Origin of the sequence: Pseudomonas arcuscaelestis (assembly GCF_016881005.1) — a bacterium.
GTDB lineage: Bacteria > Pseudomonadota > Gammaproteobacteria > Pseudomonadales > Pseudomonadaceae > Aquipseudomonas > Aquipseudomonas arcuscaelestis.
The window spans coordinates 1-227,835 of the sequence record NZ_JACOPV010000009.1 but is presented as its reverse complement, the minus strand read 5'-3'; the positions used below and the strand labels follow the sequence as shown (position 1 = coordinate 227,835).

Here is a 227,835-nt window from a genome sequence, read left to right as displayed (position 1 = left end):
GCCTACCGTGCAGATAAGGGGAGCTGGCCAGGAACCCCGCTTTGCGCCTCAGCGTTGACGGTACTTCAGAGCACGTCGCCCCCATTCATCGGTGGAATTACAGCACTGAACAAGTACAAATCGCCGGTCACAACCTCCTGCACCGTGAACACGTTCAGCGTCGACCAGAACATCATCAAGGACTGGGAAGGGGTGGTAGCCAATTTACTGCCGGGAACGACGGTCGTATCACCCACTACCTCCCTGATCCGAAGTACAGTTTCTGCCCCAGGTAGCGAGGTAGGGCTCAACGACAAGCTCTCGCGCACAGCGCAAGCCAACGCCGAGTTGAATCGGATGCGCACTACACTGCTAATGGGCAACAACAACATCAACGAGGTCAATAACCTCAGCACCGTATCCGTCACTGCAAGTGGCCCGATCTCCGCGCAAACCCTGACCTCAAGTGGCCGCGCCTCTGTAGGTGACCTGGCCATCCTCGGGTCTAACACCGAATCAGCAACCTGCTCTCCGAACGGCCTGGTCAGTAAAACCGCGGCCGGCACTCCGCTCAACTGCACCAACGGTCGATGGGTGAAGCAGGTCGCCTACAACCCGGGGACGGTTACCACGGGGCAAGGGTGTGGCGACTTCGCCAAAGGATCCATTGCGTTCGACTCCTCTGGAAAGATGTTCATCTGCAAATGACCATTGGACTCACCAGGTAGGAACTTAATCATGATTCACCGCTTGTTTCGCATGTTTGCTCGGAAGAACCCTCTTCCGGATCGGGATATGCCGTCCATGTTTCAGGTAATAGAGAACGATGCTCCAGTCGCAGGACAGCCACCGCTCCCCAAGGAGGAGCCCGTCCAAGAGGCGCAGGAGCAGGGCGGGCCAAGCCTAAACTGGATACAGCACGCCTATCCTCTCAAGCAAGCTGTAATCACGATCAACTCAGACGCTCCGCTCGAGGCGGACTGCCTTATTGCAGACTTGCGATCAGTGCTCCTCAAGCTGGAGAAAGGTGAAGATCTGGGACAGGGCGACCATGACGGTCGTGAATTTTCCTTCCGGTATTGTAATCGCGTGCCAGGGCCCTCGTTCTTTGATACACCAACAGGCCTCCCTGCTGTAGACACTGCACCCGGTAGCGCGCATAAACTCGTAGTTAATCTACAGGCTATACGCAACTGCAATCGTGAGCGCGTGCTCAGCCATCTCGCCGGGGTGATTGAAGACCTGGCAGAGGGCATTACCTCAATTAGCATGTCCGATGATGATGTTGGTTACGCCTTCACACTGGTCTAGCTGTCAGTGGCCCCCAAGCTCTCGTCACGGAACAGTTGAAAACGAACACCCCGTTTGGGACTCCTGCCCGCATCATCTGAATTACCATGGCCGCACACTCCAATTGTGCGGCACCGTCAAATGAATCCACGCTTCATAACGGCAATCATTGCTCTAGCAGCTCTCAGTATCGCAACCCTCGCCTGGGGAACAGGATTCAAAGAAAATCCTGACTTCCTCCCGGTTCACGAGGCGTTCAAGGTGTCAGCAACCGGCACGCCTGATTCCATCCAAGTCCGAATAGTCGCTGCTCCGGGGTACTACCTCTACAAGTCAAAGTTAAGCTTCAGCGTATCTGGCAGCGGGGTTACCGCCGGTACAGCAGTACTCCCCGCCGGCGAGCAAAGGTCTGATCCATACTTCGGCGATGTCCTCGTCTACAACAGCACTCTCTCTGCTCGCATCCCGGTACAGAACCATGGGGATGGTGGATTCTCCCTGCGAGTGGGCTTCCAAGGCTGTGCGGAGAAAGGACTTTGCTACCCACCTGACTCACAAACAATTCAGATAGGCAGCAGCGCCGGCACCGCGGCCACAACCGAATGGACCTGGTGGAGCATTGCACTAGCGTTTTCAGCGGGACTGGGCCTGGTGCTAAAGCCGTGCCTGTTGGCTGTAGCCCCCATTCTCAGCTCCATCCTGTTAAGGGGAGAGCAAACCGCGCGCCGCGGCCTTATATTGGGCCTGGCGTTTGCACTGCCTTTGGCGATTGGCTACACGTTCATCAACGCGGCGATCGCCTGGCTGGGGCCTCAGTACGACATACAGGGCAGCCTCCAGTCTCCCGTTGTTCTAATTCCAGCTGCTGCGCTGCTGCTTTTTCTTGCAGCAATCCTGACCGGCCTTGCCGCGCTCCCGGTACCGGCCGCTTTCAACCGCCAACCAATCCGATGCACTAGCCAGGCATCGATGGGCGACGTTGCAGCTTCGGCAGCCTTAGGGGTGCTGGCCAGCGTCGTGGTAGCTCCATTCGTCCCTGCTCCAGTTGCAGGCTTGATGATGTATCTGAGCGCCGGTGGCGAGCCTGGCGGGGCGCTTCAACTCTTCGCTCTGGCACTGGGTATGGTTGTCCCGCTAGTACTTCTAGGGATTCTCTCCTCCAAACTACTAGGTCAGATTGGAAACTGGGTACCTGCGGCAAGGACAATTAATGCGGTACTGCTGGCTGTCGTTGCGATATGGCTTGCCGACCGGGTTCTGCCTGGTCAGTTGACGCTCGCGCTTTATGGCCTGCTCGCTGTTAGCGTGGCGGTATACCTCGGGGTGTTTGATTCTCAAATGAGATGGCTCGCCAGGGTCCCAGCGGCCCTTGTACTGGTATGGGGTGTGACGGCGTGGGCGGGGATGCTGAAGGGTGAGGCTGATGCTACTGATCCTCTGGGGCTCTTGTCAGAACGAACCCTTTCCTGGACGGTTGTTTCGACTCCTGAACGTCTCGCCGTTGCGATTGCCGAAGCAAAGACTGCCGGCATACCAGCGGTGGTGGACTGGTACGCAGATTGGTCCATCGGTGGTGCACGGGTGCATGACGCGGCTTCTGTTTCGCCTGAGCTCCGATCTGCGCTTAAGGAGTTCAAACTCATTCGTGTTGACATCACCGCCGGCGGCCCAGCAAGGCGCAAGCTACTTGAACTGAACGGCCTCCTCGGGCCGGACGCGGTCCAGTTCATCCGCACCAATGGCATTGAGTCGACAAGATCCCGCTTGATCGGCGAAGTGACCATAGCGAAAATTCTGGACTCAATACGCACAGTCGCAGGTAACGCGTCGGAACTGGCGGCCCAGTCACCATCCATTTAAAGCCGATAATTAATTCCTGGGCCTGCTGCCGCAGGCGATCTGCTTTGTTAAAATCAATTGCATGACTTCCACGTCCAATACAGATCAAATGACCCCTGATAGCCGCAAACTAGATGAGATCCCCGAAGCTGTGATCCAGCAACTCGGCAAGCGTTCGGATCGCAATCTGTCGGCAGAATTTGGTATTTCGGCTTACTTTTTGAAGCAGAAGCGTCTTGCCTTGGGTATCGAGCAATTCAAGCGTGGTACATACCCAGAAGAAATGCTTGAGCTGCTCGGGAAGGTTACTGACCGGGAAGTTGGTGTGCGGTTTGGCTATTCCATCGCAAACGTCTGTGCTCTACGAAAAAAACTTGGGGTCGCCTCCACGGTTAAGCCTGCAACCACGCCAACGGCAAAGCCAATCAAGAAACAGCGCGAGATTGTTACCTTGCCGCAAGAGTTGATCAGTCAACTCGGAATACGATCTGATCAGGACCTGTCTACAGAATTCGGTATCCCCACCTACTACCTGAAGAAGGAGAGGAAATCCCGGGGTATCCTTAGCGTGAATGTGCCTGAGTACCCCGAGGAGATGTTGTCCTTGCTGGGGAAGGTTGCCGACCGTGATCTGGTGGCCAGGTTTGGCTACTCATCAACCACCCTTTCTGTGCTTCGTAAGAAGTTGGGGATTAAGCGACACCGTAAGGTCTGGACGCCCGAACGCATTGCATTACTCGGCAAAATTAAAGACTCGGAAGTCGCGGCCTTGCTCGGTGGGTCATTTTCAAAAGAATCGGTCAGCCAATGTCGACGCGCCCTTGGAATACCCATCTGCCGAGGCCCAAGAAATGGCGCCCCAACGAACACTTTCCTCCTTCTCAGCCGAGGCCTAACCACGGGGAAAAAGGAACCGTAGCCAAGTACGCAACTTGGCGGGGCCTGACAGTTACCACCACTGCCGCCATTGCCCAATTCATGAGCCAATTCACCTCAAGCCTTACCCAGGAAATAAAAAAGCCCCGGCTCGAGCTGGGGCTTTTTGTTTGAGCAGCTAACGCTTAGAAGCGATAGGTCAGGCCGAGGCCAAGACCGTGTGCGCTGTTTTCATACTTGGCGTTGTAGGACGTGTTCACACCCGGGACAAGCGGCTTCGAATGGCTGACTTTGACGTCTTCCTCCATCAGGTAGGAGTAGGCCATGTCGACAGTGAGGTCTTCGGTTGGGCTCCAGCCAGCACCCAGGCTGAGCGCCCTGCGGTCTCCGGTCGGGATCCGTGGCGAACGGTCTTCGTTGTTGGTTGGAGACTGATCGACGGAGAGGCCGGCACGGAGTGTCCATGCCTTGTTGACCTTGTAGCTCGCACCGATGGCGTGAGCCCAAGTGTCGTGCCAGTTCTGTGGCTCACTGATAGTGCCGATTGCGCCAGCGCTGCCGCCCAACTGCGGTGGCACGCCACTATTGCTAACTGTGATGTCCTCCAGTCGGCTCCAGCGGGTCCAGGTGCTGCCTGCGTAAAGGGTCCAGTTCTCGTCCAGCTCGTGGGTTACCGAAAAATCTACGGACTCAGGAGTCTTGATTTTCAGTGAGGCATCAAACTTGCTGCCACTGAAGACACTGAACGGAGCACCACTGATCCTTGTTTTACCCTCGAGCTTGTAATCAACCATCGAGTGGTAGGTCAGGCCGACGCGCGTGCTGTCAGTCGCCTGGACCATGACACCAATGTTGTAGCCAACGGCAGTGTCGTCGCCGCTGATTTTCACTTCACCGTCGTTCGTGCCAGCAAAGTTGCCGCGAACATCGGACTTCAAGGTGCCTTCAATACGGTTGAAGGTCGGACCGAAACCGATCGAAACCTTGTCATTGAAAGCGTAGCTGACGGTCGGCTGCAGGGTCACAACCGAGACTTTGCTGTAGCTACCGAAGTAACGGCCAGCAAATCCGTTTTCATAGTCGGTGACCAGGCCGAAAGGTGCGTAAACACCGAATCCAACTGCCCATTGTTCGTCAATTGGCTTGACGTAATAGCCCATCGGTACGCCTACCTTAGGAACCATGTCGCCATCGAAGCTGCCGCCTGGAGTATTGCTGCCAGAGCTGCTGATGTCGGACTTGGCGATAATGGCAGCGGCGCCAACGGTCACTTGTTCACGCTTAAGGCGGGCCATGCCGGCTGGGTTGCCAAATACAGTGCTGGCATCCTCGGCAGAAGAAGAGCGCCCGGCAAAACCGGTGCCCATCCCACTGATGCTTTGTTCGTTAAGAGCAAATCCACTGGCGAAGATTTGAGTGGATGCCATGGCAACTGCGAAAGCGACGGTGTTCTTGAGAAGCACTTTTTTCATTATTATAAATCCTTGGTAATCAGCGTCGAAGAAATTACCAATAAATTGCTCGCAGCGCCATAGCCTGTATTGTCTGTATTGCAGGAGATAGAGCGGTTTTGTAGGACAATCCAACCAGGATTGTAAGATCCAGGGATTTTCCGTGAACAATGCAGCGGGCTTGCCTGTAAGCTATTCAGGAGGCCCGCTGGCCACTCTCTACAGATTCATCGCGATTACCGCGCAATCCTGACAGAGAGCCCGCATGACTCCCCGCCGAGCCGCTTCGTTACGCCCTGGACAATTCAAGCACCTGATCCGCGTTGCATCCGTCACTGGGCGCATGCCTGAACGTGACGTGCTTCTGCTTTGGGTAACCCACACACACTGAACTTGCCCAGGTTGAAATAGCCGATGTCCTATACCCGAGCGGCGCCGTTCGCCCGGAGGTGTACTTGTCATCGGCTATCACAAAGGGATCCCGTGCCCGGAACATATACCTCACGCACCCGAAGTGCCTTGAGGCGCTAGAGTGCTGGTTTCAGGTGCGGTTGCGCCGTCGCTGGGGTTGTACCGGCGCCGTCGAATACCGAGGCCTGCGCCCAGGCTCAAAGCTCATTACCACGCACAAAGGGCAGGCCTTTGAACTGGCGTTCAAGCATCGCGAGTTGGAGAGCGGGCCGAAGGTGTACAGGGCTTGTGATTCGCTCCAGCAGACCATCAGCAGGCTCTACCGGCAGGCCGGTATCAAGCAGGGATCGTCGCACAGCGGCAGACGCTCACTTGCGGCAAAGGTGCTGGCAGCTACTGGTGACGTTGAGACGGTGCAAATGATTCTTGGGCACTCCGACGCTGGACCATTCCCGTACCTGTCAGTTGATCAAGCCACTATTCGGCGCTCTTTTGAGCTGGCATTGTAGATACTATGTTTATACATAGCGCTTGCACTTGGCACGTCTCGTATCTACAATGTTTAAACGTTCAGGAGGTGTTTATGGAAGTCAAAATTCAGCAATGGGGCAACAGTGCGGCCATCCGCCTGCCGTCTACCGTACTCAAGCAAATGAGTCTGGCCAGCGGCGACGTGCTGCTGCTCAATGTCGATGCGGCTGCCGAAGCCATGACGCTCAAGCCCGCGAAGGTTAAACCGCGTTACCAATTGGCCGACCTGATGGCGCAGTGCGATTTGAACGCGGCGGAGCCTGCCGAATTGGCCGCGTGGAACTCAATGCCAGCAGTTGGGCGTGAAGTGTGAGGCGGACCAAATTCAACCGAGGCGACATTGTTCGCCTGAACTTGAACCCTACCGCTGGCCGTGAGCAGCAGGGCGATTTTCGTCCGGCGCTGATCATTTCGCCTGCGGCCTTCAATGTTTCAGGCTTGGTCCTGATTGCGCCCATCACCCAAGGCGGCGACTTTGCCCGCTATGCCGGGTTTGCCGTGCCGCTGAGCGGTTCAGGCACCGAGACGCAGGGCGTTGTGCTGTGTAATCAGATCCGCACCGTTGACCTTGAGGCCCGAGGCGCCAAGCGCGTGGAGTCTGTCCCCGAGGTGGTGATGGACGATGTACTGGCCCGCATCCAAGTGCTGATTGAGTAAGGGAAAATCACATGAGTGAAAATCAACGCGACCTCCTTGTGCGTGGTGGAATCTACCTTTTGGCTGGCCTGCTTTGCGCCGCCATCTTTTATGGGTGCTGGCACTACGTTGGGTCGCGCATCAGTTTGGACTTCCCTGCCAACACCTTGGGCGGCTCACTGGAGTTTCCAATCCAATTGGCTTGTACCGTGCTGCTTTCGATGTTGGTAGGCATGATGTTTATGGGGCTAACGCTGATTCTGCCGCGCCATATCCGCCGTAAACGGTTCTGGCGTCGGAAGCATGCTGAAAGCGCCAATTAATCAAGGAAAGCTCCCCGCAATGCCCAAGCCCCGCACCTGTGGGGCTGAGGCCGTAGAGGACACCGCGTTGGCGAAGATAAGGACAGATAAACATGATTCCCGTAGGCGTAATCAGCGGTCTGCGATTCACCCAGGAACATCCATACGTGACCGGCGTTGTCATAGCTGTACTGCTTGCCCTGGCCATTCTCGCTGCCAGCCGTAGCCGCCGTAGCCCACAGCGCAAAAACGCCTTGCGTGCCGTGTCTCTCGCTTTGGTGATCGGCGCAGCAGGGTTCTTTTCTTGGGCCTACAACACTCGTAGCCCAGGCTTGGCCGAACAGGTAACGAAACTTGCCGAGCAGGTATCTGCTCAGCAGGCTGCAAAGTCCGATGCGGTTGAACCAGGGGCCAAGTAGTTCAGGGAAAACGCCCAGGTACACCACAAGCCCAGCCGTCAAACCGCTGGGCCGATGACGTAAGAGAGGCGCGCTTTCGCGTCCAGGATCGAGCAGGAAAGAAGGACACAGACATGCCACCAGTGACAAACGAAATGGTTTACGCGGGGATGAAAGAAGCCGTCCAGCGAGGTTTGCTGCCCAAGGGCGGTAGCCAAGAAGAAAGCATCAAGAACTTCGAAGCTATGAAAGCAATTTTGCAGGCCGCGCTAAACGCTGCCGCGTGATAGGAAATCGCCCTGCCCCACCAGCCCGCCCAGTCGCGGGCTTTGGCAGTACCAGGGCGCGCTTTTCGCGTCCGCGAAACGTAAAGGTCCCAAGCTATGACTACCCGTACTTGCACTGTCGAGTCCCCAGTCGAGATCACAATTAGTGGTGATTCGACGTATCCGTCTGAGCATGTATTGCGTGAGGCCATGCGGCGCTCGCCGGAACGTGTTGTTTTCATCGGGGAAAATGCGGACAGCCCCGAAAGCAAAGCCGAATTCATTGCCTCGATTGAGGCTCAGGTGAACAAGCCTGAGTAGCACGGAAAACGCCAGGTACGCCCAAGCCCAGCCATGCGCTGGGCCGAGGCCGTAGAGGACACCGCATCGGCGTCCGCCCAATTAAGGAAGGAGCCCTGGCCTCGCTGAGGGGCCTACTGAGGCAGAAGTGTAATTCGGAATGGTGACCCCATCCCCAATTACATTTCAACAAGGTCGCCCACAGCCTGTCGTCCTCACCGGAAACGGTACGGTGAATGTGGGAAGTGACGAAGCTCGTTGGCAACCCGTTGCCGGGCATCGAGAACGAGGACTCCGAAACACATTATGTGCCTGGCTCAAATGGAAATAAGTGCCAATGACTACTGATACTCTCAAGCCTCGTGCAAAGCGCCTTCGGGCAGCTGTAGCCCATATGTTTAATGTACCGGTCACCCACTCACAGGCCTTAGAACTGGTGGCCAAGGAAGAGAATTATCCAAACTGGGACGCCGCCTGTGCCTGCATAGGTCATTCATCGCTCAACAGCCCCTCTACGTTGGAGTTCAGTATTAAGGTGACAGCCCAGCGCGATCAAAAGCCCGAAGTGGCTTCGATTTTTGGGCAATCCGAAGCTGTTTCCCGTGAATTGGTCCGCTTGCTGGATCTGACTGATAGCCGTGGGGCTCTGCTGTTAATTGCCGGAGCCACATGGCAAGGCAAAACGACAACTGCCAATGTGGTTATGAATGAAATGTCGCGTGCTGAAGACCCGTTTCAGCTGATTGACGACTTAAGGGATGGAGCGGATGTGTTCCAGGCAGTCGCCTTGGCACTGGCCGGTGTGAAGGTAGTAGCCACTATTAACGCAACGAGCATAGAGCGCCTTCGTGTTTTGTTGCGCTATCACGGCGTTGGCGAGGTGCTTCTTGATCGGCTCTTAGCCGAAGGCCGGGCTCTCTTCGTACTGCAGGAGCTGGTTTGGGCCGACGCAACCTGGCGGCAGAATTCACTACGGATCAGGCAAAGTGAGGTACAAGCCGCCATTCAAGCAGGTTCGCACCAGTAGTACATCTCAGCCCGGCGTTAGCCGGGCACTCTCAAGATTGAGGAAAAACAACGGCCATGGACACCTTTGAACGTGAAATGACAGCAGATTTTGATCGTCTTGATGCGCTGTTCAATGAAGATTCATCAATGGTGCAGGGAAGCGCTGTCAGCGCCCTGACGCTTGAGTATCCGGGTTTAGCTGTCGTGGCCTCTAGATCGCCTGCAACACGCAGACCGGTATTGGCATCAATCATTGAGAAGGCGCTAACCGCTACTGATGATGCAGCGAAAGAAAGCGTCATTGTCTTTGCGAATGCTACCAAGCAACTTTTGATGCGGGAGGTCATTGCAGTGGCAAGTGGTGTGGCGTTCACCGCACTCGACAATGCCAACTTGGCCGATGAAGATTGGCCTAAGCTTTCCCACGGCGCAAACCTCCTTTGCCGGTTGGCCGGAATCGAAGAACAACCAAGTGAGAGCGACGACGCTGGGCACCTTAAAGCGAAGTCGCGCATTCAGTGGAGTGGCAACCCTGTTGCAGTCGCTGACGTGCTAAGAGCGCTTTCAGAATGCGGGGACGGCTCTACAGTCATCATCGAAAATGCTCATCTTTTGCATGGAGCAGATCGTGTAAGCGCGGCGCTTTCTGACTTACGTAATTGCGCCGCTGCAACCGGCAATTTTTTGTATCTAGGCGTCGGCTTGTCTCATTGGCCGGATGTTCGTAAGTCAAATAATCGAGAGCTTTTTCTGACGGACTTGCCCGAGGCTTACGCTGATATGGTCAATATTGCTGACAAAATATTACTGCTTGCGCCTAGCTCTGAAGGAGCCGAGGTGACGATTTTCGACCCTCGTTATGTTGAGGCATGGCGCGGCCCATTGGAATTCTGAAAGCTTGTAGGAAATCGAAACATGAGCGCGAATGGCAGCAACGATGGTAAAGCGGCACTCCTGATCGAGGCGCTGGAAGCGATCATCAAGCAGTACCAGAATCCCAACATTTCGCATGTGGACTATCGAGTTCACGCATGTAGGAGCGCTGAGCAGGCCCTGGCTGATTACAGGTCTGTGAACCCTGTTCAAACCGCAAGCACTGCTGAGTAGGAAAAATCGGCTCCAGCAGTTATCGGTGCCCAGAATTGGAGGATAAGAAATGACATCTGTGTCGTTAGAAAGCTATGTGTTCGATCTAGTCCAAAAGCGTGCAGTTTCTAAATTGGTTCACTTCAACGTAAAGAGTGAGCTGCACACAGCTGCCCGGATGATGTCGGCTGCCGGAAGATGGACAGACGACCTTCGCGTTCTTGTCCAAACAGCGAAACCGTGCAAAACAAAACGTAGCTACGTTCGGATGGTTCACGGTGTCCCATCGCCGCGAATGTTTGCCGGACGCGCAATTCACCACCCTGAAATCCCAGCAAAAGATTTGATCTATTTCTTTGCCGGGCGCGGACTCGATTCCCTGCTGGTAGATGCGATGCCTGATCTAAGTTCACGTGATGACCTCGCTACATGGTTAACGTCGTTCAGCACGACCCGATTCGAAAGCCAGTTAGTCAACGCTTTAGTCGCGCTGTTTGATACGCCGATGTATCAAAGAAATGCTGAAAGCGTTGGAGCCCACCTAATGCTGAAACAGATCGCGCTGATTGGTGCAAAGATTGATAGGTTGGCATGGATGACTGGCCAGCACTCAATGACACTCGCAAACGCGGCACCTGTGTGGCGTCCCCAGGTGTGAACCAGTAAGCCCAGATAGAACGGAAAACACCGATGAGCATCGTTACCACTGACCCAATGGGTCGCCTGCTGCGAGTAACTGCGGCGCTGTGCTTTATCTTTGGCGGCATCGCACTGACTGAGTATTTCAGCCTATTCCGGGCATTTGGCGTCATGTGTGCCGCTCTGTCACCAGTCGTTTTCGCCTACGGCTATTTCTTCCGTAACCCGTGGGGTATTCGGGTCGGAACGAGCCTACTCATCACTGGCGTTATCTTCTGGTTCATCAACGCAGACATGGGCTGGCAGGATCGTTACTGCATTCTGTCCCCGCTTGGCTGCTGAACAGTTCAAAGAAAGCGCTCTTGCAGAACAATGATTCCAACGCTGCTATCGCCCCTGTGACGCATGCGGCTTCATCGCATCGCTCCTTTTTAGCGCTGTCGTTTGGGCGTGGATGTTCGGATTTTTCGAATTGTCCCCCAGCGACCTTGTTGGATCACCTTTCATGGTTGGTACGCTGGTGAAGTGGAGTCGGCCTGGAATTCTGGCCATTCCCGCATTACTGAGCGTTCTAGTCCCGATTTATGCAGCGCTTCGCATGCAGGGTAAGGGGCTTCCGTGGGAAACCACGAAGCGATAGGAAAAGTCGCTCAGCTGCACCTCAAGCCCTGGCCTAAGAAACCGGGGCCGAGCACGTAGAAGGGACGCCATTTTGCGTCCGCGAAAATAGGACGGCGACAATGAAGTCGAAAGTTGAAAAACAAGTGTGGTGCATCGCCATTACCTTCGTAGACGAAGAGAACAACGGTTTTGTGACCCTTGGCGGCGCTGGCTGGGAGTCTCAGGTCGAATGGGAGGCGCAATGGTCAGCTATGCCGGTGGCCGAGCTGGGCAATGCAGATCCGGCAATGTTGATCGCTGACAAGCTCGATGTGGGCGGGGACTTGATCGATGAGAAGCGCATTTCTGCCGACACTGCCGAGCGTCTGCTCGGTCGTCCGCTTGATGAGCTGATTGCTGAAGGCCGAGCGAAAACACCGTTCACCATGGGCCAGTTGCTCGACCGCGACCCGGAGTTGGCAGCGAAATTTCGTAGCCACCGGAAACCAGCGGCAAGTTGAGGGAAAACGCCGCCATGGCCTGCAAGAAGCGCAAAGCCCCGTGGATCGACCGCCGTTGCTGCGACTGGGATACCTTTCTGTGCAGCCTGACGGCCGCTGCGGAGCGGCAGCAGTTTCCTTTACTGCTGGTGAACTGGTGCGAGGCTCGCCGGTTCTGGCGGCAGTACAGTTGCACTGGCGCAGAGGTGATCCGCATGCAGCGGGCTCGGGAAATGAACGATGCGCTGTCCAACGGATATGGCGATCCGCCCGCGAGCCGCCGTAGCCAGGGCGGCGGCGGTGGGCCTGTGAGCCCCGTAAAGCCGTCGCCAATCAAGCCAGTGATCTTGGCGTAACTGTTCAAGGAAAGGATGATGTCCAGACTAATCGCGTTCTCCACCGCCGAACTTTTAGAGATCGAGCAGGCGTTGGAACCAGCAGTCAGCGATAGCCCAGAATTCCAGGCTGCGATTGACAGCGCATTCTTCAAAGTCGGTCTTGCTTTGGAGCGCCCTTGGGCTCTCCAGCAGGAACAGGCGGCTATCAAAACCGTAGCTGGCCGTCTTAATAAAAAACTGAACGATGTTCGCCACAGAATCGACTCCATGAGCTTGGATCAATGGCTGGGTTGGGTGGATGAACTTGACGCTGAAGAGCGGGTCGAGTTTTCGCGGAAGTACCACAGCAAAACCGCGCTCTACCACTTGTTCAGGCTGCGTCCCGATTCTGGTCGCGATAAGTAGGAATACGAACATGCGATATGTGCTCAGCGTTGCCCGCCATTACCTGACTGGAAAACTCACGGGAAAACACGCGGCCTATGCCCTTCGCGAACGCCCGGTGGCCGTGGCCAGCAAGGGCAAAACTTGGGTCATCGACCCTGACTTCAAAGGTTGAGGAAAACGACGATGGCCACGCATTTTGATCCCTACCCGGATGACGATGAAGCCGAGCAGGCGCCTTGCGGCACTTGGCTCGGGGAAGCCAGCAAAGGCACCAGCAACTGGGCGCACGTCGATTGCGGCTTGTGCCAAAAAATGAAAGCCAAGATCAACGCCGCGCACGAAGCAAGCGAAGCCGCCATCGTCGATCAAATGGGCGATATGGCGGCGTATATGCGCGCCTCAGCGACGTAGGAAACGTGATGGCCAACAAGCTCAGTGAACCGATGCAGGAAGTGTTGCGTAAGCTCGGCAAGGGCTGGGGTTGGGATGACTTTGGCGTCCATGGTCCGTTGTCCCACGCCTCACGGGTTCGCACCTGTGAGGCGCTGTTGAAGCGCGGGCTAGTGGCTTACGCGTGCGGTGACTATGACCTGACCCAGGCCGGTGAGGCCCTGGCAAAACAGCTCAACGACCAGGCCGCAGCTGCCAGCCTGGCTACTTAGGAAATCGACAATGAGACTGCCAATTGGGCTGTTAATGCTGGCTATATCGTCTTCTGCCATTGCGGCAGGTCAAGACGCACCGGGGACCATCTTCCACAGCGCCTTGCAGGTGGTACTGGTGCTCTTTGGCTTAGCAGCTGCTTTAGTTGCGGCGCGCTGGATGTATAGCTGGAACCATTGTCGCAAAACCACTCGTGCCGCCACCAAAGCGGTCAAGGAGCGTGTTGCCCGTGGTCAGAAGCCCTATTGCTGATGCAAAGAAAATCGCACCTGTTACACCCAAGCCCCGGCATAAAACCGGGGCCGAGGCCGTAGAGGCGGGTGCGATTTTCGCTCCCCAGGATCGAGCAGGAAAATTCCAGGTGATGCCCAAGCCCAGCCATCGAGCTGGGCAGCGGTAGTAGACGGGCGCCCATTTTCGCGCCCACGAATTCAGGGGTTGGGATGAAGCAGTTAAAAGCAGACATCACCGCTTTGCGTGTTGACTTCGATGTTGATGTTTTCAAGGTAGATTCGGGTGTGTATGTATTGGCCCAGGATCGACCACACCAACGAGGCTTTCTGAATTTCGTCAGTCCCGCGTACTCGACAAGACGCGCCTTGCTGGACTACTGCATAACCAATTGTGACGATGTTCTGCGCTCCCTCTATCCAGACTATCCGGTCGATCAGCCGGGTGAGTAAAGCCTTAGACCTCAGCCAATTAAGCCACTTCGAGACGATCACGTTTGGTCAGCCGCCGGCATATCAGAGGCCCGCCAAACCCACTGCAAAATTTCGACCGGGCAATCATCAGCCCGGTCGGCACTGCGGCAAGTGGCCAATACAGTTCGCTAGGTGATTCCTGGTCAACTAGTCAGGCGGTTGAAAGCATCCTTAACAGCCTCGGTGGTGAACTTGTAACGTTGACCCGATTCCAAGGTCACAGTCCATGGGTACTTTGGGCGTCGCGCATAGTAACCAGACAGAGTGAAGTGGCCGTAATGCTCCGAGAACAGTTTAGCGGCCGGATCGAAGCCATTTACACGGCACATCTCCTCGAGTAGTACCCGCTCAGGGCTCTTTCCACCCGGGATTCGCACCTTCAGCTGAACCGTGAGTTCACTTCCTGAGAAGCTACCGCTCCCGACCTCAAGGTCGTATCCAATGTTGAGATCAGCAAGGGCCGCCCTAAGGGTTGCCCCAGCAGCATTTGCAGTAGTGCGATCGAAGGTTGGGGTAGGGGTCGACATGGTGAGGCTCCGTAATGATTGAGGAGCCATTACACTTGGCTGTGACACGTGCCAGAACCATCCTGGCCACTTGATGTAGTCGAAGGTTAGGCCTGGCTGCGAAATTTTCGGAAGCTTTTGAGGGCTGCGAGCACGCGCTCGGATACTGAAGGCCCACGAATGGCTCTATTGCAGAGCTCCTCCACAAAAGCGACATAAGCAATTTGCGCCGCTGCCTGTTTGGACTGTCCATCAGCTAGGACTTCAATAGGCCGGCTCAACTTTCCGCCGCGACCTACCATCCCTATTGTTGCCTTGTTTGACGTCAGCGTTGTAGTCAGGGAAAACACAAAAGCGGGGGTCTGGAGCATGCTGAGCTGGTTGACTAGATGCGCACATTGTTCGGCGTGGTTGGCCAAGCGTGGCAGCGCCCATTTGAGGTATTCCTTAGCCTCGGGCGTCCCTGCTAGGAGGGCTGCTTTCATGGATATTGTCGTGACTGCTTTACATTCCGATGCCTGGTCACCTACGCAACTCAGATCTGCAGGATCCTGGTTTTGATGCGGGGCGCCACTCCCTCTTGAACCTCGGCGCGTCCTACCTTTCCCAGCTACAGTGCCTGGAACGGTTTCAGCGCCGACCTCATACATTGAAGCGGCAGGGGATGGGGCTTCTGACATTTTGCTGATCCTTGAAGGAGACTTTGCACCGGCCGTGAACAGCCTTTGCGATCCCCGCCCAGCTGACACCTTGTCGACCAGGAGAGGACGGGGTTTAATTTTCTGGCCGGGCCCTAAGGCTACGCGCAGTGCATGGACACACGCTCGGCCGGAGCACGCTCAGCACTGAATCGGCGAATTCGCGACAGACTCGTTGTCGATAACACCGTGCAGCGAATAGAAGTCATGGTCCGCCCACGCATCGCACAGCGTCGACGCTAAACCGGTAATGGCCACCATGAATGCGGTGCAGTCTTCTTCACTGAAAGCGTTCTGGCTCCCGGGCTCTCTTGCATAATGCCGGAAGGCATCGCGATCACTTGCAGCTACCTCTGCAGTAACCACACCAGACACGCTGCCAATAAGCGTCATGTATCTCCAGTGTGCATGCTCAAGTGCATGCAGTTCAGCTGGGGTTGCGGCGCCAAGAACCGCACGTAGTTCTTCCGGATTCATCATTGCCTCTTGTTCCACTTCCCGCACCCCGGGGCCTATAGCCTCGCGGGATGCAACATTCATCGGACCAGCCGACAGGAGAGAGGCTAATCTGATAGGTTTGAAATGCAACCCAAACCCGGTCTCCGAATTCCGATGAGCGGTGTATGCCCGCGGAGGCCTGGCGCGTCAAAAATTGTCATGGCTTCCAGGGGCAGCATTAAGGGGCCAATTGGTCATATGGAAACGATAACTCCTGGCCTTCATAGCTAAACGTTGGCGAATCTTGCTGGCTCCTCATGCGCATGATCCCGGGAATGGTCTGCAGACGGATCCCGGCCCGGGGAATCTGATCCTCATTCTGAAGAACGAGAAGCAGCGTCTTTCCGCCCTGGAAGGCACGCCACTCCAAATCAGCGATGTTGTTTTGCAGGCTAATTGCTGACCATTGGCCCACTTCATCGATTGCAACACAGTCCGTGCTCTCCCATTGGATGCTTGCGGAGAGATGCTCGCCATACAGCCTTGGGGACGCCACTACCATCCGATCACCAAGCTGATGAGCGATTTCTGCTACCAGAGTAGTTTTGCCAATCCCGGTTGGGCCAACCAACAGCAGTACAGTCGGCCTCGCTGCATTGCGATGAGGAGTAGGCCGGGTATCTTTGAAGCTTTCCTCCAGGCGGTGATTGACCTCTGCAGTCACGCTCCGCGAATGGCTCCGAGCAGATCTCTCCAGCTTAACCTTCAAGCTATGCGTGATCCGGTGGTTTACCTGGGGGTCAGAACGGCCCATGTTAAGCGCTTCCTATTCAGCTGACATTCTGTCGAATCGGGGATCGTCAGTGCGGCGTCCGTAGGTGCCGTGACATCGTAACTGGGGTCCGCTAAGACTCAGCCTCTCCCTATAGCGCGGAATCTATCATGCTACGACTAGATCAACGGCTAGGCCGCACTTTTCAACGTCGACTATTGTTATACGGTCATTGGCCGCGACTGGACTTCCTGCCCGGGTGCCGGCTCTCCACTCCACCCAGAACCGTATCGTGATACAGCCAATACGCCACGGCTGAATCCACGGGCACTGACCCGGATTCGGCTCGTTACCTGCCTGAAATTTCGAACTTTACCTCCGAGAACAGCTGAATAGCGGTTTTCCGGGGTTCCCCACGCCTTTTTAAATAACACACAGAATAATGTGCCCTTATTGCGTGTGTCTTTTCCGTCTATTTGGAACGTTATATCGATGCTGAATATCACTGTTACGCATACCGTAACGGTGCTACGATAACTCACCCAAAACGCAACCTTCAAATGCACTAATTTGGGGTGTTGTCAATAGCCTAAGTGAGCCTTTATGAGCCGTGACGTTGCCACCAAAGAGACTGTCCGAAACGCCCGTCGCGTCCTGCTAGATAGCGGCAAAACCCCAACCCAACGCAGCGTCCAGGCCATTACTGGTGGGTCCATGACAACTGTCGGTGCGCTGATGCGGGAGTTGGACCAGGAGGAGATGGCCCTGGGAGGGCCTGGCGGGAAGATCCAGGAAAAGCTTGGGGCTCTGGTAATGGAGCTGCACCGCGAGCTGCAGCAGCAGGCTGAGGAGACCGTGGCAAAAGGCAATGCGGCAGCCCAACTCAAAATCGGTACCGCGGAAGCGAACCTAGAAGCCGTCCAGCAAGACTACGAGAAGCTACGGGATCAACTGGTTGAGGCCGAGCGACAGATTTCCCAGCTGACGGCTGCGCACGCCGAGGCTGTAACAAAGCTGAACGAGGCGCAGCTGGAAATGGCTATTCAGGCGTCCACACTCCTCGCCGCAAACAAAGCAAGTGCGCTACAAGACCGAAGAATGGAAGCGCTTGAGCATAAAGCGGCCACTGCAGAGCGGGCGCTCACCGCATACCAAGGTGTCACGGCAGATGCACGGCGCAGGGACCAGGAGTCGTTCAATAATGCTCTTGACCGGCTTGGTACCGAACTGGCCCAGGCCAAAGCCCAGCTGTCGACCGCAACTTCAGAGCGCGCCGAAACGACTGCACTCAATTTGGTACTGAATCGCGACGCAGAACGACTGTCAGCAGAGGTGCGCCAGCTCAGCAATGAAACCCACGAACTCAAGGCAGACCTACGGAATGCTGAGTCGCAGCTTGAATTGTCCCGCGGCGCAGAAACCACACAGAAGCTTGCAACGGCGGCAGCCGAGGGGCAGATTAGCCTACTAAATTCACAGCTTGAAGAATGCACCATTGCACGTACGGCAGCTGGCACTAAAATAAGAGAGCTCGATATTCAAAACCTTGCATTGAAAAACGAAGTGCAGGGGCTTGTAGCCCAAAACGATGCTCTCAAAAAGGGGGCGAACGGAGATAAGCAGGCATGAAGGTACAGTGGTCTCCCGAAGATCTGATTACATTGGAGCAGTGCGTCCCCCTGCAGGGGATCCAGGGCGCGGCTCTGCGCACGAGACATACGCTGAGGGAGACTTACGCCCAGGCCATCGCCACCGGCGTCTACACGCCACCAAACGGCGTTGGCCCATGGCCGCGTAGAAGTGCCAAGGGAGCAGCCTGGCCCGCCGCCGATGAACGGATATTGAGGCAAGAGTTCACAGGACCTGACTCAGTACCTTACATAGCGAGCCTGCTTGATAGATCCCCTCACGACGTTGAGGCGATGACCATAACCCTTGGCCTTTCACAGCAGGCCGGCGCGTTAAGATCAACCACCAAGGCTCAACAAAAGGTGCCGCCTTTAACGCCACTGCCTGTCGCCAGATCAGCGAGTGCCAGAGCCCCGGCACGACCTACTAACGCCATCACCAAGGCGGCGTCTGCACCTACACCTGCACCTGCTAATGCGCCCAGTAGAGTTGCCCAAGACGACGTGCTCACACTTGAGCCTTTCATATCGCCAGACAAAACGACGACGATCGAGCTTGGGAAATCAGCTGCCAGTTTCAACCAGGAAGCGGATTCACTCTACCTAACGCCAATAGAGGAACTCCTGACGCCGCTGCCTACGCCGACGCCGTCGCGCCGCGTGAAATGGACCCCAAGCAAAGATGCGTATCTCAAAAAGCACTACCACACGAAGCCGGTAGCTGAGATCGCCGAAGCTGTGGGCATGAGCTACTACCAGACTACCAGCCGAGCACGCCGCCTCAAGATTTCGAACACCCTCAGCAGCTGGTCGAGAGAGGAAACGATATTCCTCCTCGAGCACATCCAGACTGACCCATTGCCATGGGTGGCGAAGCAACTGGGGAGAACAATGGCGGCTGTGAGCCTAAGGCCAAAGCAACTGGGTATCTTCCCGGGCTGGACCGGCCATGACGACCAGGTGCTCCTGCAGAACATTGACAAGCTGTCCCATCAAGAAATCGGCAAGCTGATCTCACGGCCGGCGTACGCCGTCGACAAGCGCATCCGATTCCTAACCAATCATGACTTTGAGTTCTCAAGATCGGGGCTGAGCAGGTTGTTCGCAGCCAAAGGCAAAGAATGGGTTGATGGCTTGATCTACCTACCAGTGCGCCCGGCCGAGGTCGGCAAGCGCAAGTGGTCGAAGTCTGAGATCGAGTTTCTCAAGGCAAACTACCCTAAAAAAGGCTCTATCTGGTGCGCGGCCCAGCTTGGCATGACAGCCGAGCGAATCCGCCACAAGGCCCAAACACTGGGTGTCAAATCGGCGAAAATTACCAAGACATGGACAGCCGAGGAAGACCAGTGGTTGCTGGACAATGTCCACATACTCGACAGGATGAAGTGCGCCAGGCATCTCAAGCGGACCAAGAGTGCAGTTTCGGTGCGGGCTTCGGTTCTCGGGGCCTTCAAGAACCGGTGATGAACGATCGGGGGCAGATCACCTGAGTGCTCAGGCACTCGGGTAATTGCCTATCGTCATACAGGTAGGCAAGCTACCGCGCAGTCTGTGCCTGGTACCGTAGCCAAAACCCTATTCCCAAAGCCCAATCCGAGTCGACTATGAACCTCGTAGAACCCACCATACCTCTCGCTCTCACTCCGTTACTTGGCGTTGTACTGTTGGCCACTTGCTTCTGCCTGGCGCTCAGGTCCGCCTACCGCCTTTGGGTTTTCAGAATGATCGACCGGGAGGGCTATCACACCCCTGAGCTGCAAGAATTTCACCTGCAGGAAAGGGCACGTGAAAGGGGTAAGGTGTTCACCCAAACCCGAACTCAGGGGGTGTGGTGCGCAACATGGCTACTCGCAGCGGGTAGCATCGGCTGGCTACTTCTTCCACTTCTGAGCACAGGGTCCTAAATCAGTGCAGCGCACACTTGGTAATTTGTTCAAAGGCACCACGTTGCTTGTTTTACTATGGGGCGGTCTAGCCACCGCGGAGCGCGTGTATTGGGTAAAGAGCTCGACATACCCGACGGTGCTTTCCCGCAGCGTCACGGTCACAGAAGAAATGGGGACCAGCGACAGAGGGTACGCAGGACTTTGCCCGGGCACGTATGCGACTCTTGAGGATAAGAGCAACGGCCATTTCGTGAGATGCGGCTTCGCTTGGATGCCTGGGTCTGTCTACCTGATCGAAAACTATGACCAACTGAGTGACTGGATGTGGGAAGAGGTCAAGGCAGGTCGCTGAATAGCTGGCCTGCCTTCGTAGGTGAGAGGGCAATCGATTGAGATGCCCCATCCATTTATCACCGGCCGCGAATACTTCCTCTGTTGCTCGCAGCACGCTCCTCATTGATCACGTTGTAGTAGATGTCCTGGGTGGTCGATAAGCTCTCGTGACCCAGGTCCATCTGCAAATGCTTTGAATCCCGATGCTTGGCGTCGAAGGTGGCACCTGTATGCCGCAACCAGTGCAGGGTGACCTCCATCAGTTCCTGACATTCCTCCTCCTTGCGACCTTCAGCCTTCATCCGTGCTCGAGCACGATCGAACACGGGCTGCACAATGTTCCGGATCTGACGCGCGGTGATACCGCTCCGGCCATGAACTGTGGCTAGCAGAGGCGTGTCCTCACCCTTATACGGCAATGGGGACAGGTTCAAGCTTTCACGGTAACGCTTGAGGTAAGGAATGAAGTCATCTTTAACGGTGATGTCCCGCTCCTTGTTTCCCTTGCCAACGACGTCAAACCACCAGGAGTCACCGCGCCTTTCGAAGGAGCCCATGGTCGGCTGCCAGTTGTCTCTGCCTGCAAGGTCACTAACCCGAAGGTACATCGCAAAAAGGGCTACAACGATGAAGAGCGTACGCTCGTGCTTCGGATCCTCGTCGGCCATGGCTTCTGCCTCACCAACGAGATAGTCCCACTGCAGCGTGGTAAGAGCTTTGGGGCGGCGCTTGAGCCTGGTCTCTTTAATCCGTTTGATGGACTTGAATGGGTTAGCGATGTCGACCCCATCCTGGAGCAGGAAATCGTAGAACGAGCAGCAAACGGAGTAGATGAGCTGCTCACTCCCCGCGGAAGGCTTCTTGCTCACAACTGGCTTGGTGTCATGCTCAGTCGCCCGCTTTCGATCAGCCTTGGTCACCTTGACTCCGAAAGGCCTCCACCGTTCGTTGAACGCCAGGCGGCCTTCCTTTTGGGTAAACCGGCGCATTGCGGCCGCACCGACCCAGTCGGCCGGCGGCGATTTGTTGAATGCGAGGAATGCCTCAGCATCGGTACGTACCAGATCAAGCACCGACTTCCCCTGGAAGATCCAACTCCAAAGTATCAAACGCTCCAGATAACCACGGTAGTTCTTGAAGGTGGAAGGCGACGCACTGTAAGACTTCAAGAAGCGCCGGGCATGACGCAGGTCAGCTTCGACATTGATCTCACCAGAGAAGGATGCCAAGTAATCCACTAGGTCTGGGCGTTCGGCACGGTAGACCGACAGCTCCTCAAGCATTGCTTCAGCAGAGTCAAATAAAGGGCGAGGAGGGGTTTTCTGGGTTCGAGTGCTCATTAGAAAATTGCTCCAATGTTGACGCCGGATACATGACTGTAAAGCGCGTAGAGTTCATCTTCGTAAAACAAGGCCATCAGGCCGCCGACTATGATGAATGGGCCGAATGGGTAGGGCGTACCGCGCGCTCGCACGGCTATTGTGCCGATGATAGCCCCTGAGACTGCTGAAAGCAGAAGGATTATTGGCAAAGCTTGCCAGCCTAGCCATGCACCAAAGAGTGCCATCAACTTAAAGTCGCCATTTCCCATGCCTTGGCGGCCTCTTAAGAGTGCGAATACCCCTGCCGGCAGTGCCAACAGCAGGTATCCGGCCACAGCCCCGATGAAACCATCCTGAAGGGACGTGAAGACACCGAGGTAAGCCGCCGTCAGCCCGATCCAGATACCCGGCATCACAATGGCATCAGGCAGCAGCATTTCATCCAGGTCGATGAGGAACAGTGCAATCGCCCCCCAGATCATGACAATTGCAAACGCTGCCTGCAGGCCGAATCCGAAGTGCCAGGCAGTGGCAAAGGTCAGCGCGGCTGCTGACAACTCCACAAGGGGATAACGTATTGAGATGCGCGAGTAGCAACCAGAGCATTTGGCCCGTAGCACCAGCCAACTGATCACAGGAATGTTCTCCCAGGGCCTGATTGCGTGACCACAGCATGGGCACCGGGAATTTGGAACTGCAAGATTGAACGTCGACTCATCATTGAGCGGCAGTTCCAAGGCTTCCCGCGCATCCTGGAGCCACGCTCGCTTCATCATCTCAGGCAGCCGATAAACCACCACGTTGAGAAAGCTCCCAACCAACAGGCCAACAATGCCGGCGATGGTGGCGAAAGCCACAGGGTAATACTTGAGCAGTTCCAGAGTAGCCAACAAGGGTCACCATTCATAGCTAAAGGAGGGCAGGGGTCGCTACCGTTTGATAGACCGATTTTACCCCCGTACGCCCACAGTGACCCGCCAAAACACTAGCTCCAAATTCTCACAGGTATACCCGCTATGTTCAGGCATGAGGAGCAGCCCAAAGCATGCTGCTTCGGCAAAAACTCAGCGGGGGAGGTGTGAGCAAAATTTGGGAAGGGGCCGCGTGTTGGCCTCGGGCGCTGGCCAAGGAGAAGCGCTTAATCCTGGCAGGCCTTTGCGGCAAAGTAACGCCAGCACCCTGACAGCAGGGTGCTGGCGTGCTTGGTTAGGCCGAAGGGGTGCCTTAGGCGGGCGGAGGAGTAAAACCTGGGATCAGAAGCGCACAAGCCTCAGCCAGCGCTTCCGTGGTGATGGGCTTGACGATGTACGCTGAAGCACCAGCGTTGGCTGCGATCAGCTTGTCGGCCGGCATGGAACGGCCGGAGCATACGATGATCGGAACAGTGCTTGATTCATCATCACGCTCACGAATCTCGGCGATCAAGGAGATACCGTTTTTCGTGTCGTCCAGCATCAAGTCCATGACTACAACTGAGGGTTTGAAGGCCAGCAGCTCCTGGAACACACCATCAACGTCATGAACGGCCTGTACCTCCGCAAATAGGTTTGCGGCGCACTTCTTGGCTAGGTAACTGTCGGTGGGCGAATCGTCCACGATTAGAATTCGGCTCATCTGTTTCGCCTGTAATATGAGGGCGGTAAGGCCCAGCTTCCCGGGCCGGCCCGGCTCAGTACGCGGAGTACTTTGCTTCGATGGTGCGTTGCTCGCGCAGGTGCTGTTCGTAGCTCAGCTCCTTATCCTCGAGCCGGTGGTCCAACTCGCGGAGAGCACGCGCCTTGGACTTTTCAACGTGGGCGCGGGTTGCATAGTAATTACGGACCTCAGCCTGGCCGGCGGCGTCTACTGGCATCCATAGCGGGCCGACCGAAATAACCCATAGCGGGATACTGCAAACAGCTTTGAGTGCGTGACCGGTGTAGAAATAGCCAGCGGCTGGCAGCACACCCAACGCAGCAGCCAGTCCAACCGACTTCTCCTCAACGAGCAGACCCTTGCTTTCGTAGACCGCAAGTTCTTGCTTTTGGCCGTCCATCAAGTGAGTAGAGCAGCCAGTTGCGCTGATGACCAGGGAGATTGCTAGTGCGATTCCTGCGATGCGTTTCATGCTTGTTCCTGCTGGGTATTTTGAGCTGACTGGTATAACGGCGAGCCCATGACATTCAAGGGCGCGAGGATAGCCCAAGGCGATTCACAGGCGATAGCCAAAAAGGGATCACCTTTTTCCTAAGTACCTGATCATTGGTTGAGGTTGAGCATGACTATCGGGGAAGGAGGGCGCCCGCGCCAGCAGCCGGCGAGCACCAGTGCCGACAGAGGAGGCGAAGGTAAGTTTGCGCGTGAGCTTACGGAATAATGCCCAGGAGCTCTCGTCAGAGCTCATGAGCCAGAAACTGCTCCAGCAGGCGAGACTCAATACCGTGCTGTTCTTCGAGCGAGGCATCAAGCTCATCGTTGATGTGCTCAAGCCTCTTTGCACGGTTCACTCCAAACACGTCCGCCTTATCCACCAGGTAGACGGCCAGCGTCGAGGTGATGGCGGTAGCCGTACCGACGATCACTGCTGTTGTGATGTCAGCAATGGGTGCTATGAATGGAATCGCCTGAAGGGCCTTGCTGACAGCTTCCTCAAGAAGAATGCCGCCGACAATGACCCCACCCCCAACCAGAACCTTCGAGGCCTCATGCAAGCCTTCGTCGATCGTCATCCCTTCAGGACGGAGCAGTAGGGTTTTGCAGGCGCTAACAAGCGATCCCGCACCTTCCCGTATCATTCGTACAGTCCGCTTAGCCGTCGTCAGGAAGGCATTGATAAGAACTGTGACCAGGTTGGATAGAAGACCGGTGATCATTCCGCCGGCGGCAGCGGCAAGCACGGCTTTCCACTGCTTCGCTACACGGACGCCAACACGCTTCAGCCTGCGCTTTAGTTCAGAGCCGATAGTCGACTCTGCAGCAGCGCCGTTCCGGTACCAGTCTTTGACTTCATCGAAGATACCCGCGAACAATTCCACCAAGATCGCGCCCATCGCGGCTTGAAATGCCGCACGGCCACCGGCTACGACACTGGTATGCAGGCAGTCTTTACGGAACTCAGCACTCAAGTAGTACGCATTGACTGCTTTGTCGTATTCGGCCCTGGCCTTGCGGTCAGCCTCCAGCAGAGGTTCTGGATTCGCTGTGATTTTCTCCTGCTCTACAAGCTTGGCGATTTCTTCTTTGGCCTTAGCACTCAGGTGCTCACCCGCGGCCTCCTTTGCCCGAAGCGTCTCAAGACGTTTCGCACGCTTGTCCTTTGTCTTCTCGAGCCAGGCGACATACTCAGTGGCCGTTTTTTTCCCCATCGCCGAGTTTGTGGTCTTCGACGTAGGCTTGAGATTGGAGTCCGTGTTGCCAGCTTGAACACCATCGACACCGGCCAACACGCGACCGCGATCGTTGTGGATTTCCTCGGCAGGGATAACATGATCGATGCTGTGACTGTCACTGCGGCGAGAACTCATCTGCTCGCCAGTGTAGGCATCCTTCAGATCGCCCTGAGTTCGGGCCTCAAGAGTGTCAGTTGCCACTTTTCGATAGGCCGGGTCCTTCTGGTGGTACTCAGCCTTTACAGCCTCAGTGTATTTACCCTCGCGCTCATAGGCCTGAGCCGCGGCATCAGTCGCATATGTCCCTTGGCGGGCGTTGTGTATCGTATCGACGCTTCCGCCAGTCTTGTCGTAGGCGCTCAGCATTTTCCCAACGCCGAATGTGCCCGCTATCGACTGCAGGGAGGATGTGCGCATGTCTCCAAATAAACGGTCCACGCGGTGAGCGTTGAACGCTGTGGCCAACTCTGAAATTCGTGCGCTGATCACCGCGTCTGGGACCTGCGCCTGAATAACCATTACTGAATCTTCCAGTCCCACCATATCCACGAAGGACTGGTCGACAGGCGTGTTTGCTAGCCGGTCAACATCGGCAGAAGACGGTAGCGCAACAAGACGAGTGCGCTCACTGGACTGCGCACGTAACGACTGGCGCAAGGCAAAACGATCGACACTTGCACTCATCCGGATATCCTCAGGCTACTGCGCGGAGATAATGCCACTCCGATCCGAACGAGGTTGGCCTCATTCCCTGTACCTGGATCTTCAACGAGACGACCAGGTCGACCATTTCATCAAAAAGCTTCCAGTGGTCAGGGGCTAGGTCTTTAGACGCAACGGCGTAAGCGGTCTTCACGTCTATTGGAGTGGACATCACCTTTTCCATCCTGGAGCGGACATGCCCTGGAAGAGCGGCCCGAGACACCCCTAGGGTAAACTCCTCGATGTTTGCTTTGTCATCGGGGGAGAGCGGGCCAAAGCTGGCTGCACATGCTGCTCCAACTGAGGCTAGCGCTAACGCAAGACGGTACATCTTCTGGCTTTCGGCATACTTGGCCAGGACGGCAGCGGTAGCAGCGTTGGAACGCTGACGGGATTCTTCCTGCCTAGCCTTTTCCTGCGCAGCACCTTCTCGATTGCCGGCTTCTTTTGCTTTCCGGACGTTGTCGCGATTGAAGTAGTGCATGGTGGTACCGGTGGCGCAAGCCGAGGCAATCACTGCCCCGACCACCCAAACAGCTTTTCCAATTGCATCAGCGGACATACCCAGATCCATTGTGTGATGAGGCGTGTACTATCCCACCTAATATTGATAGTTAATAGCCATCATAGCTATCCGGGTGTAGCCCAGTCACACGGAGATCAGGCGCTTAGGCTCCCGATGTCTTGAAGGAGCACGCTTCGCCTGATCATTCCTGCAAGCATGTTTGACACTTTCTACTGTGGCATTACCTGAGCCTTCGTCTTGATTGTCGCCTGCCCAATGAGCACTGAGTCGACAGCCTGCGTTTGGTCGGGGTCTACGAACCTCATCCGTGGGGCGCACCAAGGGTCAGGGTTAAGCTGGATTGTCGCGAATCCCCCGCGCTTTAACAGTTCGGTTGCCAGTTGGTCACGCTCAGCCGAACGGCCCTGTTCCTTGGCGTCATTGATCAACCTCTGCATCTCGGCTTTTGAGTAGAGCCCAAAGGTTTTCCGAACAGCATTGGAGATAGTCTTAATCATTCTGTATTTCCGTGACTTCAATTTCTTCCAGCAACCGACTTTGCCCAGCGAGCTCATCGGTTCCTGCCAAACTAGGCCTGGTTAGCCATGCCAAATGAGTAGGCCGTATGGCCTGCGCCTCACTACGCGCAGAGCAACATAACGACCAATTTCCGCAGTGACAGCCGTCAATTGCTGCCGAGAAGGAGCAGCGCAGCACTACCAAGCACACAGAGAACTCCAAGGGTCGCCCAAACAGCGCGCCTTGCCGAAAGTCCAAGTTCAATAACCATCGTGGAGTTTGAAGGAGCGGCCATCGGCACCGGCACCGGCCCTGGCGCTAGCTGTGGCTGTGGCTGTGGCTGTGGCTGATGCGAGGATGCGCCTCGCTGCAATGCACCCTCGAGATCTTGGATGGTGGTTTTCAGTGTCTGGATTTCATTATTGAACTCCGCTTCTCGGGCCTGAAATGCCTGGACTTCGCTTGTGTGAAATCCAACTGTCTCATCCAGATTTGATTGAGCTGCAGCTAGCGCGCCAGCTAAACGATCCGTCTCACCCTGTAGTTCGCTGAGTTTGGTTGCGAGCAAAAGGCCTTTGGACTCAGCGGCACTACTGGACATAACCGCGCCAGCAGCTAAATCAATCAGCTGGCCTGGATTTAGGAATCGCACCTTCTCCCCATTCCAACTTGCGCGAAGGTCGCTGACACGACGGGCACCGACTACCCGGGTTCCAGCAGCAGAGGAGAGGTAAAAGCCAGAACGGGCAAGCACACGCTCAAGGCGTCGTTCATTCTCTGTCACTTCCTCAGGTGGAAGGCTAGCAATGGCAGCTTCCGGAACCACCGAGGTGATCACCTTGTATGTGCCATTAATCTGGCCGCCGAGGAGTGGCCGAATAAGTTGCCCGAGAATGTAAGAGCCGATCCCCAACCCGCGTTGCCGCACCAGCAGACCGCCCTCAGGGCCAAACTGAACAACACCCCGTCTATGGTCGACAATTAGCCATGCGACATCATGTGTGGGTGAGTAGGAGTTCGGCAGGTCAGAATCCGCGCCGGCGAAACGGAAGGCAACTCGACAGAAGAGGGCGCCTGCATACTCGCCACCGTGGTGTACATAGTGCACGCACTGGGTCAAACCGAGACGGGTTGATCCGTCAGGTAGGGTCACCTGGCAGGAGCGTTCCGTTGTAGGGGTAGGGGACTTGTCGATTTTGCACGCCAGCTCGTGAAGCGCGTTGTCTCGGTATTGCTGCGTGGACATCTACATTCCCCGTTTCGAAGGGCACATGCCCAAAAAAGTGCATTCTACCAGCCACATCTTCGGGCTTTGCGTTTTCGAGTACTCCCAAAGACCAACCTCTTCACTGAGGTAACCAAGGAAGGCCTGGGGATGGTAGAGCGCAGGCACTATGGCGAGACGTTAAGATCAATCGCTAAGTGCGAACCAGTGGACTCGGCTCTTAGCTGTTTTCGCCTCTTCCGCGCAGTTTCCTCGGCGACGCCCAGTTTTCGCGCTACCTGGACAGCAGAGAAATGGTCAAACAGGCGGTCATCCTCTTCTGACCAAGCACGTGATGGGCGGCCCGCTCTTTTCGCCGGGGCAATGCCAAGCCTTAGGCGTGTATGAGTAATTACTGTGCGGTCAATTCCAGTCCTAGCTGAGAGTTCATAGTCAGAAATGGTGCCCATGAGCGCTACAATTTCTGGGGCTTCTGCTTTGCTTTGCTTGTCGTATTGCCTTTTAACTGGGCACACTGGAATGCCAAGCATGTACCTTTTCTTACGAACCCCTTTGACGCTTAGGGCCCCGCTTGAACGGTCTGCCAGCTCCTGGTCAGTGATTTGCCCAAGAAGGGAGATCAACTCAGGCGTCCACTTTGCCGGTTTGGCATTTCGGCGGTTAGCTCGGCCATCTCGCCTTCTTTTCACTACTCTCAAACTAATACCAAGTTTTCGAGCCACTTCTGCATCTGCAAGAGTATCTAACAACGAATCCGCCGATGGGGTCCATTTGAAACGCTTTCGACCGTAGGACAGAATAGTTGTGTCAACATTTCCGTCTGTTTTCCCTTGTTCGGCGGCTTGCTCCTCAGGCGCGTGCTTACTTAGAAGGATCCCTAATGCATATCTCTTCCTGCGCACAACGCCAACCTCGAGTAGGCCATTAGAACTTTCAACGATTTCACTATCTGGGACAGTGCCTAACAGGGCAAGCAGTTCAGGAGTCCATTTCGATGACGGACTGGGGACGGGCGCGATCCCAAGGCGCTTACGATGGTGGCCGACTGTTGTATGGCTTAGCCCTAATTGGGCTGCAATTTGATGGTCACTGACTTTACCAAGCATGGCCTCAGCAGCGGCAGGAAGAGACTTCCAATGTCCACGTTCCTTCTTTAAGGCTTTAGTAAGTTTGATTCCCAGTTCGTATCTCTTTGCTCGGACGGCATTAACGTCTAACACACCCTGAGATCGCTTAATGATTTCGCTGTCCGGTACCTTTCCTAAAAGAGGGAGTAGTTCCAGGGGCCATTTTATTACACGAGGTGCAGCGGCGATCCCGAGTTTTATGCGTTCATAACGCACCTTAAAACGATCTAACCCGAACTGCTTTGCAATTTGGCAATCGCTTATTTTCCCCAGTAATGCCGCCGCATGCTCATCTAATACTTTCTTTTCGACTCTGACGCGTGTTGCGGTGGTGTCAGCTCCCTCCGGTTCGTCCGCTGAGCTCTTGCGATACCGCGGGATAGCACGTACCTCTCGCATCCTGTACAAGGTGGCTAAGGACACACCAAAACGTTTCGCCAGCTCGACGTCCTTTACCTTACCTAGCAAATCGATTAAGCCCTCCGGTAGCTCACGCTCTCGTGATATGGCCGGAATGCCAAGCGCCTGCCTGGCACACTTGATGTAGTAGGCAGAGGTACCGAACTGTTTTGCTAACTCGCGATCAGACGTCACACCGAGCAGGGGGATAGCTTCTGACGGTAACTCACGTAAGGTGATGGACTTGGCTAGTTGAGACATGACGATCAGTCGTTGCTTGTGTGACGACAGCATAACCATACATTGATGATTGTCACGCCAAAACAGCCCTATGAAATTCAGACTATACTAAAGTTGTGTTACATGAGCGCACGCGTTATCTCAGTAGTCCGTGGTGGTGTTGATTCGCATCCAAGAGGTTAGTATCGCTGAAGAGGGCGCTGCGCATTAGTTACGTGGAAGCCCCCAGGATTAGGAGCTTAACGGGCAGGTTTGGCCTGAAATTTCGCAATATTACCGCCTCACGTTTTAGGCGGAAATCCACCATAAAACAGGTGGTTACGACGAACTTAGAGAACTGAGATTAGCTAGGGTGACTAAGTGAAACTTCTTTCTGAAAACCCCCTAAATCCCAATAATGCTCACAAGCTCTTTGGGGTGATTCCGTTATTCCAAATCGCCAGTATCTATGGTGTACCCTATGAAATACTCGCCAACGAGCGAGAGCGCCTACATGCGCCCCCGGCAGAAGGGCGGGCATACACAGTCAACTCAGCGACGATCAGTGCTCTTGGGGTTATTCCCGATGCAGTCGTTGCTTTTGAGTTTAACATCCCCCAAGCATTAGCCTGCAAGCTGAGGGAGCATCTTGGCATACCTCCTACTGCAATGTCTCGTATCGAAGCCAAGCGAGCGTTATCAGATGCTCAGACTCGGAAATATTGGAGCAAGAAAGAGCCACTGCTGGGTACGGATACAGATACCCGCATTGCTAAACTCTTGGACCTCCCCGTGAAGTGGATTCGAAATCGTAGGAGAGTACTAGGAATACCTGAATTTTCACTACCAATTAAGCCAATCCTTCCTCCGTATTCTTGGAGTGATTCTGAGATCCGAATGCTGGGTACCATCCCTGACTGTGATTTAGCTGACGCCCTCGGCTTACCGCGCCTCACAGTTCGTCGACACCGGCAGTCCTTGGGCATTCCAAATTTCAAAAAAATAACCAAGCCGCAGGTTTGTCCGCTGTGGCACTCATTAGTGGGATCAATGCCAGATGCAGAGCTTGCGCAACAAACTGGTTATTCCCGGACGCGTATCGTTCAACTCCGGCACAAATACAGAATCCCTGACTATCGAACCGTTCAACGACTCTCGGATCCTAGGGACCTGGTGTTGGCATTAATCAATGTTCCCAGTTCCGGAAACCTAGCTGAGAAACTGCTAGCAAATAGCACAAGGCTGATTGAATTAATGACTGATCAGAGATTCTGATTGACTACCCGTGATAAAAGGTGAAGAGCTGATAGCTAACGTGCGCGATGCCATAAAGCTAAAAAATCAGACACGTATTATTACCTAATTTCGCATCTATGAGGGGCCGGTACACCGTCACATCCCCTTCAAATCAATATTTGGCAAATTTCCGCCTATGAGAGTTGGCGGAAATTCAAACGGTCGTTTGACCAACCAAAACCCCTACTCATTTTTTATGCGATACCACCCGAGGAAATCCCTATCGTCACCTTGAATTTCCAGGGCCGGTCTTGAAATGGCACTGCACGTAGACACCTCTCAACCGAATACACGCGAACGTCTGTGACACTCAATGCAGCTTCGTTGGCTCTGGCGCCTCGAAGAAGGATGCTCCGGGTTCAATCGAGACCATCGTCGACAACGTGATGCAGACGCGCGTCGAAATGTGCTGCCTAAGGCTATCAGCTAGTCCTGGTATCGAAAGCATTCGTTTCATGAGGAACCGCAGGTCACCACTATTTCCCGACGTGAGCGCTTTACTGGTGAACATGATCAAGAACGACATGTCGTTCCACATACCTGAGGCTGACGCTTCGCTGATAGCTTTCTCAAACGTCCTCACCATGCTGAACATCACAATACCCAACCACCGAATGTCCAAGGGCTTCTTCAGAAGCTCGATCCTGAACTGCCCGAGTACTTGAGCCGCTTTTGCCGAGCTGGCCATTTCACAAAGCCGCATCCCTGAAGGACTCTCAACCGGGTCATCCGCTTCGAGAACGACTACCGAAGCCGCAGCACAGCTGATCATAAATTCCGAGAACGCCGGCGAGGTCGCGAATGCTGATGAAATCCCCTCAGCCCAAGCTTCAGGTTCTGGCACAACATTACCGGCCGGCGCGTCAAGCCCTTGTGGCAGTTGAGGCAAATCGGTTGGCACCGCCATTACAGAAGCGTGGAAGATAAACGCTGCCGCGTCCCTCAGAGTGGCGAGTGGATCACCCTGAGCAATCATTGGGGTATCGGATCTCATTGGTACCTCATTGCATTCATCGGCCCCTTGGCGCCGCTTTCCTTAGATTTAAACCGTCAACGGATGGAAAAAAGCTGCGCAATCATCACGTTAGCTTGGTCCGAATTAGCTTCGTACAACGCATTCAATCCAGTTTGGTCCGCCATTGCGTGTAACTTGAAGTGGTTGTAAAAGGCCTGGCCAAGCCGCTGCTGACCGAAGCTGCCATTAGCCCAGAGCCCTTGAAATTCCTTGTAGCGCGCCGCCTCGATCTCGTACATCCACGTCCCCTATTGCTATTTCTGCCCGGCAACAGTCGCCAGGCGGCCTGACATTCACTACAGCAGCACGGCACTGTCCTCCACTACTCGAGCGCCCTACCTCCAATGCGCCAGAACCTAACGCTACCGGGCCCTGGCGTCCAACCGAATCACCTTCGAGTTGAAAAATCCGAAATGCTGATATTTGAAGCTGCCGGTTGAGCTGGCGAGTTGAGCCGACATTATCCCGCGAGCAATGTCCGTTTGCCTAATCCAGGAGGCAGCGAACTGTATGCAGCACCGTCCCGAAAGCCCGTTGATGCCCGGAACCTAGCCTTCCACACTCCTGCTCAATCCCCTATAGTTCGCTCGCCGCCCGGCTTACTTGTGCGTGAGTAGAAACAGGCGAAGCACCACCACCAATTTCGATCAACCCTCTCGCTTGTCGACAGGATTTAAACGCGCACTCTCATATAGTCGGCGAGCCCTGAGGATTGACTCATGCAGCTCAAAAACCTTGTATACGCCCTGCGCCAGCACCTGGCCGACCAACTGGGCACCAAACCATCTGTTGGTCACACCTACGAGCTTCTCGCCTCTCTCATGGGGTATGACTCATATGCTTCCTTGAACAGCCAAGCCTTCCTGGCCTTGCTCAGCGGGAGCCACTGGAACGTTATCGAGAATGTTCGCCTGCTGATTGCTGGCCATCCGGATCGAGATCGAGCGGCCCAACGCCATGCCGAGCTTAAATCAGCTGGCGACTCGTGGGATGTGGCCACAGCCCTGCAAACCTATGCCCAACAACAGGAGTTGGTAGCAATTCCATTTGACACCTTGATTGAGAATTTCGGCCGGGAGATCCCCGTCGATCAGTGGTCGCGTTTTGCCCTGGATGAGCTGATGGCCGGGCTAAATAGCATTCAGCAGTCACAGCTAGAATTGACTCTTGGCATGCTGGAGGCTGCCTGTGCCAACAATGGGAAACTGCACCGCCCTCTCCTTCAGCTATACCAGCGACTCCTTGAGAGCTTTGCAAATGATCACATCCTGGCGCAGCCTGTAAGGGAACGAGTCGAATTCCACAAGCGCAGTATCTCCGTTGCCGGCAATGGAGACGTCCTGGAAAGCGAGCCCTTAGAATTTGTAGATGCTGCTGCGACTCCATCGATCGACCTATGGGATACGTCCTATCGAAGTCCAAGCGCCGCGATTGCCTATACCTCTGAGGAGCACCGATCTTTCGCGGTCACACAAGTATTGAAGATCATCTCGCCGCAATCCCCTCACACCATTTGGGCTACTCACGATGGGACTCTGGACCACCTAGTAGAGGTGGGTTTCACCAATGTGAGTCTCTCCCTCCATCCCAATTCACGAATCGGCCGCACCTGCCTGAACCCCTTTGGCAACTACCCTGGCAGTAACGCCGACCAAGAACATCACTCAGGGGTCGCCCGCATTCTTCACCTGATGATGTGTGTTGTAGACCCTGACTTCAGCATTAGAGACCAACAATTACTACGCATCATCCAAGAGGCAGTGTCGGATTTTTACCGGGACCGTGAACGCTATGCAGTATCGGATGAGCCTACCTTGAGAGACTTCATTAGGTCCCTCGAAATGTTCGTTTGGAAGGGCTTTGAGGGAGGTGTGATCGCCGAGGCACTTGCACCTTTCTACGGTGGCGGGCGTTATGCTGCCCTGTTCAACGGACCTTTCTCACTGGGAACGGAATCTGATCTGGTCCTCTTCGACATGAAAGCGCTTGAAGGATCGCCAGCACTTGCACCAGCCATGTTGTGCCTGGCTATTCGTCTGGAGGAGAAATGCCGCACCAGCATCAAACACGCTGACAAAAAGGTACTGCTCCTTGCCCATCGATGGATGGAGCATTCGGACATAGGATTCACCGGCCCTTTCTCCCAGCTATACAAATCCTACAGGCGTTACAACCTGTGCGTCTTGGCGTTGTGTGAGAGCTTTTCCAAATATCTAAGCCTGCAGGATGGGCACCCCGACATTGAACTGGATGATGGGCTACTCATGAATACTGGCCATAGCTTCGTTGTGAACACCAATGAGCAGGGCCCGGTCCTGGAGCATGCCTCGTTTGAGTACTCGAGGCATCTTTGAGATTTCGCCCATAACTCAGCCAAGCCGGGTTTGGAGGGGATGACCGCGCTCGGCGCAGTTGACCCAATTTGCAGTGGTTACCTATCGGCTCCGACGCCCCACATCAATCCATACCTGGTTGTTGCCTGAAGAGATACCCACCTCGACAGGGAGAAACTGCTCTATGACTGCTGCGTTTGTCCTGATGTGATTTGACAGGCGCGCAGTAGTCAGCCTACCCGCCCCGGCAAGAGCCATGGGCAGCATCAGTTGATCCGCTAGCTGGTTTCCGAATGAGGCATTGGATTGTGCCCAGTCCCTGAACTCGCCTACCGCCGCGTCTGCAACTTGCTCAGCACGCATGCGCTCTTTCCCGATGCTGGTAAAGACGTTGGTTACCCCACCTCGGGTGGCAGTGATTGAAACAGCGTTACCTGGCCCAGCCTGATCGCCCAAGTCGGTAACCGTGAGGTACCGCCTTTCCAGTGATAGCCTTGAAGCAACCCAGTCAAGCTCACGACTCCCCACTGAAACTGGTATTGCAGATACCAATGCACCGGCCGTGACAATCTCGGCAGGTCCATCACTCCCGCTGACCAGCTCTAGCGGTTTGAATGCTGATGACTGAATTGTCGCCTCGACCAGGCCTCCCCCAGCAGGTACAAACCCATGCTTGAGTAATGCCACCTCCACCTTCGCCCCCATCTTGCGGATCAAAGGCAGCCAGGCATTTTGAATGAATTCGAAAGGCGGAGCCGAGGGATTGTGTGTCCCCCCGGCAATCCGAACTGTGCTCTGCCCATCAGCCCGGAGAAGCGCCGGCAGTAAAGTCTGCAACACCAGCAGCGTGCTTCCAGCGGTTCCGATCGCGAACGAATACGCACCCGCTTTCACTCTCCCAGGCCGGAACTCAATCTCCATCGAGTTGAGCTCCGCACCCAGAGTCTCTGCGCTGCAGATCTCAGCCGCGGCACGGACAGCGGTTAAGTGCTGCCGAAGTAAACCCGGGCGAGATCGCTGTGCCCGAACCCCTTTCATGCGAAATGCCCTGCCGGTGATCATCGACAAGCTGAGGGCCGTACGAAGTACCTGGCCACCTCCGTTGGAGCCGTCGATCAGAAGGAGATCCTTGCTCATCCGCATCACCCCTTCACGCATACGACTTGCCGCAGAGTGTGAACCACCTCAACCAGGTCACGCTGAGCTGCCATCACTGCATCGATATCCTTGTAAGCCATAGGGATCTCGTCGATGACAGCCTCATCTTTGCGACACTCAACGTGCGCGGTTGCTCTCACCTGGTCTTCGACAGTGAATACCGCCTTTGCCTTAGTGCGGCTCATCACGCGGCCGGCACCGTGCGAGCAGCTGCAGAAGGCCTCCTCATTGCCCAGCCCGCGCACGATGAAGCTCTTGGCTCCCATCGACCCGGGGATGATCCCCATCTGCCCTTTCTGAGCCGATACGGCCCCTTTGCGGGTGAGAAGGATGTCTTCCCCGAAGTAAGTGCCGCGCTCCACGTAATTGTGGTGACAGTCGACAGCGATCAGTCGAGCATCAAAAGGCTTTGTGATGATCGAACGTACTGCATCCAGCACCGCCAGCATCATCACAGCACGGTTCTGCTTGGCGAAGTCCTGGGCCCACTCTACAGCCTGAACATAATCGTCGAAGCTGGTAGTCCCTTCCTGCAGGTATGCCAGGTCCCGGTCTGGCAGGTTCACCATGTGCTCGCGCATTTCCTCACGAGCCTTCTCGATGAAGTACGAACCAATCATATTGCCTACGCCACGAGAGCCGGTATGTAGCATCACCCAAACGTGCTCGGTCTCGTCCAGGCACACCTCAACAAAGTGATTGCCGCCACCCAATGTTCCCAGGTGCTTACGGTTGTTGGACTTCTCAATACTTGGGTGCTTGTCGGTGATCTGGCTGAAGCGCCCCGCAAGGGCAGCCCAGGCCTGATCCACGATAGCAGGGGGAGTTTCCCAAGACCCTTTATCACGCCCATTGCGTCCCGAGGTGCGCCCATGCGGGACAGCCTTCTCAATTGCAGTACGCAGGCCGAACAAATTGTCGGGCAAATCGCTTGCGCGCAGCGAGGTGCGGACAGCCGACATTCCGCAGCCGAGGTCAACCCCGACCGCAGCGGGAATAACCGCGCCTTTCGTAGGGATCACACTTCCAATGGTTGAGCCCTTACCCAGGTGGACGTCCGGCATTACAGCCATATGCTTGAACACAAACGGCATTTGCGCAGTGTTCATCAACTGCTGCTTGGCTTCAGCTTCTACTGGGACACCTTGGGTCCACATTTTGATCGGCTTGCCGTTTTCGACTTCCAGCAGTTGGTAGTTTTGAGTGCTCATGATTTCGCTCCTGTGAGTTCCTGTTGGGAAACTACTTTTGCGAGATGCGTGCCAAGCGAATACCCACTGCACAGGAAAATTCCTAACCTCTTGTTTGTAGAGGTTATTTCTTTACTGGTAGGGCTTGAGGCACTCAATAGGTGTGCGATGATTACTGAATAATCTATATTTCTTTATCGCAACATATCTTTGTGGATAGCCAATGAACGATAAGAAGACAGTAGCCATCGGCATTCTTGGGTCAAAGCTCGACCGCGTCGGCAAGGGTGAACAGCGTTGGAACAAGTGGCGGCCAACCATCTCACTATGTCAGCAGCCTGACCTGATGATTGATCGCCTTGAGTTGATTCATGGGGATGGGCGCTGGGACACTGATCTCGCCTTGAAGGTGAAGGAAGACATCGCGCAGGTGTCCCCCGAAACCGAGGTTTGCCTCCACTCCATGAAGATGACGAACGCCTGGGATTTCGAGGAGGTCTATGCCTCTCTGCATGATTTTGCCGCTGGGTATCCATTTGACCCTGACAATGAGAACTACCTGACCCACATCACCACGGGGACGCATGTTCAGCAGATAGTCTGGTTCTTGCTTGCCGAATCTCGCCATGTTCCGGCGAAGCTAGTCCAAACCCAACCTAGTGGTTTCCGGGACGATGAGCCGTCGCCGGCAGGAAAGCATGTGGTAACTGATCTCGACCTTGAGCGATATGACCAAATAGCCAAGCGATTTCAGGCTGAGCGATTGCAGGGAACCGAGCTACTGAAGTCCGGGATTGCAACCCGAAACGCGGCATTCAACCGCACGATCGATCAAATCGAGCGAGTATCCGTGCGCTCCAATGCGCCCATCCTGATCTGTGGGCCGACAGGCGCGGGGAAATCGTTCCTGGCGCGCCGAATTTTTGAACTAAAGCGAGGACGTCATCAGTTAGACGGCACGTTCGTTGAGGTGAACTGCGCCACTCTCCGTGGCGACTCTGCCATGTCGACACTATTCGGGCACACCCGCGGGGCATTCACCGGAGCGCAGCAGGCACGCGAAGGGCTTCTTCGGTCCGCCCACAAGGGCACACTCTTTCTCGACGAAATCGGGGAACTGCCACTGGATGAACAAGCGATGCTGCTCAAGGCGATCGAGGAGAAAAAGTTTCTACCGATGGGCTCTGATAAGGAGGTTGAGTCAGACTTCATCCTGATTGCCGGCACCAACAAGGATCTGCGAGCCCAGGTAGCTCAGGGCCTGTTTCGTGAGGATCTACTTGCTCGCATCAACACCTGGACCTTCGAACTGCCTGGGCTCGCCCAGCGGACTGAAGACATCGAGCCTAACATCGACTATGAACTGCAGCGCCACGCAAAGGAGCAGGGTCATATGGTTCGTTTTAATGCAAAGGCTCGCCGGCGGTACCTGGAATTTGCGACCGCGAAAGATGCTGCATGGACTGGTAACTTTCGGGAGCTCTCAGCGTCCATTACACGGATGGGTACTTTGGCTGATGGCGGGAGGATTGACCTCGATCTAGTCGAGGGAGAGATGAACCGCCTGAACCGTGACTGGAATGTGCAATCCAGCCAGGACAGGCTTTCCCAACACCTTGAACAAGTAGGCCTCGAGATTGACCTGTTTGACCGACTGCAGTTGGAAGCTGTCTTGAAAGTGTGCTGCACTGCGGCCAGCCAGGCTGAAGCCGGTCGCAAGCTCTTCTTTCATACCAGGCTGGCTAAGTCATCAGCAAACGACTCTGACCGAATCCGGAAATTTCTGGCCCGTTTTCAAATATCCTGGTCGGAAATTCAGTCACTCATACCTAGGCAATGAAGCAATTGGATTTCCTACCAATGAACGCAAGAGGTTACCCTCAACCAAAAACGAGCATTAACAGAATCAAGATGCCTACGATCATCTGGTGACTCATCATGAATATTGCCTTAGGCGTAAGCTTGATCGGACATTCGAATTCCTGGAGAGCGTGATTCGGGGATCCGATATGTTTGCTGTCTGACATGACCAGTTCGAATGCAGCCTGACCAGGGGAACCTAGAAGGGAAAACGGTATTACGACCTGGACATCAGACTCAGCCGCTGGGCGCCTCACCCTACTACAGAGCAACAGAGCAACAGACCTTCAGGCACTTTCCGGCAGGCTGCCGTCATTTCCTTCGACCCACGGCCTGTACCGGATTTTGAGGGGTTCCTGGTTGCCTCGACGACCTACCAACATAGAGCGAGCCCCGCGCGCGGGGCTACCATTGCCTCAGTAGTGATACCGGCAGGCGATAACCGTAAGCGTACCTGCACCGAAGTAGTACACGAACCGGTGCTCTTTAGTAATTCTGCGTGACCAGTAGCCAGATAGGTCTCCTCTGAGTGGTTCTGGCTTACCCAGGCCCTCAAAAGGAGTACGCATGCATTCACCTATCAGGCGGCAAATTTCAGCGTGAATCTTCTGATCGTTCGTGCGCCAGTGCTCGAAGTCCTCCCAACCTAGTGGGGTAAACGAGACCTGAGCGTTTTCGGCTGCGGCCTTCTTATTCTGCTGCTTTGTCTTCTGTGACATTAACGGGGATATCCTTCGAAAAGGCCTCTCCGGCTTTGTGCTGAGCAATGGATTCCCGAAGTCTCGAGGCATTTGTCGCAGTACCCAGGAGGTACATGGTCTCGTTCATCGAATTGAAATCCTCCAGCGACATCAGAACTACGTGCTCTCCGCGCTGGCGGGTGATGACGGTGGGTTCATGATCCCTGCACACGTCGTCCATTGCTTGCTTCAGGCCGGCTCTGGCTTCGCTAAAAGTGAGAACTTGCATGGTCTTGATTCCTCCCACCTATTCAGTGGATGGCAGTTACCTCACCTTTGCGGGATGGGGTCTGCGGATGCTTGTTGGCTTTGAAATTGGTCAGGTTTCAAAGCATCCAGACAGGATATGCTTGGCCCTCACGGCAGGCCCCTGTCATAGCTCACATAGTACGACATCTGGTACAACTGTCAATGTCAGCAAAGACCAATTGGTTTAGCCAACGCCGTCCTGGAACGACTTTCCCATGTACTCCCGGTCGACCGGTACCAATTGTTGGCCGGATTTTTGAGGTGAGAAAAATTCCCACAATCCGTGGCGACTCTGGAAAATCAATGCCCCGGCTGAAGTCGACGGGGCTGCGTTTAGCCAAGAACGAGCATAACCCACGACAACGGTGCCGGAAGATCACGAACCTGGATTGCTTGTGCATTCTCCTGAAACTGTGGGTAGAGCCTTTACAGATCTCCAGACTATTCCTGAGCAATCTGCTTTTTGGCCAGCTCCATATACTGCTTTGCTGTTTGGCGGGATATTCCCATTTGCCGCATCAATGTTTCCAAAATCATGTTTTCATCTATTGGCTTCGGACCTCCTGGGCTAGAAATAGCCTTATCCAAACCATCCAACAAGGGTCTTGTTATCTGATAAGGATGAACACCAGCTTGCAGACCACGGACAACTGCAATCAACACCATAATAGCTGTTACACCGAAGGCGCTAATTCCTTTTCCTAGGGCGCTATCATACGCAGACATAATTATGGCATTCACTTCTCCAAGTTGATCTTCATGTTCAAAATCGAGATCCTTAATCGATTTAACATGCGATGCAGGATTGTAATCAATAGCGATTCGGGCATGGGTCAATGCAGCGAACACGCTCATAACCACCCCCGTATCTGTCATTGATCTTTTCGACATAAGTTCGACTGTAGCTTGCGGATAGTTCTCTTTTATCCGTTGTTTATCCTCTCCAGTCAGCTTCGCCGGATGATTCCTAGCTAGTAGCTGCATGCCAGCATGAATTAGAGCAATAGCAGTATCATCAGGGGTGGACACCCACAAATCTTCAATGCGCGAGATTATCTCAGTAGCAAGTGGATCACGCTCTTCGAGATTCTTTGACATTTCATACCCCTTCAATAGATTAGTTATTCAAAACACCGGAATGTACCTTAACTGAAGACGAAGATCACCCATAACAACGGGGGCGGCAGATCATGAACCTGCCCCGCTTGTGCAGCTGACACCGCTTGGAACCACGACACAACCAGTAGCGCTAGACCACGAAGGTAACCCCGCACGAGCCCCCCCGAAACTGCGTGAATCGTCGTGAGACACGTCGTTCTCGATGACGGATCTCAAGATCCATCTCTTCTCCACTGAGTGTGAATTGCCCCTCCATAATCGCCCCCCTGGCTCTCGATAGACTACTGCCTGTTTACCCGTATTGGAAAGATCAGGCAGCCTGCTCCATGACCTCAATGATTGGGTCAATGAACTCCTCCTCCATCGCCGCCTGTAGTGCCCCCATTTCAAGGTCCGTAATGGTCATAGACCCAGGCCAGACACGTACATGAGCAGCTTTGCGCAGCCCTACACTCTGATTTGGTTTGAAAAGGGCTTCCGTCGCCGCAGCATGAATGTCATGGGCAAGCTGTCCCTGGCTGGTGATGAAATGGTCCGCCGACGAAAACGAACACTCGAAGCTGGTCCCGCTGAGGGTCACCAGATTCGGTTTCAAGTCGACGATCACTCGATTATTCAGGGTATTTCTCGTGCCCCATTCAAATCCCCAGGCCAGCACACAACCACCGAGAAAAATTGAAAAGGGATAAATCCATGTGGACAGATCTACAGTCCCTTCAGCCACAGTCGTCAGCGAAATCGCGTGGAATGCTGCAGGGACCAATGACAGGCCAATAAACATCTTGGATATTTGATGCATTTCAACTCACTTCTTGATGACCACCAGGTGGCTGGCGCGCTATACCCGTCGCGCCAGCTCGCACTTCAAACGTATTGCTTCTTGCCGCTCCGCTCGATCGGCCGGCCTTTGAACACCTGTGGGCCGTCAACGGTGAGCTCCAGCTTGTCCCCTTTCCGAGTTAGCCAAGGCGTAGCCTCAGAACTAGCCTTGGATGTCACACCGCTCGGACTGATAGTAATGGCGTCACCATCAATTTCGATCGTGCCCAGCACGTACGTGTACACCAAGCTGCTGAAGAACCCGCTTTTGAATTCAAAAGCGCACTCGACAACCTGGTCGCCATATTCCATGCGCATCTTCGGCTTCAGCGAAGCTACCGACACCGCTCCATTGTCGACGGCTGAATAGACGCTGCAGACCAGCGCCACCCTGCCCCCCATGAGGTGCGAAATTGCAGGGTTGATCTCAACCGTTTCGATCCCCGGTGCGGACGCGCTCGCGCTCACCACATCGCCGGTGTGGAATACATACGGATCCGCGCCGAGGGCTCCACGCTTGTCTGGGGCCTGGATGATAGACATGCGACCGTCCGGCCTTAGGATGCCAATCCGAAGGTCCAGATCGTCGTTATCCTGGCCATCCCCATTGTCCACCCAGGTAGCGCTGACCTTGATGGTCTTTGGAGCTGCCGCGCCCTTCTCCAGCGAGACCTTGTGTACAGCGCCTGCTTTTTCGAGGGTGACAACAGATTTTGTGATGTTCACTGGCTTGGGCTGGGCAGGCTCCGGCGCGGTTACCGCCGGTTCTTCATCCACCTCGATGCCATACATATTGCAGAGCCCGGCGAGACCGGAAGCGAACCCCTGCCAGACTGCACGGGCCTTCCACTGTCCATTCCGGACGTACAACTCAAGTACAGTGATACCAGTCTCACCCTCGAACGACCCTGGGGTGAGTTCCAGGACCTGGTCACCAGTGACTACCTTCGCCCTGAGATCCTTCACCTGTGCGAAACCGCCACCACTGCCGTCCTGCGTCAGCGTGATCGCGATCTTACTGATGGTTTCTGGTATCCGACTCAGATCAAAGCTGATGCTATGGCTTACCACGCCTGCCTGGTTGATGGGTGGCGAGAATGCCGCGGATCCCGATATATGCTCCGGGGCGTTGAAAAAGACCATGTCGCTGTCGTCGCGTACCGTTCCGGAGTCAGTCACCAGAAAGGCCGTTAGGTTCACGTCAAGGTTCGCACCGGCCGCGTGAGTAACCAGCACCTGGCCATTGGCAACGCTGAGGCCAGTGTTCTCACCCGGTTTGAGAGATTGAGTCACAGTTGAGTTCCTATTCCATTGGAATGCACCAGCGAAGACCGCCGTGCAGTTTTTGGCGTCATGCCCTCAGTGAGGGTATGACAACTAGGAGCCCAGTGTAACTAGCCCGCCGCCGGAGGAAAGCCATAACAGTGCTTCGGAAAGTATCTTGGCTCGCTACCTGACGTGGAGCGGGGAGCGGCGCCGATAGCTGGGTATGCGAGCTACAAACTGGCGAAGATGCAAGATGGGTTCTCATACTTGGGAACAGAAGGCCTAATCGGATGATGACTCGCTCAATCCCGACCAGGCCTGCTTCATCGATGTGCTCTGTACAGCTGGTCCTTACGCGTTGGCGCGGCCCATCCCCCACACGCTCATTACGTCAAACGCGCGATCACGTAGGAGCTCAGCTGCGTTGAGGCATGCGTGCTCGAGCGACATTGGCCCAGAGGTGATTGAGAAAGCAGCATAGATGCCGATCTCACGAAGCTGCTGATAGCCCTGGCCAAGGGTGCCGGCGATGGCGATTGTTGGGACGCCCGCCGCCGACGCCACAGCGGCAACACCGGCTGGCGTTTTACCAAAAAGGGTCTGCTGATCCAATTTTCCTTCGCCGGTGATCACAAGGTCTGCGCCCTGCACTGCCGCGGCCAGGCCTGCGAGCTCTGCGACCAACTGCACGCCAGGCCGGAAGCTCGCATTGAGGAAAGCTTTTGCCGCGAATCCGATGCCACCCGCTGCGCCAGCGCCCGGGAAGTTGCGTTCATCCTTGCCCAGCAGCTCGGCCGTGATGTCTGCATAAGCCCCCAGTGCCGAATCAAGCTCCAGGACCTGAGTAGGCGAAGCGCCTTTCTGAGGGCCGAACACGTGGGATGCCCCTTTCTCGCCGGTGAGGGTGTTGTCGACATCGCAAGCCACTTCAAAGTGGACCTCTTGCAACCGTCGGTCCAGGCCAGCAAGATCGATGGCTTCTAAACGCTGGAGCGCCAGGCCGCCATCCGGCAGTTCCTTCCCTTGGCCACAAAGGAATCGGGCACCCAGTGCGCGGAGCATGCCTACCCCACCATCGTTTGTTGCGCTCCCGCCAAAACCCATGATAATCCGTTGAGCCCCGGCCTGAAGAGCCGCTTGGACCAGCTGGCCGGTGCCGTAAGTAGAGGCCTGGGTGGCATCCCGCTTGGTTGCCGGCACTAGATGAAGGCCACTCGCTTCTGCCATTTCGATTACTGCAGTGCGGGTCTCAGCAAGCCACCCCCACGTCGCGGTGACCTCACTACCTAGCGGACCCTGGACCTGATTGGATCTGAGCTCACCACCAGTCGCAGCCAAGACGGCGGCAACCGTACCCTCCCCGCCATCAGCCATAGGTACGCATACCACTTCCGCATCAGGGAAAGCTTGGCGGACACCCTCAGCCAGAGCCTGGGCAACGCACTCGGCAGACAGACTTTCCTTGAATGAATCGGGGGCAATCACGACTTTCATCTAGTGCTCCTTGACCGATCGGTCAGTTTTTGTTTTGTTGAGCATGGCCGCATCCGACCCTCAATGCTTTGTTCGGATCTACAAGAGCAGGAGAGTTATTTTGTGCAACCTGACAAAGACCACAGTACCGGTACTTCTGCGGGGACGGTGTGCCTGCAATGACCCAATTCTGCGACTGTCGTAAGGTCGGCATGGCCTACAGGTGCTCACTCGCTGGCCGCACCTGGGTAATCACGACGGGGATGGGGCTAGATGCCCTTAGCTGAATGAGGCCGAGGGAAATTTGAACGCGCCTATGCTCAGCGCTAGAACTTATGCTCGGCCAATTGCGCATCGTCAGAGCATTGATGGAGGGCCATTACCGATCCCGGGGTAAACTTCACCTCCAGCATTTCCCCCATCGTTACCAAGTAGTCGTCATGAGATTTCCAGGTAAAGAACTGCGTAACTTTGAAATCGACCCCAGAAAGGTTTGTGAAAATAGCCCGGATAGATTCTTCGTCGGCATGGAACAGGATTTTTCCATTCAGCTTGATGGTGTGAGTGAAACTAGGATTGCCGTTCGAGTTTGCCATTTGAAGGCTCCTTAATCATCTTCGCCCAGTTTACTAAAAGTCAGGGGTGCCACCATCCCCTGACTCAGGGCAGTGCCTGGACGCCATCTAGACGATCTACTCAAGGGCGACCGGGACTCCAGGGGCGCAAACCACCATAGGCTTCTCCTGGGTTGGAGCTTCCTGTCCTACCTTTGGAGCGGTGATCGCGGCGGAACTTTTAGGCACCCCGCCTTCCGGCGCTGATGTGGGCGGATATATGAATGTGAAGACACCGAAAGTAATGCCCGCGATACCAAACATGAACCCCCCAAACGTGTAAAACCGCTGCCGACGGTTGATTGGCTCATTGATTTTGAGCATCTCACGAATCTGGCTGGCTAGCGGATTCAACTCAGCAGCGTGGTTACCAAGCAAGGTCTGCACTCGCCCCATCAAAGTCCTGGTGTCGTTAGGTAGCCCCTCAAATGGCAGTTGTTTCTGATGCTCCTCAAGGTAGCCTTCAAGCACTTGAACATTGTCGCTATGTAGGCCATTCAGATTGCCTGCCAAAATGTCCCGGATAAGGGTCTTGAAGATGAACACTGAGTGCCTCATCTCTAAATGATCCGTCTCTGCAATACAACAGACCTGACTCCAGGACGGCGGCCCTTTCTTTAGGGCTTGGATTATGTTTTTCCTGAACTTCCGGCGACTCCAGATTAAGAAGGCAAGATCTACTACCGTCATGGTAAACAAGACTATAGCTCCTGCTCCGATGACAATGACTGGTCCCCAGCCACTCATGATCAAGTTTGTGTTCATAGCTTTCCCATTTGTCATTTAGCAGACGCAACGAAGGTGCCCATCTTCGGCGACGGGTTGTTCAGTAGATTTTTCACTCGAGCAGCGACGTAGCTGAAGCCCGGCATCAGCCGGGCAGCCTTTCACTACGCTGTCAGTTGAAGTTCAACTTATAACTGGTACTGACGAACAGAGAAGCAAACAGGGTCTTCTCTGGCTGGAAGGTGTAGCTTTCCTTGAAGGAGCCACTCTTAACCAGCTTGGACACGATCTCACACTCCGAGTCGCTGTGACCCTTACCCTTGGCACCGAAGTTACTCTGCCAGCCCGACATACCAGTCTGATCACAGAATGCGGGCAGTTGGAGCTTCCGGTTAGCGTCCTCAAACTCGCTGTACTGCTTTTTGAGCGAGCCGAACCCTTCGTACATCAAGTCGTAAGACTCAACCTTGGTCTTGCGCGCAAAACCACTCACGGCATCAGCCAAAATGGCCTGGCCAGTGGACGTGTTGTAGGCACCAACGATGAAGGCGGTCAGAGAGGTCTTCAGCATGTCCTGCAATGCATCCAGTTCAGGCAGCGCAGCGAACTGTGCTTCGCGAACGATACGCCCTACCTCACTCCCGTCATTGCGGTGTGTGACGACGAACTTCATGAAGCCTTCTCCGTCGTCAGAACGGCTGATGGTCAGATCCAGATCGACCTTGGTACCGAAGGCTCCAGTAGCGGCGATCAGGAACGAGCCAGTCGCCGGGGAGCGGACGGCCATGTTTGCACCCCACGAGTAGTTCGACTTAGCGACCTCGTTGTTCGGGCCAATTTCCGCCCGCGGCTGAATCTCATCGATGACATCAGATGCAAGGACCAACTCCGCGCCTTTGTGGGACAGGTATTGATTGGCTTGGTCCATTCCCAGCAGCTGGACCCGAATCTCACCGCTTTTGCTGTCACCGTCGTGACTCAGCTTCAGAGCATCAGCATGGATGTAGGCGCCAGCAGCGCCACGGCCCGTTGTTGAGCCAACCTGGTATTTCACCCAGCCAGCCAAACCCTCTTCAGTTGTGCCGGCCTGTGATGAGGCAAATAGCCCATAAATGCCGCGCAGGAATTGCTCAGCTCCGTTGGTCTGGGCAGCCACCAGGCGGATCTCAGGGTTCTCTACTGTCAGGTTGCCGGAGAACACGCTGTAGGAGATGTCGCCTTCAGAGAGGACATCCTGGAGGAAGAATCGCTCTTTGAAGTCTTCGTAGTAGGCTTGTGCTTTCTTCTCACTGTTGCTGGAGATCATGACGATCGATGCGCCGGCAACCAACAGCATCGAGAAGGCACAGAGCCATTGGGTCTTTCGGGACTTTAAAATGTTCATCGAGATGCCTTACTGGATTTGAGCGGAAGCGTTGTTCCAGGTGTTCAGGCGCTGCTGAGACACCTCAGGGGTCCAGCTGGAGTCTATGCCCGCATCTGGGAACTCCCGGCCGAGGACGGCCCCAAATGAAACACGGTCCGCGCAACTTGCTTGTTTGCAGGCCTCGGGCTCACCGGCCGAATAGACCTTGAATGTCGGAATGGCCTTGCCATTAACGAGGGGGGCAACCGGAGTCATGTTGGCGGCTGGGAGGATGTACCACTCCTTCCCGAGCTCATGATCGGACTGCAGGCGACCCTTAGCCGGGAAGTCGATCTCATAGAACTCGCCGTCCTTACCGGTCACATGAACCATCATCGGGCTGGCTCGCATCGAGCTGCTCGGGTCCATCATGGAAAGCGGGGTGGTAAAGCGCGCGCGGATGCCTGCGAGCTGGGCAAGCGCCTCACTCTCGTGACCTTCGTAATCCTTCAGGCTCGTCTTGAGCTGCTCATACCGCGCCAGCACGCGGCTATGCAGGGATGCCATCCGCTCCATCTGGCGGCGCTCTTCTTGTACCCGCTCCTTTTCGCGCCCAAGAGCCCAGTTCCTGCCGTTGAGTGCGTCGAAGTGGAACTGCCCGCGCTCCTCACCCATCCGGTTGCGGATAATCGTTTTCTGGTCGTCACCCCAGCCGCTTACTGGATACAGAGCGTCCAGATTATGCGAAACGAAGAAGTTGGCCAGGCCCACCGTGGTCGGTGAGGTGGTCTTAATGAGCTGGAAGACCTCGAGCGCGGCTTGCTTGTACTGGACAGGATCCAGTGCAAAAGACTCGTCGGAGGTGGTCACCACGTAGTACGGCGCACCTTTGAACGGCCCGAGGACCTGGTAGGTCGCGCGCTGGTACGCCAAGTAAACCTTCATCTGACGTTCGGGAAGCTCACCCAGCAAAAACAGGGCCTGGGCGGCATCGGGGGAGAAGAAAGATACAGCCTTCCCCTTCACAGCTTCTTCCAGGGACTTGCTGAACATCAGCCCGCTCGGATGGACGTAGACCTTGCCCCAAGTATCACTACGGTAGGTGTTCTGGATTTTCCACGAGAGCTTATCGAACCCACCCTCGCTGAAGCCTGACGACTGGCATGGCATTGCTGGAGTGGCGCTGAACGACAGGCTGTCAGCACCCCGCTCGAGGAGGCTCTTGCTGACGACCCATTTGCACCCTGCGCCGTCTGTGATCTGGGTAAGCAGGGGGTTACTGATCACCAAGGACCGGCCGAAGTCCGAGGTCGGCGCGGCCACCACAGCTGCTGGAGCGGCCGGGGCTGGGGCTGGGGCCGAGACAGGTAGCGACTCAGCTGCCACTGCCGGCACCGGGGCAGAAACTGAAGTTTCAGCCGGTGTCGCAACGGTCTGTGCTGGAGCCGCTACTTCAGGAACCTCTGCAGGTGCAGTTTGCTCTGTAACAGCAGGCGCGGTTGCGGGCGTCTCGGCAGTTGGCTTCTCAACTGGCGACGATGTCTGAGTTGGATCGGCGACCGCCGTCACGGGTGGTGTTGCTGCGGGAGCAGGAGCAGGAGCAGGCGGCTCCGCCAGCGTCACGATTCCGAGGTTCGCCGCATGACCAGACCCGCTTGCGTACAGCTTGCCTGCTGCATCCACAGCATTCCAAGTAACCTTGGCTGCCGGGCAGTCTTTCCCGAGAACAAACGGGAGAACGGAAACGAGCCCGGTCAACATCTGTTGATTGTCCCAGGTCGGGCGGGTAATTGTGAGTTCAATGTCCGGCTTGCACCAGGTGGTGGCGGTACCAGGGACTTCAACCATGATCTGATCTTTCTTCGAAAATGCCAGCTCGTGTGCGAGAGCATTCGGCACAAAGCCCAATGCTCCAATCACAGCCAGCGCGAGTGCGCACTGTTTCATGAGGTTCCTTAGATCAGTTCCCAGGTGCCGTTGCTTTGCTTGCAGAAGGTGTTCTGCTCTTGTTCAGGCTGGCCGCTTGCGGATTTGAGGCTCACAGTGACCGGCCGGCAGGCCGTTTCGGCCGCGATCTGTTGAGTTGGGAGCGACTGAATGGAATCGAGGTCGAATGCCTGTGTTTCTTTCCTCGCGGTGACATCCATCTCGTCGAGGTTCACTGCCGGTGCGGCGCGCTTGGCCACGGCCTGTGCTTTCGGCTGAACATAGGACTTGTGGACGTAGCCAACAGTGACACCCTTACGCCCAACCAGAACCCAGTTGCCGGTCGAACCAACAGCCGTGAACTCCGTGTTGGCCGGGAGTCCACCCACCTTGTCCGCTTTCTGATCCGGGGCCGCGCGTACATTGAGGCTCGACTTAGTGACATAGGGCTCGTTGATCAAACGCATCGACGGCACCGCCTGGATCTTAGGCGCATGTTTAACTTCAACCATCTTGGTTTTGGTGAACTCCTTGCCCTGGCTGATTTGTGCCGTCGCGCCGGAGTGATCAGAGGCCCAGCTAATAGGGCTGCCGGTGACCGCCGGCTGGCTCAGCAACTCCTGAGTACGCAGTACCAGGGCCTGCTGGTCCTTCTCGTCCAGATTGCGGCCGATACGGTTACCGAGGTAGCTACCAATGCCACCCGCAATGAGGACGGCAACAATCTTTCCGCTGCCCTTGCCCATGGTGGCTCCGACCGCAGCGCCAGCGAGACCGCCGATGATGGTACCGGCCTGCTGTTTGTTGATTCCCAGCTGCGCACAGCCAGTAGTGGTGGCAATTGCAATCGCCAGGATCGAGGCAACAAACTTTTTACGCACGTTGAAACTCCATTTTATGAACAGTCACTCTGTCTTCAGCAGAGGCTTGGTGAGGTTGTAAAGCATTGCTTCGGCGGTCATCGCCCAATGGAAAACACCCGCCAATACAGTCGGGCCCCGCTCAATGCTGCGGAACGCGGTCTTGTAGCCGGTGGAGTGAACAAGGCCGTTCCCGGCCACCAGCGGGACCGCAATGATCGTTACGATGGCAACGGTACGAACAAGCCAGCGGCGACCTCGAATCAACCCCCTCCGCTCGCCAGCGGAGAGAATCAGCCCGACCACATTGAGTGCGCCCAGGAAGAGGCCGCTGAGCAGCGACCAAGGAACGAACCACATGTTTTTGAGCACATTCACGCCTTGCTCGCCGCGAATGTCGGTGTGAGACACGTCGTACGCCATGTTGCTGGCGATGTGTGGAAGGTATTTTTCGAACTCCTTGCGGCCGGCAAGGACGTCCATCCCATTCACATAGATTGGGCCCAATGCTTCGCTGGCCATGTGCTGAACCTCAGTGGTTCTAGCGACCTCGGAGCGACTGCGCAGACCGGGCTTGATGGATTGGGCGTACTCAGCGACCGTTGGTTTGAACCCAAGGTCTTCACTGGCCTTGGGCCACGGAATGGGCTTCCACTCGCTACCCGCCAACCCGGTAGCCCGTAGCGCCTCGAGCTGGCCATATGCACGGATGATGTCGACGGCTGCCGGCACCACCTCAGACTGCAGCCGCTCATAGAGCGCGTCTCCGTTGCGCCGCGTATAGCCCTTGAACACGGCGGCAGCGAAGGCTGGGAAGTTTCCGTCAATCTTCTCGACGTATGACCCCTGCACACTCATCAGTACCCCAAGATTGGCAATGAATGCCTTTCCTTCGCCTTGGTCGCGGTACTCCTGATATGGGAGGCCTGGTATCTGAACCGAGTCGTATAGCAGTCCCTTCTTGGCAACATAAGCGTAGAGGCTGTAGACCCGGAGGCTGGTGGGAAACTTCTCAGCAATGAGGTCGGGCACTTCGCCCTGTACCCACCAGGTGGCTGGTGCAGCCATTGCCGATGTTAGGGCGACGCTGAGCCAAATGTAGCGGGCCCCACCCCATTTACGGTGTGCCCATATGCAAACCCTCCAGCCAAAAAGGCACACGCTGGCGGATGCTAGGAGTTGGCTGTACACCTCAAGCGCCTGCAGCTGCTTTAGCGGAATATCCGCACCAGCCAAGTTGAGCAGCTCGGCGTTGAAGAGCAGCCCCCCAACTAGGCATGCAGCGTTGAGGGCGACGAGCAGTGTGAGGAGCATCCTACGGATCCTTGTAAGCGGTTGGATTTCTGGTGCGATACCTGAAACAGCATGCGCCGGAATGGATCAGTGCCCACTTAGGTGCGAGCTCGTCAACTTAACTTCCGGGGTTGGGATTCCAAGGCAATAGGGTGAATTAAGTTTGCCGCTAAGGGTCAGGGAGCTGGGGGTAACAAAACTCGATCCCGGTTACAGCAGCTGCGGTTTTCCTGCTGTGCATGGTCAACAGGTACCCAGTCTCCGGGACCCACGCCGCTAACCGCTTCTGAGCGAAAAGGCCTCGACTGTGCCCAAATGGATGAGTAGCACCAAGACGACAAGCACACCCAACGTGCGGCCGGCAGCCCCCTTTTCGGCACGCGACAAATCCCCTCTTAGAACCAAGGGCACCCACGCACGGAGCAGGATACCTGCCTACTGAGTAATGTCATCTCAAAATGTGGGTGCGAAAATTAGAATCGATGCCCAGGGCGGGCTATGTAGAGGGTGGACCTGCGCGGTGTAGCCACGGCGCAAAATGGCCCGACGGTATGACCGCCAGGAGTAATGCACTACTTAGAGTCCGGGTCATCGATACTTGCTAAACGGACATCTGTAGCCGCTCAGTGTCCGTTTCACGCGTGAATCCGGCGAGCTCGGGCTGACGCCGTGCAGCGTCAGGACCGATCACCTCTACTACCTACTCGTGCACGGCAGCAGGCAACGCAGCTTTCTGCTTCTCGGTCCCGTGCTTGCGGACGAATGCCTGCATCGCCTCTGATAGCGGGTGCTCGATATCAAAGTCGCCATAAAGCTTGAGAAATTCTGCCCACCGGGCATCGAGGAAGCCTGACCGTCGGAACTTAGGTGCTAACCACACCCACTGTAAGGACCAATCAGGGACGGCCGCAGCAGCATCACGATTCATAAATGCGCATGCACCAGCAATCGTGCCCTTCGCATCTGCAGCAAACAGCCAGCCTACCCACTCCTCCCCAGCACGCGTAACTGACGATCCAGGCCACTGCACGAAATCGTAGCGGAACTCGCGCTTGAACTCGAAGGCACGCTCAAGTACAGCACCATGCATCCATAGCGGCGACTTGTGATCGACACGCTCCCCACCTACATCTGTAGCCAGGTGGCTTGCGAATCGCTGCTCCGGCTCAGGGTCAAACATTTCCTGCCTTCGGGTGTGAACGTCCTGGTGAATGCGTGCTTCCGCCGTGTTGTTCGTCAAGTATTCATGACCGCAGTAATCGCACTTCACGTGCTCCTGAGGTTTCGGCACCTCGTAAAGCGACCCCAGGACTTCAAGCTTAACGACCGAATCCCCCTCCCACTGCATAGCGAACCGGAAACCTGCCTCGTCCTCATGGGTTGTTTCGCGCTTGGCCCCACCACTCTCCGTTGGCCTGGCCTTCAGCACGACCCGTCGACGATTCACATAGTTGCCATACAGCACTATCTCCAATTCATTGCCCGTCAGTGAGTGCCTGTCCTTCAGAGCATCTGACAGCTTTTCCACGAGCCTTGAAGGGTCGACTTGGAGCCCCAAGCCTTGCAAGCCAATGAGGAAAGCAGTTGCATCCACAGCGCTGAGACCTTGCGTCCCATGTACCTCATCGAGGGGGTCAACAGGGCGCCGGAAGATGAACTGCTGCGCAATCTCTAGTGGCGCGAATAGTTCCTCAAAGAAGTACTCGATCGATGAATAGGCGCGAAATTCGCTCGTTATCAGGTAATCGCCGATGTCCGAGTTTGTGGCCACACCGTCTGCTAGGAGAGCGAGCTCAAATCGTGTCAGCTCCACCCTCGGAGCGGTAGGTTTACGCGCCTCTGTAAGGATATTGCATACTCTGGTGAGGGCATCGCTGGATATGGTGGTTTTCATGGGGTCACCTGGCTTTAGTAAACCGATCTTCCCAAGAGCACCGCCAGAATACAACGGAGATACACCCTCACCCCGCTAGTCCCACTATCCAAAAAACTGGTTGTAGGCTAAAAACCCGTCGGGCTTCACGCAGAAGTCTCCACCCCGGTTAAAAGCAGGACAGCGCACTTAACCTAAATGCCCTACTGCCGATACATGCAGCATCAGGAACGGATGTTTTTAAGGAGAGCGGAATGTTGATTAAGGGCGCACTTGCGCTTCTACTTGGCCTGGCTGCCGGCAGCGCAACTGCAGCAAGCTTCGACTGCAACAAAGCATCGGGTTTTGCAGAGCTCGAGATCTGCAGCGATGGGTATCTGTCTAGCGTGGACAATGTCCTCAGCCGTACCTACCAGCGCGCCTTAGCGGCTTCTTCAGAGTCCGATGCCCTTAAACAGTCGCAACGACAATGGTTGATAACTCGGGATCAATGCCAAGATCAGAAATGCCTGCGCCTCGCCATGGGGGATCGAATTCAGGTTCTTGAAGGAGTCATCCATACCGAACAGTCGAAGGCCCTCCAGGCTCGAGAACAAAGTGCAGCTGCTCAGCGACAGGCCGAACGCGACAGGCAAGCAGCCGTACTGGCTCAACAAAAACAGCAGTCATCTCAATCCGCGCAGCATACGTCCCCTCAGACAATGCCAAGCGCTCCGGTGGGCAAGCCGCAGGGTGCCAGCACGCAGCGCCAGCCTCAAAATCCGGTTCTTGCGTGGTTCATCAACGGTCCCGGCTGGAAGTACACGCTGGTTCTGGGCTTGCTGCTCTCCGCATGGGCAGTTGTACGCCATCATCGTGGGTCTGCAACGATCTACAGCGACTATACCGATGCGCTCATCACAAACCTGCTACCTGCTCTTGGGATTGTGGTTGGGGTGGTATGTCGCTGGCTTGAAATGCCTGGTGTGGTCTCCAGCATTTCGGTGGTTACTGGTTTCGTCTTGGCCATTGCCTACGCCGTCTACTCAACCGTGAAAAACAACCGCGGCGGCCTGAGCATCTTCTTGACCATCATGGCCAAGCTGACACTCATCTCTGTCTTCTATGCAGTCATCGGGCTGCTGATTGCATCGCTCTTCAACGGCGGTACACGCCGTAAGGGCGAATCTCAGGCCAGAGCCGATGCGCGGAATCGTCGTGAACGAAAAGCGACCATGGCGCTAATCACAGCGCTATCTGCGGCCTACAGCGCTCTGACAGTGTGGATCTGTCGTAATCCGAAATTCACCTCTTTGGGTGAATGCCTTGAATTTAACCGGGTGCCCGAGCTTTCCTAAGCCCTGCCCTGCAATGCATCGATCTGCGTGCGCCGGCCTGGCGCACGCACACTCCCCTCACAACCCGCTCTAGCGCCTACGCTAATGCGTCTCGCCAACACCGGATCTCCAAGTTCGCCACGACGGTGCAGCTCTGGACCAGGTTTGACAAGTACGTGGCCAACTACTATCACCAAATAGAACAACAGACCCGATCAGCCTGACTCAAGCGAAGGATCGCCCTAGCGAACTTCATTGGGGTCGATTATGCGAATCGTGATCAGACCACTTCTATGGCTTAAAGGAATAACTCTTGCCCTGAGCACACTCTTGGTGGCGTCTCCTGCCTACTCCTGCGGCGGCATCTTGGATGTCAAATGCAACCTGGAAAGCGGCGGCATGAGCCCAAAGAATATAGAGAAGCAAACCGGCAAGGTCCTTAAGGATGGTACAGACACCGCCACAAAGGCGGTCCAAGATGTCGCGAACGCAGTGAATGAGTTACAGGCGAACCTTTTGACTGGCCCTGTTCTTGAGCAAGCAATTCGGGCGTCGCGCGACACAGCGAAGAACGGCGCTATGCCAATACCCCCTGAAATTCGTCGGCAGCTCACGGGTTACGCCAGTGAGGAGTCGATGAACCTGGTTCTTTACAAGGTCGGGGACAACGGGTTCTTGAATTTAGCGCGCCTGCTCGAGCAAGGGGGCACAGCGGCAGCAGTTACCTTGATCGATGTTGTTGTCTTCCGAGGACAGTCTGACGCAGATGATGTCGCTCTCTGGGCTCACGAGCTAACTCACGTCGACCAGTACCGAGACTGGGGGCTTCGTAGCTTTGCGGTTCGATATACTCGTAACGCCAATAGCGTTGAGGACGAAGCCTATGCAAAAGGCGACGGATATTACGCATGGGCGCAGAGATCAGGCCCCAGTACGACCATACCTACGCCAGTACCCCCGCCTCCACCGCCTCCCCCAATATTTGTTAGTAACCCTCCAGTGATGCGCTCAGGGACTATGGTAAGCGGGTGTGGTTGCTGGGGGGCGACCACTGGATTTATCAGCGATTTACGATGTGCCAGTGGCAGGTCTATGGCGGTCGCCTGTCAGGGCTTTTGTCCTGGGGGTGGGGCGCCATATGGATGGATGTGCCAATGACCTGAGACCAGCGCGCCGATAGCTCAATTACAAATTGACCGGTACGGATCGCCCTTTGCGAAAAGAGCAATCCTCGAAGCCGCGCCTTCAGACGCAACTCGCATCTCCAATACACACTCCCTTGCTACCACGCCCACACCCCTCAAGCGCTACTCGATCACAGTTCCCGGCCCAGTGAACCAGGTGCTGGCAATAGAGTGTTCGGAGACCACCGAATCGCTAGGCCCAATTGTTTTGTTATGGCAGCATCTCCGGCCGACTGGGACTGAAGTAGCCTGCAACAACTTTGCAGCGCAGCTGGATCAATTTCCCTGCATATTTGCCAATTTCAAAAAGAGAGTCACTTGATGCCCTGGGTAAAACGTTCGATTGGTATCCTCAGCTTGGCGCTGATAGCCGTAGCCGCTGTGTGCTTCCATCACTACTTGCCGCGCCATGACGTTGTTCACGTCACCGGCGTCGAGGTGAAACGGATGGATGCGGATGGTGTGATCAGCGCAGAGAACCCGGCAGACGGCCCGACTCGGGACGTGTATTTCATCAACACCGTCTCCACAGATTCAAAGCGTGAAGTAGTGGTCTATCGCAATGAGGACACTGGGTGGGGGTTCCCCTGGTACTTCAAATTCGATAGCGCTGACCTGCAAGCGAAAGCCCAAGACTACTCGCGCGACCCAAATCAACTCGTATTGATTCGCTATTACGGTTGGCGCTTCCAGATTTTCTCGATGTTCCCCAACATCACCGAGATCAAAGCAACCACGAGCCGTGCCGAGCCGTTCCCTCTCTTCAACACAATCTTCTTCAGCGTGCTGTTCGTTCTTCTGGTGGTAATCGGCCTCCTGGTTCGCCGGGCAATCCGTCGCCGAAGCGCGCCAATGGTTCCGGTCATCTCACCATCGAAATAACCAGGACGGCCGTTAAGCTGAACAGGGCTCTGCCAGGGCACTAGTCCTGGCAGCATCGACCTGAACCTTCAAGGACGCATTATGCAAATCACACAAGGTCAGCGACTGCCGCTGGCCAGCATCGGAATCTCTGATCGCCTGACCATGGCGGTCAACATTCAATCCCAGCAGGTGATCGATATTGCCTGCTTTGGCTTGGACGCACAGTCGAAGCTATCTGACGATCGATTCATGATCTTCTTCAACCAGACTTCCTCTCCGGCCGACGCGATCAAGCTCTTGGCCCCGGGCGAGTTTGAGATCAGCCTCTCTGCGCTGCCGGCCACCATCGATCGCTTGGTATTCACTGCAGCGATTGACGGTGCTGGCGCGATGAAAGACATCGGTACCAGTCGTTTCACCATCAGCAGTAAGGGTAGCGCCCCCGCAGCGGCCTGCGAATTCTCCGGTGGCACCTTTACCGTAGAGAAAGCAATCATGGTGGCTGACATCTACCGCAAGGGCGGCGAATGGCGCCTGCAGGTTAACCTTCAAGGTTTCAGTGAGGGAATGGGCGCACTGGTCCGCCATTTCGGTGGAGAGGTCAATGATGATCCTGCTCCTGCCTCTCCGGTACCGGCCGCGCCGCCTCCAGTCCAAGCAACGTTCTCTCTCGAGAAGAAGATTGCGGCTCAAGCACCGGCATTGATCAGCCTGGCGAAAAAGGCTCAGATCAGCCTCGAGAAGAACAACCTAACAGCAGTGAAGGCCAAACTTGGCTTCGTGCTCGACGCCTCTGGTTCTATGAATGGCCAATACAGCCGGGGCCGCGTTCAGGAGGTGCTGAATCGTCTGATTCCTCTTGCCGCGGCGTTTGATGATGACGCTGAGATCGACGTGTTCGCCTTTGGTGCAAAACCAACGCAGCTATCCCCGGCTACCCTGTCCAACTATACGAACTACATCGACACTGATCACGGTGGATGGCGTAAGTGGGACGTTGGCCAACGCATCAACGATGAACCCAAAGCGATGCGTATGGTGATGGACTATTACAGTCAGTCCGACGACAAAACGCCTGTCTACATCATCTTCATCAGCGATGGCGGCGTGCACCAGAATCGCGAAATCACGAAGCTGATGATAGAAGCATCGAGCCGTCCTTTCTTCTGGCAGCTAGTTGGCCTGGGCGGACACGGTTACGGGATCCTGGAGCGACTCGACGACATGGCCGGCAGGGTTGTCGACAACTGCAGCTTCTTCGCCATGGATGACCTCCATGACCTGACTGAAGAAGCTCTATACGACAAGTTGATGGAAGAGTTCCCGGCATGGCTTAAAGAAGCCAAGTCAAAAGGGATCATCGGTTAACAATCGCAAGAGACCGCGGCATCTAGATGCCGCGGTTACCTTCACCCTAACTGCTCAATCTCGAAAGGCTGGATCTCCCGGAATTGCGCAGCGCGATCCAGATCCACTCTCGCCCCAAAGCGATTCATCGTGTCTGCTGGGTCAATGTGCTCGATTCGGTCGAAGTCCAAGAGATCCCAGTCCTCCCGTCGTACCACTACAGACAAGATGTACGGTTCCTCAAGGCGTCCTGTCGCTGGATCGTTCCGTTGGACGTATCCTGAGACCAGGCAGCGATTGATTGGTGGAAGTACCGCGAACACTTCCCCTACAACCCTGAACAACGATCCGTAGCACATGCCGACGAAGTCGCGCCGGACCTGGGCATCGCTTCGATTTTTGAACGTGAGCTTCCCATTGCCCTTGGCCTCAGCTGTGCGTCGTGGTGTATCCGCGAGGTCTGGTAAATCTACGTCCAGCGCGATGCCCGCAGCGTCCTGGGTGAACTGATAGCCCACTGTTGTCTCTTTGGGCCAGGTAATGCCGCTCAGCACATAATCGAGTGCCTTTTCCATATGCGCGCTGAAGCCCTTCGCTGCCAGACGAAAGGTCTTTTCCACCTCAGAGCGTTCACCCTCTTGAGCGTCCCGGGCTGCGGTCCATTCAGCCAGGTCCTCCTGGTACTGCTGGTCCAGAGCTACGCGGTCAGCCTCAAGTTTGCCGGCGCTGAACAGCCGATCCATCAAGCCTGGCTTCTGTGGAGTTGGTTCAGTAGGCATCGGCATAGCAAAGGGGGGTGGTAGCGCAGGCGAGTCACCGGGACGAGGTGTACCTACATGTACACTGAGGCAATCTGTAAGGTCCTGATTGGCCCTCTGAGCGGCTTTGTTGAGCAGCTCCTCAATTGCTACAGCCTGGTCACTCTTCGCACGCTTGGCGAGCGCTGGGGGAAGCGGGTTCCCTGACTCATCGGTGATGGACAGCGTGCCATCGTCCTCCACCTTAACTTTGATAGACCCGGTGTAGGCATCTGGATCGAATGCCGGTGCTGCGCCCGACTGCCGGCCACCATCCAAACGTTGTCTGTAGGACAGTCCAGTGCCAGGCAGCCCAGCATTGAGGTATGTGCCATTGCGGCCCATAGTCATGCTCAGCCCCCTGGGCCCAATTGATGTGCTTACACCCCGAGTGCTGATGTTGAGTCTCACACCAGGAACAATCGTAATCCGTTTACTGAACCGAAAGCCCATACTTCCTTTCCCCTCTCCCTCGAATACCTTCCTTATTTTTCAGCGAGAACCGAACGAATTTCAAGTTTTCCGAATTCTCGCACCAAATAAGCGCATGAAATGAAAAAAGCCACCTTAGCCGCAAGGCCAAAGGTGGCATTTTTGCATATAGGCGTTTGTGATCCGGGTAGAGGATTACCCGCCCCTCCGCCTACAGCTCAAAGCCGACACCTTTCAGTCACACCGGATCGCAGCCTTGGCCGCCGGCGCAGAGCGCGCTGTTAAGCTCTCGGGAGCTCGATGAACCCATCTCCGCTCCACTGGAAGCGTTGAGGGAATGGCTGAGTCGGGCAGCAGCGCGGATCCTCGTCGCCTTGGATTACCGCATCGACAAAGATGGTGCGGCTACCTTCTACTCGTACCTCACGAACGCTACCGCTGATCGCAGCATCCCCACCTAGGGACTGCCAACCATTGGGTGCATGATAGAACGCGGAAAGGGTCTGGTAGGCCATCTGTGAACCGCCAGCCCCTTCAATGGTGAAGAGTACCGCTGCGTCGAGCTCACCATCTCCGTTCAGGTCAACTTGAACGATCTGACGGCCTTCGGGGTACTCCACGCCACCGTCAGTATCGAGGTCGGCAATGTACGCGCTGATCGCTGCATTGAGTTCAGGGAATGCTGGGGCCGCGGCGTTGTGAGCCTCCGGGCCAACTGCTGTGGTGTCGACTGTAGCGTTCAACTGCGGCTCACCCCCACCTGCTGCACTCGTCTCAACTCCAGCGTTCAACTCTGGCTCCCCGGCAGCGGCAGAGCTATCGCCACTTCCGTTTATGGCTGCTTCTACCTGCGCGTAAGCACGGAGAGCTTTCTCGTCTGGTTTCAGGCCTTCCTTCTTAGCCCGAACAGAAAACTCTCTCTGCACCTCGGCCAATGCCCCAGCCATGTCTTCAGGAGTGAAAGTTATCACCCGGCCCTTTGGGGAAACCGGTTGTGAGTCGCCCATGAATATGCGGGCAAAGATGTTCGGGCGCATGTCTTCGAGCGTGTCGATCCCTTCCTCGACAAACTCATTAGCGACATCCTGATACAGGGACCAGCCCTCATCGCCGAAGAGCTTGGTAATGCTCTCCTTCGCGCTGTCGCTCTTAAAGTCTGTCAGTTCCAGGACTTTCTGGTTGAAATCGACAGTCTGGCTACGGCAGTCGTACGTATCGTTGCCAAAGCAGTTCTGTCGCAGCTCGTTAAGCGCTAGCGACAAACGAGCATCATTTGCTGCCTGGCCACACCCGGCCAGCATGGTAACTACAGCACTTGAAACCAACAACTTCTTAACCATCAAAAGCTCCGCATTCCATGCGCATCGAATGTGCGCGCAAAGTTAGGTAGGTTCGGAACTGAACCACCTGGCAAAAAAAAACCCCTGCCGCATTAGCAGGGGCTTTTTGAACAAGCCTGGGTTAGCCGATGCTAACACCATGCGCTTCGGCCAACGGCTTCAGACCACCGGCGAAACCTTGACCGATCGCCTTGAACTTGAACTCGTCGTTGTGACGATACAGCTCACCGAAGATCATCGCGGTTTCGGTCGAAGCGTCTTCGCTCAGGTCGTAGCGAGCCAGTTCCTTGCCATCGGCCTTGTTGATGACGCGGATGTAGGCGTTGCCTACCTGACCGAAGCTCTGCTTACGCGCTTCAGCATCGTGAATGGTGACCGAGAAGACCAGCTTTTTGACTGCTGCAGCCAGGTTGGACAGCTTGACATTGACCTGCTCGTCGTCGCCTTCGCCTTGTCCGGAGCGGTTGTCGCCCAGGTGCTCAACAGAACCATCTTTCGAGGTTTTGTTGTTGTAGAAAATGAAGCTGGCGTCGTCCAGGACTTTGCCGTCTTCGCCGGTGATGAAGATCGATGCATCGAGGTCGAACTCGGTGCCATCAGTTTTACGTGGGTCCCAGCCCAGGCCAACGATTACTTCAGTAAGGCCTGGAGCTTCTTTAGACAGGCTCACGTTGGATCCTTTGGTCAAAGATACTGCCATTTGTAACTCCTTAAAAATATATAGTTTTTGTCGTTAGCAGCAACGTTGCTGCTAACGAATTACGACGGGTTTAGTACCCGCTAGAAATTCATGCCATACGAGTTGGCGACAGCCTTCAGACCACCGGCATAACCCTGGCCAACGGCGCGGAATTTCCACTCACCGTTATTACGGTACAGCTCAGCGAAGATCATCGCGGTTTCGGTCGATGCGTCTTCTGCCAAGTCGTAGCGTACGACTTCTGCACCGGTCACTTCGTTGGCGATACGGATGAACGAACCGCCCACCTGACCGAAGTTCTGCTTGCGAACATCTGCGTCATGGATGGTAACGGTGAAGACGATTTTATCAACGTCGGCTGGCACGCGGCTCAGATCGACTTTCAGCGCTTCGTCATCGCCATCGCCAGCGCCAGTACGGTTGTCACCAGTGTGTTCAATCGAACCGTCTGGGCTTTTCGGTTGGTTGTAGAAAATGAAGTCGGCTTCACTGCGAACTTTGCCGTTTGCGCCGAGCAGGAATGCACTTGCATCGAGATCGAACTCGGTTCCGTCTGTAGAACGTGGGTCCCAGCCCAGGCCGACCAACACTTTGGTCAGCGTTGGGTCAGTTTTGGTCAGGGACAGGTTGCCGCCTTTTTGAAGTGACAAAGCCATTACTCAAACTCCTTGTTGGGATACCAGTGATTCAGTTGGATTCTGCCTGAGCGTCTTCCTTTTCCGGGAAGACCACGCTGGCAAGGACACCGATGACCAACACCACCATGACGATGAGCAGGCTGGTGTTTGGCTCAATGTTATAGCCGTGGTGGAACATGTGGTCTGTAGCATTAAGACCCAGTTTTACCGCGATGAAGAACAGCAGCGCAATGACAGCTTTCTCCAGATGCACCAGGTAGCGTTTCAGCGCTTCGAGCACGAAGTACATGGTACGCAGACCCAGAATGGCGAACAGCATTGCCGAGTAAACGATCAGTGGCTCGCGGCTCACTGCAATAACAGCTGGCACCGAGTCAAACGCGAACAGTACATCAGAAACTTCAGCGACGACCAGGCAAAGGAACAATGGGGTAGCAAACAAGCCACCTTTAGCGGCCAGGGTCATGCCCTTGTTCTCAGGCTTCTTCAGTTCAGCTTCGAGCACCTTACGGCTGACAAAGAAGTTGTTGCCGTGCAGCTTTGGCCATACAGGGAACAGCTTTTTGGCAAAACGGTAGGCGATGTGCTTGGAGTAGTCTTCCTCCTCCTCATCATCCCCGCCGCTACGGAGCATCATGACAGCAGTCCAGGCAACGATCAGTGCAAACACAATCTCGACCCAAGGCCCGAATGCCAGCAGACCGGTACCGATAGCCACGAAGACCCCGCGGAACACGATCGCGCCGATGATGCCCCAATAGAGCACGCGGTGACGCAGGCCATCAGGCACTTTGAACCAGGCAAAGATCGCCATGAACACGAAGAGGTTGTCGACGCTGAGGACCTTCTCGAGGGCGTAGCCGGTAACGAACAGGCTAGCGACCTCTGGGCCGTGCTGCACGTACAGGAACCCTGCAAACGCAAGCGATATAGCGATCCAGAACACCGACCATACAGACGCCTTCATCAGCGAAATCGGCTTATTGCCACGATGCGTTACCATGTCGAGCAGCAGTGCGCCTACGGCGATGCTGACGAAAACCGCCATGGTTAGCGGGGGAAAACCGATATGAGTTGCTTCCACAGGTCAGTACCTTAAAGTTCGAATTCAGCTGGGGAAAGACCCAGCTCCAGGCAGATCAGGCGGCAAGCCGCTTTTTCTTTGTCATCAAAATCACCGTCGGACGCGCCGACAGCACAGGTAACGCGAACGAGCAAGCGGCTAGCCCCGTCGTTGTCCTTGATACGGCCGATCACCTTCAACGCCTCGGCCTGACCGATTTGTGGGTCAAACTCGAACTTGCCCATCGAGTCGTTAAAGACGGCGAGGACGTCGCTCAGGCTGAAAACCTTCAGCTCCGGTGAGTTCTGGATGAAACCGACCATTTTCTGCTTTTCTTCTGGCCCAGCACCGTTGCTCGCAACAGCGACCATTGCGCAACCGTTGGCAAGCGCCTCCATGAACTTGCGGTTCTTGTGCTTTCCTACCTCGGCACTGAGAGCCTCGCGTGCTTGCGCACCTTTCGTTTTCAACCAACTGAACATTGTTCGTACCTCAAATTGCGGGGCCTAGGCCCCGCGGGAAATTGGGTTACTTGGAACCTGCGCTCCAGCGCATACCCCAGTTGTAGGCTTGATCCATCGGCCCTTGGGACCGATGGAAATCTACCCTGCGAGTCACCTTAACGGCGCCGTTGTCATTTTCAAGGAGAGCAATAGCACAGCAACCCAGACGACCGCCCTCCTCGTTCAAACGGACTTCGATTTCTGGCTGGCCGGGAATAAAGATGGTGACTACACCATCGGTTTGAGCCCAGTTTGGCGCTCCTTCATAGATGAAGGCGTAAACCAGGATCCGCCGGATTTCACCCCACTTCTTCCCGTTGATGTGAATCCACTCACCGCCAGCAACGGAGCCAGTGCGGTCGTCACCCATGAGTTTGATGTAGGGCTCGTAATCGAGATCTCCGAAGGCATTGCCTAGGGCCTGGACAACACCCTTATGGCCATCTTGGAGTTCGTACAGGCAACCGACGTCCAAGTCGATGGACTTACCACCTCCGAAGAATCCAGATTTGCCTTTGTTCCAGTTGAGGTTCACACGGATCTCACCGAAGCCACCTGCAGTCTTCTCCAGGCTGATCGATGACCTGGTTTTATCCAGGGTCACCTTGCTCAGGCTGATCGACGACTTCGGCGTAGCCGGCGGAACAGGGGCTGGAGTGGGCACTGGAACAGGCGAAGCGCTCGGGGTCGGCGATGGAGCCGGAGCTGAAATGTCGACCCCAAAGTGAGTGGCTAGCGGCGCAAGACCACCTGCGAACCCCTGCGCAACGCAACGGAACTTCCAGGCACCTTGACGGCGGTAGAATTCGCCGAGAATCAACGCGGTTTCATTCATACCCGCAGTCGGGATCTGAGCCTCGATCCCGCCTGTAACTGTAACTGCGAGCGTGGACACGCGGGCAAAACTCGCTTTGTTCTCGTAGATGGTCGCCGTCAGTGCGACCTTCTCGACCGCAGCGTCCAGTCGACTGAGATCAACCGTGAACGCTGCGCGGCCAGCTGCCGAGTCAACCATCTGCACCGAGCCGCCGAGGATATTCGGCTGCCCATAGAAGCACATATCGTTGTCACCCCGGACCTTACCCGCCGCTGTCAAAGCGAAGGCCGATACATCGATATCAGCACCTGGGATCGGCGAATAGCTGACCTCCACGCGAAGGTTGCCGGCCGCTACCGGTGCGTTACCACCAGGGACCAGAGTTGTCATGCGCGCACCGCCTGAACTGCCAGGCTTACCAATTCATTGGCAGTGCGGCCATTGGTGGTCTTACCAATCGCTTTGAACTCCCAACCAGCAGCACCGCGGGATAGGTTAGCCATGACCACACCGGTGTGTTGACCCTGCTCCGTCAGATTGAAACGTGCCAGTTCATCGTTCTTGGTAGCATTGATGATTCGGCAGTACGCATTCTGAATGCGCTCGAAATTCTGGTTGGTGAAGGAGTTCACGGTGAAAACGAGGTGAGCCACCGAGGCTGGTAGCGCAGTCAGATCTACATAGATGGACTCATCGTCACCTTCGCCCTCGCCGGTACGGTTGTCGCCAGAATGCTTGATCGAGCCGTCACGGGACTCGAGCTGCTTGAACCATACCAGATCAATGGGGTTCAGATCGGCATCAAACATGATGCAGGACGCGTCCAGGTCAATTTGCTGGTTCCCAAACAACTTGCCGAGCAGACCGGCTTTCACTGGATCCCAACCTAGGCCCAGTGTGACCTTGGTCAGGGCCGAACCCGCAGTTTTCTCCAGGGAAATGGACTGGTTTTTCGTAAGGGTGAGTGCCATTTTTACGCTCCTTGTTGGTCATCGTGTGCCCGGGTGTCAGTACTGACCCCCGTGACTGAATTCTGAGCCGCGCCGTTGTTCTTGACACGCGCCCCTATTTTCTCGATCTTCAAACGTCCACGCTGCCAGCGGGGATGAAAGTGCCGCCAGTGGGGTTCCTGGGCTGCAGCAAGCAACTCATGATCACCACGAGTGTCACCCCACGCTCGGAGCCTGAACTTATCCAGCGGCCCATAAACAGCTTCCAGCCGCAGGACTTTCATCTCGCACCTGCAATTGCTCCCGCTAATTGCCCCTGTGAGCTTGCCGTCTACGACTTCAAGCTCGGTCGCAATCAACTTGATGCCCAGCTTCTCTGCGAAGGGCATGAGCACTATCCGCGGGGAAGCTGAACAAATTGTTACCTGCGCGCCGCTGGCCACCTCGGCCGCGACGGATTGTAACCCTGAGGGACGCATGAGCCGTACCCAAAACACCCTTCGAAATTCCGCTGCCTTGCACTTAACCCACGCTTCCTCAACGCCGGTCAGGAAGGTCGCGATAAGGACTGCCTTCAACTCGTCGCGGCTCATCCCCTTGCCCAGGTATCGGATGCATGAAGGCATCATTCGGATGACCCGCGCCGCGAATTGCTTCTTGCCAAAAGCGAACAACAGAAACGGGACAAAGCTGTCACGGCGAGTGAGCGTTCCATCGAAGTCAAACACCGACAGTACTTTGCCGCCGACCGGGCCAGCCTCTATCATTTCTTGGGTCATCCAGACCTCTCAGCCAGGCGCACAGGCTCGGTGATCCCAGCTTCTGCTGGTTTCACACCGTGCCATTTGCCGCGCTCGATGATATTGACTGCCCAGTTGTAATGAGTCGCCGGCTCAACCATCGCATCGTTATGCTTGAAAACAGCAGGCGCTGAGCCATCCACGATCAGCTTGGCGCAGTTGTAATCCTCAAGCGGCACTCGGAAGCCATCGTGGATCAGCGCGATTTGGCTCGGGTGAATTGCTGTCTTGCCTACCAGACCGTGGGCGATGTCCAGCTCTAGCTCCTCCTTGAACAGCTGAGGCGTTGCAAGCTGTTCAAACACCGGTGCGGTAAGTGCAAAGCCTTGTGCACCCAGCACCCCAGCCAGCATTGGGATGACGTACGCCATTGGAGTTTGGTACAGAGTGGTTGCCGGATTGCGGCGCAGGCCCAAACAGCTCATCAGGTCGTTACCGCCGATGCGCAAAGCCAGAATCCGATCCCCCAGCTCAGAGCGCAGAGCACTGCCCAATTCAACCATTGAGCCCGGGCTGTACACGTCACTGGTCTCAAGAGTCGGCATCAGCAGCAGTTCAGGATTGGTAACCGCGCGCACCCAGTGCCCCAACGAGGACAGCGACAATTTCGGAACAACAAACCCATGCGCAGCTGTGATTTCAGGCCAACCATTCAGAACTGCCGCCATATCAGAATCTCGGGGGCGAACGAACACAAGCGGGCTTCTTTGAGGGCGGTTGTCTCGCGAACCGATAGCGGTCAAGACTGCACGTAGCGATTGCAGTGCGTGGTCAACGTCAGTGGCTGCTACAGAATCCTCCAAGCAGATGACCAACGAACGAAGGCCTGGTACCTTTTCGCCGCGAATCACCTCGACAATGTCAAGACGGGTTGCAGGCAGATAGAGCGTGGCGCCGAGCGCCCACGGGGAAACGCGTTCCATTAGTTAACCCCCCGGATGATGGTGACGGCACGATACGGGCCCAGATCACTGGACTCCTGAACCTCGATACCCGCACGATCCGTCAAATGGATCAGCAACTGCACGTCGGCGTCATTTCGATCACGCACGAGAACCTGGTCAGGAACACGTCGTAGCACAGCACGGGTCGCCTCAGCGATGCCGGGCTTGATCCGATTCCAGTTGGAGATGTCGTACTGCTCGGCCAGGCCACGGACCACGCTGAGCGCCTGGTGCTGAAGCTGTGCGGCTTCATCAGTAGTCCACGGGCAGGCTGGACTGACTTCAACAGATGCTCGAGCCGCTTCGATGCGCTCGATGAACGACCGAGTCACGTCATGCTGCTGAAGGTGGTCATAGACGACGCAACCATGCAGCCCGCCATCAGTAGGCCAGATCGAACGAGAAACGAGACCAGACACAGTTGCCCCAAGGATCCCCGACGGAATGATCCAGTCTTCGGACGATGCCGCCAACCAGGCGCGCCCACAAGGATCTGCGAGAACGACCAGTCGAGGCTCCTCAGGGAAGCGACGGTCACCACCCAGGCAACGCTTAATCTCGCCAGAGATCGCGCCCTTACCAGTCCACCCATCGACGAAGACGATGTTTTCAGCACCGTGAGCAGCGATGATTGCTTCGAGTGCAACCATGTCAATGCCGCGATCACGAACGATGCTGATCCCATAATGGTGCGCGTCTCGTCCCAGACCGATCAGCGCTCGACGCAGCAGAACACCAAGCGGCAGGCCGGCGCGGACGAAGGATACGAGTGCAATGGTCGGACCTTGATAACGCTCCTCCAGGGCCAAGGCCAGGGACTGAACATCAGCAGCCATGCGCGATCCGTTCTGAGCCATGGCGCGCTCGAAGAGCTCCATGTGCGTCGAAGACGGAGCGTCTTCCTGACTGATCATTTCCGAATAGTGCTTCTGATTGGACTGGATGAGCCGCTCTTTTTCCAGCACATCCGTCGTACCGATGTTCACGGGGCGCAACAGGAAGTGAACATCCTCGGGCAAGTAGCTCCCGCTGCCGACGGTCATCGAGGTCACAGTAGGGTTAAGCATTGACGTGACCCTCCACCAGTGCTGCCAGCTGGCTGCGAGCGGGTGTCGACCAGAAATCGCAGAGGTTCATGAAACCGAGATCGGTAATGCTATCGCCAAAGCCCAGTACAGGCCGCTCACCGTTCAGCTCACGATCGAGCTTGAGGTAATGCTCAACAGCCACTCGCTTGGACAGACCGGTAGGCAGCAAGGCAAGGTTGTTACCGTTGGAATGCGTATGCATGCCATCGATCAGTCCAGCGTCACGGAGCTTGTTGAGTACAAGAATCAGGTCAGAGTCCGAACCGTCGTTGTGCTTAACCACCACGTAATGACGCAGATTCTCTTCTTCTACGACCCAGCCACGCAGCGACACACCGTGCTGGTCGCCGATGCGCAGCGCCGTTTCACAGAGGTCGGGCAAGCGTTCCTGGTAGTCAGCAAGGATGCCCGTCATCACGCCATTCCAGTCCATGTTGACTGTGCGATCCGGATTCAGGATCAGGCCACCATGAGAGCAGATTGCCGAACCGGTAAAGCCAAGCTTCACGCGATTGAAGGCTTCGGCGCTGCGCGCGGTTACCGGGACAACATCCGTCGTGCTCAGAAGCCATTCAAGTAACGACTTCTGCATATCGGTCTGGTAACCACTCCCTTCGCCATTGACGTCGAAGGAAGCTGGGTGGCGCGGGGTACCCTGGGGCATTTTCCGTGCTGTTTGGAAGAGCGTGTCGTCTAAGTCGACCAGCACCAGCGGGCGATTATTTGCCATCGACGATTACCTCCGCGTTCAAAGCTTCAATCAACGCTGGCGGCACTGCCTGGGCGTCTGTTTCACTGCAGATCAGCACACGGTCGAACTGACCGGGCGCAACGTTATAAAGAAAGTTGACGATGCCCAGGCCGTAGTTGTCCGAGAAATTCAGTGCGTGACCGATCGAATGGCCAAGTGCGATCGGTGAGCGGGTCGTGGAACTGAAATGCACCTCAGCCCCTGCGAGTTCCAAGCGCTCGGCCAGCAGGAATGGTTTCCAGACGAACTCACCAGTACCAAGGACGATGACCCGTTCACCGGGCTTTACTTCGATGTTGCGACCCAGGGTATCGGCGACTTCGCGGGTTCCCAGGCGGCCCCAGTCGTTTTCAGGGTTCACAGTCCATTCGCCGACAGCCACAGTGCCTGTGTCCGGCATCTCAGGAAGCGGAGCATCAGGGTTTTCAGTGAAGTGGTAGGCTCCGCTCAGAAGGGAAACCTGGTCAGCAGCCTTGCCGATACTTTTCGAAACCGCGCCAGCGGACCAGTCAGTCAGAACGCAGGTCACTACGCGCTCGACCTGATTGAGGCCTGCCTCGACAAGCGCTCGGTGTAGATTGATGAACGTACGTCCGGTCGATGCCTCGTCGTCTACGAGCACCAGCGACTTGGCGCTGCGCATCATTTCCGACAACTGCGGGTCCTTCGGCTCGTGAATCAGGTGAGCGCTAGCGTGGCTATGCTCCTCTTCAAAGCGAGCGAAAATCTGGTCACCCACAGGGTGACGGGTGCTGACAATGTACATGCTGTCAGGGCGGGTTTCGCTGTACGCACGATGCACTCCGGCGCCGAGGCCTACAGCGGTCTCTGCCATACCGATAACCAGCACAGGACCTGGCAGGTCCGCGGGGATTTGAGCCGCCAGTGCTTTGTAGGAGTGCTGCATCACCGAGGGTTTTACCGGTATATGCTTACCCAGCACCCGCGAAACAAACAAGAATGCTCGTTTGGGGTTGCGGCGCTCAGCAAAGCCAAACAATGACTCAGGTGAGACAGAAGTCCGATGAACATCAACTTCGAGGACGCCGCGCTTAAGATGAGCGCTGAGTTTTGCAGAATCTTGATTCACTACACTATTTTCCATGTTTGAGTTCCCGTGGACGATAGTAGTGAACCTAACGTGCGCACTTGTATTTTCAATGGCATGCTGCAATTAAATGCGGGCTTCAATTCTCCAAAGTGAGGACTGCACGCCCCTTGCAATATCGGCAGGTGACAACGTTGCATTAGACTGATTGCGCCCGATTGAGATGTTACATGCCTCTAAGAAAGCCCCGAGTAGCTGGGACTTCACTGCAAAGTTCATGTTCTGTGCATCAGGTACCGTTGATGTGACCATGCCAACCACATTCCCTCTAGAGTCGAAAAGCGGACTTCCGCTCGACCCAGGCTGAATAGCCGCTGTGAACTGCAACAGACTTGCATCGTTTCGCAGGCCGAAGAGAGCCGATACACCGCCCTGGGTGACATGAGCACCGCCGCCAGCAAACCCAGACATCGGGAAACCAACCGCTGTGACAAAGTCACCCAAGGCGCAACCTCCCGTGGCCGCGAATTGCACAGGCTGCAGGGAGGCACCTTCTACCCGCAGCAGAGCGATGTCATTAGAAGAGTCGACCATGACCGGCTCAGCACGGTACCGGCCATTGAAAGAGTTGATCTCAATAGAGTTCATCCCCTCAATGACGTGCGCACAGGTAAGCAGAACATTGCTCGCCACAGCGAAACCAGTACCAGTGGCGCCACCAGAGCGCGGGTTTCCGCTCCCAGCGTCCGGGTGATCAGGGTTGGTTTCATCAATATCTATCCCGATGCGGCGACCAAAAGCTGCAAGCCCATAGGCCGAGCCCTCTGCCAGCGCTCGAAACTTCCATTGCCCAGATCGGGAATAGAATTCGCCCAATATCAACGCACTCTCACCATAGGCGGAGGTGTCGAGGTCGTAGGTGATCGTCTCATCGACCTTGAGGTGGAGCGCCCCCAGAGAACTGACTGGGCCGAGGTTGGAGTACCTGTAAACGATCAGAAGAACCCGTTCGCTCCCAGCTGGCAGACTGCCCAACTGCAGCGTGCAGCCTACCTTTGCTGGATTACCGCTCCAGGACATCCAGGGGGTCTGTTCAATGTGGAAAAGCGCGGCTGCGCCTTTTGGCGATCTCTTGTCATCTACAGGGATCAGCGCGACAGCAGCCGTCGAGCCAAAAGCACTCTGGTGTGTGGACTCCAGCGTCCAAGATGCTTTAGCTGAAGAAAGTGCAACGTTCGAACCCGGTGTCAACATGTCTCGTTCCCTGAGTGACAAGAATCTCTAGCTGGAAATTGGGTACATGATGTACCAAAATGATGGCCAGTCTATCATTCGCCCGGTATCGAAACCGGAATTGTGATCGCCCGAATTCGCACGCCGTCTTTCCAGCAACTCTCAGGTTCTGCGAAACCAAGTCGGCGGGCGGCGAAGACTCCTGCCAAGTTGACCCCTACCATGCGGGTGTAGCCAATGCCACCCGAATAGCGGGGGTTAATTTCGAGGAGCAGTGGCTTTCCTTCTGCATCATCGCGTGTCTGGACGTTGATGATGCCGTCGCAGCCGAAGTGCTCAGCCGCGGCGATCGCAAGATCGGTTGCCGGGGTACCGCGCTCGAAGGTTTGATGTGAACCAGCCTTCCTGCGACCTACGTATTCCACTACCTTGCCGGCTTCGCAAACCATGTCTACAGAGCATTCGGCGCCTGGCAAGTAAGGCATCACCAACATTGCCTCCCGCTCTGGGCCTGCCGCATAGATCCGATGGTAGGTTTCAAAGTCCACCTCTCGAGCATCGGGATTCGCAAAGCAGCGGAACGGGTCAACCCCTACCTTGAACCGCCAGAAGCCCTGGCCATAGATACCAACGACAGGCTTGATGCAGACTTCCGAACTCGGACTCAGGGTTTCATACGCAGCGCGAAGTTGATCTGCATTTTGTACCGTGATCGCCGGGATGCACGCGAGACCGGCACGCTCAGCTTCGGCGGTGAAGTTCGCTTTATCATCGACCAACTCAAAGGTGCGGGAGCTCACCCCACCGGTGACCAAGGTGATGCCGGCACGATCAAACTCGGCACGCCGTGCCTCATACGCACCACCAACACGCCCTGCCAGAATGACCTTGATCGAGTGCTGCACAGCAGTGCGGATAACCCAGTCGATACGCTCATCGCGGTTCTCGGGTTCTTTGAAGCTTGCGTGTGCCATACCTGTGATCTCAGGACGGTCGCCACCGTGAGATGCAAACACGCGAACGTTATCGGGGAGAGCCTCTCGCGCGCCGAGGATAATATCGCGCTGTGAAGCCTGACCCTGGAGAAACCAGATCATTAAAACCGCCTTGAACTAGGGGGATGGACTTTTGGATCAGCTTTGATCCGAACCTTGTGCGAGATAGTAACGGCGAAATCGGCTGCTTCAAGGGGGCGATAGTATGATCTGTAGCCTTTTCCTACGCAGCCGCTTAGCCATAGACATGTGTCAATAAGTGTTGCTATTTATGACTAGTGTGGGGCCTGGCTGTCAAAGGTTCGGTACCGCCATCGTTCCCAGTGTTGCCCCACGCTTCGGGGTCATGTCCTTAATGCGCTCCTCAGTTACCATCTTTAGGACTGCCGGGCAGCAATACTGCGAACCAAACCGACTTTCCTACCGAGCTAGATGTCCGTTTTACTTAAATACGATCGTCAAATCCTAGCCGGCCAGCAGACACATCGGAAGTGGAGGCAGCGCGTACTTTAGGGATGGCTGCTGCTCCTCCATAGAGCGGGCCAATGCAGCCATGCCTTTCGTTGAAGTGGAGTCTGTACAGCGCCTCATTAGTGACTGTTGATAGAAAGCTTATGACCGCAATGTCGCGTGCCACTAGCGGCTGCAACCGTTATCCTATGAAATTGAACAGTGCTCCATCCATTAGAGAGAACAAGTGAGTACCAAATGACGAAGTTGCGTGTCCTGGCCGCTATGGGCCTACTTTTATGTGGTGCTGCCCAGGCTGGCCAAAACATCTCGATCCCTGTTGAAGTCATAGACGTTAAACGCGAGCAAACCAAACCCGCTGAGTGGGTAAGGTTCGAGGGCCTGTCTAGCGGCAAGGCGTCAAAAGTTGTTTCCGACGCGAAAGCCCAAGGGGCTGATTGTCACGAATTTTCTGGGAAAGTCCTTGTCTGCCGCTTCCCCGAGGTTGAGCCAAAACAGGCTGGGGTCGATTTCTCAAGCGTCAAAGATGCATTGGACGGTCTCTGAGTGAACACCCAACAACTTCCACAGGTACTGAATTCCGCACCCCTAGAACGGGTTTGGCATTTTTGAATCCGTTGTTACCCTAGATGCCATAGAGCCAGGAACTTTCAAGGTTCGCGACTCTGATGGACCCTGGCGTCGGCCAGAATTCCGATACACATCTCATCGCCCAGCCCTCATTGAGGCAACCAGTAATTACTGGGGCTCAAATTAAGGGCCTGAGCATGAAACACACCACCCTGGAGCATTTCATGACTAGCCTGATCACCGAATACCGTTCGACCGAAGAATCCATCCGCGAACTGCAAGCCCGCCTGGATTCGCTCAAGGACAATCCAAAACTGAAAGCTGAGATCGAGTTCGAATCCAAGCTGAAAGAACTGATGGCCACCTACGACAAGAGCTTGCGCGACGTCGTAGCTATCCTGGACCCGGCCAGCTCCGCCATCAAAGCCGCAAAATCGGCAGGTGCCCCTAAAGGTTCTCGAAAGGAGCGTCAGGTCAAGATTTACAAAAACCCTCATAACGGTGAAACCGTTGAGACAAAGGGCGGCAACCATAGAACCCTGAAAGCATGGAAAACTGAACACGGCGCAGCAGCCGTGGAAGGCTGGCTCCAGAAGTAGTACCAGCGACGCATTACAAAGCCAGCCGAGGGCTGGCTTTTTTTGGGGCGGCCAGGAATACCCGCAATGGCCTGCGCGGAAATCCCTAAGGGTTGCGTTGCGCTGCTGCGGTGTCCGCCCATGCGAAGAGTGCCATTTCCACATCGGCCACCCGCCAGCCAGCCGGCTCCGGCCCTAACTCGAGCATACAACCTGGGCGCTGAATCCCCTCTGCCTCTAACTGGGCACACAGGCGCGCGCAGAAGGACTGGAACTCCACATATCCATCGACCATCGAGCTGGCATAGCTATCGTGGATCTTGGACAGTAAGCCGGCCTTAAGCATACTGACACGGATACGCCTATCCAGGCTCGCATGCGTTTCCGGCCTCAGAAACCGAAGCAACTTAGAGGCATAGGTCAAACCAAAACCAGGGATTTGAAGTGCCGTACTGATTGCCTGGCGCGGGTCGTCAATTACCGCTATCACCTGCCGAATTATCTCGATCAGAGCTACGTTCCCAAGGCCGGCTTCGAATTTCATACTGGGATCGTTCTTGCCTGCGCCCCACGACAAAATCTCGCGGATATAGTCCGTGGGGGCGACCGCTAAGATCTGTTGACCGGCCATCCTTGCGCCGCGGTCCTCCAGAGACTTGATCCAGGGAAACCCTGGGAAGGCATCTCCTGGATAACCACGTGAGGCATGATTCGCATTGGACCACTTGTACGCACGAAAGTAGGCTGGGAACTCGTTGATGTTAATGGCTGCCAATCTCTGTCCTTAACGCTGGCCAGCGCCAGCAAATGCTTGCTCAAGTTGTGCGTTTAGATAAAAACCCGGGCGATCGCGAAAGAGCTCTGCGCCGCCTCGCACATATTGAAGGGCCCGCTCTCCGGTGATCCATAGCCGACCAAGCATTTCTGCCGCCAAGGAGGTCATAAGGCGTCCACCGAACGGATCCGCGACAGTGTCACCCTCCTCTGTCAGCCATTTGATCAAAAACTCCGGTACCGAGTATGGCTGCCCTGCACCATGAACTGGTAGTCCTAGCGCTTCAGCGGCCTTCTTGTACCTGTTCCCGTGAGCGCAACGGATCCCGCGCTGAAGTATGTTCTTGGGAATTCGCCCATCGGTAGCCTGACCGAAACTGCCCACGCGGAGCCTGTACGCTCCGTCGCCATGGCAGGTAGCACGCTTTTCACCGCCTTTTTCGATCAGCGCGAGGTGGCGTTCCGAGTGCTGCTCCAGCACCCGTCGGTTGTCACCCTTAAACTTGAGTGGGTTTTTGGCCATGACAATTATGGGCTCATAGGCAACGTTAAGCTGCTGTCGAGTTTTCGATGCCCACTGCATAGGCCCGGGTGCCTTGTTGGATTGCCAAATCAGCCTTTCCATCAAGCTAAGTCCGGCATCCTCCAACGCTATTACAAGACGCTCTACATAGGTTGACCGCGCCGGCGAGCCCGGCATGAAAATATCCTGGCTAATATTCAGCGCGAGGGAGCCACGCTCATCCAGTCGCTCGATGATTGGCTCAAGCGTGTCCATGATGAATTTCACGATCTCTTTTTGGTCCGGATTTCCGTATCGGCGTGAGTGGGCCAATGGGTACGGAGGCGACGTGACAATCGCCATTATCGGGATATCCAGGTTCTTGAATATGTCCCCGCTCGGTCCAAACACGGCTACGCCGAGGTCAGTTCGGAACGCGATGACCTTCACCCCTGGCTTAGCCATGTTCAGGTCTCGTTTGGCATCCTCGGTAAGTCGCCAGATTCCGCGCGCTCCTGGTACACGCTCGAGAATGCCGGCGCGCCTGAGATCCTGCTGACTCCAACGAATGGCACGTCGTTCCAGGCTGTGACGTTGACCGGAGCGGCCAACCGGGACTCGCTCCTCCATAACCTCCTTCGGTAGCCCACCACGTTTCGCTACCATGCTATAGAGTGTGGCGTTGTCGATCGGTGCATCAGGACGCGACTTGTAAATCGCAGCAATCTGTTCTGCTCCGAACAGATCTCCCTGTGTCGAAGGTACCGCTTTGGCTTTGAAAGTCTTCATTAATCTGTACCAGCTGTATGATGCACAAACTATCCCAGTAGAAGCGGCGTGCCAGAACCATGCGCGAGTTGCTGGTGGCACGAGCAGGTCACTCATACAGTGCGCGCTCACCATGGAGACCAAGTGATGACCCGCGACCAGCTAAGACAATTGTTCGACCCGATACAGCACGCGGAATTGGAGTGCGACGGTTTTTCACGAGTTGTTGCATCTATGTTGATTGAGATTGGCCAGACGCCATCTCTGATGGCCGGCAGCTTGACCATACGGGACAAGGTAGTGCGGCCGCATTTATGGGTAACCATTGGCGGTTGGACCATCGATTACCAGATCCGCAGGTGGCTGGGTAATGAACCGTGGCTACCGCACGGGGTGTTCCGAGCATCCGATACCGAGGCTGTTTATGACGGCGCTGAAATCATTAAGCACGTCATACCCGCTGGTTTGCGCGCAATTATGCTCATGTCGACGAAGGACCTCATCTCGGTGGTCCAGGCTTAGGGTGCTTCCTCAATAGCCCCCTGGCGACTCGCCGCCCGGCCGAGCCTTGCTCATCAGCTAGCTGGCAGTACAGGCAAGCCAGCAAGGTTTCTTGGCTGCTTCCAGCCATTGTCGCAATGACCCCACGCACTTCTCTGGCTCGTCAGGTTTCGCCCAGCCTTGATCGAGTTCTTCATCACTACTGAGCACGACGGCGTAAGCTATCTGGTCTTCCTCACCCTCTAGCTGATGCATCACCAACAGCGCTTCCTCTGGGGAGGTTGCCGCGACCCAGTCGGAATCACCGACCTGGTAACACCGCAAGACCAGTTTCTCGGTTACCTTGACGATCTCCCGGGCTTTGCCAAGACGTTCAAACGCACCTAGCTCTTCCTTCCGCCACTTGTTTTCACCAACCACAGTTGGCCTGTCCCAGCGCTGGGTTCTGACCCCATCCTCAACGATGCACACCATGTAGCTTGCATGGGTTCTGAGCTGCTTGGCGATCTTATTGGCATTCGTTAAATCTGTGGCTGGAACAGTCTTGTTCTCGCCCTCATTTGTCCGAACGGTCACTTCAATTTTTGTCGAATGCGGCGTCATAGCCTGTCTCTTTGACTGCGTTTCCATTTAATCCGCTCCTAACGGGCAGCACTGCTGAACCTGCTGTGCTTGTCCAAGTCAGCGCCTATCCTCGAACAGTCCTGGAAGAAGTCCGCCGAGGACGCTCGCCGTGCGGCCGGCATCAACCCCTCTGTTAGGGAACCAGTAACAACGCAGTCGCGCCCGGGTGACCGCTACGTGTGCGAGGCGCAGAGCCTCCCCATGGGAGACCGTGTCCCCGGGCATCGCATCACCACCAATGCTAAAACCGGCAAGCTTGTAGAGTTGGTTGCGATACCAGGAGGACACCCCAGCTGATGGGTCCCCCACCATAACTACGACATCTGCCTCTAGAGCTTTGGCTTTATGAAACTCTCTAACGCGGATGCCCTTTCCCCCTTGTGCCCTGTCGTTACGGATTCGGTCCCCAACCGCGGCTCCCACCCATGCTTTGTCAATCTCACTGTCGATCAGGATTAGCACCTTGTGCCCCTTTGCTGCTGCGGCATCACATACCGATTGCAACTCATGGGGCTCATCGCCAATCATCTGGACTCGCTGGCTGTCTTGGGCCAATCTTGCGACTGCTTTAGGCGCTCGGACAGATCCCGTCCCGAGGCTCTGAACCAGGTTGTATCCTGCCTCGATGATTGGTTGAGCTGACCGGAAGGATTCACTCAGGACTGATCTAGTTGGGGGCACGGGACAAGGGAAGAGGTCGTCAAAGTCGGTTATCAGCCGCGGCGATGCACCATAGCTGCCAAACACCCATTGGCTGGCATCACCCGCGATCGTGAGCGATGAGCACAATCCACGGTTAACAGGTCGCTGCATTTCCCGGCGTCGGATCTCGCTGATGACGGCTCTGACCCACGAAGCGACCGGCACCGTCTGATCCTCGGCTCCATCTATGAGGAGGTGTCTGCATTGTCCAATCACCTCATTCGGGATATGACGTATCCCCGTTGAGTGACTACCGCCGAACATGGCAAATAGCCGACCATACGGAATAACGGGTGATGAGAGCCCAAGCAGGTGGCGCTCCAGGGCCTGCCAATACACGCCCAGAAGTTCTACATAGAGGGCATCGGAGTCCCCGGGTAAGAAGTTGGTTTTGCTCGCCACACTCGCGACCTCGAGCCCCAACGAATCCAACAATGCTGCAGTTGTGTTGAAAGAGTCGAGCAGCGGTACCGGTGAGGTATCGCCCTTCAGGGCATACGAAAACACTGGTGCTGCTTTGGCCAGATTGCGTAAGGCCTCAGCCAGGTGAATAGCGTCCTGGTAGGAGTCAAGGTGTATCAGCGTCTCCGGGAAATAGGCCTGGAGTAGCGTACGCTTAACAGCAACCTCCTTGTAGAGCTCCATCTGTGCCATGGGGCCTCGCTTCAGGCTTGGCCCCTCACTCCGGTCAAACCCCAGGACAACGTGCATCCGTAGCTGAGGAATGTAACCGTGGGTGTTGTAACTGCGGCCGCGAAGCATGAATGACTTCCGCTGAGCTGTAATCCCATCAAGAGGCCAGGCCTTTGCTGAGCACCATAAGCGCTCAACTGCATCGCTTAACTCTTCATCAAACTCGCTGAGCTTCCAACCCATTGGTGCTCGCTTAACCACTTCCTCGTCATCAACCTCAAGATGCGGGAGTTTCAACGACGCCGACCAAAGCGCGATGTAAAGTTCCGAGAAACGCTTGTTGCCCCTGTAAAGGTGGTTCAAGCACCTGGCCATCTCATCACGCTGCTGTGTGCCAAGCGCAGCTTCGAATGGCCGGCCATCCGATAGGGACACGTTATCCGCCGGAGAGCAGCCGAAGACTTCGAAAGGAATGACTGATGCAAGTTCTGGCAGTGCTTGAACCTGTGAGAGCAGACAGGACCGCGGTGTTTTCACAATCCTCAGGCAAGCATCGTTCGTGAGGACGACTCCAAATAGGCCAAACAACTCCTGCAGCTCTGCGGCTAGATCCATCCTAGCCTCACGACTGAAAGTTAAGATCTGGATTTGGTCGAGCGGGATACCCAGGTACCGGTGAAGCATCAAAGCCCTGAACAATAGGGTTCTGGTTTTCCCTGTCCCGGCTCCACCCGTCATGAGGGTTGCCGGCGACATAGATAAAATGACTTTCCATTGCTCGCCAGTAGGCTGGGCGTTTCTGCCCAGGACTTTCTCACAGTCGGCTCGCATAGAAGCGCGAGCTTCGCCGGTGACCGGAATTCGCTCGTGGCCGAACAGCGACTCCTCTTTCCCTGGGCGATGGTGTACGGCATCAGGGTGCCCAAGGATCAACTTCACCTGCTGCAACTGCGGCTCAACCTTCGCTGTGCCCGTTAACGCCTCCTTGAGCCCACTGCGCCTGCCCGCCTCCCATGATCCATCGTGACGCGCCTGAAGGAAGTCCAATCCTGCGCCCAGCGCCTGGGCGGCCAGGCGCAGGTGAAATGGCAGTTCGTCCAACTCGAAGGGGGCCTCAGGCGGTTGATTCACTTCATGCAGTCCTGTCGGAACAATAAGGTCGCCCAATATTGTCCCTCAACCCTTCATAGCGCCACTCAAAACAGGTGTACGGAATTTGGAGACCCTGTTTTGGCTAACGCTAATCGGACAACTATAGGTATCGTCGTTGTACTCCCTAACCGCGCCTCCGCGGCCCGGACGAAGACCAATTGCAGACGGAGCGATTAATGACACACCCCGGCCACAGCGGGTCCCTCCAAAGAGCCCGCGTTGAGGCGCACTTTGAAGAGTCAGGGAACTTGCGAAAGTACGAACGTGGTACGACCATGCTTCGGTTCGAATCAAAAGAGCCATCAGTCTTTTTGCTCCTGCAAGGTACAGCAGCACTGCACGTGGCAGATCAAAGCCGATCGAATGAACTCAATGTTACCCACCTCGTTCCAGGCGATGTTTTCGGCAGCATCGAAGCCGAACCCAGCAATCAAATTCAGATGCACGTTCTCGCTAAAACCGAATGCATCGCCTACGTCTTGACTGCCAAGAAACTGCTGGCAGTGTGCGCAGCGGACCCGCTGGGTATGTTCGGCATCTGCAGCGAGCTGACCCAAACAAGCCTGAGGGCCTTACGCAAGGTCGGCCAGTTCGCATTCTTCGACGTTCGAGGGCGAGTCTCCAGTGCGCTAGTTGAACTCTGTGGCCTGCCTGAGGCAAAAGCTCATCCAGAAGGCTATATGCTCAACACCACGCGGGTTGAAATCGCAACGATGGTTGGCTGCACTCGCGAAATGGTGGGAAAGGTCATGAGGGATCTTTCAGAAGCAGGTCTGATCAGCATTCATGGGCGTCAAACCTTGGTCCATGCCAGTGTTACCCGGTAACCGCCAAATTAGCGTTTTGTGGTAAGCGCCCGGACTTATCACTTGTTCAACTGCCTAGGGAGTGAATGCCGGCGCACACTCCTCCCAATGCTCAGCACACTTCTATCGACAAAGCCCCGCGGTGACGGCGGGGCACGTGGTGTCGTGGAGAGGTTTTCCGTTGTCTGTCGATGCGCTTATCTGAGGGACTTGAGGCACACACTCGCGATGTTATCGCGATGAACCTTCACTTCGCACCCTAAAGGCTTGCCGGTGTGTCCATCAATTGAGAGCGCCTTACCGTCGAAATTTCCATACACGACAACGGAGGCCGCGTGAAACTCGTTGATAGCCTTTACCTGGTATTCCTGCCCGTCCTTAAGGGTGACTACGTAATCCTTCCACATGGCCTGGTTGTAGACTAAACCACACCCCCAGCAGCAAACATTGCCAGGTTGTCCATCAGGGCCGTTCCTCGGTCCATGCAAGCCTACCCGGCAGAAGAATTCGCGCCGAAGCAATGCGTAGGCTCGTATGCCGAACATCCGCTGAAATAGATTCATATCACCCTACCTTGATCGCCCCGACGAACCGGGACTGGGTTGAACCCAACAGACCAGTCCACTAGGCCATAACCCTTTAGCAGCTGTTCAAGGGCCAGAAGTCAGCGACAGTTGCCGGCTTTCCGGTAGCTGTTAGCGAGAGCCTCGGATTCAGTTTTGAATACCACCAGGTTCTTTGGCGACACTTTGTCGTACGACGGGCAGCCACTGGAAAGGTGATAGATGAGGGAGTTCTTGTTCCCGTGCACGGGGCCCGACTGATTGGCTGATGCTGTAGACACAGTTGCCGCCCGAGCTTTGGAAGAGAACGGGCTATCATTTTGAGCAGGCGCGGTGCCAGCTCGGCTCATCTGTTGGCCAGGGCCTTGAGGGTAAGCCATTTGCACCGATGAGCTAAGTTTGGCGCGACCGAGTTGAAAAAAAATCGGGCTGTGGTCCGAAACGTGAGAGCGCGCTTTCAAATGATCGATGCCAAGCATCGCTGGGAAGTTTACGATCCCAACCCCGGTCATCATGGAGCGCGCAGAGGCATTCGCCCACACCCCATCATAGAGGTTCGCGAATTTTCCAGTCTTGTTAGACAGTGTGCTCGCGCCGGCAGTAACCATCGGGATTGCCTGGCTACGCAAACTCGTGAACGCCGCATCCCCCGGGTGCATGTTGAAATCACCCATCAACATAATCGGTTCGTTGGGGTACACCTGCTCCAACCAGGCCCAGTAGTTACCCAACTCCTGCAATTCCGGTGTTCTGTCCGCTGCTGATTTTCCATACACGATATGAACGGTGGCCAGAGTGAAGGTCTTACCGTCACGGAGGGACTTAAAGCGCGCACTGAAAGGCTCGCGCATGAAGATGTTCTTCCGATCCAGATAGCTGACGGCGCCATCCTCATACTGGACCACTGAGTCGCGGGACAAGAAGCAGTACTGCTCCTTGTAGCTCTTAGACCCAACTGGGCTTGAGCACAGCGTGCTCCAGCCTTCACGCGTCCGCTGCTCTAATGCTGACTTCAGCGTCTGTATGCCCTCGTCATTCATGACTTCCTGGACCGCAAGCACATCGACGTGCGCCGCAACTGCCGCCAGCGCCTGATAACTCTTCTGCTCTCCATTACCGAGTCTCATGGTGTTCCAGGTGCCCACGCGAGCTTCGGCGGCGGCTGCCAAACCAGATGCTGCAGTAGTCAGCACCAGGACTGCAGACAGCAATAGCATTTTTTTCAACTTTTCAACTCCGGCCTGTATCAAACAGGTGCTGTGGGTAGGGGTTTCAACAGAGAAGTTAACGGGCAGCCCGGGCGTGAGCAGTGCCTGGGGCGAACTGCCTACTGAACACTGGGGTTCAAAATCGCCCCTTGGGTTGCCCCGTGATGGGTCCGCGCATCTAAGTCCTTGTCATACGCAGATATTCGCTCTATCAGGGTCTGTGTCGCTTGTTCAGCAATCAGCTTGGCCCGGGAGCACGGCACATCGGTTCGCTTTCCACTGATCTTTGCGAGCAACGTTGTGGCGGCTCGGTGGGCGTTCTGTCCATGCAGCGCCTCGTGAGCATTGAGTGAATTGAAGAATCGACGCCATTCACGCTCTAGGGCAGCAGAACGAGGCTTCTGCGCCAAGACAGGTAGATGGATTCGGAGTGTGAGGTAAACCTCAGCGTTATCAAGCAGACAGCCTTGATGGGTGGGTATCAGGTCGTATGTGGCAGCCAGGTTCCATTTTGTTAAGCCGGCGTAATACGAATTGCCGTTGCGGCTTGGTGCATTGTCCGCAATTGATCGCTTGATCTCCTCGACTGTCTCCCCATATACGGGATATGTCACAACCCTGGAATCTACGATAGGTGCTGAAGCCCCTTGGGCTAAGCATGACGCCCCCGCCAGCAGGGCAATGATGGTAAGCCTCGTCACCACCCTTCCCTGCGTCACGCGCCGTACCACTCTAGGCAGCATTGGCTGCAAGGCGCCGATCGAGCTTCTTCTGATATGCCGCAATTTCCTTCGCTTCCCTCTTGACCAGAGAGCGCTTCCCAATGCCCTGCTCGAGCATGTACTGCACAACCTGGGCAGCTAGGGCGGCGGCTTCCGCGTGGCCATAAGTCCAAGCGTGCCGAAGATGCTCCAGTGCCGCTTGGAGCTCTCCCTCCTTAGCTGATACCTCACCCAACTCGTAGTTTGCCTCCACGTCCTTCAACGCGGCCGCATCGGCTAACAGATTCAGCCCCTCGTCGCTTCTGTCACTGCTGCAAAGAAGCTTCCCGAGATCTGCCATAGCTACCGGATAGCCAAATGCTGCAGCTGCTCGGAGGTGATGTTCGGCTGCAGTGAAGTCTTCATCATCAAGAGCCTTGTAGGCCAGGCTATAGGCACTCAACGGGTGCCGATCACCAACCTTTCGGTGCCACTGCTCTGCTTTGACGCTGCTTCCTTCGGCCTTAGAGGTCTCGTAGCACCGAGCAAGTGCTACCCCGGCGGCAACAACGCCGGCCTCATAGCCTTCTTCGAGCGATTCCACTGCCTCTTTACGGCGAGCGTCCTCCTTCGGCAATTCTGTTTGAAAGGCCAGCTTAATCCCGCAGGCCCATAACAAAAGATCACGCTTCGAGGTCGGAATGACGGTCAAGGAATCCTGCCAGAGGTGGCCAATGAGGCGCAGCTCCTTTGAATCCTCGTCCTGCTGGAAAACATGCCCAACCTGTGGATCGATCGCCATGTTACCCAGCAAACCGAGGGGAATGATTCGGTTGAACGCCACGCCATTGATTCGCTGGCCAAGCGTCCAGGAGCTGTGAAGAGCCCCTTCCGCACAGACCAGTCTCATGGCAGTACGTACAAGGGCGATTTCCTCAGCGTTAGTAGTGGGCGTAGTGAATTCGAGCTTGCTCAGAATTGCCGCCCAGCCGCCTTCAACACCCAAGTCTGATGTTGAAATCGCGAATTTATTGACCGATTTGGCACCACGCTCAATAGCACCACCTAGTGGTACCAACTGCCAGGCCTTCCCATGGATCAGAAAGTTCTGCGCATGAAGGTCGACTTCGTTGAACGACACAGCAAAGGTCGGCACCCCGCGCTCACTCGCCATAGCGATGGCAGTGGTCGCGTTAAGCGCTTCCGCAGCGTCCGAAGACTCACCTGCTGGGTGAACCCAGATAGCTAGGTCAACCTGAGGCCCACCACCCGAAATGGCATCGTCATGGGTAAGCAGCCCGCAGGGCTTAAGCCCCAAAGCAGTTGCCAGCTTCGAGAATTCGGAGTCAGCTTCCTCGTCTACAGTAAGCAGAATCTCCACTGCACCGGGCGCACCCAGCATGTCACCCGCCAAACTTGCCCACTTCGACTTGTCGAATCTGATCAGAGGGTCTGAACCAATCAGGAGGACACGGACGGGCTCTTGCCGCAGCGAGATACCTGAGTGCCGGACAACAGACGCCACGAGTGCTGCGGGGGCGACTACAGACGCCGCGCTGTCCAGCTGAAGCTTGACGCCGATGTCCACTGGATTTGCCTTCAGGACCGCTTTCACGTGACTCAGCCAGGCTTTGGTTAATACACCCAGGTTATTCGCAGTTTCGAAGGTAGTGGCCAGTGACAAGATTTGGATACCTCATTTTGGTTATGCACCAGAGTGTACCCGCGCAATAATGAATGCCAAACCCATAAGGCATTGCCGGAATTCGCCCGCCCGTTAAAGTGATGGGCAAGCTCACAACGTGAAAATATCAATGGAACTCCACCTCAGCGCAATCAGCGAAGCGATAGCTCTAGTCAATCGGCTGAAAACCGAACTAGAGGTTCTTTATTCCGTGCTTCAGGCGTCGGTCGATCACGTGGAGGTTCACGCGATCTATGGCATGGAGTTCCGACATGATAATGCCGTGCATGACGCGGACCCTATCGTGGTACGACAACTAGAGGGCGCAGAAGCTGTCGAGGCTGCGTTTGAAGCGCTGACGTGCATCACCCTGAAGATAGGGCAAAGTCCCAAAGAGACATTGCGCGTACCTGGTGCCATTGCGCTACCCAGGCTCGCGATCGACAAGATCGTCCAAACCAACGCGCTGCGTAACGAATTGGCAACGCTGATCGGCACTATCAAAAAGACAAACGATCGCCGCCTGGTTTGGAAAAAATTCCAGGACATCTCCCCTAAACAGGCAATGCGTAGCACGCATGTCCTGGACGACCCTCAGAACATCAATTTCTACTGGGATGACACAGGATCCTCTGGTACCAGGCATTCCGCCGGAGAGCTGATCGAAGATTGGGAAGAGCTGCTCAACCAGAACCATGACCGCCGGCCAACCATGGACGGAGCGCCAGAAGGGTCAATTGAGCGAACCCTTCTTGTTGCGATTGATCTGCTTAGCAAGCTCGACCCGAATGAGCAAGTTGCCATTCGCCGCCCTGTCAAACCCCACATCCGGGCTCGGGTCAGAGACGGTGACGACAAGGTCAAACCGATCATTTGCCCTGTTCCCTTCGTATATGAGATCGGTTGCCCAAGGCCAAAAATCAAACCACTACTCACTTACGAACCGTGCAACTCTAGTAAGAAAGCAACCGGGCGCGCGCTTCTTGAACTCGAACCTCATATTGAAAGCATGAATCTCTACCGATACGAGGAGAAATACCGTGAATACGGCCCTCTGAGGAATAAAAAAGCTGGCCCCCAGTCGACTCATGCTGACACTGAAGAATAAGGCAACCATCAAAATGCAGACTATCGAATCAACCTGCGCGCTGCGCCTGGCAAGCCTCACCCGTGACCTACTCTCCAACGACGAACGCAGCCGGGCAAATGCGTATCGCGACATGCTGGAGCTTGCCGAGAACGGTGACGGCAAGGCTATGTTTCAGGTTGCCCGCTGCCTGAACCAAGGAATTGGCGTTGAACCGGACTCCACGCGCGCAGACCACTGGCTGCGCCTGGCATGTGTCGCAAAACCGGCCTCGAGTGATGCGCTCTTCACGTATGGCATGTCGCATGTACTGAAGCAGCGCGCCGGTGCTGACACTGCCAAAGGCATCAAATTCATCGAACGGGCCGCGTCAGCAGGCTATGTCAAGGCCACTATTGAGCTGGTGAAAATCGTCGAGCATGGCCTGACCGACATCAAACCTGACCTACGCCGCGCTTACCGGCTGCTGGCCAACTCCCTCAACGAACAGTCTGATCAGGAGCTGTACACCGCATACCTGGGCTTCGTTGAGCGTCACCAACCAATCACAAACCTTCTGGATTCCTGAGTATGTACAAAGAACAGTGGGAACGGCTCGTCGAGCAAAGGGCTCTAGGCCTGAGCGACTCTCAGGCGAACGCTATCGTAGCCCGCGCATACGGCCACAGCCGTCTGGACATGAGTACCGGGAATCTGGTCGACCCCATCAACGGCCTTCAGAAAATCAAGTCGCCTAAAGAGATCAAGGCAATTCCAGACCGTACTCTCCAGATGATGGAGTTCATTCGGATGGCTACCAACATGGATCCTCTTAAGACCACGCTTGAGGATGTCCGGCAGGGTCATCCACAGGGCACGCTGATTGCCACAATGTGGGGCTTCTCAAGTTTTGATGCACTCAAGACCTATGCTGCCCAAGACAGGATTGATCCGGCTTCACAGGATCCAGAGCAAATGGCCAGGTTCAAAGCACGTATGGGGTTCATGCCTCCGTCGCAGTACCTGCTGGGCCGGGACTATGCCGGCCATACACTCGTCATTCACACCGATCCACAACTGATTTCCCGGTGGATCGACCAGGTGATTTGCATGAACCGCCTGGATGACCTGCTCGTCGCCGTCGTGCGCTCAACGCCGGACGGTGACAACTACCTGAACCACTACAGCCGCACCCATGATGTTTTCAGAAAGCCACTGTCTGAAGACCACAGTTCCTTCATCCTGGGTGCTCGGCGACAGAACCCAAGCCATCATTTGGCTGTGACAATACTTCCTGACCGCACCTACACCCTTGAGCAACTGGTGTCGGCTCACTACTCGGCGCTCAGCGAGGGTGCCGATCGGGGGAGTGCACTGATTATCGACCGTGTACCCTTGGCAAGAGACGAGGAGTCAATCGACGCGGGCCTTAAACTCGCGAAGAGCGCTAATATCAACGTGGTGCTGACCATTGATCACCCTGACCCGGATCTTTGGGACAAATTCGCCTCCCGCGCAATCTTTGGGTTCGACCGCAGCATGCTTGCCACGGGCAATCTGCAGATGGATCAATCACTGGCAGCGTCCTCGCCTTTCATAGGCCAGAAAGAGTCCAACCTGCAGCTGGCATATCACTCAAACGAAACCGGGGTCAGGTTCAGTGTGGTGCAGCTAGCGCCCGAAACGAAGGTTCAGGGAGCGACTATCTTCAAGCGGATCTTTGGCAAGCCGATCGCAGGCTGATTGAGTAACTGCTGCATGCGCCCAATAGCTCTGATGCGGGCGCATCGAGCGTTGTGTTGAGGGGTTGGGAGTGGGCGCAGGTCAGATGTAGCTACCCTCGGATTTGCCGGCCGAGGAAAATTTACCAACTGATTGAACTGATTAGTGGTCTGGTTGTCTGACAACTGTGCGCTGAGTGTGTCGAGCTTCTCAGTATTGTTTTGTTACTGAGATCCAACATGAAAAGGTTGACCATATAAGGTAAATTTGGTCCCTGTCATCTTCACAATTCATGATTGATCGTCCAGAATGTGCGCAATGGGGTTCACTACCCCCGCCGAGATTTCGGCAAGCTTTTGAGGAAAGCATAGGCTTTAGACCTCCTAACTCCTAAGTCACCCCCTTCTACATCCAAACGCCTATGGGTGCCGTTGCTCTTCCTCGTCCTATACAAGGCCCGTCCATGAAAATGGATGGGCCTTGTCACATCTGGCCGCTCAAACTGGCCAGGCCAGCCCCCCCTTAGCGGGCCTCGGGAAAGACTTCTGCCAGCTTGTGTAGAAACACGTGCTCCTGGGAGTTCGGTAACTGCTCAGAAAGCGAAATCCCCAAGGTGTACTTGCCGCTTCGATGGTCTGTGCCGCAGTTGACGACTTTCCCTTCGAACTCAAGCTCTTCCCCTCTGGCTCGGGTCAGCCTCATGCATATCGAATCCCCGATACCCATCTTCTTGTCGGTGAGGATCAGAGCGCCCGCAATCGACAAATCTCTTACCCTGCATTCGGCCCACCCCAGGATCCCCGCTAAGAGCCCCTTACCCTTGATCTTCTGAGAGAGAAGCGCTCCCTCAGGGATCACATACCGCGTGTGTCGCCGGCTGGATGCAGTCATGCAGTCTTTCCTAATAGCTGATTATGCGGATCTGTATTGCGGAGAAGCGTGACAGAATTCCGAGGACCCGTTTTGGCTGGAATCCAATCGGGAAGTGAATACTATCGTCAGTTCCTTACAACGGCTAACCAAAACCAGCCTATGAAATTCATTGCCGGCATACCTTCATCTGTAACCCGGGGAGCCTCCATTCTTGAATCACGGATACCCTGGCAGCTTCATGTACCGCTGTTCCTAATTGTCTACCTTTTGGCTTGCCTGACTTTGACTTACGCCACCCCCGACGGCGAAACGATCACCTTCCTGAAGCTTCTTGAGGACTTTGGCGTTTATGTGCTGTTCCTCGGTTTGTGGATCGGGGTGTTCGCACACTTCCGTCGAACCATGACATTTGGCTGGCTGGTTGCCATAGCAGCATTCTCGCTATTTCAGGAGGAGGTCAATTTTCTTAACCTGGGCTTCAAGTGGTTCTCCTCACTGGTGGGGCACACTGTTCTCCCCGCCGAGCGCCAGCGGGGTGACGTGTTCACCCTGGGGATTGTTTTCACGACTCTCATCGGCCGTTTTATCTTCCAACGTGGGTTCCGAAGTTTCATGCGGATTCACATCACCTTCTTCTTGGTTGCCTACACCACTTTTCTGTGCTGTATCCACTACCTGTTCGCCTACTACATCCAAGGTGAATTGCTTGAACAGCGGATGCTCTACCAAAAGGAGTTGACCGCTAGCTACCCTGGCCGATTCAAGTACCAGTGCGACCAGTTGCCCATCAAGTGCTTTGAGTGGGTCGGAAATGAAATCCCAGCTGAGGTTTTGGCTGCGCCATCTACTGGGAGTATCATTGAGTCCATCAAGGCTGTACGGATGAGTGTCACAGGCTGGCTTGACGTCTTTCCTCTACCTGTCGACGAAACCGATACTGTATTGAGAGGGGTAGAGGCTAGTCAGAAAGTCATCGTCACCGCATACAAGAACGACCAGCTTTATCGAGTTGTTTTCGATGAACAGTACCCAGCGCAGTCGCTAAAGGTTGCCAAGGTGGGCGTCCTCTCCTTCTCTACCACATTCATAGTGGTGTGGTTCTTTGGCGGGATGTTTCTGGTCTTCATGCACCAGGCCCGCAGCAGAAAACGTACTTCCGGAGGAATGCAGCAGTGATCCACAAATACAGACTCTGGAAGCAGAAGGTCATTGAAGCAGCCGTGAAGGCACACGAGGAATCGCTGCCGCGTGTTACTGAACTGAACTGCCCGCAGATGCTGGGACTCTATGACAAGATCCTAGGGGCCCTCACTGGGCCACGTACGATTCGACTACGCCGTGCGCCAGGCCTACTCGACACACTCCGACTTCGGAAAGCTCAACGTTCTTTCGCTCGCGCCCTTCACCATCAGACAAAATTTGCCCAGCTGAGCAAATAATCTTTCGCAAAGTCGCTGAAATGGGGCTGTCTCTTTCCACTATTAGGTGCAAGAGATACCTCAAGGGCCTTGACCTATGTTCAGCGAAGCGAAGTCCCCCCAGGCCTGGGATCTAGCCGATCCCAGAACCATGCGCTCAAATTTTTCCTCCGGCAGCTTCTACATCGTGATTGATGGGTTGGCGCATCCTGTCGTCCAACAAACCGCCAAAACGATAAGGGCTGCATTGTCCCGTAGCGAAGGTGTAAAGGTGCGTGGCCCCTTGGCCCTACCAACGGTGCGCCGCCGTCACATCATCCTCAGGGAAGCACCCTCAAACGGCTCACGCGGCCTTTACTGCTCGCAGGCGAAGCGGATCAGGAACCTCTTACTGGTGGTCTCCCCGACCGCTGAATCCATCATGGCGCTCGTCGCCCTACCACTGCCGGCGACAGTAAACATCAAGATCGAGTCGTACCAGGGCCAATACGACTTGAAGGAAGGCAACTGATGGCCAATGGTTACTCACACGCAATGAAACAACCCAGCATCGCGGTTTTCGATACACCAGAACCGGAGTGGTTTAAAACCAGCCCTCAGAAAGGAACCTGGACAAGTTGGCTGATTAACGGGAACCACTATGGAAACCTCATTGAGATGCCACCAAAGACGACGCTCGATACAGACCAGGGCGACTTCTACATCGTCCTAAAAGGGTGTGTTGTGGCATTCGCGCTGACACTCGATGGGCGGAGCAAGGCGGTTTTCGTAGACGCCCTGCGGCAGGGCGACATGATTTGGCCGCTCCAACCCAAGCAAGTTCGGTTTGGCTATGAGACGCGCAGTCTGACGTACCTACTGCAGGTACCAAGAGCCCGGTATGAAGAGTTCATGAAGTCCAACGGCTACAGCGAGACTGTGCTGATGGCTGCAGAGTTGAACCTGATGACGAAGCACTCACAATCGGCCCAGTATCTTTTCGCCAAAGACCTGGACCGGATCAAGCGTGTGATCGACAAGCTTGTTGCCCACCCAGACGCACGGCCAACGGACCGCGGAATCGAGGTGCTGGCCAGCAAGGATGAGATACGCACCCTCGCGGGCGTAGAGCGCCGATCTGCCAGCCGGGCTTTCAAAATTCTTGAAGATGAGGGGGCATTAAAATTCAATGGGTACAAAACGTTCCTCTTTCAGCACCCCACTGTGGAGTCGGCATGAAGCGCGAATCTAACGTGGCCGTGAGCAAGATTGCTGCCTACGCCGAGGATCCGGGAAAATTCGTTAGTTCAGCCGGTGGCGCCTACAACCCGAAACTGGCCCGAATGGGTACTGCCGCGCACAGTCGTATCGGCAGCGGGCCAAACAAGGCTGCCTTTGTTGTTGCCGTCCTGGTGATCGTCTCCACCCTCCTCTACTTCAAAATCATCGAGATCTGACATGCAGACGATCATCGCGATTATTGTCGTAGCCGGGATCCTGTACCTGGCGCTTAAAGCTAAGGCGCCGCGCGACATCTACAAGCAATTTTCGCTACCGGCGAATCAATGGACTATCGTCGGTACCGATCTTGGGAAGGGCCACCCACGCAAGCGACTGAGCGCATTGGGGGTCGGGGGAGAACCTGACGCCATCTTTAAAGGGAATCGCACCGGTCAAATCGTGGTGGGAGAATTTAAGAACCGTAAATACAAGGGTTACGTCCGACGCCGCGAGTATTACCAGGTGATTCTCTATATTGGCCTGGCGCGTGAGGTGTTCAGAGCGTCGAATGTGAGAGGGGTTCTGAGCTTCAAGGATCAATGCGTGCAAGTACCGTTTGATGAAGCCTTGTTTCAGGCTCTCATTGGCATCCGCGCTGAGGTTCCCATCTCTCTCAAAAACAGGAAGCCTAAAGACTCCCGACCGCTGCACAAACGCATGAAAATATCACCGGGGAACCAGAAAATCCGGTTCCCCAGGTAATGGTCAGGCGACCTCAGCCAGCCGGTCGAAAGCTGGGAAGTACAGTACCTTTTTGACCGGCAGTGTGACCCCAGCATCCTGAACCGCCACCCCGTACTCTTCCATCTTGTGGCGATAGCGCTCCACCTCCCGCGCAACGAAAGCATCCTCGGACATGCCTTCTGGACAATCAGGCGTTTTGTAGTCGCTGATCCAGTAGACCCCATCCTCTTCGAACGGCCGATCCAGGAAGCGGTGCACCCAACGGCCATTTCGGTATGCGCTAACCTGAACCTCATGGCCGCTGCCTGGCCGCTTCTTCAGAATCCACTGACCATGGACGCTGTTAACAGTGTTCACCAGCAGTCGGATGATGCGTGCTACAGCTGCAGGGACCTCTGCTGCTGGATACCCTTCTCGACGCAACACCGATGCGATGGCCTGGGCCTTAGTGCGTACCCGCTCCTCACTCCATTGCTCTACGCCCTGCTTGCCGATTTGTTCCACAAACCAGTGGTAAACGATGCCGATGGTTTTTGCCCTGTAGTCGTTCCCCTCTTCCTCGCGCAGCTCGTCATCAAGCTCGTTCTCGGTAGGAATCTGGTCATTACTGGCCGCAGGGATGAAGACCGATTTCGGCAGTGCGACTGTGAAGTCTGGGGCCAGACGCGCCTTAGATGGGACGCCTGATACCTTATCAGCAACGATAGGGAATGCTGGTTCGACGGCTTGCACCTCGGCACCGATTGCTGGCCATAAACACTCTGCCAAGGATCCGGAAGTGGGCTTGATCCCTTTGTCCTTCTGCTCCTCACCCTCCGCTGCTGGGAACCGGTCAACGCACACGAACAAATGGCAATCCTCCCGTGCTCGTGTCGTTCCTACGTATGCGGCGCGGCATACCTCATCCGCCATGTCCTTCCGTACCATCCGCCCCACGAACTTGAACAGACGGCTCTCGGGGGTTGTAGGATCCAGGTCGCCGAGGTTAGGAACTACCGAGAAAACACCATCCATCTGCCGGAAGTAAAATAGGGGTGCATCATCTTTTGCGCCGCCCTTGTTTAGGCCAGGGATCAGCACGATATCGAACTCAAGACCCTTCGAGCCGTGAAGAGTCATCACAGTGACGGCCCCGGCTTTAGGGCTGGCGTATGCCTTGTCGATGGCGCGGAAGAACGCTTGCGGATCTACAAGATCTCCTGACTCTGTATGTGCAGTCAGCAGCTTGAAAATGGTTTCTACGTCATCCATTTGGCCCCGATCGACAGTAGCCGGGCCTCCTAAGGCAATCCAGGCGGATTTAACAGCCCAGGCCAACTCAGAGCCGCGGCTGGAGCGTTTTACGCCATCAAGCACAGCGACAAGACGCTGAATTCGAGAGCGACCCTCAAAAGACGCCTGATCCTGTACAGCCTCCTCGCGGAGTGCATGCCCGATGACCTTGTGTCCTTGGGAGACTTTGAGGCAATCATCCCAGCTCAGCCCCACGAAGGATGCTCGCAATAGCGTACTCCACGCCGCGCGGTCCGCAGAGTGCCAAAGCGCTCGGATCAGAGCGATCACCTCGGATACAGGTGCCGCCTCACCGATTGGATCGATGTCCTTGCCACGGACTTCAATACCGGCCTCTTTCAGCATCGGCAGGATTCGCTTTAGGTGGGATCGACCTCGAACCAGAATCGCAATCGACTTGGTCGGATCTTTGGCCAACGCTGAAGTAATCACCTCAGTTACAGCCTCAGCCTCACCCAGTGCGCCGGTGGCAATTGGATGAACCTCGACGCCTCCATCACCCTTTCGGAAAGGCACAGAGGGAACGAACTCATAGGCTGAGTCCTTGAAGACCTGAGCGTAGGTTTCGTTGTTCCAGTTAACAACGCCCGGCAGGGATCGGAAGTTGACCGTCAGACGCAAAACCTGCATTTCCTTAGGTCCAAAGGCCTTTGCCGCAACAACTGAGGTAAAGAGCTTCAGGTCCGCGCCCCGGAAGAGATAGATACTCTGGAATCCATCACCAACAAACGCAACGGAGCGGTTATCACCGATCTCCCAGTTCTCAACGAGCAGCTTCAGCAGATCGTACTGGGCCTGGTTGGTATCCTGAAATTCATCGACCATGATGTGCAGAATACGGTCTTCTTCGAGCAGTGCATCACCGACCGATTCACCAGCGCCAAGCGCTTGGATTGCCCGCTGGGCAATCTCAGGGAAGTCCAGGGAGTTGGTCCCTTCCATTGCCAGCGTGAGGTTTGCAAGCAGGTATCGCAGGATGACGGTGAAGTGCTCAACCATCTTGGCGGCGCGCGCTGGGTACTCAAGGTCTGGCAGGTTTGCGAGGACACCCAGTGCCTGGGCGAAAGCATCGGTGCATCCACCTGATTTAATATCAGCCAGGATTTCGTTCATTTCAACGGTGCAAACATGCTTCGCCGGGAATCCGTTTGAAACATTGACCTTCGCACGAACCGTGCCGGTGCCGGTCAGCATGTACGATGCGAAGTTACCGAAATAGGGCATTGTCTCGGCGCTGGCCACAAACTGGGGTTTGTTAGCAGCCCATTCAAAGCCTTCCAGCGCGCCAGAAGCCATTTGGAGGCAGTTCATGGCTCGCTCAAGGTCAGACCCGGGGATGAGCTGGATCGCCTGTTCTGCGGACTGCAGTACAGCTGTGCTGACGGCCTCCTGCATAGCTACAGGATCAAGGGACATGATGCGCCCAGCCCACTGATCCCGCTTGGTCAAAAGGCTTTCGAACAGTGGGACCAGGGTTTCAAAGCGGTTTTTGGCGAACGTCAACACAGCTTCCAAGGCTTCTGCAAGCGCCTCAGGGATGTCGTTGTCGTTCACCGACTTCAGGGTTTCAATGATTGCCAGGCGGTAGATCAGAGACGCGTCGTCCGTGGTTTTGCCACCACCCAAGCCCGACATGATCGGCGTTTTGCTCGCCAATGACGCGCAGAAGCTGTCGAAGGTCATGATCCGAAGACGACTTGGGTTCAGGAGCAGGTTCCACCCCATTTCCTTGTCACGCTCAAGAACCAGCCTAGCGAGACGATACTGCGGAAGTTCATGCTCCAGAGTAGGTTCAACACCGGTGGCGGCCTGCTGGAGAGCACCCAGCACGCGCTCCACAATTTCGGCAGCAGCCATGTTCGTGAAGGTGATAGCCAGAACCTCTTCAGGGCGCTCTACGACCGTAAGGCAAGACAGCAGACGCATCTGCAGGGTAGAGGTCTTGCCGGAGCCGGCTGGGGCCAACAGCAGGAGAGAGCGTCGCGGATCGATTGCCAGCGCGCGAGCTTCGGCGTCGTCAATATCCAGCCCACGGATCCCAGCAAAGATTGGGTCCAGGTGTGGAAGAGCGGTGAAGGGTTCGTAAGCGGTCATGGGCCGAGCTCCTAATCAGTTGGACCCAGAGTAACGGCTGGCCCGTGTGCCACCAGCGGCAACCTCGATCAAACTTGGTACCTGAGAATCGCAGGCCAAAAACTGCATCTCAGGCGCATAAAGTTTTCGCATGCGGAATGTTTTGGTGCGCGGCCTACAGGGCACAAGTGCCTGCAGGCCGTGAGGAGCAACCCTATCGGGTCAGCGGCGCGATGTACTCATACCCAATTGGAAAAGCCTTCCCATCAAGGTCAAGGGTTCCGTTCCCGCCAACAAAGCCAGCGCTCATTGCATCCAACTGCCGGTTCCAGGCGTCCTTCTGTTCTTCCCACTTTTCCGAAGTGTCTACGTCCTCAGCTCGGGGTTTCTTCCCCGCAACAAGGGAGGCCGAGAAGTTAGAACGGGCGTGGTACCCCAGTGATTTCTGGTTAACCTGCGCCAGCACAATCCCATCGATCTGCGCGACATCATCGGCCTGCTCAATCTTCGTTGCGTAGATAGGGAGCTGAGGTTCGGTCAGGCTGGAAGCATTCAGGCTGTTCATGCGCATTTCCTGGCCAGTTTTATAGTCCTGCACCACGATCCGGGTCTCAATCTGCTCGTCATCAAGGAAGATCCGCTCGCGCCGATCGAGGCTCACGGTCAAAGGAACATCACCGACCATAATGTCGTGCTTTTCCTCGAACCCGATCACTTCGAACTCATGCTCACGTTTCTTCTCCAGCTCCAACCAATCAATGACCAGGTCAACGATACGGCGCTGTTCCAGCATGATCAGCTTCATCCCGTAGCGCCAGATCAGCTTGTACAGCAGCTGTTCGGATGCTTGCTGTGTATACCTCTCAACCTCGGTCTTGAGGGCCTCGTCGGAAAAAGCCTTCAAAGCTTTGGAGGTACGGATTACCTTCCAGAACAGTTCCAAAACCAGGTGGACCATTGTCCCTTGGATCCGCGGGTCAAGACCGATAATGGGCTCTGGAAACTTTTCTACTCGCAGGCGATTGCGAACGAAGGAAAAGAACGGCGATTCGGCGTAGTCCTTGAAAATTCGTACGCCTCCCTTGAGATCTGTCAGCTCCAATGGGGTCACCGGCGGAATGGTCTCGATATGAAAGACCGTTCTGTCCAATTTTCCCATCAGGTCGTCGAGAAAGTCGCCTTTCGTTTCCAAGGTTGGAGCGACAACAGGCCACGAGCCAAACAGTTCACTGGCTCCGATTGAAGCCCCTTTTTCGTTGTGGCTTGGGCATGAAACCGTTACGTCTTCACTGGTACTGAGCAAAGCACCGACAACCGATTGCGCATAAGTGAGCATACCCTCGCTGGATGCTTCGGCGATCCCGGCATTGATCTGCAGATCAGTTGGAATGAATGGGGAGGGTTCCGCGCGCCCCGGCAGCACTGTGTTCGAGGCGCCGATGATCCACAGGGCATCAAAGCTCAGTCCAATGGCATCTTCATACCCAAGGATCGAAACTGGGGCAAGGTGGCTGATGCGCGGCTGGAATTGCCTTGTATCAACGATTTCCCGCAGCCACATAAACGCTCGCTCATACTGAACAGTCCCTAGCTGGGCATCGAGAGTGCGGAATAGTGCCAAGGCCTCGGCCCATGCATTCAGGGTCTGGAAGTTCGCACTGTCCAGCTCGCTTTGCCCTGGCCAGCCGATGTCGTTCAGCGCTTCACTGACGTGATCCGCCCACTCCGATGGATAGCGACTCTGCTCACCGCTGATGAGCTTCTCAAGCAACCCCCCAAAACGTTTCCGGAAGTCCGGTACCGCGTCACCCTTGTAGGAACCGATGGCGCGAAGGAAGTCCTTGCCGCCCATGTTCAAGCCCATGTTGTCACGGAACCAGACATCAAGCAGAGCGCGGGTCGCAGACTCGCCTACATGCCCGCCGATCCACTGAGACCGCAATACACGACTGAAGGTCTCAGGATCAGCTTTGTCTGGAGTGATAGAGAGCAGATCCATGGCTGCCCGGATCATTGGGCGGCTGCCCAACGTCGCCCCACTGGAAATATCCCAAGGTGCGCGTGTCTCACCATCAGGCCCAGCAGGCAACAGGGAGCCGGGGCTTGTGTGCAGGCTCAAAGCATCAAGAAGGGGACCTTTGTAGGCACGGATGTCTGGCACCACAATCGCAAGGGACGGAGCTGCCTGAGGGGTGTCAACGAAAGGCTCCAGTTGCTTAGCGACCCACTGGGCCACCTCAAGCATTTCGCTGGCATTATTGTGGCTGCGAACCAGTCGCGGAGTGGCCTTGTCCCCTTCCGGCGGCACGATGATAACTTCGGTACCGGCGGATTTCAGAGCCTCAAACACTGCCTTCTCAGCTGGGTTGAGGTCCAGCATGCCGACGATGATGATCCGCTCAGGGACGTCGACCTGACCTGACTGCAATGCTTGCAGCAGCAGGGCCGGAAGGTGAGCCCGGAACACATACTGCTTTGCCTGGCAATGTGCATCCAGATGCTCCTTCCATTGAAAGAAGGCCTCGAACTCCTCCTTAAACCGGAATCGATCGAGATCCATATCGACGCGGTATTTGTAAGCATCCGAGTAGGCAACGCCAACGCGGCGCGCCGCATTGGTTGAGGAGATCATGTTTGCCGGCAGCAGGCCTGATTGATCGATGACCGATTTTACGGTTGCCAACTCCTGTACCGGGTACAGAAGCTGCTCATCCGGCATCAGCTCAAGCCAGGTGGACTCAATCCACTTGGTGATTGTCATGATCTGCCCTTTTGCGAACCAAGCCTTTTTGCCACCTACGGCCTGCAGCAGAGCTGCTTGCAGTTTGATGTGGCGAGCGACACGTTCAGTCGAGGCCAGCACTACAGTGCCGTCAGTCAGGTTTGCCAGGTGGCTCAAGAATTTCATTCGGGCAGATCTCCGTATGCGATACAGCCAGAATAACGACAGTCAGCGGTGCCACCACCCCAAAACACTGTCACCAAATTCTTTAGACAAATACCACAAAATGGGGCTGTTGCTGCCCACTATTAGGGTATCCGCTCTTTGCATGGTCACAAGAAATGTCGCAGCCGAGTTTTTCAAATGCATCAGCTTGGTCACATGAGGGGCTATCGCCATCGAGCTTTAGCCTCGCATATCAACCCGTCTTCAGCATCAAGGCGGAGAACCAATTCGTTGTTGCCTTTGAGGCCCTGCTCAGAATTACAAACCGGGGAGTCACCCAAGGGCCGGCCGAACTTGTAACTCGCGCTGAAGCGGATGGGACCATTATTGAGATCGACCGTTGGGTACTGGACCAAGTTATCGCACTGTTGAGATCCAGACCGCGGCTTTCTGTATGGATCAACACGAGCCAACTCTCGATTGCCCACCCCACGTTCGTCGAAGACGCAATACGATCTCTTACCTCGAACCAGGTGATAGGCAGGGTTTCGTTCGAGGTAACAGAAACTGCAGATGTGGACGCTCAAATCCTAACAAAGCGTTTGGAAGTACTCCGGCTTCAGGCATTGACCGTAATGGTTGATGACGTAAGGGATGGGTACGCAAAGCGCTCATTGATTTTCAGCGACGCGGTGGCCGGCTGTAAGCTGTCACGAGAATCAACCAGGGAACTGATGGTGTCAGAGAGAACCCGGGCCGAGGTCGAGAGCTTGGTCAAGCTGTGCCGCCGCCTGGGCAAGCAAGTCGTTCTGGAAGGGATAGAAACGACTGATGAACTGTCGCTTGCCAGGCAACTGGGCATTTCCCTCTGCCAGGGATATTTCCTGGGCATGCCGGCAAACCCTGCCGATTTACAGCACTTTACCGAGATGCGCCCCCACGATTAGTGACGCATTCGGTGCAAACAACTTACCGAGTCAGGTCAAGCTGCGCATCGTTAATGCGGCCGCGAGTCAGTAGCCACTGTTTCATTTCCTCACGGGATGCCATGCCTTTACCGACCCAAGTTAACGCAGATTGAGCCATCGACACCCGCTTCTGATTCACCATTTCATTCATTAACTGAGGCAATTTGTCAGGCCCATCGGAAATGATCTGGCGTACCGCGTTGGTGACATACAGCGACTCATAGATTGGCAGAGGCTTGCTCTTGTCACCACGACGATAGACGTGCTGCCACCACATGCCCCGTAGGACCGAAGGAAGAATCCGCGCCAACTTCGGATCGAGCAGCGAGTTCATACGGGTTGGAATATCGATAGCGCTATCCGCATGGAGCGTACCTACGACACTATGACCAAGGGAAGCTGCTAGAACAGCCGCATCGGCTGTTTCAGGATCGCGGATTTCACCGACCATGATCGTCTTCCGGTACTGGCGAACGAAGTCTCGAATCGCCTCAGAGAACGAGTCTACGTGTGTGCCAACCTCCCGCTGTATGACCGCGCCACCTGTGAACTCAACCTCGATCGGGTCTTCAACGGTGCCCAAGTTTCCACGCATCGCGCGACCCAGCCGCTCAATAGCCGCGATCATGGTTGTCGACTTACCAGAACCCATTTGACCAGCAAAGATGGTCAGGCCTGAGCCTTCAAGCAAACCACGGATGGCATTCCAATCCAATCCAAGATCCTGCTCAAGCCGGGGAATGGTCTTCATCAGACGGCGCATGGTGATGATTTGCCCCGCGGCTGAGTCCGCTAGGATGCAACGATAGCGCTCACCGTTGAACGGGGTTGTAAAGTTGGCTGCCTTACGTTTGTTTCCTTTCCCCTTCTCGGAAAGCATCCGATCATAGAAGTCTCGCCACGCCCCTGGCGGCTTCATGATTTCGAACCGGCCAAGGTTATCCTCTGCCTCAAGACTATCTTGAGTCAGGGTGATGTTCGTCGCTTCATCAAGCTTCAGAGGAGTCTGATCGCTACGGTTGCTCGTAAGCACAGTCACCGGTTATCTCCTAATACAGTTGAACGGGGCCGCTGAGGCGGGGGTCGATACCATTTCGATAAATGGCGTGCGCAACGAAGCGCTTAGCACCGAAGCACTCATCGTCTGGCTTATTGGGTTTTGCGAACTCAAGTAGGCAGGCGTTGCGGAATTCACAAGTCGTACATTCCGGATTGTCGTTCCGTCGCATTTGCCGGCGCAGATAGACCAATCGCTCCCGAGAACAGAGGATGTCCCGAAAGGTGACGCCTGGTTCTAAGATGTTCCCGAACGAGTGCAGGTACTCCTTCCATCCGTCCCGATAGTTGGGAAGCACCAGATCTCCGTTGGGTAGCAGGAATAGGGTTTGACCGGCCATGTTGCCCATGGCGTGCCCTTTGATCTTGTCGACAGCGAAGTGGGCCTCTCCTATCGCCGGTGCGCGTATTCCTCGCTCCTGAAGGTCATACCAGTAGTCAAGCATCTCGATCATGAAGTCATTGAAGGCTCTCATGGTCGGGGCTAGGGAGTCGTACTTGCCAGGCACATCGTTTTGTTCGTTGAGCATGAACGGTAGCCAGCCCGACTCTTGGACACCCAGTGTGCGAAGCTTGTCCAATGTAGCGCGAGGACCCTGTGCTAGAAGATCCGAGTTGACCACGCTGATCGTGCCGACCTTCAGGCCGCGCCGAATTGCTTCTGTGACCTTGAGCTCCCACTTACGCACATAGTTGCCTGAACGCATGTCGCCGTCGTAGGAGGTCTGAACGTACCCGTTGCAGTACTTCTTCCAAAGTGGCTCCCACACGTCCAGGTCGACACCGAGCATTGAGGTGAGCATCACATGGCGGACGTGGTACCCAGCAGATGCAGGGAACTCGTCGGCCATCACCTGCACATAGTCCTCAAAGTACTGAGGCCCAGCTGCAGTGGGCTCACCGCCGTAGTTATAGGCAATGATCGTACGCTGCGCGAGCTGTTGCTCTTCGAAGAAAGCGTGGACCTTGCGGCAAACCGTGCGCAGGTCATCGAGGCTCATCACGCTTTTGTCGGCGCGCTGCTCCTTACTTAAGTAGCAGTGCTTGCAGTTGTATGGGCAATGCAGAGTGGGCATCAGAGTGAAGACGAAATAGCCATTTTCGATGGTGTCCGCCCTTCGGTTCTCGTCCAGGAGGGTGAATCTATCGTTTACGGACTGCACGCAGCACCTCTTCATTGATCACGAAACGGCCTTGGCCTACCTCATTGGCATCCTCAAGCAGGGATTCAGCTTTGCGAAAATATGGGGAAGTCGCTTCTTCAACGAATACCGGGGTAGATTCGAGGTGATTTTCGAAATCTACTTCTTCGGGTGTCTTCTCTCCGCTGCCCTGCCCCTGCTTCTTTTCAAGCGCAACGATGGTGTCTACGCTCAGTAGCTTCTTTGTTGCGCGATACAGCATCCGCGCGAGCAATGGGAAAATAGAGAGGAAGGTAGGGGGCTTTTTTGCAGTCATGATCACCCAACCGCAATCAGGTGGTTGCCCATCGAACGTTCGCGCTCAAGGACCGATTTTGGTAGGACCCCTTTGTCCTCCACCAGATGCCGGACGTACTTGATGAAGGTCTTGAATCCTGGGCATTCGTCCTTCTGGTTCCACTGCTCATGCAATACACCGCAATTGGCCTGGCAGAGTGTTCGCTCGTCGCAACTACGACAGATTTCAGGTAGCCGGCGAGCCTTCACGACCTCCCTTAGATAGCTTGCGGAGGTCAACACTTCATGAATAGTCGTGGTGAACTGGACCTCTGTTACACCACCCTCTCCTGCCACCTCACGGGTTTCAAATACGTTCCCGTGGGACACGTAATCATTGGTGCCACCCTTTTCAATGCAGCTGATCGTGCGGCCATCAGAATCAATATCGAGTGCACCAGCGACAATTGGGCAAACCACGTCGTCCGAAGGTGCGTTTCGATACACCGCATCCAGCCAGGACTCACAAGGGTTGATCCAAAGGTCGTCGATGTGGTCGCGATTTGCGAGGTACCAGTCCATCAGTTCAATGTAAAACTGGGAGGTGGCTGCGTGTTTCGGCTGGATCAACTTGGAGTTGAGATCACCGTCCCCTGAAGGGATGAAGAAGCCAAAATGGACTTTTGTGAACCCTAGTTCGTAGAGTTCCTCCATCATCGCCGCAGCACCCGCTTCGACTACTGGCTTGACCAAAGCCGTTGTCACCGCAAAGTCCTTAGGGCCATACAACTCCGGGTGGCGTGACTCTTCCATCAGGGTGGCCACGTTGCTCCGCCACATCTCCTCGTGTCTGCGCTTCTTGAATCTGGTGGACCGCTCATAGGACGTAGACACCTTGTCGAAAAGCCTTGCGACGTCGAGTGCCTCCTTCTGCAACAGATTCGTCACGATTGAGAACGAAACCGCCTGCGGGATCATTGCCAGGAGGACCTTTGCCTTAGGCAGCACGCTTTCGAAGAATGGGACACCAAGCATGGAGGGCTCGCCCCCGATGACATGAATATCGACGTGGTTGTAGCGCTGCGCGAAGTTGTGGTCTGCCTGCATATGCTCAACGATCCCCTGCACGACATGCAGAAACTCTGCCTCGCTCATGTCAGGGCTCTTGTCCTTTTTGTCGGACAGGATGTAGCAGTGGGAGCAACGCATATCACAACGTCGGGTGACGTTAATCTGGAACAGAAACGTATGCCGCCCCGTTTCTCCGATGGAGGTCAAGCCTGGCTGCATTGGGTCATACCTTCTGGAAATGCTGAACGTAGATCGTCGACGCGGGCTGAGGCATCAACAACCTCGGGCTTTTCGACTCTGGCCTGGCCCACGCGGGTGTATGCAGTACCGCTGGAGTCGACAAAGGAAGATGGGTGGCTTGTGAGCACCACCGCGCCAGCACTAACAAACTCGAGCTCTCGGTGATTGAAGAGGGTTCGATTCAGTCGTCGAGAAAGGAATTTCCAGGCTGGGTTTAGACCGGCTGTGTCGCGCTGACCTGGGCGAAGAGGAAACAGAACCTCACGATTCCGGTCGCCGCGAATGTACCCGTGGCTTGTCTGGAAGGTGGTGCCATCAATCAGTGTTACACGGCCGGTCGCCATACATGCCTTGCTCAACGCGGTCAGGCACTCCGGCAACGATGCAACCAAAGGCAGTGATGGGAATTGCTTGGCGACTTCTCGTGCCATGGCTTCGTCCCAGCAATTGAAGATGGCTAGCGCATTCTGCGCATAGTCAGGTTTGGGCCACGATCCTGTGTCGAGTGTGTCAGGCGCTATCGCTACCCGCTCTCCTCGCATAGCGCGCTCAAGTGCGATACAGAGGGCGACCAGAGGATCGTTACCCATGACCAAGGTATCCGGGCGCATAGAGCCATAGATCCCATCGACAAAGGCATCCAGCACACGCAGTACTACGCCAGTGCGGCCTAGCGATACTGGAGCAGTAATCAATGCATCTCGGAACTGTAGCCGCCTGAGCGGTAGGTGGGCACTAGTCAACGCCAATCGTTCCCATATCTCTTGCGCGGGTTGGCGCGCATTACGTTTTCTCGATAGCCGAATTGGCCTATCAGCGTGTAGCGGGCCTTATCACAAAGTATTTCGGACACGCTATGAACCCACCGGGGGTTTGTATTGATCAACCAAACTGCAGTACCGTGATTTGGAGATACGGCTTCCTTGACGGTCACACGTGACTCATCAACCAGTTGCCCCATGCTGTTGATGTCGCCCTCCCCGAGCAGAAGCTGCCCACCGTCTTCAGGCGTCCAGATTTCATCGGACAAATAGATGATGACGACTATGTGCATCGGGTCGTACGCATCGTGATGCCACCCCATGGAGTCGCCGCGCTTACCTCGCTGAAGCATCACGTTGGTTCGACTCCAGTCCCCCATGTGGGCCCTGAAGTGCTCAGTCTCTTTCCCAAGCCCTATGAGCTCCATCGGCCCCAGGTAATGCAGGGGAACCGTGAAGCTTTTGGATGGGTCGTCTTCCTCCCAAGCAACAACATCTGGGCTACCTGGCTTATCCGGATGAAACACGTCGGCTTTGGCATGACGCAAAAAAGCATCTGCAAGGTCATTGGGAATAGAGCTTACAGCGAAGCCATCCCTGTAAATCGAATTCAGGTCGTTCAAAATTCCGCCTCCCACATTGCGGCTGTTTTGGCCCGATCGAGACCGGCCGATTTGGTATTAGCGTGGCGAGTTTCGATTCGGTGCAACCACCCTGAAACGTCTTGAAGTCCGTGCTCAGCTACCCCTGCATCGATGAGAGCGAATAGCGTCATCCAACTGGTGCAGTGCTGGCTTTTTCCATACATGCCGCGCCCCTGGGCTGCCGCTTCAAACATACAACCACCTTGGCATTCAGCAATGTATGGGCAAGAACGGCAGGAATCGTCGAGGCGGCCGGGCCGCTCACTCAACATTGCCACCATGCCGGCATCCCATTGACCGTTGAGGGAGTTACCCAACTTACCTATTCCTCCGTCTGCCATGTCCTGACAGACATAGAGGTCGCCATTCGGCTCGACCGACAGGGAACGCTTAGTACAGTCAGCCTGGAACGCGCAGCCCGCGCCGGCGAGCTGCTTCGATCCACTGAGAGTTCGTAGCCGAGCTTGGGTTAGGTAAAAGTACGGCTCAACGATAATTGGAAGGCGCATAAACCATTGCTTGAAGCCTGTTACGAATGCGTCACGGGTTGCTTCTGAGCCCTGCAGGACCTGGCCAGGCGTCCCGCCCTGAAAGAGAGGGCGAAGGGTAAGCATTCGTTGATCGCGAGCGCACAGCATCATTTGCCTGTCCACGCCCGAGAGGCCTGCTTGATCGAGCACATAGACAGCGCCCGGCACACTCCTCTCACGACGCAACGAGGTGTCAGCCTCCCGCCAGATGAGCCTGTACTTCTCGGCAGAGCCGTTTACTGTCCTGACATCGCTCATGTCATCGACAGAAGTACCGAGGCGCCCCTCAAACAGGTCGTAGAGCCTCTTAGCACGGGCAGGTGAGCCAATCAGGTTGCTCTGTACACCATCAACGAAAGCGATACCGTACTTGGCCGCTTTGTCGCGTAGATACGAAACAGACTCCAGCAGATCGGCATGTGGAACCGTAAGGATCTCTCCACCAATGTACTGGGCAGTAATGTGCGTGGGAGAGATACCTAGCCGTTGAAATCCCTCATCGAACACAAAGTCAATTGAACGCTTGAAGTCCTCTGGCGACATACGAGTCGACTGGGATTCCTGCCAGCTACTGCAATAGCCGCAGTCAGCGTTGCATGCCTTTGTCAGCCTGATGTGGAGGGTGAGAGGCGCAATGTTCATGCCGCCTTCTCCCGCGCTTCAACGACCCTGACACAGAAGGCGATCAGCTCTTCATGGCTCCCGCCTATGCTGGAGGCCGCCAGCGTACGCCCCTGAGTGAGGTCCTGAATTGTCAGGGTAACCAGCTTTGACAGTTCCCATTCCGACCTGTAGAGGATTTCATCAAGTACTGCAATTGGATCGAATGCCAGGAACTGGAAGTTCCCATAGACGATGTGGCGGAAGAGCTCTTCCCCCCCCTCGTCACCGGCTTCTGCGTACCAGCCGGTGTAGTCGTCAACCTGTGCACCGATGGCATCATAGAAAAAGAGACGTTCGACCCAGCTCTTAGCGAATAGCGGCCCCGGCTTCATGGCAACCAGTCGCACTCGGTCGAATTCGTTGAAGAAACCTTCGTAGTTGCCCGCCACGCTGTCCTCGATCAGAGGGACGTCCTTTCCTTGTGCGATCGCAGACTTGGCCTGGCGTTTAAGCATCCCCCCCTGCCGGCCCCTTGCATGGGTTCGATTCAGATAACTCGTTCGGTCAAGCACACCTGGTGTGGTTTCATCCGCATACTCCCATACGCGTTTCAGGCCCGCGCAGTCGCCGGCTGCGATCAGCGATGACATGTTCTGGTCGAGCTGTTTATGCCAGGCCCACCCACCCGCGCAGGTCAATGCGTAGGTACAAGTCGCACAGCCGCCATAAGGCATGCGATGTCGCAACACGTATTCCGGGGTGTTATTGAAAATCGCTTTCTCTGCGAAGCGCGGGTCGTGCACAGAAAGAACCTGCGTCGGGAAGATCGACTCAGCCCCTGTGTAGCTCGAGTTGAAGGTTACCTCCCCGTTAGGCTCCACCTCGATGTCGTAGGTGTCATTGCCCGGGTAATGGAAATGCTGGCCGGCGCGCGCAGCTGTCCGCATCTCTACAAGCGGACTGATGGTCACACCCTTAGGTACCAGGGCATTAAGCTCCAGTAGGTAGTCAGACACATCGCCATACGTGCAGGTCTTCAGAAAATAGGCCTTACCACTGCCGGCTGGGTAGAGCATGTCGCAACTGATGTCTGTAATGCCGCGGCTCACGAACTCGTCGACAATGAACTGCGCGCCCCGATCGATCACGCCGCGGCTCATGGTGATGCACAGGGTTTTCCGCTTTATGCCGGTGATCGATTCAAGTGTCTTGAAGTATCGAGGCAGCAGCTTGTCGTTCTTCAGAAACCTGTTGGTATCCGGCTCCCACGGGACAAAGATATCTATTCCATGCCCGAACTCTTCACCCACCGTATTTAACAGGTCGACGTAGCCCGGGTCTTTGAAGATGAGGTTTGTGCACCAAATCAGTGAAGCCTCAGCGTCGTAAAGTGCCTCCCACGTCCGCATGGTCTTGAGTGTCCATGGCAGATTCCGCTCCCAGAACTCGAGAGGCATCATGGTCAACTCTCCACCGAGCAACTCCACGTTGATCTTGGTGACCTTCTTGTCGCGACGGAACAGCTCGTCGATCCTTTGGTAGGTCACCCGGTAGGTGCGTTCATCCATCATGCTTTTGTCACGCAGCAAGTCCGGATCGACATAACAGTGGGTGCAGCTCAGATTGCAGAGCCTCGTCGGGGCTATGCATACGTTCAGCATGTCCAGGGCGTTATGCACGGAGCACCTCGCCAGTCTCTTGAATTCGAACAGGTCCGCCTATGAGATCCGCCACATCATTGACACCCACTACATACGGGACGTTGAGCCGGCGCGCATGCTGGAGAAGGTGGGACAAGGATGAACCCGACCGCACGAGTAGTGCGCCGGCACCTTGCACAAGCGCCAACTGGCTCATGTCGGTCGTCTCGAGGTATACCGCGGAACCCGGCGTGTAGTTGTCTGGCGAGTTAAGGGTGAGTTCAAGTCCTCGGCGAGGAACGCCCCAAGCGAAAACGCTAGGAGCCTGACGGCTTGCGGAGCAAGCTCCATCAAGCAACTCGCGCACCGACCGCGGTCCCCCTGCCACATCGAAGCCCGCAGGAAGTTCTCCCAGGTAGGCCGGCAGAAGGGACAGCAAGCTTTCCCCCGCACCACGCTGGCACAGCTCATTAATGGCCGGACGTAGTCGTCCCAGCTCAATCATCATCATTACCGCGCATTTGTCCTTTATCCAAGCAAGGGGGGAATCCACCTCTTGTATAACGGGCGAAACCAATTCTGGGTCGATGCTGGGATCCTGACCTGGCGAGAAACAGGTCACCGCGGCATAACCTACGGCGGATATGCTCTCTGCTGCAGCTGCTGGATGAAGTTGACTCAGCTCGCTACCGATAACGGTGGAGATGAGTTGTCGCTTAAATCCCGGTACCGGGGATTCGATCTTGAGTTCAAGGGCTGTAGTAGCAATGCGCCCAAACCGGCCATAAAGCTTGGAAACCTGGGCCAATTCACTGGCAATCGCCTGTGCAAGTGCCTTTTCTGGTGCCGATAAAGCGATTTGTACTGTGCGCCGTAGGTCATCGCGAGTCCGGTCAGCTGACTCAAATGCCTCAAGCAGGAGCTGGCCTGGTACGCGCGAGAATGCTGTACGGGGAAGACTACCCAGCACAGTCACGATGTCCACCAGTTGCAGCGAACGGGCAGCAACGAATGAACGGGAACGGGCAACGCGCAAGCCACCCAAAGAGTATTGGTCGCCTGGTGCCGCCATGGTCGCAACAACCGCCGCGCCTACGGCCGAGCGATGCTCAAGTGGGAGGCACTGATAGCGGTGGAAGGCCTGCCGCCCGGTACCAGTGTGCTTCAACAGCCTTTCCAAAGCGGGCCGACGCAATGTATCTGTGCTCACCTGCAGGATTGTCAGCTTCCCTCTTGCGCACATTGCCCACTCAATGGTGGTCGCCCCCAGGTCACGATTTAGATTGATCAGTGCCCGCCGAACCTTCCGGGTCGTATTGGACAACCCTGCAGTCCGCCAAAGAGGTACGGCCACCCTCTCCGTGCAACCGGTACCGCCTGTTGCAGCGCCACCCATGCCTGCTTCGCATATGAACAAATGGCCATCCGATGCGGTACCGAACATAGCCACCCCGAACACCTGATGCGTGAGTAGCGGCTGGATCAGACAGAAAGGGGTTTCCCCTGCTTCAGCGATCTGGAGTCGCACGTTAGCAATAGCCAAACGAACAGCCTGCTCTCCGACAGCACTAATGGACTCGTAAATTCCAACTGTATGGGCTGATGAGCTTTCGGAGAGTGCGGCAGACCTGACGATAACCGGCCCTGCTACCACCCAGCTTGGTAGCAGGCCAACTTGTTCGGACGTGACGACAAACCCCTTCTCAACCCGATGCCCCAAGCTGGCTGCTCGCTCAAGCAAATCGATCTTGGCGGGGAGCACACTGATTTCGGACTGTCTGCCAAACCGGTGACTTCTACGATGAAAGCGAACTATCCACCAGCCCAGGATGGCACCCATGATCTGCGTGATGGAGATGAAGTCTTCGCTGACCCATACAACCGTCGTTTCGAGGTAAGCAATCCAGAGTCCGTAGGTAACAAGTGCAAAGGCAGTGAGAACGAAGATTCGGCCAGCGAAGTTGCGGCATTGCATCGCCAGCAATGCGCCTACGAAGCACACGGCGAAGTTAATGCAAAGCACCCATGCCGCGGACCCAGGAAAGGCACTATAGACGCCACCCAGGGCACTCACTGCCGATTGCTGCAGTCGTGCCTGCACCGTAGCGGCGGGATCAATTAGATCCTGATCCACTAGAACAGCACGATTGAAGAGCCCCGGCTGGGTATTGGTACCAAGCCATTTAACGCCTGAAGAGGTAAGCAATTCACCTGCGAGGATTGAGTGGTAGAAGGTCCTCCGATCGTAGGCCAACCCCACATACGCGCCAGTCTTGTCCAGCTTTGACAGTGCTTTATCCAGACCACCTTTGGCCACTAACTCCATGTCTATGTGGACGGTGCGTGGAAGCCGATTTTTCGTCCTCGCCCAGTCCGCTGAGGGCTGAAAGTCGAGGAACTGTACTGATGGGTTGCCCACAACGTAGGTGAATGTCTGATCAGCTCCGATGTACCGGTCTGCGTTCTTATAGGGCTTGAAGTATGCCGGCTTTTCCAACAACTCATCGCGGGTGGGCTGCATGAAGTACGGATCAATTCCCCGCGCCCTAAGCATGTCTAGCAATATCCATGTGTCACCGGAAAAATGACTCTCAGCGGCGGTAATGAGCACAGTCTTGCCTTGAAGCTGCGCAGCAATCGAATCCGCTCCAGACAAAAACACCGGCAATGACAGAGTCAGTCCATGAATCCATCCATAATCGAGGAATTCATCAGGATTGGTTGTGCTCAGGATGACCGGCGCTCTGGAGGCTTTGAATGCAGGGATTTCTGATGGCAGAACAGCGCGCGGGTCACCAGTCCTATCCAGGTGCTCCCAGGCGTAGTTGCTCAATGCGTTAGCTCCGCCCTGCAAGAAGCGAATTTGCGTGCCGAACTGGGCATTTAGAGCATCGGCAATTGCTGCTGCGGTCGTACCGCGCTCGTCAACGAGGACAACCCCCTGCCCCGGGCGCTTTGCCAGCTCGACGATAGGGGCCGGATTGTCGTGAATTTGAGAAGCTGTCGCACCAAAGCCAAAGTCGGTGAACAGTTGAGCCCCAAAATCGACCCGAATGACACGTATTGAACGCTTGCCAATCAATCCATAGAAGTCAGCCGGTGCCATACGGCTGGTTGAAATCGCTTGGTCAGCATCACTGACATATGGGTATGGGATGTCGGTTGTGCGCTCGGCGGGCGCGCCAAGGCTCTGAGTGGTAGCAAGGATCTCTTCACGATTCGACTCAGACCACTTGACCGAAACCAGAGCGAAGGCCGCGAACCCGGCAAGAGCACTTGCCACTAATGCGGCCCTGGGCAATCGCCAAAGCTTCACTCCAAGAAACAGGGCCAAGGCAACAGCGAGTAGTGGCACAAATGCAGAGCCGAAAACCAAGGTCCCAGCGCCAGCAAGTACCACCGGAAATGCTTGGGCTTGGACCGCCACCAGCACAAGTAGGAACAGCCAAAGCCGACTCATGACAAAGCCTCATGCAGGGGGGCAATATGGGAGATTGCAGGCTCACGCCCACCGATGGTTCTTGAGACCGGAGTGATCCGGCGAAGATACTCGGCTGATTGCTCAGTTAAGGCCCCCGGGCGCACGGCATCGGCCACAGCCTGGATATCGGCCGGCGGCTGACGGAAAAGGGCCCACATGATCAGGTCCTCAAACTTGAGCGAGACCTCGAGCCCGGATTTCAGCTTGGTATAGCCACTCGTTACTGAGATAGGCACATCCCGCCAGGCAGTAAGGGCTAGCGCTTCAATGACATACCGAGCAAGCGGTGTGGTGGGTGCCTCTCTCAAAGCACTCCACACAAGCTCATCGCTGAATGCGAGGGTGTGATAGTTGCCGGCAAGAGAGTGAGCCAGTATCGAATGGCGCTCTTCGAAGCCCGCGAACGAGCCATGGGGTAAAAGCACCTGTTTCTGAAGACGGTCGTAGAACCACAACCGCTGGCGCGGTGTGCATCCGAAAAGCAGGCCTGGTTCAAGCAGCACTCGGGTCGTAGTTTTGACTGCTTCGAAGTAGCCTTCATAGTCACAGATGAAGTCAGATTCTCGCAGCGGCTCGGAGTGATCCAAGACCGCCAGCTTGCGCGCCTGTGCACGCTTTATGCGACGGACGTTCGCATACCGGCTTACCCCGATCTCATCGAAGTTATCTGCAGCCTGGGCTTCCCACAGTTGGTAGAACCCCGGGCAACTGAATTCACCCTCAGGTGACACCATGAACGATTGAACAGTTTCGGGCGCTAAAGCCTTATGGGGGTACCAACCCGAATTGCATGCCTGAAGATATCGACAGTCGCGACAGAAATCGTGCTCATAGCTCAGCTTGTTGTCGAGCTCGCTGTTGTTACCCCATACGATCTTTAGTGCGGCGTTCGCATCATGCGCATTCAGGTTGATGTATGGCTTAACGGCCTCAGTGCCGGTCTGATTGGGATTCAGCGACAGTTCCCCACGTTGATCCCAGTGGAACTCGTACGCGTCGTTGAGGGTGTTCTGAGAGCGCGAGAGTGTGCGTAAAGACTTCTTCATGTCGTCGAGGTGGTCGACAGTCAGTCCGTACGGTTTCCCAAGCTGGGCAAGTGTTGCGATGTAATCCGCCACATCCCGGTATTGTGGCTGAGCCCTGTCAAAGTAAGCCTTGCCAGATCCCCATGGAAAAATCATGTCGCAAGTGGCATCGGTCACACCGCGCTTCACGAACGTATCGATGATGTACTGGGGGCCAAGGTCGATTAAGCCCTGCCCCATCACCAACACCAGATTTAGCATGTTGCAGTCACCCAGCGCCTCAATGCGCTTCAGGTACTTAGGCAAGATTGCCATTCCCCTACCGAACCGCCCGCTTTCTGGGCCTTCGAATGGAATCGCTATATCCATCGCCGGGTGCCCCTTGAACTCACGCAGAAGATCGAGATACCGATCGTCCTTCCACATCAGATTCGAGCAAAAGGTGAACTCGGTTTGGATACCTACCCGGTTCAGCTCGTCAACTTGACCCAAGACCCACGGAAGGTTGCGCTGCCAGAACTCAAATGGCATGAGGGTGGCCTCCCCGCCTAGCACATCCAGGTGCAGGTAGGTCACCGACCGGTCTAGATGAAAGGCCTCAATGATGACCTCCACAGCACGCCTGAAGGTGGCTTCGTCGATGTACTCCTTCCTGCGCAGCAACTCAGGCTGGATGTAGCAGTGCTTGCACGACAGGTTGCAATTGAGGTTCGTCGAGATAGTGGTCGACATCATCTCAATTGAGCGATTGCGCGGAAGGGCGTAGGGATGAATATTCATACCCTAATAGTGGAAAGCTACTGCCCCATTTTTAGGGGTTTGCAAAAAAAAACTGCGACATCGATGCAGCTTTCATCTTCGGGGTTACCTACCCGCTCGCCTTAGCTCAAATCGTCCCCGGGCGCGGGCCTCAAGCTCGATATGACGGGAAAGCTGTCCAACGACGGGATGAGCTGCAGCTTCATCAATTTGAACTGCTGAGCGCCGGCAGTGGCGCAAGACCCAACGTACAAGCTCTGTGTTGTGGCCCGCCACCAAAATATCGGTATGGGTCAGGCTGGTAGAGTGAAGATCGACCTCAGCCCTGGCCATGAGGTCTGCAAGTGGATCGCCGCGGCTAGCATCAACCCAAGCCCATATGGCCTGGGGGTCAACTGATACAGAGGGCAGGTCCTGATAAACCAGGTGCTCTACAAGCACTCGTTGCTCCTCCACACTCAGCGACAATACCGTTTGGCTGGAGAGTGAAGTGAAAGCCCCCACGGCCTGATAGGCCCAAAGGCGCTGTATCAAAGGCTTGTCGAAGGCACCGTGTGCTGTCACTTCAACCAAACCACCCTGAGTCTCCTTCAGCCACTCGGCGAATGCCGGGCCGTCCTCAGCAGGTTCGTGGTGGTTGGTAATAGCATGGCTGTCTGCCTTGGCCAACGACACCAATGCCTTCATCTCTGCGTTGTGTCGCGCCTGCACAGGATCAAAGGAGCCGTGCCGAGCCTTAACCTTTCTCCACAACTGCTTGTAGCCTGGACAATCATCACTATCCCATGCACGTACGTCGGCCGGCTCAGCAATCCGATAGTGATACCAGCCGCCGGCACAGGCCGAGTGGAACTCACACTGAAAGCAATAGCTGTGGTACCTGGAGAGCTTGTTGTCCAGCTCCTGGGTATTGTCCGCAAGTACTCGGTAGGCCCAGTCGCTGTCACCAACGTAGATTTTGCGGTCGCCGAGCGCTGCCTCCCCGGTTGTCTGATTGGCATTAAAGGTCGTGAGGCCGTCGGGCTCTACTGCAAGGTCGTAGCGGAAGTTGCCGATGCACTGATAACTGGTCCCGCGAAACACCGCACCTGACATTTCATCCGCCGGTGTGAATGTGATTCCTGGCGGCGCTATGTCGAATAGCCGACACAGGTAGTCACTCATCTCCTTAAAGGCAACCATGTTGGGCTGCCAGAATGTTCTCCCGGACCCATACGGGCTGATCATCTTGATGCTGAAGTCAGTGATCCCCAGCGGAAGGAAAGTCTCTAGCAAGTAGTCCGGGCCCATCGCGACGGTGGTCTTCGTCAGGATGACATCAAGGATCTTTTGCTTGGCTTTGATCGACCTTACCGTTTCGGCCCAAGGCCCCATCAGCTTCAGGTTCTTACCGAATCGGTTAGTGTCAGGCTCCCAGGACGTATAGATGGCCATCTCGGGCCAGTCACCATACTTGTTGAACAAGTCGACATAGTCACCGCGGTGCTTGTCATTCGCGAAAATTAGATTGGTGAGTACGTTGATTGAACCTGGCGTCTTGAAGCCAGTGTTGAACTCACGGCATCGTGTCAGAGCATATGGCAGGTTCCGCTCCCAGTACTCGACCGGCAGCTTGGTGATCTCCCCTCCTATCAGTTCCCACTCCACTTCCTCGAGGCCGGTGTCCAGTGCAACCAACGAGGCTACGCTGTCGAAGACGGATCGGAACACCGTCTCGTCCATCTGAGTCGGATTAGCAAGCTCGGCAGGGTCGATGTAACAGTGCGTGCAACGCCTGTTACACCAACGGGTTGCTGTGATGCTGATGTTGGCTTGGTTCACACGTGAAGCTTTATGCACTTTTCAACCTCAAAGAGTCCCACAGGCTTAGACCACCGGCGCATTCTCCTGATCCGTCAAAGACAGGTACGTGAGCAGGTCCTCCACCGCAATAGCTAACGTGCTGGCATTCCCGGCAAGCTCTCACACGCTTGCGCTCGTACGCCACACGACTAAGGCGATTGCGAGATGTAATCATCTCGTTCAAGTCGCTTACACATAGATTGCCGAGAAAGGTCTCCACCAGGTCGGAGTAGAGTGGGTTCGTGGTGACCGTCCCGTCTGGATTTAATGTCAAGAACCGGTCCTCGGATAGCACGTTGAACTGCATGTTGGCAGCAGCGATGCTCTGCTCAAACACACCAATCCGAATCCCAGATGCATGAAGCCGTGGGTAAAGACGATCCCTCAGTTCGGAGAGGAAGGCCCACGCTTGTTGATAGGGAACTGTTAACGGTAGTGCGGGGGTGCTGGCCGGATGGTAAATGGGTGAGCGTAGAAACCTAGCGAAGTCGACGGAAATGTCGAACTCCCAGACCTTGCATTGGCTCTGCAGCATGACATCGGCCAGGACATCGGGCCCCCTTCGAACAGTCTCTGCATTTAGTTCGACGTTCACGACGCAGGGGATGCCCTCGATCCAGAATTTGTTAAGGCCGGCCAGAAACCTCTCCTGGTAAGCAGTCTCCGATCCGGCCAAGTTGAACTTGTTTCCCAGGGCGTAGGTGGTTTCAACAAGGCCATCGAATTCGCGCCGAACCATTGAGACCAACCAGTCTGGCACCGAGAAGCAGTTGGTCACCATCGTCTGCCTGGCGCGCGGCAGGGCCCTCCGGGCTGTATCGATGAGTAATTGCATTGCCTGTGAGCCAATAACAGAAGGCTCACCCCCTTCCCAGATCAGCGTGCAATCCCGCTCAAGCCAAAACGAGGAGTCCAGGAATCTCTCAAGGATCGATACTGGCAGTCTCTCCTTCGCTGCCCGGTGCTCCTCGGTGAGGTAGCACCGTTTACAGTCGACGTTGCACTGCCGGGTCACATTGATGAAGCCTACAGCCTCAGATCGCATAGATGCCCCATGGTGCTGACAGCCGGAACTGCCAGCATGCGCTTAGCCGACGGCTATCAAACCACTCGGAGGAATGGGCTTGGGTGGCGGCGGCGGCGGCGGCTCAATCGCCCCGCCTGCTTCAAGGATTACCTCTGCAAGTGTTGCCATCTCTCCCGCAGCCAGGGCAGCAACCTTAGGCGCTACACCCACTGCTTCAGCAACTCTGACCGCAGCAGGACTCGGCTGGGTAGTTTCCCGATCAAGATTAATTCGCTCATTGAGTTGAGTAGCATCCTCGATCGAGGCCCAAACTGCCTTTAGTGCTTCTGGGCCACCTGCGACGGAACTGGCCATGAGACAAAGAGCCTTCGCCAGCGCTGCCTGTTGGGAGTTGGGCCGGCGCACACGCTTTCCGTGAGAGCTGTCTCCAGAAGCTGACGGATCAACCTGCTGGACGGTCTCAGAACCCTTGGTGTCAGCGCCCTCTTCCGCTGCTGCATCTGGATCTGGCTCGGCCGGCTCTGGTAAAGGGTCTGGCGGAAGGTATTTGTCGAGAACCGTGTGAATGGAGTTTTTCAGCTCGAACAATAGACCTGCGGCATCTGCCGGGCGGAGCCCGGTCACATGGGCAAGGATACGGATCATGTTCGGAAACGGAGTTCGTGTGTCCAGCTCGGCTTCCAGAATGTTTGCACGGGCTTCCATGAACTGTAGATTCTTCAGGTGCAATGCTTTAACGGTTTGCTCAAGCAAGACCTTCTTGAAGTCTGGACCGAGGACTTCGTATACCACCTCCTCGATGCAGGCCTTCACATGATCCATGACAGGCTCGGACATAGCCTCTGTATAGAGCAGGTTCATCAAGTCATCGGTAGAAATAACCGCTGGCTTGTAGCCCAACTCTGCATACAGCAGATATTCCATGTAACCATCGATTGGAGAAACACGGATGTTGCTGTTCGCGCTTCGCAGGGAAATGCTGCCGTATTCACGGATCAGTTTGCAGTAGGCCTCAATTTGATCATCGACAACCGTGGCGTTAGCCGGGGGTAACAGGTTAATGCCGTAACCGGCCGACTCTGCCAAGAAGATCACTTCCTGAGCATCAACGGTCGTATCGTACGGGACATCAATAGTGCCGACCGTGACTGTGCCCGTGGCGAGAATCAGGCTGAACTCAAAGCACTCGCTTGGTCTTGAAGGGTCGTTGTCCGCCGCTTGCAGAAGGAGCCCGATGGAACGGGCGTCCAAAGGGACCTGGTTCAGTTGCTCATCGCAGATGACCGCCTGGTAGGCCACGTTCCGCTGAGGTTTCTCACCGCCCTCCTCCGAGATCCGACGATGCAGCTCAGTGAACTCAGCCCTTAGCTCCGATACTCGCTTATTGAAAACATACGTGAATCGGTACTCTGCGGGGATCGACTCGTCGTCTTGATCGGCTGGTGCGGAAAATGGAGCTCTCTCGACCGGGCACGGCTGGGTGTCAGACGCAGTATCAACAAGCTCCGCGCTAGGGGAGTGATTGGATTCGGTCCCGAAGAACCGCTTGAGGACGGAAAGAAGTTTCTTCATAAGGGTTAGCGCCAGCCTCGCGCACCATGACAAGCACCATGGCAAGCACCGTGACAGGCACTATGACAGTAACCCCAGTCACCGACATTCGTCGAGTCCATGTCCTTAGCAGTCGCTGTGGCCGCCAAGAGCATATTGTTGATACGTGGTACAGCATCGTACTGCACAACGCTATTCAGGGTATCCGCGTGCCGCTCAACCATCGGCTTAATCGGGTTCATCTCAAGCAGTTGGCGCATTTTCGCAACTTGAGGATCATTCTCCAGCTCTGCCTGGGACTCGTTGACTGTGAATCTGGTGTCAACGTTGTGGAACGCTGAAATTGCTATAGCGCTCACAGCCATAGCAGCTAGCACCCGATTGGGTGTGAATTTGATCATTTTTGCCTTCTCTCCAGATGTTCAACGCGGCCCACAGGGAACCGACTACTCACCCATTGCCGAAACGCAGGTCTTGGATGTAGCAATACCTCACCACCTCGGCCGATCACTTGACTGAGTACGCTGGTGCCGCTGCAACGCCAAACGCGAGGCAAACGGATGTACAGCGTGATAGTACATAGACGTTGCAAAAAGGCGAAACCAAAATGGCGTCGCGAAATTCTGTGATCTGTGGCCTCGGCTAACCGGCTATTGCGATGAGCGACGGCTGATCCGATAAGGCCATTTGCTGGCTGATAAGCTTGAAAGCCGTGTACCCGCCGGCACACTCTCCGCTTTCATCAGTCTTTGGAGTAGCCATGCAGCCAGAGCTGCAGATCGGCTTGAACTGGCACGTTAGGCAGTCCTGCTGCCGCTCCTCTCTCATCTCGGTGAGATGGCCAGGCTGTGCAACTGAAACACCAACCGCATTGCGGTTGTTAGATTCCGAGGTCAGAGCAGTGCAGGCCTTGTAGTACCCACCATCATCGAACGTGTGAAAGCGGGTATCGCAAGCGCCGGAGAGGCAACCATACCCGCCACGCTCGCCACGGCGGAGGCGCCTGACACTTTCCAGAAGACCGTCTAGTGGTGATATGTGAAGGTCCTGAAAGTGGTCGCGAGGAGTGGCGACATATTGTGAATACGCCATCGCGAATCGTGCAATCCAGAGACTGTATTGCCGGTTGGTAACCCCAATCCGATCCCAGTTATTGATGGCATACCCTGTGCGAGTTAGCCGCTCAAAATGGACATGGCGAATACCCTTCGCACGAAGGAACTCAATCAGATCCGCTGGGTTCCTGAACTGCTCCATCAAAATCCTGGTGGCTGTAATCACAATATAGGGCTCAAGGCCCTCAGCCTGTAGCGCCTGGAGATTGCTCCAGAACCTTTCTTCAAAATCCAGGTTTGGGTCAGTCTTGTTTGAGCGAGTGCGGCGAATAACTGGGTCCCATGACACGCCGACAACACCATCAAAGAACTCGCGGTACAGCTCAGCCCATCGCTGATCGAAATTCATCAGGTTCGTCTGCAGGGAAAAGACAACCTTGTAGTCGTGTAGCTCAGCCCGCAGAAAGACCACTACCTTACGCATGAACTCGACACCAACAAGCGTCGGCTCTCCACCATGCATCTGAAACAAGATCGTACTGCCCGGGGTAGCGAAGGTCCGCACTTTGGCGGGTATCGCTTCGATGTGGGGCATCTCCATTCGCTTCGGATTATTGGGAATGAAGCAATGCTCGCAGTGAAGGTTGCAGGCCTCAATTAGGCGGACGTAGACCATATGGTCAAAGTCTGGGGCTCCGATACTCACTGGATTCGCTCTATGCCGTAGGTGTATGGGTCGTATCGGTAGATGCCGGAGGCCGCCAAGTAGGCCGATGCTAGACGCAGCCCGTCAGGACCGCTCAGGAAATCCTTCACGTGCATCAAGTGTGATCGGTAGCCCGCACACTCGCCTGAACCGGTGTGCACCTGGTGTGCAGTGATGGGGCAACCAGACTTACACCAGGACCGGAATTCGCACTTCCGGCAATGGTTTTCGATGTGCTCGATGTACTGAACTTTGATCCAACCAAGCCGGGCCGGGCTGGACTGAAACGCGTCTATCCCATCTTGCGCTTTAGGCCATGCATCAGATTCGTATTCCATGCGATCTGGACAGGAATTGAGAGAGCCGTCTGGGTTGATGACAAGAAAATCTCGCTGACATGAGCCGCCCCACCGCTCACCTGGCTGAGCACTCATGACGCCTGCGATCGATGCTCCAACGGCGTTGTTAGTAACGCAGGTCGCCGTTTCTCGCAGATCCGCAATGGATAAATCGAAGAGCTCCCGCAGGAAGTTTGCGTGCTCACGATTATCCGGCCGGTTCGCATCCCCACCCTGGCTGTTGTAGCGCTCAATGTTGAAGTGCCGAAAGCCATTGTCCTTGAACCATGAATAGATTTCGGGGGCTCTATGCAGCTCGCCGCGGGTTGGGACCATCACTGGTCCGACTTCAAGCCCATTACTGCGCGCCAGGTTGACCTTCTCCATCCAGAGATCGACGTACCGGTCGCTTGAGCCATTGATGGTTCTCCCGGAAAAGTCGATCGAGGAACCTACAAAGGAACCACAGCGCTCATGGAGAAAGCTCATATGGCTCGGCCGCAGTGGGATTAGAGATGTCTGGATCGACTCCTGAATCTCAAGCCCTTTAAGTCCGCTCCGCACTGCGTCAGAGAACTCAAAGAGGGTTTCTGATGACAAGGTGAGCGGCTCACCGCCGTGATACAGGATGGACACTCGCTCATGGCCTTCGCGCGCGGCGAGGTCGCGGATCAGTTGGAGGGATTGCTCAAGGGTTTCTGGCGACATTCTATTTTTTGTCGCCCTGACATCCTCTGGCAGATAGCAAAAGTCGCACCCTACGTTGCAATAGTTCGTCGGCTTGAGATAGACCTGAAGCATCAGGACACCATGGCCAGGGCCGCGACCCGGGCTCGTGCATCAGCCGGGGTGATGCCCAGCTTCAGTAGTAGTCGGTCGGCCTCACCACTGGCAACCGATTGTTTAAGCCTGGTGAAAACCATTTTCCAACTCTCGCAATATCCGAACTTGCCACCCATTCCACGCTCGAACAGTACCGAGTCTCTGGCGCAGCCTCCTTCGCATTCGGTGAAGTGATCACACGACCTGCAGTCGACTGGGAACTTGAATTGCCGGCTCATGATTTCCCTGGAAGCAGGTGAAGCTGACAAGGCTGAAACGATCTCTGCCGGAGGGTAGAACTTGACCTCAATAGGAGTCGGCCCCTGGACCTCTCCCGTTAGGATGTTGCCGAAGCGGTAGCGATCGTCACCGAGGTCGCTGAACTCGCTGCAATTGAACACTGAACCATCAGGATCAATCGTCAGGAATTTCCCACCGCATGACTTTGTCCAAGGGCACAGAGTGCTGCGGTATCCAGCGACCTTCTGGAGCATCTGATCCAGGGGCGTAATGTTGAATGTTGGTAGGTCGGCTACCCACCGGTCATAAAGGTCAACCAGCATCTGTCCATAGGTCCTGGGCTCGATGAGCATTCCAGAGTCACGAACACGGCCTGCCGGATAGGCATAGTTGAGACGAATGTCGAACCCATAGACTCCATACGACCTCGCTTTGTCGTACATCTCAGACGCGGATGAGGCAGCTCCCTCGTCGTACACACCGATCACCAAAGGACGAAAGCCATCTCCAATCACGGCATCCATTGCCTTCCAGAACAGCCTGTCGTAGGTCTCAGCTGAGCCCTTCACTGTGCGATAGCGTTTGTACGGATCAAAACTGGTGGAGATGCGGCCCTCAAATACATCTTCGAAGACGTCTTTCCAACGTGAAGTCTTGTAGGCCAGTAAATTAGTTTGAATGGCGAATTTGACGCCTGGATGCCGTTGCCGAGCGTACTCAGCACACTGCCGATAAAACTCAGGCTTCATCAGCATCGGCTCACCGCCATGCCAGATCCACTGCACGTTCGGAGTGAACGAATCTACCAGACGATCAAACATCATCTGGAAATCGCCAAACGTCCAGCCCGGGTTGCCGTCCGGCGGTGCAGAGCAGTAGGTGCAATCTGCATTGCAGTCCTTGGTAGGCTTGGCAATGATGACGGAGTACGGCACTAATCAGTTAACCTTCTGTGGCTGACGCCCCTTTCGGAGCGTTAGGGGTAGTAGCAATACACATCTACCAGGGAATCAAGCTTGTTGCGCTCTTCTGCGGTACCCCAGATGTCGGTCTGAACAATCCACATTTTGCCGTTGTCGATCAACCGATAAACAAAACCAAAAATGCCGCTGCCTGTAACGCCAGGGTTGTAACCACCGGACATCATGCCTGGCCGTAACGATGCTTTAGGGATCCCGCCATTTGAGCATGTAGGCTTTATAACGCCCCAGCCGTGCCTGACAAGATAGGTACCCTTCTGCACGTAGTTCGGCAGCAGATCTGACAACAAAGCGTTGTTTCGTGTCCGAATCCTGATGTCATCGGCAGTTAGCATGTTGCCAGCAGCGATGCTTACGTCCTGTGATGCTGACGAAAGGTTCAACGAACCGTTCTGCGCACTAATTGTTGGGTTCACCTTTGAGAGCTGGATGTCACCACCTTCAGCGATGGACTGCCCACCAAGTAAAAGGGTTGCGCGCATCCTGTTGTCTTCAGGGTTACCAGTGGAAACACGACTTAGCTTGGTGCTCAGCGCCGGCTCGGTACCTGGCACCCCAATGGTCGACCTGATCGTGTGATTGGCTTTATCGGTGATGGTTGTCGCAGGCAATCCGTTTGCTACGTCGCCATCCCAGTCCTTGATGATGTTCTGAGTCACGCTGAACGTATACGTTGTGCATTGAGTCGAGATCGCGGAGTTAAATTTGTTCTTGTTGTTCACACCGGCCAGCATCGGTGGGTTTGTGCCCTCAAGCACAGACTTAGCGTTAGAGCAGGTTGAGTCACCTGGCCAGGCACCATTTTTCATGCGGTACGTTCGGGCGGCATCCAGGACCGCTTGAGTCTCTTGGATGGTAAGACCAGAGCGTTTCTCGTTGATCGATTCCATAAACTTGGGAACGGAAAACATAGCCATGAGGGTAAGTACCGCCAGAACTACCGAAAGCTCGATGAGCGTAAAGCCGGACTGGCCTTTGCTACTGCGGAGGTCAGCGCGTTTCTTCATCGTGAAGCATCCGTTTTTGGTTAACGACCCAAGATGGGTATGCAGCATTCCTTGGGCGTGTAGACAGGATTAGTCTGGTCTTGCCACCAACTGTCTCAGTGACCAAACCTCCATAATTGTCCTGGAGAAAAGGTAGGTCGACCGCAACGTAGCAACGAGCAGCATCGAATTTGACCAGGATTTTGGAGCCCAAAGCGTTGTCTGCCGGCAAGTTGTAATCGTTAGCTAGCTTTGTCTGCAGCATGGCTGTCGTAGACCAGTTGGGCATGCTGGCGTAGGTGTGACTGTACCTACCTGAACCATCCACCGACGTAGTCAGCACTTTCGTGCGAGCAATGTCACATACTTGAAGGATCGACTGGGCTTGACCAATCGACGCTTCAATCTTGGACTCTGTGACCCGCTCAAAGGAAGGCGGCAACAGCGCGACTGAGAGCAACGCAATAATCGCTAACGCGACAATAATCTCAATGAGTGTGAAGCCCGCCTGGGCACGCCGAGTACTCACATCTGCTTCAACGCGGAATTGAGATTCACGATCGGCATGTAGAACCCGACCGCGAACATCATGATGGTTAGAATCATCATAGAGAATCCAACAATCGATGCCACCCGGCTAACACGAGCAGAATATTCGAGGTAATAGGCTTTTAGCGCTTCGTTCAGATTGGCGAGAACCATATCTCGGCCTTGCGGCCCCTGATCTTCAAAGCCCTGAAGGTTCTGATGCACAATTGGCGGCCACTCAGGGTTATCGAAAACATCAGATAGCTGTCGTCCCTCGTTCAGCCGCTCAGATGCCTGAAGGTATAGTCGATGGGTTAGGCCCTTAGACCGCGCCGCCAGGAATCGGAAGCTCTGCAGGTTGTTGAAACCACTCGATAGAAGCAGCTGATAGGACGTTACAAAGTCCAGTCCACGCGAAACTTTCATCCGCTCATTAATGAATGAGAAGACTGGGAGAGTCCTTATGTTTTCCCAGATTCTCTCCCGGAAAACGTAGATACCCGCAACGCCAGCAATCAGAAATACGAAGTACTGCGTATAGAGCATGAACAGAAACATGATCATATTGCTGAGTGCGTTGAGCTTCAGCGGAATACGCTGCACCTCAATGAAGTCGTTAATGGTGCTACCAGCCCATAGCGGAATGCCAACCATAAAAAGTGCACCAAGAGTGGTATAGAGCAACCCTTGCTGCATTGCCTTCCCAAACTCCTTCTTGGCATTAATGCGTTCCTGAATCGCCTTTGAGGCACGGTACAAAGATTCAGAAAGCTTGCCCGCTTTATCACCAGCATCTGCGATGAGAATCGCTGTCTCATCAAAGCGGAGCTTGGTTAAATACTCCTTCGGAGTTTCACAACGATCGATTTCACCGAAGGTCAGGCCCAGGCGACCGAAGTCGACTGACTCCTTAATCGCCTTGCCAATGGTTTTCCCCGAAGCAAGCTTCGATGCAATAGCAGACAGAATCAAAACCTGTTCGATTGGGGGGAATTTCTTTTCAAATGCTGCCTTCACCGCCCCCAGGTGATCGACCTTCACCTGCTGGATGAACTTAGGGGGCCGACCAAAGAGAAGAATGGCTTGCTCACGAGTCTCAGCCTTGATGGAAGAAGAGGTCTCAATGCTGCCGGACTCTCCAATGAAACTGATCTGCCAGTAAGCCATTCTCTCAACCCCCGATCAGTTGCAGCGATATGCGACGGTGATAGAGGTGTTGCCAGACGCAACGGCCGACTGGACGTTGTTGGTACTGGTCAAAGCTGTTGCCAAGTCGGCAGCGGTTTTGGTATCGGTGGAATCAATGGGGTAATTGATCGTGACCAGGTTCGAGGTTACAGACGCGACGGTCCACGGAGAGTTCCACACCGTATTGGTCGGCAGACCACGCTCAAGCAACAAGGCCTTGGTGATGTTCGTAGCGCTGCAGGTCTGCGTGCGGGACACCTGGCGAGTGATCGCCGAAGGGAAGTCCTTCTCGAGTTGGGTTAAGGCAGTGCTGTATTTGGCGTCTTCCTTGTTCTGGATCAGGCCAGGCAAGATAAAGGCAGCGAGCATAGCAACGATCGCAATCGCGACCACGATTTCGAGGAGTGTGAAGCCCTTTTGCATCTTGAGGGCTGCGGCGGTGGATACTCGATTCTTGCGGTTCATCTCTGAGTTGCCTCGGTGATTTTGCTTTAGTTTGTGTACAGGTCTGCCGAAGCGGACACTGAAATTCCATGCATCTTTCCGTCACCGCCGAGGCGGTCATTCATGACAGAAGAGAGGCCGTGACTAGGTCCAAGGGATAGTGAGAACACGATATCGCCTCTAGCCTCGACCCCTTCCGCCCTGCTCGTCAGGGCGGGTGGTATCTGTTGTGTAGATTGTCTTGGATGCGCTCATAGAACGCTATCCAAAACACTACATCCAAATTCATGCTGGTAATCGAACCCTACTCCAAGGCTTGTATGGTCAAAGCTGAGGTTGGTGACGAAGTCCCGGTGCGGAGGCATGGCCCGTTGCTTGAATCGCAGCCCCACTTCCTGGCCTGGTTCCGACCACGCGATCGGTCATGTACGGGCGAAGGCGAGCCTCAAGTTCCTGAAAGCTTGTGATGCCGGCTTTGACCAGACGCAGGCCGTCGTCCCACAAGTCGAGGAAGGTCCCATTGGCAATTGACTCGCGTCGAAGGATGGCCGGGCTTACGCCAGCGAGGATTGCTTCCTGAATGTCGGGGGTGAACTCAAGGATTTCCACAATGCCGGCACGGCCGCGCATGCCTCCAGACTCGTGTCCACAGGTCGAGCAACCTTTAGGGTTAGCCTTGTACAAAACGACTTCTGTGGTTCCACCAAAAATCTGGTTTGAACCATAGAGCGCTGCATGTTTATGGTCATCCTTGAGCCGATAGGAGACCTTGCAATCGCTGCACAGCCGCCGGACAAGCCGCTGCGCGGCGAAAGCAGCGGTGTTAGCCGCAATGATGTCCGCTGGGATATCCATACGCTCCAGCCGGCCGATCGACTCGTGAGCATTGTTCGTATGGATGGTCGTGAGCACGAGGTGACCGGTCATTGCAGCACTGTAGCCAAGGTCTGCAGTTGCTTTGTCACGCATCTCCCCTACGTAAATAACGTCAGGGTCCTGTCGCAGTAAGGCACGCAAAGCATCAGCGAAGGACAAATGCTTACTGCATTCAGTATGCGTCATCCCCTCATGCTGGATTTCTACTGGCTCTTCAATTGTGTGGTAATTACGATCGGGGTTGTTCCGATAAGCATCGAGCAGAATTGCACTTTGAGTAGTCGTTTTTCCGGAGCCGGTTGGTCCAGTCAAAGCGATTAGTCCGTTTGGCAGATTGCCCAGGCGTCGGAAAATTTCCTTATTTCGATCTGACAGGTCTAGATGGTCCAGGTTTGCCAGTTTTGTGTTATTCCCGAGCAGACGCAGAACCAGTTTCAGCGTTTTATCGGACCCGCGCTGAACCGGTATAGAGCTCAAGCGGATGTTTATCTTCTTGTTGCCAGATAGATCAAATCCGAATTTGCCATCCTGTGGGGTGCCGGTCTCAAGCGACAAGTTGCAGAGGGTTTCGATTGCCACCCGACACACCGAATCGTGCATGCTTATAGGGTAGGTTCTTTGAGTCCTGAGATCTCCATCAATGCGGAATCGCACCTGGATACGATCTCCCTGAGAAGGCTGAAGGTGGATGTCAGTGGCATCCTTAGAAGCAGCTTCTCGGATCATATCGTCGATGCGCTTACCCGCTCGCTGCTTCGCAGCCTCGACGTCCCCGGATATCTCATCCTCGTCATCGATATCGGTATTGCGTAGCCCATCGAGTTTGGCTGCACCGATGACGCCAATACGCAAATCACCATCCTGCTTAAGCAGGCCTTCGCTCTTTTTTTGCCGTGCCCAACTAAGGGCTCGTGCAATGGAACGTTGATCCAAGGGGTTGGTCAGAAAAACGATGCCATCGTAAACACAGAAGTTCTCCGAGATATCAGGCAGCAGCGCCTTACGGCCTTCTTCAATCTCGGTGAAAGCCGGGCGGCCGAGTGCATTAGCAACAGCGGAAACCAAAGCGTCTTCGTTACTCGCCATCCGCGCGATATCAGGAATTATCGACTCCATGGTTTCAGAAGTCGGTAGCGACTGTGCCTGGGATAGCGTGATCTTTGAATCGGCCACGAGTAGCTTCAGAATCTTCTTCTGTTGAATCTCTACGCCGCCTTTAACTCGTTCATCACTCATGATCAGTCGTCCGCATATCGTTTGGAGGTAGTCCAGTCAATGGAAACAACCTGAGTACCTTTCGGCCCTTTCAGGTACGCTTTATCGACGGTGAAGCGGGTAAGCGTCAGGTCATAAACCTTCTCGCCAACTCGAAGAACACGATCACCATCGTTGGTGCGCAGGGTTACCGAGTCGCCGCGGACTTGCTGTAGAGCAAGAACCTTCTTTTCGTCGTCATCAGAAGCCGGCTGCTCCTGAGGTTCAGGCTTGCTCAAACCAGGTGGGCCCGGCATCGGCGAACGCTGCTGACTGAACGGAGAGTTTGGTGGCGCCGGGGTAGCTCCACTCATGGTGGGTTGTTCAAGCATGAAGGGCATAGCGTTGGGAACAATCGGGGAGCCTGCGTTCTGGAACGGATTGACTTCAGGGCTACTACCCTGCTTTCTCACCGCCACACCCAGTTTCTGGAGGCTTTCAACGCCCAAAGGATTACCATCGGCATCAACGATGAAACCAGCATCAGACATCTTCTTGTATGCATCAGCCATATCGGCCTGAAGCTTCAACTGATCGCGTTTGTATTCCATGTTCGTCATGGTCTTTTGGCGATCGAGGATCTGGTCGGAATCATCGGCAAAACATGCCGATGAAAGGGCCACTAATGCAGACAATGCAACGTTCGGAAAGACCTTCATCTCAGGTTCCTACAACTGTGATGTTTAACTTCATGATTCCGCCTGAGATTGTGTAGTCATACAAAAACGTCGGAACCTCAGATTGAATCTTTTTAGCTACCCCAAGTACCGCGCGAGGCTCACCGCTAAGCTGAGCTGTCCAATTCCGCAGCGGACCTGAATATGAGTTTGTTTGTTCGCCCTTTGTCATCTCGTCCAGTGCTTTAAATGCCACCCCGTAGATAGCAGATGTAGCACTTGCAATCCGCCAAGAGCTTTCAAGCTTAGGTAGAACTGGAAGTTTGTTGATCGCGTCAATGTCGTTTTGAAGCGCGCTATTTACTCGATCAACCTGGCTGTAATCGTTCGGTAACTGACGCCCTTCGCCAAAGGTCATGGTGACCTTGAACCCAATAACGATTGCTGCCAGTACCGCGATATACATGGCCCCAGTGAACAAAGGTTCCCCGCGCGGACCTTTAGCCTGCTGGCCAATTGGCTTCTTAAGGAATGAGAGATTAATGTGGCACCCCCTCAGCGTCTGGTGAGACGGTCAACAGATAGCCCATTTGAGGTGTTAGCTCTGCTGTTACTCCCGGGATCTTTGCAGTCAAATCAACCGGGAAATGATTGCGCGTAAGGAAGACATGCTCTGCTGTAAAACCTGTTACCAGCCCTGTCTCAGGCGTAGTAATTTTCGAGTCAAAAGCGAGGACCTTGTTGATACGGTCAATGACCAAAGAGTGATTTGGTCTTTCCGGCAGTCGCTCTTTTAACAATCCAGCAGCGCGAGCATCCAAATCATTGCTCAGCTGTTTCTTGGTAGTGTATTCGGCCATGTTCATTCGATAGACGGTGTGCATGGTGTAATTGAATGCAATAACAGCGACTGCAATTACCAGACAGATCGATATCGTCAAATACCAGCGTTTTGTACGTTCATGCTGTTTCTTCGAAAATAGCTCTACCCGGGTAAACGCCGGGGTTGATGGCAGCTTAAGGTCAGATAGATCTACCTTGATGCGCGGCGCTGAATACAGATCCGCGTCATAGAGGTCCGCAGAGTAGTTGTCGATATACTCAGAAGATCGCTTGATGTTGGCAGGATTATCATAATCACTGCCATGCTCCATCTGTAGGTAGACACCGCCAGCCTCGCTGGTTGGGAATACCACAACCTCGTGCCCCAAAGGCACAAGGTTGTTCGCGAATAGTAATTGCCAAAGCCCGTAGACATTCGTGCCCGGGAAGTTTTCACGGAGCGTGCCTAGTTCATTCTCATCGATATAGATCGGCGGACGACCGTCCGCCGCAACCTGCTCAATGACCGTGAACACTTCAGATTCACGGCCTGTTGCCAGAGCATCGGTACCGATTGCATCACGAAAGATGATGACCTCTTCACCATCAATCGTAATCGGTATCCCAAGCTGGAGTTCGGCCATTACAACGCCCCTTCAACCAAGGTTGGGGTGACCACAAGCACCAGCTCGCGACGCTCCAGATTGTTGTTCACGCTCTGAGTCAGCGGATTCAGGACCGCCTTGGTAACCAGGTTCTGCCACGGGAGTCGGCGAAGTGCTTCGTTCATTCGCTTCGTGATCAGACCGCCCAGATGCACCGACTGACCAGAAGAAGTGATCAGTTGGGTGCTGAATTCCTTCAGGTTCACTCGTGGTGTGTTGAAAGAGAAATCACCGATTTGGATGGTGTCTGGTTCATTCAGGTTCGAGATCACTGGCCACACGTCTACCAGCAGACGGTCATTCTCGAGCACGCGAACAGTCACACTCAGCGTCACACCAACCTTCAGGCGGCCCAGCTTCGGAGTGACAGTAACGTTCCCGCTTTCGTCTTGAGACTGCTCAACGTCCACGATGTAGGTCAGTTCTTCACCTGCATAGATCTGGGCAGGAACTCCGTTACGAACAGTGATGTTCGGCTGGTCCTTCAACTCAACCCGCCCGTACTGCTCCAGGAACTTCACCAGCGCCGAAGCAGTAACATTCGACGACTCATAGGTGCCCTGGATGTTCCAGAACGGGTCGTCGCTGGCTGGAGAGGTGTTGAAGATGTTCAGACCCAGAGGATTGCCGTTAACTGTCCCCTTGATCAGCAGGTTCCAGTCGACACCCTTTTGCTTTCCATCAGTCAGCAGTACGTCGTATGCCTCTACCTGGACGTTGACTACTTTGGTCGATTCAGCGATCGCACGCTGGAAGTAGCGGTCCAGCACCTTCATTTTCGAAGGTCGACCACCAGCAGTCACAATACCAACAGAGCGGATCCCCTCAATGTACGGTGGGGTTTCGTCCGAGTCGCCCAGACCTGGGATCGCAACGGGGGCTTGCACATCGAAGTTGAGCCCGGAACTCTGCATGTTGGACGATCCGCCGCTGCGACCACCAACTGAAGTGCTATCGGCCCCACCGGCTGTACGGATTCCGCCCGCCTTATCGGCTTCCGCGCCGATGATCGTCCGAGCCCCCGACATGATCTTGGTCCATTCATCTTCTGACAAAGAGAAGCCAATCACGTTACCAGTCGATGTTCCGGTTTCGCGGTTGTCATCGTCACTATCACCCGCTTTTGCACCACGAGTTTGGGTTGAGGCGATGACGTTGTTTACGTTCCGTGTCGAGGCAAAAGCGGCGAGATTCCACTCACGGGTTTCGAAGTTGCTGACGAGGATCCGATTGCCTTCAATCTTGATGTCAAGATCCCGGGTACCCTCGATGTACTCGATGAAGTCGGACATTTGCATGCCGCTTGCAGCAACATCGATAGTGTCATTCAGGTTTACTTGGCCACGCGGAATGATCGAGTAACCAGGCAACGTCTCGGAAAGTACCTCACGCAGGGAAATACCTTTCTGGGTGAGGAACACAGGCTTCCGTTTTGCCGCATCCTCGGTTCTGATCTCGCGGACATAGGTGTTACCGCGAAGAGCCTGCATCTTTTCTTGGGCGTCAGGTCGCAGCGGCGAGTGCTCTACTTCAGGGGAAATGTCGAACTGGTTCTGGCACCCGAGCAGTCCAGTGGCCAGTGTCAGTGCAATAGCGATTTGCTTGAGCTTCATTAGCTGGCCTTCGGTTATGGGCGATCGGTAAGCAGGATCATTGGCGACGGATTACCTTCAGGGTCCTTCAGATCCCAGAAGTATTGGTAGCGGACTTTTGCATCGCGGACAGATGCAGTTAGGTGGCGTAGAGCCAGATCCCGCGCATCTGTGGAAACGAATTGATAGCGGCGGATTTCGAGCTCAGGTTTTCTGTTGAAGTCCGTCTGAACCCGCCAGCCGCTCGGCATGATTCCGCTGACGATTTCCTTGATGGTTGCTGCCTGGTACTCGGCAGTCACCGGCTCGTTCATCACGACGGTCGGATCAATGCGCTCGAGGATCACGCGCTTGTGTGCGGCGGACTCGATGACTTCGGCATTGTTCTCCGCGAGCATCAGGAGTTGATCGCTCTGAGCCTTGATGTTGGCGATATCTGCGACCTGCTCGTACTTCACACGCTCGGCTTGGTGTTGTGCCTGGCGATTGAGTTCTAGCGCATGCTGAATCTCCGCTTGCTGGGCCACCAAATCAGCTCGGCGTTTGGCCGCGGTCGCCTCGGCTGTAGCCCTGGCAGCTTCGAGTTGGCGCTCAGTTTCTTTACGCGCACTCACCAACGACTGCTGGTTCGCTTCCAGGTCGGCCAATGTCTGGCGGTACTTGCGCTCGGTTTCAGTCTCCTGAACCGAGATCACAGGATCATCAACCGACAGATCAAGCTGGAGGCCCTTGACGGGCTTAGTCTGTTGGTAATCCACAGGTTGGTTGATGTTTTGCGCCCGGCCGGCCTCATAGGACCGATCGAACGGGGACAAGGCTTGATTGCGGGCGAGGGCGCTATCGTTGAAAGCGCTATTCGACGCGTAAGCCGCTTGGCAGCCGATCATCAGTGCCAGAATGGACAGGGCATGCTTCACAACAAAATCCTTTGGAGGTGACTGTTATCCGTAATAGTGGAAAGCCACTGCTCCAAAAAAGCGGTTTTGGTTGGAACTTTTTGAAAAAAACCGGCACCCTTTTTGAGTCACCCCTTTTGGTAATGCCAAAAATGAGTTCTTCATCTGCTTCGAATGCCAAGACCGCCGTGTTCCCAATGCTGGTCATGTTGTCGATCGTTATCGGTGGGTACGCTGCATACCTTGTGGACAAGGGCGAGGAGCTGAACTACCAGGCTGCCGCCCTAGCTCCCGTTTGGTACATGTTCAAACCTCGGTTCCTTACCCAGTTCATCTCAGACGGCGGGTACGTCGGAACGCTGGTGGCAGTCGGATTGAACATTGCTCACGCCCTTCTCTACGTAGCACTTGCCTACACGGCAGTCACAATTGGGTTTGCCCGGTTTTTCAAGCCTCGCAATGGCCAGGCTGAGGATGTGGCTGTAGAGGTAGTAGACCCTGCTGTCTCAGGTATCTACCCTTGCGAGATTCCGGGGTCGTCCATGATGATCATGATCCCGGATAGCCGGGATCCCAGCACCGGTGCCACCATTGAAGGGGTGAAAGACAAAGACCCTTTTGAACAGTTCTTTGTGAGGTGCGACCGCAAGCCAGTAGCGACAGCACGACCTCCTATAACGCCAGTCGAAAAACTCCAGGTAGCGGTGCTGGAACTACTTGCAGCGCATCCATCAGTGCCCGCAAGTGTTGGGCATCATCACGCTGACGCCACCCTCGCTGATCACTCCAAGGCCATTTCTAGAGCAATTGCTGAGTACATGCACCACAAGGGATGGGAGGAGCCACTCGCGCGCGTAGCAGGGCTCGCTCATGACGTTGATAAGTTACTGGCTTATCAGGAAAAGGAACCTGGTCAATGGGTCAAGCGAAAGGACGCTACACACCACAACACCTTCAGTGCCTACCTAATCCGCCAGCAACCTGAATTCAAAGCTTTACCTGAAGAGGACCAATTCACGCTCACGATGGCGCTACGGTACTACCATCACCCAGGCTCTCTCCCAACCAACGCAGGGGAGCGAGTTGAGCGCCTAATCAGCGCAATCCGACATGCTGACGGGAAGACCATTCAGTCAGAAAAAGCTGCAGGGATTGCCAACGCCCAAGCGGCGTCGAACACCATCGCTCTAGTTGCTCTGGCCATCGAGAAGTTTCTGACCGCAGCAGACATCAATGGTTACCGTGGAGGCCAGGCGGCCGGCTGGACCAAGGACGCCTACGAATACGTGATCATTCCTATGTCTGGCGTGATTGAGTCTATTGGTGAGTTCCTCCCCAACGAGCTATTGAGGCAGTTGCAACTCGGTGTTGACTCACGCAATTTCAAGCACCCATCCGTTCCTGTCATTAGGGATGCACTGAACTCACTCGGCCTTCTGATGAGCAAGGTCAAAGATTTGGAAAGTCCAACGGGTATGTTTGACGTGAAGGTAGGGGTAAAGGTCTGGAGGGCGTGCGTACTTCTCGATAAGGATCGAATTTCTGAATTACTGCCCACAACCGTTCCAAAATGGGGTACCACAATGTACGGGATGGTCAAGATTCAGAAGCCAACCCTGGATAAAAGTCACGCTGAAGACGAAGAGCCAGCAGCAAGCGCTTCCGGCTAAAAGATTCCGCATGCGAAAACATTTCCCCGGCGCAATGCCGGGGAATTAACCCCTCAGGGGGTGCCCAGAATCCGTAAAGCAGACTCTGTGCGAATGACCCTTTCGGCCCTGTCCACCTCCCCCATATCATTCCAGCAGTGGTACGCCTCCTCGTACTGTGCCTGGCGCTCAGCAATACGGCATACAGTGGTTTCGTACTCAGCCCCTTCCAAGTAGTCACAGGCGAACTGCTTCAGCGTATCGTCCCGGCCGGTCTCCCACAGGAGTGACACAACAATATCGATAGCATGCTTCCTGTTTTCGCCACTAACCCCGAAGTACTTAACCTTGAGGTTGCCCTTACTGTTGCGGTAGACGAATGGAGAAAGCCTCTGTTCCGCCTGGCTGTACTGTCCCATCTGAACAGCCTGGCTAGCACCCGACAGTTGGCTCTGATCCTGTAGATCGTCCATTGATGTCGCGCACCCCGAAAGCACGACGACCGCTAAGGCAATACTGCTGAAGCGCCTGACCATAATCAGCCCCTGAAGTGGTTAACGAGGGTATATCCGCCGCCGGTACCGAACAGCAGGTTCTCCCTAGGCTGCAGTGATTTGAGTAGCGTAGGCCTCACGCCGAAGAGCTTGGTGATCTCCTGATAGGACGCATCAGGTGTCTTCAGCAGGAAGAACGTCGCGAAGTTCTTAAGAAGGTCCTTCGTGACCTGGTCCGGCTGCTGTACGCCGCACCACACGCCAACACCATATCCGCGACCCTCGGTACCAATTCGGTTGAACGGGCTGATTGGTGAAGCGGAAATTTCCTTGATGTGTTTACCCTCATCCGCGATGAGGATGTGAGAAGGGTATTTCGGGTTGAAGGAATTGTTCCGCTTGGTCTCCATGACCCCCATCGCGAACACCTGGCTCGCGATGATTCGCATGATGACCTGCTGGTGCGCCGGACTGAGTGCAGTAAGGTCGTATCGGTTGATCTTGCCAGCCCGGGGCTTGGATGGATTGCCCGTGAAGAGACGGCTATCAACCATCCCCTGAATGATTGCTTTGAGACTGAACAAGGTCTCTTTGGACCAGTGCTCCCAGTCTTCACGCTGGCCTTGTCGATTGGTCAGTGCGCCGTAGTTGATCAGCTTCGCCACATGCCCCTTGAGGGTAACCTCGAGGGTGTCCCGGATTTCTTGTACACGCTCTTCAATGGCAGAGTTTGGCTCCTCCTCCATTTTCATCTTGCGGATGTCTTTATCAGCCTGAGAGCGTGCCTGGCCGAACGCTTTAAAGATGTCCGCAACCGTGGTTGTGTCCATACCACCGGTGAGGGCACTGAAGATCAGATCGATTTCATCCAGCACGTCTTTGAGTGTTGGGGAAGGCCGGCCCCATGATTCGGTATCATCGTGGTCAATACCTGCCTTCAAGTAGACCGTCTTGAGAATGGAGATCAGGTAATTAAGTTGCTTCTGACCGGCTTGTGGGTTGAAGACCTTAACCAGCTCCTTGACGTACTCGATCGTACGGACTACGCCGCCACCCTCCTCCGTCCGCGGCACCTGCAGCGGGTTTAGCGAGCACCCATCTGCGTAGTAGTTGAATTTGATTTCATTGAAGTCCTCTGGGTGGAGCATGTGAGCCAGGCCCGTAGCTTCAAAGTTCGAGTGCGCGAAGTCACCCTTGATGTCGATCACATGCAAGGTTGTGCCGCGCACATAAACGTTCGCAGCCATGTGGTGAATCGAGTGGGTTTTACCTGCACCCGATCCGCCCAGGAATATGATGTTGAAGTTGGATACAGACGGGTAAGACCATACTTTTGGCTCACCGTTTTTGGCATCAACGCCAATGTGGATTTCATCGAAGTGGGTAAGCCCGGTAGCGCGCCCCACGCCCTGAGCTACCTCTGTAGGGGCGAATGTTGAAGCTTGATGCATTTGATTTTCTCTAAAAATTGCTGATCAGCGGCGATGCGCTTGGGGAGGGTGTCGCCGGTGAACCGGACGTAAGGGAACTTGCACGACGTGCACTCGAGTTCTTCATTGCGCAGCTTGGCCGAATTGCCCGGCGTATCAGCGAGCACCTCAAGAGACTCGTCATCGCCGCACTCGCACTCAACGAGGATGCCGCTTTTGCTCAACCGGATTGCCCGATCGTCAAACTCTCCGCGGACCTTTGCCGACGGTTCAATGTCGTGGTTGACACCACCAATCAGGTTTATGAAGAGTTCCGCCCACTCCTCGTCGTGAGGCTTCTGAATCTCATACCCACCAACCTTCGCTTTCACACCGTGAAGAATGTGCGCAATCTCATGCGGGATGACCTGCTGAATCATCACCTCGAAGTCCTGCATGAGGTAAAGCCCCTGCAGGTTTAGCTTCACGATGCCGTGAGGCTGCCCGCGTATGAGCATGACGTCGAGGCTGGAGGTGGAATGGTCGGACAGCGCATAATCGAACCTGAGATCGATCCACACGTCGTCGCCAGGGAAGTCGACCTTTTGCAAAAGTCGACTCACCTCCTTGGCCGCGTGAATCTCCCGGGCGAACTCCGCGTTGTGCTGGTAGATCAATGGGAACTTCAGATTTTCAGTATTCATACCCCAAATAGTGGGTATGGACTGCCCCAAATTCGCTAAATCACCTGCTACCGGGGTTAAGTAGATTGTAAATTCGATCCCACTCAGTGAAGTCTCCTGCGTTACCAGCCTTCACAAAACGGTCCATAGCCTCTACCGGGCCCTGTTGAATATGCTCAATGGTTGCAATGTCTTTGCGTGGCCATCTGGTCTTCCCTACAGCAAAGACAGCCCTCTTGGATCGCTCAGGGTCGACGTGCGACGCTGGAGAGCCTACCGATGCATCAGAGATGTATCGCTGCTCTGGCGCGACCTCAGGAGCTTGTGGGGGCTCATCGTTCGCGCTGGGTGGTTGCAAAGGTGCGTGGATCTGCTGCTTCGCACTAACCCGCGGCTTGAGGTGTGCGAGGAGTGCGGTGTCGCTAAGCGAGGGATAGAGCAGTTTCGCCAGGCCAAGACAGTGGAGCTGCAGATGGAAAATGTCCGCGTCAGCCAAGCCCACAGTGATCGAGCGCCCGGTTCCGAAGGCATCGGACTCGCTCGCTCGGATACTCAAGGGAAACGCGAGGTCAGTTTCAAAGCCGGTGATCTGCTTCTTGGGCGCGTCTGGGCGCACAATCTCGTAGGTAAACGCAGGGGTCTCGCCTGCTAACCATGCATACAGAGCGCGTACGCCGCCCATATCCAGCGTCAACGATATTTTCTGATCATCCTTCTGCAGCAGGAAAGATTCCCTTACCTTCCTGCTGAAGATCAGCTTGAGCCCTACATGTACCTTGGTTGCTAGCTCTCCCTCGAAGTCATTTCGTAGGTACAGTGCCACCCCAAGCCCAGCGTTGCTGAAAACCTGGTAGGAGCTCAGGTGTTTGCCGGCGCGGGGGCTTCTTGGGTTTACCGGCTCGTACTGCCAGACACCATCGGTATTTGATCCTACAAGGTACCTTTGGTGAACCGACTCGAAGTCAATCAGCAATCGCCTTTCTCCTGGTGAAGCGACGTTTATGGAACCACATCAGGCTCAACGCACCGAAAAGCCAAACCGAGTGAGCAATGCCACACAGGATGTAGAACGATCGTAGGATAACGGTATGGGCCCGTACACCGTAGCGACTGTCCCCAATGACCCAAAAATGATCATTTCGCTTGTACACCAGTACCGCCATCGTCCCGTCAGTGACCAAGTCATTGGCTGAGCCGAAGGTGGTTCCCAGCTCTGGGGTTGGATCTGATCGCAACATCTCAATCCGACCAGCAATTTGGTGCCGAATGTAGCGATTGAAAACCTCAGGATCGAAGGTGTCACCCTGCCAACACGTCAAACGATTTTCACGGCAGACCTTGGCCATTTCATCCGGCGGGGCGACAGCTGCGACATTCCCCCAAGCGATGCTGAAATTCCAGCCAGGCAGGACGGCCTGGACCAGGAGCATATGAAACAGCAGGGTCGTAAGAACAACGGCACTCTGGGCACCGAACAGCAAGATTCTATCGAGTGTTCGCCAGCGCTTTAACATGACCGTAGAGCCAACCCCTGCGAGCGATATGGCGGCGAGGATTAGGTTCAGGAACTGGGGATTCACTGCTGGGCCGAAGATCGTCCTAGCAAGGAGGTAATCCAAGTCCTGGCTCAAGAAAATAAGGACGACAAAAAGCGCACCGAGTCCGCTTTTGGCGGTCAGTGTCCGTCTGAAAATCAAAGTGATCGATAGTGCAAAGGATAGGTACAGCAGGAGGTGTGAGTAATCAACAATCCAGTTGAATATGTTTGCAGTCACCCAATCGCGGGCATAGGCGTACGACAGAGTGAAATGGTCGAGATCAAGGCCTCGATCGGAGGCGTCCTCTGACCACATAGTCTTGAAAAACTCTCTCTGAGACATTGGCTAGCTGCTTCTGATGAAAACGACCTCCTATGCTGCCGGTGGCCTCACCATAGTGCTAGTCAAAATGGGGTGGGGAAATGCAAGGGATGGCAGAAGGGCCGATTGCTCGGCCCTCGAAGCGTGTCCAGGTACACGCACGTCGGATGAGGATGGATCAGAGATGGCAAACAAGGAATTAGCCTCGCTTGCTGAAATACTGACGCATCGAACCGCCTAAACTCGGCGGCAGAGTCTCGTTCACGACGTTGCCCATGAATGAGCTGCAGAAGCTTCCGTCCGCAAAGAGCACCAACACGTGGTACCCAGGGTTGGCCATCTCCTCCTCCTGGCTAAATGCGTAGTAGCCCGCGCCTGGATAGTACCCTTTCAGCGCCACATTCCACGTCTCTATGGTATCGCGAACGAATTCAAGCGGCATGGAGTCGGGGAAGTAGAGCTTGGGTGCCTCAGGCCGAGCGAGAATGCACTCAGCGCCGTAGCGGAAATGGCTTTCGAACGAAAAGCCTTGGTCTGCAACAAAATTGGGGGACAGTTTGCTTAAGTGACTGTACATCGTGACACCTCTTTGTCTGATTTCCGGGGCGGGCGCCACCTCCAAAAACCCTCGAAATTAAGGTGCTTGGAGGTAACGCCCGCCTCTTCCGTCAGCCGGAAGAAGCGAGGTCACCAATCACTTAGAACATCATTGAAATGGCGCCTTCCAGAAGGCCCAAGGCCATCTGAAACAAACCAAATACAACGCCCCCGATTGCCAGGTACCAACCGAGCGCCCGAGCCGTACGGCTAGATGCGTCAGGGTCCTGGTACATCGAGTAGTACTCCTGGTCACCGACGTTTGCAGGGCCGATGAACAGCTGGAGTCCTTCCTCTTGGTTTTTGGGAATCCCGAGTGCCTTTTTCGCGTCATAGTTCAACGCGATGCCGTCACGAGGGATTTGCTTTTCACCTGGCTGAGTAGGTACACCCTGCGCGCGAATCATCACGAACTTACCGTTTTCAGCGTTGTAGACCTTGATCAACCCTTTACGGAGGATCAAACCCTGCCGGCCGCGTCCGGTACTCGAACCAATGTGCATGTTCGCAATCCGAGCAATGTTCTGCTCGGCGTCCGTTTTGTTCAGTGAAAAGCACTTACTGATCGCAACGTTCTTCACCGATGGACGGGCCGCATAGTGTTCCTGGATAGGGCGAGGGTCGAAGACCTTCATCACCTTCCAGAGCATCTTTGCAGCACCGAGTACCAGGTTGTCGAACTTTGGAACCAGCTGAGTTTTGATATTTTCTTTCATGTGTTTTCTCCTACTGAGGGCCGGACCTCAGCTCGCTCACCTTAAGGTGGCTATAGAATTTTGGAGGGGACGCCGGCTGCGCCCCTCGAACATCAGTTAGTAGAACTCGTAGCTGAAGTCATCGGACTCGAAGGCATCCATAAGATCCCTAGAGATCGGTTTCCTTCTACCGCCTTTTTTAGCAATGACCTCCTCACTTTCGTCGTCAAACTCAGAGAGGTCTGCATTCAACTCAGGCTCAGGCTCGAAATCATCTTCGACCGGTTCCTGAGGCAGCACGTCATCAACCACTACTTTGGAGCTCTCCTGAGCAATCGCAGGAGCTGGGGCCTTTTCAGGCTCAGCAACCTTGACCGCTTTTGGTGCAGCTTCAATCGGTGGAAGTCCCATTGCAGCTCTTTTCGCAGCACGTTGTTCACGCATCTGATCCCGCTTGGTGAGTGACCGAATGGTCTCCCCCGTACGGGTGTTGTCGATGAAATCGTGCTGAGCAAGAACTTGCAGGAACGCCTTAAGGCAATATTGGTGATCCTCGTCGGCGTCCATCATCTTCAATCGAACATCAAGGACGATGATTGAGTTGATAACCAACCAGGAGCAAGGATCGTGGAACAGCGGCTCGATTGCGTCCCTCGCAGAGGTCAGCGTGAGTTGCTTGTTCAGATCCCGGAACATGCTGCCACGTTCCCCAAAACGTCTTGCACCTTTGAACGGTTTCCCAACACGCCGGTATTCAAACCCAAACGTATTGCTGACCCACTGCCCATTTCTAACGAGAGGTTCAAGCCCGAGAGCTCGTTCCAGTCGTTCGATAGTGGCGTTGTCTGAACGGGTATCGCTGGTGGCCATGACTTGCGCCACGTCCCCCTTCTCTACCTCAACAGCGCCTGGCAGATATCCAGAGGTTGACCACAGCGCCTTGCGGTCGAAAACCAGCTTGGTGCTGGCCGTCTTACGCACGGGCTGAGTTCTAACGGATGTTGTGCGAATTACTTCGCCGAAAAGATCAGTTTGCATAGCGCGCTCCAGTTGGGCGCACCACTCCCCTGACGGGGTTGTGGTGGCCCGTCAGGGGTGGGAAGGTTAGGAGTTACAGATAGAAGTCGAAGGCGCCGGTGGTACCGACAGCCTTAGCAGGTACGCTCGATTCAACGGCCGGGACCGCTTCCTCTTGCTTCTCCTCAACAGCCTGGGCAACTACGACCGGAGTCGCAGCCTCTTCAACCGGTGTAGCCGCGTTAGCGACATCTGCCGATTTCGAGTCAACCGCGGGGGCGGTTGATACGGTTTGCTGTTGGGCTACGTTGCTTTGAACAGTAGTGTTTGCTGCTACGCCCAGCGGTGCCGAAGCACTGCTCTGCGCAGACTGAGGTGGGGTAACAACCGCAACCAGGAGGGTCCCGTTCTTCAGATGGTCAACGACTTTGCGTTGGTCCTTCAGAGCGAGCAGGCAGTTCTCCAGGTTCGAGTATTCCCCGGCACTCAGATGACCCGATTCAGGCAGCTTGTCCAAAATCCCTTTCAGGATGTCGTGAAGCGGTCGAATCAGCGGGTGAATGAAGGCCAGCGGAGCCAGCTTTTCAGTCATCGCTTGTGCACGGCGAACCGTGCGCGGGTTCAACTTGATCTGACCAGTGCTAGTGGTTCGATCCTTACTGTCAATCAGCTTCCAGATGGCAAGCGCTTCAGCACATACGTGCTGTACACAAGCCCCCATTACTCCCTCACGCAAGGCAACCACGCTGTCGCGCTGTGCCTTGTAGAGCTTCGCGTTAAAGTTCTGATCATCCAGCTGGATAATGTGAACGCTATACGCAAACGAGAGGTTTCGCTCCACTTCTTCCCACGTCGGCTGACGCTTCAGCAAGGCCGTCGTAATTTTCGTGACAGTCATTGCATCCGCACCACCCTTCATCGCTTTAGCTGCGATGGCCAGCAAATGCGCTTCGCACATTGCCGTATACCGAGCCTTATCCTTCTCTTTTTGCTCGTTCCACTTAACCTCAAGGGCATCAAGTTCCTCAGTCTTCTCCACTGCCGAAGCGATGGTGTTAACACCGCCCAGGTCAGTTTTGATAGATCCACATTTGTCCATCACCTCTTCCGCTTGTTCGCGAATACGGTGATATGCGCGGAGGAAATCCTTTGGAAAGATTTTCTCACAGAGCAACTTGCGCGCTTCCTTAGGAAGCTCCCCAACGACAACGTCAATGTCTTTCATGTCGATCTGACGATCTTCAGAAATGCATTTAATTTGATGGTTGAGTACAGCCACTTCGGTTTCTGCAGTTTGAGCAACGACTTGAACAGAGTTGTTTACGTTTGCGTCGGTCATGATGTTTCTCTCGCACCCGCCGGACCACGGGGCAAACTTAATTAACACCCGGGGCCGGAGCCGGGTGTGTTTCGAGCAGTGAACTCGAGCAAACACCCGGCGTGAGCCGGATGTTTGATCCAGCTCACTAGGAGGAGATAGGGCCCGATATCGGGCCCCACAGACTTACCGGCCGGAGCCGGAGTTGCCTGGTCTTACGGGATGACAGAAGCCAACTTGTGCACGCAGTCCGATCGTGTACCACTCAGCGAGGAGTGGGATATCTTCGAACTGTGCCGGCATCTCAGCACCTTTAGGAGCGTTGAAACCAACAGTACACGCTGCATCGATTGCAGCCTTTTCAGCATGCGAACCAGGTGCAGGAACTTTGTTCTTAAATGCGTTTGCAGCACGGTCAATAAGATCCATGATTTATCTCGCGCCCGCCGTGTCGGGGCATTAGAAAAACAACACCTGGTCACGGGGCCAGGTGGATTCGAGCACGATGTCTCGATACACACCCAGCAAGGATGTCCCGAAGGGACTACCTGGTTGAGATATGGCTACAAAGAGCCAACAGCATCACTCCGCGGACTTCTCAGCGGCACGCTTTGCTGCTTCAGATTGACGATCGCGCTCATACGCGGCCTTCCATCCTTCATTCCAGCCTTTCAGCAGAACAGGGGTAGTTTTGACCACATCTGGAGCTTTCCATGGATAACCATGGAACCCCGCGCTGAACGCATGCCCCTCTACTGTTTCCAGAGAGATGACATCGGGTTCAAGAACGTGATCATTGAAAGCCGCGATTGCTACCTCGAGGTAGTCGTAGTTGGTTAGGCCTGACATAACATCCTCGCACCCTAACAGGGGCATTAGTGAAAACGCCCGGTGTTACCCGGGCGTTCTGAGGTTCAAAACCTCGGAATACCCAGGTGGGTACATGGTTAGCTACATCAACAGTCGTTTTGCTTCAGCCAGCAAAGCTGGGGTTACCTCAGCACTCGATTCAGCAACCGCGAATGGGATCCGTGCCTCGGTTAGCCAGTCAGTTTTGACTGTTTTACCGATGACCAGATACACCACCCGAACGCCTCCGCTCTCACAGAAACGAGTCATCTCAACCGCCTTGTCGACATTCCCAGGAGCACCATCGGTGAGGACAAACATCACCTTCCGATTAGCTTCGTGTGTCAGCAGTCTGCGCCCTGCATGGAATACAGCTTCTCCAATAGGGGTATGACCGCCGCCGGCGACTTTCCGGAGGCCGCCAATTCGGTTGATTGCGGTTTGCGTGTTATCGCCAAAGCAGCGAGCCATAGACATCAGCTCACCACCTTTAGGTGCAAATCCAAGAACCTCACGTGGGCAACCGATCTGGTCGAAGACCTTTTCAAGCAGCACAACAGATTCCAAGATTGAGCGGAGTGTGCTCGGTGCCTTAGCGGCTTCGAACTGCTCCTTCTCACCTTTAGCGAACGCTTTGTCAGCCGCATCCTGCGTGGAGCTGGATAGGTCGACAACAATCGATACAGCTGTGGTTGGACGTTCGATCTCCTCACTCTGGGTGAAGAGACGTACGTCGCCCAGGCCCAAGCGGTAAAGATGGTTTTGCCCCAGTTGTCCGCGGCTGGTCGTGAACGACTCCGCTTCTTCCTGTTGCATAAGCAAACCCTGAAGCTTGCTTGCAAGCACCTGGGCCTTACGACCCATACGCTTCTCCATTTCACGGGCTTCAGAAACGTCAACGGGGCATACAGTCATCCCGTCGACCTTCTCCTTGTTGCCCGCCCCACCGCCGAGGCCTTTCCCTTCTTTGCCAGGTGGTTGATCCAGCTTGCCGTCAATGACGCAATCTGGAGCCAACGACTGACCTTTGTAATCAGGGTTGGTACCGCTTTTGACAGACTTAGAAACGGTGCCGACAGACTCGCCGCCGTCAAACACCTCTTTGTCTCCAAGCCCAGTAGCATTGAGAATCTCATCAACAATTTCCTTCAGGCTACGGCCATTAGCCGCATCTGAACTGCCGGTTTGATCTTCTTTGCCGCCTTCAGCTGCACCACCTTGCGCCCCTGGAGCATCTCCAGGACCGGCATCATCACTACCCGCAGACTTCGGTTCACCCTGGCAATTACGGTCGCCAGTTTCACCACCGCCCTGAGGCTGTGAATCACCTTGACTACCGTCCTTGCCTGGTTCCACTCCATCCTGAGGCTTTGAATTGCCGGCAGCTCCACTGCCCTGCTCTTCACCAGGCTTTTGGCCATCGGTGTTACCCGATTGTGGCTTATCACCTTGGTCACCTTGCCCAGAGTCCGAATCACCGTTCGACGATGGTTGCCCATCACCTTGTGGATCGTCTTTCTTGGGCTCGTCCTTCTTCTCTTCTTCATCACCCAGCGCCTTGAGCATCGCGATGATCCGCAGCGTTAAGCTACCGGCATCTTGAGTCGAGTTAACACTGGGGAATTCGTTGATCAGAATGTCGTTGAGGTTGCCACGCACATGATCAGCATGAGCACCGAAGTGCTTGTTGAAGTTTGCCTCAATAACCGCGAACGGATCTCGATATTCACTCCAACGATCAATACGCAGGTAGCAAAGGGCATAGCAGGCAACCGCTTCAGCAACTGACTCGCTGCCGTCACGGAACTGCTTGCGCTCGTAAAGGATGCGCGCCTTACGCCGGAAGTAGATCTCGGCTTCACGGGTCGCACCTGTTTGTTTGTACTCCATGTAAACGTCGTCCAGAGCGTTAAGCAGGAAGCGGGCGAAATCACCATGCTTCGCTGCAAAGGCTTGGAAGAACACCACATCAGAGTATTGGATATGGCCAACCTCGTGAAAGCCGAAGGCTTTGATGAGGTCGAGATCATCCACGGTCAAAGTGACCGGAAGGCTTGGAAGGTAAACACGCTTCCCATCCGTCCGTGGCTGCTCATTAGCACCAAAGACGAACTGAATGCCCGTGTTTGATGCGAGCACTCGGAAGAACGAGATCCAGCCTTGTGTAATCGCATTTTTACTGAAGGTCATCAATGCAGTCATGGTCATTCTCCGATTCGAATTGCTTTAGCTTTCTGATCGTGCTGCCCCGCTACACCCCGTAGCTTCGCGATCGAAGCAGTGGGTACACGGTGCTGCGTGTGAATGACTACGTCTGCGTAATGAGCAGCAAATTTCCGGTAAACAGACGCCATGCGGCGGTGGTACCGAACCATCACGAACTTTGAAACAGCTTGCGCTACGGATTTGAACAGTTTCATGGTGTTGCCTCGCACCCGCCGGACCTCGGGGCTAAATGAATTAACACCCGGGGCCGGAGCCGGGTGACGTTGAGTTCTAAGAACTCGACAAACACCCAGCCTGAGCTGGATTTTTGTTCCAACTCTCAGAGCAAGAAGCTGCCCCTAGGGGCAGCCCTCAAAACGGTTAAACCTTGCCTTGCAGAAGATCAGCTTCCAGACGGTGACGCTGAGCCTGGTGGCTCGCCCGTGGACGCTGAACTGCTGCTTGGGCCATTCGCTCAGCCATGCGGCTGAAACGTGCGGCTTGCGCTTCGTGATAGCTAAGCAGTACGAAGCCGATCCAGAACTGGTCCAGAGCTGCATCGATACGTGCAAATGCCTTTTTCAGTACGTTCATCTGTATTGCCTCTCGCCTGCCGTGCACAGGGAAAAATCGAATTTGAACCCGGGCACGGTGCCGGGTTGTGAGTTCAGTGAACTCGAACAAAAACCCGGCGTGAGCTGGGTTTTTGGTCCAGATCACTAAAGAGGAGCGGCCCGAGTAGGGCCGCTTTTTAACAGTAGAAATCCACAGCACTTACGACTTGCGTCACAGGTACTGGGATGGTTTGGTCAAGCTTGAGAATGCTGCTGAGCAGCCCTGGCGTCTCTTGATACCACTGAAGGTTTTCCACTTCAGCAGCATTGAAGGGTGTTGCGACGCTAAAGGACCACGCGTGATCAGATGAAAGCTCGATCACAGCGCCTGCCTTCATCGCTCCCTGCAAGAATGCACGGACATAAAGGTCAAGCGCTGACTCGCGGGTTTGCAGATGAAACAGGCCTCTTCCGTCAGGAAGAAGCAGGTTGTCACCCAACATTCCTCGGGCTTCACATAATTCCCTTGCCTTCGTGGTCATGTTTTCCCACAACCTATCAGGCACGAAGCCAAAAGTGATGGTGACTGCGCCGAGACGCAGCTCCACATATTTGTCATCGCCAACGACCTCGACACCAGCACAAGTGACTTCGTGAACGGCCTTCAATCGGGCAACCCCGGCTGAGAACTGATCTGATGTCATTGCCTTTACACGTGCGTAAACACCTCTCAGAGCCAAGGGGAATTCCTCCTGGTACAGATCAGCAGGCACCTGCAATTTGCTGGTATCAATCGGCATATCTCGATAGCCATCAGCTCGCGCCTCAGTAACCATCAAGCACAGATATTCCCAGGCCTCGTGAGAAGTGCGATCAGCACTCTCCAATCGCCTGGTTATCTTTGGTTCGCCTTGAATCAACTGCCCCTCGAACATGATGCTTTCACGCTCCCCTGACTGTAGATAACCAGCAAGGAAACTCCCTTTGGGGTTCACAACATAGAACATTGGAAACTCCTCCAGATTAAGCAGCGTTGACTAATGCGGCTTTTGCCGCATCAACATTTTGCTGGATGAATTTGTCTGCAACATCACCCACCGAATAAGCGTGCTCTTCCGGCAGAATCAGTTTGCGAGAGAACACTGACTCGAAAGTTTCAAGAGCCAGTACTCGGTCAGTCTCTTCCAGGTTCGTGTAGATGGCATCCACAAAGGACTCATCTGCATCGCTGTACATCATCCACTTGTAAGCCCAACGTTGAATCTCGCGGAACGAGATGTTGTCGCAGGCTTCTTCCATGGCGAACGCCTTCCGGAAACGGAAAGCGAACTCTACGAGTTGCTGAATGAACAGGTTATCCATTGGGGTAACCTGACGTTTAGCGGCGTAAACATCTGCAGCTCCTTTCAGAGCCTTCATTTCCTCTTCTGGTGTCATAAAGCCCACCTTGAAGCTGGTCATACGACTGCGAACAGCAGAGTTTTGTGCGTTGACGCCGACGAACCGGGCATCACGCTGCTGCTTACCACCAGTGTTATCGGTCGCGAACAACCGGAACAACGGGTGCTTAACGATAGTCATCCCGCCATCAACGTTGAGAAGCTCTCGTGGGTCGAGGGTTGGATCAATACCGTGGTGCTTCAAGTTGATTACGCCGTCACCCTGAAGGATGTCGTTGATACCAACCAGTACACCTGGACGCAGTGTGCAGAGTTCGTCGATGAGGCAAGACAGGCCATGGCGATATGCATAGCTCAGTACCCCGTCAACCTCCTGTACGTCACCGCCTTTAATGGTTTTGCAACCAAGCAAATGGGTGTCGTCGACGCCGTTACTGCCGGTGATGTTGATCATCGGCTTGTTCAAGCGATTATGAAGCTGAGTAACCAGGGAGGATTTACCAGTCCCTTTGTCACCTTCCAGCAAAAAGCTAGTGTCGCCGCCTTTCATGCTCAGCAAGATCCGGCGGACCAGGCTCTTGTTGAACACGTGTGCGTCGTTTGCTTTAGGTACCAGCGGATGATCACCAACGAAGATAGGCAATTTGCCGACCCCTTTGAGCTCCTCCGAGAAACCAAACAGCTCGTGAGCCATAACAAGTTCAACCTTTTGAGAAGCCAAGGTTGAACGATGCATAGCTTCGATTTCAGCAACGGTACGTGCAGCGACTACGGTGGTGGTTTCAGCGTTGATTACGTTAGTCATGATGTTGCCTCTCTCCCGCCGGACCACGGGGAAATTTAGGTATGCACCCGGGGCCGGAGCCGGGTGTGTATCGAGCAATGAACTCGAGCAAACACCCAGCGTGAGCTGGAGGTTTGGTCCAGGTCACTAGGAGAAAGGATGCCCTGTTGAGGGCATCCGAATTACAGAAGGATTAGTTGTGTACCCACACCCAGTTGGACCGGGCATGTGTAGAAGCCACCTTCGATCTCAGTGAGATCGTAGGAGTGCCAGGCACCTAACCATTTCAGCTTCAATGTCAGAACGTTTCCGTTCCGGCTCAGCTGCGTGCTTGCGTACATCCCTACCTCGTACAGATATTCCTGTAACTCCGACTCGGAGACCCAGCATCCATATGAGGTGCGACGTACATTCAGCAGCGTTTCAGTAGCAACACCAGAGAAACCTGGCGTCCATTCGGCAGTCATCGACATAGTGGTTCCTCGCCGGCATGCGCCGGGAATTGAATTCCAGGCACAAAGCCAACGTGCTAACTACCCGAGAAGCACTCAGGCTGGTTGAGCAGACCAGATATAACTTGGTGGTGAATGGCGGAGGTGAAGGGTGACCTCGTCGTAAGTACCACGTCTGTGGTACGAATTAGTTGAATACCCATCCCACACTTTGATCAGCCACATATTTGAAATCCTTATCCATACAAGGCACTGCCTATAGGCGAGTGCGCGGTCGAAATTGGAAACATCCGACCGAGGCCGGATGATTAGTCCAGCCCAGGGGCAAGGTTCGATTTAGCTCGCTTCACGAATCCCTAAAGGAATGCCATCGGCGTCCCAGAAGTGATGGCGGACCATACCAGCTCGAAGCTCATCCTCAGTAATACCCATATGAACTGCAAGAGTGCAGTCCGGGACACCATAGGTTTGCTGAAACCGGTTTGCTTCTGCCCAGAATGGACGCTCCGATATGCATTTAGCCTCCATCACCGGAAACGGTGTTACCACCAAACCGGCCATACAAGCTGCAGCCACCGAAGAGCCGTCCTTGATCCCGTAAGTAAATCCCCGCGCCCATTCATCATGGTCACGAGTATCCGGCTTGAAGGGATTGTCGGCGAAAGCCCCCTGTTGAGTAGCAGCCAAACGGCCAGCTTCCCAAGCAGTGATCAGGTCATTAGCGAGAGCGACGAACAGTACTACGTCGCCGCGGAAATTTTGAATACTCATAGCAAAGCGCTCCTACCCGCTGCAGACGGGAGATAGATAAAAAACGCCCGTCTGCAGACCGGGCGTGGATTTGCCGACGCCCGGCAACAGCTACGCTGTGCCGGCCGTTTTCACGACCTGTCAGCGTTAGCTGTTTAGGTACCCGTAATGCTTCATTTCCATTTCAGCCGCTGCAATAGCGATTGAAAGCACTTCCCCTGTCATGAGACTGGCGGCGGTCAGCCACAAAGGTGACTGAATACCATGGAAGAAATAGAGATAAAGCGAAAAGCCAGTAATTCCCCATTTGACATATTTAGCGAGCAAAACCGCCCGGTAGGTCGGTTTCACAAGCCAATGTTTCATAGGTCGCTCCGCAGTGATGGTCGTAGCAAGAAACACGAACACCAACACGAGGCGGAAGTCATTAACTGGCTTCATCAACCTCTCCTTCAAACATCCGAGAGTAGAGAAGGCCGAATTGCGAGTTTGGAGCATGTTGCGGAATTGATTAAGCACGATAGTCACCATATTATTATTAGATTTTGTTTTTATAGAGTGCCGCGACCCTCCCAAAACCTAACAACCCAAAAGGGGATGTTAGGCCCCCTGGGCGGTGAATCCTTGCAGCTCCCTCAGTCAAGAGGGGGGGTGTGTCTGACCGGAAATAACCGCTTCCCGTTCGTTTCCCAGTGATCACAAAGTATCCAGACCAAAAAGGCCAGGGCTAATACAATCATGACTTCTGCGAATGACATAGTCGAATCCCTAAAAGAATTAAAATTGAGGTTCTCACCACAACCAAAATCTAGGGACCATGACCTCTACTTTTTTTGCCGCGTAGAAGTTTGCGTTTCTGCGCCCTTCTCTGCTGCACTTTCTTCATTTTTCTCTTTCTTCTTGAGGAAGGTGAGGACTTGGTCAGCATGAAAGCGACCATTAATACAGAAACAAAGAAGACAATCCTTTGTTCCTGCGGTGTCCAACCTTCAAACAAGGAGGCAGAGACAGTACCCATGATTGCTGAGACAATTACCAGCATCAGGTTTTTGATGTATGACATCGGTACCTCCAGGTTACGCCGTCGCGTGTTAGGTTAATAACACTCCCGTGGCGTCCCGCCGGAAGTATTAACTTCCGGCCCGAGGGCTGGATTTAGCCCATCGACTGATGGATTTTCTTTTTAACTCGCTTGAACCTGATTAAAGTTCATTACGAGTTGATTTTTTTGGTGCTGACGTTGAGCAACCCTAACTTCTAGCCTTTGGCGCAAACTTGCTCGAAGTGCATCATACTGATGAGGACCAACTCTACGCACCCATGAGCTCAGATAGTGCTTCCCTTCGAACTCTTTCCGCATTTCACTGGAAAGAAGTCGATGGGTCATTACCTGAGAGTTCGGGCACCAAACCACATTGATTCCCTCTGCACCGTCTGAGCTTTCGATCAGCTCGGTGTGTTTGGAAATGTACATTTGCCGCTCCATCTGGCTCATCTTTTTCAAAGCCTCACAAAGAAATTCACCTTGCGCGTGATACTGGACCAATAGAAACGATCCGATCTTGCGGTTGGCATCTTCTTCTTTACGACGCTTCTCGATGGCACGCTGGGCGTGCCGCTCCATCAGAACTGACTCACGCATTTGTCACTCCGAAGGGCAGCATTCCCCTAATGGGGTGTGTATGCCCCACTAGGTAGTAATTATTAAACCAGGTCTGCAATTGTTAGCACCCCTGGAATTCTGTAGCCGCGTTTGGAACCTTCAAGGCACAAACCTGCATAGTCGCAACGAGTTTGACTTTCACAAGGTGAGTTGTAGGCTGCGCCAGACGTACGGTGGAATTCACCACGCCTGATGCGACCGGCAACAACGCGTGCATAGTCGAAAGCCTCTTCGACGTCGCTGCGTGTACGCTTGGTCCATTGCACCGGCTGCCACATGGCTTTCATAAGCGAGTCGGAATCGGTCTTCGACATGTTTGGCTTCAACCCTGAGGCGAACCCACATGCCGATGGCTCTTTGATACCGAGAGACTGACAGGCCAACCTTACTGCTTCCCAGTAAAACGTCAGTTGCAAAGCAATGCCTGCAAAAAGAGCGCCTTCTTTGGTTGCAGCCGTTTTCCAGTCAAGGATTACGGTGTCACCCTTTTTCGCGATCACGACACCATCAAAAATGATGTCCCTCTCAGCAACACCGACAAAGTCGATTACAAGGTTGATATAGGTGTTAGGCCCAATCTTTAACTTGAACGCCCCCTCGATAATCACTGGCCTAAGGCCGAGATTGTCGTAAAACGCAGGGAACTGTTCGGCTAATCGCTTCCCAATCACTTCGTTAACTTCGCGCGTTTTTGACTTTGCCATGCTTATTAGGCCTGACATTGACAGACGGAAGAACTCTTCGGAGAAGTGTCTTGCCATCTCGTCGCGATCGATATAACCCTTGATGAACCCCTCTATCACCCAATGCAAGGCAGAGCCAAACACAAGGTTCAGAGGTGTCGCCATGGGTTTAACGCGTGCTCGGTAGTAGCCAAGTGAGCGATTACAGACCTGAGATTTCAGGATCTGCGTTGGAGACAATTCAACAATAGTGTCGTCTGACACTGGATTGAAGATATAGCTCGGATTGAAATATGCAGTCATGCTCTCACCTGTATATGGCGCGCACGACATACCCAAGGGCAGTGTGAGTGCCCTTGAGGGATATTTAATATTTAGTTAGAAGGGTGACTCGTCAGAATCATCCTTTTCATTCCTCAGTTCTGAAGAATCATCGTGCTCGTGCGACAAGAAGCGAGCTGTAGCTTGCTCTAAAGCGTCACCGGTTAGTTGCACCCAAAGAGGTGGAACATTCACGAGTTCAACTTGGTAGGACATGAAGAACCTCCTATATCCTTGACTGCACCAAGGATAAGCTCATCGAGATTACCCGTGCAGGGGATTGGCATGAAGCCGGAGGAGCCATAGTCAGGACTGAATCAGTACTGAATTGGCGGAGATACGCGATCCTGGGACAAATCTACTGAAGCGCGAACGCAACAGGAAATGCCTGGTATCTCAAAATGCGGAAGCGTCAGAAGACGGTTCCAAAATGGTTCCAACATTGTCTGTGCTCAACAAACCAAGAATTAGCAAGATTTGTATCACACCCTGGAAAACCTCATAGAAATGCTATGACGTAGTACAGGTTAGCGCTCAAAAGAGGGCTAGTAGGACACGTCAATGCTGCCGCAGGTGAAGGCGCTCGTCAAGCCAAAATGGCACCACAAAAAAACCCCCTGGCAGCAATAGCTGTCCAGGGGGTTCTCTTTGCTTTCACGCCACCATCGCTTCAGTCGCATAGCTCTCGTGTGAGTGCTTCTTGACGTGGCCTGTAGGTGTGAACACACCGCCCTCCTGGGCATGGGTACGCAGATAGTCGAAACGTTCCGCCAGAGGCATTTCCAGCACCTTGTTGGCGACCACGATGTCTTCCCAGTCAGGACCTTTCGCTTCCGTCGTTGGGTTTGTATCGGGGATCATCAGACAAACGCGGAACCCTGCACGCATCAGCTCGACAAAGAGCTTGAACATGTAGGTTTGCCCGTCACCGTGGCGCTCACGTTTTTCGTTGTAAGGGTCATGATCGGCCCAAAGAACAACGTCGTCGTAATCGTCGCGGTTAACGTATAGACCTGGGAGAGACGTACAGCTATTAGCAGCCCGAACGCTCTCACCAGTTACCAGATGAAGTGCCCACCCCTTCTCGACACCTTCGCAGATGTGCAGTGTTCTGCACTCTGGGACGGTAGCGACAGCGATGGGAGTCTTCGACCAGTTATCTAGACCTGAACAGACCTTCTTAGGATTTTTAACCTGAGGGTGATCGAGTTTTTTTCCGTCCTGGGTCAGGAAGATGCGATGAAGATTCATCACCCTGCCCTGCCCATTTCGAAATGCCGACACGATCGCGGGGAAATTGCCTACAAGTTCCTTAACCCGCTCTCCGTTCACAACACGAGTGTTGTAGTACGGCAGAGCTGGGTGGAACTTAACATCGCCAATGGCTTTGTTGAGTGGGATTCCACGACGACGGAAATACATCCGACCGATCGCAGCATCTGGATGACCAAGAGGAAGCAGATCCTTGACTATCTGCTTCAACGCGGCTGCCTTCCACTTGTTTTCATCAGCGGTGGAGCGAGGGCGCTGGCGTTGGGGAGCCGGAGCTTCCTTTGCCTTAAACGCCGAGCTACCGCCGCCATATGCCCGCTTAATCTCATGGCATACCTCGACAAAGTTACTGCCGACACCTACCTGTTCCAACAGATCAAACGGGCCCCATCCGTCCTGGTTGCAAGAACAAATGGCCCGTCCCTCATGTTTCGTCTTCTCAGAAAACCTGAATGAGTCGCGACCGCCCCCTTCCCTATGACGCTCAGGAAAAGGGCAATCAACTCCGAAACCGTGTTTGCTAACTGCGGGCGCGAGGATCGGGGCTACACGTTTTATGACGTTTAGCCAACCACCAGCGTGCTTCACAATGTCGCTAACCTCGTCCTTCAAAGGAGGTCGTTTTTTACTATCTGACATGGCTGTATCTCCTAGAAAAAAGAGGCAGCCATGTCCCAAAGGGCAATTGGCATGCCCTAAAGGGTTGTGTGTTACGTGAATGCGGATTTTTAAAGAGCCCATGGACAGCAGTAGCCGTACAAGGAACCTTCGACAGAATCCGAATGCGAAATAGCGCATGCGAAAACTGGCAAAAAGAACACCTATGACGCTACTGCCGCCGGGCTCTGGATTCAAGAACACGATGTACCAGAAACGCAAAAGACCCTGGCGCTAGGCGACAGGGTCTTTTGTGAAGATTTGCGCCTGGGCACCTCTCCTGCAGCTTCGAGAAAAGCTGCACGAGGGGTGCCCAGACATAGTCATAGGCGTGAAGAAAGCATTTCGAGACCAGCAACACAATGTGTTGAAGGTGAAGCATCCGAACGGTGAACTGCGCATCAAGAGCTGAGGATCAGCAAAGAGCAGCGGCGAACACACAGATGGGTGCAACAAATGGGATCAACATCGAACCTGGTTAAAGGGACGATACGCACCTCTCAACGGGAAAGTGGATTTCCAGCTGAGGTCTTAGGTTTCGTAATCGAGATGGCAAACTGCGACAAACTAGTGACGAATGATGAGTGCGAAAGGGCTCACACAAACGCCAAAAGCCAAGCAGACAGGCCACGTGCAAACAACAGCAGAGATGACAAGTGCGCGAGGTGGCGGATGATGTGAAAACACCAAACGGCAAGTCGCAGGTAGCAATCTTGAGAGAAGACAACCTAAGACGATGACTTTTTAAAGAGCGGTGTAGCAATGAAGCAAAGCAGCAGGATCGTAGATCAAGGTGCAAAGCAGAACAGCAGAAGGTCAGATTCGGAGAAGAATTAACAACTCAGACAGACCACCTAAACAAACCAAACGAAATTACGCAGGTCGGTGAAGGCTGTGATCAGTGCTAGAGAAATATCTCAAAGCACGGGAGCGATCACTAGAAAACACCTTCAGCCTATGATTCCTAGCTGCGGGAATCAAGGCCCTGATGGCGCAGAATTGGAACAAAAAAGGGGCCAAAGGCCCCTGAATTGTTTTCGCATGCGAAATGTTTTAGTCGTCTTGAGAAAGCTGGGCCAGCGTGATGATCTCGATGCAATCAAGGTCAAACAGGCTTTTCACTTGCTTGCTACCGTCAAGGTACGAAACCATGCCTTTCTTCGGGTTGCCGCACACCTGGGTCAAAAGCAGCTCGCCAATGAACTGCTTTTTATCAGTGGACACTCGAACCTGCATTACCATCTGCTCAGCTGGGATCTCTAAAACGTCACTCTTCCCGAGCTTCCGCGGTGGTTCCTTTGGTTGCGGCTTTCCACCAGGCTCTACCGGAGCTTGCAGATTTTGCTGGTTGTTAGTCCCATCAAAAGATTTCGCATGCGAAACCTTTTCAGCGTCAGTGCCGCCCGCATTGTTCAGGTTTTGATCGGTAGCGCCGTTGAGGTGGCTGGGCGCGGGCGGTGGATTGTCATCAACCTGCCCTCCCCCGTTCATTGCCTGGTTCTCAGGATTGTTCGGCTGTTGTCCGCCAGGATTCATTGGCAGGACGTTACCCGCAGGGCTGGCTGGCGGGGTCTGTACGGTTGGTTGCGGCTGGTCAGCTCCACGAGCCAGCTTTAGCTGCTCCCGTGCTTCAGAGCGGCTCAGGCCGACATCGCTTCGAGCTTGCTCAATCAGTTTGAGATACAAGCTAGGTTTCAGCTCACAAATCTTCGCAAGCGATTGAATCAACTCCGCGTCTGACGTGATGTCGTCCTCGATAAGAGCCGTGAGCTCGTCAGGAAGTTTCGCCAGGGCAAGGTGTTTTGAAACCCAGGACTCAGGCTTTTTGAGAGTTTCAGCCAAGTCGCGTCCAGTACCTTTCTTGCCCTCCTCCTTAAGCTGCTCACGCAGCTCCACCAGAGCCTCGGCGATCTCGATCGGAGTCAGGTCATCCCGGTGGATGTTTTCAGTGAGCTGCGACGAAGTCGCCCTTGCTTTGGTGCGAACTGTTGAGTCCACAATAGCTTTGATTTTGAAACCGTTTCCGATGAGCACGGCAGCACGCAGCCGGCGCTCGCCCTTTTGTAACGGGTACTTGCCGGTATTCTTGTCGAGCGGTCCAACAACGATAGGTTGTTGCTGGCCTTCATCAAGCATCGTCTCGGCCATTTCCTCGATGTTTCGGAACTTCCTGCGTACTTGCTTCGTGACACTAACCTGGCTCGGGTCGAGCATAAGCACAGTGCCAACCTGGGCGTCCTGGGACATGGTATGAATGTCTGCCAGGCTAGAAAACCTGGATAGATCACGCATGAGTCGATACTCCTTTCGGCTTGGCCGTTACCCGCGCGGGGGCTTTAAGAGGCTTAGCACCAATTAGGGAAGCGATTTCCTCCATAAGAGTAATCATCATCTTCCCAGACTCGCGCTGCGCGCCAGTTGCCCGATTTTTCCACACAGGCACCCCGTCACGTAGCGCGTCATCGATAGCACCATTGGTTGCTACCTTGGTGGTTAGAATTTTGAGATTGCCCGCAGCCGCCTGCAGTTCTGCAAGTGCTTCAGCGTGGGCTTTTACTTTCCGCATCCGATTGCAAATTACACCAGTGATCTTGATGGGATCGTCAACCAGGTTTTGCATTTCGGCCAGAGTCTCGAGGACGCTCTCGACACCGGTGACTGCGAAAGCAGCGAGCTCTACCGGTACAAACATGAAATTGCTTGAAACGCTTGCAGCAGTCATTTTGTTACCGTGGGCCGGAGGTGTATCAATCACGATGTAATCGTACTCTTCCAACAGCCCGCCCAGATTCTGGCAGAAATTGATCACCGCTTCGCCAAGCGGCATACGCTCGACGTTTGCCAGCTCGACGTCACGGTCAAGGGCATAGATCAGATCAACGCCAATTGGGGTAGAAAGAGGTTCATATGCAATTGGTTGATTGCCGAACATATGGACTGAGCGGTAGCCATTCGTACGCAGAGCACGACTCAAGAATCGGCTAGACAGGTTCCCTTGTGGGTCGAGATCCACCGCCAAAACCCGATATCCTTGCTCAACTAGGTAGCAGGGGATGTGGTAACAAAAGGTGGTTTTGCCGACACCTCCCTTCTGGTTTTCCACAACGGTAACCTTTGCCGGCCCTTTGTTACGACGCTTCTGCTGTGACATGAATTGCTCCTTTTTCAGATGCAGTTCAATGTAACCGCATCGCGGGTATTTTCAAGGAAGAAACCCCGCATGCGCAAATTTATTTTCACTTTAGTCCGCATTGCAGGATTAGCAATCCGTCAAAAGATTCTGCATGCGAAAACTTTTGGTCAGATTGGAACCTGGGTGCTACGCACCTGAACGTTTGAAGTCGCAGTGGTTTGGTTCAAATAACTGACACGCGTTGCTGCTTCGTCCCGATCATAGTAGCGGCCGCAGTAGATGAAGTACTCCCCCGCCCTAGTGCTCCGTGATGGTTCAAAGTCAGTAATACCGTATGCCTTGAGGTATTCCTGGAACTTAACCCAGCTACCTTCGTCCTTGTAGACATAGAAGACATCGAACACCGTACGGGTTTTTGGAGCCACAACCAGAGGTGCAACAGAGGATGACGATGATGGGGCCCCGACGCCAGAACCACCGGCTAGCACGGCACCGCCAATATCATCGTTGCTGACGGTAGAGGGCGTGGCGTCAACCTTTGGCTCGAATCGACTGATTGTGAGTACCGGCGCAGCTTTTGAAGGGACCTGACCGGGCTTGCTAGGGGCCGCCTGCCTAACCGGTGATGGGTCAGAGGCCGGCGCTGGGGAGGCCGGGCCTACTCCGCTATAAACAGAACGACCAGTCACAACCGGTGCAACTACACTTGCCTTGGCCATTTCGGTGTTAGCTGAGAGTGACGCAAGTTCTGTGCGGGCGCGCGCCACAATGTCGTTCTTCTCGCGAGCAGCAAGTGCGTTGATGTCGGCGATACGCTGGGCCTTTCTGACATCAGAATCGGCACGAGCGCGGCTCAACTCACTGTTTTTAGCCTGCACATAGTCCGTACCCGACTGAGTTAACCCGCTCTGCACACCAGAGGAGGTGGTCTTCAAATCCTGGCTAATCCTAGCCAGCCTATCAACCTCGCCTTGGGCGAAGGTTACTTTGGACTGTTGAGCCTGTAGGGCCAAGTCATCGTCATTGCGAGTTTTGGCGACCTGTGTTTCGAGCTGCACAATTTGTCGATTCAACTCCGCTATTTGCGCCTGGAGTGCGCTAACTCGGCTACCAGCCTCAGATCGCACCCTGGCTAAGGCATCCGCCTCTTGATCAAGCCGCAGCTTTGCTTGTCGCTCAGCCTCAGCATTAGCAAGGGCTAAAGTGAATCGCTGTTCATCGAAGCGTTTGGACTCCTCAAGACGCGCTGCACTGTCGAAGCTACGGCGACCCTCAATGTCCTGGCTGATACGGTCCTCGACCGTCGAGAGTTCTTTCGCAGTTGAGATCTCGATATCAGCTATAAGCTTCGCTGCTTTGCTGTCCGCCTCTAGCAGATCCTTATCACGGCGGTTCTCGATCAAGGATTGCTGAATTGCGAGCCTTGAGGTGGCTTCAGCAACCCTGGACTGGGACGCCCGGGATGCCTCCTGATACTCGTGGATTCTTCCGGCCTCTGACGTAGAAGCCGGTGCGTCACTGACACCGGCCTCGTAGGCACGGGCATTCAGACGGGCATCAAGCTCACGACGCTTCTTCTCAAGGTCGTCAATTTGATTCTGGTAGTCATTGAATCGCCGCTGATACAGCATCTGTGCTTCAGTGTACTTCTGCGATCCCAGCGCATCTTGCAGGCGGTCATCATACTGGCTTTGCGGCTCGACGGTCGTGAGCTCTGCCGGCTTAGATGCAAAGGAACCGCAACCTCCAAGACTCAGTGCCGCAGCCAATACGGTCAGTTTGAAAACATTTCGCATGCGAAAAGGTCCTGAAGCAAAGAAACCCTCAGCCCGACGACCACGCCCGCTCGAGGACGGAGAATTAAGAATTGATCGTGGGCAGGAGGAGGGCATCAACAACGAATCCAAATGGTATTTATCTAATAGTGGATCGCAGGTGGCCCAAATCGACCATCTCTAAAATCATTTTTCGAAATCCGCATCCGTGTGAATGCCCAAGCGCTCGAGAAGGCCGGAAAAACTCTCGCTTTCTGGAGCATTGAAGCCCAACTGCCAACGGCCTGTGGCGTGCCTCTTCACGATGCAGTCCAGGCCTGTAACCTCAGAGATCTCGCGCTCGAGGCGCCTGATATCAGCATCTGTGTCGGATAGCTTTATAGGGTCTGGGGTCTTCTTGGTGATGCTGTTGACAGCTTGTTGAATCTGAACGACCGACCATTTCAACCGGATTGCTTTTTCTGCAATTCTACGCTGATCCACCTTATGGGGGAGGGCGCAGAGCGGACGGGCCTGCCCATAGGTGAGCCGCAGCTGAATTAGTGCATCTCTCACGCGGATATCCAGCTGCAAGAGCCGGAGGTAGTTTGAGATGTGCCCGCGGCTCTTACCAAGCTGACGGCCGATTTCATCGTGAGAGAGCGCAAACTCATTGCCCAGGTCTTGATATGAGGTTGCCTCCTCAATGGGGTTGAGGTCGGCTCGCTGGAGGTTCTCGATTGCGCAGATGAACAAAGCCTGCTGGAAGCTGTAATTGCCAACCTCGCACTTTAAGGTTGCCAATCCAATCCGCTGCGCAGCTCTCCAACGTCGTTCACCAGCAACGATGTTATAACCGCCCCCCCGTTGCCGCGGGACAACGATTAGAGGTACGACGTTGGTCCCAGCTGATTTCATCGAGTCTCCGAGCTCGTCCAATGACGCATCATCGAAGAATTTACGCTTCTGCCACTTACCCGGAAAAAGCTGGTCCAGGCCAATATCCATCAGGGTTGTGGGCACTTGCTCGATACCAAGGGTAGCTAGCTTTTTGGGGTCTAATTGATCCACGTGTATCCACTCAAATTTTCGTGTAACGGATACACAGGTATACCGGACAGCGTTATTTTTTCAAGGTCATACATCCACGGGCCAGCTCCATCGTAGTGTCGTCGATGAGCCCCCAGGGCTTCTGTGTCGGCAGGAACCTTATAAGTAAGCCCGAATCTGCCCCCCTCTCTGTGTACGCTAAGGGTTGCGCAATGTATCGCCCATTGTCATCGGGCAAAAAGCCATTGACCACAAATGCGTCGAGAATTGGTTTGCAAGCTGCAGCTACGGCTTCATGGTCTAGCAGATTCGACTCGGGAGTGATGTAGACCTCCTCAACGAGAACAGGAAACGAAGCATTCGCTATCCAGTCGCTAAAGGTCCCACGCCCCTCCAGCCTCAGCGCCTCAATTCGCTTCAACCAGGTTGACTTCAATGAGGTGCTTTTGGCGTCATGCATCCGGAGCATGACATTGAGGCTAAGCAGTAGGGCTCCTGGGAGGAAAGCGGTCAGTGAATTCGAAGCTTGGTCATACACGAGCCGATCTGACCGACCATCCATATTGGCCTCTTGAACTTTACGCATGCGCTTAGTTGCCTGGCTTTCCTTACGAGGGTGTTCGACTTGAGCGCTCAGCCCCTGGACTGTGGCTGGGGAAGCCGCCCGTCCCTCGTCAAAAGTAATTCCCTGCCTTGCTAATCGCTCCAGAAATTTTGGGTCATTGTTGTAGGCGCTGCGGTGACTTTTCTTGGCCATAGGTTCCTCCTAAAGCCAGGCAGCATAACGATCTACAAAAAAATTCCCTTCCAAGCCAAGCGATTGCCAGAAATGGTGCACCTGCCCAGCACTATTAGGACATACGAGAGGATTCTATATGTCCAAAATACGGTCCGTGTGCATCGTCGATGATGCAAGCGGCATGCGCAAACTTGGTGTCGCGCTTCTTGAAAAGCTCGGATACGACGTACATGTCGCAGAAAACGGCTACACAGCCCTCCAAGTGATTCGCGATCAGAGACCTGATGCGTGTTTCATTGACCGCGAAATGCCGGAGCTCGATGGTCTCCGGCTGATTGAGCTGCTACGTGGCTGGCGTGAATGGGGAGGCAAGCCCATTGCGATGCTTTCTAGTGCAAGCAGCGTATTTGACCAGCAGACCGGGCTCATCAGCGGTGCTGACCTCTATCTGACCAAACCATTCACGCGGGCGAAGCTGCAAGACGCCCTCCTCGAGATGGATGAACTTCTTGAATAACCAAGACCCCAGGGGAGGAATGCATTTTGCCGGGTACCGAATCGGTGAAACATTCTGTTTAAGCCCTTCGAGCTCAATCATCGCGGTCGACGAGGTACCCAAAGAACTGAATCAGATCCCGGGTACAAAACCGTGGCTGATGGGCGCTGGCCGTCTGGACCGCCAGTTGCTGCCCTTCGTCAACATATCGCGCTTCTTGAACATATCCCTACCACACCTCGCTGTGGGTAGCTCCGCACTATTCGTGAAGGGAGGGGAGGGCATAGGCAACGTTGCACTTGTCGTGGATGAGATATGCGGATTCGTCTTGGCCAGTGAGCTCAGGGATTGCGAACAAAGCAATTTCATGATCCCGCCAGGATTGGGAAAAAGCATGCGCAAAGCAGTTACTGCGAGAGGGCAGACTTGGGCCCTCATAGACCTACCGGCGCTGATAGCAGACGACAAGCTGCAGAACGTTGACCTTACTTGAACCAACCCGAGATAGGACAGAATGAGCAATAACTCTTCCCTAGTTTCAATCGCAACCGTTTTGGTACTCATCACGGGTGGCGCCGCTGCTTATACCGGCTATCAGCATCTGAAAGACAATGCGCAGCAAGAGTTCCTGCTCAAAGCTAGCTATCAGGCCCACACCAATGCCATGCAGGCAATCTACCTGGCTGAACGGGTCGCGACGGACAGCAGCTACTCCACAGACATGGACCAGCTTGAAAGTGCGGTGGAAAGGGCATTCTCGGCCCTCCGCAACGGCGATCCAGTTCGCGGCATTGAACCCGCTCCTCCAGTTGTCCAAGCCAATCTCAAAACACTGGAAAGGGTGTGGGAGGAGATCTCACCTTCGATCTCGAAACTCATCAGCCAGCGCAACGTAACTGACCAGTACAGCAGGAGCCTTGCTGACACCCAGCGCGTGGCTTTGGAAGCTCTGAAAGCAGCTAAGGAGGCGCGAGCACAGCTCGATGCGTCGTCGGCAAGCCCACAGGTGAAAAGCCAGTTGAAAGCGGCTGTAGGAGCGCTGGAGGAAGGGCAACAAGCGCTTGGGTCTGATGTTTCACTTAACAGCGATACACTCCGGGCAGCTGCAGGTGCGTTCTCTCAGTACTTAACGACGCTCGGCCGTATTGGCCAAGCACTACCTAAGGACCAGCAAGAGATAATGGTCCCGCTGGTGAAGAGTTACCGCGATTCGGAATCTGTTGTCAGGCTCGTCCAAAAGACTATCGACAGTTCTACGGGTGTTAGTGAAAACATTCCGCATGCGAAAACTATTTGGGCCGTCCGAGACCGCATTTCTTCATCAGCTTCAAGCTTGATCACCTCCGTAGAAGCGCTACCGGATAGCCGCCCAATCGGTATCTCTATCGTCGCTGGGCTTGGCGGCCTGACACTTATGCTTTCAATCATTTCGATGCTGCTGATGCGCTCCATCACAAGCAGCCGGACTGAATCCATCGCGAACCTAGGTCGCAACCAGGAGGTGTCAATCAGTACACGCTCCAAGCACCTGAAAACACTGCTGGATGAAATCGAGCAGGTGGGTCAAGGCAGACTTAACACCCGACTCACAGAAGACAATGAATCGACCCGCGATATTGCGACCGCCCTCAACAAAACGTTCGGCAAGGTCGCCACAATTCTGGATGAAGCGAAGGAAACGATCATCGGCCTGTCTGCAGCGACAGAGCAGACGCTGATCACCGAACAGAACGTTGCCCAAAACAGGGCCGAGCAAGACAAGGCAATTGAGCACATCAGCCAATTGTTCGGCGACCTGTCTCAATTCATCAACCAGATTGAGGACATGACCCTCGGTACCCAGCGAATCTCGGAAAACATGGGTCGTAAGGTCGCATCGGGGGAAGTTGCGGTATCCCAGGTACACGACAACATCCTGGAGCTACAACAACAAACCTTGTTAATCCAAAACCGCTCCAAGCACATGATCGAGAGCTTTCAGGTGCTCGAGAACATCTCCGCTGTGGTTGCTGTTGTAGCAGCCCGAGCAGGACTCCTCTCGTACAACGCAAGCCTCCTAGCGGATGAGTTGCAGGACAAGGGACAATCGATTCGTATTGCGAGCGCCGCGAAAGCTATGGCTCGATTGAGTGAAGAAACAAAGGATGCGGTCGTACAAATCAAAGTCCAACTCCAGACGATGAACGATGCAGCACGTGAAAACCAGTCAGCTGTGGACCGTGCTCAGCGCGAAACAGACAAGCTTCGCGAACGATCGAATGTTGCCCAGGAGGCATTGAAAGATATCAATGTCCTCGCTGGTGACCTGACTGAGGGCGCACAACAAGCAATCGAAGAAACCAAGCAGCTGAAAGCTAAATCGAGCGACGTAAGCGATCTGGTAGATAGCGTTAATCAATACAGCGCAGACAACAGTGCTGCAAGCGAGCAAACAGCTGTCGCCATCAAAGGGGTTAACCGCCAGGCGCAAGATCTGCAGGCCACAATCGCACAGTTCAGCAAGGAATGACGATGGAGAGCCTCGATGCCCCGGCTGAGCTGGACATTTTTAAACGATGGCTGGAGATCATCGAGGCACGGTTTTCGATCCAGATTGACGAAAGCCGGCAGGACGCATTCCGAAGTGCACTGCTGCGCTACGTAGAAAGCCAAGGGATGGATCTTTGGTCATTCAATGAAAGGCGAAAAGCCGGTCAAGTTTGCGGTGATACCTGGTCAATGGTGTTGCACCTGGCAACTAACCATGAGACACGATTTTTCAGGTCCTTGCCGGCCACACAGCGCATCGTAGAACTCTGTAAGCAGATCACTGCCCCGAAGATCCTATCCGTCGGTTGTTCGACTGGAGAGGAGCCATACAGCATTGCATCGGCGTTACTGGACGCAGGCCATCCTACATTCCGTGTGCATGGCACGGATGTGTCTTCAATGTGCATCAGCACCGCTAGGGAGGGTCTGTACCCTCGCCACCCAAATGTAGGAACGCTTGCAGCTGCCCCAACGCGTGATGACAAGATGAGGTTCCACCTATTTGTTCGTGAGATGGTGACGTTCGAGGAGCACAACATCCTGCAGGATAGACCTGTGCAGCTGCCGAACCCTCACATTGTCATCACTCAGAACATGCTCATCTATTACCGGACCGAAACTCGGTACGAAATTCTGGATCGACTTGCATCAATGCTAACCCCGGGCGGGCACCTAATCACCGGCCCAGGAGAGACCCTTAACTGGTCAAACCTCAGCATGAAGCGAATCCCACACAGCAACCCGAACGTATTTCAAAGGTCTGTCGATGTCTAACAAACTGCGTATCGCCCAACTGACTTGGCTGCGGGCTCCTATACAGAAGAGCGTCGACACGACCAAGCTTCAACTCGATGTTTTCCACAAAAAAAGCATGGCCTTACTAAATCCCCCCGCGGATGCCGAAAGCATCTGGTATGACAACCAGAAGAAGCACCGGGATGAAGCATTCGGTACCGTAGAAAAAGAAGTGATGCAAATCCACGCCGCGCTTGATGTAGCGGAGTGTGTGGGCGGTAGCGCCCTCGCGCTTGAAGTGAAGATCATCATCAACAACATTGCCGACGGTCGCCTGGCCCCTGAAAAGGTGGAGCAGGCGCTGATCTCTATCCTAAACAGCTTGCTTACAATCCCTAAGTACCTGGGAATGGTGGTCGACGGTGCACCTGATAGCGCCGGCATCCTTGCCAAGCAAATCAACGAACTGCGTGAGCTGCGTGGAGTTGATTTGCTTGAGGAGGGCAACCTCTTACCACCCGAAGTCGAATTCGTGTACGTCGCACCTCCACTACGGCAGCGAGACGTTACAGATGAGCAGCGACTAGAAGTCTTCGGTCGTTCGCCAAAGCGCTTCCAAACAGCGTTTAGCACCTACATGACCAACCAAAGCAAAGCCTCGATCACAGAGCTTGGAGCAATCCTACGCGAGCTCCAAAGCGTGACCTACGATTTGGAGGTCGGATGCTTTTGGTGGGTTGGTGAATGTCTGACGGAAGCATTGGCATGCGGAGCGATCCGCTCGGCGGGCGACACCCTATCCAAAATCAGGATGTTGTCAGTAGCAATCCAGAAGGCCGAGACAGATGGGGAAGAGGGTGCTAAGGCAACCCTGGGTGTAGCCCGCTTCAAATCGCTTCTGTCGGTCCTGAGCATGTCTACAAAACTGCCGGCCAGCATTGAAGATGTTCTTGCTGTGTTCAACGTGAGAAAGTCGGTCGATGCAGCGTCGCTGGCAGAGTTGCAAGCCAGGATTGAGACCGCAAGCGCGGACTCAATCAAAGACGTTGTGAGTGAGCTTAAACCTCTGCTTGAGACCTCAATAGTCTCACTCGGCCGGGCAATCACCAGCAAATCTCCACAGACCTTTGAAGCTCAAATCTCGACCTTCCGTACCTCCATTCGACAGGTGACCAGCGTTTTCTACATGGTCAATGAGAGTGAAATGGCAGCGGTAGCAGCCAACTCCCTGGCCCGTGTAGCCAAGATTGACGCTATCAGTGGATTTACGTCTGAGATCATTGAGAGCTTGAAGGGCGACTTCATGTTCTTGGACGAACATATCCGTAGGTTAGATTCGAACGAGTCGATCCAGTCACTCCGCATCCCGGGGGTGAAACCCGACGTCATTGCGAATGTCGTTGAACAAGCCATCATTGAACTTGCCAAAACACGCCGCTCGATCACGGATCACCTGGACAGCGGCACTGGTATCGACGACCTGAAAACTGGGCTTCAACGCTTGATTGGTGCCGGGGCTGCCTTGAGCTTTACCGGTCTAACCCGTGCAGGGTTATTGCTCAATGGCTCGTGCCAGGGCTTCCTCAGCGAGATGACTGAGCAAGGAATCAAGCAGTCGCCCCCTGTAGAAATGTCAGCACGAGTTTTGGTTGCAGTTGAGGGGTACCTTACCGCCATCCTTGCCGGTATCGAACCGTCCCCAACTCTTTTGAATAGGGCAGAGGATGCCCTGGTTGAGCTCGGCATCGAAGTGAATCACGTCGATGTTGTGTCTTCGACTGAGCTGATGAAAAAATTTGAAGCTGCCATAGCATCGGACGATCAGCAGGACGGCGAAGAAAACCATTTCCTGTCTGAGATTTTCGAACTGCGGAAAGTCTTTGAACCAATTCTGCAGAAGCCTAACGTCACCGACCGCCGTTCGATGGAGCACCTCTACAAGGCTGCAGAGCGCCTTGCCATGGGTGCCAAACTATATGGCTTCGACTCGTTCCATCGACTTGCAAGAGCACTGGGCACGTATAGCCAAACCGTGCACAACATGTCACGGGATGAAGGCTTCAATCGTGAAGCAGCTGATGCACTTCTAGTGAGCGCGCTTGAGATGACGTTCCGTTGCATGGACGAATACTCTGCTCGCGGTAAGGTTTCGATTTTCATCCGAGACATGGAACAAGTACTCCTCTCGAAGTCTGACCCCGGGATTGTTCAAGCACTGACCGCCGGCGTATCGAACGAACCGACACCAGAGGTACTAACTGTTCCTGGCGGACCACAGATAGTCCTGGAAGGCGAGTTGGTCGATAACGACCCCCCAACAGAAGGGCGCGAGTACCCTGACGATGTCGATGGCGGCCATATCGACATGTACCGGGAAGAGTACGTCATCTACCACAAAATTCTGCTCGCATTTAGCAATGCAGATTCGCCCTTGCTCACCCGTGACATGTGCAGGGCGGCCCACACCCTTTACGGGATATGCGGCTCTGTCAGCTGCGAAGTATTGCACGAGGTGTTCGGGGTCCTTGAGTCACGTTTCGAGGTTCTTCTCACAGCTGGCCAGGCGCTAACCGAAGACGATACGGACCAGCTCCGACAACTGCTGGAGGATACCCATGCGTTCATGCTTGAGTTCCCCTGGACCACTGAGTCTCCACGACTTGGTCACTGGGTGTCCCTGGCAAACACCATCGGGGTAGAAATTGAGGAAGCCGAATTTACAGAAATGGCTCCCTTTGTGAGTGTTCAGCAAGTCGAACACTTCATCGAAGCAGCCTCATCTACGCCTTCCTCTCAAGCCTCCGATGTCACACAAGAGCAGCGTGTCCCGGGCGAAATGTTTTCGCATGCGGAATCTTTTGCCGAGCCCGAAGCAATAGTAGCTACTCAACCACAGCCTGTAGTGATGGATGACAGCGACGCCTCCATCGACTGCGCTCCGGAATACAACGAGGACTATCAGTTCTACCTCGATGAAGCCGAGGACGTTTTCCCTGACTTGCTGACGAATGTCGCCGCCTGGCTAGAAGACATGGCTGATAAGGAGTTAGTCGTCACCATCAAGCGCAACATGCACACCCTTAAGGGTGCAGCGATGATGGCTGAGGCAAACGCGATCGCTGCTATCACGCATTCAATGGAAAGCCTGTTCGAAAGCCTGTCCATCAAGTTGATCAACCCTGGTAGCGAGTGCGCTCAGTTGGTGTCGCACGTCATGGACGCTATCACCTCCATGACGGAGCAGATCAAATTAGGCCGTGCTTATCCGATTCCAACTGCTCTTATCCAATGCCTTGAGGTATGCGTTAGCACCAACAGCATTGATCTCTCGCTGCTCCATACCGAGAAATCGATCCCTCAACCAGCTACAGGCATACCGTCGAACGAAGATCCTGAAATCACGCCCGACGGTGATGGTTACGCTGCTAGCAGTGACACACACACTGAAGTGTCTGCTCGTGAAGCAGTGGATCAAGCAACGCTTGGACAGCCTGAAGTACAGGGCGACGGCGATATTCAAGCAACGAAACCACCACGTAAAAAACGTGGGGGCCGTGGGAAGGGTGGTAAATCCCACGCTGCTGCGAGCTTGCCAGTCGATCAACAGCAACGGACCATCGAGTCAGCAGGTGAACAAAAACCACTTGTAAACATTGATACTGAAGCGCCCTCTCAGCAGCCGCGGATTGAGGTCACTCCACGCGTCGAGATGACCCCGGCCGAGGCTGTTGAAAACCCTGCTGTCAGCGAAGAACCAGTAATAGCCAACGTAACCGTTGGCCTTGACGAAGCGCTTAGTGAAGCATCAGCAACAGTACCGGAAGAGGACGTAATCCAGTCTCCAGCTGAGGAAAGCCACGAGGCACAAGCAAATGTCCTGGCCGAAGTAGACGCCGCTGACTGCTCCGGATCTGCAGAGAAGTTTTCGCATGCGAAAACTTTTACCAGCGATCCAATGCGCGACACCTATGCCAAACAAGCCGCTGATGACTTTGACAAGCTGCATGCCATCTCAATGGACGAACCGCAGGGAACGGATGCGCCCATCGTATCCACTGCGGTGCTCGAAATGCTGGCACGTGAACAGGCGTCCCTCGGTGAGCAGAACAAGAAATCAAATGGGGGGACCTCTGAAAAGATCCGCGTTGAACTGCGCCACTTGGAAGCTGCTGCTGAGAAAGCCTCTGAGTTGATTGCGTCCCGCTACCGTCTTAACTCCTTGAACGAAGAGGCACACCTGCGGCTGACTGGTGCTCGCGAACTATTGGATGTGAACAGCCTGCAACACGGGCAACTGACAACCGCGCTCCGTAGCTATTCCAACAACCAACCACATACCCGAAAGGTTGAGGACGCCAACGAGGCAGATCTGGAGCGCTTCAACGATCTGTCAGCGATACATGTCGCGATGGGGGCCCAAATTGATGAAGTGCGTGAGCAACTCAATGAGGTCTTCTCGTTTATCCGCCAGATGCGAACCACGCTGTATGAGTTGGACCCGGCGCTAATCGGCCTCCAACGTGACCTGCTGCATTCCCGCTTGGTACCGTTCCTCAACTCGCGCCAGAAACTATTTGGTGCAGTTACAACGGCGTGCAAGGCCACGAACAAAGATGTGATTCCTAGCCTTGAAGGCGAAGACGTCATCATGGACAAAATGATGCTCGACGCAATCAATGACCCGCTGACCCACATTCTCAGAAATGCCATTGATCACGGTATTGAAACCCCTGCCGAGAGATCGAAGCTAGGGAAGCCTGCTACAGGCGCCCTGAAGATCAAAGCATATCGTCGTGCGAAGCACATCGTCATCGAGGTCAGTGATGATGGCCGTGGTATTGATGTTGATGCCGTCCGTAGAAAAGCCATACAGATGAACATCATCTCCGAGTCGGATCGACTGACTCCACAAGAAACAATGCGGCTCATCACACGTAGTGGCTTCTCGACGGCTGCGAAGGTTACGCAGGTGTCGGGCAGGGGGGTCGGCATGGATATCGTTGCAACAACCGTAGAGAGCTTGGGCGGCCGATTGAACATCGATAGTGAGCAGGGCAAGGGGACACGGTTCATCATCGAGCTGCCATTCACGATTGGGTCAAACAAAGCAATGATGGTGAGCTCCGGTAGTCAGTGGTTTGCCATCCAGAGCTACTCGATGTGCCAGGTAGTGATGGTGGCCCGAGAGTCCCTCGCTGAGCAATGTTCAACATACGGACACGCCACTGTTACCTACGAAGATCGTTCTTTCGATGTGGTGCATTTGGCTGACCTTGTGGCTATGCCGGAATCTCGGGGACCCGAGGTGAAGGGCGGAGAGGTCACGCTCATTCTTTGCGAACAAGGTGAGGACCGGATCGCGATTGAGGTGGCTAAGGTTGATTCGATGCCTGAGATTCACATACGCAAGCTGGAAGGAATGCTTGCGAACGTACGCGGGCTCGTCGGTGAGACCGAAATGCGAGATGGCAGTCCTGTCTTTGTTTTGGACGTAATGGAAATGGCACGCTTGAACCTTAAACGAGGGGCAAAGGGGTATCAGGTTCGCCAGAATCGAGTCCGTTCTATGAAGGTCGAAACAAAACCTACAGTGCTTGTAGTTGACGATTCACGACCTTATCGCGCCCAGCTGGAGCGCATTTTCACAGGCTTTGGTTACACAGTAGTCACCGCGGTGGATGGTCAAAACGCACTACACAAACTGACCCTGGTAGATAAGCCAGACCTGATGTTGGTCGACGTTGAAATGCCCAATATGAATGGTTTCGAGTTTACCGAGGCCGTAAGGAAGATTCCGGTCTACGACGACACGCCCATCATCATGATTACAACGCGCACAGGGTTGGAAGAAAAAGCAATGAGAGCCGGCGTCACAAAGTACCTGCTGAAACCATGTGACGCCGCGTCGTTGCAACAGGCTGTAAGTCAAATTAACGCTCAAAAGGCTGCACAGGGGGCGGCAGCATGAGAATCGGCATCGTAAGTACCAACGAAATTCAGAAGGCTCTCTTCAGTGAGTTGCTCTCCCCATTGGTGGGGGAGCTCATCATGTATGACATTTCGCATGCGGAATCCGGCGACCTTGCGATCAGTAACGCCCATATCCTTCTGCTGGATATGCATGACCAAAATGTGGTCGATTGCGATGAGGTAATGGAGGCACTGGGAAGGGAAGAGCCGATATGCCTGGTGCACGACAAGGATCTCTATTCCATGCAGCCGCGTGAACGGATCTCGTGGCGAAACCGTACCATCGAGGAGATCAAGAAGGCCATCCCGGATCTAGCTAATGAGTTGGACGAAAAGAAGGAGGTCGCCGACAACAAGAACGTCCCTGACGTCTGGATCATTGGTGCAAGCTCCGGTGGACCGCAGGCCTTACGCCAGTTCTTTGCAGACTTGCCTCGAATGCCAATATCTATCTTTGTTGCCCAACACATGACCGAAGTGGGATACGGTCAGATGCTCGCCCGGTTGAAAGACGTAGCGCCTGGTTGGAACGTCCAATCGGCAGAGACAGGGATGAAAATCAAGCCGAATTCTGTCTACCTGGTGCCTAGGGACAACACAATCCACATTGCTGCCGGGGCCATCACCCTGCAGGCATACAGTGCACAATCAGTCTCGTTCAACCCGTGCATTGATGCGGTCATTCGTACGCTTCATGAGTGCCACCCACAGATTGGGGTGATCATCATGTCTGGGATGGGTATGGATGGTTCTGGTGGAATCAGGACGATCAAGGGGAAGGCCAAGATGATCATGGCGCAAGACGCTGAATCATCTGGAGCGAAGAGTATGCCCGACTCCGCTCGCAATACTGGAGCAGTGCAATTTTCATCAAACCCGGAGGGGCTTGCCAGAAAGCTTGCCCAGATATACGGGCAGCGCACGTTCTAAACAAAAGGCCACCCTTCGAGGTGGCCTTCTTTTTGTCTGATCAGGCTGGGGTCTCTTCTGCTTCCCGCTCAGAGCCGGAGACAGGCTCATTCTCTTGCACTGAAACGGCTGGTTGTGCCTGCTCTCGTAAGAGCCGCTCCAGCTCATCGGCGATTACTGGGTTGTCTTCAAGGTACTTAGCAGCATTGCCCTTGCCCTGGCCGATCTTGTTTCCATTGAAGCTGTACCATGCGCCGGCCTTCTCGACGAACCCCTTATCGACACCGAGTTCGATCAGCTCGCCATGCTTGTAGATACCTTTACCGTATAGGATCTGGAATTCAGCCTGGCGGAACGGGGCCGCCACCTTGTTTTTTACGACCTTGACGCGGGTCTCGCTGCCGATCACAGCATCGCCATCTTTAACCCCGCCGGTGCGTCGAATGTCGAGACGCACAGAAGCATAGAACTTGAGTGCGTTTCCGCCGGTGGTGGTTTCAGGGCTGCCGAACATCACCCCGATTTTCATACGGATCTGGTTGATGAAAATCACCAAACAGTTGGCGTTCTTAATGTTGCCAGTGATCTTGCGCAGTGCCTGGGACATCAGCCTGGCCTGCAGGCCGACGTGCATGTCGCCCATCTCACCCTCGATCTCGGCCTTTGGTACCAAAGCCGCTACGGAGTCAACGACGATGACGTCAACAGCATTCGACCGCACCAGCATGTCTGTGATCTCCAGCGCCTGCTCACCGGTGTCCGGCTGGGATACCAGGAGATCATCAACATTGACTCCGAGCTTTCCAGCGTATTCAGGGTCGAGAGCATGCTCAGCATCGACAAAGGCACAGGTCGCGCCGATCTTTTGGGCCTGGGCGATCACGGACAGCGTCAGCGTAGTCTTGCCTGACGACTCAGGACCGTAGATCTCGATGATGCGACCCCGCGGCAGTCCACCGATGCCCAAGGCAAGATCCAAACCCATAGAGCCTGTCGATATTGAAGGGATGGCTTGACGATCCTGGTCGCCCATACGCATAACGGCGCCCTTGCCGAACTGCTTTTCAATTTGCCCCATAGCGGCTGCTAAAGCTTTCTTCTTTCCGTCGTCCATTGTCTGATCCATATGTGTGGTTGCGCTGAATTGCGTAGGGACAGCTTCAGGCAGTTTGAGGTGTGGCAGAACCACTACCCATTAGGTTGGCGATTGCCTTCCGCTGATCATCAATGCAACGCTCGGCCACATCCTTAAGCAGGTCCAGCGCGCCCGGGTTAGTCCTAGCGATCAACTCACTGAGGAACATGAGTTGCTGGTCAGCGTTGTCGGGATACGTCGAAGGGGAGAATTCAGCCCGAAGCACAGTTTGACTACCCAGCTTGGTACTGACCTGGATACTGGTGGTAGTGATCAGAGTCGCGAAGTTGCGGAGAAGAGGGGAGGTGTTGATTTGGGAGCTTCGCATAGAGTGGTCCTCAGTAGTGGGATCACTCTATGCAGATGTCGCCGTGCCAGAAGCCCTAGACGCCGCACATCTGGGGCTCACAGAACCCCATGATTTCGTCGATAGATTTGCAGCAGACCACCGGCACCCACCAAACGAATGTATAGATCTCCTCGAGCGAGACCGGATACAAACGCATCTGAGTATCCAGTAGCAAGCTTCCAGCACCGAAGCCCACAGTGATCCCGGGTGAGGTTTGCTGCAGCTTCCCCACAGAGATCGCAGCGTTGAATGGGAATGAACCTACTGCGAAACCACTGACGTGAATGGCGCGGTATGCAGCAATACCTGCAGCAATTGCTGCGTTGTCATTGTGGCTCGCCATTTGTCGAGGATAGAGTGGCCCCCAATTGGTACCTACACACAATTCGGCCCCCCAAACGGAGACACTTGAGGTCAGGGGATTGCTACAAGCCACCGCGCCGAGCATCGCCGCAACACTGAGGTCACGACACCCTGTATTCCAGGTAGGGTCGAATTCAGTATCGTAAATCAGCTTGGGAAAGCACGCTGGGAGTGCACTGTTGAATGCTTTTAGTGCATTGCCCGTGAGAGCGTTAGCAGCAGCTCCGCAGAGGTCAAGCGGGTTTGAAGTAGGAATGTTAATGGTCTTCCCGGCATTCACCCCGCAGAGCTTGCAGCTCTGGAATGCCATAGCAATATCGATTGCCCAATCTGGCAACTCCCACAACCGGACATGCATCGAGGTGTAGTCGTTATTGTCGGTACCGACGCTAAGTGGACCGCCAATTGGCTGGCCAAGTGCTGTGTCACCGCCACCCTTGATCACTTCACAGAGCGCGACAGGCTGGTAGTGAGAAACGATGAGGTGGTCAGGGCACAAGTAGCAGCATGGCCCATAGACCATGTAGCTAAGCGTCAGTGGATCGATAACAAGTAGCGTGGCTAGGGACGCATTCAGCGCCTGTGCATCTTCAGGCTTGAGGCTAAGTCCTGTGGCTGCCGCCAGGCTTGTGACTACAGATAGCTTGCTGAAATCGCGTCGGGTGACGGCCATGCTCATCTCCAAATTGGGTCCTTTGACTAATAGTGGCCAAGGGGTGCCCCAAAAACTGGCTATTGGAGATTTCGAACAGGTATGAGCCTTTGCCAGCTGGCAGATTCTGCAGTGTCTTGCGCGTCGCAGCCTTGACCGACGCCAAGGGCTGCAGCGAATTGTACGGATAGCTGGTAGCCCTCCTGGAGCTCTGCCGGCGGCCCCAGGACATCAACAACAGCATTTGGGTTTGCCGCTTTGAATAAGTACCCCAAAGGGTTGCGCACGAGTCCACACTGGCTTCTTCCATCCGACGACTCTAGGGCAGTGCAGGGTCCTGTCATAGAGTGCAGAAACTCTTTCGCAAGCATGCAGGGTTCCACGCTGCAGCAGTAGCCACATCCATTGCAGGCTTCACCGAGTTTGGGTTTTGAAATACTGGTGTGTTTACGCATGCGCAAATGATATCCCGGCTGATTCCTGGTTGGTCAATTCAACGCAATCGACATTCCTCGGAAGGGAACACTCACCAAAGGGACTTGCCCTTCAAGGTCCATGTCTTCATGGAAGGATGGGTTCATTACATGAACTGTCGGGTCCGAGCCGTCCATGCGAATACTGACCAAGACCCTTTCAGCATCTGTCTGAGAACAACGACCAGTTACGTAGACATCATGTTCCGAAACATAAGCGCAGATTCGACTACGATAGCGATCGGCCCCGAACTCGCCTTGGCGGGGCTTCAGAGCAACAAGGGCGCCGGAAACGTTCATGGCGAGATCGTGCTGGACCTCGAACATGAGGTCGCCAACCTGTGCCTGGCCCTCTGTACTCCAGACATCGCCGTCGAATGAGAATGTAGCCTCACCGGACTCGCCCATACCCGTCTCGAGTTCAATCATACGCTTGAACTGTTCCAGCGCCCGGGCACAGAACTCATCGGCATTGACATGGGCTGGGAGGGTGACATTAAGCATGCCGTTGAGGTTGACTGGGATCGAGATGCTTTGGGATTGATTGGTAGCAGTCTGGTTCATGGTGATACTCCTGAAAGAATGCACCGAGTATCCCTTCTATCGACCGTGCCACCAGCGCAAACCCTATAAATGGGGCAGTAGCCATCCACTATTACAGCATTAGCCACGGGAGAGTTGTCGTGATTGAAATTCCATCGAATTTGATTTGGATCATCGGCCTTGTGCTGCTTGTGGTGGCATTGGCGTTTCTATGGAACCTGAAGCTGAGCACCCACGCTGCACAGTCCTTGAGTCTCGAGAAGGAGCCTGAGACCGCAGTGCCAGAAAGTGATGTCGAGATGCCCAGGTACAAGGGCATGCCAGTGCTTGCGCCGGCACCACCACCTGTTGTGATCGTGGTCGAAGAGACCGAACCAGAAATGGAGAAAGTTGAAGAGGCCCGTGTGGAGGTCAAAGCTTCAGTCAACGAAGCAATTGTAGACTGCGATGATGCCGAGAGAATGCTCTCTCTGGCATGGAAGCTCGAGGTTCATGGTGATTTTGAAGGCCGGGACGAATTCGCGAAGATAGTGCTCGAAAAGCCAGAAGCGTCCCCTCGTCAACGCGATCGCGCCCAAGCCATGTTGCGCAATGAAAGCATTTCTTGAAAAGCCTGGGCGTCTACTGACGCCTTGTGGTCACTCAGCGTGTTGCCGAGCATGGTTTGTGCCTCCTCGTCATAAAACCCGCCGGCCGGGCTATGACGCCAGAGGCAAGCGCTCGAGCGCACAGATACGAAATTGTCATTGATCTTCTGCAGTCCGTCTTGATGCGCCCGACAGCGAGTCTCCATCAGCTTTACGTTGGATGCCGCTGCACGAATCGTGAAGTTAACCTCACCGTTGGTCATGACATCTGCGCCGACGTACACGCCCACAACGCCACGGACTTCAATCTCTGCGCCTTGTTTTGGCAGTCGCATACTCACATGTCCCCCCACATTTCAAAAAGGCTTTCAGCGAACGCCGAGTCGCGGATTTTTCCGATAGCCTGCATTTCGATCTGACGCACACGCTCTTTTGAAAGGCTCATGATTGCGGCCAATTCGGCCAGGGTCATTTCCTGGCTATCGCCCATACCGTAGCGGTTCATCATTACGAAGATCTCACGCTCATTGAGAACCTGACCCAGGGTTTCGTTCACAAAATTGCGAGTACTTTCTTCTTCGATTTCCGACATGAAATCGTTGTTGGTGTCAGCCAGCATTTCATGCAGGCCATCAGTATCAGCGGATCCACTCTCCTGGAAGGTGGAGTCGATCGACGTCCGACTGCCAACTAGGTGCACAAGATCTCGTACGAGATCCTCATCCAGCTTGGTAGCCTTAGCCAGGGACTGGATAGACTCATTCGGGTTGAGCTGAAGCTTGTCTTTGATCAAGCGCAGCTGCTTGTGCATACCTTCCGGAAGCCGGATTGATTCCTGGTCGACCAGGTCACGATTGATCGAAACTTGAATCCATTGGATTGCAATGGTCGAGAAGCGGAACCCCATCTCTGGGGCGAAGCGGTACACAGCACGCGTCAAACCCATGTTGGCTGCAGAGCGGACAATCTGCGAGTCGGAGAAACGGAACCGACCAACCTGCTGCTCTACGAGTCGTACGTTAGCTTTGGTGAAGATGTCCGCACACTTTTCAATATCCCGATCCACGCGCATGAAGACGGACCAGGCGGCCAAGATTTCAGCGGCTGGAGCTTCACCAGTAGATGCTGCCTCGAGGATCGCTTTCTGACGTTGAGTGATCCCAAGACGAAGATTCTTCATCGCCGCCGGGGGGAACAGCTTCAACTCGTAGCCCCCAGAGATCAGCAGCGCCGGGATGAGCTTCGGGGATGTCCAGTTACCGGAGATAATCCCTTCAGCCTTCACCTTCGGAATCCGAACCTCCTCACAAATGAACTTGATCAAGTCGCGGGTGCGGCTGGTCAACTCCTTGCAATTGGCCCGGAACTGATCAACAGCACGGTTCAAGATGTAATCGTAAGGGAGAATCTCGGACAGCTTCTGACGCAGTTCATCGCGTACTGCTGAACTGAACAGGGTACCGTCCATCCCCTCAGTTGCGTACCCACGCAGCTCACTGATCAGGGTCTGAATGCCGTTGAGCTTGCGGCGCACCAGTGTGGCGAACTCCTCGTCAGCAATTGCCTTGGCGGCTTTACGGACCTTCTTGTCTGAGTAGTCGCCCTCTGGGAGAGTACCAACGCGCAGCCAAGCACCTTCGTGGTAAATCAAGGCCACCGCTTTATCGACGTTGTCCTTCTCCCCCATGGCATCCCAGATTTCCTTCACCATCGCAGAGACGATGCCGGTATCCACAGCCAGCGCTCGAACACGGTCCAGTTGCCCGAGCAGAATGCGGTATCCCAGATCCTGTTCGTTCCGGGCTGTCAGGAGGCCCTTCGGGCCGTCCAGCAGAGGGAAGGGCGGCATCTGGGTAGGCAAGGTGAAGCCGAGGCCCAGGCGCGCCTCAGGCGCGCTTGGGAGGGTGTTCGAATACTTGATCGCTACATTGCTCATCGCTGTTCTCCAGAGCCGAGCCTTAGAGGCGAACCGGCATCAATACGAAACTGTGTGATGGCAAGTCTCGGGCCCTTAGGAGCGTGCCAGAAGCAGCACCCGAGAAAATAACGTCAATCTCTTGAGCTCCAAGTGACCGAACAATTTCGCCTGCAAGAGAACCGTTGAAACCAATTTCCAATGGTTCTGCGTGGTAGTCGCATGGGAGGACATCATCAGCAATGTCTTCTGCATTTCCACCAACGGACTGAATGGAGATGGCGTCAGCTGTGACTGCTAGTCGAACCAAAGAAACAGTTCCTTCGGAGAGCAGTGCAACCCGTGCCATCGCCCCGGCAAATTCTTCTCGGGCAACGCGGGCCACATCCCCTTTCTCAGCGGCAGCAACCAGCTTTCGATAGTCGGGGAATTTGCCGTCAATCAGCTTCGTATGCAGCACACCACCGGCTCTGGAGAAGCGAGCCATGTTGCCTGAGGTTGCAATCTGCACATCACCAGCCCCTACGAACTGGCACACGTCCTCAATGCAGGCACTGGGAAGAATGAAGTGCTGCATGGGCTGGCCCTCAACGGCAACATCAACAACCCCCAGCCGAAGGCCGTCAGACGCAGCCAGGGTCATAAGGCCCGGTTTGAACTCGAAAAGAACACCATTCAGGTAGGTGCGTACATCCGTGCGTGCTGCGCAGAAGCCAACCTGATGGATAGCCGTACTGAGAGTTCCACCCGGAAGCGTCAGTTCACCCTTGCTCTGGTCGGCGGTGAACTCCATTACAGGGAATTGCTCTGCCGGGAGTGTCGCGAGCGAGAAACGTGAGCGGCCTGAGGCAATGACAACTTTGCTCTCGGCAAAGCTGATGGTGACCATCGCGCCTTTTGGTAGGGACGCGATCACTTGGTCAAACTTGGACGCTGGTACGCATACCGCGAACCCCTCGCCAGTAAGGGAGAACAGGTCCGCAGGCACATCAAGGGTCATTTGCTGCTGACCATTATGTGCAGACAGGGACAACACCGCAGTGCTGACCTCTAGCAACAGGTGACCATAGACGTCAGTCGCTTTACGCTGTGGTACGCGAGCTACAGTCTTCAGGTATTGGGCTAGATCGGTAGATTTGATGGAGATTTTCATGGGCTGTCCCTTGTAAGGTATGACCCATGATTCCCCAGTAGCCGGTGTGCCAGAAGCGGCCGGATTGATCAAAGAATGATCAACCAAGGCAGAGGTCGGCACACTGAGCGTTACCGACAGTTATTCACATGGTTACTCACCGGTATTGTGGATAACCTACATCGCCTCAATGAGTAGCTTGCTGAAAGCCCGCATGGCGACTTGGCCTTCGACCTTGAATGAGGACTTCTGAGCAAACCTGGCCATGTCTGCAGCAGCTCGTCGAGAGTTCCCAACCTGCCCCGAACGGTCATAAAGCACCGCCAGCTGGACGTATGCCTCCAACCTCATCGCGTCACTGGAGAAAGCGAAGAAGTCTTGCGGGGGTGGGTACACACCCTTGGCAGCTTTTATGACCACCTCAAAGAGGGTTCGCATATCCTCCGTATTCAGCCCTTTGACCTTCTCTGAAGCTCGACGTAGAAACGCATTTGCGTCCTCAATCCGGCCAGAGGTCGCATAGCTGATGGCAATCTGAGCGACGGCCATAGTGCTATCAGGACGTTCCGCGTAGAACTCAAGCAATCCTTCACGCAGTGCTTTGGCCCGCTCCAGATCCCCAGTCGATAGCAGGGTCAAAAGACGCTGCTGTAAGGCTTCCATGTAAGCCGGTTTGTCCTGCTCGCTCAAAGTGTTCAAAGACCTGGCGATCGCCTTCTCGTCGTCTGATCGAGCTGCGAGAGCTGCGATGTGCCTGAGGGCGAATAATCGGGCCTCTGGTTCTTGCACCTTCTCTGCATTATTCAGTGCAAATGTGAAACGCTTTTCCCTAGCAGCACTGATTGCAGCCCCAGCCGAAACGAAATCATCATCAGGACGCAGGCACATCACCAGCTCAGATTGGCTCCGTAGATCAGCTAAGGACTTGGGCTCTGGTAGGCCTGCGCCGGTCACCACGGCCCTTGTCACCCGTATAGAGTCTTCACGAGTTATGCCGGGCTGCTCAGCCTCCACACTCTTGGCGATCAAATCCCCGATGCAGGTCTTTTCAGCATGCGTGTAGCAGAATGCGTTAGGGGGGGCTGCTATCCAAGGTGGCTCTGTAGCACAGCCACCTAGCGCAGCCAAAGCCAGTATGAAAGCCGGTGACCTACCCATTACTCATTCCACGAAAATCGGTGGGAAACCTTCTTCTGCTCAGCTGCAAGAGCAAGTAAGCGATTTGCCAGGCCAGAGTCAGACTCTTCTCCCCTGCTGATGGTGAACACATGAGTTCCTTTCTCAAGCATCTGATGTGCGCAGGCATCCGCATCACCACCACAGGGGAAGACCCGGACGGGTATGTACCTGGTCAGAGCGTATTGGTTTACCAAATCAGCAAGCCCAACCTCGTCCGAAATGTAGATCTCGTCAGGTAGACGGCTTTGGAACAAGTGGTCGAATGTCCGAAATACATTTGCGCTAGAGATGCCCAGGTCACCAGCGAGTACCACTCGACGTAGCGCGTTGTCACTCTCGTTTGCCGCAACCAACCGGCTGAAAATGTCAGCAGCAACCTTGTCAATCAGAGGCACCCCAGTCGAGCAGCCGGGTTGAAGCAAGGAATTGCGCAGCGCATCTTGATTCTGTACCAGCTGCATCCACATTCCTGCCCGAATCAATCCAAAGCGTTGCTCTACCCAATCAGCGCGTACATTGTCCTGGTCAATTGCCCCCGTCTCGAGGAGGAAGTCCTCAGGAGCCTCCTGCTGAAGGAGAAAGCGACGGTAGCAATCGTCAACTCCACGAAACTTTTCCGATTCGATGAAGTGCATCAGCGAGTAGCACAGGTCCCCCTCAGGGCAATCCGGCGAGCGATAGGCTGCGAAGGGCAGGATCGCATAGGGGTCGTAAATTGGAGTGTTTGCGGTAGATGATTCCATTACTTATCCGATATCGCGGGTGAAGCGTTTGTGCAGCTGAACAAGCCCAGCTGCCGCAGAGCAAACTTGTCCTGCATCTTGTGCCTGTTTGAGGATCTCCGCCACCCAAAGTGGGATGTCGAAATTCTCAGGAATCCTTGACCGTGCGTACTGCTGGCTCTCAGCCAGCTGGTTTTCAGTGAGCAGCTCCGGTGCGTCCCTGCTCAACATCCTTACAACCAAATCACGGAATCGACCGTCTGAAGCCTTGGCGGCAATCCTGAGCCAATCGCTCTTTGGATTTCGATGAAGCTCAACCATCAGCGCCTGGTCATTTTGTGAAAAGTCGCCAGCCCACATCAGGTGATAGACATCCGATGGTTGGGATGCGAGTGCTAGAACAGGAACATCCTTCAGGCGCGCTGGAAGATGGTGAGCAGCACGTAGCTGGGCAGTGCTGCGTTTGACATGCCCAATATCGATGTGAAGGCGAGCTGCATCAGCTGGCCGTATGGCAGATAAGGGTGCGCAGAATGGAAACCGGCCCAAGGAAACACGGACTAACGGCCTCGATGACTGGTTTGGGCTGGTGCGTACCAAGTCCTGGTATGAACTGATGCTCGGATCACAGAGTTGCGAGAGGTCGGCCTCAAGGTCCGCAACGTACAGAATGTCGGGGTACGTGATGTCAACGCCCACCGGCAACCCAAGGACAAAGCCCCGCTGACTGTGAATAGACGGGTGTACCAGAATGCTGGGAGTTGTACTTTCAAGATCGCTCACTTCGCCTCGATCAAGCCCAAGAGCAGCTTTGATGCGCTCGAGTGAAGTCAGCTTGAGTGCATGACCCACGAGTTTTGGGCAGGTGGCAAAAGTCTCTGCAAGCAACTCACGTACCCGAACGGCTCTGTTGCCACCAACCGCTTTCACTTCCCACATCAGGAAATGATGAAGTGCCGTCGCCTTGGCTGGGTTGGGACTCTGCGTCCATGGATACTCTTCAGGCCTGAGTATGTGTACGGCTCGAAGGATCGTATCAACATCCAGGAAGTGGCTGTTTGCCGGAAGGCCAACGCAGGGGTATGGCAGCAGGTTACGGTACAAGGCGAAGCGGATGAATGAATCGATTCGGTTCGTGTTACCGAACCCAACGTGCAGGCAGTCAGGTTTGGTCAAATGTGCATGCGCAAGCTTGGCCCAAAACAGCTCGCTCTCACCATCAAGCAGGTTCATGGCAGCGAGTTCAGATTCAGCGGCAGACTCCAAATCAACGTGAACATCACTTCGGAGGCTGACATTCATTTCCAAGGCCTGGGAAGCATTGCTGCCATCGCACATTAGCGAGTCATAGCGCACGATTTGGCCTTCCGCTGGGGCCTTCCCGGCTGTAATTGCATCGTAGAAATGGATAGCTACCGACATAATGGCTCCTCTATTCCCATAATAGTGCGTAGGGACTGCCCCATTCCGGGGGTTTTACTTTCAAGTCAGGCGGAAAAGGGGAGGACACTTTGAAGTGACGAATGCGCACCCGCCGTTATACTCGTATAGGTCCTCCTCAAGTGATCGTTCCGTGAACCCGATAATTACGGCGCAAGATGCAGTGCTACAAGGCGATACCTTGGTGATGCTTGTGAAGCACCAGCAGGTGCATCTCGCCATGGCTAGTCCATTACCAGCCCTCAGGGCTCGGCTGATCCTATGCCGCATGCCGGTTGCGGATAGCGAGGTCCTTGGGGAAGTTGACGATGATGATCTGGCGGTATTGCAGGACTTCAACATTTGCCCTGGATGTGCGGCGGCATTCGTCGCCGATCTTCGGCAAGGGATGCTGGCCCGGGTACGGGCTTCTCAGCTATCCACCCAGCCGCCCCAATGTGTAGAGCGGCTTGTCTACGAGGCGAATCAGCTCTCGCTTTTCTGAACCTAGGAAGGGAATGAGTGGGTTTGCTGCTCGCCAGTTTCCAAGCTGACAGTGATCCAGTTGCGATCAGTCGAGCCAGTACGGAGCAGTTCCCAAACGATGTTCATCGCTGCGGTCGCCACAGTGCGGTTGATCAAACAATCCTGTGAGGCGATGGACTCGGCGGCTGAACACGACTTCGTGTTGCTATCAGCTATGTCGGCAATTTCAGGATAAATGTCTAGCACATTTGGATAGACCTTGCGTTCATTCTCGCGCAGCGACCCAAACACAACCTGACCATGACGGTGACTGTTCCCCATGTCGAGCCACATGGCGTTGTACTTCAAGCCGTTGTATTCGCAAATTGCCATGCGGGCAGAGTTCACATCCACGCAAGAGATGATTAGGTCCGCACTGGACATGGAAAACCGTGTTTGCTCACATGGGAAGCGGTGGGGTAGGCCGACCCAATCCAGTCCGAGGTTCAGGTTGTAACGGTTCGCAAGCACAACCGCCTTATATTGGCCCAAATCACACGGCCAGAAACGTTGTCGAACGAGGTTCGATTCGCGCACTACGGCATCGTCAATGACGGTTACGTGAAGGCCGTAAGGGTGACCGAGACTGCGAATACCGCAGTGCATGGAAGACAAGCAGTCCACGACCTCACTCCCGTTCCCACCTGCACCCAATACCACGATACGGATCGGACGACTCGACCAGTTCTCCGGCGTCTTGTAGCGTGGCGTAACCTTCAGAGCCTGAATTGAAGCGCTCATTCTTCACCGCCCAAGGCCACAGCATCGCGGAGAGTGAGTTGATTCGCCTTGTGGGTGACGGGCATCAATTCGGAAGCCGGAAACGACTTGGCATTCGTGTCGCTCAGCTTCTTGTAAAAGGCGATCACATCTTTGTACTCGGTCGGTGTCTTGAGCGACTTTGTGCCCATGTGAGTGTTGGTGCAGTTCAGCACGAAACGCTCCCAACCGGGGATGCTAGCGATGTTGTTGTCCTTCGGTACATCGACGTTCCCGGTGCAGAATGAACCGCCCGCATACATATTCCCCAGCGGCGCAAAGTAGAGTTTCGTGTCCGGCGTCGGACGTGATTTTCCCTTGAATGCATAGCAGCGCAGCTTGCCGGGGGTTGCAATGTAGATCAGACCTGGAATCGGGGCGGTGTGAGTCGCGCCCTTGAATTGGACGTCGATTACCTGTGGTGCGTTGTACCAGACTAGGGCAGTACGGGACTTGACCAGAATTCGCGTGTCGATGAACTCGACCTCGGATTCGATGTTCAAGAGCAGATCAACCAAGGTCTCCTTGTCCTCCTCAGAGAAGGCACGACCAGCACCTAGGGTGAAGCCGCCATCCACCGCGGCCGGGATGACCTCGTGGCTAGTGAAGTCGAGACGGCCTGTTTTCAGATGATGAAACGCGAGCAGGGCGCGAGCTTTGACTTGAGAATTAAGCATTCGTAGGTGCCTCCAGAGAGAGTTGAATCCGCCGTAGCAGTGCTAGGCATTCATTAGTTCTCTCCATTATCGGGATAGTGACCTGTGCCACCAGCACCCCCGACGCCAATGGCAACTGCAACGCTACATCACCACCACAATCCTCAACGTCGACATTGAAGCTCTCAACTGATTCTTTGTGAAGTTCCTCATGACGCTCACCGGCCAGAACCCATACGCAGTCGAAAAAACGGTTGGGGCTGTTCTCGAAGCTGCCACAGTCCTCAGCACTTTCGGGGGAGACGCTTGCGATCAAACTTTCAATGGAAACATTACTGTCCATGCGGCCGATACACGCTGCCAATGCTTCGCGCAGCACCTCAGCCAGAGCTCTGTACTTGTGCTGGCTAGTGCTGATTTCACGAGCCTGGGACAGCAATTCAGATAGCTCAGTTGAGCGCATCTGCTCGGTTACATCTTCACCATGGATCAGCTGATAGTTGAAATTCCGTTCCACGTCATCCATCTGCCAAAGCAGGGAAACCACACGGTCAACCACGTCAGGGTCTTGTTCACCATCACCATCATCCTCCAAGTCCATTCCTAGCCAGCCAAGCTGTTCTAAGTCATCCAGACCGCAGATGTACTCAGCAATTTCGCTTTGTGATTTGCCGGTAATATCTTCCTTGACCGCTTCATAGCTCTCCGACACACCATAGCTGTACTGAGCCCAGCAACTGAAAGCAGAGGATGGGGTATGAAATGGCATGATGTAGGTGCTCATGGCATCAAGGGTTTTGGACAGCAGTATGTGCATCTCCAAGGAGTCTTGAGCGAGTTCCGGCCAGTCCAGATAGAAGCAGTTGCGCTCGTCGGCATAAACGCTGAGATTGTTGCCGTTGAGCTGGGTGTAGAATCGGCGCTCGGAGTGAACCTCACCGTCATGCACGTTGCGACATTCGCGCTGTGCATCAGGTAACAGCACATCAAGTGCAACTTTCGCAGCATTCAGCAAATCATAGCCGCAGTCGGAGCCGCGACTGATGATCGGTGCAAGGTCAGAATCGTGCAGCAATCCTGCTTCAGCAACAGCCAACGCAATACTTGATGCGTGGGTGATGTCTGTGAACTCACGGGCCAGTTCGTAAACGATGCGAGGAGCATCAGGAAGCGCCCCCTCACAAGTGAACTCCACCTTCGACGCGATGCCCTTGACCACCTTGTTGGTGACCTGATGAAGACCATACCCATTCGGGTAGTGCTCAAGCGGGCTCAGGTCGGATTCACCGAGAAAACCGCCCTGTAGCGCTTCCAAGCAAAAAGCGCTGTGCCCCTGATGATCGACCAGATAGCCGTACTCACGCATGAATACTTCAGAAATGCCGAGCTGTACTGCTGCACTAACCTTAGGGATCGTCAGCGCACTCAGCGGGGCACTTGGGAACTGGAGAGGACTCCAGGTCTGCTTGATTTGTGCATGAGATTCCACAGTCTTACCTGCTGGCTGCGCTCAAGGCAGCTATCGTTGATTTGCGCTTGGGGTGGGGCGGCGGCTGCACCGCCCGCCCATGCCCTGAGTTGATCTACCGGGTTAACCACGGTCGCCGAAATTGCCTTGTCGGAACTCATAGACTTGCGAATCTCCTTCGTTGACAGGATCGATCACCTTGCCGCCGTTCAAACGCGGGAATTGGCGAGCGTAGTGCTTGAGCACATCTTTCGGTTCCATGCTCGGATCGGGGTCTGGCAGATCACGACCAGAGAAGCGAAACACACGGTTGAGGGTCAGAATAGAAGCGGCCATAAGTCCTCCTTAGAAACTCGCTGCACTGGCACCGGAAACTGCAGGTCCAGCAGCAGGAGCTGGTGTACCGACCTCGTTATCGCCTGCATCGTGATCGTCATCGTCATCGTCATCACCGACCGGAACAGGCGCAGCGGCTGCGGCTGGCTTAGCCGAAGGTTTCGCTTTGGCTTCGGCGACGGCACTGGCTGCAAGGCGCTCGATTTCATCCAGCGCGCTCAGTCCACGGGCCACGACCGCTGATTTGTCCCCGATCAAATTAGCGAACGCCTCCTCGATCTCCATGGGGGTACCGGTAACCACCATCGGTTTCGAGATAGCTGCACGGAGCTGGACTACTGCTTCGCTCGCATTTTCAGGGGTTGGCCCAATATCGGGGGTGTACATCAGCTTGATGTTGCCATCGCCCATGCCTTGCAGCTGGATGTTCGCTTTAAGGCCATTGGTCAGTACCGCGCCTACAGACTGGAGAAAGGTTTTCATGGTTGGAGTTCCTCGTTAAGTTGGAGCCAGTTTGGGGGCGATTAAGCTGTGGCAGAACCATCATATGCAGAGATTTTCATCGTCTCTGGCAGGTAGCCCTTCCAGCTGAACTCTGTGAAGGCGAGTACGGCCTTGATCAGATCGTCAGCCTTGCCAGCTGCGAGCTTGGTGAACTCTTTTTCACCCTTGACCTCGTCAAACTTCAGGTCGAAACCACTGGCCTTGCAGTCGGCAATAACCCCGGCTTTAGTCAGCGCCTTGAGATAGCTCTCGGTCATCTGGAAGTGATCTACAGGATCCATTCCGGCTGCTTTGATGAAAGCGATGGATTGCGCACCTGGAATCGATTTTTGGAACTGGTCAGAACCGTCGCGGCGGAAGACGGTGCATGCCGCCAGTTGGCTCAGGTAGCCCTGTAGCTCCTCGGCGGGCTTCAGAGCCAGCGCTGCTTCGGCTGCGGCGCGTTCATGCCCAAACAAGGAGAGGGGCAGGCCAAGAACCTTCTGCATGCGGTTCAGCAATTCACTCGGCAAGTCGTTGCGCATCTCGATGTACATCGAGACGATGCTGATCGCCAGTGCGTAAGACATATTCGCCTGAATAGCCTTGAGGCCCATCTGCGAATACAAGGTGAAAGCCTCGCGCTTGATCGCCTTCTTGACCTCTTGGGGTTTCGCGGCTGCCGCTGGGTTCTGCTTAGCGCCCGGTGCAGTATTTGGCGCTGCATTCGATGCTGGAGCTTGTCCACCAGCTGTGGACTGTCCTTGGTTACTTGCAGGAGCAGGGGAGGCGGTGGCGGATTGGATCAACGCCTTATAGGCATTGTTGTGCTTGGTGTGGCAGGTCTTGTTGAAGCAATGACCACCCACAATGCGCCCTTCTTGACCGGGTTTAGTGCTGACTACCGCACCATAGCTCTCGCAGGAGGTGCAGGCAGAGAACTGACTTACACCTACACCGTTCTGCCCTTTGTCCTCGAGCAAAACATACCCACCCTCTGGCAACGTCAGGTCGGTATGAACAACACCAAAGTCCTGCTTAGCTTCAATCAGTTTGACCTCAATGAGATTCGTCGTCTTTTGTTCCCAGCAGGTGCGGTTCTGGCACTTAGCTTCACCTACAGAAGCGCCAAACAAGTCGCCAAACTTGGAGCTGTTGTGCTCACAGTCTTGGCAGTCGGTGGTGTCAAAAGGAGCATTGGCAATAACCCCGGACAGTTGAATCAGCCGTTCACGGGTTGCCGCTACAGTCATTTTGCGCTCGACGATGCGAGCGCAAATGGTGCGCTGGTCGTCGTGAACCATCGGAGCCAGCAGTTCGGCGTGGCCCAGCTTGATGTCCCCCTGCACAAGGGCTTCCGCTACGTCATCACAGCACTTAGACAGCAGCACTCGGGCGTCGAGCTTATGACGCGGCCAGCCGAGAACCAGGCATGCTTCATCGTGATTGTTGTTCTCGTCCGCCAGCGTGGATACTGCGGCGTATGCCTCCTCTAAGGGGGTGAGATCAGCACGCTGAAGGTTTTCGACTGTCGCGGCGCGACGGGCCTCCACGTCAGTCATCTCACGGACGACTGCGGGGATATCCTGAAGCTTCAGCTCGACCGAGATGTCAAATCGAGTGTTCCCAAAGACCACTTCGTACGGGACATCCTTATCGCCGGTAGGGCGCAACAGGATCGGTTGGATAACGCCCTCCGAACGAATGCTCTGCATCATTTGGGCGTAGCGGGCCTTATTACGACCTTTACGTGGGTCGATTTTCGGGTTTCGACGGATTTGATCGAGCGGCACGCGGGTACCGCCGAGCGAAGGATCAACGTGGGTGGTGTCGGACGCGAGAGAAAGGTTGGTCACGGTAAAGACTCGTTCTGTTTGGATGAGCAAATTCTTACGCCCAACCCCGTGTGCCAGAACCCTTCAAGGTCTTAATTTTGCAGGCTCTTTAGATCCACAGATTGGATTCAAAATCCGCTGGGATTGCCCGTCTTCTTTGCTTGCATGAAGGCCGGGACACGCACACCCTTGAACACTTCAGTGTCCAGGTGAGGGAATGAATGAACCTCACGTCTAAGCCGTGCCCCCCACTTGTTCACGGCTGCGATCTGGGCGGATGTCAGCACCCAGTGGCGATGCAGCTGCCGGAGCATCGCCTCGAGAAATCCGCGTCGATCTGGATGAGTCCTCTCCACTGCCTCCTGCAGCCAATGATTGATGCCAATGCAGCGTTTGACGTTTACCTCACTGAAGATCGTGTTCTGTTCGGCTGCATTACGAATCGTCCCTGCGACTCGTTTTCTCTGCACCTCATCTAGCTCGCCGTTCTGGCTGTATGCATCGAATGCGTCGCTTAGCAGTTGTGAACGATGGTGAGAGAAATCATCCATGAACTCGTACCTCAGCCTGAGGTATTCAATTTCCCTGTCAATCGGGGGTGGGGGTTCACGATTTGTGACTGCGGACTCAGGTACGAGGTGAGGATTTGGAGTCGCCCCACCCGCGGGGAGGAGGGGTAACGGGTTCTCTGAGTCGTCGTCTGAAACGACCAACAGTGCCAGACGGCTCACATCGAGCAAACGCTCATCTGGTGGGCCGAGCATTTTCTTCGCGCAGTTGGGCCCAGCGTAGGCCTCAAGTGTGCCGTCGACAATTACGATGCCTTTTTGACTGCGCAGCGGGCGGTTGCAGAAAACACATACCGCTCGGGGGCCGAGGTGATCAACTCGTGAGTATCGCCACATATTCAAGCCCCCAGTACGGGTCACAAGGTATTACATCACTTTTAGAATCACCGTGTACTTGCCGTCGATAACAACAACCTTGGAACGCTTGGCCTCGACCTGGACAGTGTCGGAAAACGCCTTATTGCTCATGTTCACCACCTGGTGCGATCCGCAGGAAAGGCGCTGGCCTTCGGTCACACCTTCCAGAGTGGAAACCTGACCGATAACCTCGATCGGCTGCGAACCGTCTGCCGCCTTAGGCAACGGGCGAAGCGTTAGAAGAAGGCCAGTTTTGTACTCTGCCTCACGACACACGTCACGTTTGGTTGCAGTGTCCTTGAACGCCGCCTGGTAACGATGACTCCCACGAAGGTCGAGCTCGTACTTACCGCTGTCGATGGGGTACTTGAAGGCCTGTGGCTCCTCACTGCCTGAAGCAACAGTGACTTGAAGCTCTGTGGCGGCTGCATGAGTTACCAGAGGAAAAAGGCAGAGCATGAATCCAATCCAACGCATGGATGAAACCTCAAAGGATATTGGTAAATTTGTTCAAGATGAGCCTGAGGGCGTAGACGTCCCCAAAGGTATCGTGGTCAAGCTTCTCTTTTGGGGTTGGGAGGTGCTGATCGAAGTCGATATTGATCACCTCCGGCACACCAGACCACGCGGTTACCAAATCGCACTCGGTGTATCCGTTGCAGAGCACGTCAATGAGAAAAGCTTGCTTGCCTTCCGGGTAGGCCACCGGCAGCGTTTTGAACATGCTTTCGTAATAACCCATGGCGTATTGAGCCAGCTCAGTTGCAGTCAGTCCGTCAATTGAGCAGGCCACGCCAACACCTGGGCTGAAAACCAGGACAGATTTCGTCTTCACAGTGGGATCGCCCGTACCGACACGCTTACCGGCTGGAGCGAGCCGAAGGAGTAGGTCTTCTCAACCCCAAGCTCGGCATCAAATCGCACGTTGAGGCGGTCCATGTGAATCAAAGGGTTCGGCGTCTTCAGCTCAGCTGCAGGTACGTAAGTGCGATCAACGCCGAGACAGAAACTCACGTTACGCTCGCTGAACTGCGGCTGTGCGGCGCGTACGAAATACCCTTCGGGGAAGAAGAACAGATCACCCTGCTTGACCAGGCCGTTGCTATCAACATCCAGCATGAGGGTTTTATCTTTCTGGAAGTCACGTACCACGACGTCGCGGCCGTGGCTGGAAGGAAGCTCGACTTTGATCACATTGCCGTAAGTGTCCTCGCTCTGATCATGGATTTGGATCTCGAGTCGGAAACCGGTGGTTTGCGGCACGCCGGTCGGCTGATAAGTGCGCTCGTCGCGCCAGCGGTCAGTACACTGCTCGTTGGGAACGTTGGTGGTTTCGGTGACAGCTACGGTTCCAGAGTGCTGCTTGGAATCGTACTGGTAGGTGCTTTGTTGAAACTCAGGCTTGCTGGAGCAGCCGGCAATAGCGAGGCAAAGTGCAGCGACGCTGAACAGGGGCTTTAGCATGGTCGTCCTTAATCGCCTGGGCGGCGATTTTTATAGAGGGAGGTTTGCTTCACGATCCCGGCGAGGCCGAGTTCGTGAATTGCTTTGAACGTATTTGTCAGGTTTAGCGGGGGTACTACTCGCACAGATCGAGCCGGCTCACGGCGACCAACAACCTGAAGTCCTGCACACATGAGAACGGTAGGTGTCTCATCGGCAATCACCTGAGCCGCGGCGGCGAGGGGTTGACCACTGAAGCCTTGTAGGCCTAATACAATTACCAGGTCCGGCTTTGAATCAGCCATTTCCTTGAGGGCGCCGACAACGGTATTGCAAGCGCGAATCTTGTCGAACAGATCGCAAAGTATCTGCTGCGTATTGAACGCCTCGGAAGCGTCGTCCGTAAGAATTAGTGCTGTAGCCATGACATTGGTCAGTTTTAGCCCATGATTGAACAGATTCTAACCGCAAGGCAAAACATGACAATCCAAAACACCTAGTCCAAATTCCGCAAGGCCATTTTGACTTGCCGCGGCCACGAAATTGGGCACAGTGGATTGATGTGATCAACCGCTGGTGTGCCATGTCCAATGAGAAAGAACCGTCCTGGGTGAACACCTACTCGGTACCTGTGGTCCCGATAGGTGAGAAATACGTGATGCTCAGCGGGCTACCTGAGAAATACAAGCGTGAGGCGTGGGCAGTGATATCGCGAACGCATCCTGCCCTGGCTCAACTGCTAAAAGACCCGCTCTTGAAAGAAGCCATGCATCACTTCAATGCTGATCTCTTGGTCGATGCATCGATTGTCCCGACTCTGCCTTCAGAGCCCCTGAGAGGCCGTAAGAGGGCCGAAGATTAAAACGGCGCCCTCAGATCGGTCTTGAGTTCCTCGAAGCGCTGGCGACGCTCTGCGCAGGTCAGCGACGGCAAGGCTTCCCCCTCAGACGCGCCCAAGGGGCTCAAATCCAAACTTGCTTTCGGTGGGGCTTCAGGTAGCACCACCTCTGAAAGGTCTTTTCCGATCGACTTCATCAAGTGAGCGATCGCAGCCTCCAGTTGCTCAACGGTCACCCCTGAAGGCGGACGTGCTACCTGATGGCAGAGGTTATCGACCGACTGCTGTATCTCCTCTTTGCTTGGCTTCTCATCAGAGAGCCAAGCCTTCGCCTGGGCTAAAGGGCTCATCAAAATCCTCCTGGGCGTACCAAGGAAGATCTGATGATCCTGAGCCTTCTCTGCTTTTCCTCCTTGCTTAACTGGGGTGCTGGTTCGCCATCGGGATACAGGCTGCCGCAGTCGAACACGGCCGGGCCGATAGCCGCGGGGGATGATGTCACGGCTTCCGCACCACCTGGTGCATCCGGGAGTACAGCAAGATCAGCAAGGTCCCCTCCACGATCGACGTAATACTCAGTGAGCGCGTCGCAAGTATCGCGGGAGTCATGGTCGTCCTTCAGCTCGCCATTAGTCACCTTGGAGACGATGGCGAAAAGCGCATTCTTGACCTTCGGGAGGTCTGGCTGGCTTTCCAACCACTGTTTGGAGCGGTCGAGCATTGGCCCTTCCGTTTGCGCGGTTTGTTTTTTGGTGGTCATTGAAGGGCGGCTCCGGGGGCACGGCGTTGCGAGAACATTAACGACTGAACTGTGGATTTCTTGAAGTAGCGGTTGACCATCACCGGAGCCAGGAGAATCCGTAAGCAGAGCGTTGAAATAATGACTAGACCGACTATCGTCAGTTGAAAGCCTTGTACGCTGATGGTCCTCAGAAGGCAGGCAAAGGCAAAGTCTAACGGTACAGCAAAGCCTCCAACCAGCAGGCTCGGTGGCAGGAGCCAACTCATTGCAGGTGCGAAGCGCGCGATGAGCAGTGCCATGAGACACACCGGCGAGAAAGCTACTGCGAAGGCTATGGCTGTTGCTCCGATCGGTACCGGAGATGACGTCAGGATCAGATAGCCGATTGCAACGCTGCCCAGGAGGATACCGGCAGTGAAGCAGGAGACTGAAAACCAGCCATGTGGGGTGAGTCTTTGCATAGGTAAATCCTCGCAGTGAATTTGAGGATATTTCCCTACATGTTGGCGCGTGCCAGAACCGGTCTGTACATAGGAATTAATAGGAAAAGGAAAAAGAAAGGAAGGAACGATGAAAGCCAGCAGGGCCGGGGCCTCCAGGACTTAAACGTGGACCAAACCTGACGCCTACCGTGCGTGAATCCTGACTATCAAGCATTTCGTCGCGTTGAAACATGAGCCAATCCTTACTGTATAAATCCAGAACGTGCACCAATCCTGACTACCCAGAAGCCAACCGTGAACTAAACCTCACTAGCTCATCCCCCTTTTGACGCCAAATTTCTGTGGATAACTAGAGATAAAAGGGTGGGGTGGACCAATCCTTACTACAACCGTGAATTAAACCTAACTACTGTATACGAGGGGCTGCAGCAGTTTCCGGCCACTAGTCAGGGGAGGAGGCATACCTCAAAAATCGGTAACAGGACCTCTGTTGCCATGAGAATCGTGAGCCAAACCTTACTATATAAAACCGATGGCAATCCCTGATCACCTTGTCGACTTTAAGTCAGGGTTTCAGGGGGCTGCAGGCCACGGCTGTTCGTACATCATCTTGATCGGGAACGAAATTCATAGAATCGTGGGCCAATCCTGAGTATTGCGAGCATAGAATCGTGGACCATTCCTTACTAGTGGCGAGCAGGTGGGAACGCGTGCACCTATGTACGGCTGGGCAAACGTGCGCTAAACCGGTCTACCACTGAACGTAGGTAAAGGCCGCCCGACGCCTTGCTGCAGCTCAATTGCCTGGGGAAGGAATTGACAAAGTGCACCAATCCTTACTACCGATGCTGGCTTCATCCAATTCTCACGCTGGCCACTAACAGGCTAGATGAACACCTGGCACCTGATTTAGCGCGAATGGTGCCGGACGGCGGGTGAGGGAGAGCGAGCGCCCACACCACCATGCACTAAAAGTGCACCAATCCTGACTAGCTGGGCCCTGTAGTGGATTTCAATTAACAGGGCGCGGTAAGAGCTGTCGCCCTGGGCAATGAGCCGGCCGACTATAGGAGCACTCCCTGACCGAGGTGAACAGGGCAAGGGAATAGAAAGCTCAACGCCGGTACCAGTCTTTGGCGATCTGGAGTGACAGGCCAGTAACGTCGTGACAGCGTTCCTGCTACACCGCCAGGACAGAGCCCCTATCGGTTTAGCTCCACCTAAAAGTGGACCAATCCTGACATGCGAGTGAACCACCCTGGGCACCGTGCTTGTGGTAAATCGAGAGCCAATCCTGACTAGTTCGTTTTGACCCGTTATCAATCCGTGGCCACAAAAAAAGCCCGCAATAGCGGGCTCTTTCATCTCAAATCAGCTGTTATGCGCTCAGGGCGAGCTCTCGGCTCTTCTCTCGGCGATGGCCATCAACAATCATGCTGACGAATTTATTGGTTGGCAGGACCTCGTAGACATAATCGATCGCTCCCTTTCCCTTAGGCTTTTTGATTGGTGTGGACTTAAACCCCGACAAAACCTCTTCCTTGACCAATTCAGCCAGCGCGATGTTCACTGCCCGGAAGTCCTCTGGCATGCGTTTTGAGAGCCCTCGAGCCGTGTTACTCAGAAACTCGACTAGGTGAAAGCGGTAGGGGTGTGCAGGAGAGGCGTTGCGCCACCCCATGGACAATTCACGGTTCAGGATCTTTGCCAGGCTGTTGGTCAGTCGCATTGAAGTGGAGTAGTGGTACAGCCGGAAATCACCGCACTCGATGCCTCTTGAGATGAGGGGATGTAGTACAGCCATGCAAAGCGTTGCATCCCCCTTGTCCGCATCCGAGATGTCCTTTACCTCGATGTAGTCCTTACTGTTCTTGTTCTTGCTGCGCAGGTAGAGCAGGGGAAGGTAGTTGGAGGTGATATCAATCTTGTCGCCGTCCGCAGCCCGGGTCTGAATTGTCAGGCTGGACTTTGCCAAAATATCCAATGCCTGGCGCAGCTCGTCGTACGTGTAGGTGTGACCAACAGACTTGAGTTCCTTGCGCAGATCATAGAGGCTGAAACGAACAGAACATTCAGCTTCATTGAAGCGCCCCGCCTGCGTACTGAATTTTCGAAGGGCTTCTTCTACACATTCCTCGCGACTGCCCGGGTACAGGCCAACCCACTCGGTCAGGCCTGTAGCCTTACCTTTGACCTTCACCGGCACTTCCATGCTCACGGCTTTCATGATGACGCGGAACGGTTGCCCATTGAGGCTACCATCGAGCTGCGTCGTCATCTGGCTCATATCTCGAACTGTCTTGGAGGCCCAGCTGAAACGAGGCAGAGCGTCATAGATCGAGACCAGGTTGCTGTGATCTGCATCACCAAGCCGAATCTCGTATGGATTGAACAGTTCTCCCTGGCCAGCGGTACCCAGCTGGCGCTGACTACTGCGCATCTGCATATTACGCACACGCGCAGCATTAGCATTTTCTGGAGGGGAAACTGTCGCGGGAACGCGCTCCAGGCCTGGAAGCTGGTCGGTGATTGGGCTGCTGTGATCCATACGTGATTACCCGTGCACTCCACAATGCAGCATTGGCATTGTGGCAGTTGAAGCAAGAGAGGCGAGCTTGCTCACCTGATAATTCGATTTACCGCATGTCGCTGGTACTGCTGAGAGGAGATTCATACCCAGGTACTGACGCATAGCGAGCGCATGATGCAAGAACTTGATTTCAGCCACTGGCGGATACTTGGGCAATAACCGAGATGACGCGGAAGTCGCAATCGGTCATACCGCTTTTGGAGTCCATCACACCGTTCACGGCCCGCTGGAACTGGGCGACATGCTTCACTGCTTTATCCAGCATCACGGAAACATCGACGTACTGGGCAGCGGTGGCTTCGTCCGATTGGGTGCAGACGGCATAGCCATCAAGCCTGGCCTTGGCCAGGCGGTTCGAGGCAGCCGGGAGGTCAAAGACGTCTGGAGTAGTGGCGAAGGTTTGGCCAATGGACACCTTGACGGCGTCAGGATCTTCCACCTGAGCCACGGCCGGCGCTTGCATGGGTTCCGAACGCTGCAAGGCTGCATAGGCACCGACAGCGGCCATAGCCATGACTGCAACTACCAGCGAGGTCTTCTTGATGGAAATCTGCACAGTTTGAATCTCGAAAACAGGTCAGCTCTCGAGGATAACGGCTCAAAATCCGAATGCACGCCAAAACAGGCCTTCGTAATTCACCTACTTTCTGTAGGTGAATTATAGCCCCCAGTTTTGAGGTGCATCACCAGGACTCAAGGGATAAGGTTCTTTCAGCTAAATAGGAGGCTCCATGCTGATACTTACCCGCCGCGTCGGCGAAACTGTAAACATCGGTGAAGACATCAGCTTTACCGTCCTGGGTATCAACGGTCACCACGTCCGCATTGGGATCAATGCACCCAGCGACGTTGAGGTCCATCGCGAGGAGGTATACCAGCGCATCAAAGAGCAGCGTCAGTTGGAGAAGGACCGTGCGTAAATTATCGGCCGCTATGCTACTACTTGCGTTTGCAACCCTTACTGGATGTACATCCGCGTGGATCAACGACCCAAGCCCTTCGACGGCAGACCTGATCAACGACCTCAAGCTTGAAGGTTTCAAATGCAGGGCAGGGTTTTCGAGCATCGTATGCCGGCAGACTGAAGCCTTCGTAGAGAAGTCCGCAAAGGTCTGCACGGCCCAGGAAGGGTGCGTGCCTCAGCCGTGTCACGACGTGCGTGTTGTCTACGAGATCACCCAAGCTAACGATGGCGTCCCGGGCATAGCTCAGTCAATCGAGCGCACAGTGACCCGAAAAATCCCCACCGGCGATATTTACTCCGAAGCAAGGATTGCTGATCTTAAGGAATTCTGCGCGGTTCACTGAGGTGAGGCGAGCGGCCGTGACCGATTACGACCGCCCTCGATTCAGGAGACAGGACCAACGCCAGGAGTTTCGAAAGCTGCTAGGTGGTTCAGGTAGGGCAGTGGATTACCGTAGTAAAGCCGGTGAAGAGCATCATAAAAGCTTACAACCTCTGACTCAGTCGTAAGGATCTTCAAAGGCAAATGGAAGGTGGTTTCTCCAGAGTGGTCAAACACTATTGGGACACCGTCGATAAGATGCCTGGCTAATGATCGAAGTACCGTTCGAGTCTTGTCGGCGCTGCACGAGTACCCTTCCGCGCGCTCAATCCGCTTTCTTACGTGCCCTTCAACGAAAGCGCCATGCCTGAATAGAAACCTTGCCCGGGAATTACCCCCAAGCCGCTCGTGCAGAAGGCCGTCAACGGCTTTCATGTGTCCGGTAGCAAGGTACAAACCGAATTCGTCCGGGCAGCGGGCGGTGATCTGTTCGTCCAGCTCAATGAAGTGTTCACTATCAGCCAAGCCTTTAAATGCCAGGACGCTTTCATCGTCCGCGGAAGTAAGAATTCCACTGATTACAGCGGCAATAGCTTCCCTCACTTCGATGGCTCCACTGAGGGCGTCGGCTGTTTAACAACCCCAGTCCTCATGGCCTCGGCCTCAAAAGACGGGAGGTTGCCAATCGTGGCCCAAACCTTCTCATCAGACCCTTTGACGCCAAACCGACCATAAACAGCAGGCTCTGTTTTGAGGGCGTTATCCATAGTGGCGAAAGCATCTACTGTTACGTTAATGCTTTGGGACTGGACCAAACACTCAGCGCGAGATTCCAAGACCTTGCCGGCAGCGGAGAAGTACGCCTTGAATGCAGTGCTCCCGCCCCCGGCCATTGCAATGGAGCTACCTTCGTAGAGGAGGTAAAGCGACTCGGGGTGAGAGCAAACAACAGAGTCCGCCTTCAGTGAGGATTGTAGCGGGACCGGCAGGGCAGTCACCGTCGCGGCTTGAGCGGCCATATTCCCCAGGCACATCAACCCAGCCATGAAACCCAGGCGACGGTAGCTCACAGGAAAGGCCCGCCGTCGGTAGATTTGAAGGTGATAAAAGCTCCCGACTGACAACGATACACCGTCGGATGGAAACCCAATTCCTTTGCCTCCGCCGCAGCAACGTGTGGATTGCTAGACGCCTTGAGTTCGATTATGTCGATGACCCCTCGTGACTGCGTCCACAGCTCAAATCGCTTGTTGCCCACTGTGTGCAGTTGGGTCCGATCAGCGATCATCAACAGAATGGAAGAAGGGAACCGTTTTCGCGGGGCAGACATCGAGTGTCGCACTGAAAAGTTGAGCAGGTGAGTGAATTGGTCAGGGGAGAAAGCGCCGCAGCACAGTGCCAGCAACTGATCGATAGTGAATGAGGCCGGCACGTAGAAGAAAGTATCGGGTTTATCGAGCAGTTCCTCTCCTGACGGAATGCCGAAAGCCAGTCTGACACCGAGCCGCAGGGGCAGTGCACTTTTAGCGAGACCAGGAACCTCAGGTTCCATAATCGCGAAGCTGACAGGTCCCTCATTTGTGACAATAGTCATCTTGACCCAGTCGCCCTGCAGCTCACTGCTGGCAGGTAAGCCGGCATCAGTAAGACCAATTGCAAACTGATCCGCCAGCGCCAGGAGCCCTTTTGAACCGCCGGCGAGGAGGTCGCCGAGTTCGAGGGCGCAGGCTGGAATCACATGTAGCTCGTTTTCAGTCGTCATCTTGAAGCCTTGCTTGTCGAGCCGTGAGGCAGGCAACGGTGTCAGTCGAGGTTTCCTCGATCTTGAGCAGGGCAGCCCGCAGATTACGGATGCGCTCCTCATCGAGGTCAGACTGTTTGTCCGCGGAATGTTCGAGGGCAGTGCGGACCAGTTGTTGGACCTGCTCTGAAGTGAAGGTGTTCGGAAGCACGTCGGTTTGAAGCGTGTCCAGGATGAAGCGGTCTGAGTAATTCATGCGGTTCACCAAAAGGCCCGCTCTGCGGGCCTTCCAAATCAGATGCCTTGAGGGATTTCCTCGCCGCCCAGGCCGCTGAGCAACTGTGGAACCATTTCGTTCAGAGTAGCCATCATCAACAAGAACGATGCATCGAACTGCCCGTCCTTATCATCTCCGCCATCCTCTAGGGCCTGGTCTTGCAGCAGGCTTTCAAAGCGTAAGCCTTGCACCACGAGCTTATCGTTCACGGAGAAACTCAGCAGGTCTTTGAAAGCGAGATGGATCTTGGTAACGACCTTCCCACCTTCAAGCAACTGCTTGATGTCGTCCGAGGTCAGATCCTGGTTCTTGACGTTGATCTCACCACCGTCCTCACCTTGGTCGTTGAGGCAGCAGTTGCTGAGGACGAAGAAGTTCTCAGCGGCAGCACCATTTCTGATCCAGTCCGTGTAGGTAGCTGTCGGGGCGATTTTGACCGTAACAGGACGAACAGGGAGACTGCCCAACACTTCACGCAACGTCGACAGCAGCGCCTCTGCAGCTTTCGCGCTAGCAGTGTTCACGTAGATCAGATTGTTCTTCAGGTCCAACGCTGCGTAGGTAGTTTTCTTGTTGATGAATGCACGCGGCAGGAAGGACTGAATGATTTCGTCCTTGATCTGGTCCTTCTCCTTCTTGTAGACCTTACGGCTCTGGGAGCTTTCAATCTCCTCGACTTTCTCAGCTACCGCGTCAGTGACAGCACTCGAAGGCAGCAGTCGCTCATAGGTACGAAGGGCAATCAGGTATACCCCGTCAACTTGATGGGCGAGGGGGGCGTCAGGATGCTTGCTGTTCGGGGAAATGAAACCAGCAGTTTGTGCGACCTGACTCTCTGGCAGCCTGGCCGGCTTACTGCCAAGAGCAGCTTCAAGAGATTCGAGGGTGAGCGATAGTTCTTGTGTCAGGCGGTAGGTGAGCAGGTTCTTGAACCACATAGCAGTGAGAGCCTCAGGCTTCAGGTTGGATGAAGGCAAACAGGTTAACGCACTGCTTGCTTATACCAACCTAAAACGGGCCCTTGGAATTCAGCCGGAGAATTCAGCTCACTAACGATAGGACGGTGAGCCCGATCATGGCCGGATGAGCCCAGGCGGGTGGTGCGGTCCGCTCCCATGTATTGATGGTGCTCTCAGCGAAGCCAAGCTTCGTAGCCAGGACAGCAGGTGTATACCCTAATCGCTCGCGGTGTGATGCGAACCTATCACCGGTGAGTGGCTTCACGCCCTCATCAACGAACATCAGGCTGCCTAAACCCAGGCACGCAATGGTCATCCATGGTCGCGGGGTATCTTGCTCTGCAGTAATGATCGTGGTCCTCGCAACATCAAGCTTTTCAGCGAGTTCAATTTGGGATAGCCCAAGCTTATTCCTCGCATCACGCAACGCATTGAAGGGTCGTTGTTTCTTGCTCTTCGTCGTCTTTTTCATTCAACACCACCTGGTCCTACCATGTTCTTATCCTAGGCGGCCGCGCGCCACTCAAATGCAGGCTCCGAAATTCGTCCACGCGCTATCGTGCACAGCTCGTTCACAGTGGCACTGTTATACATGGGCAAGTACCAGCCTTTGGCGGATCTGAGCGGATCACTAAAACCTGCAGGAGGCACAGCATGTGGGGCTGAGGTCCTCAGTAGAACAGCAAGGCTTGGTTCACCATTTCCATGGTTAACGAGACCTACAGAAAAGCCGACGTCATCCAGGATTTCACCCGTCCGCGGGTTGATATAGCAATGCACGACGTCCTGGCCGTCCAGGTAGCTACTCTGCAACTGATAGCCATGGTCGAGCAGGACATCTGATATCGCATCCCCTGCAGCTTGAACCAGGGAAGGCGTCACGGTACCTGCAGTCAAACCCTTGTGTTGGATATCAATCAGGTGCTCAACCACCGCTAAGTTGAAGCGGCGACTCACTTCGCACCCCCGATCCCAAACGCCTTCAGGATCTGGGAAAAGGCAATTTCGGCCGCCTGTACGATGTGACGTGCGTCATTGTCCGGGAATGCCACCTCGAGTTTCGCTTTGAGCAGTTCTCTTCTTGCTGCCTGGTCGCCGGCGTCGCCACGGATAGAGAACGGGATCGCATCGAGGGCAAGTTCGAGGGTGCCGGCGGCCTTACGCCCATGGAACAACCCAAGGCGAATACACTCCTCGGAAACGACCAGGTCGACCTTCGTGGCGTCATCTACAGCAATCCGGGCAGACTTCACTGGTTGCCCGGCGACCAGGGCTGTATGCAAACGCTGGCCAAAGATCTTTTGCACGACGTATTCAGGACCTTGCTCAGGCAATCGGTGAATAGGCCCAAAACGCAAACCTGGAGTTCTCAAGCCCTGACGACCATCCTCAGAGGGGTAGAGCTCGGTATGCCCAAGGGAAACAGCTCGATCCAGAAGAGCACGCCAGTTCGTCATGCCCATATTGAGGACGCGATCGTCCACAATCATGCGGGACAAGACATCCCCGGCCGCGAAGCCGGTAGCGGTGGCCATGTCCAGATCAGAAATCGAGGTCGCCCCGTACTTGTTGACACCGACAGCAGTAACCCCGGCCAAAGAGAAGTCGAAGCCGAGTTGAGGCGTTGAAACGCCGACAGTAGTAGTTGAGGTCATGAGTACGCTCCTTAGAAATTGCTTTCCATTGGAGTCGGACCTGTGGTGTGCCAGAAGCCATTGAGAGAAATAAATCGAATGGTTGTCCCGGTCACTGAGCAACCATAGTGGGTACTCAAGCCTGCATGGATATCAGTCTCGGTGAGATGGTTGCCAGGCGCAACGATTTTGCACGTGAAAAATGACCGTTTGGCTTGGAGTAGAAGCTGATCAACGTGAGTTGCGCCGACGCCACTGAGATCACATCACCGAGCCCAGCTGGCAATTGCAGACATGTGGGTGTCATCTAGGAGCACCCAAGTATCCGCAGGGTTCATTGGGCCAAGCAAATCAGGGGAGCACAGCGCCAGGCCAACCATTGCGCGAGTTGTATCGTCAGTAAAATTCACCGGCTCGCCGGCTTGCACAGCACGGATCAACTCAACTAGCTGCGCTACTCCAAGTGATAGCAGTACATCGTCTGCATCTACACAGTGACTTTTCACCCATGTAGGTGCGAAGCGGTAACCGTAGAATGGTGAGGGATCATCAGTGAAAGCAGTAACAATCCCATTGTGAAACTTGACCGTGCTTTCATGTCGGCCGCCATCGACCTCGCGCGAGAGCCTGAAGGCGCCCGATGCGTCATTGCTGATATAGGTGAGTGGATTGCCGAGAGGGTGCCGCACGAGTCTTCCAGACTTTACGATAAAGAAAGCATCACCTGGATCAACACCTGAAATCACAGTGTGGACTTCGCCCGACTCTCTACCTGCGCCTGGTTCGGTAGTGAGAGTTGCCTTCATCGGACAGCTCCTACCTGGAGATTAACCACTGGGGCTAGCGCAGGCTTTGGGATGAGGTAAGGAGCAATCTGCGTGAGAAGTTCGGTGGGTACGCCGGCTTCCTCAAGTGCTTGAGTGATAGAGCCAGCCTGAAGAGCTGTGATCAGAGGGGCAATTTCATTGAGGAGGAACCCTGCCCGGGCGCCATGAGCATGGTCACCCTGGGCAGCAGGCTCAGCTAGAGCTCGTGAAAGGGCTGCATGAACGGCCCGATAACCGTCCACACCGCCAAAGGCTTCGTGCATTTGCTGTTGGTCTGCCATGTTTCCTCGCTGGCCAAACTGGAGTAGGCGTTAACTCTGCCAGTTTCTTGTCAGCTAATCACGTCAAAACGGCTATGCCGAATGCACATCCGGGGACATGCCGGCTGCCGTAGCCTCGTGAGTTTTTTGGCCGGCTTGACCGGATACAGCCATGATCCCGCAGAACGTGACGAAGGCGAACCAGAGACCGCCAACGCAGAACCAGTCCTGCATTGCTGTATTGGACGCAGTCAATGCCATCGTGCTTGCAACAGCACAAGTACCGAAGAACAGACCAATGGTGAGATACGATACTCGAAGAAGCGACTCAGCCATCTTTTGACCGGGGTTTGCGGCAGCAGCCTTTGACGCCCAGGTCACGATCAGCACGCATGCGACGAATGAAACCCAGATGCTGCCGATGCTCAGTTTCTCGACAGCGGAGAGAGTACCGGTCCGGCCCAGGATTGCGCTCGTCATCAAGGCGCTGGCGAAGGTGTAAATACCGATCGCGAAGTAGGCGAGACGAAGAAGAGGTTCAGTCATGCGTATGTGCTCCCGAAACGATCATCATTAGAGGAGTCGTTTTCGGCTCCTATGGATCAGGCGATTGGCCTGTCAGATCTGGGATAACGGGAGCGGCGAGAATTTCAAGGGGCAGAGGACCAACACTACAAAGTAGGGGGCAAAGAGTCTCGGCCCCTGGGTGTCAGGCTGGTTTGAAACCAGGGGCATATTTAGTGATCGCTGCGATCAGGTCTTCGCGCTTGAACGGCTTTGACAGGTAATCCGTCGCGCCTGCTGCCATGCCCTTTGCCTTATCGAACACGCCATCCTTTGAGGACAGCATGACCACGGGGCTAGATTTGAGTTGGGCGTGGGAGCGGATCACTTGAGTAACCGCGTAACCGTCCAGCCTGGGCATCATCACATCGACAAAGATGAAGTCCGGCTCAAAGTCCATAATTTTGGTAAGGCAGTCGAACCCATCTTCAGCCAGTACGACCACACACCCTGCTGAAATCAGGAACTCCTCGCCAGCCTTCCGAATGGTACGGGAGTCATCGACGATCATTACACGGAGTGGCTTATCTGACATTTACTCTACCTCTGAAAAAATGAAGTGCTCCTTGCAGGGAGTATGGTTGCCGATAAACGTAACGGTGGCTACTCAAAATGCTATTGCCATTTTCATGGGAGAGCGCATGGCGGAAAATGTGGAATTTCGAAGGGGCATAATGACTTGCCTCTGATTGCTGACGGTATAGAGTTGCACGGACCCGTATGCGCAGAATCGATTATGAGCCAGCCAAAAACACCTCTACTAGCACATCGCAGCTTCTCGCGTGGGCCCGCAAATGTCGTCATCTCTAAACTGGATATGCTGGCACTTAGAGCCCTGAATCGGATTGGCGGAGCTGTCAGCACACCGGCCGACCTGGGCGAAGCTTTGGACGGCAAGCTCGACAACTCTCGAAAGGCCCTACTTGGTGGGCGACACTTGCGGCGACTGGTAAGCGTCGGCTTTGTAAAGGCTCTTGATCAGCCGAATGGTGGTTACCAAATTACTGTCACCGGACGCGCCGCGGCGAGCAGTGAAGACTAAGAACCATCGATCGCCGCATTCAACTCCTCGATGCACGCATCCATGCGGCCTGGCGACCGCTTATCCGCCAATGCCTTAACGCCAGCCAACGACTTCACTTCCTCATTGGCCGGTGCGTAACCACGCGCTGCGGCTACGGAGTACCAGCAGTACGCCTTAAATTGAGGGTCACCACCAGTGCGGATACGCCCCAAGGAAACATTGAGGGCGTATTGGTAGAGAGCAGTGGTATCGCCGCTACGACCACGCTCCTCCAAGCTCACCCCACCATCCCGAACTGCCTGTCTTGGTGCAGCTTCGGTGGCACTCGTGGTGACAGCGATAGGCTTTGCTGATGAGACCGAAGTGCCTGCGGCATGTTCAATCCCTTCCTCGCGCGTAAACGCGGCCTCATATGCTTTGGCTGCATCCGCGTCGCCGGCAGCTGAGGCCGTTTTCAGATACTCGAGGCCGCGCTCCATATCATTCAGGTGCGGAATACGCTGGTTCGTCAGGGCCATCCCGAACTCGCGTTGTGCACGGATACTGGTTTCTGCAGCTTTTGCCAGCAGTAACTCGCCGTAAGACACATCCTTACCGACCCCACTGCCCATAACGTAAAGCCAGCCAAGCACCCGGGTTGCTTCGACGTGGCCGAGGTTCATGGCAGAGTTCAAGAATCCAACCGCAGCATCCGGAGCCTTCTCGACGCCAATCCCGGTGAGATAGATTTTGGCTAGCTCGTAGAAGGCATCTGGATTGCCCATATAGCCTGCCTGCTCGAGCAACGAGATCTGACCTGCTACGTCGCCCCCAGCGCCAACACGTCGAGCCTCCTGAAGCACCTCAACAGCCTGACCGCCGGCATCATCCACTTGCTGGGAATGCGGCGGCTCATAACCCTGGTCCACTGCCGGCGTGGGAACTGAGACGGCTGAAAATGAGGAGTCACCCAGAGCAAAAACCTGAACATCCGTATCAGGGGTTTGTATGGTCTGCCGAATGTGGGCTATAGGCAAAACTGCAGGCGCAGGCGCGGGCGCGGGCGGCTGAGTGGTTCGAGGCGATGTGGGTTTTACCTTCGCCCGGCTAATCACCTCAGGAGCGGCCAGGGGCTCATCAAAAGGGTTTTCGGATGAATAATACTGGGATTGGGTTGAGCACCCTGACGTGATGGCAGCCGCAAGTATGCAGATAGGTAATCGTGGGAAACGCATGGTCGGGGAGTTCCGGCATTTTGGACGAGCAAATCATTGCAGAATGCCGGAATAGATCACAGCCAAAACATGGTCTCAAAATTTCTGGGTGGATGCCGCTTGTGCCAACCCCGGAAAGTCTTCCAGGGTTAGCTCGCCAGTGGTAGCGGCAGGCGGAGCGATCGATTCATCTTGGTGCGCACCCACCGCCCGCATCTCCTCAATCTCACGTTTGAATGCCTGCTCACTTGCAGTCGGCTTCTTCGTGTAGGGCTTGGAGTGGGCTTATCAATCGCTTTGCCAGTCCCCCAGCATCGCTTTGGGAACCTGATCACGGGATGCAAGGATGCACTGGGTGTATTCAGCATCAAAATAGATCACAGCCTGCCCTGAGGCAAGCTGCGACCGTACCGCCTGCACTTTCTGCAACTCTGTCGACTCATCACCATTGTCGGTGCCCTCGCGACTGACGAAGTCTTCAATGAGGTTTTGAAGAGTATCTGGTTCAAGTTGCTGGTGAGGGATGATCATCAAAAGCCCCCCACAATTTGAGAGGCGCCGGTGGGGTGACCGGTGAGCCCCATAGTGCAAGGATAGGTAAGCTTTCCATCTTGCCAGCGAACAGCGATAGATTCGCCGCGGCAGCCTTCCATTTGGCACCGGCGTGAACCACCCGTCTTGAGGCCGAAGGTTGCTCCATCAGCGCTGTAGATACGCGTTTCCGCTGCTGATTCTTGAAAGGTGCTTGCAGATCGCATGGATTGCTCCTCGTTGAATAATGGTGCAATCCTCACTCTTTCCTGCGTATGCCAGAAGCATTAGCGATCAGTGCAGTGCTTAATCCAGCTTCGGACCAGGTCTTGCTCGCCAGTGGCGTCGACGAGAAACCCGTAGAAAGTTGAGGATTCCTTTGTGTGAAACCCGAACCCAAGCTGCTCTGCCCCAGATATTGACCAAAGCATATTGTCGTCAGGTGTGAAGCTGGCCAGGACATAATCACCGCTGATGGCCGGCTTTGACTGCAGCGAGGCGACCGGAAGGAACTGCTTGTTGAGCCGTAGGCTGTAGTTCTTTGCGTTGCGAGTGATAAAGGCGTTGTTGTCGCCAGCGTTGTAGAGGGCCGAGAACTTGATCCGGCTATTGGGTGCACAGGTCATGATGATTTTCCCGGTGCCATTCCACGTTTGCTGGCTCCCCATCAGGTAAACCTGCCCCTTTTTACCTTCGATCCCCCACTCGGCCGGCAACACGCCGTTATTGACGAGGTTCAGCTTCGCAGCGTCTATGTGCCCGAGAATCTCCATCTGACCGCGTCCAACTTGAACCATCCTTTCGAATAGAGCAGGGGCTACACCCATCTTTATCAAATACGCGGTGATCGCTGCTGACATGACTTGGGCAACATCGAGATCGGTCGACATGGCCGTACGCCGATAAAATCGATGGATGCCAAGCTGAGAGGCTTGATCGACGAACCTGAACTTGCCACCAGCAAAGGTCAGAACGCACGCACTCATGCACCGGCCGGCAGCGGGGTGGCCTGGGCTCGCGCCTGGCTTGCCTATTGCCGTGTTCATGTTCGAGCGTCTGATTAAACTGCCAAGGTTCATCCCGGCCTGGGGGTCACCGCCAGCCGAATCCAGATAGACAATAGAGCCTTGGAGTCCCCTACTAGAAATCAGCCCGGACAATTGACTGACGGTGGCGTCGGTGATGTCCCCCGAAAGGTAAACCTCGGGTGGAGAAGCATTTCCCGCGGTTGCAGAAGGCAGGATTCGTACATCATTGGCAACCGCGAAACCTGAAGCGACGAACAGAAGAGAGGTAGCTAAAAACCGATGTAGCACGCGCATGCTTGATCCCTGAAGTCGCCCTTGCTGCGAAGAGCGACGCTTTGATATGGTTCCGGCGTGGATCGCCTGGCAATATCGATACAGCAGCACCCCGACGAAAATGAGTGCGTCAGAACTCAAATTTCCGATAAACCACACGACTCATTGGCAGCGACTGCACCAGATCCCCTGCATCATTGCGAACGAGCTGCGCCAGGCGTTTACCCTCAGCATCGAAGGCTGTGTAGGTCGAACCATCATGCTTCCATTCAGCAACAGCAACGGATCTGCCATCTGCAATGATCTTGTCATGCTGAATAATGGCAAGGCCCACAGGGCGGGGCTGCTCATCGGCATACTGGATGGCTGCCTGGTAGGCGCCATTAATGCTCTCACCGCAGCCAGTCAATAGGAGTGGGAGCAGAAGCGAGGCAAAGCGTTTCATAGTCGACATGTCCTTGATCACATGACGATAACCTACCTCATACGATCAAAATCACCAGCCAAAGTGGTGTATCGGAAATTCAGGTTAGGCTTTGGATCGAGACTTCCGCCTGCGCGATGGTTCTGGAATGCCAGTGAGGCCGGCCTTTGTCATTCGACGGTATTGATCATCACGAGGAGGGGGTGGTGATGGCAGCTCCTCAGGGAGAGGAATTCCATCGCGCTCGGCAATGCGCTTGATCAGATCGTGGTAGGCATCGATGTAGGATCGCTTGCCAATATAGGCCCGCAGAGGCTTGCTGCCCATCACATGGTTGCTCCCCCAGTAGGAGCGGGCACCGGTCGACTTCGCGACAATTAGTGAAACCCCAGACCATGGCCTCGCGACGGTCTTGGAACGCAGGCGGCCTGGTTTGATGCCAAGCTTGATTTCTGTGCTGTCGCGCCAGAGCTTGGCCTGACGTAACGCTTCATCAAGGCTGCCACCGAAGTCAGAAGCCCTGAAAGACTTATTCGGGCGCTCACGGTCTGAACCGTGGCCTTTCTGAATCATCGGCCGGTATCCGATGACCTCACCAGTCTTACTTTGAAGCTTCGTGATCCGGCGCATCTCAAAGGCATCCTGAGACTGCCAGCGCTTCGATCGCTCATGTACGGGAGGACCGCTGTGCACATCGAGTGCCAGCGTGTCATCCACGTCGTGGGATTCCGAAAGGGGAAGGAATTCACGGCGACGCATATAGACGAGTTCAAAGCGTGTGGTGGGCTGTAGATCAACCACAGTTGTATCATTTTGACGCAATTTTCCAGAATCCATTGGTGCTTAGCGGCTCATAACGATCAAGGGTACCAGGTCGATCACGCTTACTTCCCGTGTCGATCCTGGCAACCGGTCGTACCCCTCAGGTGTGGGCACATGCATTGTTTAGTGTGCAGCTCAATTTGTGCTGCTGGACACGCAGGTAATCTTGGGGCACACAAATACCCGAAAACGCTGGCACCATACATCAAACCAGCCCCTATTTTAAGGCTCACATTCTGACTCAACGGACAGGTTTCCTGTTTCCATTTTCCGCTGCGCACGCTGACAGTCAGGATGGTACGCCTCGGTAATATGCTGGATCGAAGGCTGGCCCATCAAACATTTGAGAGGGCGGAGTCAGATCACCCTGGTCTGCAGACTGCTGATCCTGCGGCTGACGGGGGGCTGGTTGCACGTTCCTTGGATGCCGGCCTGCTTGTGCAGTTCCACCTTGATCCCCTTTACCATCCATGAAATGGCATTGACCGTCGTATGGGTCAACAATGATCTCGGTGATGCTTCTCTCCACTCCACCGGCCGTGTACTTGCGGGTTTTATTTTTCCCAAGAACATAAAGCTCTCGTCCTTTACGTCCGTGCTGGGCCACTAATTCGCCGTGACGACCTTTAAGCACCACCCGGTGCCACTCGACATCTTCGGTCTTGGCCCCGCTCTGCTTATCGTTCCATGACTCACTTGTTGAGAGAGATACGACTGTAGTCGAGCCATTCGGGAACTGGTGAACCTTAGGGTCAGCACCCATCGTGCCAATAATCGTTACCGAGTTTACGCCACGCTTTGCCATGGTGATGCGAGTGTCCTTACGAGCTGGTTGAACGCCGGGTTTACCGGGCATGTTTGCTATTCAACCATCGTTCAGGGCAGGGGCGAATCCAAAATACCCAATCGGAATTCGCTCAGACCTGGACCGGCTGGCTTGAGATCGCTCCAATGAAGGTATGCAGTGAGTTTGCGAGATCGCGACGGCGATCCGGGGTTAAGTGAGTTCCGTCTCCGTACCAGGCAGTTTCAATCAGGCGCAGCTGGTCGAGCTGCTCTTGCTCAATGAAAAAGCCTTTGATGGGCTCTGGCCCAACATTGTCGGTGGGTGCTTCAAGGCTTGGCCGCCAGTGGGTGACGTGGTCGGTCAAGTCCCACCCATTGCTGCACTCACTTACCCAGCGGCCGGACCACTGATCACCGTCCTCGTCCATCCGAACATAGCGCGCGAATTGCTGTTGCTCGGACTCCATATACACGATGACTGGCTCAGAGCGGGGATAAAGCAACTGATAATCCGACATGATGGGTAGTGCACGGGAAACTAGAAGCCAGGCCATGATGGCTACCTCGTAAAATGATGAGGCAATCATCACCCGCAACATGGTGTGCCAGAATCACCCGTGTAGTCATATTGAGTCATCCCCGGCCTGTAGGGTCTGCAGCTCGCAGTTGGAAGGTTTCGACGATGCGTTTTGGATTGCTGATCGGACCAGCAAGGCCATAGCATGGCTGATCACTACCAGAAGGACTCACCATGGATAAGTCGACTGGCGCCCCAAAGCCACCGAAACAGAAGCAAATTTACACAACGTTGTTTGCCCTCACGGCCCTAATTTTGGCCCAATTTCTGACCTCAACTGTCTGGTTGCATTATTCGTTGCTCGCCATCGGGGGCGCAGGATTTGCGCTTTGTGCTGTTCTGGAACTGCAGCATGACTGGGCTCACAAAAAATGGCTGAAAACACAGCCTGACTCTGCTGACCCATTTCGAGGCGCGCCAGATCTCCCACACCTCAAGCAATGCCTGGCCCTGACGATCGGATTCAGCGCCTTGGTTGCTCTTGGCAAATACGGACTCCCTCTCAGCGACACTGGCTTCTCTGCTAAGGACTGGTGGGTAATCCCCTTGATCCTTTTGACGTTCGCAGGATTCGGCTATGCGGGCCGAATTCAGAAGAAGCACAACAAAGCCTACTTGGCGTGGAGGGATTCGCATCCCCCTCACATGTAACCCTGCCAACAGATGGGAGGTGTAGATTTATGTCTAACCTCCCGTTCTTACCTCTCCAGCGCCAGGCTTAGCTCTTCAGTCCAGGAAGCGAAAATTGTAGCCGCGGCGCCCGCTTAATCCCTTCGGAATGTCAGCGGCATAAGCATCTCTGTGAGTCGAGCATGCAACTGCTGGGAGCCTTGCAGCGTCAGGGGGAGTATCAACACCTTTTCCTGGGCATAGGTCAGCGCGAAGCGAGGGTTTCGCTCCTCAAGGTTTGAGAAGTTGTGAATGGCGTCTGCTAGCCGTAGAGTCTGGCCAGCGGGGGAAGCCTTCGCGAGGTGTTCACGGTCAATGGCCTTTCGAACGTCCCGGGGACCGTCAGATGGTCGGCTGGGATTGGTGACTTCTAGCACCAGGTTCAGAACCTCACTACCGAGACGAACCAGTATCACCTCCTCGCGCCCGGCGCGGAGATCTTCAGCGCACTCCAGTACATCGTGCAGATACGCCGCGGCTATCTCCTCCCACCGATCGGTGACCGAGGCCACAATCTGAGCGACCGCAATAGGGTGGATGATGTAGGGCTCACCATCAGTGTACTTTCGCACCTCACCCATGTGCCATTCCGTAGCCAGGTCCTGCGCAATTTGAAGGCGACTATCCATGATGGTGCTCGTTAGTTGGTTTTAGGACAACGTGTGACCAATAGGCCATATCAGGGTACACCCGAAGAGAAGGCTGGTCGTCAAGAATGGACAATAGCGTGGCACAAAGCTGCTCGTGCCAAGAGCTCACGGTTATGCTGAGAGAGCGGGCATCTCGGACTCTTCAAGGCGGGTACGAGCCTCCTCGGGAGGAATGATCTCCCAGCGGCGGCCGAGCTGCTGACCGGCGGTGAAGGTGGTGCCGGCGTAACGGCCTTCGAGGCGACCGATTTTGATGGTGCGTCGTGGTGCAACATCCAGTACCCGGAGAAGCGCGTTCTCTCCAGGCTGCATGATGTATTCGCCGAGGCAAAGCTGATTGGTGGATTTGGTCAAGCGTGGGGAGGAGGGTTGAGGCATTAGGTGCGCACCTACAGATAACCAAGTTACCTGGAGCTTACCGATTGGAATCCAGATTGCACCTCAAAACATGGTTACCAAATTCAACAGGCCGTCGCGGTGACTTTGAAATGGAGGCTTGCATAGCCAGAGTTGCATTTCCAGACGACGATGCCGTCCTTGGAGAAGGACGCCCACCCTTCGCGGATTGTTAGGTCCGCCTCAGGCCATACCTGGCTGTGGCCGTTGATCGCCGCTTTCAGTTGCGTCGATTCTTTGCACCGGGCTTTGTAGGTGCCGTCCTTCAATTCTGGCGGTTGAGGAAACTTGGACATAGTCATGAACTCTTGAAGGGGCTCAAATCATACCAGGCGGCGCATTACTGCACATCGCGGGCAAGTACAGCCCGGTCGCCCCGTGTTGAAGAAGAACGAGGAGGAGCGATCTCCGGCTTCGGCCTCGGCAGTTTGTGCTGAGTTTACTGCAGACGGTGCTTGGTCTCCGTCCTGGGTACTCAATTGAGCCATCACCTGGTCAGAGAGGTACTCGAGAAGTCCTTTGTGGGCGGTGGTGTACGATCCGACTTGGTTACCTTGCTGCACTGTAAATCCTCCATCCGGGATAGAGACGATAACGGCAGCTCTTGAAACGCCAAGGCTGGGTCATGGCCTACCCGATGTCTGGCTATCGGCAGCGATGAGACATGCCTTAGCTCAATTGTTCTTTCAGCCGACGAAGGGGCTCGACTGCTTGGGTGTATGGATAGTGTCGGTGTCACAAAGCTGTGCCAGAAGCAAAAAACCCTCACAGCCCAAATAAGGCTGTGAGGGTCTTCCCTGTTAGATCAATGAATCCAGATGCTAGGGCTGGAACCGCGGACGGCCCAACTCATCACACCAAACTTCAAGCGACCAGCAGTTGCTGGTGATGCTTGGCTTCAATTTCTTCAAACTTAGCGAGCATGTCGTCAAACGACATAGCGCCACGTTGGTGGGCTTCATGGTGTACCAATCGCTCGCAACCTTTCTTCCACTCCAGAGTGGCCGACAGCTTGTCGAGAGTGTCTCGCGGCGCAACCTGGGTGAACCCAGACTTGAACGCCTCGAGGACTGCCTCATCGATAGTATCGGTAGTGAAATGGCTCATCCAGCCTATGTTCCTGAACACCGAGTAGCGAAAGCGTCCAGGCTCTGATGCGTCCGGCAAGATCAGTGCCCACGAATCCCCCGATCCGTTCTGCATGATCATGCCAGGGCCAAGCTCATCGAGTTCGGCATACACAGCTTGCAATTTCTCGTGTCGAACCTCGATTTCCCGGACCAAGGTCTTTTCAAGCTTGCAGGGAGTGCGTTTATTCAATTGACCAGGATGAAACAGTTCACGCGTCGACTCGATTTGATCCGAGAAGTAGTTTCGAAAGCCGTTTACGTTCATGGGTGCGTCTCCGAGGAGGGGCATCCATGCCAGGGCATAGGAATGCCCTGGTAGGGTTTGGACTCTTAGGTGGAACACACAAACACCGAGGTGCCAGATCATTCAACCTGCAAGTCACCAGATTTCCCCTTGAGTGGGGTGGTAACCGATAACGGCAAAATGCCTATGGGGTGAAACGGCTGTGCTTAACCGGGGCGCGCAGCTTTTTACGGCGCGCAGCGGCCTGGTGATGCGGCAGCTTTGTTGCACTCCAGTTCAACCGGCTTACTACACTCTGCGTATCCGTTGAATTCGGAATTACTCATCATTTATCTCTCGCCAGTAGAGCACTGGTAATACTCAAAGACACCTGGTGCTCTAAGGCCAGGAGGACGATGGAGGGAACCAACATCAACCTGGCCAAAGCCTGGAGAAGTCAGGCCTGACCGGAGGGAACCGCTAATGCGGAAGGTTGAACTGAATCGCCGTTACCAAAAGCACTAGGTGCTGCTGGTGGATAGCGAACAGATCGATCATTGCGACGGGTCAAGGAGGATCGAAACGGCAAGCCGAAATGATCCGCACAGCCGGAAAGCTGTGTTCTGCGCAATGAATTTCTCGTTACCGAGGATTTACCCAAAAGCAATGCAAGAGCAAAGCTCCAAGCATGGCGCTCAAACCGTGTGGAAATGAAAACACCAAGCCTGAACGACAGGGTGTGATCTCTGCCGTCTGGGGAAGCACCTTCAAGGAAGGGCAATGCGATCGTCATCAACAGAAGTCGATAAGATCAGGATGTGTAGGGAGGTTCAGAACCTCACTACGGATTTAGATTGATCTAACAGTATCTACCTAAAGAACAGCCAGAAATTACTGACGGGTCGATAGGTCCATGCAAATCAGACGGATTAGCGTCGAGATAGGCAGGGTGCCTCAATCAGGGATTGGGCATAGAACGCGACCTTTTTAGCACTGCTTTGCCTCGCCCACAAGTCAAAACCAACCTTCGGAATTCACCTCGGTACTTTGGCACCCAGCCCATGGAGCGCTGGGCCGCCAGTCTGGCTTGTGATAGAGGGCCGGTCGCGTTTGCCCCAGTAGAAGCCCCGCTGGCCAAGCCAGCGAGGCAGCGGGGATCAGGCCGCTAGTTTCTCGATCATCCCGATCGCGGCCTTCGCATCAGCAAGCTGCTGCTGGATACGCTCGAGCGAGTCTGCCGTCTTCCGGTCGGGGCGCAGCTCCCCGAAGCGAGGCAGGTACAGGCTATACACCTGAGTCTTCTTGTTGGGCTTCGTGATGTCGTTGAACTTGACCGTGATGATCGAACCAATGAAACGATCGGGATCATTAGAAATCTCAAGCCGCAACTCATCTGGGAAGCCTGAAATGTTCACCTCTACCATCCCGCATTCGCTTGCACATGCGAGCGAACCGAAGGTCTTGGCGTTCTTACCCTTGCCCGGTGTTAGGCCAGTAATACGCAACTCACAGGGTGCCTGGAGTTTGATCTTGATAGCGTCCGGCGAGCCACTGGAGCCGGTGTCGCGCCAGATCCCATCGGGATGCTTGATTACCGCGCCCTCTTTACCTTCGCGGATGTACTTGCCGGAAACCGCGTAAGCATCGTCAAGCGAGTGAACGATGACGGTTTCAATCACATGGACCAAGCCGCCACCGAACTCTTCCACAACCTTTTGAACCGTCGCAAAGCGCTCAGAATATGGGGTTTGGCAAGTCCCGCGGCGTGTGAGCGACTCAAGGGGGATGACGTCCCACAGGTGAGGCACTGGGGTGCAGCCAAGCGGGAATGGCGAACCCTTATTCACAGAAGTGAGCATACCGTTACCAATCTCGCGCGGCAGGACGTCGCCGCCTTGCATGACCAGCATCTCACCGTGGTACTGGCCGTCAGGGAAGCTGGCAAAGTGTTCGCCAAGCTCGCCATAGAACTCCAGTGGCCACTCGAAGCCTTGTCGACTGTTAATCGTGACACCACCCTGCTTGACAGTAAGGCTGAAGAACGTGCCATCAGCCTTCTGTTGTACATAGATGCCCCGAGCCCATGGCCACAGGTTCAGATCGACGTCGGAAGGCAACCCGCAGCGCATATACGGGACTTCGGGGATCGTCGCGGGTTTGATCTTATTGATCGATCCCTCGGAGAATCCTGCACGCGTATCACGATGAAGGATTCGCCACAGCAGCTCGGAGGATTCTGGGGTGAGTGTGGCCAGTGTGCGTTCCACTTGGACGCCGGCTGCATTCCCCGACAGTTGGCGTGTGGACAGACGCTCCAGCAAGGTCCAGGTATCGTCGCTGAACTGCTCGGTACCGAACACTTGGGAGCGGGCAGGCCGCTTGTAGTAGCTGATGAGGGGGTTGAGCATGAACTTCATCACACGCTCAAAGGTTGGATCAACCATGTAGGCAGTCAACAGCGTTGACTTGTCGTTCTTGCCACTCACGGCGGCAACTTTGTCGAGGGCAAGCAGTACTTCGCAGGAATTCATCGGTCTGTCTCAGTAGGTGATGGGGTAGATAGTACCGGCGGCAACGTGTGCCACCAGCCAAAACGGGCTTATCGAATTCATCAGACCGCTCGTGCTAGTAGGCCGGTGTTGATACCTACGATTTCCACTTCAGGGGTGGCATTCCGCAGTGAGCGCAGATGGGCCTTGGCAAATTCCAGCCCGGTGTCGCAGTCAGGTGCGCGAACAAAGAGGACGGAGTCCTCACTATCGTCGGGGAATCGGAGCTGGTAGTGGTACACATCGCCCGATGCATCGGCTTCCAAGATTTGCTTGGGGTTCAGCGCCACGAGGTGGGGGTCAGGGGTGAGCATGGAGGCAATAGCCTCAGCCTCATCTCGCGAGTAGTAGCCGAGGACCACAGGAGTACCCAGTTTGTCCTGTTTGATGGCGACCTCGGTGACACAGCCATACCACTCAGCTTCATCTGCTTCGGCACGTTCCCGAACCCATTCACAGGTGGATTCGTCTAACGGTGCCGCAGTGCCAGCAGCGAGGCAGGCCGCATAAGCAGACTCATCGAGAAGAAGGAACGTGTCTTCATCGGCCACCACACGAATACCAGGAGCCGTGCCTACATCGTGGGCGTATGCATCGAGCAGCGCCAAATCCTGATGAGGATGAATAGCCAGATAGGCGAAGTGGTGTTGGCCCTCAGGGGTCAGTACCTTGCCAACAGTTCGCATTGATGGAATGGGTTGAGGCATGAGAATCTCCAGTTGTCGATGGAGAAATTCTCAGCCCCTATAGCCTGTGCCAGAAGCCTATGCAGAGATACGAGCTTCGCTATTTTTGGTGGTGGGCTCCGAGCTGGGGGATTGAATGCGGGCCAGGCGGGGGCCGGGGCCGGTGTACCTGGCGATGGCATAGTAAGCCGCCACTTGTGTTCCAAGGCACTCGCGGTCAGTCGGAGTAATCGATCCCCAGCATAGGGTGTCACCCCCAAATGCGATGTCACCGAATCGAACCAACCCCGAAACGACCAAGCTGTATCCGTCCGGTGGGGTAGGTGGGTTGCACAGTGCCATGATCTTCCTCGAATAGTCCTGGTGCGGGTTGACTGTATCCGCAATTCTACCGCCGAGCGCCGGGGTGAAAAACGGTACCGTGTTTTGAGGTGCGATCCCAAGGGGAGAGCAATACACTCGGGGCAGCTTTAGCCAATTGATGCCCAGGTATGAGTCAAGAAACCTTACTAAGCCGTCGTCAAATCATTGCCGCGGCGCTCTCAGCTCCGATAGCAATGACTTCAATCCCATCCCTCGCATATGGATCGAGGCAGCGCGACTGGCGTGCAGTTCTCCTTGATCGGGACCGGTTTCTTGACCTTGAACGCCCCCAGTCGGGCGAGAAGGCAAGGTTCTATTACTACCGGAAAGGGCAAGGGTGGGACCAACGCGGATACGCTATCGCCTGCACCCTGCTGAGAGACGTGGTATCGAAGAAGACGGTCCAGATCGACGCCAAGCTGCTGGATTTGCTCTGGATCGCCAGTGCATACCTGCGCATGAAGCAGCTTCCGGCAAAAATACTCATTAACAGCGGATACAGAACGCCGGCATTCAATTCCTCACTTGAGGGTGCTGCCCTGAATTCGATGCACGTCAAAGCGAAAGCAGCTGACATTCGCATACCTGGGGTTGGAACAGAGCCACTTGCGAATTTGATTAAGGTGATCGGGGTTGGGGGGGTGGGAACCTACATTGCCAAAAACTTCGTGCATTTGGACGTAGGGGCAGTGAGAAGCTGGCGGGCTGCGGTCCAGTTGCCTCATCAGGACAGTTGGTTGGCAGACTACTCGCCCAACGATCTGGACAGGATGTTCGCCCGGCCAGATGTTCCTGAGCACGGGCGCATTATCTACGCTTAGCGTTAGGCCTGCTTGATGCGAATCTCGACACGACGGTTTTGCGCCCGGCCCTCAGCCGTTGCATTGCTCGCAACAGGGATGAGCGGGCCAACTCCACGCACTGCAATCGACTGAGCAGGAACGCCGCCAGCGAACAGATACTGCGCTACCGATTGCGCGCGCGCGTAGCTCAAGAGGTTGTTGAATTGGGAGCTGCCGGTGGAGTCTGTATGACCCGTAACTTCAACCCTAAGGTTCGACTGACCTTCCAGGGCACTCGAAATAGCGAACAACCCTTGATACGCGCTCGGGTGTAGGTCAGCTGACGCCGAACTGAAGACAACATCGGCAGGGGCCTGGATCGTCAGCATCTGGAGGCCAGTTGCAGGGTCGATGCTCGTGGATGCCTCCATCCCTTTCTGCTTCAACTCCTCCTGCAACTTGATAGCCCGCTTGTCCATCCAATACCCGGTACCGCCGCCGAGTGCTGCGCCGGCAGCGATACCTATCAGAGCCCCGCGCTCGCCACCGACAGCCGCGCCCAGGATACCCCCGGCTACTCCGCCGACGGTCGCGCCGATTGCAGTCCGGTCGAACTCTCGCTCACCCGTCTGCGGGTTGACCGAACAGCCAGAGACAACGGTGAAGCAGATGGCGATGACAGCAGATTTGATGGCGGTATTCATGGGTGACACTCCTTAGTTAGTGAGTCCATGATCAACGCGGTTTGGGTGTGCCAGAAGCCTCTGCGCTAATGTCCGACAATAAAGTCTGTCATCTCTCACGCCAGAGTTTCGGGGGTTGTGGAGCTTTCAGACAATTCTGTAAAGCTGTCACAGACCGTCCGCTCTCATGAATCACAAGAAGAATCAAACAATAAGGTCTGTCACCAAAATCTATCTTATTGAAAAATAGGCATTTTCCCTACCTATCCTGCATATTAGAGACTTGGACTTTGATCTTCTTCCCCTGTGTGCACATGGTGGGCAGGAGCAAGCTCCCCACCCAGGCCTCACCTCTCCAGTCGCACTCGTAATCGTCGGGCACGCTCCTGAAACGCGGTGTTACCGCCTTCCAGAATTTCACATACCGCTTTGCGCACCTCCAAACTCTCCAGGCCGCCTGATACATAGGAGATAGGCGGTAACCCACCTGGGGTATTGGGTCCCGAGGTCGCCACGATTATCTGGTCAGCATCAGTATTGATCACCAGGTTGGCGTTGTGGGTGACCATGATGACCTGACGTTTCGCCTTGGCAGCGATGAACAGAGCCACCAGCTCATCGAAAACTGACTTAGGATCAAGGTTTTCCTCTGGCTGGTCGATGATTAGAGGCCGATCGTCAGCGTCGTCGAGAGCCAGATACAGCAGCAGGAGCACAATTCCCCGCGTCCCGGGCGATAGCTTTCTTATGTCGATGCCGTCGTAAAGGATTTCGTACCGGACCGTCATGTGATCGGTGCTGTAGAGCCAGGTTGTAAACTGCTTGGCCCACGCTCGGAACTCTGCTTGCTGCGTTTGGGCGAACGGGGCATGCGAGACGAAGTCTCTGCGGTACTTTTCCATGAAAGCCGCCATCGCCGTCTGTATATCCAAGGCTGAGCCCGTTTCCCAGACGACTTTAAGCTCTTTTGTGGCAGCGTCAATCAGGGAGCCGCGGCCGTTAAAAGGCCCAGCCTTTCGCCGATCAAGTAGCGTGTCCTCCCCGATCTCTCCCCACTTAACAACGTCAGCTGTCCGCCGGACAGAGATGCTGAGCTTTTTGAGTGTTCCTGACGATGCTCCCAGCCGAACCATCAATGGATCATAGAGATCGGCCAAGGCGTTCTGTTCATTGATAATAGCCTCGAACACACGGCCGTAGGTCTCATTGCGCTCAGATTGCAGCGCCTTACGGCGGGCCTCAGCACCTTGAGCATCGGTGAGCCTGGTCTCCAGTGTTTTGAGAGCTGTGTTCTCTTGGGTGATACGGTCGTTCAGGGCCTTGAACTGCTCTTGAATCAGCTTATCGGCGCTGAACAGCGCTTCGAGCCTTGTCATCTCGGCGGCTATAGGCGCCAATGGCAGACTTGAGATGTCTGTGGAATCTGCGATCAGAGGGACATTTGGATCGCCCGGAGGTGGCGGCACACCTTTGAGTTTGGCGATTTCCGTATCAGACCATTTGATGTAGCCGTCAAGGCTCTGGTCAACGTTCCCTTGATAGATCAGTAGAAACTCATCCCACTGGTCCGACCGAAGACCGCTATTGGTGTGCCTGGCTTGAGCCTGCCGCAGCATTTCAGGTGCACCAGTAGCGCGCATGCTCCGTACCTCGTCTTGCAGAGCAACGAAGGTGCGACGCTGGTTGCCATAGGCTTGGATAAGGTTTCGAAGATTCTGGGCAGCTTCACTCAATTGAGCATGCCGTTTCGCATGGGCCTCCGTTCCCTTGACCACAAGCTTCGCTAAATCGATGGAGTACCCTTCGATCTGCTGCTTTTTCTGAGCCACTTGGGTTGTAAGGAACACTATCGAGCTTTCTTTCTCCTGCTCAGTGGCGATTCGTTCGGAGATATCGCCTATCGCGGCTGCCTCACGTTGCCGCGCCTGCTGAAAGCGAGCTGTAAGTTGATCGCGCAGTTCCTCAAAATCCATCGCCCCATCGCGGTTATCCTGGCTATGCGACTCAAAGATGACCCTTTGAATCTCATCAACCAGTCCGTCGGACATCCCCTTGGCCGAGCACAGTTCTTCAACAAACTGCTGAGAAAGGTAGCGAGCCCTCGGAAAAGACATATGACCGTTGGCGTCTCGTCCATCAAGGGCACGTTCAACTTCTGCACCGCCTCCCCAGGTCAGGGTTGTGGAAGCATTTCCGATCAACCGTCGAGCGCGGGCCAGAAAAGATGGGCTGCTGTTTTCGTCTGCGCCCCAGCTCAGTGGAGTGATTGCATCACAGCCAGCAGCAATGATGTCAGCCAGCGCGGTTTTCCCCGACCCCCGAGCTCCAATGATCGCCACTAAGCCTGGATTGAGGGGGATATCTGGCGTTGCGGCCCAGTCCGCATCACTGATTTTGACGTGGGAAATGACCTGCGAAGGCAAAGCCGAACGTGGAGGCAACTCTCCAACGTACGCTCGACCCTCCGGATCGATGCAGGCCTGGCGAAGGGCATCAAATTCGAGCGCCCCCTTGATCCAGGAAAATCGCTTGTCGACGGGCTGTCCCACTGACTTCTGATCGTGAGAGTCACTGCCATGGAGGCATGGTTTGCAACCGCCATAGCGAATGCGCAGATCCTCTGATGTCAGCCCAGAACGCTGGCCAAGCCAGAACTCCCTCTGTGCTGGGCTACTGGAGAAAACGATATGTGCGAATCCTTCGATCTCTTGTCGCAAGGTTGCATCCGCAGCCTGTCGAACTCCAGATGTGCCATCACCTGCGTTGCCAGCTACCGCAACAAGGATATTTTTCTTCGCCCAGTCGCTTTCGTGAATCACCTTGCGCAACTGGTCGAAATTCACTTTGAACTGAGTCGCGCCATGCCGCAGAGCAGCGACATCATCCACAATTGACGTGTCTGTGCGCTTTCCGAGTTTGATCAACTCTTCTCGCGTGCAATCAAATCGATCACTGAGAGCATGAAATTGAAGCCGCTTGAGGATGCGCTTTATTTCTGAAAGATGGTCGGGATCTTCTGGGCTAACCAGCAGGTGGATATTCACAAAGCCAGATTTGGCGGCGACATCCAGACGGAGCTCAATGTTCGGAAATATGAGCTGGACCCCTGGTAACCTACCAGCAGCCTTATGCTTGAGCATCTCCTCGTAGGTGTCCGTGACGTAGTAGTCGGTAACGGCGATCGCCTCGACCTCGGGCACTAGCTCTTCGAGTGAGCGAAGGTAGGCCTCCCACGGATTGTTTGAGCCAAACTGGTTGTTCAACACCGTACCTGGAGCATGAATATGCGGCTCCCACCGATGCCATTCAGATCCCCGACTAATCATCTGCAGCCCCCATTACCAAAGTCTCCGTACCTGGAAGGTGAATCTTAAGCTTAATGGAATAGCGGGCGTGATAGAAATGGCAATATGATGGCTCACAGGGGTAGCTTAAATAGCCAAGACACCCATAGCGCCGCCGAGGGGAATCGACCGAGCCCCAACCCAAACCTCGTTACCGCGACACAAATCGGAGATGACGTTGAACGACGATCGCAAAGCCCCCATCCGTCTGGATTGCTACCGCTTGGTAAAACGCCTGAACGAGCACTTCACCAATCTCCCTGAAGCACGTATTCCAGAGGATATACATGAAGCTTGGGCTGGCTATTTCCAAGAAATGGCTATTACCCAGGAGGAAATCGACTTAATAGGCCTTTGGTACAGTCGGCACTACTCAGTCAGTCTGAGCATTCCTTCATTGAACCACTACCTGAAGCATCTTCGGTTACACGCTTCGCTGCCCGATGAACGGCTTCCGGGTCAAACCGAGATTGATGCCGGGAATATCTTGAAAGCGTGCGCATCACTCAGGCTTGATCAATACGGCCTTGCCGATGGGTTGTTTCAGGCTGCCGCATTGGTTCATCACGCCAGCTACCGCTCTGACTGCCCTATGGTCTCCCTAGAATACATTCGCACGGAGATAGAAGGCCGCGCACGTCTTGCGGACTACTTCTCCCACGACATTCTGAATGAGGCACAGGACGGTTATGGTGCGGCGGCTCATCTCAGGAAGGTACTCTTCCCACCACGAAGTTAAATCCTCTCCCTTCGACCAGCTCACAAAGGGCTTCGCACCGCTGTCACCGCTCACCATCGAGAACGATTAAATGGAAATAATAACCTGGTTTTCCGCAGATATTGAAATCAATCCGAACCACGAACTAGCATGGTTTAATCTGGGAGGAGATATCAGTATGCGGCACTCTGCTCCCGCCGCTTGGCTTTCCGATCGACCGTGAAGCGGAGTACCGGCGTTCCAAGACAAGCTCACTGGGCTTGGGGCGAAGCATGACCCTCAGCGTCTCGAAACAGCGGACGCCTTCCGAGAGAACCTTGAGCTGGTATCTCTGGCGGCCACACTAAGTTGGCCAGGCCAAAGCGAATTCTGCCCCCCATTCCGCTGAAGATGTGCACATTTTTTTACGCAAATTTTCCAGCACTGCACCTCAACAGAGTCGGGTCTTTCAGAGCCGTTGCAAGGGAGAACCGTGGCACATACTTACACATTTTAATGCAGATATTTTTGCGCGTTAACACGGGCACTGTTCTGCCATCCTAGACGGCCAAACGACGGAATCGGGGGTATTCGATTGCATTCGCATGTGTCGCATTACTAAGTATCAGGCAGTGGGCTGACGGTTTGTGCGGACGGTGATTTTGCTCGCGGTATGCCCCGTCCCTCATCTCATTATTTGCAATGGCCTCATTCATCATCTCTGGCGAAATTCGCGTTAGCATGGCCATGGCTTTTGGTGGTTGCTGAACGTCCGTAAACGGTTGAAAGCCGCTGTTCACGACCGGCAGTTACCGACCCTAAGCGGACTGCCCCGGTATGCTGGATTCGGCCAATGGCGGACAGCAGCTTGGCCTAGATTCATCATCTAGCCCTTGTAGTCGCATCTACCTCAGCGTGGAAACAACAACGTCACAGCAAAACGAAAACCCCAACCCTGCGGACCGTCATCTGGGCTGTCGAGCCAGTAGCGTGGCCCGACTTGCACCGTTAGGGGCTGACCACCGACTTTCAACAGTTGGGTGACCATCAGGTTGACCGGTACAGACCATTCGCGTGACTGCCAGTTGTAGGTAGATTCGGTGTTCACCCCGTACGTAGTAAGGGTACTGGTTGTATAAGAAAGGAAGGGCTGCAGGAAGGTCTGGTTTACCTTTTCCTTGTCGTCCGGAGGGCTGCCATCAAACCCCCAGATATGGTTGGCGAGTATTCCATGCGTCCAGCCATTTTCCTGTTTCAGCGCAACGGCGGTTGGGCCGCCTCCCCACTGCTCGCTACCGAGCAATTCATCACTGCCGGTGGGAATCAGCAATGCCGGGCCGACGCCGAGTATCCAGCCACCTTCTGTGGGCTCTTTCGGTGAAAAGAAGAAGCTTTGGGTGATATCGCCAACCCCGGACTTGTCCGCCGCACCATTGGGTGCATGACCGTGTTGATCGATGATCGGCAGGATGGTGCGCGAGATCAGGTTCCAGTCAGCGTTGAGGGTGAATGGTAGCACCGGCTGAATATTGGTCACGCTGTGCATGCCTTCCCCGGTCGGGCCCATCTTCTGGTCCCAGTTGTACTGCACCGGGAGACTGTACATGGCAGCTACGGGGTTGAGGGCTTTTTTGGCCAGCTCTGCAGAATCTTCAGCCCAAACTATGGGCACGAAGCACAACGAAGCGACCCATGCCGAAGAGGTGTATATCCATCGCTGTTTCGAATCCATGTTCATCACCTGTAGTCGACTAAAGCGAACAGCAAGGGATAAGCATAGGCAACAGTGATTTATGTGCAATTTTCTCAAAGGTTGGAGCGTCTGGGAAAGTGCTGTGCGAGCGATTGGAGGTTAGGGAAACCGACTACGGGCAACCGTTGCTTTGCGCCCATAAGGATTATTTTAGACTGTTCGGTCACTAGCCAATTGATAAAAACCTACTACGTTTATCTATGCTCGCGTTTACCGGTTTGGTAGTGCGATTTCCGACTAGCAGGAGCATAGAGATGAGTTTGGAGATGACGTCTGGGCAGTTCTTCCCTCGTAATGGTTCAAAAGCACGCAAAGTGGCGGGCATGACATGCTCACTGGTCGTAGCCATCGCGCTGGCGACCCAAGCGATGGCCGCAGAGCAACCGAAACCCGCAACGGAGGCGACCAAGGCAGCCAACAATGCCTTGCTCAAGGAACTACCGTTCAATGATAAGACGTCGTTCGAGCTGGCCCATAAAGGCTTCATTGCCCCACTGCCTACCGAAGTAATCAAGGGCAAGTCAGGCAATGTGATCTGGGATCCGAGCAAATATGCCTTCATCAAGGAAGGCGAGACAGCGCCGGACACGACCAACCCCAGCCTGTGGCGTCAATCACAACTGATCAACATCTCTGGCCTGTTCGAAGTTACCGATGGCATTTACCAGGTACGCAACTACGACCTGTCGAACATGACCATCGTCGAAGGCAAGGAAGGCATCACCATCTTCGACCCGCTGATTTCCGCCGAAACCTCTAAAGCTGCACTTGATCTGTATTTCAAGCACCGTCCGAAAAAGCCAGTGGTAGCGGTGATCTACACCCACAGTCACGTTGACCACTATGGTGGTGTGCGCGGCGTGATCAATGAGGAAGACGTCAAGGCTGGCAAGGTAAAGGTCTACGCACCTAAGGGCTTCCTGGAGCACGCAGTGGCGGAGAACGTCATGGCCGGCACCGCCATGAGCCGTCGCGCCAGCTATATGTACGGTAACCTGCTGCCGCCCAATGCCACCGGTCAGTTGGGCGCAGGCCTGGGTACTACCACCTCTGCCGGTACCGTGACCCTCATTCCGCCGACAGACATCATCGAGAAGACCGGCGAGAAGCACGTTATCGACGGTCTCACCTATGAGTTCCTCTACGCGCCGGGCAGCGAGGCGCCGGCCGAGATGCTCTATTACATCAAGGAGAAAAAGGCCCTGAACGCGGCTGAAGACTCCACCCACACCTTACACAATACCTACTCGCTACGTGGCGCGAAGATTCGCGAGCCGCTGCCGTGGTCGAAGTATCTCAACGAAGCGCTGAAGATGTGGGGCGACGACGTCCAAGTGATGTACGCCATGCACCATTGGCCGGTGTGGGGCAACAAGGAAGTGAAGGACCAGCTGTCCTCGCAACGTGACATGTACCGCTACATCAACGACGAAACCCTGCGTCTGGCCAACAAGGGGTACACCATGACCGAAATCGCCGAGCAGGTGAAACTGCCCAAATCAATTGCCAGCAAGTTCTCCAACCGCGGCTATTACGGTTCGCTGAACCACAACGTCAAGGCCACCTACGTGCTGCACTTGGGCTGGTTCATTGGCAACCCCGCGACTCTGTGGGAGCTGCCACCGGAGGAAGAGGCCAAGCGTTTCGTCGACATGATGGGTGGCGCCGATGTCGTGCTGAAAAAAGCCAAGGAGTACTACGACAAGGGTGACTTCCGCTGGGTGGCTAAGGCTGTCAACAACGTGGTCTTTGCCGACCCCAATAACCAGGCGGCGAAAAACATGCAGGCCGATGCTCTGGAGCAACTGGGCTACCAGGCTGAAAGTGGACCGTGGCGCAACTTCTACCTGACCGGTGCCCAGGAGCTTCGCAATGGTGTGCAGAAGCTGCCGACACCGGACACTGCGAGTCCGGACACTGTGAAGGCGATGGACCTGGACCTGTTCTTCGATTTCCTGGCTATGCGTCTGAAAGCGCCAGAGGTCGAAGGCAAGCACATCACTCTGAACCTCGATTTCACTGATCTGAAGCAGAAATACATGCTGGAGATGGTTAACGGTGTGCTCAACCATACCGAAGGCATGCAGTCGAAAGAGGCCGACGCGACCATCACCCTAACCCGCGACACGCTGAACAATCTGATGCTCAAACAGACCACGCTCAAAGACGCGAAAGGTTCAGGTGATATCAAGGTTGAAGGCAACGAAGGCAAGCTTGAAGAGTTGATGAGCTACATGGACAACTTCGACTTCTGGTTCAACATCGTGACGCCGTAACTCGTCAATTATGGGGAGATGGCGGCGGCAATTGGACTGCTACCGCCATCATGCAAAGTCGATGACTTTCGCTGTTTCAGACGTTATCCAGTTGGCTATATCGGAGTTCTTTATGCAGTTCAGATCACTTGCCACATCGTTGTGCGTGCTCTCCCTCGCGCTTTCGGGTTGCGCCAGCAAATACGTTGAACCCGATCAGTATTCCGGATTTCTCAAGGACTACAGTGCGCTGAAGGAGGAGAAATCACCTTCAGGTGCAGCCGTCATGCGCTGGATTGACCCGAAGGTGGACGCTAACAAATTCAGCAGCGTCTACGTCGAGCCAAGCCAGTTGTACCCCAAGCCACAAGCGACGGAGAAAATCCCGGATTCCACCCTGCAAGGCATCACCCGGTACTACAACCAGGCCCTGCAGACCCAGTTCTCCAAAGTATTGCCTCTGGCCCAGGGCCCGGGTCCGGGTGTATTGGTCGTGCGGCCGGCGATTACTGCGGTGAGTGCCAAAACCAAGGGCCTGCGTCCGTATGAGGTAATCCCGATCGCCCTGGTCGCTGCGGGCGTGAGTGCAGCCACCGGTATCCGCGACCAAGACACCAGCCTTTCGACTGAAGCGCAGTTCCTCGATGCCAGCAACAATAAGGTGGTTGCCCAAGTGGTGCGCAAAGGTGCCGGCGCCGACCTGGATAACTCCGACCAGGTGATGACGGCCAAAGACGCCCGGGCGGTGCTCGATGGTTGGGCCATTGATATTGTTAAATCGTTTGAGCAACTCAAGACCAAGCACTAAGGCGTGGCCTTCGGCCTGTCGGCATTGTCGGCAGGTCGACATCATGGATTGATCTTGAGGAGGCCTGATGAAATCAGCCACGTGTTATCGCAACCATGGCTTGCGCCTGACAAGCCTGGCGTTCTGCCTATGTGTACTGAACAGTAAAGCCTTGGCTGGTGGGATTCTGATTTACGAGGCCGGACAAGAGAGCAATGGCCTGGCCAACGCCGGCGCTGCCGCGCTGGCAACCGATCCCAGCGTGCTGATGAGTAATCCGGCGGGTATTACCGAGTTAGCGGGCACCCAGGTCAGCGCCAACGCGCAGGTGATCCTCGGTGACATGCGTTTCTCCCGCGACAATCACAACCAGTTCGACGGCAACGAAGGTGGCAACGCCCTCCAGTACCTGCCCGGAGCTAGCCTATTTATCAGCCATCAGATCGATGAGCGTGCGGCGATTGGTTTCGGCATGTATGGCAACTTTGGCTTAGCGCTGGACTACGACGATGATTGGGCGGGGCGCTACTTCAACCAAGAAGCGGCAATTATCGGCGTGTCGTTCCAGCCAACGTTGGCGTACAAGTTTACCGATGACCTGTCCATCGGCATTGGCCCCCGCGTCATGGTTGGCTACTACCGTAACGAGATGGCCATCAACAACAACCTGCTCGGCGTGCTCGATCGTCCCGATGGCCAGCTCGAATACAAAGACACTGACGTCGGCACCGGCGTCAACTTGGGGCTGTTGTACAAGCTGAGCGAGCGCACGCAAATCGGTTTTGCGTATACCAGCAAGATCGATCTGGAGTTCAAGGACAAACCAAACGTGCACAAGGTGGACAGTCTGATCCTCAATGGTGCACTGAACCGCTTGGGTACTGACTCGCTGGAGTTGGATATGTCAGTGCCGCAGACTGCGCTGATCAGTATCGCCCATAACTTCAATGAGCAGTGGAGGCTACTGGGCAGCCTCGGTTGGCAAGACTGGAGCGAGTTCGGCAACATCGGCGTCGAAGTGGATGCAGACGCCTTGGGCGTCAGTCGTACCGTCGACCGCCAGTACAAAGATACCTGGCACGCTTCCGTGGGGGTTCAGTACCAGATCAATCCGCGCCTGCGCTTGAACATGGGTTTGGGCTACGACAGTTCTGCGGTGGACGACAAAGACCGCACGGTCGATAACCCCATGGGAGAAGCCTGGCGACTGGCCACGGGCATCAGTTACCAAGTCGACAAGGGGCTTGATCTGCACGTGGCGTACACCCTGATCTGGCTAGGCGATATGGACGTGAGTCAGACCAAGGCTCGATCGGGAGATACGCTGTCGGGCACCTACCGCAACGCGGCGCTGCACGTACTCGGTGGCGGTGCAACTTGGCGTTTCTGATTCCGTGTCCTGCTCGGCCATACGAAGCGGTAAAGCACCTAACGAGCACCACACTGGTCAATTCTTTCGATTGATACAAAGCCCCTTGTCTCGGTGCAGTCGTTCGGCAGAAGGGGTTCTCATCCACTCTAAATCGAAAGACGTGCAGCCAGACGTCGCAATAACCAGGGGGTCAACATGAAAGCGGTGCTGCTCACTCTCAAACATGAAGCACTCAAGGCGCTTCCGCCGACCATTTTCTTTTTCATCATCTTGCACATTGTGGCCGCCATACGTGCACTCATGATCAAGAGCACCGGCGTTTCCGTACCAGTGTCAGCCTCGATTTTGATAGCTTCCCTGGTGCTCGGAAAGTCAGTGCTGGTGGCAGATATGCTCCCCTTCATTAATCGCTTTCCCGAGAAGCCGCTGATCTGGAACGTCACATGGAAAACGCTGATGTACGCCTTGGTCGCGCTTGTCGTGCACTATCTGGAGCGGCTTTATGAATATTGGAAGGAGGCACCCAGTGTTATGGACGCGAATGCCATGCTTTGGACCTCTATGAATTGGCCTCAATTCTGGGCGATACAGATTCTGCTCATTACGCTGATTTTCATGTATTGCGTCATCTCGGAACTGGCACGAGCGTTGGGGCAAGATCGCCTGAAGAAAATGTTTTTGGGCCCACTTCCTCCAGCAGCATGAATCGCCCCTGGGTTCGTAGACACCTTTGAATGACCGGTTCTGGCCGATTGCTGCCCTCCACGAAGGGCAGCTTTGGGGCGATTCCTGCCGGTCAAGACGTACCCGTGCGCTGGTCACATCCGATGCAAATGGCTGGTCAAGTCGAATGCAAACAGGTGGTCAAGTGGGATGCAAACGCTTGGTCAAGTCAGGTGCAATTTCCCATCGAGGGACCGGGTGAAGATGTCCAGGCGGTTTCACTCGATCGGGTAGGTGATCAGAGTCTCGCCGACAGGCACTGACTTATTGGCAGGTCAAACCAATACGGTAGCTCTAACCCCGCCCCGGACCTCCGGCGGCGTCTCCAAAGTAGTCGTCCTTAGCCACCAAACCAAAGTCTTCCTCCGCCGCCCCACCGTTGTCACCGAAGAGGTTCTGCGTACGCCGCTCTTGTTTAAGGCTGGCAATGGCCTGAAAAAAGCAGCTCTCGCAGAGGTGTAGTTCGTAGCGCTCACCATCGTGCTTCGTTCCATACCCCCACTGCGCTTGCAGGGTGCCAAACTGAAGGCCACCGCTCTCTACTGCAGTGCTGAGCTGGCAAACGTCGCATACCACATCTGTGACGGCTTCAATCTCAACCTTATCGATAATTTTCATCATCCACTCCTTCCAAGCGCTCGGTAGAGTATCTAGGCTTAACATGCCGGTATACCGCCATGCTAAGCCGGTGTATGGGCGACCGACAGCTTTCTGCCAGAATTAGCTGTCGCGGATCGCCTTTATTCTCAAGAGCACCTGTGGTGTGCCCAGCGTGATTTCTGACGTAGGCGTAGCCGCACTGGCGGTCGCGGGATGAAATGATCGTACGAAGGAGATCAGCCTGTGCACATACTCACTGTTCGTGAAGCCAGAGCCAGCTTGAGCCAAGCAATGGATGACGTGTGTAGAGATCATGAGCCGACCGCCATAGCCCGTCGGCGAGGTCACCACGTGGTGCTGCTGTCTCTTGAAGATTTTAACTCAATGAACGAGACGATGTATTTGCTCGGGAATGCATCAAACGCCTCCAGACTTCGAAAATCCATTGCGCAGCTTAGGGCCGGAGCGGTGATGTCCAAGTCCGAATTCCTAGATAGCTCAGATGACAAGGCAACCGAATAGGCTGACCGCTGCTGGTTGGAACGCGAGGAAAATCCTGTTCAAACGCCCAAGCCACGGGACTTGGTCTGGGTAGCCGAGCTCGCCACCTTGCGAGCGGATAGCACCGTCCAGATTCTACTCATGCGACCGACCGCACTCCTCGGATTCCAAGCTGCGCTGTAAGCTGGCTCTGCTGAACGTCGCAATTCGCAGGTGACAGATATGGACTCAACCGCACAACCAATGCCTGGTCACTGGTCAGCCCTCCCTCGCGCTTACCCTACCGCCGAATGCCTTAGCAGGCGCCACCAGGCTTATCTAGTAAGGCGAGACATTATCCTGACCTATGCGGTAGAAGTACTTGGCAGCCGCGACCTAGCCGTGCAGTGGTTCACCAAACCTGCCCACGGCCTGGATTACCGACCACCCTGCAGAGTCATCGCGGATGACCAAGGTTTTCATCTGGTCAATGACTACCTGTGCCGAATCGAATATGGCGTGTATTGAACAATGTCGTAGGTTGCTCGAAGCTCACTTTGTTTTAGGCTGTACAGTGAGTTACCGCCCAGCAGGAGAACACTGCCATTGGCGGAGAAGAGATGAGCAGCACGATCGAGGCGTGACAACGCTGATTGGTGATGCGATGGGAACAGTGGCGTTTACCAGTGCCGGCATCTCTGCAGAAAATGGAACTCCCACCTTCCGCGATCCCTTAACTGGTATCTGGGCACGCCATGATCCCGAAAGACTGAAGACCCCGACCGCCTTCCGCGAGGACGCCGCACTGGCCTGGAGCTGGTATCTGTGGCGACGGGTTCAGGCGGCGCAAGTCTCGCCAAATGCTGCGCCACACTGTAACGGCAAACTCCGACCCGGCATCGTGTAGTTTGGGGAAGACCTTCCGGCAGCCGCGTGAAAGCGGGCTGTTCCCGCGGCAAGAGATTGCGATGTCCTACTGTCGAACGGCACTTCCGGGATGGTATTCCCAGCAGCCGAGATTCCCTGCGTTGCGCTGCGCGCCGGCTCGTATATCGTGCATATCAATCCTACGGAAGTAGCTCAATCCAGCAGCCACTGAACGTGCCTGGTGGGATGCGCGCGAAATTGCATTCCACTTGACCACCCGTTTGCATTCGACCTGACCAGTCATTTTCATTCGTTCTGACCACCGATTGCATCGGACTTGACCAGCACGCTTCGTGGCCATGATCGGCAGAGAACGGCCAGAAGCGGACATTTGAGAGATATCCAAACTCACCTCTTGTAAGCTATCGCTCATCATCTTTATGGTTTATAGGTATCCGTTTATGATTAGTCCAAAAGAAATAATGGATCACTATGTCATCGATCCTCAGGATAGCTATTTTGTTAAT

Annotated in this window: 229 protein-coding genes and 1 pseudogene (1 of these 230 only partly in view); 68 read left to right on the top strand and 162 right to left on the bottom strand. The window is 54.8% G+C overall.

What is annotated here, in order from left to right:
* From H8F21_RS16090 to H8F21_RS16075, 4 genes are all read left to right on the top strand, one after another.
* Window positions 1-687, top strand: the 3' portion of a protein-coding gene (locus H8F21_RS16090) for a type II secretion system protein (protein ID WP_236043065.1). The gene continues 171 nt to the left of window position 1, outside the view; the window shows 687 of its 858 coding nt (coding positions 172-858); the start codon falls outside the window, past its left edge; the stop codon is at window positions 685-687.
* A 30-nt stretch (window positions 688-717) separates the two neighbouring features.
* Entirely contained in the window at window positions 718-1,290 is a 573-nt protein-coding gene (locus H8F21_RS16085) for a hypothetical protein (RefSeq protein ID WP_203584993.1), read from the top strand.
* Window positions 1,291-1,410: 120 nt separating this feature from the next.
* Window positions 1,411-3,129 carry a protein-disulfide reductase DsbD gene (dsbD, locus tag H8F21_RS16080; protein WP_203584992.1) on the top strand — a complete coding sequence of 573 codons (1,719 nt, stop codon included), beginning with the start codon at window positions 1,411-1,413 and terminating at the stop codon, window positions 3,127-3,129.
* Between the two features lie 88 nt (window positions 3,130-3,217).
* Window positions 3,218-4,027: a hypothetical protein gene (locus H8F21_RS16075; protein WP_203584991.1), complete on the top strand. Its 810-nt coding sequence runs from the start codon at window positions 3,218-3,220 to the stop codon at window positions 4,025-4,027.
* A gap of 142 nt (window positions 4,028-4,169) precedes the next feature.
* Here the strand turns inward: H8F21_RS16075 and H8F21_RS16070 are convergent, their stop codons facing one another.
* The gene (locus tag H8F21_RS16070) at window positions 4,170-5,456 is read right to left on the bottom strand and encodes an OmpP1/FadL family transporter (RefSeq protein ID WP_203584990.1); all 1,287 of its coding nucleotides are present in this window, start codon (window positions 5,454-5,456) and stop codon (window positions 4,170-4,172) included.
* 428 nt (window positions 5,457-5,884) lie between these two features.
* On the opposite strand from H8F21_RS16070, the gene H8F21_RS16065 reads away from it, so the two are divergent.
* The 19 genes from H8F21_RS16065 to H8F21_RS15975 all read left to right on the top strand — a co-directional run bounded on the left by H8F21_RS16065 (window position 5,885) and on the right by H8F21_RS15975 (window position 14,183).
* Window positions 5,885-6,355 (top strand): tyrosine-type recombinase/integrase, encoded by a 471-nt coding sequence (locus tag H8F21_RS16065; RefSeq protein ID WP_328824496.1) that lies wholly within the window; start codon window positions 5,885-5,887, stop codon window positions 6,353-6,355.
* A 74-nt stretch (window positions 6,356-6,429) separates the two neighbouring features.
* A complete protein-coding gene (locus tag H8F21_RS16060; protein WP_203584989.1) occupies window positions 6,430-6,690 on the top strand; it encodes an AbrB/MazE/SpoVT family DNA-binding domain-containing protein in 261 nt (86 codons plus the stop codon).
* Window positions 6,687-7,034 (top strand): type II toxin-antitoxin system ChpB family toxin, encoded by a 348-nt coding sequence (locus H8F21_RS16055; RefSeq protein WP_203584988.1) that lies wholly within the window; start codon window positions 6,687-6,689, stop codon window positions 7,032-7,034. The genes H8F21_RS16060 and H8F21_RS16055 overlap by 4 nt, the downstream gene beginning before the upstream one ends.
* A gap of 11 nt (window positions 7,035-7,045) precedes the next feature.
* Window positions 7,046-7,336 carry a hypothetical protein gene (locus H8F21_RS16050; RefSeq protein WP_203584987.1) on the top strand — a complete coding sequence of 97 codons (291 nt, stop codon included), beginning with the start codon at window positions 7,046-7,048 and terminating at the stop codon, window positions 7,334-7,336.
* Between the two features lie 92 nt (window positions 7,337-7,428).
* A complete protein-coding gene (locus H8F21_RS16045) occupies window positions 7,429-7,734 on the top strand; it encodes a hypothetical protein (RefSeq protein WP_203584986.1) in 306 nt (101 codons plus the stop codon).
* A 113-nt stretch (window positions 7,735-7,847) separates the two neighbouring features.
* Complete coding sequence (locus H8F21_RS16040; RefSeq protein ID WP_203584985.1) at window positions 7,848-8,000, top strand: hypothetical protein; 153 nt, start codon at window positions 7,848-7,850, stop codon at window positions 7,998-8,000.
* 616 nt (window positions 8,001-8,616) lie between these two features.
* Entirely contained in the window at window positions 8,617-9,306 is a 690-nt protein-coding gene (locus H8F21_RS16035) for a glyoxalase superfamily protein (protein ID WP_203584984.1), read from the top strand.
* A gap of 56 nt (window positions 9,307-9,362) precedes the next feature.
* Complete coding sequence (locus tag H8F21_RS16030; RefSeq protein ID WP_203584983.1) at window positions 9,363-10,181, top strand: hypothetical protein; 819 nt, start codon at window positions 9,363-9,365, stop codon at window positions 10,179-10,181.
* A 21-nt stretch (window positions 10,182-10,202) separates the two neighbouring features.
* The gene (locus tag H8F21_RS16025; protein ID WP_203584982.1) at window positions 10,203-10,394 is read left to right on the top strand and encodes a hypothetical protein; all 192 of its coding nucleotides are present in this window, start codon (window positions 10,203-10,205) and stop codon (window positions 10,392-10,394) included.
* Between the two features lie 49 nt (window positions 10,395-10,443).
* Window positions 10,444-11,031, top strand: a complete 588-nt coding sequence (locus H8F21_RS16020; RefSeq protein WP_203584981.1) for a hypothetical protein — start codon at window positions 10,444-10,446, stop codon at window positions 11,029-11,031.
* Window positions 11,032-11,063: 32 nt separating this feature from the next.
* Window positions 11,064-11,354: a hypothetical protein gene (locus H8F21_RS16015; protein WP_203584980.1), complete on the top strand. Its 291-nt coding sequence runs from the start codon at window positions 11,064-11,066 to the stop codon at window positions 11,352-11,354.
* Between the two features lie 398 nt (window positions 11,355-11,752).
* Complete coding sequence (locus H8F21_RS16010) at window positions 11,753-12,133, top strand: hypothetical protein (RefSeq protein WP_203584979.1); 381 nt, start codon at window positions 11,753-11,755, stop codon at window positions 12,131-12,133.
* Between the two features lie 14 nt (window positions 12,134-12,147).
* Complete coding sequence (locus tag H8F21_RS16005; RefSeq protein ID WP_203584978.1) at window positions 12,148-12,468, top strand: hypothetical protein; 321 nt, start codon at window positions 12,148-12,150, stop codon at window positions 12,466-12,468.
* A gap of 18 nt (window positions 12,469-12,486) precedes the next feature.
* On the top strand, window positions 12,487-12,855 hold the full coding sequence (locus H8F21_RS16000; protein WP_203584977.1) for a hypothetical protein: 369 nt from the start codon (window positions 12,487-12,489) through the stop codon (window positions 12,853-12,855).
* Window positions 12,856-12,865: 10 nt separating this feature from the next.
* Window positions 12,866-13,009 carry a hypothetical protein gene (locus H8F21_RS15995; protein ID WP_177030287.1) on the top strand — a complete coding sequence of 48 codons (144 nt, stop codon included), beginning with the start codon at window positions 12,866-12,868 and terminating at the stop codon, window positions 13,007-13,009.
* 11 nt (window positions 13,010-13,020) lie between these two features.
* Entirely contained in the window at window positions 13,021-13,248 is a 228-nt protein-coding gene (locus tag H8F21_RS15990) for a hypothetical protein (RefSeq protein ID WP_203584976.1), read from the top strand.
* 8 nt (window positions 13,249-13,256) lie between these two features.
* Window positions 13,257-13,499: a hypothetical protein gene (locus H8F21_RS15985; RefSeq protein WP_203584975.1), complete on the top strand. Its 243-nt coding sequence runs from the start codon at window positions 13,257-13,259 to the stop codon at window positions 13,497-13,499.
* 10 nt (window positions 13,500-13,509) lie between these two features.
* Entirely contained in the window at window positions 13,510-13,752 is a 243-nt protein-coding gene (locus H8F21_RS15980) for a hypothetical protein (protein ID WP_203584974.1), read from the top strand.
* 191 nt (window positions 13,753-13,943) lie between these two features.
* Entirely contained in the window at window positions 13,944-14,183 is a 240-nt protein-coding gene (locus tag H8F21_RS15975; protein ID WP_203584973.1) for a hypothetical protein, read from the top strand.
* Window positions 14,184-14,347: 164 nt separating this feature from the next.
* Here H8F21_RS15975 and H8F21_RS15970 read toward each other — a convergent pair whose 3' ends face one another.
* The 4 genes from H8F21_RS15970 to H8F21_RS15955 form a co-directional block, all read right to left on the bottom strand.
* Complete coding sequence (locus H8F21_RS15970; protein WP_203584972.1) at window positions 14,348-14,731, bottom strand: hypothetical protein; 384 nt, start codon at window positions 14,729-14,731, stop codon at window positions 14,348-14,350.
* An 86-nt stretch (window positions 14,732-14,817) separates the two neighbouring features.
* On the bottom strand, window positions 14,818-15,195 hold the full coding sequence (locus tag H8F21_RS15965; protein ID WP_203584971.1) for a hypothetical protein: 378 nt from the start codon (window positions 15,193-15,195) through the stop codon (window positions 14,818-14,820).
* A 354-nt stretch (window positions 15,196-15,549) separates the two neighbouring features.
* Window positions 15,550-15,885: a hypothetical protein gene (locus tag H8F21_RS15960; RefSeq protein WP_236043062.1), complete on the bottom strand. Its 336-nt coding sequence runs from the start codon at window positions 15,883-15,885 to the stop codon at window positions 15,550-15,552.
* Between the two features lie 199 nt (window positions 15,886-16,084).
* Window positions 16,085-16,660 carry an Arc family DNA-binding protein gene (locus tag H8F21_RS15955; RefSeq protein WP_203584970.1) on the bottom strand — a complete coding sequence of 192 codons (576 nt, stop codon included), beginning with the start codon at window positions 16,658-16,660 and terminating at the stop codon, window positions 16,085-16,087.
* Window positions 16,661-17,221: 561 nt separating this feature from the next.
* Between H8F21_RS15955 and H8F21_RS15950 the strand changes: the two genes are divergently transcribed.
* On the top strand, window positions 17,222-18,247 hold the full coding sequence (locus H8F21_RS15950; RefSeq protein ID WP_203584969.1) for a DNA-binding protein: 1,026 nt from the start codon (window positions 17,222-17,224) through the stop codon (window positions 18,245-18,247).
* 293 nt (window positions 18,248-18,540) lie between these two features.
* Window positions 18,541-19,710: a hypothetical protein gene (locus tag H8F21_RS15945; RefSeq protein WP_203584968.1), complete on the top strand. Its 1,170-nt coding sequence runs from the start codon at window positions 18,541-18,543 to the stop codon at window positions 19,708-19,710.
* A gap of 832 nt (window positions 19,711-20,542) precedes the next feature.
* Here the strand turns inward: H8F21_RS15945 and H8F21_RS15940 are convergent.
* The 8 genes from H8F21_RS15940 to H8F21_RS15905 all read right to left on the bottom strand — a co-directional run bounded on the left by H8F21_RS15940 (window position 20,543) and on the right by H8F21_RS15905 (window position 29,893).
* Window positions 20,543-21,805 (bottom strand): tyrosine-type recombinase/integrase, encoded by a 1,263-nt coding sequence (locus H8F21_RS15940; RefSeq protein ID WP_236043061.1) that lies wholly within the window; start codon window positions 21,803-21,805, stop codon window positions 20,543-20,545.
* On the bottom strand, window positions 21,805-22,677 hold the full coding sequence (locus H8F21_RS15935; protein ID WP_203584967.1) for a prepilin peptidase: 873 nt from the start codon (window positions 22,675-22,677) through the stop codon (window positions 21,805-21,807). Before H8F21_RS15935 ends, H8F21_RS15940 begins: the two co-directional genes overlap by 1 nt.
* Window positions 22,678-23,011: 334 nt before the next feature.
* The gene (locus H8F21_RS15930) at window positions 23,012-23,401 is read right to left on the bottom strand and encodes a response regulator (RefSeq protein ID WP_203584966.1); all 390 of its coding nucleotides are present in this window, start codon (window positions 23,399-23,401) and stop codon (window positions 23,012-23,014) included.
* Window positions 23,402-23,456: 55 nt separating this feature from the next.
* Window positions 23,457-23,894, bottom strand: coding sequence for a hypothetical protein (locus H8F21_RS15925; protein ID WP_203584965.1), 438 nt, complete (start codon window positions 23,892-23,894; stop codon window positions 23,457-23,459).
* A 265-nt stretch (window positions 23,895-24,159) separates the two neighbouring features.
* Window positions 24,160-25,839 carry a hypothetical protein gene (locus H8F21_RS15920; protein WP_203584964.1) on the bottom strand — a complete coding sequence of 560 codons (1,680 nt, stop codon included), beginning with the start codon at window positions 25,837-25,839 and terminating at the stop codon, window positions 24,160-24,162.
* A gap of 10 nt (window positions 25,840-25,849) precedes the next feature.
* On the bottom strand, window positions 25,850-26,419 hold the full coding sequence (locus tag H8F21_RS15915; protein WP_203584963.1) for a hypothetical protein: 570 nt from the start codon (window positions 26,417-26,419) through the stop codon (window positions 25,850-25,852).
* 628 nt (window positions 26,420-27,047) lie between these two features.
* Entirely contained in the window at window positions 27,048-28,127 is a 1,080-nt protein-coding gene (locus H8F21_RS15910; RefSeq protein ID WP_203584962.1) for a coiled-coil domain-containing protein, read from the bottom strand.
* 146 nt (window positions 28,128-28,273) lie between these two features.
* Window positions 28,274-29,893 (bottom strand): hypothetical protein, encoded by a 1,620-nt coding sequence (locus tag H8F21_RS15905; RefSeq protein ID WP_203584961.1) that lies wholly within the window; start codon window positions 29,891-29,893, stop codon window positions 28,274-28,276.
* Window positions 29,894-30,232: 339 nt separating this feature from the next.
* On the opposite strand from H8F21_RS15905, the gene H8F21_RS15900 reads away from it, so the two are divergent.
* Window positions 30,233-31,126, top strand: coding sequence for a hypothetical protein (locus H8F21_RS15900; protein WP_203584960.1), 894 nt, complete (start codon window positions 30,233-30,235; stop codon window positions 31,124-31,126).
* A gap of 331 nt (window positions 31,127-31,457) precedes the next feature.
* On the opposite strand, the gene H8F21_RS15895 is transcribed toward H8F21_RS15900, so the two are convergent.
* Window positions 31,458-32,141 carry a hypothetical protein gene (locus H8F21_RS15895; protein WP_203584959.1) on the bottom strand — a complete coding sequence of 228 codons (684 nt, stop codon included), beginning with the start codon at window positions 32,139-32,141 and terminating at the stop codon, window positions 31,458-31,460.
* A gap of 56 nt (window positions 32,142-32,197) precedes the next feature.
* Entirely contained in the window at window positions 32,198-32,401 is a 204-nt protein-coding gene (locus H8F21_RS15890) for a hypothetical protein (protein WP_203584958.1), read from the bottom strand.
* A gap of 480 nt (window positions 32,402-32,881) precedes the next feature.
* Here H8F21_RS15890 and H8F21_RS15885 point away from each other — a divergent pair, with 480 nt between their 5' ends.
* Window positions 32,882-34,516 (top strand): hypothetical protein, encoded by a 1,635-nt coding sequence (locus tag H8F21_RS15885; RefSeq protein ID WP_203584957.1) that lies wholly within the window; start codon window positions 32,882-32,884, stop codon window positions 34,514-34,516.
* An 81-nt stretch (window positions 34,517-34,597) separates the two neighbouring features.
* Here H8F21_RS15885 and rtcA read toward each other — a convergent pair whose 3' ends face one another.
* The gene (rtcA, locus tag H8F21_RS15880) at window positions 34,598-35,632 is read right to left on the bottom strand and encodes an RNA 3'-terminal phosphate cyclase (RefSeq protein ID WP_203584956.1); all 1,035 of its coding nucleotides are present in this window, start codon (window positions 35,630-35,632) and stop codon (window positions 34,598-34,600) included.
* A 5-nt stretch (window positions 35,633-35,637) separates the two neighbouring features.
* A complete protein-coding gene (locus H8F21_RS15875) occupies window positions 35,638-36,864 on the bottom strand; it encodes an RtcB family protein (RefSeq protein ID WP_203584955.1) in 1,227 nt (408 codons plus the stop codon).
* Between the two features lie 202 nt (window positions 36,865-37,066).
* On the opposite strand from H8F21_RS15875, the gene rtcR reads away from it, so the two are divergent.
* A complete protein-coding gene (gene rtcR / locus H8F21_RS15870; RefSeq protein ID WP_203584954.1) occupies window positions 37,067-38,683 on the top strand; it encodes an RNA repair transcriptional activator RtcR in 1,617 nt (538 codons plus the stop codon).
* A gap of 436 nt (window positions 38,684-39,119) precedes the next feature.
* Here rtcR and H8F21_RS15865 read toward each other — a convergent pair whose 3' ends face one another.
* The 13 genes from H8F21_RS15865 to H8F21_RS15805 form a co-directional block, all read right to left on the bottom strand.
* Window positions 39,120-39,422: a Txe/YoeB family addiction module toxin gene (locus H8F21_RS15865; protein ID WP_203584953.1), complete on the bottom strand. Its 303-nt coding sequence runs from the start codon at window positions 39,420-39,422 to the stop codon at window positions 39,120-39,122.
* Complete coding sequence (locus H8F21_RS15860; RefSeq protein ID WP_203584952.1) at window positions 39,394-39,672, bottom strand: type II toxin-antitoxin system Phd/YefM family antitoxin; 279 nt, start codon at window positions 39,670-39,672, stop codon at window positions 39,394-39,396. Before H8F21_RS15860 ends, H8F21_RS15865 begins: the two co-directional genes overlap by 29 nt.
* Window positions 39,673-40,133: 461 nt before the next feature.
* Window positions 40,134-40,790: a hypothetical protein gene (locus tag H8F21_RS15855; RefSeq protein ID WP_203584951.1), complete on the bottom strand. Its 657-nt coding sequence runs from the start codon at window positions 40,788-40,790 to the stop codon at window positions 40,134-40,136.
* A gap of 331 nt (window positions 40,791-41,121) precedes the next feature.
* Entirely contained in the window at window positions 41,122-41,610 is a 489-nt protein-coding gene (locus tag H8F21_RS15850) for a hypothetical protein (protein ID WP_203584950.1), read from the bottom strand.
* Between the two features lie 65 nt (window positions 41,611-41,675).
* Entirely contained in the window at window positions 41,676-42,923 is a 1,248-nt protein-coding gene (locus H8F21_RS15845) for a TerD family protein (protein ID WP_203584949.1), read from the bottom strand.
* 324 nt (window positions 42,924-43,247) lie between these two features.
* The gene (locus H8F21_RS15840) at window positions 43,248-44,390 is read right to left on the bottom strand and encodes a glycerate kinase (RefSeq protein ID WP_203584948.1); all 1,143 of its coding nucleotides are present in this window, start codon (window positions 44,388-44,390) and stop codon (window positions 43,248-43,250) included.
* A 305-nt stretch (window positions 44,391-44,695) separates the two neighbouring features.
* Complete coding sequence (locus H8F21_RS15835; RefSeq protein ID WP_203584947.1) at window positions 44,696-44,965, bottom strand: DUF7688 family protein; 270 nt, start codon at window positions 44,963-44,965, stop codon at window positions 44,696-44,698.
* Between the two features lie 96 nt (window positions 44,966-45,061).
* On the bottom strand, window positions 45,062-45,529 hold the full coding sequence (locus tag H8F21_RS15830) for a hypothetical protein (RefSeq protein ID WP_203584946.1): 468 nt from the start codon (window positions 45,527-45,529) through the stop codon (window positions 45,062-45,064).
* Window positions 45,530-45,881: 352 nt separating this feature from the next.
* Complete coding sequence (locus tag H8F21_RS15825; RefSeq protein ID WP_203584945.1) at window positions 45,882-47,093, bottom strand: hypothetical protein; 1,212 nt, start codon at window positions 47,091-47,093, stop codon at window positions 45,882-45,884.
* A 9-nt stretch (window positions 47,094-47,102) separates the two neighbouring features.
* A complete protein-coding gene (locus H8F21_RS15820) occupies window positions 47,103-49,001 on the bottom strand; it encodes a hypothetical protein (protein WP_203584944.1) in 1,899 nt (632 codons plus the stop codon).
* Between the two features lie 8 nt (window positions 49,002-49,009).
* A complete protein-coding gene (locus H8F21_RS15815) occupies window positions 49,010-49,861 on the bottom strand; it encodes an SH3 domain-containing protein (RefSeq protein WP_203584943.1) in 852 nt (283 codons plus the stop codon).
* 24 nt (window positions 49,862-49,885) lie between these two features.
* Window positions 49,886-51,154: a hypothetical protein gene (locus H8F21_RS15810; protein ID WP_203584942.1), complete on the bottom strand. Its 1,269-nt coding sequence runs from the start codon at window positions 51,152-51,154 to the stop codon at window positions 49,886-49,888.
* Window positions 51,155-51,833: 679 nt separating this feature from the next.
* Window positions 51,834-53,027: a hypothetical protein gene (locus H8F21_RS15805; RefSeq protein ID WP_203584941.1), complete on the bottom strand. Its 1,194-nt coding sequence runs from the start codon at window positions 53,025-53,027 to the stop codon at window positions 51,834-51,836.
* A 233-nt stretch (window positions 53,028-53,260) separates the two neighbouring features.
* Between H8F21_RS15805 and H8F21_RS15800 the strand changes: the two genes are divergently transcribed.
* The 4 genes from H8F21_RS15800 (at window position 53,261) to H8F21_RS15785 (ending at window position 57,738) form a co-directional block, all read left to right on the top strand.
* Window positions 53,261-54,343, top strand: coding sequence for a lysozyme inhibitor LprI family protein (locus H8F21_RS15800; protein WP_203584940.1), 1,083 nt, complete (start codon window positions 53,261-53,263; stop codon window positions 54,341-54,343).
* Window positions 54,344-54,589: 246 nt separating this feature from the next.
* A complete protein-coding gene (locus tag H8F21_RS29830; RefSeq protein WP_328824495.1) occupies window positions 54,590-55,480 on the top strand; it encodes an eCIS core domain-containing protein in 891 nt (296 codons plus the stop codon).
* 347 nt (window positions 55,481-55,827) lie between these two features.
* Window positions 55,828-56,388 (top strand): DUF1523 family protein, encoded by a 561-nt coding sequence (locus H8F21_RS15790; protein ID WP_203584939.1) that lies wholly within the window; start codon window positions 55,828-55,830, stop codon window positions 56,386-56,388.
* An 81-nt stretch (window positions 56,389-56,469) separates the two neighbouring features.
* Entirely contained in the window at window positions 56,470-57,738 is a 1,269-nt protein-coding gene (locus H8F21_RS15785) for a VWA domain-containing protein (RefSeq protein ID WP_203584938.1), read from the top strand.
* Between the two features lie 41 nt (window positions 57,739-57,779).
* Here the strand turns inward: H8F21_RS15785 and H8F21_RS15780 are convergent, their stop codons facing one another.
* From H8F21_RS15780 to H8F21_RS15710, 15 genes are all read right to left on the bottom strand, one after another.
* Entirely contained in the window at window positions 57,780-58,967 is a 1,188-nt protein-coding gene (locus tag H8F21_RS15780; RefSeq protein ID WP_203584937.1) for a DUF4236 domain-containing protein, read from the bottom strand.
* A 260-nt stretch (window positions 58,968-59,227) separates the two neighbouring features.
* Window positions 59,228-60,286 carry a hypothetical protein gene (locus H8F21_RS15775; protein ID WP_203584936.1) on the bottom strand — a complete coding sequence of 353 codons (1,059 nt, stop codon included), beginning with the start codon at window positions 60,284-60,286 and terminating at the stop codon, window positions 59,228-59,230.
* A 121-nt stretch (window positions 60,287-60,407) separates the two neighbouring features.
* Window positions 60,408-60,986: a TerD family protein gene (locus tag H8F21_RS15770; RefSeq protein ID WP_203584935.1), complete on the bottom strand. Its 579-nt coding sequence runs from the start codon at window positions 60,984-60,986 to the stop codon at window positions 60,408-60,410.
* Between the two features lie 80 nt (window positions 60,987-61,066).
* On the bottom strand, window positions 61,067-61,642 hold the full coding sequence (locus H8F21_RS15765; RefSeq protein WP_203584934.1) for a TerD family protein: 576 nt from the start codon (window positions 61,640-61,642) through the stop codon (window positions 61,067-61,069).
* Window positions 61,643-61,673: 31 nt separating this feature from the next.
* Window positions 61,674-62,708 carry a TerC/Alx family metal homeostasis membrane protein gene (locus H8F21_RS15760; RefSeq protein ID WP_203584933.1) on the bottom strand — a complete coding sequence of 345 codons (1,035 nt, stop codon included), beginning with the start codon at window positions 62,706-62,708 and terminating at the stop codon, window positions 61,674-61,676.
* A gap of 11 nt (window positions 62,709-62,719) precedes the next feature.
* Window positions 62,720-63,169 (bottom strand): tellurite resistance TerB family protein, encoded by a 450-nt coding sequence (locus H8F21_RS15755; RefSeq protein WP_203584932.1) that lies wholly within the window; start codon window positions 63,167-63,169, stop codon window positions 62,720-62,722.
* A gap of 46 nt (window positions 63,170-63,215) precedes the next feature.
* Window positions 63,216-64,397 carry a TerD family protein gene (locus H8F21_RS15750; RefSeq protein WP_203584931.1) on the bottom strand — a complete coding sequence of 394 codons (1,182 nt, stop codon included), beginning with the start codon at window positions 64,395-64,397 and terminating at the stop codon, window positions 63,216-63,218.
* Window positions 64,394-64,978, bottom strand: a complete 585-nt coding sequence (locus H8F21_RS15745) for a TerD family protein (RefSeq protein WP_203584930.1) — start codon at window positions 64,976-64,978, stop codon at window positions 64,394-64,396. Before H8F21_RS15745 ends, H8F21_RS15750 begins: the two co-directional genes overlap by 4 nt.
* 2 nt (window positions 64,979-64,980) lie before the next feature.
* On the bottom strand, window positions 64,981-65,736 hold the full coding sequence (locus H8F21_RS15740) for an HAD-IB family hydrolase (protein WP_203584929.1): 756 nt from the start codon (window positions 65,734-65,736) through the stop codon (window positions 64,981-64,983).
* A complete protein-coding gene (locus H8F21_RS15735) occupies window positions 65,733-66,680 on the bottom strand; it encodes an HpcH/HpaI aldolase/citrate lyase family protein (RefSeq protein WP_203584928.1) in 948 nt (315 codons plus the stop codon). The genes H8F21_RS15740 and H8F21_RS15735 overlap by 4 nt, the downstream gene beginning before the upstream one ends.
* Window positions 66,680-67,768 (bottom strand): cysteine protease StiP family protein, encoded by a 1,089-nt coding sequence (locus H8F21_RS15730; protein WP_203584927.1) that lies wholly within the window; start codon window positions 67,766-67,768, stop codon window positions 66,680-66,682. The genes H8F21_RS15735 and H8F21_RS15730 overlap by 1 nt, the downstream gene beginning before the upstream one ends.
* Window positions 67,761-68,519, bottom strand: a complete 759-nt coding sequence (locus H8F21_RS15725; protein ID WP_203584926.1) for an HAD family hydrolase — start codon at window positions 68,517-68,519, stop codon at window positions 67,761-67,763. The genes H8F21_RS15730 and H8F21_RS15725 overlap by 8 nt, the downstream gene beginning before the upstream one ends.
* The gene (locus H8F21_RS15720) at window positions 68,509-69,645 is read right to left on the bottom strand and encodes a phosphoribosyltransferase domain-containing protein (protein WP_203584925.1); all 1,137 of its coding nucleotides are present in this window, start codon (window positions 69,643-69,645) and stop codon (window positions 68,509-68,511) included. The genes H8F21_RS15725 and H8F21_RS15720 overlap by 11 nt, the downstream gene beginning before the upstream one ends.
* Before the next feature lie 69 nt (window positions 69,646-69,714).
* Window positions 69,715-70,842, bottom strand: coding sequence for a trypsin-like peptidase domain-containing protein (locus H8F21_RS15715; RefSeq protein ID WP_203584924.1), 1,128 nt, complete (start codon window positions 70,840-70,842; stop codon window positions 69,715-69,717).
* A gap of 74 nt (window positions 70,843-70,916) precedes the next feature.
* Window positions 70,917-71,918, bottom strand: a complete 1,002-nt coding sequence (locus H8F21_RS15710) for an ATP-grasp domain-containing protein (RefSeq protein WP_203584923.1) — start codon at window positions 71,916-71,918, stop codon at window positions 70,917-70,919.
* A 606-nt stretch (window positions 71,919-72,524) separates the two neighbouring features.
* Between H8F21_RS15710 and H8F21_RS15705 the strand changes: the two genes are divergently transcribed.
* Entirely contained in the window at window positions 72,525-72,833 is a 309-nt protein-coding gene (locus H8F21_RS15705) for a hypothetical protein (RefSeq protein ID WP_203584922.1), read from the top strand.
* A 221-nt stretch (window positions 72,834-73,054) separates the two neighbouring features.
* On the top strand, window positions 73,055-73,456 hold the full coding sequence (locus tag H8F21_RS15700) for a histone-like nucleoid-structuring protein, MvaT/MvaU family (RefSeq protein WP_413243042.1): 402 nt from the start codon (window positions 73,055-73,057) through the stop codon (window positions 73,454-73,456).
* A gap of 85 nt (window positions 73,457-73,541) precedes the next feature.
* Here the strand turns inward: H8F21_RS15700 and H8F21_RS15695 are convergent, their stop codons facing one another.
* Window positions 73,542-74,210, bottom strand: a complete 669-nt coding sequence (locus tag H8F21_RS15695) for a hypothetical protein (RefSeq protein WP_203584921.1) — start codon at window positions 74,208-74,210, stop codon at window positions 73,542-73,544.
* A 9-nt stretch (window positions 74,211-74,219) separates the two neighbouring features.
* On the bottom strand, window positions 74,220-75,500 hold the full coding sequence (locus H8F21_RS15690) for a site-specific DNA-methyltransferase (protein ID WP_236043060.1): 1,281 nt from the start codon (window positions 75,498-75,500) through the stop codon (window positions 74,220-74,222).
* Window positions 75,501-75,626: 126 nt separating this feature from the next.
* Between H8F21_RS15690 and H8F21_RS15685 the strand changes: the two genes are divergently transcribed.
* Window positions 75,627-76,001: a hypothetical protein gene (locus H8F21_RS15685; RefSeq protein ID WP_203584920.1), complete on the top strand. Its 375-nt coding sequence runs from the start codon at window positions 75,627-75,629 to the stop codon at window positions 75,999-76,001.
* A gap of 57 nt (window positions 76,002-76,058) precedes the next feature.
* Here H8F21_RS15685 and H8F21_RS15680 read toward each other — a convergent pair whose 3' ends face one another.
* Entirely contained in the window at window positions 76,059-76,610 is a 552-nt protein-coding gene (locus H8F21_RS15680) for a type IV pilus biogenesis protein PilI (protein ID WP_203584919.1), read from the bottom strand.
* Window positions 76,611-76,661: 51 nt separating this feature from the next.
* A complete protein-coding gene (locus H8F21_RS15675) occupies window positions 76,662-79,070 on the bottom strand; it encodes a UvrD-helicase domain-containing protein (protein ID WP_203584918.1) in 2,409 nt (802 codons plus the stop codon).
* Window positions 79,071-79,267: 197 nt separating this feature from the next.
* Here H8F21_RS15675 and H8F21_RS15670 point away from each other — a divergent pair, with 197 nt between their 5' ends.
* Window positions 79,268-79,918, top strand: a complete 651-nt coding sequence (locus tag H8F21_RS15670) for a helix-turn-helix domain-containing protein (RefSeq protein WP_268963072.1) — start codon at window positions 79,268-79,270, stop codon at window positions 79,916-79,918.
* A gap of 643 nt (window positions 79,919-80,561) precedes the next feature.
* On the opposite strand, the gene H8F21_RS15665 is transcribed toward H8F21_RS15670, so the two are convergent.
* From H8F21_RS15665 to H8F21_RS15655, 3 genes are all read right to left on the bottom strand, one after another.
* A complete protein-coding gene (locus tag H8F21_RS15665) occupies window positions 80,562-81,677 on the bottom strand; it encodes an endonuclease/exonuclease/phosphatase family protein (protein WP_236043074.1) in 1,116 nt (371 codons plus the stop codon).
* A 110-nt stretch (window positions 81,678-81,787) separates the two neighbouring features.
* Window positions 81,788-82,411, bottom strand: a complete 624-nt coding sequence (locus tag H8F21_RS30035) for a DUF922 domain-containing protein (RefSeq protein ID WP_413243043.1) — start codon at window positions 82,409-82,411, stop codon at window positions 81,788-81,790.
* Complete coding sequence (locus tag H8F21_RS15655) at window positions 82,401-84,053, bottom strand: hypothetical protein (RefSeq protein ID WP_203584915.1); 1,653 nt, start codon at window positions 84,051-84,053, stop codon at window positions 82,401-82,403. Before H8F21_RS15655 ends, H8F21_RS30035 begins: the two co-directional genes overlap by 11 nt.
* Window positions 84,054-84,183: 130 nt before the next feature.
* On the opposite strand from H8F21_RS15655, the gene H8F21_RS15650 reads away from it, so the two are divergent.
* The 3 genes from H8F21_RS15650 to H8F21_RS15640 are packed head-to-tail and all read left to right on the top strand — an operon-like array spanning window position 84,184 to window position 86,862.
* On the top strand, window positions 84,184-85,161 hold the full coding sequence (locus H8F21_RS15650; RefSeq protein ID WP_203584914.1) for a DNA replication terminus site-binding protein: 978 nt from the start codon (window positions 84,184-84,186) through the stop codon (window positions 85,159-85,161).
* Window positions 85,162-85,174: 13 nt separating this feature from the next.
* Complete coding sequence (locus H8F21_RS15645; protein WP_203584913.1) at window positions 85,175-85,708, top strand: tetratricopeptide repeat protein; 534 nt, start codon at window positions 85,175-85,177, stop codon at window positions 85,706-85,708.
* Window positions 85,709-85,710: 2 nt separating this feature from the next.
* The gene (locus tag H8F21_RS15640) at window positions 85,711-86,862 is read left to right on the top strand and encodes a hypothetical protein (protein ID WP_203584912.1); all 1,152 of its coding nucleotides are present in this window, start codon (window positions 85,711-85,713) and stop codon (window positions 86,860-86,862) included.
* Window positions 86,863-87,363: 501 nt separating this feature from the next.
* On the opposite strand, the gene H8F21_RS15635 is transcribed toward H8F21_RS15640, so the two are convergent.
* The gene (locus tag H8F21_RS15635) at window positions 87,364-87,732 is read right to left on the bottom strand and encodes a PilZ domain-containing protein (RefSeq protein ID WP_203584911.1); all 369 of its coding nucleotides are present in this window, start codon (window positions 87,730-87,732) and stop codon (window positions 87,364-87,366) included.
* Between the two features lie 141 nt (window positions 87,733-87,873).
* Between H8F21_RS15635 and H8F21_RS15630 the strand changes: the two genes are divergently transcribed.
* From H8F21_RS15630 to H8F21_RS15610, 5 genes are all read left to right on the top strand, one after another.
* Window positions 87,874-88,890, top strand: a complete 1,017-nt coding sequence (locus H8F21_RS15630) for a hypothetical protein (protein WP_236043059.1) — start codon at window positions 87,874-87,876, stop codon at window positions 88,888-88,890.
* 339 nt (window positions 88,891-89,229) lie between these two features.
* Entirely contained in the window at window positions 89,230-89,643 is a 414-nt protein-coding gene (locus tag H8F21_RS15625) for a 30S ribosomal protein S10 (protein WP_203584910.1), read from the top strand.
* Window positions 89,643-90,350, top strand: a complete 708-nt coding sequence (locus H8F21_RS15620) for a Crp/Fnr family transcriptional regulator (protein WP_203584909.1) — start codon at window positions 89,643-89,645, stop codon at window positions 90,348-90,350. The genes H8F21_RS15625 and H8F21_RS15620 overlap by 1 nt, the downstream gene beginning before the upstream one ends.
* Window positions 90,347-90,568: a hypothetical protein gene (locus tag H8F21_RS15615; protein WP_203584908.1), complete on the top strand. Its 222-nt coding sequence runs from the start codon at window positions 90,347-90,349 to the stop codon at window positions 90,566-90,568. The genes H8F21_RS15620 and H8F21_RS15615 overlap by 4 nt, the downstream gene beginning before the upstream one ends.
* Window position 90,569: 1 nt before the next feature.
* Window positions 90,570-91,094, top strand: coding sequence for a hypothetical protein (locus H8F21_RS15610; protein WP_203584907.1), 525 nt, complete (start codon window positions 90,570-90,572; stop codon window positions 91,092-91,094).
* Window positions 91,095-91,097: 3 nt separating this feature from the next.
* Here H8F21_RS15610 and H8F21_RS15605 read toward each other — a convergent pair whose 3' ends face one another.
* Both H8F21_RS15605 and H8F21_RS15600 read right to left on the bottom strand, forming a co-directional pair.
* Window positions 91,098-94,463, bottom strand: coding sequence for a UvrD-helicase domain-containing protein (locus H8F21_RS15605; RefSeq protein WP_203584906.1), 3,366 nt, complete (start codon window positions 94,461-94,463; stop codon window positions 91,098-91,100).
* 193 nt (window positions 94,464-94,656) lie between these two features.
* Window positions 94,657-97,350: a PD-(D/E)XK nuclease family protein gene (locus tag H8F21_RS15600; RefSeq protein WP_203584905.1), complete on the bottom strand. Its 2,694-nt coding sequence runs from the start codon at window positions 97,348-97,350 to the stop codon at window positions 94,657-94,659.
* 155 nt (window positions 97,351-97,505) lie between these two features.
* Between H8F21_RS15600 and H8F21_RS15595 the strand changes: the two genes are divergently transcribed.
* Complete coding sequence (locus H8F21_RS15595) at window positions 97,506-98,276, top strand: EAL domain-containing protein (RefSeq protein WP_203584904.1); 771 nt, start codon at window positions 97,506-97,508, stop codon at window positions 98,274-98,276.
* 22 nt (window positions 98,277-98,298) lie between these two features.
* Here the strand turns inward: H8F21_RS15595 and H8F21_RS15590 are convergent, their stop codons facing one another.
* From H8F21_RS15590 to H8F21_RS15465, 26 genes are all read right to left on the bottom strand, one after another.
* Complete coding sequence (locus H8F21_RS15590; RefSeq protein ID WP_203584903.1) at window positions 98,299-99,336, bottom strand: ATPase, T2SS/T4P/T4SS family; 1,038 nt, start codon at window positions 99,334-99,336, stop codon at window positions 98,299-98,301.
* A gap of 10 nt (window positions 99,337-99,346) precedes the next feature.
* Window positions 99,347-100,516, bottom strand: coding sequence for a transcriptional regulator (locus H8F21_RS15585; RefSeq protein WP_203584902.1), 1,170 nt, complete (start codon window positions 100,514-100,516; stop codon window positions 99,347-99,349).
* A complete protein-coding gene (locus tag H8F21_RS15580; protein WP_203584901.1) occupies window positions 100,497-100,811 on the bottom strand; it encodes a hypothetical protein in 315 nt (104 codons plus the stop codon). Before H8F21_RS15580 ends, H8F21_RS15585 begins: the two co-directional genes overlap by 20 nt.
* A gap of 2 nt (window positions 100,812-100,813) precedes the next feature.
* Complete coding sequence (locus tag H8F21_RS15575) at window positions 100,814-101,926, bottom strand: radical SAM protein (RefSeq protein WP_236043057.1); 1,113 nt, start codon at window positions 101,924-101,926, stop codon at window positions 100,814-100,816.
* A gap of 119 nt (window positions 101,927-102,045) precedes the next feature.
* A complete protein-coding gene (locus H8F21_RS15570; protein ID WP_203584899.1) occupies window positions 102,046-102,672 on the bottom strand; it encodes a hypothetical protein in 627 nt (208 codons plus the stop codon).
* A gap of 149 nt (window positions 102,673-102,821) precedes the next feature.
* Complete coding sequence (locus H8F21_RS15565; protein ID WP_203584898.1) at window positions 102,822-103,466, bottom strand: 2OG-Fe(II) oxygenase; 645 nt, start codon at window positions 103,464-103,466, stop codon at window positions 102,822-102,824.
* A complete protein-coding gene (locus tag H8F21_RS15560) occupies window positions 103,463-104,659 on the bottom strand; it encodes an SPASM domain-containing protein (RefSeq protein ID WP_203584897.1) in 1,197 nt (398 codons plus the stop codon). The genes H8F21_RS15565 and H8F21_RS15560 overlap by 4 nt, the downstream gene beginning before the upstream one ends.
* Window positions 104,656-106,299 (bottom strand): radical SAM protein, encoded by a 1,644-nt coding sequence (locus H8F21_RS15555; RefSeq protein WP_203584896.1) that lies wholly within the window; start codon window positions 106,297-106,299, stop codon window positions 104,656-104,658. Before H8F21_RS15555 ends, H8F21_RS15560 begins: the two co-directional genes overlap by 4 nt.
* On the bottom strand, window positions 106,292-109,720 hold the full coding sequence (locus tag H8F21_RS15550) for a PEP-utilizing enzyme (RefSeq protein WP_203584895.1): 3,429 nt from the start codon (window positions 109,718-109,720) through the stop codon (window positions 106,292-106,294). The genes H8F21_RS15555 and H8F21_RS15550 overlap by 8 nt, the downstream gene beginning before the upstream one ends.
* On the bottom strand, window positions 109,717-111,546 hold the full coding sequence (locus tag H8F21_RS15545) for a radical SAM protein (RefSeq protein ID WP_236043055.1): 1,830 nt from the start codon (window positions 111,544-111,546) through the stop codon (window positions 109,717-109,719). The genes H8F21_RS15550 and H8F21_RS15545 overlap by 4 nt, the downstream gene beginning before the upstream one ends.
* An 84-nt stretch (window positions 111,547-111,630) precedes the next feature.
* Window positions 111,631-113,346: a radical SAM protein gene (locus H8F21_RS15540; RefSeq protein WP_328824494.1), complete on the bottom strand. Its 1,716-nt coding sequence runs from the start codon at window positions 113,344-113,346 to the stop codon at window positions 111,631-111,633.
* A 10-nt stretch (window positions 113,347-113,356) separates the two neighbouring features.
* On the bottom strand, window positions 113,357-114,412 hold the full coding sequence (locus H8F21_RS15535) for a hypothetical protein (RefSeq protein WP_203584894.1): 1,056 nt from the start codon (window positions 114,410-114,412) through the stop codon (window positions 113,357-113,359).
* Between the two features lie 42 nt (window positions 114,413-114,454).
* On the bottom strand, window positions 114,455-115,966 hold the full coding sequence (locus H8F21_RS15530) for a hypothetical protein (protein ID WP_203584893.1): 1,512 nt from the start codon (window positions 115,964-115,966) through the stop codon (window positions 114,455-114,457).
* 621 nt (window positions 115,967-116,587) lie between these two features.
* Window positions 116,588-117,676 carry a radical SAM protein gene (locus H8F21_RS15525; RefSeq protein WP_236043071.1) on the bottom strand — a complete coding sequence of 363 codons (1,089 nt, stop codon included), beginning with the start codon at window positions 117,674-117,676 and terminating at the stop codon, window positions 116,588-116,590.
* A 26-nt stretch (window positions 117,677-117,702) separates the two neighbouring features.
* Window positions 117,703-118,845 (bottom strand): radical SAM/SPASM domain-containing protein, encoded by a 1,143-nt coding sequence (locus H8F21_RS15520; protein WP_203584891.1) that lies wholly within the window; start codon window positions 118,843-118,845, stop codon window positions 117,703-117,705.
* Complete coding sequence (locus H8F21_RS15515; RefSeq protein WP_328824493.1) at window positions 118,845-120,041, bottom strand: radical SAM protein; 1,197 nt, start codon at window positions 120,039-120,041, stop codon at window positions 118,845-118,847. Before H8F21_RS15515 ends, H8F21_RS15520 begins: the two co-directional genes overlap by 1 nt.
* Window positions 120,042-120,082: 41 nt before the next feature.
* Window positions 120,083-121,093, bottom strand: a complete 1,011-nt coding sequence (locus H8F21_RS15510; protein WP_203584890.1) for a type II secretion system protein — start codon at window positions 121,091-121,093, stop codon at window positions 120,083-120,085.
* Entirely contained in the window at window positions 121,077-121,601 is a 525-nt protein-coding gene (locus H8F21_RS15505; protein ID WP_203584889.1) for a prepilin-type N-terminal cleavage/methylation domain-containing protein, read from the bottom strand. The genes H8F21_RS15510 and H8F21_RS15505 overlap by 17 nt, the downstream gene beginning before the upstream one ends.
* Window positions 121,598-122,767, bottom strand: a complete 1,170-nt coding sequence (locus H8F21_RS15500; RefSeq protein WP_203584888.1) for a type II secretion system F family protein — start codon at window positions 122,765-122,767, stop codon at window positions 121,598-121,600. Before H8F21_RS15500 ends, H8F21_RS15505 begins: the two co-directional genes overlap by 4 nt.
* A 15-nt stretch (window positions 122,768-122,782) precedes the next feature.
* Window positions 122,783-123,253 (bottom strand): type II secretion system protein, encoded by a 471-nt coding sequence (locus H8F21_RS15495; protein ID WP_203584887.1) that lies wholly within the window; start codon window positions 123,251-123,253, stop codon window positions 122,783-122,785.
* A 303-nt stretch (window positions 123,254-123,556) separates the two neighbouring features.
* Complete coding sequence (locus H8F21_RS15490) at window positions 123,557-125,344, bottom strand: ATPase, T2SS/T4P/T4SS family (protein WP_203584886.1); 1,788 nt, start codon at window positions 125,342-125,344, stop codon at window positions 123,557-123,559.
* Window positions 125,345-125,346: 2 nt separating this feature from the next.
* Complete coding sequence (locus H8F21_RS15485) at window positions 125,347-126,021, bottom strand: hypothetical protein (protein ID WP_203584885.1); 675 nt, start codon at window positions 126,019-126,021, stop codon at window positions 125,347-125,349.
* A gap of 1 nt (window position 126,022) precedes the next feature.
* Window positions 126,023-126,445, bottom strand: coding sequence for a hypothetical protein (locus tag H8F21_RS15480; RefSeq protein ID WP_203584884.1), 423 nt, complete (start codon window positions 126,443-126,445; stop codon window positions 126,023-126,025).
* Between the two features lie 73 nt (window positions 126,446-126,518).
* On the bottom strand, window positions 126,519-127,445 hold the full coding sequence (locus H8F21_RS15475) for a hypothetical protein (RefSeq protein ID WP_203584883.1): 927 nt from the start codon (window positions 127,443-127,445) through the stop codon (window positions 126,519-126,521).
* Window positions 127,445-129,079: a type II secretion system protein GspD gene (locus H8F21_RS15470; protein WP_203584882.1), complete on the bottom strand. Its 1,635-nt coding sequence runs from the start codon at window positions 129,077-129,079 to the stop codon at window positions 127,445-127,447. Before H8F21_RS15470 ends, H8F21_RS15475 begins: the two co-directional genes overlap by 1 nt.
* A 14-nt stretch (window positions 129,080-129,093) precedes the next feature.
* Entirely contained in the window at window positions 129,094-129,945 is an 852-nt protein-coding gene (locus tag H8F21_RS15465) for a hypothetical protein (RefSeq protein ID WP_236043054.1), read from the bottom strand.
* A 2-nt stretch (window positions 129,946-129,947) separates the two neighbouring features.
* Here H8F21_RS15465 and H8F21_RS15460 point away from each other — a divergent pair, with 2 nt between their 5' ends.
* Entirely contained in the window at window positions 129,948-131,624 is a 1,677-nt protein-coding gene (locus H8F21_RS15460; protein ID WP_328824492.1) for an HD domain-containing protein, read from the top strand.
* Window positions 131,625-131,677: 53 nt separating this feature from the next.
* Here H8F21_RS15460 and H8F21_RS15455 read toward each other — a convergent pair whose 3' ends face one another.
* The 28 genes from H8F21_RS15455 to H8F21_RS15320 all read right to left on the bottom strand — a co-directional run bounded on the left by H8F21_RS15455 (window position 131,678) and on the right by H8F21_RS15320 (window position 157,959).
* Window positions 131,678-132,076, bottom strand: coding sequence for a hypothetical protein (locus tag H8F21_RS15455; protein ID WP_236043053.1), 399 nt, complete (start codon window positions 132,074-132,076; stop codon window positions 131,678-131,680).
* A 65-nt stretch (window positions 132,077-132,141) separates the two neighbouring features.
* Entirely contained in the window at window positions 132,142-133,548 is a 1,407-nt protein-coding gene (locus tag H8F21_RS15450) for a type IV secretion system DNA-binding domain-containing protein (protein WP_203584879.1), read from the bottom strand.
* Window positions 133,512-134,210 carry a SprT family zinc-dependent metalloprotease gene (locus H8F21_RS15445; RefSeq protein ID WP_203584878.1) on the bottom strand — a complete coding sequence of 233 codons (699 nt, stop codon included), beginning with the start codon at window positions 134,208-134,210 and terminating at the stop codon, window positions 133,512-133,514. The genes H8F21_RS15450 and H8F21_RS15445 overlap by 37 nt, the downstream gene beginning before the upstream one ends.
* A 40-nt stretch (window positions 134,211-134,250) precedes the next feature.
* Window positions 134,251-135,162: a hypothetical protein gene (locus H8F21_RS15440; protein ID WP_203584877.1), complete on the bottom strand. Its 912-nt coding sequence runs from the start codon at window positions 135,160-135,162 to the stop codon at window positions 134,251-134,253.
* Entirely contained in the window at window positions 135,152-136,069 is a 918-nt protein-coding gene (locus H8F21_RS15435) for a hypothetical protein (RefSeq protein WP_203584876.1), read from the bottom strand. The genes H8F21_RS15440 and H8F21_RS15435 overlap by 11 nt, the downstream gene beginning before the upstream one ends.
* Before the next feature lie 178 nt (window positions 136,070-136,247).
* Entirely contained in the window at window positions 136,248-136,625 is a 378-nt protein-coding gene (locus H8F21_RS15430) for a hypothetical protein (protein ID WP_203584875.1), read from the bottom strand.
* A 121-nt stretch (window positions 136,626-136,746) separates the two neighbouring features.
* Window positions 136,747-137,361 carry a hypothetical protein gene (locus H8F21_RS15425; protein ID WP_203584874.1) on the bottom strand — a complete coding sequence of 205 codons (615 nt, stop codon included), beginning with the start codon at window positions 137,359-137,361 and terminating at the stop codon, window positions 136,747-136,749.
* Between the two features lie 96 nt (window positions 137,362-137,457).
* On the bottom strand, window positions 137,458-138,378 hold the full coding sequence (locus H8F21_RS15420; protein WP_203584873.1) for a hypothetical protein: 921 nt from the start codon (window positions 138,376-138,378) through the stop codon (window positions 137,458-137,460).
* A 73-nt stretch (window positions 138,379-138,451) separates the two neighbouring features.
* Window positions 138,452-139,696: a DUF3150 domain-containing protein gene (locus H8F21_RS15415; protein WP_203584872.1), complete on the bottom strand. Its 1,245-nt coding sequence runs from the start codon at window positions 139,694-139,696 to the stop codon at window positions 138,452-138,454.
* Window positions 139,697-139,861: 165 nt separating this feature from the next.
* Window positions 139,862-140,104, bottom strand: coding sequence for a hypothetical protein (locus tag H8F21_RS15410; protein WP_203584871.1), 243 nt, complete (start codon window positions 140,102-140,104; stop codon window positions 139,862-139,864).
* Window positions 140,105-140,257: 153 nt separating this feature from the next.
* A complete protein-coding gene (locus H8F21_RS15405) occupies window positions 140,258-140,524 on the bottom strand; it encodes a hypothetical protein (protein WP_203584870.1) in 267 nt (88 codons plus the stop codon).
* A 102-nt stretch (window positions 140,525-140,626) separates the two neighbouring features.
* On the bottom strand, window positions 140,627-142,726 hold the full coding sequence (locus H8F21_RS15400; RefSeq protein ID WP_203584869.1) for a VWA domain-containing protein: 2,100 nt from the start codon (window positions 142,724-142,726) through the stop codon (window positions 140,627-140,629).
* A gap of 384 nt (window positions 142,727-143,110) precedes the next feature.
* Window positions 143,111-143,323 carry a hypothetical protein gene (locus H8F21_RS15395; protein WP_203584868.1) on the bottom strand — a complete coding sequence of 71 codons (213 nt, stop codon included), beginning with the start codon at window positions 143,321-143,323 and terminating at the stop codon, window positions 143,111-143,113.
* Window positions 143,324-143,480: 157 nt separating this feature from the next.
* A complete protein-coding gene (locus H8F21_RS15390; RefSeq protein ID WP_203584867.1) occupies window positions 143,481-144,290 on the bottom strand; it encodes a hypothetical protein in 810 nt (269 codons plus the stop codon).
* A gap of 16 nt (window positions 144,291-144,306) precedes the next feature.
* Window positions 144,307-145,488 (bottom strand): AAA family ATPase, encoded by a 1,182-nt coding sequence (locus H8F21_RS15385; RefSeq protein ID WP_236043052.1) that lies wholly within the window; start codon window positions 145,486-145,488, stop codon window positions 144,307-144,309.
* 161 nt (window positions 145,489-145,649) lie between these two features.
* Entirely contained in the window at window positions 145,650-145,940 is a 291-nt protein-coding gene (locus tag H8F21_RS15380; protein WP_203584866.1) for a hypothetical protein, read from the bottom strand.
* Window positions 145,941-146,255: 315 nt separating this feature from the next.
* Window positions 146,256-146,690 carry a hypothetical protein gene (locus H8F21_RS15375; protein WP_203584865.1) on the bottom strand — a complete coding sequence of 145 codons (435 nt, stop codon included), beginning with the start codon at window positions 146,688-146,690 and terminating at the stop codon, window positions 146,256-146,258.
* Between the two features lie 126 nt (window positions 146,691-146,816).
* Window positions 146,817-147,110: a hypothetical protein gene (locus tag H8F21_RS15370; protein WP_203584864.1), complete on the bottom strand. Its 294-nt coding sequence runs from the start codon at window positions 147,108-147,110 to the stop codon at window positions 146,817-146,819.
* A gap of 367 nt (window positions 147,111-147,477) precedes the next feature.
* A complete protein-coding gene (locus H8F21_RS15365; protein WP_203584863.1) occupies window positions 147,478-147,732 on the bottom strand; it encodes a hypothetical protein in 255 nt (84 codons plus the stop codon).
* 120 nt (window positions 147,733-147,852) lie between these two features.
* Window positions 147,853-148,311, bottom strand: a complete 459-nt coding sequence (locus H8F21_RS15360) for a hypothetical protein (protein WP_203584862.1) — start codon at window positions 148,309-148,311, stop codon at window positions 147,853-147,855.
* Between the two features lie 62 nt (window positions 148,312-148,373).
* A complete protein-coding gene (locus H8F21_RS15355; protein ID WP_203584861.1) occupies window positions 148,374-149,318 on the bottom strand; it encodes a PD-(D/E)XK nuclease family protein in 945 nt (314 codons plus the stop codon).
* Between the two features lie 75 nt (window positions 149,319-149,393).
* Window positions 149,394-149,552, bottom strand: a complete 159-nt coding sequence (locus tag H8F21_RS15350) for a hypothetical protein (RefSeq protein ID WP_203584860.1) — start codon at window positions 149,550-149,552, stop codon at window positions 149,394-149,396.
* Between the two features lie 438 nt (window positions 149,553-149,990).
* Window positions 149,991-151,247: a DUF7146 domain-containing protein gene (locus H8F21_RS15345; RefSeq protein ID WP_203584859.1), complete on the bottom strand. Its 1,257-nt coding sequence runs from the start codon at window positions 151,245-151,247 to the stop codon at window positions 149,991-149,993.
* 1,071 nt (window positions 151,248-152,318) lie between these two features.
* Window positions 152,319-153,557 carry a ParB/RepB/Spo0J family partition protein gene (locus H8F21_RS15340; protein WP_203584858.1) on the bottom strand — a complete coding sequence of 413 codons (1,239 nt, stop codon included), beginning with the start codon at window positions 153,555-153,557 and terminating at the stop codon, window positions 152,319-152,321.
* A complete protein-coding gene (locus H8F21_RS15335; RefSeq protein ID WP_203584857.1) occupies window positions 153,550-154,416 on the bottom strand; it encodes a ParA family protein in 867 nt (288 codons plus the stop codon). The genes H8F21_RS15340 and H8F21_RS15335 overlap by 8 nt, the downstream gene beginning before the upstream one ends.
* Before the next feature lie 149 nt (window positions 154,417-154,565).
* Window positions 154,566-156,194 carry a coiled-coil domain-containing protein gene (locus H8F21_RS15330; protein ID WP_203584856.1) on the bottom strand — a complete coding sequence of 543 codons (1,629 nt, stop codon included), beginning with the start codon at window positions 156,192-156,194 and terminating at the stop codon, window positions 154,566-154,568.
* A 165-nt stretch (window positions 156,195-156,359) separates the two neighbouring features.
* Window positions 156,360-157,223 (bottom strand): ParB/RepB/Spo0J family partition protein, encoded by an 864-nt coding sequence (locus H8F21_RS15325; protein WP_203584855.1) that lies wholly within the window; start codon window positions 157,221-157,223, stop codon window positions 156,360-156,362.
* A gap of 52 nt (window positions 157,224-157,275) precedes the next feature.
* Window positions 157,276-157,959 carry a hypothetical protein gene (locus tag H8F21_RS15320; RefSeq protein ID WP_203584854.1) on the bottom strand — a complete coding sequence of 228 codons (684 nt, stop codon included), beginning with the start codon at window positions 157,957-157,959 and terminating at the stop codon, window positions 157,276-157,278.
* A 118-nt stretch (window positions 157,960-158,077) separates the two neighbouring features.
* Between H8F21_RS15320 and H8F21_RS15315 the strand changes: the two genes are divergently transcribed.
* From H8F21_RS15315 to H8F21_RS15290, 6 genes are read left to right on the top strand one after another with little or no spacing between them, the layout of a single operon-like run.
* Window positions 158,078-158,458 carry a response regulator gene (locus H8F21_RS15315; protein WP_203584853.1) on the top strand — a complete coding sequence of 127 codons (381 nt, stop codon included), beginning with the start codon at window positions 158,078-158,080 and terminating at the stop codon, window positions 158,456-158,458.
* Window positions 158,451-158,930, top strand: coding sequence for a chemotaxis protein CheW (locus H8F21_RS15310; protein ID WP_203584852.1), 480 nt, complete (start codon window positions 158,451-158,453; stop codon window positions 158,928-158,930). Before H8F21_RS15315 ends, H8F21_RS15310 begins: the two co-directional genes overlap by 8 nt.
* Before the next feature lie 21 nt (window positions 158,931-158,951).
* Complete coding sequence (locus tag H8F21_RS15305) at window positions 158,952-160,946, top strand: methyl-accepting chemotaxis protein (protein WP_203584851.1); 1,995 nt, start codon at window positions 158,952-158,954, stop codon at window positions 160,944-160,946.
* A 2-nt stretch (window positions 160,947-160,948) separates the two neighbouring features.
* Window positions 160,949-161,740, top strand: coding sequence for a CheR family methyltransferase (locus tag H8F21_RS15300; RefSeq protein ID WP_203584850.1), 792 nt, complete (start codon window positions 160,949-160,951; stop codon window positions 161,738-161,740).
* Complete coding sequence (locus tag H8F21_RS15295) at window positions 161,733-167,669, top strand: hybrid sensor histidine kinase/response regulator (protein ID WP_203584849.1); 5,937 nt, start codon at window positions 161,733-161,735, stop codon at window positions 167,667-167,669. Before H8F21_RS15300 ends, H8F21_RS15295 begins: the two co-directional genes overlap by 8 nt.
* On the top strand, window positions 167,666-168,601 hold the full coding sequence (locus H8F21_RS15290) for a chemotaxis protein CheB (RefSeq protein WP_203584848.1): 936 nt from the start codon (window positions 167,666-167,668) through the stop codon (window positions 168,599-168,601). The genes H8F21_RS15295 and H8F21_RS15290 overlap by 4 nt, the downstream gene beginning before the upstream one ends.
* 40 nt (window positions 168,602-168,641) lie before the next feature.
* Here the strand turns inward: H8F21_RS15290 and recA are convergent, their stop codons facing one another.
* From recA to H8F21_RS15270, 4 genes are all read right to left on the bottom strand, one after another.
* Window positions 168,642-169,694, bottom strand: coding sequence for a recombinase RecA (recA, locus tag H8F21_RS15285; RefSeq protein WP_203584847.1), 1,053 nt, complete (start codon window positions 169,692-169,694; stop codon window positions 168,642-168,644).
* 46 nt (window positions 169,695-169,740) lie between these two features.
* Window positions 169,741-170,043, bottom strand: coding sequence for a hypothetical protein (locus H8F21_RS15280; protein WP_203584846.1), 303 nt, complete (start codon window positions 170,041-170,043; stop codon window positions 169,741-169,743).
* A gap of 55 nt (window positions 170,044-170,098) precedes the next feature.
* Entirely contained in the window at window positions 170,099-171,100 is a 1,002-nt protein-coding gene (locus tag H8F21_RS15275) for a hypothetical protein (RefSeq protein WP_236043051.1), read from the bottom strand.
* Window positions 171,101-171,567: 467 nt separating this feature from the next.
* Window positions 171,568-172,116: a hypothetical protein gene (locus H8F21_RS15270; RefSeq protein WP_203584845.1), complete on the bottom strand. Its 549-nt coding sequence runs from the start codon at window positions 172,114-172,116 to the stop codon at window positions 171,568-171,570.
* 119 nt (window positions 172,117-172,235) lie between these two features.
* Between H8F21_RS15270 and H8F21_RS15265 the strand changes: the two genes are divergently transcribed.
* Entirely contained in the window at window positions 172,236-172,703 is a 468-nt protein-coding gene (locus H8F21_RS15265; protein ID WP_203584844.1) for a hypothetical protein, read from the top strand.
* On the opposite strand, the gene H8F21_RS15260 is transcribed toward H8F21_RS15265, so the two are convergent.
* From H8F21_RS15260 to H8F21_RS15235, 6 genes are all read right to left on the bottom strand, one after another.
* Window positions 172,655-173,017 (bottom strand): hypothetical protein, encoded by a 363-nt coding sequence (locus H8F21_RS15260; protein WP_203584843.1) that lies wholly within the window; start codon window positions 173,015-173,017, stop codon window positions 172,655-172,657. The two genes, H8F21_RS15265 and H8F21_RS15260, sit on opposite strands and share 49 nt — an antisense overlap.
* A 2-nt stretch (window positions 173,018-173,019) precedes the next feature.
* Complete coding sequence (locus tag H8F21_RS15255) at window positions 173,020-174,618, bottom strand: sigma factor-like helix-turn-helix DNA-binding protein (RefSeq protein WP_203584842.1); 1,599 nt, start codon at window positions 174,616-174,618, stop codon at window positions 173,020-173,022.
* A gap of 22 nt (window positions 174,619-174,640) precedes the next feature.
* Window positions 174,641-175,750, bottom strand: a complete 1,110-nt coding sequence (gene dnaN, locus H8F21_RS15250; protein ID WP_203584841.1) for a DNA polymerase III subunit beta — start codon at window positions 175,748-175,750, stop codon at window positions 174,641-174,643.
* Between the two features lie 156 nt (window positions 175,751-175,906).
* A complete protein-coding gene (locus H8F21_RS15245) occupies window positions 175,907-176,758 on the bottom strand; it encodes a tetratricopeptide repeat protein (RefSeq protein ID WP_203584840.1) in 852 nt (283 codons plus the stop codon).
* 128 nt (window positions 176,759-176,886) lie between these two features.
* Window positions 176,887-177,651, bottom strand: a complete 765-nt coding sequence (locus tag H8F21_RS15240; protein ID WP_203584839.1) for a hypothetical protein — start codon at window positions 177,649-177,651, stop codon at window positions 176,887-176,889.
* 3 nt (window positions 177,652-177,654) lie between these two features.
* Window positions 177,655-179,052 (bottom strand): hypothetical protein, encoded by a 1,398-nt coding sequence (locus H8F21_RS15235; RefSeq protein WP_203584838.1) that lies wholly within the window; start codon window positions 179,050-179,052, stop codon window positions 177,655-177,657.
* A 151-nt stretch (window positions 179,053-179,203) separates the two neighbouring features.
* On the opposite strand from H8F21_RS15235, the gene H8F21_RS15230 reads away from it, so the two are divergent.
* On the top strand, window positions 179,204-179,554 hold the full coding sequence (locus tag H8F21_RS15230) for a hypothetical protein (RefSeq protein ID WP_203584837.1): 351 nt from the start codon (window positions 179,204-179,206) through the stop codon (window positions 179,552-179,554).
* Between the two features lie 2 nt (window positions 179,555-179,556).
* Here H8F21_RS15230 and H8F21_RS15225 read toward each other — a convergent pair whose 3' ends face one another.
* The 16 genes from H8F21_RS15225 to H8F21_RS15150 all read right to left on the bottom strand — a co-directional run bounded on the left by H8F21_RS15225 (window position 179,557) and on the right by H8F21_RS15150 (window position 192,649).
* Window positions 179,557-180,315, bottom strand: coding sequence for a PRTRC system ThiF family protein (locus H8F21_RS15225; protein WP_203584836.1), 759 nt, complete (start codon window positions 180,313-180,315; stop codon window positions 179,557-179,559).
* Window positions 180,312-181,010 (bottom strand): PRTRC system protein B, encoded by a 699-nt coding sequence (locus tag H8F21_RS15220; RefSeq protein WP_203584835.1) that lies wholly within the window; start codon window positions 181,008-181,010, stop codon window positions 180,312-180,314. Before H8F21_RS15220 ends, H8F21_RS15225 begins: the two co-directional genes overlap by 4 nt.
* Window positions 181,003-182,478: a hypothetical protein gene (locus tag H8F21_RS15215; RefSeq protein WP_203584834.1), complete on the bottom strand. Its 1,476-nt coding sequence runs from the start codon at window positions 182,476-182,478 to the stop codon at window positions 181,003-181,005. Before H8F21_RS15215 ends, H8F21_RS15220 begins: the two co-directional genes overlap by 8 nt.
* A gap of 102 nt (window positions 182,479-182,580) precedes the next feature.
* Window positions 182,581-182,793 (bottom strand): PRTRC system protein C, encoded by a 213-nt coding sequence (locus H8F21_RS15210; protein WP_203584833.1) that lies wholly within the window; start codon window positions 182,791-182,793, stop codon window positions 182,581-182,583.
* Between the two features lie 9 nt (window positions 182,794-182,802).
* Window positions 182,803-183,276: a PRTRC system protein E gene (locus tag H8F21_RS15205; RefSeq protein ID WP_203584832.1), complete on the bottom strand. Its 474-nt coding sequence runs from the start codon at window positions 183,274-183,276 to the stop codon at window positions 182,803-182,805.
* Between the two features lie 41 nt (window positions 183,277-183,317).
* A complete protein-coding gene (locus tag H8F21_RS15200; protein WP_328824491.1) occupies window positions 183,318-185,132 on the bottom strand; it encodes a PRTRC system ParB family protein in 1,815 nt (604 codons plus the stop codon).
* 107 nt (window positions 185,133-185,239) lie between these two features.
* Window positions 185,240-185,662, bottom strand: coding sequence for a hypothetical protein (locus H8F21_RS15195; protein ID WP_203584831.1), 423 nt, complete (start codon window positions 185,660-185,662; stop codon window positions 185,240-185,242).
* A 384-nt stretch (window positions 185,663-186,046) separates the two neighbouring features.
* Complete coding sequence (locus H8F21_RS15190) at window positions 186,047-186,496, bottom strand: hypothetical protein (protein ID WP_236043048.1); 450 nt, start codon at window positions 186,494-186,496, stop codon at window positions 186,047-186,049.
* 28 nt (window positions 186,497-186,524) lie between these two features.
* On the bottom strand, window positions 186,525-186,872 hold the full coding sequence (locus H8F21_RS15185) for a hypothetical protein (protein ID WP_203584829.1): 348 nt from the start codon (window positions 186,870-186,872) through the stop codon (window positions 186,525-186,527).
* The gene (locus H8F21_RS15180; protein WP_203584828.1) at window positions 186,869-187,501 is read right to left on the bottom strand and encodes a hypothetical protein; all 633 of its coding nucleotides are present in this window, start codon (window positions 187,499-187,501) and stop codon (window positions 186,869-186,871) included. The genes H8F21_RS15185 and H8F21_RS15180 overlap by 4 nt, the downstream gene beginning before the upstream one ends.
* Window positions 187,502-187,509: 8 nt before the next feature.
* A complete protein-coding gene (locus tag H8F21_RS15175; protein ID WP_203584827.1) occupies window positions 187,510-187,905 on the bottom strand; it encodes a hypothetical protein in 396 nt (131 codons plus the stop codon).
* 433 nt (window positions 187,906-188,338) lie between these two features.
* Complete coding sequence (locus H8F21_RS15170) at window positions 188,339-188,668, bottom strand: hypothetical protein (protein WP_203584826.1); 330 nt, start codon at window positions 188,666-188,668, stop codon at window positions 188,339-188,341.
* Window positions 188,668-189,078, bottom strand: a complete 411-nt coding sequence (locus tag H8F21_RS15165; RefSeq protein ID WP_203584825.1) for a hypothetical protein — start codon at window positions 189,076-189,078, stop codon at window positions 188,668-188,670. The genes H8F21_RS15170 and H8F21_RS15165 overlap by 1 nt, the downstream gene beginning before the upstream one ends.
* A complete protein-coding gene (locus H8F21_RS15160) occupies window positions 189,075-189,521 on the bottom strand; it encodes a hypothetical protein (RefSeq protein WP_203584824.1) in 447 nt (148 codons plus the stop codon). Before H8F21_RS15160 ends, H8F21_RS15165 begins: the two co-directional genes overlap by 4 nt.
* Window positions 189,522-190,881: 1,360 nt before the next feature.
* Window positions 190,882-192,051, bottom strand: coding sequence for a replication protein (locus H8F21_RS15155; RefSeq protein ID WP_236043047.1), 1,170 nt, complete (start codon window positions 192,049-192,051; stop codon window positions 190,882-190,884).
* 172 nt (window positions 192,052-192,223) lie between these two features.
* Complete coding sequence (locus H8F21_RS15150) at window positions 192,224-192,649, bottom strand: hypothetical protein (RefSeq protein WP_203584823.1); 426 nt, start codon at window positions 192,647-192,649, stop codon at window positions 192,224-192,226.
* A 175-nt stretch (window positions 192,650-192,824) separates the two neighbouring features.
* Here H8F21_RS15150 and csrA point away from each other — a divergent pair, with 175 nt between their 5' ends.
* Entirely contained in the window at window positions 192,825-193,013 is a 189-nt protein-coding gene (csrA, locus tag H8F21_RS15145; RefSeq protein WP_203584822.1) for a carbon storage regulator CsrA, read from the top strand.
* Between the two features lie 429 nt (window positions 193,014-193,442).
* On the opposite strand, the gene H8F21_RS15140 is transcribed toward csrA, so the two are convergent.
* The 5 genes from H8F21_RS15140 to H8F21_RS15120 form a co-directional block, all read right to left on the bottom strand.
* Entirely contained in the window at window positions 193,443-193,982 is a 540-nt protein-coding gene (locus H8F21_RS15140) for a hypothetical protein (protein WP_203584821.1), read from the bottom strand.
* Between the two features lie 463 nt (window positions 193,983-194,445).
* A complete protein-coding gene (locus tag H8F21_RS15135) occupies window positions 194,446-195,141 on the bottom strand; it encodes a hypothetical protein (protein WP_203584820.1) in 696 nt (231 codons plus the stop codon).
* A complete protein-coding gene (locus H8F21_RS15130) occupies window positions 195,131-195,376 on the bottom strand; it encodes a hypothetical protein (RefSeq protein WP_203584819.1) in 246 nt (81 codons plus the stop codon). Before H8F21_RS15130 ends, H8F21_RS15135 begins: the two co-directional genes overlap by 11 nt.
* 38 nt (window positions 195,377-195,414) lie before the next feature.
* On the bottom strand, window positions 195,415-196,335 hold the full coding sequence (rdgC, locus tag H8F21_RS15125; RefSeq protein WP_203584818.1) for a recombination-associated protein RdgC: 921 nt from the start codon (window positions 196,333-196,335) through the stop codon (window positions 195,415-195,417).
* Between the two features lie 103 nt (window positions 196,336-196,438).
* Window positions 196,439-196,828, bottom strand: a complete 390-nt coding sequence (locus H8F21_RS15120) for a helix-turn-helix domain-containing protein (protein WP_203584817.1) — start codon at window positions 196,826-196,828, stop codon at window positions 196,439-196,441.
* A 233-nt stretch (window positions 196,829-197,061) separates the two neighbouring features.
* On the opposite strand from H8F21_RS15120, the gene H8F21_RS15115 reads away from it, so the two are divergent.
* Window positions 197,062-197,199, top strand: coding sequence for a hypothetical protein (locus tag H8F21_RS15115; protein WP_203584816.1), 138 nt, complete (start codon window positions 197,062-197,064; stop codon window positions 197,197-197,199).
* A gap of 110 nt (window positions 197,200-197,309) precedes the next feature.
* On the opposite strand, the gene H8F21_RS15110 is transcribed toward H8F21_RS15115, so the two are convergent.
* The 4 genes from H8F21_RS15110 to H8F21_RS15095 form a co-directional block, all read right to left on the bottom strand.
* Window positions 197,310-198,011 carry a hypothetical protein gene (locus H8F21_RS15110; RefSeq protein WP_203584815.1) on the bottom strand — a complete coding sequence of 234 codons (702 nt, stop codon included), beginning with the start codon at window positions 198,009-198,011 and terminating at the stop codon, window positions 197,310-197,312.
* A 245-nt stretch (window positions 198,012-198,256) separates the two neighbouring features.
* Window positions 198,257-198,796, bottom strand: a complete 540-nt coding sequence (locus tag H8F21_RS15105) for a hypothetical protein (protein ID WP_203584814.1) — start codon at window positions 198,794-198,796, stop codon at window positions 198,257-198,259.
* Window positions 198,797-199,170: 374 nt separating this feature from the next.
* Window positions 199,171-199,623 (bottom strand): hypothetical protein, encoded by a 453-nt coding sequence (locus H8F21_RS15100; protein WP_203584813.1) that lies wholly within the window; start codon window positions 199,621-199,623, stop codon window positions 199,171-199,173.
* A gap of 163 nt (window positions 199,624-199,786) precedes the next feature.
* Complete coding sequence (locus H8F21_RS15095) at window positions 199,787-200,176, bottom strand: response regulator (RefSeq protein WP_203584812.1); 390 nt, start codon at window positions 200,174-200,176, stop codon at window positions 199,787-199,789.
* 201 nt (window positions 200,177-200,377) lie between these two features.
* Between H8F21_RS15095 and H8F21_RS15090 the strand changes: the two genes are divergently transcribed.
* Entirely contained in the window at window positions 200,378-200,683 is a 306-nt protein-coding gene (locus H8F21_RS15090) for a hypothetical protein (protein ID WP_203584811.1), read from the top strand.
* Here the strand turns inward: H8F21_RS15090 and H8F21_RS15085 are convergent.
* From H8F21_RS15085 to H8F21_RS15055, 7 genes are all read right to left on the bottom strand, one after another.
* Window positions 200,680-201,879, bottom strand: coding sequence for a tetratricopeptide repeat protein (locus H8F21_RS15085; RefSeq protein ID WP_203584810.1), 1,200 nt, complete (start codon window positions 201,877-201,879; stop codon window positions 200,680-200,682). The two genes, H8F21_RS15090 and H8F21_RS15085, sit on opposite strands and share 4 nt — an antisense overlap.
* A gap of 267 nt (window positions 201,880-202,146) precedes the next feature.
* Window positions 202,147-202,389, bottom strand: a complete 243-nt coding sequence (locus tag H8F21_RS15080) for a YheU family protein (protein ID WP_203584809.1) — start codon at window positions 202,387-202,389, stop codon at window positions 202,147-202,149.
* A gap of 287 nt (window positions 202,390-202,676) precedes the next feature.
* Window positions 202,677-203,711: a COG3904 family protein gene (locus H8F21_RS15075; protein ID WP_203584808.1), complete on the bottom strand. Its 1,035-nt coding sequence runs from the start codon at window positions 203,709-203,711 to the stop codon at window positions 202,677-202,679.
* 109 nt (window positions 203,712-203,820) lie between these two features.
* Window positions 203,821-204,135 (bottom strand): hypothetical protein, encoded by a 315-nt coding sequence (locus H8F21_RS15070; RefSeq protein ID WP_203584807.1) that lies wholly within the window; start codon window positions 204,133-204,135, stop codon window positions 203,821-203,823.
* A gap of 84 nt (window positions 204,136-204,219) precedes the next feature.
* Window positions 204,220-204,915, bottom strand: a complete 696-nt coding sequence (locus H8F21_RS15065) for a hypothetical protein (RefSeq protein ID WP_203584806.1) — start codon at window positions 204,913-204,915, stop codon at window positions 204,220-204,222.
* Between the two features lie 310 nt (window positions 204,916-205,225).
* Complete coding sequence (gene ssb / locus H8F21_RS15060) at window positions 205,226-205,792, bottom strand: single-stranded DNA-binding protein (protein ID WP_203584805.1); 567 nt, start codon at window positions 205,790-205,792, stop codon at window positions 205,226-205,228.
* Between the two features lie 61 nt (window positions 205,793-205,853).
* Window positions 205,854-206,321: a hypothetical protein gene (locus H8F21_RS15055; RefSeq protein WP_203584804.1), complete on the bottom strand. Its 468-nt coding sequence runs from the start codon at window positions 206,319-206,321 to the stop codon at window positions 205,854-205,856.
* A 152-nt stretch (window positions 206,322-206,473) separates the two neighbouring features.
* Here H8F21_RS15055 and H8F21_RS15050 point away from each other — a divergent pair, with 152 nt between their 5' ends.
* Window positions 206,474-206,950, top strand: coding sequence for a hypothetical protein (locus H8F21_RS15050; RefSeq protein WP_203584803.1), 477 nt, complete (start codon window positions 206,474-206,476; stop codon window positions 206,948-206,950).
* Between the two features lie 113 nt (window positions 206,951-207,063).
* On the opposite strand, the gene H8F21_RS15045 is transcribed toward H8F21_RS15050, so the two are convergent.
* The 7 genes from H8F21_RS15045 to H8F21_RS15015 all read right to left on the bottom strand — a co-directional run bounded on the left by H8F21_RS15045 (window position 207,064) and on the right by H8F21_RS15015 (window position 212,623).
* Window positions 207,064-207,597, bottom strand: a complete 534-nt coding sequence (locus H8F21_RS15045; RefSeq protein WP_203584802.1) for an HD domain-containing protein — start codon at window positions 207,595-207,597, stop codon at window positions 207,064-207,066.
* Window positions 207,598-207,729: 132 nt separating this feature from the next.
* Entirely contained in the window at window positions 207,730-207,996 is a 267-nt protein-coding gene (locus H8F21_RS15040; RefSeq protein WP_203584801.1) for a hypothetical protein, read from the bottom strand.
* A gap of 83 nt (window positions 207,997-208,079) precedes the next feature.
* Complete coding sequence (locus tag H8F21_RS15035) at window positions 208,080-208,310, bottom strand: hypothetical protein (RefSeq protein ID WP_203584800.1); 231 nt, start codon at window positions 208,308-208,310, stop codon at window positions 208,080-208,082.
* A gap of 568 nt (window positions 208,311-208,878) precedes the next feature.
* Window positions 208,879-209,409, bottom strand: coding sequence for a hypothetical protein (locus H8F21_RS15030; protein ID WP_203584799.1), 531 nt, complete (start codon window positions 209,407-209,409; stop codon window positions 208,879-208,881).
* A 415-nt stretch (window positions 209,410-209,824) separates the two neighbouring features.
* Entirely contained in the window at window positions 209,825-210,160 is a 336-nt protein-coding gene (locus H8F21_RS15025; RefSeq protein WP_203584798.1) for a hypothetical protein, read from the bottom strand.
* A 364-nt stretch (window positions 210,161-210,524) separates the two neighbouring features.
* Window positions 210,525-211,898, bottom strand: a complete 1,374-nt coding sequence (locus H8F21_RS15020; RefSeq protein WP_203584797.1) for an ATP-dependent DNA ligase — start codon at window positions 211,896-211,898, stop codon at window positions 210,525-210,527.
* A gap of 80 nt (window positions 211,899-211,978) precedes the next feature.
* Window positions 211,979-212,623 carry a hypothetical protein gene (locus H8F21_RS15015; RefSeq protein ID WP_203584796.1) on the bottom strand — a complete coding sequence of 215 codons (645 nt, stop codon included), beginning with the start codon at window positions 212,621-212,623 and terminating at the stop codon, window positions 211,979-211,981.
* Window positions 212,624-213,093: 470 nt separating this feature from the next.
* On the opposite strand from H8F21_RS15015, the gene H8F21_RS15010 reads away from it, so the two are divergent.
* On the top strand, window positions 213,094-213,786 hold the full coding sequence (locus H8F21_RS15010; protein WP_236043046.1) for a YcbK family protein: 693 nt from the start codon (window positions 213,094-213,096) through the stop codon (window positions 213,784-213,786).
* 2 nt (window positions 213,787-213,788) lie between these two features.
* Here H8F21_RS15010 and H8F21_RS15005 read toward each other — a convergent pair whose 3' ends face one another.
* Both H8F21_RS15005 and H8F21_RS15000 read right to left on the bottom strand, forming a co-directional pair.
* Window positions 213,789-214,451, bottom strand: coding sequence for an OmpA family protein (locus H8F21_RS15005; protein ID WP_203584795.1), 663 nt, complete (start codon window positions 214,449-214,451; stop codon window positions 213,789-213,791).
* A 326-nt stretch (window positions 214,452-214,777) separates the two neighbouring features.
* On the bottom strand, window positions 214,778-217,756 hold the full coding sequence (locus H8F21_RS15000) for a TrlF family AAA-like ATPase (protein WP_203584794.1): 2,979 nt from the start codon (window positions 217,754-217,756) through the stop codon (window positions 214,778-214,780).
* Window positions 217,757-217,952: 196 nt separating this feature from the next.
* Between H8F21_RS15000 and H8F21_RS14995 the strand changes: the two genes are divergently transcribed.
* Entirely contained in the window at window positions 217,953-218,513 is a 561-nt protein-coding gene (locus H8F21_RS14995; RefSeq protein WP_203584793.1) for a hypothetical protein, read from the top strand.
* Window positions 218,514-218,715: 202 nt separating this feature from the next.
* Window positions 218,716-218,836: pseudogene (locus tag H8F21_RS29635) on the top strand (NAD-dependent deacylase); the annotation flags it as partial.
* Between the two features lie 545 nt (window positions 218,837-219,381).
* Here H8F21_RS29635 and H8F21_RS14990 read toward each other — a convergent pair.
* Window positions 219,382-220,203 carry a transporter gene (locus H8F21_RS14990; protein ID WP_203584792.1) on the bottom strand — a complete coding sequence of 274 codons (822 nt, stop codon included), beginning with the start codon at window positions 220,201-220,203 and terminating at the stop codon, window positions 219,382-219,384.
* 275 nt (window positions 220,204-220,478) lie between these two features.
* Here H8F21_RS14990 and H8F21_RS14985 point away from each other — a divergent pair, with 275 nt between their 5' ends.
* The 4 genes from H8F21_RS14985 (at window position 220,479) to H8F21_RS14970 (ending at window position 225,343) form a co-directional block, all read left to right on the top strand.
* Window positions 220,479-222,500, top strand: coding sequence for an alkyl/aryl-sulfatase (locus H8F21_RS14985; RefSeq protein ID WP_236043044.1), 2,022 nt, complete (start codon window positions 220,479-220,481; stop codon window positions 222,498-222,500).
* A gap of 112 nt (window positions 222,501-222,612) precedes the next feature.
* Window positions 222,613-223,287: a DUF3313 domain-containing protein gene (locus H8F21_RS14980; RefSeq protein ID WP_203584791.1), complete on the top strand. Its 675-nt coding sequence runs from the start codon at window positions 222,613-222,615 to the stop codon at window positions 223,285-223,287.
* A gap of 67 nt (window positions 223,288-223,354) precedes the next feature.
* Window positions 223,355-224,656, top strand: coding sequence for an OmpP1/FadL family transporter (locus tag H8F21_RS14975; RefSeq protein ID WP_203584790.1), 1,302 nt, complete (start codon window positions 223,355-223,357; stop codon window positions 224,654-224,656).
* 177 nt (window positions 224,657-224,833) lie between these two features.
* Entirely contained in the window at window positions 224,834-225,343 is a 510-nt protein-coding gene (locus H8F21_RS14970) for a hypothetical protein (protein ID WP_203584789.1), read from the top strand.
* Window positions 225,344-225,655: 312 nt separating this feature from the next.
* On the opposite strand, the gene H8F21_RS14965 is transcribed toward H8F21_RS14970, so the two are convergent.
* On the bottom strand, window positions 225,656-225,979 hold the full coding sequence (locus H8F21_RS14965; protein WP_203584788.1) for a hypothetical protein: 324 nt from the start codon (window positions 225,977-225,979) through the stop codon (window positions 225,656-225,658).
* A gap of 225 nt (window positions 225,980-226,204) precedes the next feature.
* Between H8F21_RS14965 and H8F21_RS14960 the strand changes: the two genes are divergently transcribed.
* The 3 genes from H8F21_RS14960 to H8F21_RS29630 all read left to right on the top strand — a co-directional run bounded on the left by H8F21_RS14960 (window position 226,205) and on the right by H8F21_RS29630 (window position 227,348).
* Window positions 226,205-226,483 carry a type II toxin-antitoxin system Phd/YefM family antitoxin gene (locus H8F21_RS14960; RefSeq protein WP_203584787.1) on the top strand — a complete coding sequence of 93 codons (279 nt, stop codon included), beginning with the start codon at window positions 226,205-226,207 and terminating at the stop codon, window positions 226,481-226,483.
* 201 nt (window positions 226,484-226,684) lie between these two features.
* Entirely contained in the window at window positions 226,685-226,969 is a 285-nt protein-coding gene (locus H8F21_RS14955) for an MbcA/ParS/Xre antitoxin family protein (protein ID WP_236043042.1), read from the top strand.
* Window positions 226,970-227,081: 112 nt separating this feature from the next.
* Complete coding sequence (locus H8F21_RS29630; RefSeq protein WP_328824488.1) at window positions 227,082-227,348, top strand: Sir2 family NAD-dependent protein deacetylase; 267 nt, start codon at window positions 227,082-227,084, stop codon at window positions 227,346-227,348.
* The last annotated feature ends 487 nt before the right edge of the window (window positions 227,349-227,835 follow it).

What these genes read in the sequence shown, in the direction of transcription:
- H8F21_RS15545 (WP_236043055.1), bottom strand. Translation starts at nt 111,546, where the DNA reads ATGAATATTCATCCCTACGCCCTTCCGCGCAATCGCTCAATTGAGATG.
- H8F21_RS15595 (WP_203584904.1), top strand. Translation starts at nt 97,506, where the DNA reads ATGTCGCAGCCGAGTTTTTCAAATGCATCAGCTTGGTCACATGAGGGG.
- H8F21_RS14990 (WP_203584792.1), bottom strand. Translation starts at nt 220,203, where the DNA reads ATGGATTCGAAACAGCGATGGATATACACCTCTTCGGCATGGGTCGCT.
- H8F21_RS15550 (WP_203584895.1), bottom strand. Translation starts at nt 109,720, where the DNA reads ATGAGTCGGCTTTGGCTGTTCCTACTTGTGCTGGTGGCGGTCCAAGCC.
- H8F21_RS15690 (WP_236043060.1), bottom strand. Translation starts at nt 75,500, where the DNA reads ATGAAGACTTTCAAAGCCAAAGCGGTACCTTCGACACAGGGAGATCTG.
- H8F21_RS15915 (WP_203584963.1), bottom strand. Translation starts at nt 26,419, where the DNA reads ATGTCCGCTGATGCAATTGGAAAAGCTGTTTGGGTGGTCGGGGCAGTG.
- H8F21_RS15095 (WP_203584812.1), bottom strand. Translation starts at nt 200,176, where the DNA reads ATGTCAGATAAGCCACTCCGTGTAATGATCGTCGATGACTCCCGTACC.
- H8F21_RS15895 (WP_203584959.1), bottom strand. Translation starts at nt 32,141, where the DNA reads ATGAGATCCGATACCCCAATGATTGCTCAGGGTGATCCACTCGCCACT.
- H8F21_RS15980 (WP_203584974.1), top strand. Translation starts at nt 13,510, where the DNA reads ATGAGACTGCCAATTGGGCTGTTAATGCTGGCTATATCGTCTTCTGCC.
- H8F21_RS15930 (WP_203584966.1), bottom strand. Translation starts at nt 23,401, where the DNA reads ATGAGCCGAATTCTAATCGTGGACGATTCGCCCACCGACAGTTACCTA.
- H8F21_RS15920 (WP_203584964.1), bottom strand. Translation starts at nt 25,839, where the DNA reads ATGAGTGCAAGTGTCGATCGTTTTGCCTTGCGCCAGTCGTTACGTGCG.
- H8F21_RS15425 (WP_203584874.1), bottom strand. Translation starts at nt 137,361, where the DNA reads ATGAAAGAAAATATCAAAACTCAGCTGGTTCCAAAGTTCGACAACCTG.
- H8F21_RS15225 (WP_203584836.1), bottom strand. Translation starts at nt 180,315, where the DNA reads ATGAGCGCTTCAATTCAGGCTCTGAAGGTTACGCCACGCTACAAGACG.
- H8F21_RS15085 (WP_203584810.1), bottom strand. Translation starts at nt 201,879, where the DNA reads ATGCGTTTCCCACGATTACCTATCTGCATACTTGCGGCTGCCATCACG.
- H8F21_RS15360 (WP_203584862.1), bottom strand. Translation starts at nt 148,311, where the DNA reads ATGCGTGAGTCAGTTCTGATGGAGCGGCACGCCCAGCGTGCCATCGAG.
- H8F21_RS15970 (WP_203584972.1), bottom strand. Translation starts at nt 14,731, where the DNA reads ATGTCGACCCCTACCCCAACCTTCGATCGCACTACTGCAAATGCTGCT.
- H8F21_RS16045 (WP_203584986.1), top strand. Translation starts at nt 7,429, where the DNA reads ATGATTCCCGTAGGCGTAATCAGCGGTCTGCGATTCACCCAGGAACAT.
- H8F21_RS30035 (WP_413243043.1), bottom strand. Translation starts at nt 82,411, where the DNA reads ATGCTGCCTAGAGTGGTACGGCGCGTGACGCAGGGAAGGGTGGTGACG.
- H8F21_RS15720 (WP_203584925.1), bottom strand. Translation starts at nt 69,645, where the DNA reads ATGGAAAATAGTGTAGTGAATCAAGATTCTGCAAAACTCAGCGCTCAT.
- H8F21_RS15480 (WP_203584884.1), bottom strand. Translation starts at nt 126,445, where the DNA reads ATGTATATCGCGGTACTGGCAGCAATCGTTATTGGGTTCAAGGTCACC.
- csrA (WP_203584822.1), top strand. Translation starts at nt 192,825, where the DNA reads ATGCTGATACTTACCCGCCGCGTCGGCGAAACTGTAAACATCGGTGAA.
- H8F21_RS15825 (WP_203584945.1), bottom strand. Translation starts at nt 47,093, where the DNA reads ATGAACATTTTAAAGTCCCGAAAGACCCAATGGCTCTGTGCCTTCTCG.
- H8F21_RS15275 (WP_236043051.1), bottom strand. Translation starts at nt 171,100, where the DNA reads ATGGCCGTCACCCGACGCGATTTCAGCAAGCTATCTGTAGTCACAAGC.
- H8F21_RS15775 (WP_203584936.1), bottom strand. Translation starts at nt 60,286, where the DNA reads ATGGTTAAGAAGTTGTTGGTTTCAAGTGCTGTAGTTACCATGCTGGCC.
- H8F21_RS15045 (WP_203584802.1), bottom strand. Translation starts at nt 207,597, where the DNA reads ATGGATAGTCGCCTTCAAATTGCGCAGGACCTGGCTACGGAATGGCAC.
- H8F21_RS15680 (WP_203584919.1), bottom strand. Translation starts at nt 76,610, where the DNA reads ATGGAAACGCAGTCAAAGAGACAGGCTATGACGCCGCATTCGACAAAA.
- ssb (WP_203584805.1), bottom strand. Translation starts at nt 205,792, where the DNA reads ATGCCCGGTAAACCCGGCGTTCAACCAGCTCGTAAGGACACTCGCATC.
- H8F21_RS15445 (WP_203584878.1), bottom strand. Translation starts at nt 134,210, where the DNA reads ATGAATACTGAAAATCTGAAGTTCCCATTGATCTACCAGCACAACGCG.
- H8F21_RS15745 (WP_203584930.1), bottom strand. Translation starts at nt 64,978, where the DNA reads ATGGCACTCACCCTTACGAAAAACCAGTCCATTTCCCTGGAGAAAACT.
- H8F21_RS15475 (WP_203584883.1), bottom strand. Translation starts at nt 127,445, where the DNA reads ATGGCCGAACTCCAGCTTGGGATACCGATTACGATTGATGGTGAAGAG.
- H8F21_RS15855 (WP_203584951.1), bottom strand. Translation starts at nt 40,790, where the DNA reads ATGTCAAAGAATCTCGAAGAGCGTGATCCACTTGCTACTGAGATAATC.
- H8F21_RS15220 (WP_203584835.1), bottom strand. Translation starts at nt 181,010, where the DNA reads ATGCTTAATTCTCAAGTCAAAGCTCGCGCCCTGCTCGCGTTTCATCAT.
- H8F21_RS15155 (WP_236043047.1), bottom strand. Translation starts at nt 192,051, where the DNA reads ATGGATCACAGCAGCCCAATCACCGACCAGCTTCCAGGCCTGGAGCGC.
- H8F21_RS14975 (WP_203584790.1), top strand. Translation starts at nt 223,355, where the DNA reads ATGAAATCAGCCACGTGTTATCGCAACCATGGCTTGCGCCTGACAAGC.
- H8F21_RS15635 (WP_203584911.1), bottom strand. Translation starts at nt 87,732, where the DNA reads ATGACTGCATCCAGCCGGCGACACACGCGGTATGTGATCCCTGAGGGA.
- H8F21_RS15080 (WP_203584809.1), bottom strand. Translation starts at nt 202,389, where the DNA reads ATGATCATCCCTCACCAGCAACTTGAACCAGATACTCTTCAAAACCTC.
- H8F21_RS15790 (WP_203584939.1), top strand. Translation starts at nt 55,828, where the DNA reads ATGCCCTGGGTAAAACGTTCGATTGGTATCCTCAGCTTGGCGCTGATA.
- H8F21_RS16085 (WP_203584993.1), top strand. Translation starts at nt 718, where the DNA reads ATGATTCACCGCTTGTTTCGCATGTTTGCTCGGAAGAACCCTCTTCCG.
- H8F21_RS15735 (WP_203584928.1), bottom strand. Translation starts at nt 66,680, where the DNA reads ATGGAACGCGTTTCCCCGTGGGCGCTCGGCGCCACGCTCTATCTGCCT.
- H8F21_RS15665 (WP_236043074.1), bottom strand. Translation starts at nt 81,677, where the DNA reads ATGCTATTGCTGTCTGCAGTCCTGGTGCTGACTACTGCAGCATCTGGT.
- H8F21_RS15130 (WP_203584819.1), bottom strand. Translation starts at nt 195,376, where the DNA reads ATGAATTACTCAGACCGCTTCATCCTGGACACGCTTCAAACCGACGTG.
- H8F21_RS15340 (WP_203584858.1), bottom strand. Translation starts at nt 153,557, where the DNA reads ATGCGTGATCTATCCAGGTTTTCTAGCCTGGCAGACATTCATACCATG.
- H8F21_RS15345 (WP_203584859.1), bottom strand. Translation starts at nt 151,247, where the DNA reads ATGTCAGATAGTAAAAAACGACCTCCTTTGAAGGACGAGGTTAGCGAC.
- H8F21_RS15500 (WP_203584888.1), bottom strand. Translation starts at nt 122,767, where the DNA reads ATGGCTTACTGGCAGATCAGTTTCATTGGAGAGTCCGGCAGCATTGAG.
- H8F21_RS15600 (WP_203584905.1), bottom strand. Translation starts at nt 97,350, where the DNA reads ATGAAATTCTTGAGCCACCTGGCAAACCTGACTGACGGCACTGTAGTG.
- H8F21_RS15875 (WP_203584955.1), bottom strand. Translation starts at nt 36,864, where the DNA reads ATGAGCACTCAAAACTACCAACTGCTGGAAGTCGAAAACGGCAAGCCG.
- H8F21_RS16060 (WP_203584989.1), top strand. Translation starts at nt 6,430, where the DNA reads ATGGAAGTCAAAATTCAGCAATGGGGCAACAGTGCGGCCATCCGCCTG.
- H8F21_RS15910 (WP_203584962.1), bottom strand. Translation starts at nt 28,127, where the DNA reads ATGTCCACGCAGCAATACCGAGACAACGCGCTTCACGAGCTGGCGTGC.
- H8F21_RS15955 (WP_203584970.1), bottom strand. Translation starts at nt 16,660, where the DNA reads ATGGGCCGTTCTGACCCCCAGGTAAACCACCGGATCACGCATAGCTTG.
- H8F21_RS15385 (WP_236043052.1), bottom strand. Translation starts at nt 145,488, where the DNA reads ATGACTAACGTAATCAACGCTGAAACCACCACCGTAGTCGCTGCACGT.
- H8F21_RS15235 (WP_203584838.1), bottom strand. Translation starts at nt 179,052, where the DNA reads ATGTCGGTAGCTATCCATTTCTACGATGCAATTACAGCCGGGAAGGCC.
- H8F21_RS15435 (WP_203584876.1), bottom strand. Translation starts at nt 136,069, where the DNA reads ATGTCTCAGAGAGAGTTTTTCAAGACTATGTGGTCAGAGGACGCCTCC.
- H8F21_RS15005 (WP_203584795.1), bottom strand. Translation starts at nt 214,451, where the DNA reads ATGAATACCGCCATCAAATCTGCTGTCATCGCCATCTGCTTCACCGTT.
- H8F21_RS15990 (WP_203584976.1), top strand. Translation starts at nt 13,021, where the DNA reads ATGGCCACGCATTTTGATCCCTACCCGGATGACGATGAAGCCGAGCAG.
- H8F21_RS15530 (WP_203584893.1), bottom strand. Translation starts at nt 115,966, where the DNA reads ATGAAGAAACTTCTTTCCGTCCTCAAGCGGTTCTTCGGGACCGAATCC.
- H8F21_RS14970 (WP_203584789.1), top strand. Translation starts at nt 224,834, where the DNA reads ATGAAAGCGGTGCTGCTCACTCTCAAACATGAAGCACTCAAGGCGCTT.
- H8F21_RS15800 (WP_203584940.1), top strand. Translation starts at nt 53,261, where the DNA reads ATGTTGATTAAGGGCGCACTTGCGCTTCTACTTGGCCTGGCTGCCGGC.
- H8F21_RS15300 (WP_203584850.1), top strand. Translation starts at nt 160,949, where the DNA reads ATGGAGAGCCTCGATGCCCCGGCTGAGCTGGACATTTTTAAACGATGG.
- H8F21_RS15110 (WP_203584815.1), bottom strand. Translation starts at nt 198,011, where the DNA reads ATGACCTCAACTACTACTGTCGGCGTTTCAACGCCTCAACTCGGCTTC.
- H8F21_RS15840 (WP_203584948.1), bottom strand. Translation starts at nt 44,390, where the DNA reads ATGAAAGTCGTGATTGCCCCCGATTCATTCAAGGAAAGTCTGTCTGCC.
- H8F21_RS15455 (WP_236043053.1), bottom strand. Translation starts at nt 132,076, where the DNA reads ATGGACGATCTACAGGATCAGAGCCAACTGTCGGGTGCTAGCCAGGCT.
- H8F21_RS15860 (WP_203584952.1), bottom strand. Translation starts at nt 39,672, where the DNA reads ATGCAAGTTCTCACTTTTAGCGAAGCCAGAGCCGGCCTGAAGCAAGCA.
- H8F21_RS15375 (WP_203584865.1), bottom strand. Translation starts at nt 146,690, where the DNA reads ATGAGTATTCAAAATTTCCGCGGCGACGTAGTACTGTTCGTCGCTCTC.
- H8F21_RS15805 (WP_203584941.1), bottom strand. Translation starts at nt 53,027, where the DNA reads ATGAAAACCACCATATCCAGCGATGCCCTCACCAGAGTATGCAATATC.
- H8F21_RS15710 (WP_203584923.1), bottom strand. Translation starts at nt 71,918, where the DNA reads ATGATCTGGTTTCTCCAGGGTCAGGCTTCACAGCGCGATATTATCCTC.
- H8F21_RS15190 (WP_236043048.1), bottom strand. Translation starts at nt 186,496, where the DNA reads ATGCTCTGCCTTTTTCCTCTGGTAACTCATGCAGCCGCCACAGAGCTT.
- H8F21_RS15890 (WP_203584958.1), bottom strand. Translation starts at nt 32,401, where the DNA reads ATGTACGAGATCGAGGCGGCGCGCTACAAGGAATTTCAAGGGCTCTGG.
- rdgC (WP_203584818.1), bottom strand. Translation starts at nt 196,335, where the DNA reads ATGTGGTTCAAGAACCTGCTCACCTACCGCCTGACACAAGAACTATCG.
- H8F21_RS15305 (WP_203584851.1), top strand. Translation starts at nt 158,952, where the DNA reads ATGAGCAATAACTCTTCCCTAGTTTCAATCGCAACCGTTTTGGTACTC.
- H8F21_RS15395 (WP_203584868.1), bottom strand. Translation starts at nt 143,323, where the DNA reads ATGAACGTACTGAAAAAGGCATTTGCACGTATCGATGCAGCTCTGGAC.
- H8F21_RS15785 (WP_203584938.1), top strand. Translation starts at nt 56,470, where the DNA reads ATGCAAATCACACAAGGTCAGCGACTGCCGCTGGCCAGCATCGGAATC.
- H8F21_RS15315 (WP_203584853.1), top strand. Translation starts at nt 158,078, where the DNA reads ATGTCCAAAATACGGTCCGTGTGCATCGTCGATGATGCAAGCGGCATG.
- H8F21_RS15040 (WP_203584801.1), bottom strand. Translation starts at nt 207,996, where the DNA reads ATGCCTCAACCCTCCTCCCCACGCTTGACCAAATCCACCAATCAGCTT.
- H8F21_RS16050 (WP_203584987.1), top strand. Translation starts at nt 7,046, where the DNA reads ATGAGTGAAAATCAACGCGACCTCCTTGTGCGTGGTGGAATCTACCTT.
- H8F21_RS15650 (WP_203584914.1), top strand. Translation starts at nt 84,184, where the DNA reads ATGGAACTCCACCTCAGCGCAATCAGCGAAGCGATAGCTCTAGTCAAT.
- H8F21_RS15160 (WP_203584824.1), bottom strand. Translation starts at nt 189,521, where the DNA reads ATGCAAAGACTCACCCCACATGGCTGGTTTTCAGTCTCCTGCTTCACT.
- H8F21_RS15740 (WP_203584929.1), bottom strand. Translation starts at nt 65,736, where the DNA reads ATGACCCAAGAAATGATAGAGGCTGGCCCGGTCGGCGGCAAAGTACTG.
- H8F21_RS15780 (WP_203584937.1), bottom strand. Translation starts at nt 58,967, where the DNA reads ATGGGCTTTCGGTTCAGTAAACGGATTACGATTGTTCCTGGTGTGAGA.
- H8F21_RS15610 (WP_203584907.1), top strand. Translation starts at nt 90,570, where the DNA reads ATGCAGACGATCATCGCGATTATTGTCGTAGCCGGGATCCTGTACCTG.
- H8F21_RS15015 (WP_203584796.1), bottom strand. Translation starts at nt 212,623, where the DNA reads ATGCCTCAACCCATTCCATCAATGCGAACTGTTGGCAAGGTACTGACC.
- H8F21_RS15135 (WP_203584820.1), bottom strand. Translation starts at nt 195,141, where the DNA reads ATGACGACTGAAAACGAGCTACATGTGATTCCAGCCTGCGCCCTCGAA.
- H8F21_RS15180 (WP_203584828.1), bottom strand. Translation starts at nt 187,501, where the DNA reads ATGCTAAAGCCCCTGTTCAGCGTCGCTGCACTTTGCCTCGCTATTGCC.
- H8F21_RS15645 (WP_203584913.1), top strand. Translation starts at nt 85,175, where the DNA reads ATGCAGACTATCGAATCAACCTGCGCGCTGCGCCTGGCAAGCCTCACC.
- H8F21_RS15430 (WP_203584875.1), bottom strand. Translation starts at nt 136,625, where the DNA reads ATGTACAGTCACTTAAGCAAACTGTCCCCCAATTTTGTTGCAGACCAA.
- H8F21_RS15820 (WP_203584944.1), bottom strand. Translation starts at nt 49,001, where the DNA reads ATGAAACAGTGCGCACTCGCGCTGGCTGTGATTGGAGCATTGGGCTTT.
- H8F21_RS15850 (WP_203584950.1), bottom strand. Translation starts at nt 41,610, where the DNA reads ATGCATCAAATATCCAAGATGTTTATTGGCCTGTCATTGGTCCCTGCA.
- dsbD (WP_203584992.1), top strand. Translation starts at nt 1,411, where the DNA reads ATGAATCCACGCTTCATAACGGCAATCATTGCTCTAGCAGCTCTCAGT.
- H8F21_RS15535 (WP_203584894.1), bottom strand. Translation starts at nt 114,412, where the DNA reads ATGCGATCTGAGGCTGTAGGCTTCATCAATGTGACCCGGCAGTGCAAC.
- H8F21_RS15960 (WP_236043062.1), bottom strand. Translation starts at nt 15,885, where the DNA reads ATGAATCCGGAAGAACTACGTGCGGTTCTTGGCGCCGCAACCCCAGCT.
- H8F21_RS15420 (WP_203584873.1), bottom strand. Translation starts at nt 138,378, where the DNA reads ATGCAAACTGATCTTTTCGGCGAAGTAATTCGCACAACATCCGTTAGA.
- H8F21_RS16040 (WP_203584985.1), top strand. Translation starts at nt 7,848, where the DNA reads ATGCCACCAGTGACAAACGAAATGGTTTACGCGGGGATGAAAGAAGCC.
- H8F21_RS15000 (WP_203584794.1), bottom strand. Translation starts at nt 217,756, where the DNA reads ATGATTAGTCGGGGATCTGAATGGCATCGGTGGGAGCCGCATATTCAT.
- H8F21_RS15520 (WP_203584891.1), bottom strand. Translation starts at nt 118,845, where the DNA reads ATGCTTCAGGTCTATCTCAAGCCGACGAACTATTGCAACGTAGGGTGC.
- H8F21_RS15355 (WP_203584861.1), bottom strand. Translation starts at nt 149,318, where the DNA reads ATGACTGCATATTTCAATCCGAGCTATATCTTCAATCCAGTGTCAGAC.
- H8F21_RS15905 (WP_203584961.1), bottom strand. Translation starts at nt 29,893, where the DNA reads ATGTCTCAACTAGCCAAGTCCATCACCTTACGTGAGTTACCGTCAGAA.
- H8F21_RS15985 (WP_203584975.1), top strand. Translation starts at nt 13,257, where the DNA reads ATGGCCAACAAGCTCAGTGAACCGATGCAGGAAGTGTTGCGTAAGCTC.
- H8F21_RS15510 (WP_203584890.1), bottom strand. Translation starts at nt 121,093, where the DNA reads ATGAAGAAACGCGCTGACCTCCGCAGTAGCAAAGGCCAGTCCGGCTTT.
- H8F21_RS14985 (WP_236043044.1), top strand. Translation starts at nt 220,479, where the DNA reads ATGAGTTTGGAGATGACGTCTGGGCAGTTCTTCCCTCGTAATGGTTCA.
- H8F21_RS15560 (WP_203584897.1), bottom strand. Translation starts at nt 104,659, where the DNA reads ATGAACATTGCGCCTCTCACCCTCCACATCAGGCTGACAAAGGCATGC.
- H8F21_RS16010 (WP_203584979.1), top strand. Translation starts at nt 11,753, where the DNA reads ATGAAGTCGAAAGTTGAAAAACAAGTGTGGTGCATCGCCATTACCTTC.
- H8F21_RS16015 (WP_203584980.1), top strand. Translation starts at nt 11,064, where the DNA reads ATGAGCATCGTTACCACTGACCCAATGGGTCGCCTGCTGCGAGTAACT.
- H8F21_RS15055 (WP_203584804.1), bottom strand. Translation starts at nt 206,321, where the DNA reads ATGTTGCGGGTGATGATTGCCTCATCATTTTACGAGGTAGCCATCATG.
- H8F21_RS16035 (WP_203584984.1), top strand. Translation starts at nt 8,617, where the DNA reads ATGACTACTGATACTCTCAAGCCTCGTGCAAAGCGCCTTCGGGCAGCT.
- H8F21_RS16005 (WP_203584978.1), top strand. Translation starts at nt 12,148, where the DNA reads ATGGCCTGCAAGAAGCGCAAAGCCCCGTGGATCGACCGCCGTTGCTGC.
- H8F21_RS16025 (WP_203584982.1), top strand. Translation starts at nt 10,203, where the DNA reads ATGAGCGCGAATGGCAGCAACGATGGTAAAGCGGCACTCCTGATCGAG.
- H8F21_RS29830 (WP_328824495.1), top strand. Translation starts at nt 54,590, where the DNA reads ATGCGAATCGTGATCAGACCACTTCTATGGCTTAAAGGAATAACTCTT.
- H8F21_RS15810 (WP_203584942.1), bottom strand. Translation starts at nt 51,154, where the DNA reads ATGCTCCTCACACTGCTCGTCGCCCTCAACGCTGCATGCCTAGTTGGG.
- rtcA (WP_203584956.1), bottom strand. Translation starts at nt 35,632, where the DNA reads ATGAGCAAGGATCTCCTTCTGATCGACGGCTCCAACGGAGGTGGCCAG.
- H8F21_RS15380 (WP_203584866.1), bottom strand. Translation starts at nt 145,940, where the DNA reads ATGTCGATGACTGCCGAATGGACGCCAGGTTTCTCTGGTGTTGCTACT.
- H8F21_RS16020 (WP_203584981.1), top strand. Translation starts at nt 10,444, where the DNA reads ATGACATCTGTGTCGTTAGAAAGCTATGTGTTCGATCTAGTCCAAAAG.
- H8F21_RS15035 (WP_203584800.1), bottom strand. Translation starts at nt 208,310, where the DNA reads ATGTCCAAGTTTCCTCAACCGCCAGAATTGAAGGACGGCACCTACAAA.
- H8F21_RS15755 (WP_203584932.1), bottom strand. Translation starts at nt 63,169, where the DNA reads ATGTTCAGTTGGTTGAAAACGAAAGGTGCGCAAGCACGCGAGGCTCTC.
- H8F21_RS15705 (WP_203584922.1), top strand. Translation starts at nt 72,525, where the DNA reads ATGACGAAGTTGCGTGTCCTGGCCGCTATGGGCCTACTTTTATGTGGT.
- H8F21_RS15020 (WP_203584797.1), bottom strand. Translation starts at nt 211,898, where the DNA reads ATGAATTCCTGCGAAGTACTGCTTGCCCTCGACAAAGTTGCCGCCGTG.
- H8F21_RS15725 (WP_203584926.1), bottom strand. Translation starts at nt 68,519, where the DNA reads ATGGCAAATAATCGCCCGCTGGTGCTGGTCGACTTAGACGACACGCTC.
- H8F21_RS15865 (WP_203584953.1), bottom strand. Translation starts at nt 39,422, where the DNA reads ATGTCACAGAAGACAAAGCAGCAGAATAAGAAGGCCGCAGCCGAAAAC.
- H8F21_RS15605 (WP_203584906.1), bottom strand. Translation starts at nt 94,463, where the DNA reads ATGACCGCTTACGAACCCTTCACCGCTCTTCCACACCTGGACCCAATC.
- H8F21_RS16030 (WP_203584983.1), top strand. Translation starts at nt 9,363, where the DNA reads ATGGACACCTTTGAACGTGAAATGACAGCAGATTTTGATCGTCTTGAT.
- H8F21_RS15030 (WP_203584799.1), bottom strand. Translation starts at nt 209,409, where the DNA reads ATGAACGTAAACGGCTTTCGAAACTACTTCTCGGATCAAATCGAGTCG.
- rtcR (WP_203584954.1), top strand. Translation starts at nt 37,067, where the DNA reads ATGAACGATAAGAAGACAGTAGCCATCGGCATTCTTGGGTCAAAGCTC.
- H8F21_RS15105 (WP_203584814.1), bottom strand. Translation starts at nt 198,796, where the DNA reads ATGAAGGCAACTCTCACTACCGAACCAGGCGCAGGTAGAGAGTCGGGC.
- H8F21_RS15750 (WP_203584931.1), bottom strand. Translation starts at nt 64,397, where the DNA reads ATGACAACTCTGGTCCCTGGTGGTAACGCACCGGTAGCGGCCGGCAAC.
- H8F21_RS14965 (WP_203584788.1), bottom strand. Translation starts at nt 225,979, where the DNA reads ATGAAAATTATCGATAAGGTTGAGATTGAAGCCGTCACAGATGTGGTA.
- H8F21_RS15450 (WP_203584879.1), bottom strand. Translation starts at nt 133,548, where the DNA reads ATGCATCAAGCTTCAACATTCGCCCCTACAGAGGTAGCTCAGGGCGTG.
- H8F21_RS16070 (WP_203584990.1), bottom strand. Translation starts at nt 5,456, where the DNA reads ATGAAAAAAGTGCTTCTCAAGAACACCGTCGCTTTCGCAGTTGCCATG.
- H8F21_RS15490 (WP_203584886.1), bottom strand. Translation starts at nt 125,344, where the DNA reads ATGAGTGATGAACGAGTTAAAGGCGGCGTAGAGATTCAACAGAAGAAG.
- H8F21_RS15120 (WP_203584817.1), bottom strand. Translation starts at nt 196,828, where the DNA reads ATGAAAAAGACGACGAAGAGCAAGAAACAACGACCCTTCAATGCGTTG.
- H8F21_RS15010 (WP_236043046.1), top strand. Translation starts at nt 213,094, where the DNA reads ATGAGTCAAGAAACCTTACTAAGCCGTCGTCAAATCATTGCCGCGGCG.
- H8F21_RS15835 (WP_203584947.1), bottom strand. Translation starts at nt 44,965, where the DNA reads ATGGCAAACTCGAACGGCAATCCTAGTTTCACTCACACCATCAAGCTG.
- H8F21_RS15100 (WP_203584813.1), bottom strand. Translation starts at nt 199,623, where the DNA reads ATGACTGAACCTCTTCTTCGTCTCGCCTACTTCGCGATCGGTATTTAC.
- H8F21_RS15925 (WP_203584965.1), bottom strand. Translation starts at nt 23,894, where the DNA reads ATGAAACGCATCGCAGGAATCGCACTAGCAATCTCCCTGGTCATCAGC.
- H8F21_RS14980 (WP_203584791.1), top strand. Translation starts at nt 222,613, where the DNA reads ATGCAGTTCAGATCACTTGCCACATCGTTGTGCGTGCTCTCCCTCGCG.
- H8F21_RS15210 (WP_203584833.1), bottom strand. Translation starts at nt 182,793, where the DNA reads ATGGCCGCTTCTATTCTGACCCTCAACCGTGTGTTTCGCTTCTCTGGT.
- H8F21_RS15255 (WP_203584842.1), bottom strand. Translation starts at nt 174,618, where the DNA reads ATGAGCAATGTAGCGATCAAGTATTCGAACACCCTCCCAAGCGCGCCT.
- H8F21_RS15770 (WP_203584935.1), bottom strand. Translation starts at nt 60,986, where the DNA reads ATGGCAGTATCTTTGACCAAAGGATCCAACGTGAGCCTGTCTAAAGAA.
- H8F21_RS15765 (WP_203584934.1), bottom strand. Translation starts at nt 61,642, where the DNA reads ATGGCTTTGTCACTTCAAAAAGGCGGCAACCTGTCCCTGACCAAAACT.
- H8F21_RS15625 (WP_203584910.1), top strand. Translation starts at nt 89,230, where the DNA reads ATGTTCAGCGAAGCGAAGTCCCCCCAGGCCTGGGATCTAGCCGATCCC.
- H8F21_RS15070 (WP_203584807.1), bottom strand. Translation starts at nt 204,135, where the DNA reads ATGAAACGCTTTGCCTCGCTTCTGCTCCCACTCCTATTGACTGGCTGC.
- H8F21_RS15350 (WP_203584860.1), bottom strand. Translation starts at nt 149,552, where the DNA reads ATGTCCTACCAAGTTGAACTCGTGAATGTTCCACCTCTTTGGGTGCAA.
- H8F21_RS15165 (WP_203584825.1), bottom strand. Translation starts at nt 189,078, where the DNA reads ATGACCACCAAAAAACAAACCGCGCAAACGGAAGGGCCAATGCTCGAC.
- H8F21_RS15270 (WP_203584845.1), bottom strand. Translation starts at nt 172,116, where the DNA reads ATGAACCAGACTGCTACCAATCAATCCCAAAGCATCTCGATCCCAGTC.
- H8F21_RS15945 (WP_203584968.1), top strand. Translation starts at nt 18,541, where the DNA reads ATGACCATAACCCTTGGCCTTTCACAGCAGGCCGGCGCGTTAAGATCA.
- H8F21_RS15405 (WP_203584870.1), bottom strand. Translation starts at nt 140,524, where the DNA reads ATGTCAGGCCTAACCAACTACGACTACCTCGAGGTAGCAATCGCGGCT.
- H8F21_RS15685 (WP_203584920.1), top strand. Translation starts at nt 75,627, where the DNA reads ATGACCCGCGACCAGCTAAGACAATTGTTCGACCCGATACAGCACGCG.
- H8F21_RS15370 (WP_203584864.1), bottom strand. Translation starts at nt 147,110, where the DNA reads ATGAAGCCAGTTAATGACTTCCGCCTCGTGTTGGTGTTCGTGTTTCTT.
- H8F21_RS15090 (WP_203584811.1), top strand. Translation starts at nt 200,378, where the DNA reads ATGAGCCAGCCAAAAACACCTCTACTAGCACATCGCAGCTTCTCGCGT.
- H8F21_RS15335 (WP_203584857.1), bottom strand. Translation starts at nt 154,416, where the DNA reads ATGTCACAGCAGAAGCGTCGTAACAAAGGGCCGGCAAAGGTTACCGTT.
- H8F21_RS15575 (WP_236043057.1), bottom strand. Translation starts at nt 101,926, where the DNA reads ATGAGCGAGGCAGAGTTTCTGCATGTCGTGCAGGGGATCGTTGAGCAT.
- H8F21_RS15025 (WP_203584798.1), bottom strand. Translation starts at nt 210,160, where the DNA reads ATGACGATCGCATTGCCCTTCCTTGAAGGTGCTTCCCCAGACGGCAGA.
- H8F21_RS15290 (WP_203584848.1), top strand. Translation starts at nt 167,666, where the DNA reads ATGAGAATCGGCATCGTAAGTACCAACGAAATTCAGAAGGCTCTCTTC.
- recA (WP_203584847.1), bottom strand. Translation starts at nt 169,694, where the DNA reads ATGGACGACGGAAAGAAGAAAGCTTTAGCAGCCGCTATGGGGCAAATT.
- H8F21_RS15365 (WP_203584863.1), bottom strand. Translation starts at nt 147,732, where the DNA reads ATGTCATACATCAAAAACCTGATGCTGGTAATTGTCTCAGCAATCATG.
- H8F21_RS15170 (WP_203584826.1), bottom strand. Translation starts at nt 188,668, where the DNA reads ATGAGCCCTTTAGCCCAGGCGAAGGCTTGGCTCTCTGATGAGAAGCCA.
- H8F21_RS15465 (WP_236043054.1), bottom strand. Translation starts at nt 129,945, where the DNA reads ATGATCGGCTGCCAAGCGGCTTACGCGTCGAATAGCGCTTTCAACGAT.
- H8F21_RS15115 (WP_203584816.1), top strand. Translation starts at nt 197,062, where the DNA reads ATGGTTAACGAGACCTACAGAAAAGCCGACGTCATCCAGGATTTCACC.
- H8F21_RS16075 (WP_203584991.1), top strand. Translation starts at nt 3,218, where the DNA reads ATGACCCCTGATAGCCGCAAACTAGATGAGATCCCCGAAGCTGTGATC.
- H8F21_RS15995 (WP_177030287.1), top strand. Translation starts at nt 12,866, where the DNA reads ATGCGATATGTGCTCAGCGTTGCCCGCCATTACCTGACTGGAAAACTC.
- H8F21_RS15730 (WP_203584927.1), bottom strand. Translation starts at nt 67,768, where the DNA reads ATGCTTAACCCTACTGTGACCTCGATGACCGTCGGCAGCGGGAGCTAC.
- H8F21_RS15260 (WP_203584843.1), bottom strand. Translation starts at nt 173,017, where the DNA reads ATGCGACTGCCAAAACAAGGCGCAGAGATTGAAGTCCGTGGCGTTGTG.
- H8F21_RS15330 (WP_203584856.1), bottom strand. Translation starts at nt 156,194, where the DNA reads ATGCGAAATGTTTTCAAACTGACCGTATTGGCTGCGGCACTGAGTCTT.
- H8F21_RS15700 (WP_413243042.1), top strand. Translation starts at nt 73,055, where the DNA reads ATGAAACACACCACCCTGGAGCATTTCATGACTAGCCTGATCACCGAA.
- H8F21_RS15240 (WP_203584839.1), bottom strand. Translation starts at nt 177,651, where the DNA reads ATGGAATCATCTACCGCAAACACTCCAATTTACGACCCCTATGCGATC.
- H8F21_RS15400 (WP_203584869.1), bottom strand. Translation starts at nt 142,726, where the DNA reads ATGACTGCATTGATGACCTTCAGTAAAAATGCGATTACACAAGGCTGG.
- H8F21_RS15195 (WP_203584831.1), bottom strand. Translation starts at nt 185,662, where the DNA reads ATGGATGATTTCTCTCACCATCGTTCACAACTGCTAAGCGACGCATTC.
- H8F21_RS15670 (WP_268963072.1), top strand. Translation starts at nt 79,268, where the DNA reads ATGACACACCCCGGCCACAGCGGGTCCCTCCAAAGAGCCCGCGTTGAG.
- dnaN (WP_203584841.1), bottom strand. Translation starts at nt 175,750, where the DNA reads ATGAAAATCTCCATCAAATCTACCGATCTAGCCCAATACCTGAAGACT.
- H8F21_RS15050 (WP_203584803.1), top strand. Translation starts at nt 206,474, where the DNA reads ATGGATAAGTCGACTGGCGCCCCAAAGCCACCGAAACAGAAGCAAATT.
- H8F21_RS15885 (WP_203584957.1), top strand. Translation starts at nt 32,882, where the DNA reads ATGCAGCTCAAAAACCTTGTATACGCCCTGCGCCAGCACCTGGCCGAC.
- H8F21_RS15280 (WP_203584846.1), bottom strand. Translation starts at nt 170,043, where the DNA reads ATGCGAAGCTCCCAAATCAACACCTCCCCTCTTCTCCGCAACTTCGCG.
- H8F21_RS15620 (WP_203584909.1), top strand. Translation starts at nt 89,643, where the DNA reads ATGGCCAATGGTTACTCACACGCAATGAAACAACCCAGCATCGCGGTT.
- H8F21_RS15640 (WP_203584912.1), top strand. Translation starts at nt 85,711, where the DNA reads ATGTACAAAGAACAGTGGGAACGGCTCGTCGAGCAAAGGGCTCTAGGC.
- H8F21_RS15525 (WP_236043071.1), bottom strand. Translation starts at nt 117,676, where the DNA reads ATGGTCTACGTCCGCCTAATTGAGGCCTGCAACCTTCACTGCGAGCAT.
- H8F21_RS15410 (WP_203584871.1), bottom strand. Translation starts at nt 140,104, where the DNA reads ATGGATCTTATTGACCGTGCTGCAAACGCATTTAAGAACAAAGTTCCT.
- H8F21_RS15415 (WP_203584872.1), bottom strand. Translation starts at nt 139,696, where the DNA reads ATGACCGACGCAAACGTAAACAACTCTGTTCAAGTCGTTGCTCAAACT.
- H8F21_RS15075 (WP_203584808.1), bottom strand. Translation starts at nt 203,711, where the DNA reads ATGCGCGTGCTACATCGGTTTTTAGCTACCTCTCTTCTGTTCGTCGCT.
- H8F21_RS15940 (WP_236043061.1), bottom strand. Translation starts at nt 21,805, where the DNA reads ATGAGCACTCGAACCCAGAAAACCCCTCCTCGCCCTTTATTTGACTCT.
- H8F21_RS15495 (WP_203584887.1), bottom strand. Translation starts at nt 123,253, where the DNA reads ATGAACCGCAAGAATCGAGTATCCACCGCCGCAGCCCTCAAGATGCAA.
- H8F21_RS15580 (WP_203584901.1), bottom strand. Translation starts at nt 100,811, where the DNA reads ATGACTGCAAAAAAGCCCCCTACCTTCCTCTCTATTTTCCCATTGCTC.
- H8F21_RS15950 (WP_203584969.1), top strand. Translation starts at nt 17,222, where the DNA reads ATGAGCCGTGACGTTGCCACCAAAGAGACTGTCCGAAACGCCCGTCGC.
- H8F21_RS15390 (WP_203584867.1), bottom strand. Translation starts at nt 144,290, where the DNA reads ATGTTCTATGTTGTGAACCCCAAAGGGAGTTTCCTTGCTGGTTATCTA.
- H8F21_RS15630 (WP_236043059.1), top strand. Translation starts at nt 87,874, where the DNA reads ATGAAATTCATTGCCGGCATACCTTCATCTGTAACCCGGGGAGCCTCC.
- H8F21_RS15175 (WP_203584827.1), bottom strand. Translation starts at nt 187,905, where the DNA reads ATGGCTACAGCACTAATTCTTACGGACGACGCTTCCGAGGCGTTCAAT.
- H8F21_RS15975 (WP_203584973.1), top strand. Translation starts at nt 13,944, where the DNA reads ATGAAGCAGTTAAAAGCAGACATCACCGCTTTGCGTGTTGACTTCGAT.
- H8F21_RS15615 (WP_203584908.1), top strand. Translation starts at nt 90,347, where the DNA reads ATGAAGCGCGAATCTAACGTGGCCGTGAGCAAGATTGCTGCCTACGCC.
- H8F21_RS15320 (WP_203584854.1), bottom strand. Translation starts at nt 157,959, where the DNA reads ATGGCCAAGAAAAGTCACCGCAGCGCCTACAACAATGACCCAAAATTT.
- H8F21_RS15485 (WP_203584885.1), bottom strand. Translation starts at nt 126,021, where the DNA reads ATGAAGGTCTTTCCGAACGTTGCATTGTCTGCATTAGTGGCCCTTTCA.
- H8F21_RS15965 (WP_203584971.1), bottom strand. Translation starts at nt 15,195, where the DNA reads ATGAAAGCAGCCCTCCTAGCAGGGACGCCCGAGGCTAAGGAATACCTC.
- H8F21_RS14955 (WP_236043042.1), top strand. Translation starts at nt 226,685, where the DNA reads ATGGACTCAACCGCACAACCAATGCCTGGTCACTGGTCAGCCCTCCCT.
- H8F21_RS15570 (WP_203584899.1), bottom strand. Translation starts at nt 102,672, where the DNA reads ATGGGTAACGATCCTCTGGTCGCCCTCTGTATCGCACTTGAGCGCGCT.
- H8F21_RS15715 (WP_203584924.1), bottom strand. Translation starts at nt 70,842, where the DNA reads ATGTTGACACCGGGTTCGAACGTTGCACTTTCTTCAGCTAAAGCATCT.
- H8F21_RS15295 (WP_203584849.1), top strand. Translation starts at nt 161,733, where the DNA reads ATGTCTAACAAACTGCGTATCGCCCAACTGACTTGGCTGCGGGCTCCT.
- H8F21_RS15470 (WP_203584882.1), bottom strand. Translation starts at nt 129,079, where the DNA reads ATGAAGCTCAAGCAAATCGCTATTGCACTGACACTGGCCACTGGACTG.
- H8F21_RS15205 (WP_203584832.1), bottom strand. Translation starts at nt 183,276, where the DNA reads ATGAAAACCTTTCTCCAGTCTGTAGGCGCGGTACTGACCAATGGCCTT.
- H8F21_RS16000 (WP_203584977.1), top strand. Translation starts at nt 12,487, where the DNA reads ATGTCCAGACTAATCGCGTTCTCCACCGCCGAACTTTTAGAGATCGAG.